195 protein-coding genes, 3 pseudogenes and 2 riboswitches (2 of these 200 only partly in view) are annotated in these 230,686 nt (G+C 72.0%); of the genes and pseudogenes, 98 read left to right on the forward strand and 100 right to left on the reverse strand.

What is annotated here, in order from left to right; translation table 11 throughout:
• Together AB0I89_RS04005 and AB0I89_RS04010 are read right to left on the reverse strand one after the other, a co-directional pair.
• On the reverse strand, nt 1-168 hold the 5' portion of the coding sequence (locus AB0I89_RS04005) for a metallophosphoesterase (RefSeq protein ID WP_357119775.1). Its footprint begins 333 nt before the window's first position; 168 of the gene's 501 nt are visible here — the first part of the coding sequence; it begins with the start codon at nt 166-168; its stop codon lies off the left edge, out of view.
• 33 nt (nt 169-201) lie between these two features.
• Nucleotides 202-2,034, reverse strand: coding sequence for a glycoside hydrolase family 15 protein (locus AB0I89_RS04010; protein WP_357119778.1), 1,833 nt, complete (start codon nt 2,032-2,034; stop codon nt 202-204).
• 119 nt (nt 2,035-2,153) lie between these two features.
• On the opposite strand from AB0I89_RS04010, the gene AB0I89_RS04015 reads away from it, so the two are divergent.
• Nucleotides 2,154-2,744 (forward strand): general stress protein, encoded by a 591-nt coding sequence (locus AB0I89_RS04015; RefSeq protein WP_357119781.1) that lies wholly within the window; start codon nt 2,154-2,156, stop codon nt 2,742-2,744.
• 119 nt (nt 2,745-2,863) lie between these two features.
• Here AB0I89_RS04015 and AB0I89_RS04020 read toward each other — a convergent pair whose 3' ends face one another.
• The 3 genes from AB0I89_RS04020 to AB0I89_RS04030 form a co-directional block, all read right to left on the reverse strand.
• On the reverse strand, nt 2,864-3,424 hold the full coding sequence (locus tag AB0I89_RS04020) for a hypothetical protein (RefSeq protein WP_357119784.1): 561 nt from the start codon (nt 3,422-3,424) through the stop codon (nt 2,864-2,866).
• Nucleotides 3,425-3,528: 104 nt separating this feature from the next.
• Nucleotides 3,529-4,116 (reverse strand): DUF1684 domain-containing protein, encoded by a 588-nt coding sequence (locus tag AB0I89_RS04025; protein ID WP_357120762.1) that lies wholly within the window; start codon nt 4,114-4,116, stop codon nt 3,529-3,531.
• Complete coding sequence (locus tag AB0I89_RS04030) at nt 4,113-4,550, reverse strand: helix-turn-helix domain-containing protein (protein WP_357119787.1); 438 nt, start codon at nt 4,548-4,550, stop codon at nt 4,113-4,115. Before AB0I89_RS04030 ends, AB0I89_RS04025 begins: the two co-directional genes overlap by 4 nt.
• Nucleotides 4,551-4,611: 61 nt before the next feature.
• Here AB0I89_RS04030 and AB0I89_RS04035 point away from each other — a divergent pair, with 61 nt between their 5' ends.
• Together AB0I89_RS04035 and AB0I89_RS04040 are read left to right on the forward strand one after the other, a co-directional pair.
• Nucleotides 4,612-5,619: a hypothetical protein gene (locus AB0I89_RS04035; RefSeq protein ID WP_357119790.1), complete on the forward strand. Its 1,008-nt coding sequence runs from the start codon at nt 4,612-4,614 to the stop codon at nt 5,617-5,619.
• On the forward strand, nt 5,616-6,032 hold the full coding sequence (locus AB0I89_RS04040; protein ID WP_357119793.1) for a VOC family protein: 417 nt from the start codon (nt 5,616-5,618) through the stop codon (nt 6,030-6,032). The genes AB0I89_RS04035 and AB0I89_RS04040 overlap by 4 nt, the downstream gene beginning before the upstream one ends.
• Nucleotides 6,033-6,099: 67 nt before the next feature.
• Here AB0I89_RS04040 and AB0I89_RS04045 read toward each other — a convergent pair whose 3' ends face one another.
• Nucleotides 6,100-6,669, reverse strand: coding sequence for a WHG domain-containing protein (locus tag AB0I89_RS04045; protein ID WP_357119796.1), 570 nt, complete (start codon nt 6,667-6,669; stop codon nt 6,100-6,102).
• A gap of 61 nt (nt 6,670-6,730) precedes the next feature.
• Here AB0I89_RS04045 and AB0I89_RS04050 point away from each other — a divergent pair, with 61 nt between their 5' ends.
• A complete protein-coding gene (locus tag AB0I89_RS04050; RefSeq protein WP_357119799.1) occupies nt 6,731-7,219 on the forward strand; it encodes an FBP domain-containing protein in 489 nt (162 codons plus the stop codon).
• 11 nt (nt 7,220-7,230) lie between these two features.
• Here AB0I89_RS04050 and AB0I89_RS04055 read toward each other — a convergent pair whose 3' ends face one another.
• Complete coding sequence (locus AB0I89_RS04055) at nt 7,231-7,947, reverse strand: hypothetical protein (protein WP_357119802.1); 717 nt, start codon at nt 7,945-7,947, stop codon at nt 7,231-7,233.
• 158 nt (nt 7,948-8,105) lie between these two features.
• Here AB0I89_RS04055 and AB0I89_RS04060 point away from each other — a divergent pair, with 158 nt between their 5' ends.
• Nucleotides 8,106-8,801 carry a VOC family protein gene (locus AB0I89_RS04060; RefSeq protein WP_357119804.1) on the forward strand — a complete coding sequence of 232 codons (696 nt, stop codon included), beginning with the start codon at nt 8,106-8,108 and terminating at the stop codon, nt 8,799-8,801.
• Between the two features lie 67 nt (nt 8,802-8,868).
• On the opposite strand, the gene AB0I89_RS04065 is transcribed toward AB0I89_RS04060, so the two are convergent.
• Together AB0I89_RS04065 and AB0I89_RS04070 are read right to left on the reverse strand one after the other, a co-directional pair.
• On the reverse strand, nt 8,869-9,309 hold the full coding sequence (locus tag AB0I89_RS04065) for a carboxymuconolactone decarboxylase family protein (RefSeq protein ID WP_357119807.1): 441 nt from the start codon (nt 9,307-9,309) through the stop codon (nt 8,869-8,871).
• 65 nt (nt 9,310-9,374) lie between these two features.
• Complete coding sequence (locus AB0I89_RS04070) at nt 9,375-9,908, reverse strand: GNAT family protein (RefSeq protein WP_357119810.1); 534 nt, start codon at nt 9,906-9,908, stop codon at nt 9,375-9,377.
• A gap of 157 nt (nt 9,909-10,065) precedes the next feature.
• Here AB0I89_RS04070 and AB0I89_RS04075 point away from each other — a divergent pair, with 157 nt between their 5' ends.
• From AB0I89_RS04075 to AB0I89_RS04085, 3 genes are all read left to right on the forward strand, one after another.
• Complete coding sequence (locus tag AB0I89_RS04075; RefSeq protein WP_357119813.1) at nt 10,066-10,548, forward strand: MarR family transcriptional regulator; 483 nt, start codon at nt 10,066-10,068, stop codon at nt 10,546-10,548.
• 11 nt (nt 10,549-10,559) lie between these two features.
• Nucleotides 10,560-11,546 carry a pirin family protein gene (locus AB0I89_RS04080; RefSeq protein ID WP_357119816.1) on the forward strand — a complete coding sequence of 329 codons (987 nt, stop codon included), beginning with the start codon at nt 10,560-10,562 and terminating at the stop codon, nt 11,544-11,546.
• A gap of 220 nt (nt 11,547-11,766) precedes the next feature.
• The gene (locus AB0I89_RS04085) at nt 11,767-12,147 is read left to right on the forward strand and encodes a hypothetical protein (protein WP_357119819.1); all 381 of its coding nucleotides are present in this window, start codon (nt 11,767-11,769) and stop codon (nt 12,145-12,147) included.
• A gap of 220 nt (nt 12,148-12,367) precedes the next feature.
• On the opposite strand, the gene AB0I89_RS04090 is transcribed toward AB0I89_RS04085, so the two are convergent.
• From AB0I89_RS04090 to AB0I89_RS04100, 3 genes are all read right to left on the reverse strand, one after another.
• Entirely contained in the window at nt 12,368-12,877 is a 510-nt protein-coding gene (locus tag AB0I89_RS04090; RefSeq protein ID WP_357119822.1) for a MarR family winged helix-turn-helix transcriptional regulator, read from the reverse strand.
• Nucleotides 12,878-12,879: 2 nt separating this feature from the next.
• Entirely contained in the window at nt 12,880-13,737 is an 858-nt protein-coding gene (locus tag AB0I89_RS04095) for an MBL fold metallo-hydrolase (protein ID WP_357119825.1), read from the reverse strand.
• A gap of 70 nt (nt 13,738-13,807) precedes the next feature.
• A complete protein-coding gene (locus tag AB0I89_RS04100; RefSeq protein ID WP_355050233.1) occupies nt 13,808-13,936 on the reverse strand; it encodes a hypothetical protein in 129 nt (42 codons plus the stop codon).
• A 129-nt stretch (nt 13,937-14,065) separates the two neighbouring features.
• On the opposite strand from AB0I89_RS04100, the gene AB0I89_RS04105 reads away from it, so the two are divergent.
• Entirely contained in the window at nt 14,066-15,655 is a 1,590-nt protein-coding gene (locus tag AB0I89_RS04105) for a phospholipase D-like domain-containing protein (RefSeq protein WP_357120765.1), read from the forward strand.
• Here the strand turns inward: AB0I89_RS04105 and AB0I89_RS04110 are convergent.
• On the reverse strand, nt 15,604-16,359 hold the full coding sequence (locus tag AB0I89_RS04110; protein WP_357119828.1) for a hypothetical protein: 756 nt from the start codon (nt 16,357-16,359) through the stop codon (nt 15,604-15,606). The two genes, AB0I89_RS04105 and AB0I89_RS04110, sit on opposite strands and share 52 nt — an antisense overlap.
• Nucleotides 16,360-16,738: 379 nt before the next feature.
• Here AB0I89_RS04110 and AB0I89_RS04115 point away from each other — a divergent pair, with 379 nt between their 5' ends.
• Both AB0I89_RS04115 and AB0I89_RS04120 read left to right on the forward strand, forming a co-directional pair.
• Nucleotides 16,739-17,572: a SigB/SigF/SigG family RNA polymerase sigma factor gene (locus AB0I89_RS04115; RefSeq protein ID WP_357119831.1), complete on the forward strand. Its 834-nt coding sequence runs from the start codon at nt 16,739-16,741 to the stop codon at nt 17,570-17,572.
• 150 nt (nt 17,573-17,722) lie between these two features.
• Nucleotides 17,723-20,356: an ATP-dependent helicase C-terminal domain-containing protein gene (locus tag AB0I89_RS04120; RefSeq protein WP_357120768.1), complete on the forward strand. Its 2,634-nt coding sequence runs from the start codon at nt 17,723-17,725 to the stop codon at nt 20,354-20,356.
• A 7-nt stretch (nt 20,357-20,363) separates the two neighbouring features.
• Here the strand turns inward: AB0I89_RS04120 and AB0I89_RS04125 are convergent, their stop codons facing one another.
• Nucleotides 20,364-21,089 carry a protein phosphatase 2C domain-containing protein gene (locus tag AB0I89_RS04125; RefSeq protein WP_357119833.1) on the reverse strand — a complete coding sequence of 242 codons (726 nt, stop codon included), beginning with the start codon at nt 21,087-21,089 and terminating at the stop codon, nt 20,364-20,366.
• A gap of 249 nt (nt 21,090-21,338) precedes the next feature.
• On the opposite strand from AB0I89_RS04125, the gene AB0I89_RS04130 reads away from it, so the two are divergent.
• Nucleotides 21,339-23,948, forward strand: coding sequence for a glycoside hydrolase family 9 protein (locus AB0I89_RS04130; RefSeq protein ID WP_357119836.1), 2,610 nt, complete (start codon nt 21,339-21,341; stop codon nt 23,946-23,948).
• Nucleotides 23,949-24,018: 70 nt separating this feature from the next.
• Here the strand turns inward: AB0I89_RS04130 and AB0I89_RS04135 are convergent, their stop codons facing one another.
• Nucleotides 24,019-24,900 carry an aminoglycoside phosphotransferase family protein gene (locus AB0I89_RS04135; protein ID WP_357119839.1) on the reverse strand — a complete coding sequence of 294 codons (882 nt, stop codon included), beginning with the start codon at nt 24,898-24,900 and terminating at the stop codon, nt 24,019-24,021.
• Between the two features lie 223 nt (nt 24,901-25,123).
• Nucleotides 25,124-25,780 (reverse strand): HAD family hydrolase, encoded by a 657-nt coding sequence (locus tag AB0I89_RS04140; protein WP_357119842.1) that lies wholly within the window; start codon nt 25,778-25,780, stop codon nt 25,124-25,126.
• A 98-nt stretch (nt 25,781-25,878) separates the two neighbouring features.
• Between AB0I89_RS04140 and AB0I89_RS04145 the strand changes: the two genes are divergently transcribed.
• The 3 genes from AB0I89_RS04145 (at nt 25,879) to AB0I89_RS04155 (ending at nt 28,302) form a co-directional block, all read left to right on the forward strand.
• On the forward strand, nt 25,879-26,445 hold the full coding sequence (locus tag AB0I89_RS04145) for a DUF222 domain-containing protein (RefSeq protein ID WP_357119845.1): 567 nt from the start codon (nt 25,879-25,881) through the stop codon (nt 26,443-26,445).
• Nucleotides 26,446-26,528: 83 nt separating this feature from the next.
• Nucleotides 26,529-27,758 carry an MFS transporter gene (locus AB0I89_RS04150; RefSeq protein WP_357119848.1) on the forward strand — a complete coding sequence of 410 codons (1,230 nt, stop codon included), beginning with the start codon at nt 26,529-26,531 and terminating at the stop codon, nt 27,756-27,758.
• Between the two features lie 13 nt (nt 27,759-27,771).
• Nucleotides 27,772-28,302 carry a GNAT family N-acetyltransferase gene (locus AB0I89_RS04155; protein WP_357119851.1) on the forward strand — a complete coding sequence of 177 codons (531 nt, stop codon included), beginning with the start codon at nt 27,772-27,774 and terminating at the stop codon, nt 28,300-28,302.
• Between the two features lie 3 nt (nt 28,303-28,305).
• Here AB0I89_RS04155 and AB0I89_RS04160 read toward each other — a convergent pair whose 3' ends face one another.
• The 5 genes from AB0I89_RS04160 to AB0I89_RS04180 form a co-directional block, all read right to left on the reverse strand.
• Entirely contained in the window at nt 28,306-28,563 is a 258-nt protein-coding gene (locus AB0I89_RS04160) for a UBP-type zinc finger domain-containing protein (protein WP_357119854.1), read from the reverse strand.
• Complete coding sequence (locus AB0I89_RS04165; RefSeq protein WP_357119857.1) at nt 28,560-30,134, reverse strand: Na+/H+ antiporter; 1,575 nt, start codon at nt 30,132-30,134, stop codon at nt 28,560-28,562. Before AB0I89_RS04165 ends, AB0I89_RS04160 begins: the two co-directional genes overlap by 4 nt.
• Nucleotides 30,135-30,171: 37 nt before the next feature.
• Nucleotides 30,172-31,137, reverse strand: coding sequence for a TIGR03885 family FMN-dependent LLM class oxidoreductase (locus AB0I89_RS04170; protein WP_357119860.1), 966 nt, complete (start codon nt 31,135-31,137; stop codon nt 30,172-30,174).
• A gap of 104 nt (nt 31,138-31,241) precedes the next feature.
• The gene (locus AB0I89_RS04175; RefSeq protein ID WP_357119863.1) at nt 31,242-32,657 is read right to left on the reverse strand and encodes an NADP-dependent succinic semialdehyde dehydrogenase; all 1,416 of its coding nucleotides are present in this window, start codon (nt 32,655-32,657) and stop codon (nt 31,242-31,244) included.
• Between the two features lie 13 nt (nt 32,658-32,670).
• Nucleotides 32,671-32,934 (reverse strand): DUF6343 family protein, encoded by a 264-nt coding sequence (locus AB0I89_RS04180; protein ID WP_357119866.1) that lies wholly within the window; start codon nt 32,932-32,934, stop codon nt 32,671-32,673.
• 190 nt (nt 32,935-33,124) lie between these two features.
• Here AB0I89_RS04180 and AB0I89_RS04185 point away from each other — a divergent pair, with 190 nt between their 5' ends.
• Nucleotides 33,125-33,976: a GDSL-type esterase/lipase family protein gene (locus AB0I89_RS04185; protein WP_357119869.1), complete on the forward strand. Its 852-nt coding sequence runs from the start codon at nt 33,125-33,127 to the stop codon at nt 33,974-33,976.
• A gap of 23 nt (nt 33,977-33,999) precedes the next feature.
• On the opposite strand, the gene AB0I89_RS04190 is transcribed toward AB0I89_RS04185, so the two are convergent.
• The 3 genes from AB0I89_RS04190 to AB0I89_RS04200 all read right to left on the reverse strand — a co-directional run bounded on the left by AB0I89_RS04190 (nt 34,000) and on the right by AB0I89_RS04200 (nt 35,903).
• Entirely contained in the window at nt 34,000-34,755 is a 756-nt protein-coding gene (locus AB0I89_RS04190; protein ID WP_357119872.1) for an EcsC family protein, read from the reverse strand.
• A 46-nt stretch (nt 34,756-34,801) separates the two neighbouring features.
• Complete coding sequence (locus AB0I89_RS04195; RefSeq protein ID WP_355237852.1) at nt 34,802-34,948, reverse strand: hypothetical protein; 147 nt, start codon at nt 34,946-34,948, stop codon at nt 34,802-34,804.
• Between the two features lie 106 nt (nt 34,949-35,054).
• Nucleotides 35,055-35,903, reverse strand: a complete 849-nt coding sequence (locus tag AB0I89_RS04200) for a peptidase M23 (protein ID WP_357119875.1) — start codon at nt 35,901-35,903, stop codon at nt 35,055-35,057.
• A gap of 401 nt (nt 35,904-36,304) precedes the next feature.
• Here AB0I89_RS04200 and AB0I89_RS04205 point away from each other — a divergent pair, with 401 nt between their 5' ends.
• The 4 genes from AB0I89_RS04205 (at nt 36,305) to AB0I89_RS04220 (ending at nt 39,407) form a co-directional block, all read left to right on the forward strand.
• A complete protein-coding gene (locus AB0I89_RS04205) occupies nt 36,305-37,225 on the forward strand; it encodes a PAC2 family protein (protein ID WP_355050254.1) in 921 nt (306 codons plus the stop codon).
• A 72-nt stretch (nt 37,226-37,297) separates the two neighbouring features.
• The gene (locus AB0I89_RS04210; protein WP_357119878.1) at nt 37,298-38,095 is read left to right on the forward strand and encodes an exodeoxyribonuclease III; all 798 of its coding nucleotides are present in this window, start codon (nt 37,298-37,300) and stop codon (nt 38,093-38,095) included.
• 49 nt (nt 38,096-38,144) lie between these two features.
• Nucleotides 38,145-38,462 (forward strand): antibiotic biosynthesis monooxygenase, encoded by a 318-nt coding sequence (locus tag AB0I89_RS04215; RefSeq protein WP_355050256.1) that lies wholly within the window; start codon nt 38,145-38,147, stop codon nt 38,460-38,462.
• 69 nt (nt 38,463-38,531) lie between these two features.
• The gene (locus AB0I89_RS04220) at nt 38,532-39,407 is read left to right on the forward strand and encodes an alpha/beta hydrolase (protein WP_357119881.1); all 876 of its coding nucleotides are present in this window, start codon (nt 38,532-38,534) and stop codon (nt 39,405-39,407) included.
• Nucleotides 39,408-39,609: 202 nt separating this feature from the next.
• Here the strand turns inward: AB0I89_RS04220 and AB0I89_RS04225 are convergent, their stop codons facing one another.
• Both AB0I89_RS04225 and AB0I89_RS04230 read right to left on the reverse strand, forming a co-directional pair.
• On the reverse strand, nt 39,610-40,275 hold the full coding sequence (locus AB0I89_RS04225; protein ID WP_357120771.1) for a class F sortase: 666 nt from the start codon (nt 40,273-40,275) through the stop codon (nt 39,610-39,612).
• A 241-nt stretch (nt 40,276-40,516) separates the two neighbouring features.
• On the reverse strand, nt 40,517-41,263 hold the full coding sequence (locus AB0I89_RS04230; protein ID WP_357120774.1) for a hypothetical protein: 747 nt from the start codon (nt 41,261-41,263) through the stop codon (nt 40,517-40,519).
• Between the two features lie 214 nt (nt 41,264-41,477).
• Here AB0I89_RS04230 and trmB point away from each other — a divergent pair, with 214 nt between their 5' ends.
• The 4 genes from trmB to AB0I89_RS04250 all read left to right on the forward strand — a co-directional run bounded on the left by trmB (nt 41,478) and on the right by AB0I89_RS04250 (nt 46,599).
• Entirely contained in the window at nt 41,478-42,098 is a 621-nt protein-coding gene (gene trmB, locus AB0I89_RS04235; RefSeq protein ID WP_357120777.1) for a tRNA (guanosine(46)-N7)-methyltransferase TrmB, read from the forward strand.
• 118 nt (nt 42,099-42,216) lie between these two features.
• Nucleotides 42,217-44,730: a DUF3516 domain-containing protein gene (locus AB0I89_RS04240; RefSeq protein WP_357119885.1), complete on the forward strand. Its 2,514-nt coding sequence runs from the start codon at nt 42,217-42,219 to the stop codon at nt 44,728-44,730.
• Between the two features lie 140 nt (nt 44,731-44,870).
• Nucleotides 44,871-45,515 carry a hypothetical protein gene (locus tag AB0I89_RS04245; RefSeq protein WP_357119888.1) on the forward strand — a complete coding sequence of 215 codons (645 nt, stop codon included), beginning with the start codon at nt 44,871-44,873 and terminating at the stop codon, nt 45,513-45,515.
• A 175-nt stretch (nt 45,516-45,690) separates the two neighbouring features.
• A complete protein-coding gene (locus AB0I89_RS04250) occupies nt 45,691-46,599 on the forward strand; it encodes a hypothetical protein (protein ID WP_357119891.1) in 909 nt (302 codons plus the stop codon).
• Between the two features lie 93 nt (nt 46,600-46,692).
• Here AB0I89_RS04250 and AB0I89_RS04255 read toward each other — a convergent pair whose 3' ends face one another.
• The 5 genes and pseudogenes from AB0I89_RS04255 to AB0I89_RS04275 form a co-directional block, all read right to left on the reverse strand.
• Nucleotides 46,693-47,640, reverse strand: a complete 948-nt coding sequence (locus tag AB0I89_RS04255) for an iron-siderophore ABC transporter substrate-binding protein (RefSeq protein WP_357119894.1) — start codon at nt 47,638-47,640, stop codon at nt 46,693-46,695.
• A 350-nt stretch (nt 47,641-47,990) separates the two neighbouring features.
• Nucleotides 47,991-48,755: pseudogene (locus AB0I89_RS04260) on the reverse strand (ABC transporter ATP-binding protein); the annotation flags it as partial.
• Between the two features lie 20 nt (nt 48,756-48,775).
• Nucleotides 48,776-50,125, reverse strand: a complete 1,350-nt coding sequence (locus AB0I89_RS04265) for an iron ABC transporter permease (protein ID WP_357119897.1) — start codon at nt 50,123-50,125, stop codon at nt 48,776-48,778.
• On the reverse strand, nt 50,122-51,168 hold the full coding sequence (locus AB0I89_RS04270) for an iron ABC transporter permease (RefSeq protein WP_355050266.1): 1,047 nt from the start codon (nt 51,166-51,168) through the stop codon (nt 50,122-50,124). The genes AB0I89_RS04265 and AB0I89_RS04270 overlap by 4 nt, the downstream gene beginning before the upstream one ends.
• A 60-nt stretch (nt 51,169-51,228) precedes the next feature.
• A complete protein-coding gene (locus AB0I89_RS04275; protein ID WP_357119900.1) occupies nt 51,229-53,172 on the reverse strand; it encodes a multicopper oxidase domain-containing protein in 1,944 nt (647 codons plus the stop codon).
• A gap of 119 nt (nt 53,173-53,291) precedes the next feature.
• On the opposite strand from AB0I89_RS04275, the gene AB0I89_RS04280 reads away from it, so the two are divergent.
• Nucleotides 53,292-53,651 carry a YciI family protein gene (locus tag AB0I89_RS04280; protein WP_357119903.1) on the forward strand — a complete coding sequence of 120 codons (360 nt, stop codon included), beginning with the start codon at nt 53,292-53,294 and terminating at the stop codon, nt 53,649-53,651.
• Nucleotides 53,652-53,656: 5 nt separating this feature from the next.
• On the opposite strand, the gene AB0I89_RS04285 is transcribed toward AB0I89_RS04280, so the two are convergent.
• Complete coding sequence (locus AB0I89_RS04285; RefSeq protein ID WP_355050269.1) at nt 53,657-54,025, reverse strand: cytidine deaminase; 369 nt, start codon at nt 54,023-54,025, stop codon at nt 53,657-53,659.
• Nucleotides 54,026-54,144: 119 nt separating this feature from the next.
• Between AB0I89_RS04285 and hrpA the strand changes: the two genes are divergently transcribed.
• On the forward strand, nt 54,145-58,197 hold the full coding sequence (gene hrpA / locus AB0I89_RS04290; protein ID WP_357119906.1) for an ATP-dependent RNA helicase HrpA: 4,053 nt from the start codon (nt 54,145-54,147) through the stop codon (nt 58,195-58,197).
• 52 nt (nt 58,198-58,249) lie between these two features.
• On the opposite strand, the gene AB0I89_RS04295 is transcribed toward hrpA, so the two are convergent.
• Nucleotides 58,250-59,182 (reverse strand): LysR family transcriptional regulator, encoded by a 933-nt coding sequence (locus AB0I89_RS04295; RefSeq protein ID WP_357119909.1) that lies wholly within the window; start codon nt 59,180-59,182, stop codon nt 58,250-58,252.
• 83 nt (nt 59,183-59,265) lie between these two features.
• On the opposite strand from AB0I89_RS04295, the gene AB0I89_RS04300 reads away from it, so the two are divergent.
• The 7 genes from AB0I89_RS04300 (at nt 59,266) to AB0I89_RS04330 (ending at nt 67,479) form a co-directional block, all read left to right on the forward strand.
• Complete coding sequence (locus AB0I89_RS04300; RefSeq protein ID WP_357119912.1) at nt 59,266-59,949, forward strand: succinate dehydrogenase cytochrome b subunit; 684 nt, start codon at nt 59,266-59,268, stop codon at nt 59,947-59,949.
• A gap of 1 nt (nt 59,950) precedes the next feature.
• On the forward strand, nt 59,951-61,888 hold the full coding sequence (locus tag AB0I89_RS04305; protein WP_357119914.1) for a fumarate reductase/succinate dehydrogenase flavoprotein subunit: 1,938 nt from the start codon (nt 59,951-59,953) through the stop codon (nt 61,886-61,888).
• Entirely contained in the window at nt 61,885-62,646 is a 762-nt protein-coding gene (locus AB0I89_RS04310) for a succinate dehydrogenase/fumarate reductase iron-sulfur subunit (RefSeq protein WP_357119917.1), read from the forward strand. Before AB0I89_RS04305 ends, AB0I89_RS04310 begins: the two co-directional genes overlap by 4 nt.
• 321 nt (nt 62,647-62,967) lie before the next feature.
• Entirely contained in the window at nt 62,968-64,152 is a 1,185-nt protein-coding gene (locus AB0I89_RS04315; protein WP_357119920.1) for a zinc-dependent alcohol dehydrogenase, read from the forward strand.
• The gene (locus AB0I89_RS04320; RefSeq protein ID WP_357119923.1) at nt 64,149-65,111 is read left to right on the forward strand and encodes an SDR family NAD(P)-dependent oxidoreductase; all 963 of its coding nucleotides are present in this window, start codon (nt 64,149-64,151) and stop codon (nt 65,109-65,111) included. The genes AB0I89_RS04315 and AB0I89_RS04320 overlap by 4 nt, the downstream gene beginning before the upstream one ends.
• A 108-nt stretch (nt 65,112-65,219) precedes the next feature.
• The gene (locus AB0I89_RS04325) at nt 65,220-66,221 is read left to right on the forward strand and encodes a serine hydrolase (RefSeq protein WP_357119926.1); all 1,002 of its coding nucleotides are present in this window, start codon (nt 65,220-65,222) and stop codon (nt 66,219-66,221) included.
• Nucleotides 66,222-66,333: 112 nt separating this feature from the next.
• Nucleotides 66,334-67,479, forward strand: coding sequence for an MBL fold metallo-hydrolase (locus AB0I89_RS04330; RefSeq protein ID WP_357119928.1), 1,146 nt, complete (start codon nt 66,334-66,336; stop codon nt 67,477-67,479).
• A 60-nt stretch (nt 67,480-67,539) separates the two neighbouring features.
• On the opposite strand, the gene dgt is transcribed toward AB0I89_RS04330, so the two are convergent.
• Nucleotides 67,540-69,051 carry a dGTP triphosphohydrolase gene (gene dgt / locus AB0I89_RS04335; protein ID WP_357119931.1) on the reverse strand — a complete coding sequence of 504 codons (1,512 nt, stop codon included), beginning with the start codon at nt 69,049-69,051 and terminating at the stop codon, nt 67,540-67,542.
• Nucleotides 69,052-69,233: 182 nt separating this feature from the next.
• Between dgt and AB0I89_RS04340 the strand changes: the two genes are divergently transcribed.
• Together AB0I89_RS04340 and AB0I89_RS04345 are read left to right on the forward strand one after the other, a co-directional pair.
• Nucleotides 69,234-71,723 (forward strand): Tex family protein, encoded by a 2,490-nt coding sequence (locus AB0I89_RS04340; RefSeq protein ID WP_357119935.1) that lies wholly within the window; start codon nt 69,234-69,236, stop codon nt 71,721-71,723.
• Between the two features lie 398 nt (nt 71,724-72,121).
• Nucleotides 72,122-72,589 (forward strand): hypothetical protein, encoded by a 468-nt coding sequence (locus AB0I89_RS04345; RefSeq protein WP_357119937.1) that lies wholly within the window; start codon nt 72,122-72,124, stop codon nt 72,587-72,589.
• Here AB0I89_RS04345 and AB0I89_RS04350 read toward each other — a convergent pair.
• From AB0I89_RS04350 to AB0I89_RS04365, 4 genes are all read right to left on the reverse strand, one after another.
• A complete protein-coding gene (locus AB0I89_RS04350) occupies nt 72,519-73,466 on the reverse strand; it encodes a DUF389 domain-containing protein (RefSeq protein ID WP_357119940.1) in 948 nt (315 codons plus the stop codon). The genes AB0I89_RS04345 and AB0I89_RS04350 overlap by 71 nt on opposite strands.
• A gap of 218 nt (nt 73,467-73,684) precedes the next feature.
• Nucleotides 73,685-74,926, reverse strand: a complete 1,242-nt coding sequence (locus tag AB0I89_RS04355) for a glycosyltransferase family 4 protein (protein ID WP_357119943.1) — start codon at nt 74,924-74,926, stop codon at nt 73,685-73,687.
• Between the two features lie 5 nt (nt 74,927-74,931).
• Nucleotides 74,932-75,858: an NAD(P)-dependent oxidoreductase gene (locus AB0I89_RS04360; RefSeq protein WP_357119946.1), complete on the reverse strand. Its 927-nt coding sequence runs from the start codon at nt 75,856-75,858 to the stop codon at nt 74,932-74,934.
• On the reverse strand, nt 75,855-76,595 hold the full coding sequence (locus tag AB0I89_RS04365) for a sugar transferase (RefSeq protein WP_357119949.1): 741 nt from the start codon (nt 76,593-76,595) through the stop codon (nt 75,855-75,857). Before AB0I89_RS04365 ends, AB0I89_RS04360 begins: the two co-directional genes overlap by 4 nt.
• 256 nt (nt 76,596-76,851) lie before the next feature.
• On the opposite strand from AB0I89_RS04365, the gene AB0I89_RS04370 reads away from it, so the two are divergent.
• Genes AB0I89_RS04370 through AB0I89_RS04380 form a run of 3 tightly spaced genes read left to right on the forward strand, consistent with a single transcriptional unit; the run spans nt 76,852 to nt 80,409 of the window.
• Nucleotides 76,852-77,895 (forward strand): polysaccharide biosynthesis protein, encoded by a 1,044-nt coding sequence (locus tag AB0I89_RS04370; protein WP_357119952.1) that lies wholly within the window; start codon nt 76,852-76,854, stop codon nt 77,893-77,895.
• Nucleotides 77,892-78,884 carry an SDR family oxidoreductase gene (locus AB0I89_RS04375; RefSeq protein WP_357119956.1) on the forward strand — a complete coding sequence of 331 codons (993 nt, stop codon included), beginning with the start codon at nt 77,892-77,894 and terminating at the stop codon, nt 78,882-78,884. The genes AB0I89_RS04370 and AB0I89_RS04375 overlap by 4 nt, the downstream gene beginning before the upstream one ends.
• A gap of 58 nt (nt 78,885-78,942) precedes the next feature.
• Nucleotides 78,943-80,409: an O-antigen ligase family protein gene (locus tag AB0I89_RS04380; RefSeq protein ID WP_357119959.1), complete on the forward strand. Its 1,467-nt coding sequence runs from the start codon at nt 78,943-78,945 to the stop codon at nt 80,407-80,409.
• 70 nt (nt 80,410-80,479) lie between these two features.
• Here the strand turns inward: AB0I89_RS04380 and AB0I89_RS04385 are convergent, their stop codons facing one another.
• Genes AB0I89_RS04385 through AB0I89_RS04400 form a run of 4 tightly spaced genes read right to left on the reverse strand, consistent with a single transcriptional unit; the run spans nt 80,480 to nt 85,285 of the window.
• Nucleotides 80,480-81,733, reverse strand: coding sequence for a glycosyltransferase (locus AB0I89_RS04385; RefSeq protein WP_357119962.1), 1,254 nt, complete (start codon nt 81,731-81,733; stop codon nt 80,480-80,482).
• Nucleotides 81,730-82,908, reverse strand: coding sequence for a glycosyltransferase (locus AB0I89_RS04390; RefSeq protein ID WP_357119965.1), 1,179 nt, complete (start codon nt 82,906-82,908; stop codon nt 81,730-81,732). Before AB0I89_RS04390 ends, AB0I89_RS04385 begins: the two co-directional genes overlap by 4 nt.
• Nucleotides 82,905-84,323 (reverse strand): oligosaccharide flippase family protein, encoded by a 1,419-nt coding sequence (locus tag AB0I89_RS04395; RefSeq protein WP_357119968.1) that lies wholly within the window; start codon nt 84,321-84,323, stop codon nt 82,905-82,907. Before AB0I89_RS04395 ends, AB0I89_RS04390 begins: the two co-directional genes overlap by 4 nt.
• The gene (locus tag AB0I89_RS04400; protein WP_357119971.1) at nt 84,320-85,285 is read right to left on the reverse strand and encodes an NAD-dependent epimerase/dehydratase family protein; all 966 of its coding nucleotides are present in this window, start codon (nt 85,283-85,285) and stop codon (nt 84,320-84,322) included. The genes AB0I89_RS04395 and AB0I89_RS04400 overlap by 4 nt, the downstream gene beginning before the upstream one ends.
• Before the next feature lie 167 nt (nt 85,286-85,452).
• On the opposite strand from AB0I89_RS04400, the gene AB0I89_RS04405 reads away from it, so the two are divergent.
• Complete coding sequence (locus AB0I89_RS04405; RefSeq protein ID WP_357119974.1) at nt 85,453-87,480, forward strand: hypothetical protein; 2,028 nt, start codon at nt 85,453-85,455, stop codon at nt 87,478-87,480.
• 15 nt (nt 87,481-87,495) lie between these two features.
• On the opposite strand, the gene AB0I89_RS04410 is transcribed toward AB0I89_RS04405, so the two are convergent.
• Together AB0I89_RS04410 and AB0I89_RS04415 are read right to left on the reverse strand one after the other, a co-directional pair.
• On the reverse strand, nt 87,496-88,014 hold the full coding sequence (locus AB0I89_RS04410; protein WP_357119977.1) for an acyltransferase: 519 nt from the start codon (nt 88,012-88,014) through the stop codon (nt 87,496-87,498).
• A gap of 156 nt (nt 88,015-88,170) precedes the next feature.
• Nucleotides 88,171-89,391 carry a glycosyltransferase gene (locus AB0I89_RS04415; RefSeq protein WP_357119980.1) on the reverse strand — a complete coding sequence of 407 codons (1,221 nt, stop codon included), beginning with the start codon at nt 89,389-89,391 and terminating at the stop codon, nt 88,171-88,173.
• A gap of 189 nt (nt 89,392-89,580) precedes the next feature.
• Between AB0I89_RS04415 and AB0I89_RS04420 the strand changes: the two genes are divergently transcribed.
• The gene (locus AB0I89_RS04420) at nt 89,581-90,294 is read left to right on the forward strand and encodes an acetyltransferase (RefSeq protein WP_357120780.1); all 714 of its coding nucleotides are present in this window, start codon (nt 89,581-89,583) and stop codon (nt 90,292-90,294) included.
• Here the strand turns inward: AB0I89_RS04420 and wecB are convergent.
• Together wecB and AB0I89_RS04430 are read right to left on the reverse strand one after the other, a co-directional pair.
• The gene (gene wecB / locus AB0I89_RS04425; RefSeq protein WP_357119983.1) at nt 90,223-91,347 is read right to left on the reverse strand and encodes a UDP-N-acetylglucosamine 2-epimerase (non-hydrolyzing); all 1,125 of its coding nucleotides are present in this window, start codon (nt 91,345-91,347) and stop codon (nt 90,223-90,225) included. The two genes, AB0I89_RS04420 and wecB, sit on opposite strands and share 72 nt — an antisense overlap.
• Nucleotides 91,344-92,483 (reverse strand): glycosyltransferase, encoded by a 1,140-nt coding sequence (locus tag AB0I89_RS04430; RefSeq protein ID WP_357119986.1) that lies wholly within the window; start codon nt 92,481-92,483, stop codon nt 91,344-91,346. Before AB0I89_RS04430 ends, wecB begins: the two co-directional genes overlap by 4 nt.
• A 340-nt stretch (nt 92,484-92,823) precedes the next feature.
• On the opposite strand from AB0I89_RS04430, the gene gmd reads away from it, so the two are divergent.
• From gmd to AB0I89_RS04445, 3 genes are read left to right on the forward strand one after another with little or no spacing between them, the layout of a single operon-like run.
• Nucleotides 92,824-93,837 carry a GDP-mannose 4,6-dehydratase gene (gene gmd / locus AB0I89_RS04435; protein ID WP_357119989.1) on the forward strand — a complete coding sequence of 338 codons (1,014 nt, stop codon included), beginning with the start codon at nt 92,824-92,826 and terminating at the stop codon, nt 93,835-93,837.
• A complete protein-coding gene (locus tag AB0I89_RS04440; RefSeq protein ID WP_357119992.1) occupies nt 93,834-95,051 on the forward strand; it encodes a glycosyltransferase in 1,218 nt (405 codons plus the stop codon). The genes gmd and AB0I89_RS04440 overlap by 4 nt, the downstream gene beginning before the upstream one ends.
• On the forward strand, nt 95,048-96,172 hold the full coding sequence (locus AB0I89_RS04445) for a DegT/DnrJ/EryC1/StrS family aminotransferase (protein WP_357119995.1): 1,125 nt from the start codon (nt 95,048-95,050) through the stop codon (nt 96,170-96,172). The genes AB0I89_RS04440 and AB0I89_RS04445 overlap by 4 nt, the downstream gene beginning before the upstream one ends.
• A gap of 55 nt (nt 96,173-96,227) precedes the next feature.
• Here the strand turns inward: AB0I89_RS04445 and AB0I89_RS04450 are convergent, their stop codons facing one another.
• Together AB0I89_RS04450 and AB0I89_RS04455 are read right to left on the reverse strand one after the other, a co-directional pair.
• On the reverse strand, nt 96,228-97,484 hold the full coding sequence (locus AB0I89_RS04450; protein WP_357119997.1) for a hypothetical protein: 1,257 nt from the start codon (nt 97,482-97,484) through the stop codon (nt 96,228-96,230).
• Nucleotides 97,481-98,668, reverse strand: coding sequence for a hypothetical protein (locus AB0I89_RS04455; protein WP_357120000.1), 1,188 nt, complete (start codon nt 98,666-98,668; stop codon nt 97,481-97,483). The genes AB0I89_RS04450 and AB0I89_RS04455 overlap by 4 nt, the downstream gene beginning before the upstream one ends.
• 390 nt (nt 98,669-99,058) lie before the next feature.
• Here AB0I89_RS04455 and AB0I89_RS04460 point away from each other — a divergent pair, with 390 nt between their 5' ends.
• The 3 genes from AB0I89_RS04460 (at nt 99,059) to AB0I89_RS04470 (ending at nt 105,263) form a co-directional block, all read left to right on the forward strand.
• Nucleotides 99,059-100,936 (forward strand): nucleoside-diphosphate sugar epimerase/dehydratase, encoded by a 1,878-nt coding sequence (locus AB0I89_RS04460; RefSeq protein WP_357120003.1) that lies wholly within the window; start codon nt 99,059-99,061, stop codon nt 100,934-100,936.
• Nucleotides 100,937-101,134: 198 nt separating this feature from the next.
• Nucleotides 101,135-104,239, forward strand: a complete 3,105-nt coding sequence (locus AB0I89_RS04465; RefSeq protein ID WP_357120006.1) for a M14 family zinc carboxypeptidase — start codon at nt 101,135-101,137, stop codon at nt 104,237-104,239.
• A 91-nt stretch (nt 104,240-104,330) separates the two neighbouring features.
• Entirely contained in the window at nt 104,331-105,263 is a 933-nt protein-coding gene (locus AB0I89_RS04470; protein ID WP_357120009.1) for an NAD(+)/NADH kinase, read from the forward strand.
• 144 nt (nt 105,264-105,407) lie between these two features.
• Here the strand turns inward: AB0I89_RS04470 and pgm are convergent, their stop codons facing one another.
• Nucleotides 105,408-107,051: a phosphoglucomutase (alpha-D-glucose-1,6-bisphosphate-dependent) gene (gene pgm, locus AB0I89_RS04475; protein ID WP_357120012.1), complete on the reverse strand. Its 1,644-nt coding sequence runs from the start codon at nt 107,049-107,051 to the stop codon at nt 105,408-105,410.
• Nucleotides 107,052-107,082: 31 nt separating this feature from the next.
• Complete coding sequence (glgC, locus tag AB0I89_RS04480; protein WP_278138510.1) at nt 107,083-108,315, reverse strand: glucose-1-phosphate adenylyltransferase; 1,233 nt, start codon at nt 108,313-108,315, stop codon at nt 107,083-107,085.
• Nucleotides 108,316-108,387: 72 nt separating this feature from the next.
• Here glgC and glgA point away from each other — a divergent pair, with 72 nt between their 5' ends.
• Both glgA and AB0I89_RS04490 read left to right on the forward strand, forming a co-directional pair.
• Nucleotides 108,388-109,593 carry a glycogen synthase gene (gene glgA, locus AB0I89_RS04485; RefSeq protein ID WP_357120016.1) on the forward strand — a complete coding sequence of 402 codons (1,206 nt, stop codon included), beginning with the start codon at nt 108,388-108,390 and terminating at the stop codon, nt 109,591-109,593.
• Nucleotides 109,594-109,597: 4 nt separating this feature from the next.
• Complete coding sequence (locus tag AB0I89_RS04490; RefSeq protein WP_357120019.1) at nt 109,598-110,092, forward strand: hypothetical protein; 495 nt, start codon at nt 109,598-109,600, stop codon at nt 110,090-110,092.
• On the opposite strand, the gene AB0I89_RS04495 is transcribed toward AB0I89_RS04490, so the two are convergent.
• Genes AB0I89_RS04495 through AB0I89_RS04505 form a run of 3 tightly spaced genes read right to left on the reverse strand, consistent with a single transcriptional unit; the run spans nt 110,064 to nt 112,297 of the window.
• Nucleotides 110,064-111,008 (reverse strand): inositol-3-phosphate synthase, encoded by a 945-nt coding sequence (locus tag AB0I89_RS04495; RefSeq protein WP_357120022.1) that lies wholly within the window; start codon nt 111,006-111,008, stop codon nt 110,064-110,066. The two genes, AB0I89_RS04490 and AB0I89_RS04495, sit on opposite strands and share 29 nt — an antisense overlap.
• 45 nt (nt 111,009-111,053) lie before the next feature.
• Nucleotides 111,054-111,884, reverse strand: a complete 831-nt coding sequence (locus AB0I89_RS04500; RefSeq protein WP_357120025.1) for an ergot alkaloid biosynthesis protein — start codon at nt 111,882-111,884, stop codon at nt 111,054-111,056.
• A complete protein-coding gene (locus tag AB0I89_RS04505; protein ID WP_357120028.1) occupies nt 111,881-112,297 on the reverse strand; it encodes a nuclear transport factor 2 family protein in 417 nt (138 codons plus the stop codon). The genes AB0I89_RS04500 and AB0I89_RS04505 overlap by 4 nt, the downstream gene beginning before the upstream one ends.
• A gap of 102 nt (nt 112,298-112,399) precedes the next feature.
• Here AB0I89_RS04505 and AB0I89_RS04510 point away from each other — a divergent pair, with 102 nt between their 5' ends.
• Nucleotides 112,400-112,954 (forward strand): helix-turn-helix domain-containing protein, encoded by a 555-nt coding sequence (locus AB0I89_RS04510; RefSeq protein WP_357120031.1) that lies wholly within the window; start codon nt 112,400-112,402, stop codon nt 112,952-112,954.
• A gap of 6 nt (nt 112,955-112,960) precedes the next feature.
• Here the strand turns inward: AB0I89_RS04510 and AB0I89_RS04515 are convergent, their stop codons facing one another.
• Nucleotides 112,961-114,094, reverse strand: coding sequence for a helix-turn-helix domain-containing protein (locus AB0I89_RS04515; RefSeq protein WP_357120034.1), 1,134 nt, complete (start codon nt 114,092-114,094; stop codon nt 112,961-112,963).
• Between the two features lie 455 nt (nt 114,095-114,549).
• On the opposite strand from AB0I89_RS04515, the gene AB0I89_RS04520 reads away from it, so the two are divergent.
• From AB0I89_RS04520 to glgB, 3 genes and pseudogenes are all read left to right on the forward strand, one after another.
• The gene (locus tag AB0I89_RS04520; protein ID WP_355618591.1) at nt 114,550-114,777 is read left to right on the forward strand and encodes a winged helix-turn-helix domain-containing protein; all 228 of its coding nucleotides are present in this window, start codon (nt 114,550-114,552) and stop codon (nt 114,775-114,777) included.
• Nucleotides 114,778-115,206: 429 nt separating this feature from the next.
• A pseudogene (locus AB0I89_RS04525) lies at nt 115,207-117,261 on the forward strand (maltotransferase domain-containing protein); the annotation flags it as partial.
• A 497-nt stretch (nt 117,262-117,758) separates the two neighbouring features.
• Nucleotides 117,759-119,861: a 1,4-alpha-glucan branching protein GlgB gene (gene glgB, locus AB0I89_RS04530; protein ID WP_357120039.1), complete on the forward strand. Its 2,103-nt coding sequence runs from the start codon at nt 117,759-117,761 to the stop codon at nt 119,859-119,861.
• Nucleotides 119,862-120,347: 486 nt separating this feature from the next.
• Here glgB and AB0I89_RS04535 read toward each other — a convergent pair whose 3' ends face one another.
• On the reverse strand, nt 120,348-120,587 hold the full coding sequence (locus tag AB0I89_RS04535; protein WP_357120042.1) for a hypothetical protein: 240 nt from the start codon (nt 120,585-120,587) through the stop codon (nt 120,348-120,350).
• Nucleotides 120,588-120,698: 111 nt separating this feature from the next.
• Complete coding sequence (locus tag AB0I89_RS04540; RefSeq protein WP_357120045.1) at nt 120,699-127,106, reverse strand: RHS repeat-associated core domain-containing protein; 6,408 nt, start codon at nt 127,104-127,106, stop codon at nt 120,699-120,701.
• A gap of 380 nt (nt 127,107-127,486) precedes the next feature.
• Here AB0I89_RS04540 and AB0I89_RS04545 point away from each other — a divergent pair, with 380 nt between their 5' ends.
• Complete coding sequence (locus AB0I89_RS04545) at nt 127,487-131,932, forward strand: LamG-like jellyroll fold domain-containing protein (RefSeq protein WP_357120048.1); 4,446 nt, start codon at nt 127,487-127,489, stop codon at nt 131,930-131,932.
• Between the two features lie 102 nt (nt 131,933-132,034).
• Here AB0I89_RS04545 and AB0I89_RS04550 read toward each other — a convergent pair whose 3' ends face one another.
• Entirely contained in the window at nt 132,035-133,075 is a 1,041-nt protein-coding gene (locus AB0I89_RS04550) for a phosphatase domain-containing protein (protein ID WP_357120051.1), read from the reverse strand.
• A 147-nt stretch (nt 133,076-133,222) separates the two neighbouring features.
• Here AB0I89_RS04550 and AB0I89_RS04555 point away from each other — a divergent pair, with 147 nt between their 5' ends.
• From AB0I89_RS04555 to AB0I89_RS04570, 4 genes are all read left to right on the forward strand, one after another.
• Complete coding sequence (locus tag AB0I89_RS04555) at nt 133,223-134,896, forward strand: hypothetical protein (protein ID WP_357120783.1); 1,674 nt, start codon at nt 133,223-133,225, stop codon at nt 134,894-134,896.
• A gap of 53 nt (nt 134,897-134,949) precedes the next feature.
• Complete coding sequence (gene yaaA, locus AB0I89_RS04560; protein ID WP_357120054.1) at nt 134,950-135,747, forward strand: peroxide stress protein YaaA; 798 nt, start codon at nt 134,950-134,952, stop codon at nt 135,745-135,747.
• A gap of 106 nt (nt 135,748-135,853) precedes the next feature.
• Nucleotides 135,854-136,546: a hypothetical protein gene (locus AB0I89_RS04565; RefSeq protein ID WP_357120057.1), complete on the forward strand. Its 693-nt coding sequence runs from the start codon at nt 135,854-135,856 to the stop codon at nt 136,544-136,546.
• 73 nt (nt 136,547-136,619) lie between these two features.
• Entirely contained in the window at nt 136,620-137,573 is a 954-nt protein-coding gene (locus AB0I89_RS04570) for a TAXI family TRAP transporter solute-binding subunit (RefSeq protein WP_357120060.1), read from the forward strand.
• A gap of 46 nt (nt 137,574-137,619) precedes the next feature.
• On the opposite strand, the gene AB0I89_RS04575 is transcribed toward AB0I89_RS04570, so the two are convergent.
• The 3 genes from AB0I89_RS04575 to AB0I89_RS04585 all read right to left on the reverse strand — a co-directional run bounded on the left by AB0I89_RS04575 (nt 137,620) and on the right by AB0I89_RS04585 (nt 140,111).
• The gene (locus AB0I89_RS04575) at nt 137,620-139,053 is read right to left on the reverse strand and encodes a HAMP domain-containing sensor histidine kinase (protein WP_357120063.1); all 1,434 of its coding nucleotides are present in this window, start codon (nt 139,051-139,053) and stop codon (nt 137,620-137,622) included.
• 9 nt (nt 139,054-139,062) lie between these two features.
• Nucleotides 139,063-139,719: a response regulator transcription factor gene (locus tag AB0I89_RS04580; RefSeq protein ID WP_355050323.1), complete on the reverse strand. Its 657-nt coding sequence runs from the start codon at nt 139,717-139,719 to the stop codon at nt 139,063-139,065.
• An 80-nt stretch (nt 139,720-139,799) separates the two neighbouring features.
• A complete protein-coding gene (locus AB0I89_RS04585; RefSeq protein WP_355050324.1) occupies nt 139,800-140,111 on the reverse strand; it encodes a hypothetical protein in 312 nt (103 codons plus the stop codon).
• Nucleotides 140,112-140,207: 96 nt separating this feature from the next.
• Here AB0I89_RS04585 and AB0I89_RS04590 point away from each other — a divergent pair, with 96 nt between their 5' ends.
• A complete protein-coding gene (locus AB0I89_RS04590; RefSeq protein ID WP_357120068.1) occupies nt 140,208-140,546 on the forward strand; it encodes a DUF952 domain-containing protein in 339 nt (112 codons plus the stop codon).
• Nucleotides 140,547-140,622: 76 nt separating this feature from the next.
• On the opposite strand, the gene AB0I89_RS04595 is transcribed toward AB0I89_RS04590, so the two are convergent.
• From AB0I89_RS04595 to AB0I89_RS04605, 3 genes are all read right to left on the reverse strand, one after another.
• Nucleotides 140,623-142,380: a CDP-glycerol glycerophosphotransferase family protein gene (locus tag AB0I89_RS04595; protein ID WP_357120072.1), complete on the reverse strand. Its 1,758-nt coding sequence runs from the start codon at nt 142,378-142,380 to the stop codon at nt 140,623-140,625.
• A 269-nt stretch (nt 142,381-142,649) separates the two neighbouring features.
• Nucleotides 142,650-144,761 (reverse strand): DUF6077 domain-containing protein, encoded by a 2,112-nt coding sequence (locus AB0I89_RS04600; RefSeq protein ID WP_357120076.1) that lies wholly within the window; start codon nt 144,759-144,761, stop codon nt 142,650-142,652.
• A gap of 135 nt (nt 144,762-144,896) precedes the next feature.
• A complete protein-coding gene (locus AB0I89_RS04605; protein ID WP_355050328.1) occupies nt 144,897-145,535 on the reverse strand; it encodes a TetR/AcrR family transcriptional regulator in 639 nt (212 codons plus the stop codon).
• A 178-nt stretch (nt 145,536-145,713) separates the two neighbouring features.
• Here AB0I89_RS04605 and AB0I89_RS04610 point away from each other — a divergent pair, with 178 nt between their 5' ends.
• The 4 genes from AB0I89_RS04610 (at nt 145,714) to AB0I89_RS04625 (ending at nt 150,791) form a co-directional block, all read left to right on the forward strand.
• A complete protein-coding gene (locus tag AB0I89_RS04610) occupies nt 145,714-146,607 on the forward strand; it encodes an ABC transporter permease (RefSeq protein WP_357120079.1) in 894 nt (297 codons plus the stop codon).
• Nucleotides 146,608-146,611: 4 nt separating this feature from the next.
• Nucleotides 146,612-147,421 carry an ABC transporter ATP-binding protein gene (locus tag AB0I89_RS04615; protein WP_357120787.1) on the forward strand — a complete coding sequence of 270 codons (810 nt, stop codon included), beginning with the start codon at nt 146,612-146,614 and terminating at the stop codon, nt 147,419-147,421.
• A 145-nt stretch (nt 147,422-147,566) separates the two neighbouring features.
• Complete coding sequence (locus tag AB0I89_RS04620) at nt 147,567-149,075, forward strand: bifunctional cytidylyltransferase/SDR family oxidoreductase (RefSeq protein WP_357120082.1); 1,509 nt, start codon at nt 147,567-147,569, stop codon at nt 149,073-149,075.
• A 45-nt stretch (nt 149,076-149,120) separates the two neighbouring features.
• Nucleotides 149,121-150,791 (forward strand): CDP-glycerol glycerophosphotransferase family protein, encoded by a 1,671-nt coding sequence (locus AB0I89_RS04625; protein WP_357120085.1) that lies wholly within the window; start codon nt 149,121-149,123, stop codon nt 150,789-150,791.
• A gap of 4 nt (nt 150,792-150,795) precedes the next feature.
• Here the strand turns inward: AB0I89_RS04625 and AB0I89_RS04630 are convergent, their stop codons facing one another.
• The 5 genes from AB0I89_RS04630 to AB0I89_RS04650 form a co-directional block, all read right to left on the reverse strand.
• Nucleotides 150,796-151,542, reverse strand: a complete 747-nt coding sequence (locus AB0I89_RS04630) for an alpha/beta hydrolase (protein ID WP_357120088.1) — start codon at nt 151,540-151,542, stop codon at nt 150,796-150,798.
• Between the two features lie 133 nt (nt 151,543-151,675).
• Nucleotides 151,676-152,524, reverse strand: a complete 849-nt coding sequence (locus AB0I89_RS04635; protein WP_357120091.1) for a C39 family peptidase — start codon at nt 152,522-152,524, stop codon at nt 151,676-151,678.
• A gap of 233 nt (nt 152,525-152,757) precedes the next feature.
• Nucleotides 152,758-152,898, reverse strand: a riboswitch (cyclic di-AMP (ydaO/yuaA leader).
• A 285-nt stretch (nt 152,899-153,183) separates the two neighbouring features.
• Nucleotides 153,184-153,954, reverse strand: a complete 771-nt coding sequence (locus AB0I89_RS04640) for a hypothetical protein (RefSeq protein ID WP_357120094.1) — start codon at nt 153,952-153,954, stop codon at nt 153,184-153,186.
• 177 nt (nt 153,955-154,131) lie between these two features.
• Nucleotides 154,132-154,575, reverse strand: coding sequence for a hypothetical protein (locus tag AB0I89_RS04645; RefSeq protein WP_357120097.1), 444 nt, complete (start codon nt 154,573-154,575; stop codon nt 154,132-154,134).
• A 183-nt stretch (nt 154,576-154,758) separates the two neighbouring features.
• A complete protein-coding gene (locus AB0I89_RS04650) occupies nt 154,759-155,961 on the reverse strand; it encodes an acyltransferase (RefSeq protein ID WP_357120100.1) in 1,203 nt (400 codons plus the stop codon).
• Nucleotides 155,962-156,102: 141 nt separating this feature from the next.
• Here AB0I89_RS04650 and AB0I89_RS04655 point away from each other — a divergent pair, with 141 nt between their 5' ends.
• Both AB0I89_RS04655 and pseI read left to right on the forward strand, forming a co-directional pair.
• Nucleotides 156,103-157,266: a glycosyltransferase gene (locus AB0I89_RS04655; RefSeq protein WP_357120103.1), complete on the forward strand. Its 1,164-nt coding sequence runs from the start codon at nt 156,103-156,105 to the stop codon at nt 157,264-157,266.
• Between the two features lie 103 nt (nt 157,267-157,369).
• On the forward strand, nt 157,370-158,422 hold the full coding sequence (gene pseI, locus AB0I89_RS04660) for a pseudaminic acid synthase (protein ID WP_357120106.1): 1,053 nt from the start codon (nt 157,370-157,372) through the stop codon (nt 158,420-158,422).
• A 188-nt stretch (nt 158,423-158,610) separates the two neighbouring features.
• On the opposite strand, the gene AB0I89_RS04665 is transcribed toward pseI, so the two are convergent.
• From AB0I89_RS04665 to AB0I89_RS04680, 4 genes are read right to left on the reverse strand one after another with little or no spacing between them, the layout of a single operon-like run.
• A complete protein-coding gene (locus tag AB0I89_RS04665; protein ID WP_357120109.1) occupies nt 158,611-159,042 on the reverse strand; it encodes a hypothetical protein in 432 nt (143 codons plus the stop codon).
• Nucleotides 159,026-159,781 carry an SDR family NAD(P)-dependent oxidoreductase gene (locus AB0I89_RS04670; protein ID WP_357120112.1) on the reverse strand — a complete coding sequence of 252 codons (756 nt, stop codon included), beginning with the start codon at nt 159,779-159,781 and terminating at the stop codon, nt 159,026-159,028. The genes AB0I89_RS04665 and AB0I89_RS04670 overlap by 17 nt, the downstream gene beginning before the upstream one ends.
• A complete protein-coding gene (locus tag AB0I89_RS04675) occupies nt 159,774-161,045 on the reverse strand; it encodes an AMP-binding protein (protein WP_357120115.1) in 1,272 nt (423 codons plus the stop codon). Before AB0I89_RS04675 ends, AB0I89_RS04670 begins: the two co-directional genes overlap by 8 nt.
• The gene (locus tag AB0I89_RS04680; protein WP_357120118.1) at nt 161,042-161,293 is read right to left on the reverse strand and encodes an acyl carrier protein; all 252 of its coding nucleotides are present in this window, start codon (nt 161,291-161,293) and stop codon (nt 161,042-161,044) included. The genes AB0I89_RS04675 and AB0I89_RS04680 overlap by 4 nt, the downstream gene beginning before the upstream one ends.
• Nucleotides 161,294-161,392: 99 nt before the next feature.
• Between AB0I89_RS04680 and AB0I89_RS04685 the strand changes: the two genes are divergently transcribed.
• Nucleotides 161,393-161,902 (forward strand): GNAT family N-acetyltransferase, encoded by a 510-nt coding sequence (locus AB0I89_RS04685; RefSeq protein WP_355050343.1) that lies wholly within the window; start codon nt 161,393-161,395, stop codon nt 161,900-161,902.
• 110 nt (nt 161,903-162,012) lie between these two features.
• Here the strand turns inward: AB0I89_RS04685 and AB0I89_RS04690 are convergent, their stop codons facing one another.
• Complete coding sequence (locus tag AB0I89_RS04690; protein ID WP_357120121.1) at nt 162,013-163,746, reverse strand: hypothetical protein; 1,734 nt, start codon at nt 163,744-163,746, stop codon at nt 162,013-162,015.
• A 354-nt stretch (nt 163,747-164,100) separates the two neighbouring features.
• Here AB0I89_RS04690 and pseB point away from each other — a divergent pair, with 354 nt between their 5' ends.
• From pseB to AB0I89_RS04725, 7 genes are all read left to right on the forward strand, one after another.
• Nucleotides 164,101-165,084: a UDP-N-acetylglucosamine 4,6-dehydratase (inverting) gene (gene pseB, locus AB0I89_RS04695; protein ID WP_357120124.1), complete on the forward strand. Its 984-nt coding sequence runs from the start codon at nt 164,101-164,103 to the stop codon at nt 165,082-165,084.
• Complete coding sequence (locus AB0I89_RS04700) at nt 165,081-166,238, forward strand: aminotransferase class I/II-fold pyridoxal phosphate-dependent enzyme (protein ID WP_357120127.1); 1,158 nt, start codon at nt 165,081-165,083, stop codon at nt 166,236-166,238. Before pseB ends, AB0I89_RS04700 begins: the two co-directional genes overlap by 4 nt.
• Before the next feature lie 10 nt (nt 166,239-166,248).
• Nucleotides 166,249-167,097: a hypothetical protein gene (locus AB0I89_RS04705; protein ID WP_357120130.1), complete on the forward strand. Its 849-nt coding sequence runs from the start codon at nt 166,249-166,251 to the stop codon at nt 167,095-167,097.
• Nucleotides 167,087-168,925, forward strand: a complete 1,839-nt coding sequence (locus AB0I89_RS04710; protein WP_357120133.1) for a class I SAM-dependent methyltransferase — start codon at nt 167,087-167,089, stop codon at nt 168,923-168,925. Before AB0I89_RS04705 ends, AB0I89_RS04710 begins: the two co-directional genes overlap by 11 nt.
• A 128-nt stretch (nt 168,926-169,053) precedes the next feature.
• Entirely contained in the window at nt 169,054-169,776 is a 723-nt protein-coding gene (locus AB0I89_RS04715; protein ID WP_357120790.1) for a glycosyltransferase family protein, read from the forward strand.
• Complete coding sequence (locus tag AB0I89_RS04720; protein ID WP_357120793.1) at nt 169,773-170,831, forward strand: spore coat protein; 1,059 nt, start codon at nt 169,773-169,775, stop codon at nt 170,829-170,831. Before AB0I89_RS04715 ends, AB0I89_RS04720 begins: the two co-directional genes overlap by 4 nt.
• A 399-nt stretch (nt 170,832-171,230) precedes the next feature.
• On the forward strand, nt 171,231-171,863 hold the full coding sequence (locus AB0I89_RS04725; protein WP_357120136.1) for an alpha-ketoglutarate-dependent dioxygenase AlkB: 633 nt from the start codon (nt 171,231-171,233) through the stop codon (nt 171,861-171,863).
• Nucleotides 171,864-172,071: 208 nt separating this feature from the next.
• Here AB0I89_RS04725 and AB0I89_RS04730 read toward each other — a convergent pair whose 3' ends face one another.
• Together AB0I89_RS04730 and AB0I89_RS04735 are read right to left on the reverse strand one after the other, a co-directional pair.
• The gene (locus AB0I89_RS04730; protein WP_357120139.1) at nt 172,072-174,555 is read right to left on the reverse strand and encodes a DNA topoisomerase IV subunit A; all 2,484 of its coding nucleotides are present in this window, start codon (nt 174,553-174,555) and stop codon (nt 172,072-172,074) included.
• 32 nt (nt 174,556-174,587) lie between these two features.
• Nucleotides 174,588-176,645, reverse strand: coding sequence for a DNA topoisomerase IV subunit B (locus AB0I89_RS04735; protein ID WP_357120142.1), 2,058 nt, complete (start codon nt 176,643-176,645; stop codon nt 174,588-174,590).
• Between the two features lie 245 nt (nt 176,646-176,890).
• Here AB0I89_RS04735 and AB0I89_RS04740 point away from each other — a divergent pair, with 245 nt between their 5' ends.
• Together AB0I89_RS04740 and AB0I89_RS04745 are read left to right on the forward strand one after the other, a co-directional pair.
• Complete coding sequence (locus tag AB0I89_RS04740) at nt 176,891-177,571, forward strand: hypothetical protein (protein WP_357120145.1); 681 nt, start codon at nt 176,891-176,893, stop codon at nt 177,569-177,571.
• A gap of 173 nt (nt 177,572-177,744) precedes the next feature.
• Nucleotides 177,745-179,001: a hypothetical protein gene (locus AB0I89_RS04745; RefSeq protein WP_357120148.1), complete on the forward strand. Its 1,257-nt coding sequence runs from the start codon at nt 177,745-177,747 to the stop codon at nt 178,999-179,001.
• A gap of 53 nt (nt 179,002-179,054) precedes the next feature.
• Here the strand turns inward: AB0I89_RS04745 and AB0I89_RS04750 are convergent, their stop codons facing one another.
• Nucleotides 179,055-179,225 carry a hypothetical protein gene (locus AB0I89_RS04750; RefSeq protein ID WP_355050353.1) on the reverse strand — a complete coding sequence of 57 codons (171 nt, stop codon included), beginning with the start codon at nt 179,223-179,225 and terminating at the stop codon, nt 179,055-179,057.
• 186 nt (nt 179,226-179,411) lie between these two features.
• Here AB0I89_RS04750 and AB0I89_RS04755 point away from each other — a divergent pair, with 186 nt between their 5' ends.
• The gene (locus AB0I89_RS04755; protein WP_357120151.1) at nt 179,412-180,041 is read left to right on the forward strand and encodes a hypothetical protein; all 630 of its coding nucleotides are present in this window, start codon (nt 179,412-179,414) and stop codon (nt 180,039-180,041) included.
• A 187-nt stretch (nt 180,042-180,228) separates the two neighbouring features.
• Complete coding sequence (locus AB0I89_RS04760; RefSeq protein WP_357120154.1) at nt 180,229-180,594, forward strand: hypothetical protein; 366 nt, start codon at nt 180,229-180,231, stop codon at nt 180,592-180,594.
• Nucleotides 180,595-180,646: 52 nt separating this feature from the next.
• Here AB0I89_RS04760 and AB0I89_RS04765 read toward each other — a convergent pair whose 3' ends face one another.
• Nucleotides 180,647-181,594 carry a DUF72 domain-containing protein gene (locus AB0I89_RS04765; protein ID WP_357120157.1) on the reverse strand — a complete coding sequence of 316 codons (948 nt, stop codon included), beginning with the start codon at nt 181,592-181,594 and terminating at the stop codon, nt 180,647-180,649.
• A 132-nt stretch (nt 181,595-181,726) separates the two neighbouring features.
• Between AB0I89_RS04765 and AB0I89_RS04770 the strand changes: the two genes are divergently transcribed.
• Both AB0I89_RS04770 and AB0I89_RS04775 read left to right on the forward strand, forming a co-directional pair.
• Complete coding sequence (locus AB0I89_RS04770; RefSeq protein ID WP_357120160.1) at nt 181,727-182,230, forward strand: DinB family protein; 504 nt, start codon at nt 181,727-181,729, stop codon at nt 182,228-182,230.
• A gap of 103 nt (nt 182,231-182,333) precedes the next feature.
• Entirely contained in the window at nt 182,334-182,615 is a 282-nt protein-coding gene (locus tag AB0I89_RS04775; protein WP_357120163.1) for a hypothetical protein, read from the forward strand.
• Here AB0I89_RS04775 and AB0I89_RS04780 read toward each other — a convergent pair.
• Nucleotides 182,584-184,656 (reverse strand): glycogen debranching N-terminal domain-containing protein, encoded by a 2,073-nt coding sequence (locus tag AB0I89_RS04780; protein WP_357120166.1) that lies wholly within the window; start codon nt 184,654-184,656, stop codon nt 182,584-182,586. The genes AB0I89_RS04775 and AB0I89_RS04780 overlap by 32 nt on opposite strands.
• On the reverse strand, nt 184,653-185,078 hold the full coding sequence (locus AB0I89_RS04785) for an SCP2 sterol-binding domain-containing protein (RefSeq protein WP_357120169.1): 426 nt from the start codon (nt 185,076-185,078) through the stop codon (nt 184,653-184,655). The genes AB0I89_RS04780 and AB0I89_RS04785 overlap by 4 nt, the downstream gene beginning before the upstream one ends.
• Before the next feature lie 257 nt (nt 185,079-185,335).
• On the opposite strand from AB0I89_RS04785, the gene AB0I89_RS04790 reads away from it, so the two are divergent.
• On the forward strand, nt 185,336-186,382 hold the full coding sequence (locus AB0I89_RS04790) for an NAD(P)-dependent alcohol dehydrogenase (RefSeq protein WP_357120172.1): 1,047 nt from the start codon (nt 185,336-185,338) through the stop codon (nt 186,380-186,382).
• Nucleotides 186,383-186,401: 19 nt separating this feature from the next.
• On the opposite strand, the gene AB0I89_RS04795 is transcribed toward AB0I89_RS04790, so the two are convergent.
• Entirely contained in the window at nt 186,402-186,911 is a 510-nt protein-coding gene (locus AB0I89_RS04795) for a DUF664 domain-containing protein (RefSeq protein ID WP_357120175.1), read from the reverse strand.
• Between the two features lie 78 nt (nt 186,912-186,989).
• On the opposite strand from AB0I89_RS04795, the gene AB0I89_RS04800 reads away from it, so the two are divergent.
• Complete coding sequence (locus AB0I89_RS04800; protein WP_357120177.1) at nt 186,990-187,505, forward strand: 2'-5' RNA ligase family protein; 516 nt, start codon at nt 186,990-186,992, stop codon at nt 187,503-187,505.
• A gap of 203 nt (nt 187,506-187,708) precedes the next feature.
• Complete coding sequence (locus AB0I89_RS04805; RefSeq protein WP_357120179.1) at nt 187,709-187,894, forward strand: hypothetical protein; 186 nt, start codon at nt 187,709-187,711, stop codon at nt 187,892-187,894.
• Nucleotides 187,895-187,901: 7 nt separating this feature from the next.
• On the opposite strand, the gene corA is transcribed toward AB0I89_RS04805, so the two are convergent.
• The gene (gene corA, locus AB0I89_RS04810; protein WP_357120182.1) at nt 187,902-189,032 is read right to left on the reverse strand and encodes a magnesium/cobalt transporter CorA; all 1,131 of its coding nucleotides are present in this window, start codon (nt 189,030-189,032) and stop codon (nt 187,902-187,904) included.
• A gap of 134 nt (nt 189,033-189,166) precedes the next feature.
• On the opposite strand from corA, the gene AB0I89_RS04815 reads away from it, so the two are divergent.
• The 4 genes from AB0I89_RS04815 to AB0I89_RS04830 all read left to right on the forward strand — a co-directional run bounded on the left by AB0I89_RS04815 (nt 189,167) and on the right by AB0I89_RS04830 (nt 194,078).
• Nucleotides 189,167-191,173: an amino acid transporter gene (locus AB0I89_RS04815; RefSeq protein ID WP_357120185.1), complete on the forward strand. Its 2,007-nt coding sequence runs from the start codon at nt 189,167-189,169 to the stop codon at nt 191,171-191,173.
• 86 nt (nt 191,174-191,259) lie between these two features.
• A riboswitch (SAM riboswitch) is annotated at nt 191,260-191,371 on the forward strand.
• A gap of 407 nt (nt 191,372-191,778) precedes the next feature.
• The gene (locus tag AB0I89_RS04820; protein WP_357120188.1) at nt 191,779-192,528 is read left to right on the forward strand and encodes an ABC transporter substrate-binding protein; all 750 of its coding nucleotides are present in this window, start codon (nt 191,779-191,781) and stop codon (nt 192,526-192,528) included.
• Nucleotides 192,529-192,573: 45 nt separating this feature from the next.
• Nucleotides 192,574-193,347, forward strand: a complete 774-nt coding sequence (locus AB0I89_RS04825) for an amino acid ABC transporter permease (protein WP_357120191.1) — start codon at nt 192,574-192,576, stop codon at nt 193,345-193,347.
• A complete protein-coding gene (locus tag AB0I89_RS04830; RefSeq protein ID WP_357120194.1) occupies nt 193,344-194,078 on the forward strand; it encodes an amino acid ABC transporter ATP-binding protein in 735 nt (244 codons plus the stop codon). The genes AB0I89_RS04825 and AB0I89_RS04830 overlap by 4 nt, the downstream gene beginning before the upstream one ends.
• A gap of 9 nt (nt 194,079-194,087) precedes the next feature.
• Here AB0I89_RS04830 and AB0I89_RS04835 read toward each other — a convergent pair whose 3' ends face one another.
• The 3 genes from AB0I89_RS04835 to AB0I89_RS04845 all read right to left on the reverse strand — a co-directional run bounded on the left by AB0I89_RS04835 (nt 194,088) and on the right by AB0I89_RS04845 (nt 200,598).
• Nucleotides 194,088-195,383, reverse strand: coding sequence for a hypothetical protein (locus tag AB0I89_RS04835; RefSeq protein ID WP_357120197.1), 1,296 nt, complete (start codon nt 195,381-195,383; stop codon nt 194,088-194,090).
• A 132-nt stretch (nt 195,384-195,515) separates the two neighbouring features.
• The gene (locus AB0I89_RS04840; RefSeq protein WP_357120200.1) at nt 195,516-197,090 is read right to left on the reverse strand and encodes a Na+/H+ antiporter; all 1,575 of its coding nucleotides are present in this window, start codon (nt 197,088-197,090) and stop codon (nt 195,516-195,518) included.
• A 115-nt stretch (nt 197,091-197,205) separates the two neighbouring features.
• Nucleotides 197,206-200,598 (reverse strand): BTAD domain-containing putative transcriptional regulator, encoded by a 3,393-nt coding sequence (locus AB0I89_RS04845; RefSeq protein WP_357120203.1) that lies wholly within the window; start codon nt 200,596-200,598, stop codon nt 197,206-197,208.
• Between the two features lie 126 nt (nt 200,599-200,724).
• On the opposite strand from AB0I89_RS04845, the gene AB0I89_RS04850 reads away from it, so the two are divergent.
• The 3 genes from AB0I89_RS04850 (at nt 200,725) to AB0I89_RS04860 (ending at nt 202,710) form a co-directional block, all read left to right on the forward strand.
• Nucleotides 200,725-201,615, forward strand: a complete 891-nt coding sequence (locus tag AB0I89_RS04850; protein WP_357120206.1) for an alpha/beta hydrolase — start codon at nt 200,725-200,727, stop codon at nt 201,613-201,615.
• Nucleotides 201,616-201,874: 259 nt separating this feature from the next.
• Nucleotides 201,875-202,324 carry a hypothetical protein gene (locus AB0I89_RS04855; RefSeq protein ID WP_357120209.1) on the forward strand — a complete coding sequence of 150 codons (450 nt, stop codon included), beginning with the start codon at nt 201,875-201,877 and terminating at the stop codon, nt 202,322-202,324.
• On the forward strand, nt 202,321-202,710 hold the full coding sequence (locus tag AB0I89_RS04860; protein WP_357120212.1) for a hypothetical protein: 390 nt from the start codon (nt 202,321-202,323) through the stop codon (nt 202,708-202,710). Before AB0I89_RS04855 ends, AB0I89_RS04860 begins: the two co-directional genes overlap by 4 nt.
• 12 nt (nt 202,711-202,722) lie before the next feature.
• On the opposite strand, the gene AB0I89_RS04865 is transcribed toward AB0I89_RS04860, so the two are convergent.
• The 3 genes from AB0I89_RS04865 to AB0I89_RS04875 all read right to left on the reverse strand — a co-directional run bounded on the left by AB0I89_RS04865 (nt 202,723) and on the right by AB0I89_RS04875 (nt 207,093).
• Entirely contained in the window at nt 202,723-204,846 is a 2,124-nt protein-coding gene (locus tag AB0I89_RS04865; RefSeq protein ID WP_357120214.1) for a hypothetical protein, read from the reverse strand.
• A 49-nt stretch (nt 204,847-204,895) separates the two neighbouring features.
• Entirely contained in the window at nt 204,896-206,098 is a 1,203-nt protein-coding gene (locus AB0I89_RS04870) for a low temperature requirement protein A (RefSeq protein WP_357120217.1), read from the reverse strand.
• A 74-nt stretch (nt 206,099-206,172) separates the two neighbouring features.
• Nucleotides 206,173-207,093 carry an SDR family NAD(P)-dependent oxidoreductase gene (locus tag AB0I89_RS04875; protein WP_357120220.1) on the reverse strand — a complete coding sequence of 307 codons (921 nt, stop codon included), beginning with the start codon at nt 207,091-207,093 and terminating at the stop codon, nt 206,173-206,175.
• Between the two features lie 138 nt (nt 207,094-207,231).
• On the opposite strand from AB0I89_RS04875, the gene AB0I89_RS04880 reads away from it, so the two are divergent.
• Nucleotides 207,232-208,053 (forward strand): helix-turn-helix transcriptional regulator, encoded by an 822-nt coding sequence (locus AB0I89_RS04880; RefSeq protein ID WP_357120796.1) that lies wholly within the window; start codon nt 207,232-207,234, stop codon nt 208,051-208,053.
• Between the two features lie 161 nt (nt 208,054-208,214).
• Here the strand turns inward: AB0I89_RS04880 and AB0I89_RS04885 are convergent, their stop codons facing one another.
• From AB0I89_RS04885 to AB0I89_RS04895, 3 genes are all read right to left on the reverse strand, one after another.
• Nucleotides 208,215-208,979, reverse strand: coding sequence for a TetR/AcrR family transcriptional regulator (locus tag AB0I89_RS04885; RefSeq protein WP_357120222.1), 765 nt, complete (start codon nt 208,977-208,979; stop codon nt 208,215-208,217).
• Nucleotides 208,980-209,070: 91 nt separating this feature from the next.
• Nucleotides 209,071-210,705, reverse strand: coding sequence for an MFS transporter (locus tag AB0I89_RS04890; RefSeq protein WP_357120225.1), 1,635 nt, complete (start codon nt 210,703-210,705; stop codon nt 209,071-209,073).
• Nucleotides 210,699-211,394, reverse strand: coding sequence for an SDR family NAD(P)-dependent oxidoreductase (locus tag AB0I89_RS04895; protein ID WP_357120228.1), 696 nt, complete (start codon nt 211,392-211,394; stop codon nt 210,699-210,701). The genes AB0I89_RS04890 and AB0I89_RS04895 overlap by 7 nt, the downstream gene beginning before the upstream one ends.
• A gap of 152 nt (nt 211,395-211,546) precedes the next feature.
• Here AB0I89_RS04895 and AB0I89_RS04900 point away from each other — a divergent pair, with 152 nt between their 5' ends.
• The 3 genes from AB0I89_RS04900 (at nt 211,547) to AB0I89_RS04910 (ending at nt 214,636) form a co-directional block, all read left to right on the forward strand.
• Nucleotides 211,547-212,836: a sensor domain-containing protein gene (locus AB0I89_RS04900; protein ID WP_357120231.1), complete on the forward strand. Its 1,290-nt coding sequence runs from the start codon at nt 211,547-211,549 to the stop codon at nt 212,834-212,836.
• Nucleotides 212,824-213,489 carry a response regulator transcription factor gene (locus AB0I89_RS04905; RefSeq protein ID WP_357120234.1) on the forward strand — a complete coding sequence of 222 codons (666 nt, stop codon included), beginning with the start codon at nt 212,824-212,826 and terminating at the stop codon, nt 213,487-213,489. Before AB0I89_RS04900 ends, AB0I89_RS04905 begins: the two co-directional genes overlap by 13 nt.
• 85 nt (nt 213,490-213,574) lie before the next feature.
• On the forward strand, nt 213,575-214,636 hold the full coding sequence (locus AB0I89_RS04910) for a Gfo/Idh/MocA family oxidoreductase (protein ID WP_357120237.1): 1,062 nt from the start codon (nt 213,575-213,577) through the stop codon (nt 214,634-214,636).
• A gap of 36 nt (nt 214,637-214,672) precedes the next feature.
• On the opposite strand, the gene AB0I89_RS04915 is transcribed toward AB0I89_RS04910, so the two are convergent.
• A complete protein-coding gene (locus AB0I89_RS04915; protein ID WP_357120240.1) occupies nt 214,673-214,882 on the reverse strand; it encodes a hypothetical protein in 210 nt (69 codons plus the stop codon).
• A 259-nt stretch (nt 214,883-215,141) separates the two neighbouring features.
• Nucleotides 215,142-215,372: a winged helix-turn-helix domain-containing protein gene (locus AB0I89_RS04920; RefSeq protein WP_357120243.1), complete on the reverse strand. Its 231-nt coding sequence runs from the start codon at nt 215,370-215,372 to the stop codon at nt 215,142-215,144.
• A gap of 226 nt (nt 215,373-215,598) precedes the next feature.
• Here AB0I89_RS04920 and AB0I89_RS04925 point away from each other — a divergent pair, with 226 nt between their 5' ends.
• Nucleotides 215,599-215,802 (forward strand): hypothetical protein, encoded by a 204-nt coding sequence (locus AB0I89_RS04925; protein ID WP_357120246.1) that lies wholly within the window; start codon nt 215,599-215,601, stop codon nt 215,800-215,802.
• An 85-nt stretch (nt 215,803-215,887) separates the two neighbouring features.
• Here the strand turns inward: AB0I89_RS04925 and AB0I89_RS04930 are convergent, their stop codons facing one another.
• The gene (locus AB0I89_RS04930) at nt 215,888-216,109 is read right to left on the reverse strand and encodes a hypothetical protein (protein ID WP_355050387.1); all 222 of its coding nucleotides are present in this window, start codon (nt 216,107-216,109) and stop codon (nt 215,888-215,890) included.
• A 156-nt stretch (nt 216,110-216,265) separates the two neighbouring features.
• On the reverse strand, nt 216,266-217,336 hold the full coding sequence (locus tag AB0I89_RS04935; protein ID WP_357120251.1) for a hypothetical protein: 1,071 nt from the start codon (nt 217,334-217,336) through the stop codon (nt 216,266-216,268).
• Nucleotides 217,337-217,340: 4 nt separating this feature from the next.
• On the opposite strand from AB0I89_RS04935, the gene AB0I89_RS04940 reads away from it, so the two are divergent.
• Nucleotides 217,341-218,315 carry a hypothetical protein gene (locus AB0I89_RS04940; RefSeq protein ID WP_357120255.1) on the forward strand — a complete coding sequence of 325 codons (975 nt, stop codon included), beginning with the start codon at nt 217,341-217,343 and terminating at the stop codon, nt 218,313-218,315.
• A gap of 11 nt (nt 218,316-218,326) precedes the next feature.
• On the opposite strand, the gene AB0I89_RS04945 is transcribed toward AB0I89_RS04940, so the two are convergent.
• On the reverse strand, nt 218,327-220,993 hold the full coding sequence (locus AB0I89_RS04945) for a LuxR C-terminal-related transcriptional regulator (protein WP_357120259.1): 2,667 nt from the start codon (nt 220,991-220,993) through the stop codon (nt 218,327-218,329).
• Between the two features lie 86 nt (nt 220,994-221,079).
• Nucleotides 221,080-222,171, reverse strand: coding sequence for an NYN domain-containing protein (locus tag AB0I89_RS04950; RefSeq protein WP_357120262.1), 1,092 nt, complete (start codon nt 222,169-222,171; stop codon nt 221,080-221,082).
• 221 nt (nt 222,172-222,392) lie between these two features.
• On the opposite strand from AB0I89_RS04950, the gene AB0I89_RS04955 reads away from it, so the two are divergent.
• Nucleotides 222,393-224,432, forward strand: a complete 2,040-nt coding sequence (locus tag AB0I89_RS04955; RefSeq protein ID WP_357120265.1) for a glycosyl hydrolase family 28-related protein — start codon at nt 222,393-222,395, stop codon at nt 224,430-224,432.
• A 41-nt stretch (nt 224,433-224,473) separates the two neighbouring features.
• Here the strand turns inward: AB0I89_RS04955 and AB0I89_RS04960 are convergent, their stop codons facing one another.
• The 4 genes from AB0I89_RS04960 to AB0I89_RS04975 are packed head-to-tail and all read right to left on the reverse strand — an operon-like array spanning nt 224,474 to nt 228,452.
• A complete protein-coding gene (locus AB0I89_RS04960) occupies nt 224,474-225,103 on the reverse strand; it encodes a hypothetical protein (RefSeq protein WP_357120268.1) in 630 nt (209 codons plus the stop codon).
• Between the two features lie 15 nt (nt 225,104-225,118).
• A complete protein-coding gene (locus AB0I89_RS04965; protein ID WP_357120271.1) occupies nt 225,119-226,210 on the reverse strand; it encodes a cellulose binding domain-containing protein in 1,092 nt (363 codons plus the stop codon).
• A gap of 48 nt (nt 226,211-226,258) precedes the next feature.
• Nucleotides 226,259-227,305, reverse strand: coding sequence for a nitronate monooxygenase (locus AB0I89_RS04970; protein ID WP_357120274.1), 1,047 nt, complete (start codon nt 227,303-227,305; stop codon nt 226,259-226,261).
• Between the two features lie 34 nt (nt 227,306-227,339).
• Entirely contained in the window at nt 227,340-228,452 is a 1,113-nt protein-coding gene (locus tag AB0I89_RS04975; protein ID WP_357120276.1) for a hypothetical protein, read from the reverse strand.
• A 277-nt stretch (nt 228,453-228,729) separates the two neighbouring features.
• On the opposite strand from AB0I89_RS04975, the gene AB0I89_RS04980 reads away from it, so the two are divergent.
• From AB0I89_RS04980 to AB0I89_RS04990, 3 genes and pseudogenes are all read left to right on the forward strand, one after another.
• Complete coding sequence (locus AB0I89_RS04980) at nt 228,730-229,197, forward strand: hypothetical protein (protein ID WP_357120799.1); 468 nt, start codon at nt 228,730-228,732, stop codon at nt 229,195-229,197.
• Complete coding sequence (locus AB0I89_RS04985) at nt 229,197-230,588, forward strand: hypothetical protein (protein ID WP_357120279.1); 1,392 nt, start codon at nt 229,197-229,199, stop codon at nt 230,586-230,588. Before AB0I89_RS04980 ends, AB0I89_RS04985 begins: the two co-directional genes overlap by 1 nt.
• Nucleotides 230,585-230,686, forward strand: a pseudogene (locus tag AB0I89_RS04990) (VWA containing CoxE family protein); its annotated part runs 135 nt beyond the window's last position; the annotation flags it as partial. The gene AB0I89_RS04985 and the pseudogene AB0I89_RS04990, both read left to right, overlap by 4 nt.

Genomic DNA, 230,686 nt, shown 5'->3' on the forward strand with positions numbered 1-230,686 from the left:
CGCGACGAGCCGTCGCGCGCGGGCGGTCATCGCGTCGAGCAGCGACTCGTCGACCCAGTCGCCGGCGTGCAGCACGACGTCCGCCGCCTCGACCGCCGTCCACAACTGCTCCGGGAGGTCCCGGGCCCGCTTGGGGAGATGCGTGTCCGCCGTGAGCACCAGCCTCATGCCGGCATCATCTCCCGGACGTGGGCCGCGTGCTCAGCGCGACGCCGGGGTGAAGAAGGAGGGCGGCATGCCCAGGCTGCGCAGCGCCGAGTCCTCTTCGACGTCGCTGAGCACACCGGCGGCGTTGATCAGACCGATGTGCGAGAACGCCTGGGGAAAGTTGCCCAACTGCTCCCCGGTCAGCGGGTCGATCTGCTCGGCGAACAGTCCCAGATCGTTGAGTCGCGCCAGTAGCGTCTCGAACAACTCGCGCGCCCGGTCCCGTTCGCCGGCCAGCGCCAGGCAGCAGACCAGCCAGAACGAGCAGATGAGGAACCCCGCCGGGTCGCCGTCCCAGCGTCGCAGCAGGCCGTCGTGGGACAGCTTGTCCTCCACGGCACGGATCGTCGAGCGCATCCGCTCGTCGTCGGCCGGCAGGAACCCCACCAGGGGCATCACCAGCACCGACGCGTCCAGGTCGTCGGATTCATAACTTCCGGTGTACGCCCCGACCCGCTCGCTCCATCCTCGTTCCAGCACCTCGGCACGGACCTTGTCGCGGGCGGCCGCCCAGCGGGCCACGTCCTGCGGCTCCCCGAGTCGGGTGCCGAAGCGGACCGCCCGGTCCAGCGCCGACCAGCAGTGCACCTTCGAGGACACGTGGTGGTGTTCGACCCCGCGCTCCTCCCACATCCCCGCGTCCGGCAGCGGCCAGTCCCGGGCCGCCTTGTCGGCGAGGGACCGCAGCAGGTGGTAGACGTCCGGCTCCAACGGTTCCAGCCGGTCACGCATGAGCCAGGCCGCGTCCATCGCCTCGCCGAAGACGTCGGTCTGGCGCTGCCGCCACGCGTCGTTACCGATCATCACGGGCGGGCTGTCGCGGTAGCCGGCGAGCTGGTCGAGGCGGTGTTCGGTGAGGTCCCGCTCCCCCAGCACCCCGTACATGATGGGCACCGGCTCCTCGTCGATCCGGCCCATCGCCCGGCCGAGCCAGGTGAACTGCCGCTGCACCTCGTCGAAGCAGGCCGTCCGCCAGAGCGCCCGCAGGGTCAGGCTGAAATCACGCACCCAGACGTACCGGTAGTCGTAGTTCCGGTCCCCGCCGAGCTCCTCCGGCAGCGACGTCGTCACGGCGGCGACCACCGCGCCGCTGGGTCGGTACGTCATGCCCTGCACGATCAGCGCGCTGCGTCGCACATGCTCGGCGTAGATCCCCTGGTACTCGTGCTTACGGACCCAGGAGCGCCACCCCTCGGCCGTGTCGGCGATGGTCCGGTCGGCGTCGGGCACCTGTGGCCGGGGCGAGTCGTAGGTCGGGGCGTACCCGAGGGTGAAGTTGTTCGTCGTGCCGGCGCGGACGGTAAACGCGGCGGCGGCCTCGCCGTCGCCGCAGGTCAGCCGCACGCTGCCGACCAGGGTGAGCCGGCTCGCCCCGCCGACCGCGTCCAGGGCGCCGTCCTGCTCGACGAGGAACGGCGTGGTGCGGCCGTACTCGAACCGGGGCCGGTAGTGCACCCGCATCGGCACCTCGCCGGAGAGGCCCCGCACGCTGCGGACCAGCACCTGTGGCGAGCGGTAACCGATGTCGTGCTCGCGCGCGCCGGGTTCCAGGGCGAGCGCGTCGGTCAACTCCACCTCGCCCGCGGCGGTGCGGAAGACGGTCCGCAGGACCAGGGTGTCGTCGAGGTAGCTGCGTTCGACGGTGAAGTCGTCGGTCTCCGGCCGGATCGACCAGTGCCCGGCGTCCTCGCCGATCAGCCGCGCGAACACCGACGGGGCGTCGAACCGACCCGGGCACCACCAGTTCACCGACCCCGCGTGGTCCACCAGAGCCGCGCTGCGGCCGTCCGCGAGGAAGCCGTGGTCGCTGATCTTTGCGGTCTGCACCCGGCTGCCTACCCGGGCCGTCCCCACGCATGCCTCCCGAGCCGCGGCACCCGCCCGCCGGCCCGGCGTTACCACTCGGCACTTGCGGGAAACCGGGCGGCTGACGAGGGAGGATGCTGATGACCTCAGCCCCGGAGCCGACCGCCGCCTGGCGGCCCGGCGCAACCAGTGGTGACGTGCTTCCGTCCGGCCCGGCAGGCCGCCCGTCGACACCCGGCGCGGACGGGCACGGGCCGGAAGGTGGCCCACCCACCGTGACGATCGGCTCGTATCCGGACTATCCGTCCGCGCAGAAGGTGGTCGACTACCTGGCGGACAACCGCTTCCCGGTGGAGCACACCGCCATCGTCGGCACGAACCTGACGCTTGTCGAGACGGTGCTGGGACGGATGACGACGGGCCGCGCGGCCCTGCTCGGCGCCGGCACCGGCGCCTGGTTCGGGCTCTTCATCGGCCTGCTGTTCGGCATCTTCACCGTCGGCAACTGGCTGGCGGTGATCCTGGTCGGACTGGTCATCGGCGCGATCTGGGGCGCCGTGTTCGGCGCGGTCGCGCACGCCATGACCGGCGGGCAGCGCGACTTCACCTCAGCCAGCTCGCTCCGCGCCGGCCAGTACGCGGTAACTGTCGACGCGCAGCTAGCCGACCAGGCGAGGCAGCTCCTGGGCCGCATGCAGATGCCCGGCTCACGCCCGGCAACGACCCGCTGACCCGCTGACCCGTCGACACCCCGCCGCCGATCTTGCACTTTCTGCGCTACCACATTGGCGCAGAGCGGGCATATCAGTGACCGAAAGTGCAAGATCGGCGCGCGCCGGGCGGGGGTCAGCTAGTAGTCGGTCTTGGCGACCTCGCGGCGACAGACGAGGGCGAGGCTCATGCCCTTCTCGACGTCGCCCGGGTCGTCGGGTGTTCCCCGGTAGCCGTAGCTCGCTCCGTCGGGTGACAGCTCGACGTCCACGCCCTTCGCCCTCAGGCACTTGACCACGGCGTACGTGAAGTCGCGGGCCTTCGGGTTGGCGGGGTCCTCCTCCCAGGGTGGGAGCGGGTTGAGGGGTTCGCACGCCTTGTTGGCGGCCTCCCGGGCGGCGTCGCCGAGCGGGGGCTTGCGCTTCTGCCGGATGGCGATGACGTCGAGCCCGTGCTGCTTGAGGCAGTCGTCGTAGGGCTTCATCTTCGCGGTCCGGTCCGCGTCGGTGTCGTCGAGGCGGAACCTCGGCGCCTCGACGGTCGGCGACGCGCTCCGCGACGGCGACGCGGCGGTCGCCGTCTGGAGGGTGGCGACGTCGGGCTGTTCTTCACCGGTCTTCGCGCCGCCGGGGTCGCATCCGGCGGTCGCCGCCACGATGACGGCCGCGAACACCAGGAACGCCATGCGCTGCCTCGCCATGCTGTGCCTCTTTCCCGTCGTGTGACCGATTCGGCCCCACCCTGGCGCAGGCATGTCAGGAAGCTGTCAGCTCGGTGTTCGTAACCGGTTCTCCCGCTCGCCGGTCAGTCGTGGTAGGCCAACTCGCCGGCGCGCAGCGGGACGTCGACCCGGTTCTCCGACGGCGCGAGGGGGCAGGCCCAGCGGTCGTCGTACGCGCAGCTCGGGTTGTAGAGGTAGTTAGCGTCGAGGCGGACGCGGTCGCCGGGCAGCAGCTCGACGCCCCGGCCGAAGGTGCCCTTCACCGTGTCGGTGAGGTAGCGGCCCCCGCCGTACGTCTGCTGTCCGCAGGTGCCGTCGCGCAGCGGCACGAACAGTCCGCCCCCGTACGCCTCGATCCACCACAGCGTGAGCGGCCCCCACGACGTCTCGGCCACCGCCACCCGCCGGTACGTCACGACGCCGTCCGGGCCTCCGGTGTCGATGCTCAGCTCACCGCTGGCCGGCCGTAGCGGCGCTTCGACCACGGCCTCCGGGTTGGGTGGGAAGTACCGCACGCCCCGGAAGGCGGGCCGTTCGTCGGGCGGGATGGGGCTCTGCGGGTGGGTGGCGAAGAGGTCGTCGCGGCCGGCGCGGAAGCCCGCCAGGTCGACGTCGGACAGGTAGAGCCGGGCCACCCGCTCCCGCCAGTCGGCCAGTTCGAGGTCGGTCAGCATGCGGGGGACTCCTTGTCGAGGGACAGCTCTCCGGACTTCAGGGGCCGGCCGCACGCCTGGCAACGGACCTCGGCGACGAACACCTCGCCACAGACGTCGTGGATGAAGTCGACCTGGGGCACGTCGGCATCGCTGTAGGTGTCGCCCCAGCGCTTGAGCACGAGGATGACCTGACCGAGGTCCCGGCCCTTCTGGGTGAGTTCGTACCCGGCGACCTTGCCGTCCTCGGCGGCACGGGCCTGCAGGATTCCGGTTTCGGCCAGTTTCCGCAGCCGGGCGGCGAGGACGTCCCGGGGTGCGCCGACCGCTCGCAGGATCTCGGTGTACCGCGACGCGCCGAAGGCGAGGGCGCGCACGATGTGCAGCGACCACCTGTCGTTGACCGCGTCGAGCGCCACCGCGAGAGTGTCCCGCTCTGGTTTGGAATTCAAACCGGGGGTGCTACGGTTCATCTGGTTGGACATTCAAACCACACTACCCGAGGAAGCACCCATGACGTCGCCATCCGAGTCACCCACCGAGCGGGAAACGCCCGTCACCACACAGCGTGCCGCCTGGCTCTCTCTGGTGATCACCGGGCTGATCATCGGTACGGCGTTCATCGCCGTCTACGTCGGGCTGCAACGTGATCCCGCACCGAGCCGCCTGCCGATCGCGGTCGTCGGCGAGCAACTGGCCACCGCCGCCCACGGCGGGTTCGGCGACGCCGTCGCCGTAACCCAGGTCACCAGCGTCGACGACGGTGCCGCACTGGTCCACGACGGGGGCGCCGTCGCGGTTCTCAGCGCGGCCGCGCCCGACAGCCTGCGCCTCGACTACGCCGGCGCGAGCGGGTTCAGCGAGAGCGGTGCCGCCCGGCAACTCGTCGCCGGTCTCGGCAAGCAGGCGGGCATGACCGTCCAGGAGAACGACATCGTCCCGCTGGCGAGCTACGACAGTCGCGGGCTGTCCGCCTTCTACGTGGTCTTCGGGGTCACCCTCTCGTCGTTCGTCCTCGCGCAGGGGCTCACCGCCGCCACCGCGAAGGTGCGCCTGCGCCACCGGCTCTACGCGATGGGCGGGTTCGCGGTCGTGATCGGCGTGGTCGCGGCCACGGTCGCCGGCCCGGTGTACGGCTCACTGACGGCGCCGTTCCCCCTGCTCGCCCTGTCGCTCATCCTGCTGTCGGCGGCCAGCGCCTTCACCACGAAGGCCCTCGGCGCCTGGCTCGGGCCGATCGGTATCGCGCTCGCCGTGCTCACCCTCACCACCATCGGCAACGCGACGAGCGGTGCGACGATCGGCGTCGACCTGCTGCCGGGCTGGGCGCAGGCGATCTCGGCGAAGCTTCCGCCGGGTGCGGCCGTCCGCGCGGTGAACAACTTCGGCTACTTCGGCGGCTCGCACACGCTGGTGCCGCTCGCGGTGCTCGCCGCCTGGTTCCTAGCGGGGCTCGGGTTCGTCCTGCTCCGACAGCGGACCGCCGCGCGACGTCCGCTCGCCGCCGAGGCCGGCCGATGACCGCCCGGGTGAGCCCGTATCTCAGCTTCGCCGGCAACGCCCGGGAAGCCATGGGGTTCTACCAGTCCGTGTTCGGCGGCGGTCTCCAGATCACCACTTTCGGCGACCTGCACGGACCCGACGACGCGGCGACCGACGATCTGGTCGCGCACGTGATTCTCCGGGGAGCGTCCGGGATCGTGCTGATGGGCTCGGACCGCAAGCCCGGCGACGACGGGACCGGTAGCCCGCCGTCGATCACCCTGGGCGGTGACGACGAAGCGGAACTCACCGGGTACTGGGAGCGGCTCTGCGCGGGCGGCAGCGTCACGGTGCCGTTCGCGCGGTCACCCTGGGGCGCCCGCTACGGCCGGTGCACCGACAGGTTCGGGACCGACTGGCTGGTGAACGTCACGCCGACCTCGACGTCCTGACCGGGGCGCGGAGTCGGGCAGGCGCGGGCGGGCGGGCATGGCGGCCATTGGCGGCCATGCCCGCCCGTCACGGTTGCGGCCAGTTGCGCAGCAGGGCATCAAGAGCATCGAGGGTACGGGCCCAGGAGTCGTCCGTCGGGCGCGGCGTGTGGCGGAAACCGCCGGTACGCTCCAGGCTCACAAATCCGTGGAACGTGCTGTGCATCATCCGGATGGCGTCGGTCTGGTCCGGCTCGGCGAGCCGGTAGCCGCGCAGAATCGCCCGGGTCATCTCCGCGTGCCGGATACCCGCGCTCGCGGCGGCCGTCTCGGGATCGAGGTCGATTTGCATGGCCGCGTACCGGCCCGGGTGCCGCCTCGCATAGTCCCGGTACGCGTTCGCGAAGGCCACCAGCGCGTCCTTGCCGGCCCGGCCGGCGAGCGCGTCGGAGACGTGGTCGGCCAGCTCGGCGAGCGCCAGCAGGGCGATTCGGACGCGCAGGTCGTGCGCGTTCTTGAGGTGGAAGTAGAGGCTCGCGTCCTTCACCCCGAAGTGCCGCGCGAGGGCGGCGACTGTCACGTTCTCGACGCCCACCTCGTCGGCCAGGTCGGCCGCCACCTGGGTCAACCGCTCGACCGTCACGCCGGCACGTGCCACTCGCCACACCCCTCAAACTAGCCTTGTTAATCGGTTGCCTAGGAGAGCTAGGCTACAACCTATGCTAGCCATCACCGAACCCGCCATCCGCGCCTCCTTCGTCAACGTCACGCAGGGCGAGGCGAAGCGGATGGCCGTACCGGTCGATCTGGAGACGTACCCCTGGGACGACCTCGACTTCCTCGGCTGGCGGGACCCCGCCGCGCCGCAGCGGGCGTACCTGGTCGCCGAGACCGACGACGGCCCCGTCGGGGTCGCGCTGCGGGTGGCGCCGCAGCAGACCGGGCGGACACGGCGCAGCATGTGCTCCTTCTGCCTGACCACCCACACCGGCGACGGCGTGTCGCTGATGACCGCGCGCAAGGCGGGCCGCGAGGGCCGGCAGGGCAACTCCGTGGGCGCGTACGTCTGCTCCGACCTGGCCTGCTCGCTCTATGTACGGGGCAAGAAGGAGGCCGGGCGGCGAATCGACGAGACCATCACCCTGACCGAGAAGATCGACCGCACCACCGGCCACCTGGCCGCGTTCCTACGCCGGGTCACCGAGTAACTGGCGTCCCGCTATGAGCAGTCGCAGAACGCGGTCGCCTGGACGACGTCCGCGACTTTCACGGTGACCGTCGGCGTCTCCGCGACGAGTCCGACGGCCTCCGCCATGTCGTCGGACCAGACAATGAGGTCATCGGCTCCGGGCGTCGCCCGGACGGCGGAGGTCGTGAGAATCGCCTTGATCTGGAACGTGGCGTTGATGGGCGGCTTTTGAACATAGGCCAGAGCGACCCAGTCCCCACCGGGGACCTCTTTCGTGGAATCCCACTGGACGTAAAACCGCGGCGTGTCTCCTGGGCAGCATTCGCGCGCGATCAGCACATACGAATGCAGCCCGGCCGCAGCGCGCGTCCTGCCGCGCACCTCGATGGCGCAGGCGTCTTTCACACACTCCACGGTGGCGCCCTCTGTCGACGTCGGCGTGAGGATCGTGACGGGCGGTGCAGGGCTGGGCGACGGCGCCTGCGCCGGGGCCGACGTCGGGGACACAGCCGCCGGGGGGCGATCGGACTCGGCAGACCTGTCCGACAGAACACTCGGCAGGCCGACGGCGAGCGCCACGATCACCCCGGCAGCGGCAGAGACTGCGGCCACGGCCTCCCACGGCCGCGACGCAGAGCGGGGTTGCCGGCCTTCGCTGCCGCCTGCGGCCGGGGGCGACGTGACTTCGTCGGGGACATCAGCTGAACTGTCAGGTGAAGTACTTTTCTGAGCCTCTTCCTCGTTCACCCCATATCCCCCATACGATCTCAACGCTCGTCGCCAGAATATCGAGAATTCCACTATCGGCGATGGGGTCAATTTACCGGCCGCGCTGGCGTAAACGATGCTCGTACTGGGCCCGCAGTCCGCAAACCGGCACCGCCGCCGCGTGCAAGGATGCCTATATGGAACAGGTGCTGAGCCGGCGGGCGGCCTCGGACGCGATCAGCGACCAGGGATGGCGGTATTTGCTGGGCGCGCTCCGCACGTCGGTGCCCGTTGGCTCGCTGGCCGAGGCGGTCGAGGTGGTGGGGCGCGTGGTCGCGGAGTGCGGTGACGACGCGGATGGGCACCTGCGCGCTGATCTGCGGTCGGAACGGGTCGTTTTGACCCTCCAGTCGATGGATCAGGCGGCGCCCACCGCCCGCGACATCGACCTCGCGCATCGGATCTCCGCCACCGTGCGTAACCTCGGGCACCGGACCGAGCCTGAGATCGGTACGGGAGCACCGCGTTCGGTCCAGCTCGTGGAGATCGCTGTCGACGCGCTCGACATCGCGGCGGTGCGGCCGTTCTGGAAGGCCGTCCTGGGCTACGCGGACGAGGCGGGAGCCGACGGTCCCGAGGATCCGATCGTCGACCCGGTGGGGCAGGGTCCGGCGATGTGGTTCCAGCAGATGGATCGGCCACGCACGGACCGGAATCGCATCCACTTCGATGTCTGCGTCCCACACGACGAGGCACCCCGGCGGATCGAGGCCGCGCTGGCGGCCGGCGGCCGACTCGTGTCCGCGTCCCGCGCTCCCGCCTTCTGGATTCTCGCCGACATCGAGGGCAACGAGGCTTGCGTGACGACCTGGCAGGGCCGAGACGGCTCGTAGTTCGGGCTGACCGGCCAGTCTTAGACCCTGGTAAACAAGGTCTCGGCGCCACCAACCTCTGAATGCCTCACTTACCGGGGTCTGAGCGCTCGGCGTTTTCTGCGAAGACCTGGGCCGCGACCTGGTAGCCGTCGAACGCGCGTGCTACGCCAGCGTAGGCCGCGACCTGAAGAAAGACTTCGACGATCTCTTCGTTGGTGGCGCCGGCGTTGAGCGCGATGCGAAGCTGACCACGGAGGGGCTCCAGGACGCCAAGTGTCGCCGCGATGGTGACGGACACCAGTGCCCGCGTCCGTGTATCCAGGTGTTCGGTGCGCGGCCAGACGTCGCCAAATGCGTGCACCGTCGCGATCCGTTTGAAGTCTGCGCCGTTGGCTGGCTCACCAGGCGTGGCGCCAAGAAAACGCTCCAAGCGGAAGCCCAGCAGACGCTCAGCCGTGTCCAGCGCGGCGGCGTACCCCGAGTCTGCCGCCGCAGATGGCGGATGGTTCGTCGTCACGATGTTCACTCTTTCACCCACCAGGACGAAGCAGGCGAGATTCGGCGTTTCGAAGCCCCTTCTACACCAGGCTGTCAGCGGTCGGTGGCCAGGCGGGCGTGCAGGTGCTCGTCGTAGCGGCGGCCGTCGCCGTAGCGGTACGACTCGCGTAGCGTCCCCTCGGCGCGATAGCCGGCCCGGTCGGCGACCCGGCAGGACGCCGGGTTGGCGACGGCATGGCACAGCTCGATCCGGTGCAGCCGGAGGTCGTCGAACGCCCACGCGGTGAGCCGGGCGACGGCCCGCGTCGCGACACCGCGCCCGCGCGCCGCCGGCATCGTCCAGTACCCGATCGAGGCGTCGCCCTGCCGGATGTGGTGCAGCGACACCGAGCCGAGCAGTTCGCCGTCACCGGCGTCGGTCACCGCCAGCGAGGCGTGGTCACCGGCCGACCAGTCAGCCCGGCGACGTACCCAGAGCAGGGCCACCTGGTCGTCGATCGGGCCGTCGCCCTGCGGGTTCCACTGGGCGATGGCCGGGTCGCGCAGGGCGTCGAGCACCGCCGGGGCGTCCGCGTCCCGCCAGGGACGCAACAGCAGGTCGTCGGCGGCGAGCTCCACGTGTTCCACGAGGCCGGAGTCTGACACACTCCGCGCCGGTCCCGCTGCCGGCTTACCCACGACCTTCTTCAAAGCTGTACGAAGCGAGCCTGCAACCAGACAGACGTGACGCAGGCAACCCTGAACACCACTAGTTAAATTTTTAACTAGTGCTAGTGTCGTGGTCGTGACAGAGAGCCTGGACAGCACCCGAGCGGCCGCCTGGCGCGCCTACATCGAGGCCAGTCAGCGCCTGTTCACCCGGATGGAAGACGACCTGCGGGCCGACAGCGATCTCAGCTTCGCCGACTACCACGTGCTGGTCCTGCTCTCCGAAGCGCCGGGGCAACGGCTGCGGATGGGCGAGCTGGCCGGCCGGCTGGTCTTCTCCCCCAGCCGCCTCACGTACCAGATCTCCTCGATGCAGCGGCGCGGCCTGGTCAGCAAGGAGCCCTGCCCGGACGATCGGCGCGGCAGCGAAGCCGTGCTCACCGCCGCCGGGCTGCTCACCCTGACCGAGGCCGCACCCCACCACCTGGCGTCGGTGCGTACCCATCTGATGGACGACCTCGACGACGCCGAGGTCGCCTGCCTCACCCGGATCTTCGACCGGCTCGGCCGCCGCCTACGGGCGGCCGGGACCACGTCGGACACCCACGCCACACGCTAAGGAGCCCAGCGATGCCCGCGATCACCGTTGACAACGTCCTCGTTCTGCCCCGCCTGCCCAAGCTGCACAAGGCCACCACGGTCCGCAAGGTCCGCAAGGTGACCACCGCGCCCAGCGGCTTCGAGGGCGAGGGTTTCCCGGTCCGTCGGGCCTTCGCCGGGGTGTCGACGACCGATCTGGACCCGTTCATCCACCTCGACCAGATGGGCGAGGTGGACTATCTGCCCGGAGAGCCGAAGGGCACCCCGTGGCACCCGCACCGCGGCTTCGAGACCGTCACGTACATCATCGACGGCGTCTTCGACCACCAGGACTCGCAGGGCGGCGGCGGCACGATCACCGACGGCGACACCCAGTGGATGACGGCCGGCAGCGGCCTGCTGCACATCGAGGCCCCGCCGGAGCACCTGGTGATGAGCGGCGGCCTCTTCCACGGCACGCAGCTCTGGGTCAACCTGCCCCGCAAGGCCAAGATGAACCCACCCCAGTACCAGGACATCCGGGGCCGCGAGTCGGCGCTGCTCACCACCGAGGACGGCGGCGCGCTCGTCCGGGTCATCGCCGGTGAGATCGCCGGGCACAAGGGGCCGGGCTCCACGTTCACGCCGATCACCATCAGCCACGTCACCGTTCAGCCCGGCGCGCAGGTCGACCTGCCCTGGAACCCCAACTTCAACGCCCTGGTGTACGTCCTCGGCGGGCGCGGCACCGTCGGCGCCGAGCGCCGGCCGGTCCACACCGGCCAGCTCGCGGTGCACGGGCCGGGCAACGCGCTGCGCTTCAACGCGAACGCCACGCAGGACAGCAACACCCCGGCGCTCGACCTCTACATCATGGGCGGTCAGCCCATCCGCGAGCCGGTGGCGCAGTACGGCCCGTTCGTCATGAACACCCGCGACGAACTGCTCCAGGCCTTCGAGGACTTCAAGGCCGGCCGACTCGGCGTCATCCCCACCGAGCGCATCCCGCACACCAACGGCCAGGGCCCGCGTCCCTGACCCACGCGAAAGGCCCCCGGTTCGCGCCGGGGGCCTTTCGCGTTTGCTGGATACAGCCACCAGCGAGATCTTGGACCGTTTCCTGCGGCATGATCGACTCGACTTCGCCGATCTGGGGGTATCAACCGGCCTCAGATACCCCGACTTCGGCGATCTCGTGTGGATCACCGCCCGGACATGCCTCCGCAGGACGCCGCAGCACGCCACGTAGTCTTCGACAGTGGACACAACGGCCCTCACACCCCGCGTGCTGGTGATCGGGTTGGATCCGTATCGGGTGCCGGGACCGTGGGACCCCAAGCCGGTCGCGGACGGGATCGAGGCCGGGCGGGCCCGATTTGTCGAGCACAACGTGGGGGCGGAGTTCTGCCTGTTCGGCCTCGACGGCAGCGACGATGTGAAGGCGGTCGTCACCACTGCCCTTCGCGCCCGGCCGTGGGAATGCGTCGTCATTGGTGGCGGGGTTCGCAATCAGCCGGAACTGTTCGAGCTGGTGGTCAACCTGGTGCATCGCCATGCGCCCGAGGCGGCGATCGCATTCAACGCCACCCCGACGGACACATTCGACGCGGCCGCTCGCTGGGTTGAGGTGCCCGGCTGATCGCTGAAGAAGCCAGGACTTGGCCACCGGCGCTTTGGTGGAGCCCGCCAGTGAGGTGACGCCATGCCCGGCATATCGGGGCCGGACTGCTGCCAGACGGCGGTGACCGCGCCGGCTCGCGCCGCCACCATGCTCTGGGCTTCGTCCTCCGGCCCGGCGAGGTTGCGGGCGTACCCGAGGCGGCCGGCGGTGCTGCGGCCGGCCACGTCTGGGGAAGCGTTCAGATGCACGATCCCGGGTCTTCGGCCGAGCCGATGATCAAGTAGAGGGCCCGTCGTAGCTGTGCGACCTCGGCCGCCGGGATGGGCCGGACCGCGTCGGCCTCCCGGGCCTCGGTGCCGGCGGCGATGGCCGCCCGCACCGCGTCGCCCTTCGGGGTGATGGCGACGATGCGGGCCCGCCGGTCTCGCGGGTTGACGCGTCGTGAGACGAGTTCCATGCGCTCGAGCCGGTCGATCTCAGCGGTGAGAGTCGTCTTGTCCATCCCGAGGGCTTGCCCGAGTTCGACCTGGGTGAGATCGGCGCTCTTGTGCAGAGCGCTGAGGACGATGTGGTCGCGCAGCGTCAGTCCGTGGCGTTCTGCTTCCGCGCCGACGAGTGCGTGCATCCGCTGGGCCGCCCGGTGCAGCAGCCACGTGAGCTCGGAGTCGGGCCCCGGCCCCAGAGTGGGGCGCTGCGGTGCCTCGTCGTCGATCGTCGGACCGGGGCGGCTCGCGGGTGAGGCAGGCATGGTCACAGTGTCCCGGCCGGGAACCGGGACGGCAGGAGCGGGATGGTGTCGTAGGCGGCGACATCGTGTGCCGGAACGACCTGCAACACGCGGCTGAGGGCGATGCTGCGCCGCAGGCCGACCCGGACCGTCTTGGCGTCGACGTCGGCGACGCGGCGCAGCAACCACGGGCGCTCCGCACCACGGGAGATGCCGTCCATCTGCCAGGTGAGGTCGCCGATGAACGCATACCGCTTCCCGGCGGGCAGCGTGACGAACACGACGACGGAACCCGAGGTGTGCCCCGCGGCGAGGGCCACGATCACCGAGCCGTCTCCGTAGACGTCGAAGCTCGCCGGGAAGCCGAGATACTCCGGGCCGTCGAAGGCGTACTCCCGGATCTCCAGGCCTTGCGACACCGCGCGGAAGACCCTGCCGTGCGAGTCGTCGGCGCCGTAGCGGATCTCGGCCTCGTTGATCCACACCGGCACCCGCAGGGAGTCCAGGCCGCTGACGTGATCCCAGTGCACGTGCGTGACGAGCACGCCCAGCAGCCGGGACCGGTCATAGCCCGCCGCGTCGAGTTGCTGCGCCACGGTCCGGCCGAGCCGGTGGGGAGCACGCTCCACGCGCGCGAGCATCGTGATGTGCTCCGCCACGTGCTCGCCGAACCCGGCGTCGATGAGCAGGTCGCCCTTCGGGTGAGCGATAAGCACGGCGGTGGCCGCGAAATCCCGCTTGTCCCGGATGGACCCTCCGGTCACGGCGAACGCCGCTCGCGTCGTGTAGGTGCCGGTGGGCAGACGGTACAGCGCCAGGTCCGCTGGCGGAGTCGCCTCGGGCAGCGGGCCCGTCCAGTACGAGGAAGGTGAGATGACCACGCCCGAAACCGTACGACCCAGGAACATCCGAGTCAAGAACGTCCGAGCTAGGAGGACCCGCAGCGCCGTCCTACGAGACCGCGAAGATTCCCGCGACGCCCAGGATCACCATCACCAAGACCGCTACCAGCGCCCCCCGTTCGCTCTCCACCGCCGGCTCGCGGTACTCGTTCACGGGGTTCGTCGTTTCGCGGGGCATGGTGTGGCCTCCTTGGCTGTTGTCGCTGCTCGCGTGGCGTCATCCAGGTCACCGGTCGGGCGGCCTGGCATGCGGACCCGCGTCGGGGGTCCTACCGTGAGGACGTTGTCGACCTCCGGAGGGCTGGACGTGCCGTTGCAGGAGTGGTTCCTCACCGCGCAGGAACGCGCCAACCCGGTCTCTGGGTTACCCGTCTGGACCAGGGGAAACCTCGCCGAGCCGTTGATTCACGGCGCGGCGTACTTCGACCGGCTGGTCGAGGAGGTGGAGGCGTTGACCGCCGGTGACCACCTCTTCTTCACCGACTGGCGGGGTGACCCGGACCAGCGGCTGCGCCCGGACGGCCCCACCGTGGCGCAGCTCTTCGCCCAAGCCGCCCAGCGCGGCGTGGTGGTCAAGGGCCTGATCTGGCGCTCACACCTGGACGTGCTGGCCTACAGCGAGGCGGAGAACCGCAACCTCAGCGAGACGGTCTCGGCGGCCGGCGGTGAGGTGCTGCTGGACCAGCGGGTGCGCCGGGGCGGCTCGCACCACCAGAAGCTGGTGGTGCTGCGGCACGTCAACGCCCCGGAGCGGGACATCGCCTTCGCCGGTGGCATCGACCTGTGCCACAGTCGCCGCGACGACGCCGCGCACGGCGGCGACCCCCAGCCGGTGCAGATGTCCTCCCGGTACGGCCCGAACCCGCCCTGGCACGACGTGCAGCTCGCGGTGCGCGGGCCGGTGGTCGGCGCGCTGGACACCCTCTTCCGGGAGCGCTGGACCGACCCGATGCCGTTGGACTCGGAGAACCCGGTGGCGTACGCCCGGGACCGGCTGCGCGGCGCGGACCTGCGACCGGACCCGCTGCCCGACCAGCCCGCCGACCCGCCCGAGTGCGGGCCGCACCAGATCCAGGTGCTGCGCACCTACCCCGCCGTGCGGCCGCGCTACTCGTTCGCCCCGGACGGCGAGCGGACCGTTGCCCGGGGCTACACCAAGGCGGTACAGCGGGCCCGCCGCCTCATCTACCTGGAGGACCAGTACCTCTGGTCGACCGAGGTGGCGAACCTGTTCGCCCAGGCGCTGCGGGAGAACCCGGAGCTGCACCTGGTCGCCGTGGTGCCCCGGCACCCGGACGTGGACGGCCGGCTCGCCCTGCCGCCCAACATGGTCGGCCGCGAGCAGGCGCTGTCGCTGTGCGAGCGCGCCGCGCCCGATCGGGTGCACGTGTTCGACGTGGAGAACCACGCCGGCACCCCGGTCTACGTCCACGCGAAGGTCTGCGTGGTCGACGACGTGTGGGCCAGCGTCGGCAGCGACAACTTCAACCGCCGCTCCTGGACCCACGACAGCGAGCTGTCCTGCGCCGTACTCGACGACACGCGCGACGAGCGGACGCCCACCGACCCGGCGGGCCTCGGCGACGGGGCCCGCGCCTACGCCCGGGACCTGCGGCTGCGGCTCTGGCGCGAGCACCTGGACCGCGACCCCGACGGCGCCGACGACGCCGACCTGATCGACCCGGCCGACGCCGTCGCGGCCATCACGGCCGCGGCCGACGAACTGCAACGGTGGTACGACGGCGGCCAGGTCGGCGAGCGTCCGCCCGGCCGGCTGCGCCCGCACCGCCCGGAGCGGCTGCCCTGGTTCACGCGAGCCTGGGCGCTGCCGGTGTACCGGCTGGTCTACGACCCCGACGGCAGGCCGCTGCGCGCGAGGCTGGCCGGCACCTGGTGAGCCGGCCGGGCCGGCTCGGGCAGGCCAGCCCCGCCCGGGTGCACGCTGAGCCCTCCCGGGTAGGCGAACGACGAGCGCGGTGAGAAGTAGCCGAAGCCGATGATCAGCGGGTTGGCGGGGCGCAGCGCGTACATCGGGTGTCGGGGCTGCAGGAACTCCACCGACTCGATCTCGAACGGCGTGACCGGCTCGGCCACGTACGGGTAGACCGAGCTGAGCAGTTGACCGTCACGCTGGGTGAAGTAGCGGTGGTGCCCGCTGCTGATCACGTGCCCGGTCTGCCCGACCCGACACCGGGCGCGGATCAGCGGCACCCCGTCCGCCTCGGTCTCGGATTGCAGCGCCTCGCCGTTGAGCTTGATCGTGGTCAGGCCGGCCAGCACGGGAGCGCCGCGCGCGGTGGCGTACTCGCGGACGATTCGACTGGAGGCCACGTAGTGGGTCCACCAGCCGCCGGGGCTGAGCCCGCCGGGAGCGTCCACGCCGGCCAGCGAGACACCGATGTACGTCAGCGAGTAAGCGCCGAAGCCGGAGGTCTGCGTCTCGTCCTCGACGACGTACTGGTTGAGGAACACCTGTCGGTCGGCACGGGGGCACAGCCCGGTGGGCACCAGGGCGGCGACCGCGTCGGGGTCCGCCGGCAACCAGCTGAAGTAGAGGGTGTGGCTGTTCACGACGAGCTGGGGAGCGGTTGGATCTAGCACGGTGCCTCCGAACCGGGTGTCTACTCCGCGACGCTACGGCCGGTCCCGCCGACGGGACAACGACGGATAGTCGACACACCTGCCCGGTTGTCGGATTTCATGTTGACCGGTCGGTGGAGGCTCCTGGACCGACCGGTCGGACCCGCCGGGTTGATCGGACACCGCAGGATCGCCCCGAAAACGGGTAAGGGACTTCGCCACCTGCGCGATCGTCGCCGCTTATGGGCGTTTTGTGGGTCGACACACCTTAAGTACATCAACCTTTCGGCTAGCTTTCCGGGAGCCGATCAGGTTAAGGTGACTCCCGAACGGCCCAACTGAAGCTAAACCAAAGCGCCACCTTATTTTTGTCCGCGGACGAGGTGCAGGGAGGACCACCATGACCGCGTCAACGATCACCGAGCAGGCGAGCACCACGGTTACCGAGCAGAAGAGCACCACCAAGCTGGACCCGCGCGCACTCACCGACAGCGCCGCCGATCTCCTCAACGCGATGGCCGCGCTGCCCGCCAACCACCCGTCGCGCGCCGCCTTGCGGGACCGCGCGATCGAGGCCTGGCTGCCGCTGGCCAACCACCTGGCCCACCGCTACAGCGGGCGGGGCGAGCCGACCGACGACCTGGCGCAGACCGCCGCCGTCGGCCTGATCAAGGCCATCGACAAGTTCGACCCGTCGCGCGGCGTCGACTTCGCCGGTTACGCGATCCCCACCATCATCGGCGAGCTCAAGCGCCACTTCCGCGACCGCACCTGGGACATCCGGGTTCCCCGTCGTCTCCAGGAGCTGCGGCTCGCCATCTCCGACGCCAACAGCTCGCTGCTGCAGACCCTCGGCCGTTCGCCGACGGTCGCCGACATCGCCGCCCACCTCAAGATCACCGAGGAAGAGGTCCTGGAGGGCCTGGAAGGCGCCCGCGCGTACAACGCGGTGTCGCTGTCCACGCCGACCGGCGACGGTGACCGGGCCACCGAGCTGGGCGACATGCTCGGCGGCGAGGACAACGAGTTCGAGCTGGCCGAGCTGCGGGTCGCCCTCGGCCCGGCGCTCGCCACGCTCGACGAGCGGGAGCAGAAGATCCTGACCCTGCGGTTCTACGGCAACCTGACCCAGTCGCAGATCGCCGACCAGATCGGCGTCTCGCAGATGCACGTCTCCCGACTGCTCGCTCGGGCGCTGACCAAGCTGCGGGGCCAGCTCGACGGCACCTACTAGGGGCTTCACGATCGAGGGTCGGGTCAGCGTTGCCCCGGTCCTCGATCGTGTGAACACCGGCCGGGTCGCTTCCCTTCGGGGCGGCGACCCGGCCGTTCGCGTTGGTGGCGGGCCCGTCGAGCCCGCCGGGGCCCGGTGCGAGACTGGGCCGTGCTCTCCGACGTGACCCTGGACCTGCCGGTCCGTCCCACCCTGCCGGCGGTGCTCACCGCGCTCGACGCGGCCGGCGCGGCGGTTCTGGTCGCGCCGCCGGGCACCGGCAAGACCACCCTCGCGCCGCTGGCGGTGGCCGACCGGGTCGACGGCCGGGTGGTGATCGCCCAGCCCCGCCGGGTGGCGGCGCGCGCCGCGGCCCGGCGGATGGCCGACCTGCTGGGCGAGCGCGTCGGCGACCGGGTCGGTTACGCCGTACGCGGCGAGCGGCGGGTCTCCCCGGCCACCCGGATCGAGGTGGTCACCACCGGCCTGCTGGTCCGCCGGCTGCACCACGACCCGGAGTTGCCCGGCACGGGCGCGGTACTGCTCGACGAGTGCCACGAGCGGCAGCTCGACGCCGACCTGGCGCTCGCCTTCACGGTGGAGGCCCGGGCCACGCTCCGGCCCGACCTGTGGCTCCTCGCCATGTCCGCCACGCCGGACACCGACCGGTTCGCCGCGCTGCTCGGCGGGGCCACCCCCGCCCCGGTGGTCCGGGCCGAGTCGGCGCTGCACCCGGTGCGGCGGATCTGGACGCCGCCGCCCCGGCCCGTCGCGCCGCCCGGGGCCGGCCCGGTCGACCGCGCGCTGCTCGACCAGGTGGCCGCCACCGTCCGCCGGGCGCTGCGCGAGCAGGACGGCGACGTGCTGGTCTTCCTGCCCGGGGCCGGTGAGATCGCGTCGGTCGCCGGGCGGCTCGCCGACCTGCGGGACACCGTCGCGCTGCTGCCGTTGCACGGCCGTCAGCGCGGGGCCGAGCAGGACGCGGCGCTGCGCCCCCGGACCGACGACCGGCGTCGCGTGGTGCTGTCCACCGCGCTCGCCGAGACCAGCCTCACCGTGCCGGGCGTACGGACGGTGGTGGACGCCGGGCTGTCCCGGGTGCCCCGCATCGACCTGGCCCGGGGACTGGGCGCGTTGGTCACCGTGCCGGTCTCCCGGGCCGCCGCCACCCAGCGGGCCGGCCGGGCCGGCCGCGAGGCGCCCGGATGCGTCTACCGCTGCTGGTCGGAGGCCACCCACGAGCGGCTGCCCGCCCGGCCGGAGCCGGAGATCGCCACCGCCGACCTGACCGGGTTCGCGTTGGAGCTGGCCGCCTGGGGCAGCCCGGACGGCGTCGGACTCGCGCTGCCCGACGCGCCACCGGCCGCGGCAATGACCGTCGCCCGGGACACCCTCGAAACACTTGGCGCGGTCGACGCGACGGGTCGGATCACCGGGCGGGGACGGGCGATCGCCTCCGCCGGTGCGCACCCCCGGCTGGCCCGGGCGCTGCTCGACGCCGCCGACCGGATCGGCGGCGACCGGGCGGCCGAGGTGGTCGCCCTCCTCGCCGAGGAGAGCGCGGCCGGCCCCGGCGACGACCTGGTGGCCGGCTGGCGTCGGTTGCGCGCCGGCGTCGACGCGGGGGCCACCGCCCGCTGGCGGGCCGAGGTACGCCGCCTGCGCGCCGCCCTGCCCGCCGGCTCCCCCGACGGCGACCATGCCGGTTCTGGACGTGTCCGGGCAACCGCCGCGCCCGGCACCGCACCGCCGACCGGTAGCGCGTCACCGACCGGTGCCGCCGCGACTTCTCGGCCCGGCGTACCCGCTGACCGCGAGCGGCTGACCGATGACCTCGCCGCCGGGCTGGTCGTCGGTCTGGCGTACCCCGAGCGGTTGGCCCGGGTGCGGCGGCCGGGCGGATCGTCGTACCTCATGACGGGCGGGACCGCCGCGGAGCTGGCGGCGGGGTCGGGCCTGGCCGGCGCCGACTGGCTGGCGGTGGCGGTCGCGGACCGCCGCCCCGGCGCGCCCTCGGCGCGGATCCGCCGCGCCACCGGCCTGGACGAGGCGACCGCCCGGGAGGCGGCGGGCCCCCTGCTGTCCACGCGCCGGGAGGTCGGCTGGTCCGACGGGGACGTGGTGGCCCGGGAGGTGACCCGACTGGGCGCGATCGAACTGGTGGCGCGGCGGCTGGACCGTCCGGACCGGGCGGAGATCACGGCGGCGCTGCTCACCGGCCTGCGTCAGGAGGGCTTGGGGTTGCTGCCGTGGACCCCGGCGGCGCGGGGGCTGCGCGAGCGGATGGCGTTCTGCCGGCTGCACCTCGACGCCGAGTGGCCCGACGTCGACGACGAGGCGCTGCTCGCCGCCGCCCCGACCTGGCTGGGGCCGGAGCTGGCCGCCGGCCGGCGGCGGGCCGACCTGAGCCGGGTCGACGTGACCTCGGCCCTGCGTCGGCTGCTGCCCTGGGCGCAGGCCGCGCGCCTGGACGAGTTCGCGCCCGAGCGCATCGAGGTGCCCAGCGGCTCACGTATCCGCGTCGACTACGCCGACCCGGCCGCGCCGGTGCTCGCGGTCAAGCTCCAGGAGACGTTCGGCTGGCCGGCGGCCCCACGCATCGCCGGTGGCCGGGTGCCGGTGCTGCTGCACCTGCTCTCCCCCGCCGGCCGGCCGGTGGCGGTCACCGCGGACCTCGCGTCGTTCTGGCGTACCGGCTATCCGCAGGTCCGCGCCGAGCTACGCGGTCGCTATCCGCGTCATCCGTGGCCCGAGGACCCGGACACGGCGACGCCCACCCGCCGGGCCGCGCCGCGACGACGCTGAGCAGGGGTTACTCCTCCACGACGTCGGCCACCACGACGGTGACATTGTCCGGAGCGCCCGCGTGCAGCGCCAGGTCGATCAGCTTGCCGGCGCAGGCGGACCGGTCGGGGTAGGCGGCGAGCACCTCGGCCAGGGTGTCCGGGCGGACGACGTTGGAGAGGCCGTCGCTGCACAGCAGCCACCGGTCGCCGGACCGAGGCACCATCGTCGCGTACGACGGGGAGACGTCCTCGCCCTGCAACGCCTGGGTCACGACGGCCCGGCGCGGATGGCTGCTGGCCTGGTCCGGGGTGATCACGCCCTGGTCGACGAGCATCTGCACGAAGGTGTCGTCGCGGGTGATCTGCTTGAGCACACCCTCGCGGAACAGGTAGGCCCGCGAGTCACCGACGTGGGCGAGGGCCAGGCAGCTACCGGTACGGGCGAAGAGCAGGGCGGTCAACGTGGTGCCCATGCCCTGGCGCTCGGGGTCGTCGGCGACCGCCTGCCGGATGCGGGCGGTGGCCAGCGCGATGCCGTCCTGGAGGGCGGCCACCAGGGCATCCTCGGGTGTCTCCACGTCCAGCGGGGCGACCGCGTCGATGGTGAGCGAGCTGGCGAGGTCACCGGCGGCCATCCCGCCCATGCCGTCGGCGACCGCGACGAGCCAGGTGCCGGCGTGCAGGGCGTCCTGGTTTCCGCTGCGGATCAGCCCACGGTCGCTCGTTCCCACGGAGCGCAGCTTCAGGGTCATGGGAGGCAGCCTGCCAGGCGAAGGGCGCAGTTGTCTCTAGGAGATCAGGACGACGGCGCGTGGCGCGGCCAATCTCACGTCTCGCGTCCGACCGCAGCGCGCGTCTCCGCCCTTGTCGGACGGCAGATCCCATCCAGTCGAATCAATTGACAGGACGATCCACCACTGGAAACATCGAGCTTCGACCTGGGAGCGCTCCCAGGTCGCCACCGCCACCTGCCTCACCTCCCGTCCCGGAAGGACTACCCCGTGACGCCATCCAAACGTCGCCTCCTCCTGGCCGCGGCGACCGCCCTGGCCCTCACCGGCGCGGGCGCCGGAGCGGCCTACGCCGCCCCTCCACCGGACGCCCCCGAGCAGATCGACAACGGGGACTTCAGCGCGGGCGTGAGCCCGTGGTTCTCCTACGGCACCGACTCACTCGGGGTCACCGACGGCCAGCTCTGCGCCGCCGTCCCCGGTGGACTCGCCAACCCGTGGGACGCCGGCATCGGTCAGGACGGCGTGCCGCTGATCGCGGGCGCCGAGTACACGCTCGGCTTCGACATCACCGCCACCCCCGGCACCGCCGTCAAGGCCGTGCTCCAGCTCGGCAGCGCCCCGTACACCACGTACGCGGCCGTGGACGCCGCCGCCACCGGCACCGTCCAGCGCGTCGAGTCGACCTTCACCGTCCCGGACGACAACCAGAACGCCCAGCTCATCTTCCAGGTCGGTGGCAGCGCGCAGGCGCAGACCATCTGCCTCGACGACGTGTCGCTGCGCGGCGGCGAACCCCCCGCGCCGTACGAGCCGGACACCGGGCCCCGCGTCCGCGTCAACCAGGCCGGCTACCTGCCCGGCGGGCCGAAGAACGCCACGGTGGTCACCGAGGCGACCACGCCGCTGCCCTGGCAGCTCCACTCGGCCGCCGGGGCCGTCCTGGCCAGCGGCACCACCACCACGCGTGGCGTGGACGCCGCCTCCGGGCAGAACGTGCAGACCGTCGACTTCTCCAGCTACCGCACCCCGGGCGCGGGGCTGACGCTCACCGTCGACGGCGAGACCAGTCACCCGTTCGACATCTCCGGCACCCTCTACAACCAACTGCGCTCCGACTCGATGCAGTTCTTCTACGCCCAGCGCAGCGGCATCGCCATCGACGGTGACCTGATCGGCGACGAGTACGCCCGCCCGGCCGGCCACCTCGGCGTCGCCCCCAACCAGGGCGACACCAGCGTGCCCTGCCAGCCGGGCGTCTGCGACTACTCCCTCGACGTGCGCGGCGGCTGGTACGACGCCGGCGACCACGGCAAGTACGTGGTCAACGGCGGCATCGCCACCTACCAGCTCCTCAACACCTTCGAGCGGACCAAGACGGCCGCCACCGCCAACGGCGGCGCCGGACTGGCCGACAGCACCCTGCGGGTGCCCGAGCGCGGCAACGGCGTCCCGGACATCCTCGACGAGGCCCGCTGGGAGCTGGAGTTCCTGCTGCGCATGCAGGTGCCGGCCGGCAAGCCGCTCGCCGGCATGGTCCACCACAAGATCCACGACAAGAACTGGACCGGCCTGCCGCTCGCCCCGCAGGACGACCCGCAGCCGCGCGAGCTGCACCCGCCGTCGACCGCCGCCACCCTCAACATGGCCGCGACCGCCGCCCAGTGCGCGCGACTCTTCGCCCCGTACGACGCGGCGTTCGCGTCCCGCTGCGGCACCGCCGCGAAGACGGCCTACGCCGCCGCGAAGGCACACCCCGCCGTGTACGCCAGCCCGACCGACGGCACCGGCGGCGGCGCGTACGACGACTCGAACGTCACCGACGAGTTCTACTGGGCGGCGGTCGAGCTGTACCTCACCACCGGCTCGCAGACCTACCTGACCGACCTGACCGCGTCGCCGCACCACACCGGCAACGTGTTCGAGCCGCGTGGCTTCGGCTGGCAGAGCGTCGCCGCGCTGGGTCGCCTCGATCTGGCCACCGTGCCGAACGGGCTGCCCGCCGCCGACCTGACCCGGGTTCGCGCCTCGGTCACCGCCGCCGCCGACGCGTACCTCGCCGAGCTGCGCCGGCAGGCGTACGGGCTGCCGATGCCCGGGGACGCCGACAGCTACTTCTGGGGCGCGAACAGCAGCATCATCAACAACGCGATCGTCCTGGCCACCGCCTTCGACCTGACCCGCGACGCCCGTTACCGCGACGGCGCCGTGCAGGCGATGGACTACATCCTGGGCCGCAACGCCCTGAACATCTCGTACGTCACCGGCTGGGGCGAGCACGCCGCGCAGAACCAGCACAGCCGGATCTTCGGCCACCAGCTCGACGCCAACCTGCCCCGTCCGCCCGCCGGCTCCCTCGCCGGTGGCGCGAACGCGGCGTTGCAGGACCCGTTTGTGGCGCAGTTGCTCGCCGGCTGCAAGCCGATGTTCTGCTACGTCGACGACATCAACTCGTACTCCACGAACGAGGTGGCGATCAACTGGAACTCGGCGCTGGCCTGGATCTCCTCGTTCCTGGCCGACCAGGGCGAGGCGGGCGCCGTACCGGCCGTCACCTGCTCGGTGAGCTACGCCAACTACGGCGCTTGGCAGGGCAACACCGGGTTCACCGCGCAGTTGACCATCCGCAACACCGGGTCCACGGCCGTCAACGGCTGGACCACCCGGTTCGCGTTCACGGGTGACCAGCGCGTCCGGGAGGCCTGGCTGGCGAAGGTCACCCAGTCCGGCGCGACGGTCACCGCGAAGAACGAGTCGTACAACGCCAAGATCGTCCCCGGTGGCACGGCGACGTTCGGCTTCAACGCGACGACCAACGGCGGCGCCAACCCCAACCCGGGGCTGGTCACCGTCAACGGGAACGCCTGCTCGCTGTCCTGAGCGCGACCCCTGGTGGCCGCCCTTCCCCCCCCCCCCCCCGGGGGCGGCCACCAGGACCACCCGTCCGCCATCACGAATCCAGCACCAGGCGGAAGGCGCGCTCGCCGATGCCGCGCATCAGCGGGTTGTCCTGCGAGTGCGTCAGGAACACCAGGGACAGGGCCAGCGCCCAGCCGCGCGCCCTCTCCCAGGTCGCGTCGTCCGCGCGGCCGTACTCCCGTCGAAGAGCAGCACGCTGCTCAGCCGTGAACAGCATCCAGGCCACGGACAAGTCGGTCGCGGGATCGCCCGAGGTGATGTCGCCGAAGTCGATCACGGCGCTGAGCCGGCCCCGGTCGACGAGGATGTTGGCGGGATGCAGGTCCCCGTGCAGCCACAGCGGTGGACCACCCCACGCGGGTGCGGCGACGGCCACCTCCCAGATCCCCAGCGCGGCGGCACGATCGGCCGGATCGACATGCGCGAGCCCGTTCAGGACCCCCGGGGCGCGGCCGACCAGAGGAATTCCACGCAACGGGTTGACGGGCGCCTCCGGCGGAGCCGGCGTGTGCAGTGCGTTCAGGAAACCGCCGAGCGTCAGCGCCGCCGACCAGGGGTCGTCGGGCTGCGACAACGCCACGATCCGGCCCGGAAAGAACGGCACGACACTCCATGACCAGGGGTACCGGGTCGTCGGCTGCCCGACCCGCACCGGCGCTGGCACCGGCAACGGCAGGCGGCCGGCCAGCTCCGGCAGCCAGCGCTGCTCGTGCGCGATGAGCTCGGCGGCCACGGCACGGCGCGGCAACCGGACCAGCAACTCCGCACCAAGACGACACACGAGGTTGTCCCAGCCGTTGGCGAGGATCTCGATCGGCAGGTCCGCCAGATCGGGGTGCTGCTGGTCGAGCAGACCGCGCACCAGTTCGACAGAGACGGGAATCTCCGCGGCGGGCATCCGCTTGACGGTCACCGCAAAACCCTACGGCCGCGCCCCGGTGGGCGTGCGCCGAGCGGCGCGAGGCGGGTGCCTGATCCGCTCGACCTGGCATGCTCGGCTTGTTGTTCTCGGCCTGCTGTTTCCGGCTTGGTGTGCATGGCTCGGTGTGCGCGGCTCGGTGTGCGCGGCTCGGTGTGCGCGGCTCGGTGTGCGCGGCTCGGTGTGCCCGGCTAGTCGGCTCGGCTGTCGGGCGCGGCTAGTCGGCTCGGCTGTTGTGTGCGGCGATCAGGGCCGGCAGCTCGTGCAGCGAGTCGATGCGGAACAGGCACCGGTCGGCCACGGCTGGCATGTCGAGGATGTGCCCCCACGGGGAGCGCCGGATCAGGCACGTCTTCATACCGGCCTCCTGAGCCGGACGGGCGTCGTTGTCGGGCCGGTCGCCGACGTACAGGATCGAGGCCGGATCGCCGCCGCCTTCGGCCACCACCCGGTCGAAGAAGGCCGGCGCCGGCTTCGCCACGCCCCAGGAGTGCGACGTGCCGATCACGTCCACCTCGAGGTCGAGAGAGCGAAGGGTCGCCTCGGCATGGGCCGGCTGGTTACCGGCCAGGCCCACCAGCAGACCCTGATCGCGCAGGGCGGCGAGGCACCCTTGCGCGTCCGGATAGAGATCCTCCGCGCCGAACGTCTCCGGCTGCCCGGCGGCGGCTCGACGGGCAAGCTCGACCTCCAGGTCGAAGTCGGGCCGGAAGGTCCGGAACGTCTCCCGGTAGTCCAGGCCCCTCGCGACGACCGCGCCGAAGACGGCAGACAACGTGTGCCGCGGGACGCCGAACCAGTCCGCCCAGGCCGCGAACTCGCGGGACTCGTCGAGAATCACCCCGCCCACATCGAAGAAGACCGCCTTGATCAACCCATCTCTCCCGTCCCGCTGCGATCATCGATGATCATAGGCGCATTCGACGCACGACCCAGCCCTGGATTGTCGTACACCTGTTCTAATCTCGGTCCATGGTGGAAGGGTTGGCGCGGGCGGAGGCGGCGGTTGCCGACTGCCTCGACGCGGCGGTGTGGACCCTCCCCGAGCACGATCTCGTCGCGGCCCTCGACGCCGCGCACCGGCTCGCGCAACGCTTGGCGGCCGTGCAACTGGCGCTGGTGCGTGAGGTGGACGGCCGCGGCACGCCCCGGGCGCAGGGCACGTCGTCGACGGCAGTGTGGTTGCGGGACCGGCTGCGGCTCGACGGTTCCACCGCGCGCCGACTGGTCAATGTCGCTGGGGCGCTCGATGCCGGAGCGCCCGGGGTGCGCGCCGCGCTGGCCAACGGAGACATCACTGTCGAGCAGGCGCGGGTCATCGGCGAGACCGTCCTGACGGTGCACACGGCCGCTGACGCCGAGACGGCCGACAAGGCGGTCGGCGTCCTCATCGAGTGGGCCGGCAAGTTCGAGCCGACCGTGCTGCGCAAGCTGGGCACCCGGGTCCTCGACCAGGTCGCCCCGGAGCTTGCCGAAGCTGCCGCCAGGGCAGCCCTGGAGGCCGAGGCGCGCCGGGCCGACCGCGGCAGGCCGTGGTGACAAGTGCTCTCGGGCTGCTGGTGTGACCAGCCTCGCGTCGTCCGGGACTGCCGACTCCGCAGGTCCTGCCTAACGTCGCCACCATGACGGTCATCGGCGACACCGGCGTCGCGCCGTCACCACCGGCGGGGCGACTGCGCACTCTCGCGCTCGCGACCCTGGCGAACTCGGTCGGCGCGGGCCTGTGGCTGACCGGGGCGGCTCTCTATCTCACCCGGGATGTGGGGCTGTCCCCCGTCCAGGTGGGTGCCGGGCTCAGCGTCGCCGGACTGGTCGGGCTGACCGCCAGCGTGCCGCTCGGCGCCCTGGCGGATCGGCGCGACCCGCGCACGCTGCGAGCCGCGCTGCAGGTCCTCCAGGCGGCGGTGGGGGCGACGTACCTGCTGGTCGACTCGTTCACGGTCTTCCTGGCCGTCGCGGTGCTCGAACTGCTGTTGGCCTCGGGCAACCTCGCGGTCCGCGCCGCGTTGGTCGCGGCCGTCGCTGGTCCGCAGCGGCGGGTACACGCCTTCGCCACGCTGCGCGCCGTGGCGAACCTGGGCATCGCCGTCGGGGCCGGGCTGGCCGGGTTCGCGTTGGCCGTCGACACGCACCGGGCGTACCAACTGTTGGTGGTCGGCAACGCGGTCACCTACCTGGTGTCGGCGGCGCTGTTGCTGCGACTGCCGGCCTACCCGCCGATGCCACGTGTCGCGACCGGTGCTGTCCTGGGCCGGGGAGGAGCGCTGCGCGACGGCCGGTTCCTCGTGGTGAGCGGCGCGTCGGCGCTGCTCGCTATGCACCAGACAGTTCTCACGCTCGTCGTGCCACTGTGGGCGGTGACCGTGGCCGGAGCGCCGCCGCCCGTCGTGTCGGCGGTGCTGCTGACCAACACGCTGCTGACCGTCGTGCTGGCGGTGCGGCTGAGCCGGGGCGCGGACACCGCCGTCCCCGCGGCGGCGACGATGCGCCGCGCCGGCCTGGTACTGGCGTCCGCGATGCTGCTGTACGCCACCACGGTCGCCCTGCCCACCACGGCGGCGGTCGCACTCCTCCTGCTCGCCACGGCCGTCTACACCGCCGGAGACCTGTGGCACGCCGCTGCGGGAGCCGGGCTGGCCTACGATCTCGCCCCATCGGGAGCCGTCGGCGCGTACCAGGGGGTGGACGGGATGCTCGCCGGCCTGGCCCGAGCCGTCGCCCCGGCCCTGCTGACCCTGGTCATCATCGACGGCGGGGCGGCCGGCTGGCTGGCCGTCGCCGGGCTGTTCGCCGTGACGGGTCTGATCATCCCGGCGCTGACCCGGTGGGCGCTGAACACCCGCCGGGTGTAGCAGGATGCCGGGCATGAACGATCAGTCGATCACCATCCGCCCCGGCGGCCCCGACGACGCCCCGGCCGTGCTGCGGCTGCTCGACGTGGCCACCGCCTGGCTGGTGGAGCGCGGCCGGACCGGGCAGTGGGGCACGCGGCAGCCCTCCACCGATCCCGGCCAGATCGCCCGGGCCGATCAGTGGGCCACGAGTGGCGGCCTGCACCTGGCGATGCGGGGCAACCGTGTCGTCGGCGCGCTGGTGGTGGGTGACGCCACCGAACACGTGCCCCCGGCCACCGAGCCGGAGCTGTACGTCCGGCTGCTGGTCACCGACCGGGCGCACGCCGGGCTGAGGATCGGGGCCCGACTGCTGGAGCACGCCGCCGAGGTGGCGCGGGCACGCGGGCTGGGATTGTTGCGGGTGGACTGCTATGGCGGCGACGACCGGGCACTCGTCCGGTTCTACGAGGGCTGCGGCTTCACCCCGACCGAACCGTTCACCGTGGTCCGGTCGGGGCGTGAGCCGTGGCCGGGGCAGTTGCTCGTGCGCCGGCTCGACTGAACGTCAGCCGATCTCCTCGTCGACGAAGCACCAGCGCCACGCCTCGCCCGGCTGCGCCGAGCGGATCACCGGGTGACCGGTGGACGCGAAGTGCTTGCTCGCGTGCTGGTTCGGCGACGAGTCGCAGCAGCCGACCTGCCCGCAGCTCAGGCAGGTACGCAGGTGCACCCAGTAGGTGTTGCCGATGGCGACGCAGTCGGCGCACTCGTCGGGGGTTAGCGGCTCGGCGGTGCCGGCCTCGGTCAGATGCTGACAGCTCACTGTTCCACCTCCTGCCGCAGCAGCGACTCTTCCAGGTCCAGGTCACGGTAGGCCTGCACCAGTACCTCCTCGGGAATGCGACCGGAGTCCCGGGCAGCTCGGAAGACGTCCCGCTCGGCGTCGATCATCTCTTGTCGCAGCCGACCGTACGCCTGTGAAGGGGTTTCCCGCTCGTCGCCGCCGAGCCGTTCCCAGGCCATGTTGGTGCGGTCCTCCAGCACCCGGCGCAGCCGGTCCACCACGGGGGCGGGCGCGCTGTCGGCCAGCTCTTCCAGGCGGTCCCGCGCTGCCCGGCTGGCCTGCTGCTGTACGCCAGCGGCGGACAACGCGTCCTGCATGGGGTCGTCCTGGGGCAGTTTCAGGCGGCGGGCGACCAGCGGGAGGGTGGCCCCCTGACCGACCAGGGTGACCACGATCACCGCGAAGGCCAGCCAGATGAACAGGGCCCGCGGGTACGGCTCGTCCTCGGCCAGCGTCAACGGCAGGGCCAGGGCGGCAGCGAGCGTCACCACGCCGCGCATCCCGGCCCAGCCGATGATGATCGGGATCTTCGGGGAGGGGGCCGCGTCGCGGCGGCGGATCCGAGGGACCAGCCGGGCCAGGTAGGTGGCCGGGAAGAGCCAGACGAAGCGGGTCAGGAAGACGGTGGCCAACACCGCCACGGTGATCAGGACGAGGGAGCCGGCCGGCTCGTCGAGGTTCCGCAGCACGTCCCGCAGTTGCAGCCCGACCAGGAGGAAGACCAGCCCTTCGAGAAGAAACCGCACCAACCGCCAGAACGCCCCGGTCTGCAACCGGGACGCCGCCGACAGCAGTTGCGGCAGCTTGTGGCCGAGGGCCAGCCCGGTGACGACCACGGCGACCACACCTGAGGCGTGCACGTGCTCGGCGGTGAACACCACCGCGAACGGGATGATCAACGACAGCGCGTTGTCCAGCAGCGGGTCGCTGATCCGCCGGTGCAGGAAGCCGAAGACGACCGCCCCGAGCGCGCCGATCAGGATGCCGCCGCCGGTCGCGCGCAGCACCTCCACGGCCACGTCCGCCGTGCCGACGGTCGAACCGATGGTGGCCATGGTCGCGACCCGCAGCAGCACCAGCGCGGTCGCGTCGTTGACGAGGCTCTCCCCCTCCAGGATGGTGACCACCCGGCGGGGCAGCCCGACGCGGCGGGCGACCGCGGTGGCGGCCACCGCGTCCGGCGGCGCGACCACCGCGCCGAGGGCCAGGCAGATCGCGAACGGCACCTGCGGCAGCAGCAGATGCAGCACGACGCCCACCGCGAACGCGGTGAACAGCACCAGGCCCACGGCGAGCAGCAGGATCGGCCGGATGTTGTTCTTGAACGCCGGCACCGACGTCTCCAGCGCCGCGACGTACAGCAACGGCGGCAGGATGCCGATCAGCACCAACTCCGGCTCGAGGTGGATCTGCGGGAAGCCCGGAAGGAAGGACAGGGCCAATCCGAGTACGACAAGCAGGATCGGCGCGAGCAGGCCCAGCCGGCGGGCCAAGGCCGCGCCCAGGGTGGCGATCGCCAGGAAGACGACGACCGGAAACAGGCTTTCCATGGGGTACGAGCCTAGGGGGCGGGTGGTCGACGCCCGATCAGCCGGCCGGACGCAACTTCGGCAGCACCTCGGCGCCGAACGCGTCGATGAAACCGCGCTGCTCCTGCCCGACGTGGTGCAGGGCGATCTGGTCGAAGCCGAGCGCCACGTACTCCTCCAACCAGCCGACGTGCCGGCCCAGGTCCGCCGAGACGTTCACCACCTGGGCGACCCGCTGGGCGGGTACGTCGGCGGACACCTCGTCGAAGTGCTCCACGGTCTCCAGGTCCCAGCAGACCGGAGGGGCGAAGACGTTGCTGCGCCACTGGTCGTACGCGATCGCCTCGGCCTGTGCCTGCTCCCGCGCCCAGGAGACGTGCACCTGGAGGTGCAGCGGTCCCCGGCCACCGGCGTCCCGGTACGCGTCGATCATCGCCCGCAGGTGCTCAACGGGCGCGTTCACGGTGATCAGGCCGTCGGCCCACTCGGCGCACCAGCGGGCGGTGGCGACGCTGACGGCGGCGCCGACCAGCGCGGGCGGCTCCTCGGGACGGGTCCACAGCCGGGCCCGGTCGACCCGGACGAGGCCGTCGTGGCTGACCTCCTCACCGGCCAGCAGTGCCCGGATCACGTCCACGCACTCGCGCAGCCGGGCGGAACGGACGTCCTTGCGGGGCCACACGTCACCGGTGATGTGCTCGTTGCTGGCCTCGCCGGTGCCGAGGGCCGCCCAGAACCGGCCCGGGTACATCGCGCCGAGGGTGCCGATCGCCTGCGCGATGATCGCCGGGTGGTACCGCTGGCCGGGGGCGTTGACGACGCCGAACGGCATGCCGGTGGCCTGCAGGGCCGCGCCCAACCAGGACCAGGCGAAGCCGGACTCACCCTGCCGCTCGCTCCACGGCGAGAAGTGGTCGGAGCACATGGCGGCGTCGAAGCCGGCCCGCTCGGCGTGCATCACCGCTTCCAGCAGGGCGCGGGGGTTGATCTGCTCGTGGGAGGCGTGGAACCCGAACGTCGTCATGGGCGCATCTCCTACCCACGACGACGCCCGCTGATGCTTGAAAGGAAGGGCCCCTTATTAACGCTCCGCGTCTAATAAGGGGCCCTTCCTTTCAAGCGGAGGTGTTACTCGGCGTGCGCGCCGGCGCCGGCCGACGCCGCCCCCTCGCCCACCCAGACCGTCTTGGTGTTGCAGAACTCCCGCATGCCCAGCTCGGACAGCTCCCGTCCGTAGCCGGAGTTCTTCACGCCGCCGAAGGGCAGCTCCGGGTACGAGGTGGTCATGCCGTTGACGAAGACGTTGCCGGCGTCCAGGTCGGTGGCGAAGCGCTCCTGCTCGGCCGCGTCCCTGGTCCAGGCGTTCGACCCGAGCCCGAAGCTCGTGCCGTTGGCCACCTCGATGGCCTCGTCGTAGGACGACACCCGGTACAGGCCGGCGACCGGCCCGAACACCTCCTCGGACCACATCCGCATCTGCGGCGTCAGGTCGGTGACGACGGTAGGCGGATAGAACCATCCGTCGCCGGTGGGCAGCTCACCGCCGCAGAGCACCGTCGCGCCGTTCTCCGCCGCGTCGCGCACCTGGGCGTGCACCTCGTCGCGGCCGTGTTCGCTGGCCAGCGGACCGACGTCGGTGTCGCCGTCCATCGGGTCGCCGACGCGCAGCGCGGCCATGTTCGCGGCGAACTTCTCGGCGAACGCGTCGAAGACGTCGGTGTGCACGATGAAACGCTTGGCGGCGATGCAGGACTGGCCGTTGTTCTGACAGCGGGCGGTGGTGGCGACCTCGGCGGCACGGTCCAGGTCCGCCGAGGGCATCACCACGAACGGGTCGCTGCCGCCCAGCTCCAGCACCGTCTTCTTGAGTTCCCGCCCGGCGATCTGCGCGATCGACCGCCCGGCCGCCTCACTGCCGGTGAGCGTCGCGGCGCGTACCCGGGGGTCGGCGAGGATGCGCTCGACGGCGTCCGAGCCGACCAGCAGGGTGGTGAACGCGCCCTCCGGGAAGCCGGCGCGGCGGAACACGTCCTCCAGCAGCAGCGCGGTCTGCGGCACGTTCGAGGCGTGCTTGAGCAGGCCGGTGTTGCCGGCCATCAACGCCGGGGCGGCGAAGCGCATCACCTGCCAGAGCGGGAAGTTCCACGGCATCACGGCGAGCACCACGCCGATCGGCTGGTAGCGGATGAACGCCCTGGTCGCCTTCACGGCGGCGGCGTCGGCCGGCTCGTCGGCGAGGAACGCCGGGGCCCTGTCGGCGTAGAAGCGGGCGGCCGTGGCGCACTTGGTCACCTCGGCCTGCGCGGCGGCGTACGTCTTGCCCATCTCCGTGGTCATGATCCGGGCGATCTCGTCCCGTTCGGCGTCGAGGAGGTCGGCGGCGGCGTTCATCCACCGGGCGCGCTCCTCGACGCCTGTGCCGCGCAGCTGCCGGTACGCGAGATCGGTGCGCTCGATGGCGGCGTCGAGCTGTTCGGTGGACATCGCCTCGTAGGTCTTGAGCACCTGACCGGTGGCGGGGTTGGTGGTGGCGATGTGCGGCATTTCGCTTCTCCTGTCACTCGAACAGCGAGTGTCGTACGCCCGGCTCCTCGCGGCGGCGGGCGGCGCGGCGGCGTTGGATCACGACCAGATCGACCACGGCGACCACCGCGAGGATCGCGCAGAGCACGCCGAGCCAGGCGATCCCGACCCAGAACGCCAGCACCGCGAAGATCACCATGATCACCAGTCCGAAGCTGGCGAGGGTGAGCCGCAGGTTGAGGGCGCTGTACGCGTGCCCGACCGTGCCACGGGCGCGCCGGGGCTGCGATCTCGTCATACCCCACGATCTACCCGCGATCGGGGGTGTTAACCGGTGGCCGACGACTCCACGCGCGGCGGCACTTATAGCATCCCGACGGCAGGTCCGAGGCCTCTTCGCCGCATACCCGACAGCAACTTCCCGCCCAACCGGGTCCAGCGCATAGAGTTACCGCGCTGTCGCTCTGTGCTGCGAGACAGGGGATGTCATGCCTCGACGCTGGATCGCCGCCCTGGCCTGCCTCGCCGCACTGGTGGCGCTGGCCTGCGAGGGTGGCACATCGGCGGCACCGCGCCCCACCAGGAGCGCGCCGTCGTCCGGCGGCCCCGGCGGCATCGCCGCGCTCGGCGACTCGATCAGCACCGGCTTCGCCTCCTGCCTGGTCCTCACCTCCTGCGAACGCAACTCGTGGTCCACCGGGGACGGTCTGCGGGTACACAGTCACTACCGGCGACTGCTCGACCAGGACTCCGCGATCCGTGGCCGGGCGTACAACCACGCACGGCCCGGCGCCCGCGCCGACGCCCTGGAAGGCCAGGCCCAGGCAGCGGTACGCGACCGCGCCGACTACGTCACCGTGCTGATCGGCGCCAACGACATCTGCCGGGGCGGGGTGGACGCGATGACCCCGGTGACCACGTTCCGTACCGACGTCGACCGGGGCCTGCGGGCGTTGCGCACCGGTCGACCGAAGGCCCGGGTGCTGGTGGTGAGCATCCCCGATCTGTACCGACTCTGGGAGGTCGGGCACACCGACGGGCGGGCGACGCGCGCGTGGAAGCGGGGCATCTGTCCGGCGCTGCTGGCCAACGCGACGTCGAACGCGGCCGCCGACAAGGCCCGCCGGGCCGCCGTCCGGGAGCGGATCGACGCGTACAACGTGCAGTTGGTGGCGGCCTGCCGGGCGTACGGCTCGCGCTGCCGGCACGACGGCGGCGCGGCACACCGGGTGCGCTTCACCCTGGACCTGCTCAACCCGCTGGACTGGTTCCACCCCAACGCCAGCGGTCAGGACCGCCTGGCCGAGGTGACCTGGCGCGCCTCCGGACTGGCCGACTGAGTCCGCCCGCGCGAGCGGACCGATCAGGGGTGGCGGGGCTCCGGAACGGCGGTGCCGCGGCGACCGTAGAGCGCCCGCGAGCGCTCGGCCAGGTCCTTAGTGGCGGACGAGTTGGCCCAGGTGCCGAGCACGATTGCCGCCCCGGGGACGATCTTCGCGATGACGCGTTTGGCCGCCCGCACACCGGCCATCTGGGCGAGCCGGACGCCGAGCTGCAACATGACCCGGCCCAGCGGACGCTGACCGCCCAGGCCGAAGAGCGCGTCGGCGCGTTCCCGGCCGGCGGCCACCCCGAGCGCCAGGCGGGCGCTCTCGGCGACCTTGTGCACCCGCTGGAGCACGAGCAGATCGGTGGCCCGGTCGCTGTGCAGCGGGTCGACCTCGTACGCGGCGGCGACGTGCAGGACCATCCGCGCCTGGGTCCAGGCCAGCACGCCGACGTCGAGGACCGCGCCGGGCAGCCCGGCCGCGCCGGAGACCGCCCCGGACAGGCGGGCCAGGTTGACGAACTTGCGGACCGCCTGGTCGGCCAGGACGTCGGACGAGACACCGGGGTGGTCGTTGCGGGCCCGGGCGGCCCACTGCGCGGCCTCCGGCCCGAGTCGGCGTACCGCCTCCAGCGCGAGGTGCTCCGGGGCGTACTGCGGATCGTCACGCATCCGGTCCCACAGCCGCGCCGGCGGGCCTTCGGGGGTGGCCGGCGGCGCGACCGGCAGGTCGGCCGACGGCTCGGGGGTGGGCGCGGCGGGTTGACCGCCGGTGGGCGGGGTGTCGGTCACCGGGTCTCCCCAGGGGTGGGTACGGGCAGGACGGCCGGTGGCGCGGTCAGCGACGGCGGTTGGACAGGCGGGTGGCCAACCCCTTGAGCTTCTGCTGGTTCTCCGGCTTGGCCAGCTCGCGCCGACCCCGGTCCACCAGTTGCTGGCCCTTGGGCGATCTCAGGAAAGTGCTGATCCGCTGCATCAGAGACATAACGTCCTCCTGTCGGTGATCCCTCAGTCATGTGTACCCCGAACCCGCAACGGATGTACCCGGGACGCGACAGGCTCAACCCTCACCGTCCATAGTGGTCGGTAGGCTACCGCCCCGTCGGCACGATGGCGTCGACGACCCGGGTGGCCCGCCATTCGTGCTGCTGGTAGTACTCCGGGTACGCGGAGACCTGCACCGCCTGCGCGGCATCGGTGAGGCGCATCTGCTGCCAGCCGGGCACCTGTTCGAGTGCCGTGAGGAACTGCCGGGTCGCGAACTCCGGGTCCATCAACCGACCGACCGGACCCCAGCCGCTGCTGGAGCGCTGCTGGAACAGCCCGACCGAGTCGTGGTCCCAGCCGACGCCCTGGTGCGGGTAGTCCTGCGACTCCGGCAGGACGCCGCTGGCGACGTTGTAGAGGTTGCTCTCCTGCATGGCGGTCGCCACCGCGATGACCAGGCCACGGCGCGGAATGCCCATCTTGCGGCCGGCGCGGACAATCGCCTCGGCGTTCTCCATCTGGTCCTCGTCCAGACCGGCCACCGGCGCCGGGCGGGTCGGCTTCGCCGGGGCGACCTTGCGGGCGCGGGGGGTGGCGTCCGGGTCGGCGGGGGTGGTGGACGTCGACGGGGTGGCGGACGGGGCCGCCGATCGGTCGAGCCCGCGGGATGCGGTCTGCTGCTCGGCGCGCTCCGCCAGCTCGACGCCGGCGGTCTTCTCGCGCGACTGCGCGCCGGCGTCCTGGTCCCGGACCTGCACGGCGGTGGCCAGACCGAGGCAGCAGACCACGCCGGTGGCGAGCGCCACCTGGGCGCGGCGTCGGCCGCTCAGGTCGCGGGCGTACGCCCGAAGCCGACTCGCGGCGGTTGTCCGTTCGGCTGAGGTGCCTTCCGCTGTTTCGGCAGTGGGGCTACTCGGGGCGTACGGGTCGTCGAGGGTGCCGTCGTCACGCATCAGCCGAGGCTAGGCAGACCGAAGCCCCGATCACGCACGGTGATCACGTGGTCATCGCCACACAAACAGGCGCCACCGGTGGACGAGCGATGCCGCTCGACCCGCCCGAGGAACGAACCTCGCGTACCGGAGGAAAGCGGCGGGGCGTACAGGCCGGCACGGACCGCGACAGAGATGGACATCGGTCCGCGCGACCCGACATGATCGACAAACTCGGCCTTTGGGCCGAACCGCCCATCGGCCGATCGGCGGAATCGGGTGGTTCGTCCGATCGTGCCCACCGGGCGGGCGACGGATCGCCCGACGCAGGAATGCGCCAGGATGGCGGGTACGTTGCCCGAACCGAGTGCTGTCCGTCGCGACGGCACCCGAACAGGCACATTCCAGGGAGGTCCGCACCGGTGCTCGACCCACACGAGCTCTACCAGCTCACCGACGATCTGCCCGACCTCGGGCAGCCGGTCCTGATTCAGGCCCTCACCGGGTTCGTGGACGCCGGCAACGCCAGCCGGCTGGCCCGCGAGCAACTGCTCACCTCGCTCGAGGGTCGGCCGATCGCCACCTTCGACGTGGACCAGCTCTTCGACTACCGCTCCCGGCGACCGGTGATGACCTTCAACGAGGACCACTGGGAGAGCTTCGACGCGCCGGAGCTGGAGCTGCACCTGCTGCACGACGACGACGAGACGCCCTTCCTGCTGCTCACCGGCCCCGAGCCGGACCTGCAGTGGGAGCGGTTCACCGCCGCCGTCGCGGGGCTCGCCGCCCGGCTCGACGTACGGCTCACCGTCGGGCTCAACTCGATCCCGATGGCGGTCCCGCACACCCGGCCGACCGGGGTGACGGCCCACGCCACCCGTCCCGAGCTGATCAGCGGGTACGAGCCGTGGCTGCAACGGGTTCAGGTGCCCGGCAGCGTCGGCCATCTGCTGGAGTTCCGCCTCGGCGAGCAGGGCCGCGACGCGCTCGGCTTCGCCGCCCACGTGCCGCACTACGTGGCGCAGACCGAGTACCCGGCCGCCGCCGAGGTGCTGCTGAGCGCCGTGTCCCGCAGCACCGGGCTGCTGCTGCCCGGCGACGGCCTGCGCTCGGCCGCCGAGGTGGTCCGGGTGGAGATCGACCGGCAGGTCGCCCAGACCGAGGACGCCGCCGCGCTGGTCCAGGCCCTGGAGGAGCAGTACGACGCGTTCGCCCGAGGACGCGGCGAGCGGAGCCTTCTCGCCCCGGACGCCGGCCCGCTACCCACCGCCGACGAACTCGGCGCGGAGCTGGAACGGTTCCTGGCCGAACAGACCCGCCCCGGCGACACTCCCGGGAGCTGATCCGGCGGCGTGCCGGCGACCCGGCACCTGTGTGAGGCGGCGTCGGGGCGGCGGATACGGCAGGGTGGACGTATGCGCCTGGCGACCTGGAACGTGAACTCGGTGAAGGCCCGGCTCCCCCGGCTGCTGGAATGGCTGGCTGACACCGGTCCCGACGTCGTCTGCCTGCAGGAGACGAAGTGCCCCGACGGCGCGTTCCCGGTGGCCGAGGTGGGCGAGCTGGGCTACACGGTGGCCAGCCACAGTGACGGCCGCTGGAACGGGGTCGCGATCCTGTCCCGGGTCGGCCTCGACGACGTCCGCGTCGGCTTCGCGGGCGAGCCGGGCTTTCCCGAGCCGGAGGCTCGGGCCATCTCCGCCACCTGCGACGGGGTGCGGGTCTGGTCGGTGTACGTCCCCAACGGGCGCGCGCCCGACGACCCGCACTACGCGTACAAGCTCGCCTGGTTCGCGGCGCTGCGCGACGCGCTGGAGGCGGAGCTGGCCGGCGGCCGGCCGCTGGCCGTCTGCGGTGACTTCAACGTCGCCCCGACCGACGCCGACGTCTGGGACCCGGCGGTGTTCACCCACTCCACGCACGTCACCCCGGCCGAACGGGCCGCCCTCGCCGCGCTGCGCGACCTGGGCCTCAACGACGTGGTGCCGACGCCCATGAAGGGGCCGCACCCCTTCACGTACTGGGACTACCGCGCGGGGATGTTCCACCAGAACAAGGGCATGAGAATCGACCTGGTGTACGCCTCCGCGCCGTTCAGCCGCGCGGTCCGCTCGGCGTACGTCGACCGGGAGGCCCGCAAGGGCAAGGGCCCCTCCGACCACGCGCCGATCGTGGTCGACGCGGACCTCGTTCCGGCGGTCGAGGGGCTCTGACCTCCGGCGCTCCCGCCGCACGGCCGCCGGGGCTGGCTAGGGTGGGCAGATGGCAGTCGTGAAGATCAACGCAATCGAGGTTCCCCCGAACGCCGGCCCCGAGCTGGAGAAGCGGTTCGCGGCACGGGCCGGCGCGGTGGAGGGCTCCCCCGGCTTCCTCGGCTTCGAACTGCTGCGCCCGGTGGCCGGCGAGACCCGCTACTTCGTCTATACGCGGTGGGAGAGCGAGGAGGCGTACCAGGCCTGGGCTTCGGGGTCCGCCCGCGCCGCCCACGCCACCGCCCCCGGGGAGACGCCCCGCCCGCCGGTCTCCAGCGGCGCGACCCTGCTGGAGTTCGAGGTGGCGTTGCGGGTCCCCCAGCCCTGACCACCTGCCGGCCTGCCGGGCTCGACGTAACCCCGCCCCGACGGCGATCTGCGCTGATAGCGTCCGGCCATGTTCGACGGCTTCGAAGAGTTCGACATCGCCACGTCCGGCGCGACGATCCACGGACGGCGTGGCGGTGACGGGCCGCCCGTTCTGCTGCTGCACGGCATACCCGAGACGCACCTCATGTGGCACCGGGTCGCGCCCCGGCTCGCCGAGCACTTCACCGTCGTCGCCACCGACCTGCGGGGCTGGGGAGACAGCGGCACACCGCCGAGCAGCGCCGACCACGAGCCGTACAGCATGCGCGCTATCGCCCGCGACCAGATCGAGGTGATGCGGAGCCTCGGGTACGACCGGTTCCACCTGGTCGGCCACGATCGCGGGGCGCGGTGCGCGTACCGACTCGCGCTCGACGCGCCGGACGTCGTCACCCGGTTGGCCGTCCTGGACGTCGTGCCGATCGGCGACGTGTACGACCGCGCCGACAAGGCGTTCAGCCTGTCCTACTGGGTCTGGTCCTTCCTGGCCGCGCCGGAGCCGGTGCCCGAGCGGTTCATCGCCGCCGCGCCCGAGGTGCTCGTCGACTACATGCTGGAGAACTGGCCGGAGGTGAAGGACTCCTTCCCACCCGAGGTACGGGCGGCCTACGTCGAGCAGTTCACGCACCCCGAGACCGTGCACGCGATCTGCGAGGAGTTCCGCGCGGCGGCCAGCCTGGACTACGACCAGGACCGGGCAGACCGTGGGAGCCGGAAGATCGCCTGCCCGCTGTTGTTCCTCTGGAGCCAACACGGCCAGGTCGCCAAGCTCTACGACGACCCGATGGCGATCTGGCGGCAGTGGGCCGACGACGTACGAGGCGGCCCCGTACCGGCCGGGCACTTCATCCCCGAGGAAGCGCCCGACGAGACGGCCCACCGACTTCTGGACTTCCTGCGCTGACGCCCGGCCGGGCTACCAGCTCGCCCGGGTCGGGCCGGGGCGGTGACCAGCGCCCGCCCGCACGATCCGCGCCAGGCGGGTTCCCCTGACGCCCTGACCGCCGGGCTTGATCGACTCGACTTCGGCGAAATCGGGGTGTCAGCGCCACCTGGACACCCCGACATCACCGACGTCGTGTGGATCAAGCCGAGCCCGGCCGGGCTCAGGGCTTGCGGGACGACTGGAGGGTGGCGAACGCGATCACGTTGTCGGCGTAGCCGGCGCGACCGCCGATGAACTGGCCGCCGCAGGTAATGAGCCGGAGTCCGGCGGGGCCCTCGTGCCCGTAGATGCGCTCGGCGGGCAGTTGGTCCTTCGGGAAGCGCTCGACCGTGTCGACCTTGAACACCACCGTCGACCGGTCCGCGCGGGCCACCTCGATCAGGTCACCGGGCTTCAGCTTGCCCAGGTCGTAGAAGACCGACGGGCCGCTCTTGGTGTCCACGTGCCCGACGATGACGGCGGGACCGGGCTCACCGGGTGTCGGCCCCCGGTCGTACCAGCCGGTCTCGTTGTGCTTCTCCAGCGGCGGTACGGCGATCGTGCCGTCCGACGCCTGCCCGACCGGAGCCACCGGCGCCTCCACCTTGATCGCCGGGACGGTGAGGCGCACCGGGCGGCTCGCCGACAACCCGACCGTCTCGCTGCGCGGCGGGCGTTCGCCGCCGGCCGGGGTCAGGTCGAGCGGGCCGACCGAACGACCCAGTCCCGCGCCGGTGGCGAAGACGCCCACCAGCACCAGCATCACGGCCAGCGGCACCGACCAGGGGCTACGCCCCGTCGGACGGCTGCGCCGGGGAGCGACGACGGTCGGCGGACGGGCGGCCACCGCCGGCCGCTCGCCGGAGACATGCGACGCGCGGGACACCGGCGAGGGCTTCGCGCCATCGGACGGGCGCGAACTGCCGGCCTGCTGGGCAGCAGCGGATTGCCGGGCATCGCCGGACGGGCGTGCGACAGCGGGTGGGCGGGCATCGCCGGGCAGCCACGAGCCGGCGGACGGGCGCGAACCCGTGGGCGGACGGGATCCGGCCGGCGGCGGTGTGGGGCGGAAGATTTCCATGGCGGGCTCAGCGGCGCGCGACGCTACGGGGCCGGCGCAGGGCCACCACGGCGAGGACCAGGCCGGCGACCGTGAAGGCGGCACCGCCGGGCAGCAGCAGCTTGCCGGTAACTCCCCCGGCACTGCCACCGAAGCCGGTCGCCGGGCCTCGACTGGGGTGGGGGGAGGGCACCGTCTTCACCACCTGCAACATGGTCGACGCCGTCTCGCCGTCGCGGCACTCCAGCTTGACCCGGTAGTTGCCGGGGCGGGTGCGCTCGCGCACCATCGGCGCGGCGGTGAGCACGCCGCCCTGCGGTTGCACGCCGACGGCGCCGAACGCGTCCGAGACGACGGTGGCGCCGATCGAGTTGTCCCGGCAACTGGCCCGAATGCCGACCAGGTAGCCGGGCTGCACCGTGCTGGGGCTCACCTCGACGAAGACGTCCACCACGGGAGCGGGCTGTGGCGCGCCACCCGGCACGCCTCCGGGCTGCGGCGCGGGCGCGGCAGCCGGCAGGACGTCGAGCGGCGCGGACGCGGCAACCGGCAGGACGTCGAGCGGCCGGGCGGGTGCGGCGACGGCCGACAGAGGATCGAGCGGCCAGTCGGAGGCGGTCGACAGGGCGTCGGACGGCCCGCCGGGCGCAGTGGCGAGGGCCGGCGGCGTGGCCAGCGTCGCCGGGGCGGCGAGCGCGGGAGCGGTGCTGAGCAGGGGGATGGCGAGCATGGCCGCCACCGACAGGAGCACGCCGCCGCGGGTCACTGTCACGATGCCCCCTCTCGACGCCGTCGAACCGCGCCGGGCAGCGGACCGCCCGGCCTGCCGTACCAATCGGATCCTCTCATTCCCGGTCGCACATCACATCCGATCCGCAGACGAAGTCGCGTACGCTCGGGTCGCTGTGACCATCACCGACGACCCTGACCCCGCCACCGTCCCGCCCACGGGCCGGATGATCCGCACCTTCCACCCCCGCCGGGGACGGATGAGCGGCCGGCAGACCGACGCGTTGGACCGGCTCTGGTCCTCGTACGGTCTGGACGTGTCGGGCGAGCCCGTCGACCTGGCCGCCATCTTCGGCCGCCGGGCCCCGGTGGTGCTGGAGATCGGCTCGGGCATGGGCGACAGTACGGCCGCGATGGCCGCCGCCGACCCGGACCGAGATTATCTGGCGGTCGAGGTGCACACGCCGGGAATCGCCAACCTGCTCGACCTGGTGGACCGCGCTGACCTGGGGAATGTCCGGGTTGCTCGCGGTGACGCACTGGAGTTGGTCGGCGGCCTGCCGGAGGGCGCGCTGGACGCCGTACACGTGTTCTTTCCGGATCCGTGGCCGAAGGCCCGGCACCACAAGCGGCGGATCATCCAGCCGTCGCACGTGGCCCTGCTGCGGTCCCGGTTGGCCCCCGGCGGCGTGCTGCACTGCGCGACGGACTGGGCCGAGTACGCCGAGGCGATGCGGGAGACCCTGGACGCGGATCCGGAGTTGGTCGACGCGTACGGCGGCTACGCGCCCCGTCCGGCGCACCGCCCGGTGACGAAGTTCGAGCGGCGGGCGATCACGGCGGGCCGTCCGGTCGCTGATCTCATCTACCGCCGACGGTAAGGAAGGGCCCCCTGTTAACGCCTGGCGTTGTAAAAGGGGCCCTTCCTAACGCCTTGAGCGGGTCGCGCGACAACCTGGTTGGCGCCGGAGGGCATGATCCAGGCACCATGGACACGCTATGACGCTCACCGCCGCGCTGCCGAGAAGCGCCGACCCCGACACCCTCTTCGACGCGTTCGCCGGTTGGGCGAAGGAGCGCGGCCTCGACCTCTACCCCCATCAGGAGGAGGCGGTCATCGAGATCGTCTCCGGCGCCAACCTGATCATGAACACGCCCACCGGCTCGGGTAAGAGCCTGGTGGCCGTCGCCGCGCACTTCGCGGCCCTGGCCGACAGCCGGACGACGTTCTACACCGCGCCGATCAAGGCGCTGGTGTCGGAGAAGTTCTTCGCGCTCTGCGAGGTCTTCGGCGCCGAGAACGTCGGCATGCTCACCGGCGACGCCAGCGTCAACGCCGACGCCCCGATCATCTGCTGCACGGCGGAGATCCTGGCCAACCTGGCGCTGCGCGAGGGCGCCAAGGCCGACGTCGGCCAGGTGATCATGGACGAGTTCCACTTCTACGCCGAACCCGACCGGGGCTGGGCCTGGCAGGTGCCGATCATCGAGCTACCGCAGGCCCAGTTCATCCTGATGTCCGCCACCCTGGGGGACACCACCCGCTTCGTCGACGACCTGACCCGGCGTACCGGGCGGCCGACCGCCGTCGTGCGCTCGGCCGAGCGGCCGGTCCCGCTGATCTTCTCGTACGCGATGACGCCGCTGCACGAGACGCTCGAGGAGCTGCTGGAGACCAAACAGGCTCCGGTGTACGTCGTGCACTTCACCCAGGCCGCCGCGCTGGAACGCGCCCAGGCGCTGATGAGCGTCAACGTCTGCACCCGCGCCGAGAAGGACATGATCGCCCAGGCGATCGGCGGCTTCCGGTTCACCTCGGGCTTCGGCAAGACGCTGTCCCGGCTGGTCCGGCACGGCATCGGCGTGCACCACGCCGGCATGCTGCCCAAGTACCGCCGCCTGGTCGAGACCCTGGCCCAGGCCGGTCTGCTCAAGGTCATCTGTGGCACCGACACGCTCGGCGTCGGCATCAACGTGCCGATCCGCACGGTGCTGTTCACCGGCCTGAGCAAGTACGACGGGGTCCGTACCCGCCTGCTCAAGAACCGGGAGTTCCACCAGATCGCCGGGCGGGCCGGCCGGGCCGGGTACGACACCATCGGCCGGGTCGTCGTGCAGGCCCCCGAGCACGTCATCGACAACGAGAAGGCCCTCGCCAAGGCCGGCGACGACCCGAAGAAACGCCGCAAGGTCGTCCGCAAGAAGCCGCCGGAGGGCTCGATCGGCTGGGGGCAGCCCACCTTCGACCGCCTCGTCGAGGCCGAGCCGGAGCCGCTAACGTCGAGCTTCCAGGTCAGCCACTCGATGCTGCTGAACGTCATCGGCCGCCCCGGGGACGCGTTCGCGGCGATGCGGCACCTGCTCACCGACAACCACGAGGAGCCCGCCGCCCAGCGCCGGCACATCCGCCGGGCCATCGCCATCTACCGGGCGCTGCGGGCCGGTGGGGTCGTCGAGGAGCTGCCCGAGCCGGACGAGACCGGTCGCCGGATCCGGCTCACCGTCGACCTCCAGCTCGACTTCGCGCTCAACCAGCCACTCTCCCCCCTCGCCCTGGCCACCATCGAGCTGCTCGACGCCGAGTCCCCCTCGTACGCCCTCGACGTGTTGAGCGTGATCGAGTCGATCCTCGACGACCCCCGCCAGATCCTGTCCGCGCAGCAGTTCAAGGCGCGCGGCGAGGCGGTCGCCGCGATGAAGGCCGAGGGCATCGAGTACGAGGCCCGCCTCGAACTACTGGACGAGGTGACCCACCCGAAGCCGCTCGCCGAGCTGCTGGAGGCCGCGTACGAGATGTACCGGCAGGGTCACCCGTGGGTCGCCGACCACCAGCTCTCCCCCAAGGCCGTCGTCCGCGACATGTACGAGCGGGCCATGACCTTCACCGAGTACGTGCAGTTCTACGGGCTGACCCGCTCGGAGGGCCTGGTCCTGCGCTACCTGGCCGACGCGTACAAGACGCTGCGCCAGACCGTCCCCGAGGACGCCAAGACCGAGGAGCTGATCGACCTCATCGAGTGGCTGGGCGAGCTGGTCCGCCAGGTCGACTCCAGCCTCATCGACGAGTGGGAGCGGCTGCGCAACCCGTCCGACGTGGCCGAGGTGGCCCAGGCGCACGCCGCCCTGACCGACCGGCCACCGGCGGTGACCCGCAACGCGCGGGCGTTCCGGGTGCTGGTGCGCAACGCGCTGTTCCGGCGGGTGGAGCTGGCCGCGCTGCGCCGCTGGGACCTGCTCGCCGAGCTGGACTCCGGCGACGGCTGGGACTACGACGCGTGGGCCGACGCGCTGACGCCGTACTTCGAGGCGTACGACTCGATCGGGGTGGGTCCGGACGCCCGCGGCCCGGCGCTGCTCATGATCGAGCAGGGCCGGGAGAAGTGGACCGTCCGGCAGATCTTCGACGACCCGGACGGCGACCACGACTGGGGCATCAGCGCCGAAGTCGACCTCGCCGCCTCGGACGAGGTCGGCGCGGCGGTCGTCCGGATCACGGACGTCGGTCAGCTTTAGCGGTCGCCGCGAGGGGGTCGTCCGGGTTGCCGGACGGCCCCCTTTGTCGCGTCTTCCGCCGCCCCGTTTTCACTGGGCGATGTCAGGGGTGTCGATTAGAATGTATGTACTAATAGCGCTTCTGAACTGGGAGGACGCCCGTGACCGCGCCCACCTCCATGCCCCTGACGCCCTACACCACCCTGCTCGGCTTCACCCGCTACGTCGACCGCACCGGCCCCACCAAGGCGACCTTCGTGGGCGGTCTGCGCAAGCAGCGCGCCAGCCGCTCCGGCTTCAACCCGCACGGCCAGTTCGTCAAGGCGCTCAAGGCCGACATCGCCTTCCACACCGGCGGCACCCACCTGGCCGGTGTGGTCGACGTCGTCAAGCCGCGCTGGCGCCCGCTCTACCAGGCGCTGGTGCCCGGCGCGACGGCCTGGCTGCACTCCCTCGGCGATCCGGCCACCCTCGACCTGGCCCAGACCCGCGACGCCCTGGCCATGCTCGGCGACCTACCCGTCAAGATCAACCCCCACTTCGGCGTACGTCACCCCGACGGTCACGCCGACGCGGTCCGACTGCACTTCGACGAGGCGCCGCCGAGCGAGGAGTCGATGCTCGCCACGCTGCACCTGATGGCCCGCCACATGGACGCGGTCCTCCCGCACGCCGAGCCGGTCCTGGTCGACGTCCGGCGCGGTCAGGCCCACCGCATGCCCACCGACGCCAAGCCCGAACAGATCGAACGCTGGCTGGCCGGCGAAGCCGCCGCCTTCCGCGCCATCTGGTCCACCGCCGCCTAACCACACCGCAAGATCGCACTCGATCCAAGATGTAGTGGTCTCCGCTTCTCGGGAGGCCACTACATCCATGTTCGAGCACGATCATGGGGACAACCGCGCGCACCGACGCCGCCGTGGTGACGGTGGTTTTCCACAGGGGCAGCGTGACGCCACGGGCTTCGGCCAGCCTGAAACCATGCCCAGAACTCCTCGTCGGCCGCCGCAGTTGCGGGGTCGGGTCTTCCGTGGCTCCACCGCCGTGTCGCGCGGTCTGCTGACCCGTAACGACCTGCGCAGCTCGGCGTGGCGACCGCTCTTCCGCGACGTCTACGCCGACTCGCAGCTCACCGTCACACACGCCATCAGATGCGCCGCCGTCGGACGATGGCTGGTCCCGCCCGGCGCGGCCATCGCCGGACTGGCCGCCGCGGTCCTGTACGGCTGTCCGAGCACGAGCGCGGGCGCGCCAATCGACGTCCTGGTGTCCACCGACTCCCGAATCGGTCCAACCAACGGCATCCGCGTCCACCACGGGCAGATCGACCCCGGCGACATCCTGGACCGGGCCGGGATAACGGTGACCAGCCCGGCGCGGACCTGCTGGGACGTGGCCCGTTGGCTCGACGTGGTGGAGGCGGTGGTCGTCATCGACGCTCTGCTGGCCCTGCGGCTGACCACCGTGCCGGCTCTGCGCGAGTACGCGTTGAGTCGAGCAGGGCGACGCGGCTGGCGATCCCTGCTGCGGTCGATCGACCTGGTCGACGCGGGCGCGGAGTCCCCGCAGGAGTCGCGCACCCGGGTGCGGCTGGTGCTCGCCGGCCTGCCCCGGCCGGAGACGCAGTGGGTCGTGGCCGATCAGGGCCGGTTCGTGGCCCGGCTGGACCTGGCCTGGCCGCAGTTCAAGGTGGCCGTGGAGTACGACGGGCTGTGGCACGACGACCCGGAGCAGTTCCACCGGGACCGTCGACGGCTCAACCGACTGCTCGGCGGCGACTGGATCGTGCTGCACGTGACCGCCAAGCGCCTCCGGGACGACTTCGACGGGTTCCTCGCTGAGGTCCGGGCCGCCCTACGATCACGCTCAGGCTCCCGCGAGCCCCGATGATCGCGCTCGAACATGGATGTAGTGGCCTCCCTTCGTGTGGGAAGCCACTACATCCTGCATCGAGCGCGATCATGGGCGTGCGGCCCGGGTGGGTCAGGTGGCGGGGAGGTACTTGGCCAGGTCGTCGAGGATCTTGTTGGCGGCGCCGACGCCGATGCCGGTCATCCAGATCTCGTCGGAGACCGGGTACGCCTTGCCGGCCTTGACCGCGCCGAGGCCCTTCCAGAGGGTTCCGCCGGCCACCTTGCTCTGCTCGGCGGCGGCCTTGTCGCCGTACGCGGTCACGAAGATGACGTCGCCGTCGACCTCGTTGATCCGCTCGGGGCTGACCAGGTCGAAGCGCTTGTCCTCCTTGTTGGCGAGCAACTGCCGCTGGGGGCGGCCCAGGCCGGTGTCACCGATGACGATGCCGGAGAAGGAGTCCGGGCCGTACACCCGGATGTTGCCCGGGATGAACCGCACGATGGACACCTTGCGGGCGGCGGCGTCGCCGAGGGTCGCGCCGAAGTCCTTGGCCCGCTTCTCGTACGCGCCGAGCAGGTCCTTGGCCTGCTGTTCGCGGCCGAGCGCCTTGCCGTCGAGGAGGAAGTTCTCCTTCCAGGTGATGCCCACCTTGTCGGTGAACACGGTCGGCGCGATGGCGGCCAGCTCGTCGTAGAACTTCTCCTGGCGGAACTTGCTACCGAGGATCAGGTCCGGCTTGAGGGCGTTGATCGCCTCCAGGTCAGGCTCGGTGAGCACCCCGACCTCCTTGATGCCGGCGAGCTTGTCCGCGCCGAAGTACGTGGGCCAACTCTTGGCCTCGCCGGCGGTGGCCGCGCCGACGGGCGTGATGCCCAACGAGAGCGCCGTGTCGATCTTGTCGGTGTCGAGCACGACGACGCGCTTGGGTTCGGCCGGGACCTTGGTGGTGCCCATGGCGTGGGTGATCTCCCGGGTCTCCCCGGTAGCGGAGCCGGCGACCGGGTCGCTCTCACCGCAGGCGGTGAGGCCGACCCCGAGGGCGACGGCCGCGGCGAGAGCGGCGACGAGACGACGCATCAGTGTCCTTTCGAGGGGTACGTGCCGGCGAGCGGGGTGGCCGCGTCGCCATCGGCGGATCGGGCGTCCGGTACGGACGCCGTCGACGAATCAGCGCCGCCAGGGCCAGCGGCCGGCGCAGCGAACCCGGCAGCAGCGGCCGGCGCAGCAGGCCCAGCAGCAGCGGCCGGCGCAGCGTCAGCGGCCGGCGCAGCGTCAGCGGCCGGCGCAGCGTCAGCGGCCGGCGCAGCGGACCCGACAGTGGCAGGGGCCTCCGGGCCGCCCAGGCCAGCAGACTCGGCGGCCGCAACAGAGCCGGCAGAGTTGCCCACGCCAGTAGAGCCGGTGGGAAGGGCCGGGCCGCCGGTGCGCGCGGGCACCACCAGGGGTGCGCCGGTCACCGGGCAGGGCACGACGACGCAGGCCAGCCCGAAGACGTCCCGGACCAGCTCGGCGGTGAGGATCTCCCGGGGTGGGCCGGCGGCCACCACCGCGCCGGCGCGCATCGCGACCAGGTGGTCGGCGTAGCGGGCGGCCTGGTTGAGGTCGTGCAGGACGGCGACCACGGTGCGGCCACGCTCGGCGCGGAGCCGGTGCAGCAGGTCCAGCACCTCCACCTGGTGGGCCAGGTCGAGGAAGGTCGTCGGCTCGTCCAGCAGCAGCGCCTCGGTGTCCTGGGCGAGCGTCATGGCGATCCACACCCGTTGCCGCTGGCCACCGGAGAGGCTGTCCACCGGCCGGTCGGCGAGGTCGGCCACGTCGGCCAGGGCCATCGCCTCGTCGACCGCCGCGGCGTCGGACGACGACCACTGCCGCCACCACCGCTGGTACGGCTGCCGGCCGCGTCCGACCAGGTCGGCCACGGTGACGCCCTCGGGCACCAGCGGGCTCTGCGGCAGGACGCCGAGCCGGCGGGCCACGTCGCGGGTGGGCAGGTCACGGATGGCGGTGCCGTCCAGCAGGACGGTGCCCTGTCGCGGAGCGAGCAGTCGGGCCATCGTGCGCAGCAGGGTGGACTTGCCGCACGCGTTGGGGCCGACGATCACCGTGAACGCGTCGGTGGGCAGGTCCAGGGTCAGCCCGTCGAGCACGGTCCGCTCGTCGTAGCCGACGACCAGGTCGCGGGTGGAGAGCATCACACGACTCCTCACAGGCGTCACGACGACCGTGGCCGTCCACGAAGCAACAGGAAGATCAGGTACGGGCCGCCGATCGCGGCGGTCAGCACGCCCGCCGGCAGTTGGGTGGGCGCGAACAGTCGACGGCCGGCCAGGTCGGCGAGGACGAGCAGGAGCGCGCCGAGCAGCGCGGCGCAGACGAGCGGGGGCCGTTCGGCGCGGACCAGCCGGCGGGCCAACTGCGGTGCGACGAGCGCCACGAAGTCGACGGCGCCGACCTGGGCGGTGACCATCGCGGCGACGAGCACGCCGGTGCCGGCGAGCCCGATCCGGCGGGCCACCGGGCGTAGCCCGACGCCGCGCGCGGTGTCGTCGTCGAGGGCGGTGCTGTTCAGGGCCCAGCCGGCCCACGCCAGCACCGGGAGCAGCACCGCGAGTGTGCCGGCGATCCAGGCCGCCTCGGTCCAGCCCTTGCCGGCGAGGGTGCCGATCAGCCAGATCTGCGCCCGCAGGCCGTCGATCGGGTCGGCGGTGAGCATGACCACCTCGGTCAGCGCCCGGAAGGCGAACGCGACCGCCACCCCGGCGAGGACGAACCGTTGCGCGGCCAGCCCGTGCCGGGCACCGAGGGCGAACAGCAGCACCGCCGCCAGCAGACCGCCGACCAGCGCGCTGGGCGCCACCAGCACCGCCGCCGCGCCGCTGGTCAACGCCACGGTCGCGGCGAGGCCGGCGCCCTGGGTGATGCCGATGACGTCCGGGCTGGCGAGCGGGTTGCGCGCCACGCTCTGGATCAGCGTGCCGGCCACGCCGAAGGCCGCGCCGGCCACCGCCGCCAGCACGACCCGGGGCAGGCGAAGATCAAGAACCACGAGGTCGTACGGGGTGCCCGCGCCGGAGAGCGCCCGGAGCACGTCGGCCGGGGCGACGTACGGGGTGCCCAGCGAGAGGCTGAGCACGACGGCCAGCAGGAGCAGCACGGTCAGCACGGCGGCGACCAGCGTCGCGCGGCGACGGATCAGCAGGCTGACCGGACCGACCCGCAGCAACGACCGGCCGGGCAGCCGGGACGTGCCGCCGGGCGCACCGGGCAGCCCGGCCGCGGCTGCGAGCCCAGCCGCGCCGGACGCATCGGCGACGCGGGCCGCACCAGCCGCGCCGGACGCATCGGCGACGCGGGCCGCACCAGCCGCGCCAGACGCATCGGCGACGCGAGCCGCGCCAGCCGCGCCAGACGCATCGGCGACGCGGGCCGGACCAGCGGCCGGGGCAGCAGCGCGGGCCGGACCAGCAGCGCCGGACGCGGCGCGGGTCGGACCAGCGACCGGGTCAGCGGCAGGGTCCGGGCCGGCGGTGCCGGACGCTTCGGCGGGACGACCGGCGGTCACGCGGTCACCACCCGGGCGCGGCGGACCAGCACGGCCAGCAGCGGCGCGCCGATCAGGGCGGTGACGATGCCGGCGGGTATCTCGCCGGGCGGGGCGACGAGTCGGCCGACGACGTCGGCCCCGAGCAGCAGCGCGGGCCCGAGCAGGGCGGAGACGGCGAGGGTCCAGCGGTGGTCCGCGCCGACCAGGGCACGGGCGAGGTGCGGCACGGCCAGCCCGACGAAGGCGACCGGACCGGCGGCGGCCACCGCGGCGCCGGTGAGCAGCACGGCGGCGATTCCACCGCCGAGGCGGACCAGGCCGATGCGGTGGCCCAGGCCACGGGCCACGTCGTCGCCGAGAGCGAGGGCGTCCAGGCCCCGGGCCACCAGCGCGGCGAGCAGCAGCCCGACGAGGACGAACGGCAGCACCTGGGCGGTGACGCCGAGGTCCCGCCCGGCCAGTCCGCCCACCACCCAGAACCGGTACTCCTCGAAGGTGCGGGCGTCGATGCTGAGCAGCGCGTACACCCCGGAGGCGAGACTGGCGTCGAGCGCCGCGCCGACCAGCGCGAGGGTGACCGGGCTCGCGCCCTCGCGGGCCCGGCTGGCGATGGCGAAGACCAGCAGGCCGGCGGCGAGCGCGCCGGCGATGCCGAACCAGACGTACCCGGCGAGCGTGCCGATGCCGAAGACGGAGATGGCGAGGACCACGCCGAACGACGCGCCGGCGCTGATGCCGAGGATGCGCGGCTCGGCGAGCGGGTTGCGGGTGAGCGCCTGGAACAGCACGCCGGCCACGGCGAGCGCCAGCCCGACGGCGAGCCCGAGCGCGGTACGCGGCATACGTAGTTCCCGGACGATGGTGCTCGCGTCGCTGCCGTCCGGCGCGACGAGGGCGTGCCAGACCGCGCCGACTCCGAGTTGCCGGCTGCCCAGCGCAAAACTGGCCAGTACGGCGAGCAGCAACACCAGCGCGGCGCCGACGGTGACGGCGACCCGCCGACCGGTGCGGGCACCGGAGGAGTTGCGGGCCGGCGTCGGCCGGGCGGCGAGGGTGGTCACGAAACTCCTGCACGTTCGAGCTTAGGTTCGCCTAACCTTAGCCGACCTGCGGAAAGTGACCTAACTGGCGTCGGTCGATGCCGCCGACTCAGCCTGCGGCACCTGCACCGAGCCGCCGTCCCCGGCCGCCGCCGCGCCGCGCGGCAGCACGTTGAGGGGCCGCATCATCTCGTTGTCCTCGTGCTCGAGCAGGTGGCAGTGCCAGGAGAAGCGGCCCGGCAGGTCGAAGCGGGCCTTGATCCGCGTCACCTCCCACGGGTACGCGAGCACGGTGTCCATCCATCCCCGCTCCCCCGGCTCCGGCTCCGCCCGGCCCGACCGTCCACGGCCCAGCAGCTCGAACTGGGCCTGGTGCAGGTGGACGGGGTGGACGTTGCGGGTGAAGTTGCGCACCTCCCACACCTCGGTCGCGCCGACGAGGGGCTGTTCGGTCGCGGGATCGCTCCAGCGCATCGGCCGACCCCGGCCGCGCTCGTCGAGGGTGCCGAGCAGCATCACCATCGACCGGCCGGACATCCGCTCGTTGAGCGACAGCCGCCGGACCCGCTCCGCCGCACCGAGCCGGGGGTGGGCGGGCAGTTGCAGGTGCTCCGGCGGCACGCTGGAGTCCGCGCCGGTGGCCTCGGTGACCACGAACCGCATCACCTGCCCGGTGGTCCGCGGGTCGGACGGCGCGAAGTCCACCCCGGGTCGGCCGCCCCGGTACGCCCACTCGGGCCCCTCGTTAACGAGGAACAGCTCGGTGCCGGCGGGCACGCCGGTGAAGTCGACGATCACGTCGGCCCGCTGGGCGGGGCCGAGGGTGACGCGGTCGTGCGCCACCGGCTCGGGCAGGAAGCCGCTGTCGCTGCCGATCTGCCAGACCGGCAGCACCGGACGGGCCGGCCGCGCGGTGGCGTGGGCGGCGACGCTGAGCATCAGGAAGCGGCTGTTGCAGCCGTTGAGCAACCGGAACCGGTAGCGCCGACGCTGCACGGTAAGGCTGGGCCAGGTCCGGCCGTTGACCACGATGGTGGTGCCGGAGAACGCCGACGTCCACGCCGGACCCTCGTGGTGACCCCCGGGGTAGACCAGCTCGCCGTCGGCGCTGAAACTGCGGTCCTGGATGAGCAGCGGGATGTCGTGGTAGTCGGTGTCCGGCGGATCGTCGTGACCCGGCGTCGGGCCGGGCAGCACCCCGTCGGGCAGGTCGTCGCCGCCCAGCAGGTAGAAACCGGCCGGCCCGGCGTAGACGTTCTCCCTGGTGAGGCCCAGCGTGTGGTCGTGGTACCAGAGGGTGCAGGGCCGCTGGTCGTTGGCGTACTCGAAGGTGGCCGAACCCGCCGCCCAGCGCAGGCCGGACCCCTCGGCGAAGCGGGACCGGAACTCGCCGTACGCGCTGCCCGTGACGGCGAAGTCGGCCGGCAGGTCGCGGGCCACCGGCAGGTACCACGCCTCGGCGTGCCCGTCGCTCTCCTGCGTGCTGTGCCCGCCGTGCAGGTGGACCACCTGGGGCACCGGCCCCCGGTAGCCACGGCGGCTGCCGTCCGAGCGGCCGTGCCCGTCCCGGCCGTTCCGGCCACCGGCCGGGTTGGCCCAGTGCAGGGTCTCATCGACGGGCAGCAGGTGGGGCAGGTAGTCGCCCCGGTGGTCGACGAGTTCGTTGACCCAGGTCACCCGTACCGGGCGGTTCACCCGCGCGACGATGCTGTGCGCCGGGTAGCCGAAGCTGTCGGGGTGGGCGGTGGAGCCGTAACCCCACACGGTCGTACGCGGCCAGGACAGCGGCAGGATCTGCTGGCGGAACTGCCGCACCCCGACGACGTAGGTGTCCCGCTCGGGGTCGTTCGCCACCCGGGGCATGGCCAGGGGGATGCGCAGCGGCGCGACGTACTTCGGGATGTCGGCGGCGCGCAGCACCATCGCCGCGGCGAGCGTGCGGCCCGCGGCCGTCGAGCCGGCCGGGACCAGAACCGCGGCGCCCCCGGCGGCACCGGCCACGAGCACCTGTCGTCTGCTGACCATGCCGCACCTCCACTCGTATCGGACCTCGATAAGAGAATGAGTTTCGCGGACGGGGGCAAGTGGGGCGGATGGCGGATAACACCCGTAAGAGGGACAGCGAGCACCATAGGGTGTGGGGCATGCGATTCGACCAGCACACGGTCGTCCTGCTGACCCGACCGTCGGATCCGCCGGAGCTGCCACCGGAGGCGATCGACCGGCTACGCGACGCCCATCTGGCCCACCAGGCAGGGCTCGTGGAGCAGGGACTGGTGCTCGCGGCCGGCCCGCTCCTGCACGCCGACGACGACCGGATGCGGGGCTTCGTCGTCTTCTCCATCGCCCCGGACGAGGTACGCGGGCTCTACGCCGACGACCCGGCCGTCCGTGCCGGCCTGCTCGTCGCGCGGGTGGCGAGCTGGATGGTGCCCGAGGGCAACGTGCGGTACGAGGGCGTGCCGATCCCCGCGTCGATGCTGGAGGCGGCGGCGGGCGACTGACGCGGTCAGCCGGGCAGGTCCGCGATCGGCAGCACCCGCAGGTCGTCCGGCTCGCCCACGATGACCCGCAGCGCCGGGAAGTACGCGCTGAGCACCGGCCGGCACCTGTCGCAGGGCCCGACGACCGTACGACCCCGGTCGGCGACCGAGACGATGGTCTCCAGCTCGGTCACGCCCTGCGTGGCGGCGGTGCCGATGACGACCAACTCCGCGCAGGTGTCCCCGCTGTCGTGGTGCAGGTTCACCCCGGAGAACACCCGCCCGTCGGCGGTACGGGCGGCCGACGCGCCGGTGTGGTGGCGGCTGCGGCACCGAAGTTTGGCGACCGCCGTGGCGGCCTGCACCAGCGCTCGATCGGTGTCCCGCAGCTCCATCCCGGCCCCCCAGCGCTCGACGTCGGCCGCAACTGTAGACCGCCGTCCCCGCGCCGAAGCACCCACGCGCGGTAACCCAGGGGCGGTCCGCCGCCGGGCTGCCTATCCTTGGGCACGACATGCAGAATCCAGCCTCCTCCGCCGCGACCGATCCCGTCCGCGACCTGCACCGCCGCCTCAGTCCCCTGATGTTCCGCGACCAGCGCCGGCTCCAGCGACGCCTGGACGGCGCCCGCAAGCTGCGCGACCCGCAGCGCCGGGAGGCGGCCCTGACCGAGATCACCGCCGAGCTGGCGCGGGCCGAGCAGCGGCTGGCCGACCGGCGGGCGGCGGTGCCGACGATCGCGTACCCCGTGGGGTTGCCGGTCAGCGAGCGCAAGGACGACATCGCCGCCGCCATCCGCGATCACCAGGTGGTGATCGTGGCCGGCGAGACCGGCTCCGGTAAGACGACCCAGCTGCCGAAGATCTGTCTGGAGCTGGGGCGCGGCATCAACGGCCTGATCGGGCACACCCAGCCCCGGCGGCTGGCCGCCCGGACGGTGGCCGACCGGATCGCCGACGAGCTGGGTACCGAGCTGGGCGACGTGGTCGGCTACAAGGTGCGCTTCACCGACCAGGTGAGCGACCGCAGCCTGGTCAAGCTGATGACCGACGGCATCCTGCTGGCCGAGTTGCAGACCGACCGGATGCTGCGCCAGTACGACACGTTGATCATCGACGAGGCGCACGAGCGCAGCCTCAACATCGACTTCATCCTCGGCTACCTGCGCGAGCTGCTGCCCCGCCGGCCCGACCTCAAGGTGATCATCACCTCAGCGACCATCGAAACCGACCGCTTCGCCAAGCACTTCGCCGACGCCCAGGGCAGTCCGGCGCCGGTCGTCGAGGTCTCCGGACGCACCTATCCCGTGGAGGTCCGCTACCGGCCGCTGGTCGAGGTCGCCGAGAGCGACGAGGAGGGCGACGCCGACGAGGAGAACGTCCGCGACCAGATCCAGGCGATCGGCGACGCCGTCGAGGAGCTGGCCGCCGAGGGTCCGGGCGACATCCTGGTCTTCCTCAGCGGCGAACGAGAGATCCGCGACACCGCCGACGCGCTGGGCAAGCTGGTGCAGAAGAAGCGGTCCCTGCTGGGCACCGAGATCCTGCCGCTGTACGCCCGGCTCTCCGCCGCCGAGCAGCACCGCGTCTTCGCCGCGCACAGCTCACGACGCGTGGTGCTCGCCACCAACGTCGCGGAGACCTCGCTGACCGTGCCGGGAATCAAGTACGTGGTGGACCCGGGCACCGCCCGCATCTCCCGTTACTCCAGCCGGCTCAAGGTGCAGCGGCTGCCGATCGAGCCCGTCTCGCAGGCGTCGGCCAACCAGCGCAAGGGCCGCTGCGGTCGGACGTCGGACGGTATCTGCATCCGCCTCTACGACGAGCAGGACTTCCTGTCCCGCCCCGAGTTCACCGACCCGGAGATCCTGCGTACCAACCTGGCGTCGGTCATCCTCCAGATGACCGCGATCGGGCTGGGCGACCTGGCCGCGTTTCCGTTCATCGACCCGCCGGACAAGCGCAACATCACCGACGGCGTCAACCTGCTGCACGAGCTGGGCGCGTTGGACCCGACCGAGACCGACCCGGCGAAGCGGCTCACCGCGCTGGGCCGCCGGCTCGCCCAGCTCCCGGTCGACCCGCGGCTGGCCCGGATGGTGGTCGAGGGCGAGCGCAACGGCTGTGCCACCGAGATCCTGGTGATCGCCGCCGCGCTCTCCATTCAGGACCCCCGCGAGCGCCCGGCCGAGAAGCAGGCCCAGGCCGACCAGGCACACGCCCGGTTCGCCGACAAAGAGTCCGACTTCGTGGCTTACCTGAACCTGTGGCGGTACCTGCGGGAGCAGCAGCGGGAGCTGTCGTCCAGCGCGTTCCGCCGGATGTGCAAGGCGGAGTACCTGAACTACCTGCGGATCCGCGAGTGGCAGGACATCGTCAGCCAGTTGCGCCAGGTGCTGCGTACCCCCGCCGAGAACGACCGGCGCGGCGGGCGGGCGGCGCGGGACACCCCGGCCGAGGCGGACGCCGGCCGGGGCGCGGGCCGCCGGGGCGGCGCGGACCTGCCGGAGGAGATCGACACCCCGAAGGTGCACCAGTCGCTGCTGCCCGGCCTGCTGTCGCACATCGGCCTCAAGGACGCCCAGAAACACGAGTACCTGGGGGCGCGGGGCGCGAAGTTCGCGCTGTTCCCCGGCTCGGCGCTGTTCAGGAAGCCGCCGCGCTGGGTGATGGCCGCCGAGTTGGTGGAGACGTCCCGGCTGTGGGGGCGCATCGCCGGGCGGGTCGAGCCGGAGTGGGTCGAGCCGCTGGCGCAGCACCTGGTCAAGCGCAGCTACAGCGAGCCGCACTGGGAGAAGAAGCAGGCCGCGGTGATGGCCTACGAGAAGGTCACCCTGTACGGCATGCCGCTGGTCGCCTCCCGCAAGGTCAACTTCGGGCGGATCGACCCGACGTTGAGCCGGGAGCTGTTCATCCGGCACGCGCTCGTCGAGGGCGACTGGCAGACCCACCACCGGTTCTGGGCCGACAACAAGCGACTGCTGGGCGAGATCGAGGAGTTGGAGAGCCGGGCCCGCCGCCGGGACATCCTGGTCGACGACGAGACCATCTTCGGCTTCTACGACCAGCGGATCCCCGCCGACGTGGTCTCCGGCCGGCACTTCGACACCTGGTGGAAGAAGACCCGCCACGAGCGTCCCGACCTGCTGACCTTCACCCGCGACCTGCTGATCAACGACGGTCGCGGCGGTGTCGACGAGAGCGACTACCCCGACGAGTGGCAGACCCAGGGGGTGACCCTGCCGCTGACCTACCGGTTCGAGCCGGGCACGGCGACCGACGGCGTCACCGTGGACATCCCGCTGCCGCTGCTCAACCAGGTACCGGCGGAGGGCTTCGACTGGCAGGTGCCGGGGCTGCGCGAGGAGACGGTGATCGCGCTGATCCGCTCGCTGCCCAAGGCGATCCGGCGCAACTTCGTGCCGGTGCCGGACTACGCCCGCGCCGCCCTCGCGGCGATCACCCCCGGCGAGACGTCGCTGCTGGACGCGCTCACCCGTGAGCTGCGCCGGATGACCGGTGTCACCGTGCCCCGCGACGCCTGGGAGCCCGGCAAGCTCCCCGCCCACCTGCGGGTGACGTTCCGGGTGCTCGGCGACGACGACAAGCCGGTCGCCGAGGGCAAGGACCTGCCGGCCCTGCAACGTCAACTGCGCCAGGAGGTACGCCAGGTCGTGGCGGCCGCCGCGCCGGAGGTCGCCCGGACCGGCCTGCGCGAGTGGAGCCTCGGCACGCTGCCCCGGACCATCGAGCAGGTCCGCGTCGGCTACGCGGTGACCGCGTACCCGGCCCTGGTCGACGAGGGCACGACGGTCGGGGTGAAGGTGTTCGACTCCCCCGCCGAGGCGGAGGCCGCGCACTGGGCCGGCACCCGCCGGCTGCTGCGGCTCACCGTGCCATCCCCGGCCAGGTTCCTGCAGGGTCGGTTGAGCAACGAGGCGAAGCTGGCGTTGAGCCGCAACCCGCACGGCGGCGTGCAGGAGCTGATCGAGGACGCGGCCGGCGCGGCCATCGACCGCCTGATCGACGCCGCCGGTGGCCCGGCGTGGGACGCCGAGGGCTTCGCCGCCCTGCGCGAGAAGGTCCGCGCCGACCTGGTCGACACCGTCGTCGAGGTGATGGACCGGGTCCGCAAGGTGCTCGCCGCCGCGTACGCGGTCGAGCAGCGGCTCGGCGCGACCCGCAACCTGGCCGTGGTGGCGGCGCTGGCCGACATCCGCAAGCAGCTCGCCGGGCTGGTGCACGCCGGCTTCATCACCGAGACCGGGTACGCCCGCCTGCCCGACCTGCTGCGCTACCTCACCGCCATCGAACGTCGGCTGGACCGGCTCGGCGGCAACCCGCAGCGCGACCGCCAACAGCAGGACCGGATCGCGGCGGTGCGCAAGGAGTACGACGACCTGCTCGCCGCTCTGCCGCCCGCGCGCCGGCAGGAGGCGGCTGTCCGGCAGATCCGCTGGATGATCGAGGAGTTGCGGGTGAACGTGTTCGCCCAGGCGCTGGGCACCCCGTACCCCGTCTCGGAGCAGCGGATCTACCGCGCGATGGACGACGCCGAGGGCCGCTGAGCCCGCCGGCCCGGCCGCCGCCGGCCCCTTCGCGGCGGCGGCCCCGGCCGGGTCAGCCCAGCGGCTCGACACCCGGCGGCAGCTCGCCCCGGTCGATCGCGGACTGGACGTAGTCGAGCAGGATCCGCCGTAGCTCGCGGCCGGCGTGCGTCGGCACCACGTCACGGCGACGGGCCACCGCGATGGTCCGCGTCACCCCGGGAGACGCCAGCGGCGTGCCGCGCACCCCGGGCCGGCGGGCCAGCACGATCCCCGGCACCAGCGCGATGCCGAGTCCCGCCTCGACAAAGCTGAGGACGGCGTCCATCTCGCCGCCGTCCACCGCGAACGTGGGCTCGAAGCCCGCCTCCCGACACGCCGCGATGGTGGCGTCACGCAGGTCGTAGCCCTCCCGGAACATCACCATCGGCTGGTCACGCAGATCGGTGATGCGCAGCTCGCCCGTCCCCGAGCCCGTCGGCACCTCGTCCACCGAGGCCACCACCAGGCTCTCGCGCAGGATCGGGTCGACGCGCAGGCCCGGGTCGGCGCCCTGCGACGGCATGATGATCAGCGCCAGGTCCAGGTCGCCGCGCAGCAGGTCACGGACGAGGTCCTGGGAACCGCTCTCCTCGACGCGGAGGTCGACGGTGGGGTGCGCGTCGCGGAACCGGCGCAGCACCGGCGGGGCGAGCGAGGTGGCCAGGCTCGGGGTCGCGCCCAGGCGTACGCGCCCTCGGCGCAGGCCGACCAGCTCCTGCACCTCCCGGGTCGCGGTCTCCACGTCGGCGAGGATCCGGGTCGCCAACGGCAGGAGCACCTCCCCGGCCGCGGTGAGGGCGATGTTGCCCCTTACCCGCTCGAACAGCGGGGCCCCGAGGTCGGTCTCGAGGGCGTGAATTTGCTTACTCAACGAAGGCTGGGTTATGCCAACGATGTCGGCGGCTTGGGTGAAATGTCGTACTTCGGCCACCGCGACGAAGTACCGGAGCTGATGGAGCTGCATCTACATAGCTTATGGCTATCAACGCTGCGAGTTCGATGCATTGGACGACTGATCAAAGTGCTCCTAGCGTCGATCCCGTGGTAATGACGAAAACTCGGTCGCCCATCCGCTCGAACGTCGGCCTCAAGGCCGTCATGGCGGTGACGGGCATCCTGCTGGTGCTCTTCCTGATCGCGCACATGCTCGGGAACCTGAAGGTGTTCACGGGGGAGACCTCGTTCGACCACTACGCGCACTGGCTGCGCGACATCGGCAAGCCACTGCTGCCCGGTGTCTGGTTCCTGTGGATCCTGCGCACCGTCCTCACGGTCGCCGTCGTCGCCCACATCGTGGCCGCCACCGTGCTGGCGCTGCGCGCCCGCGCCGCCCGCCCGGTGAAGTACGCCCACCGCAAGAAGGTCCGGGGCAGCTACGCGGCGCGCACCATGCGCTGGGGTGGCGTGATCATCCTGCTCTTCGTGATCTACCACCTGCTGGACCTGACCACCGGCACGCTCAACCCGGTCGGGACCGAGGGCAAGCCGTACGGCAACGTCGTCGCCGACTTCGCGCCGGAGCGCTGGTACGTCACCCTCTTCTACACCCTGGCGATCGTCACGCTCGGCTTCCACCTGCGCCACGGCGCCTTCAGCGCGTTCCGCAGCCTCGGGCAGCAGACGCCCCGGGGCGAGCGCCGGGCGCGCGCCGCCGCGCTGGTCTTCGCCGTGGCGCTCTGCGCCGGATACCTGGTGGTCCCGTTCGCCGTACTCACCGGATTGGTGTCCTGACATGGAACTCTTCACCGAGGGCGACCCGATCGCCGACACGAAGGCGCCCGCCGGCCCGGTCGAGAAGCGCTGGGAGACGCGGCGCTTCGAGGCCAAGCTGGTCAACCCGGCCAACCGCCGCAAGATGACGGTGATCGTGGTCGGCACCGGCCTGGCCGGCGGCTCAGCCGCGGCGACGCTGGCCGAGCAGGGCTACCACGTCAAGTCCTACTGCTACCAGGACAGTCCGCGCCGGGCCCACTCGATCGCGGCGCAGGGTGGCATCAACGCCGCGAAGAACTACCGCAACGACGGCGACTCCGTGCACCGGCTGTTCTACGACACCGTCAAGGGTGGCGACTTCCGCTCCCGGGAGTCGAACGTGCACCGGCTCGCCGAGGTCTCGGTCAACATCATCGACCAGTGCGTCGCCCAGGGCGTGCCGTTCGCCCGTGAGTACGGCGGCCTGCTGGACACCCGCTCCTTCGGCGGCGCGCAGGTGCAGCGCACCTTCTACGCCCGGGGCCAGACGGGCCAGCAGCTGCTGCTCGGCGCGTACCAGGCCCTGGAGCGGCAGATCGGCCTCGGCAACGTGGAGATGAACGCCCGGCACGAGATGCTGGAGCTGGTCATCGTCGACGGCAAGGCCCGGGGCATCGTGGTCCGGGACCTGGTCACCGGCGAGATCACCACCGAGATGGCCGACGCCGTCGTGCTCGCCTCCGGCGGTTACGGCAACGTCTTCTACCTCTCCACCAACGCCAAGGGCTGCAACGTCACCGCCACCTGGCGGGCGCACCGCAAGGGGGCGTACTTCGCCAACCCCTGCTACACGCAGATCCACCCGACCTGCATCCCAGTCTCCGGCGACCACCAGTCGAAGCTGACCCTGATGAGCGAGTCGCTGCGCAACGACGGCCGGGTGTGGGTGCCCAAGCGCAAGGGCGACGACCGCAGCCCGAAGGACATCCCCGAGGACGAGCGGGACTACTACCTGGAGCGGATCTACCCGTCCTTCGGCAACCTGGTCCCCCGCGACATCGCCTCCCGCGCCGCCAAGAACGTCTGCGACGAGGGCCGCGGCGTCGGTCCGACCAAGCTCGGCGTCTACCTCGACTTCGGCGACGCGATCGACCGGTTGGGCCGCAAGGCCATCGAGGCCAAGTACGGCAACCTCTTCGAGATGTACGAGCGGATCACCGGCGAGGACCCGTACGAGGTGCCGATGCGGATCTACCCCGCCGTGCACTACACGATGGGCGGGCTCTGGGTCGACTACGACCTCCAGTCCAGCATCCCGGGCCTGTTCGTGATCGGCGAGGCGAACTTCTCCGACCACGGCGCGAACCGCCTCGGCGCCTCGGCGCTGATGCAGGGCCTCGCCGACGGCTACTTCGTGCTGCCCACCACCATCGCCAACTACCTGGCCTCGGGGCCCCTCGAGAAGGTCGACGCCAGCCATCCCGCGGCGGTCGAGGCGCGTACCGACGTCGAGGACCGGATCCAGCGGCTGCTGGCGGTCGACGGCGACCGGACCGTGGACTCGTTCCACCGGGAGCTGGGCCAGATCATGTGGGAGCACTGCGGCATGGAGCGCTCCGAGGCCGGACTGCGCAAGGCGATCGGCGAGATCCGCGACCTGCGCGAGCAGTTCTGGCAGCGGGTCAAGGTGTCCGGCACCGGTGAGGAGCTGAACCAGTCGCTGGAGAAGGCCGGCCGGGTGGCCGACTTCTTCGAGCTGGCCGAGCTGATGTGCATCGACGCCCTGCACCGCGAGGAGTCCTGCGGCGGTCACTTCCGGGCTGAGCACCAGACCCCCGACGGGGAGGCGCAGCGCGACGACGAGAAGTTCGCGTACGTGGCGGCCTGGGAGTTCACCGCCACCGGTGAGCCCTCGGTGCTGCACAAGGAAGACCTGAAGTTCGAATACGTCCACCCCACGCAGCGGAGTTACAAGTGAACCTGACCCTGCGCATCTGGCGCCAGAAGGGCCCTGAGGACAAGGGTCGGATGGTGACCTACCCGGTCGACGACGTGTCCCCGGACATGTCGTTCCTGGAGATGCTCGACGTGCTCAACGAGCGGCTGATCCTCTCCGGCGAGGACCCGGTGGCGTTCGACCACGACTGCCGCGAGGGCATCTGCGGCATGTGCGGCCTCATGATCAACGGCGACGCGCACGGGCCGCAGCGCGGCACCACGGCGTGCCAGCTGCACATGCGGCAGTTCAAGGACGGCGACACGATCGACATCGAGCCGTGGCGGGCCAGCGCCTTCCCGGTCGTCAAGGACCTGGTGGTCAACCGGAGCGCCTTCGACAAGATCATCGCCGCCGGCGGCTACATCACCGCGCCGACCGGCAGCGCGCCCGAGGCGCACTCCACCCCGGTCGCCAAGGCCAACGCGGACGCCGCCTTCGAGTCGGCCGCCTGCATCGGCTGCGGCGCGTGCGTGGCGGCCTGCCCGAACGGCTCCGGCATGCTCTTCACCGCCGCCAAGCTCACCCAGCTCTCGCTGCTGCCCCAAGGCCAGCCGGAGCGCTACACCCGGGTGATCGGCATGGTCGACGCGCACGACGAGGCCGGCTTCGGCGGCTGCACCAACGCCGGTGAGTGCACGGTGGCCTGCCCGAAGGGCATCCCGCTGAACACCATCGGCCGGCTCAACCGCGACTACCTGTCGGCCACCACCAAGGGCGGCAACACCCCCGGCTCCTGAGCCTCCCCGCCACCCGGACCGCTGCGCCCCCGATCGTCGGGCGCGGCGGTCCGGCGTTGAGGGCGTCCACCGAACGCGCTAGTCCGGCCCGGCCCGCGACTGGCCCGGCCCGGCCCGCGACTGGCCCGGGGAAGATCAACTCGGCATACCGGAAGTCGGCTGGTCCGGGCGCCCACCACACCGCGACTTCCTGGAACCCGAGTCGATCACGGCACCACGACGGGCTCGGCGAGCCGGCAAGCAGGCACACCCCTCGGCAAGCCGGTTCAACCCCCTCTCCCGGGGTAGCAGTCAGACAGGACCGAGGGAGGGCAACCGGACATGAAGGCGTTGACCTGGCAGGGCAAGCGGGACGTACGGGTCGAGGAGGTACCCGACCCCCGGATCGAGGAGCCGACCGACGCGATCGTCAAGATCACATCGACGGCGATCTGCGGCTCGGATCTGCACCTGTACGAGGTGCTGGGGCCGTACCTGAAGCCCGGGGACATCCTGGGACACGAGCCGATGGGCATCGTCGAGGAGGTCGGCCCGGAGGTGACCGGCCTGAAGCCCGGCGACCGGGTGGTGGTGCCGTTCAACATCTCCTGCGGCGACTGCTGGATGTGCCGACGCCAGCTCTACGCCCAGTGCGAGACGACCCAGGTGACCAGCGAGGGCAAGGGCGCGGCGCTGTTCGGCTACACGTCCCTCTACGGGTCGGTGCCCGGCGGCCAGGCCGAGTACCTGCGCGTTCCCCAGGCCCACTTCGGGCCGATCAAGATCCCGCAGACCGGCGCGGACGAGCGCTACCTCTACCTCTCCGACATCCTGCCCACCGCCTGGCAGGCGGTGAAGTACGCGGACACCCCGCCCGGCGGCACGCTCGCCGTCTTCGGGCTGGGCCCGGTCGGCCAGTTCTGCGCCCGGATCGGCCGCCACCTCGGCGCGGGGCGGGTCATCGGGCTGGACCTGGTGCCCGAGCGGCTGGAGCTGGCCCGCCGGCACGGCATCGAGGTGCTCGACGTACGCGAGCTGTCCGACGTACCGGGCGCGCTGATCGACCTGGTCGACGGGCGCGGCCCGGACGCGGTCATCGACGCGGTCGGCATGGAGGCGCACGGCTCGCCGGTCGGCAAGCTCGCCCACGCGGCCGTCGGCCTGCTGCCGGACAAGCTCGCCCAGACGATGACGGACCGGGTCGCCATCGACCGGCTCGCCGTCCTGCACGCCGCGCTCAAGGCGGTCCGGCGCGGCGGCACCGTCTCGATATCCGGCGTCTACGGCGGCGAGGCCGACCCGATGCCGATGATGGAGATGTTCGACCGGGGCGTCCAACTGCGGATGGGGCAGTGTCACGTTCGCCGCTGGGTCGACGAGATCATGCCGCTGCTCTCCGGCGACGACGACCCGCTGGGCGTGGAGGATCTGCGTACCCACCGGCTGCCGCTGAGCGACGCGCCGCGCGCGTACGAGATGTTCCAGCAGAAGGAGGACGGCTGCATCAAGGTCGTGCTCGCTCCATGAGTCGGGTCGTGGTGGTCGCGGGCGCGACCAGCGGGATCGGTCGGGCGACGGCGCGGGCGTTCGCCGAGCGCGGCGACCGCCTGGTCCTCGCGGCCCGTGCGCCGCAGACCCTCGCCGAGGTACGCGAGGAGTGCGCGGACGTCGAGGTGCTGACCGTGGCGACCGACGTCACCGAGGCGGGCGCGCTGGACGCGCTGGCGCAGGCGGCGATCGAACGGTTCGGCCGCATCGACGTCTGGGTGCACACCGCGGCGGTGATGGCCTACGGGCGCTTCGACGAGCTGCCGGAGCGGGTGTTCGACCACGTGGTGCGGACGGACCTGCTGGCCGCCGCCGGCGCGGCCCGGGTGGCGCTGCGGCACTTCCGGGCCACCGGCGCCGGGACGTTGATCCTCACCGGGTCGGTGCTCGGGCACATCACCGCCCCCTACATGAGCGCGTACGTGACCAGCAAGTGGGGTTTGCAGGGGCTGGCCCGGACGCTCCAGCAGGAGCTGCGGGACAGCCCGGGAATCCGGCTGTGCCTGGTCAACCCGGGCAGTGTGGACACACCCGTCTACCAGCAGGCGGCCAACTACCTGGGTCGCGTCGGTCGCCCTCCACCGCCGGTCGCCGGGCCGCAGCGGGTGGCCCGGGCCATCGTCGACTGTGTGGACAGTCCGCGCCGGGAGGTGTCGGTGGGGCGGCTCAACGTGCTGCTGCGAGCCGGCTTCACGCTGCTGCCCGGCGTCTACGACGTCCTCGTCGGCCCGTTGATGCGGCTCGCGGGCCTCAGTGGGCGGCCGGTCGCGGCGCACGACGGCTCGGTCTTCGCCCCGAACCCGGCCGGCGAGGCGGTCCGTGGCGGTCACCTGCCCGACCTGCGGCAGCTCGCCCGGGCCGTGTCCGGGCCGGCGGCACAGCTCCGTGGGACGGCGGCCGGCGCGATCGGCGCCGCGCTGCGCCGACGGCCCGGGTAAGACTGTTCGGGACTGTTCGGGACTCTCTCCGGGGGCATCATGAATAGATCAACTCGCCTAGCGTGGGGGGCCGGCAGGCGCTCCGGCGCCCCACGACGGGAGAGACGATTGACCATCCGACTGAACCGCAGGACCGCCCTCGGACTGGGTACGGTGGCCACCGCCGGTACGGTGCTCGCCGCGACCACTCCGGCCAGCGCCGCCGAGGCGACACCCACCACCCCCGCGCAGGCGGCCCGGCGGGTCGCCACGGCCTTCGGGCGCCACAGCGCCGAGGCCGGCGGCAACTGGCAGGCATACGTCAGCGTGGCCGACCCGGCGGGCACGCCGGTCGTCGCGGTGGCGGCGGACGAGGACCGGACGATCGAGGCGTACAGCGTCAACAAGATCGCGGTGGCCACGGCGGTGTTGGACAAGGTCGACCGCGGGCTGCTGACGCTGGACCAGCGGGTCGAGGTGACCGAGACGATCGTGGTGCCGGGTGGGGACGGCATCTTCAGCCGGGACGGCGCGTACCCGAGCAGCGTGACGCTGGGACACGTGCTGGCGAACCTGCTGACCGTCTCGGACGACACCGCCGTACGACTGTGCGGTCTGGTCGCCCCGGCCGCCGAGATCAACTCGATCCTGGTCGCCAAGGGCTTCCCGAACACCCAGGTCGAGCCGGTCGCCAACCCGAACCGGTTCTTCCTCGGCACCAGCACTCCCCGGGAGACGCACGACCTGCTGCGGGCCCTGGTCGCCGGCACGCTGCTCTCGCCGGCCTCGACGGCGCACCTGCTCGGGCTGCTGCGCTCCCCGGTGGCCTTCACCGACGGGATCCGTCGCACCATGTCCTCCGACGATCGGGCCCGCATCGCCACGAAGGCCGGCTGGTTCACCGACGCCCGGCACGAGGCCGGCGTGATCTTCGACCGGTCCGGCGCTGCGGTGCTCACCTACGCGCTGTTCGCCGACGGGCAGGCCGACCCGGACAACTTCGGTGCGACCCATCCGGCGGTGCGGGCGCGCGCCGCCATGGGTCCGAAGGTCCTCGCCGCGGTGGACCGCCTCGGGGGCGCGGGCACCGCGTACCGGACGACCTTCCAGCGGCCCAGCAACGGCGGCTGACTCCGCTGCCGGGCCGGTCGTCGGGGACGACCGGCCCGGTGCGGGCGACCGCCGGGGCGGAAGCCGCACGGGGGAACTACCGTGTAGTGCGGGACACGGCGGAGGGACGGCGATGACGCCAACGGAACGCACGGACGGGCAGAGGTCGCTCGGGCGACGGATGCGGGCGACGGCGGGACTGGCCGCGCTGGCCGGCCTGGCCTGGATGGCACGGGACGTCCCGGCGGCACTGGGCGGGCGACTCGCCGGGGCCCGGGCCGAGCGGGCGGCCCGCTCGCCGCAGTTCCGCGACGGCACGTTCCACAACCAGGCCGACGTCCGCACGATGGTCGCCGCCGAACCGGGTCGGAACCTGGTCCGGGAACTGATCTTCGGCAAGCAGAAGCGCCGCCCCACCGCGCCCGTGCCGCTGCTGCGGCCCGGCGCGTCGCCGGCCGCCGACACCGCCGACGAGCTGAACATCGTCTGGTACGGCCATGCCTCGGCGCTGATCGAGATCGAGGGGCGGCGGGTCCTGCTCGACCCGGTGTGGAGTGACCGCTGCTCGCCGTCCGGCGCGGTCGGCCCGCGTCGGCTGCACGAGCCGCCGGTGGGCATCGACGAGCTGCCTCCGCTCGACGCCATCCTGATCTCCCACGACCACTACGACCACCTGGACATGCCCACCGTGCGGGCGCTGGTCGCCGGGCAGTCGGCGCCGTTCGTGGTGCCGCTCGGGGTGGGCGCCCACCTGGATCGCTGGGGGGTGCCCGCCGAGCGGATCATCGAGCTGGACTGGTCCGAGTCGCACCGGGTCGACGGGTTGAAGATCACCGCCACCGCCGCCCAGCACTTCTCCGGTCGCGGGCTGCGCCGCGACGGCACGCTCTGGAGCTCCTGGGTGGTGGCCGGGGCACGACGCAAGGTCTTCTACACCGGTGACTCCGGCTACTTCGCCGGGTACGCGGCGATCGGCGCCGAGCACGGGCCCTTCGACGTCACGCTGATGCAGATCGGCGCGTACGACCGGGCCTGGCCGACCATCCACATGTTCCCCGAGGAGGCGGTCGACGCCCACCTCGACCTGCGCGGCGGGCTGTTCATCCCGGTGCACTGGGCGACGTTCAACCTGGCCCTGCACGACTGGTCGGAGCCGGTGAACCGACTGTGGGCCGAGGCGAAGGCCCGGGACGTGCGGCTCGCCGTACCCCGCCCCGGCGAGCGGGTGGTCGTCGACGACCCACCGGCGGTCGACGGCTGGTGGCAGTCCGTCGCCTGAGATGTAAGGAAGGGCACCTTGTTAACGCCTGGCGTATAACAAGGTGCCCTTCCTTACATCTCAGAGCACGAAGGCGTCGGTCCAGAGCGCGCCGGAGCGACCGGAGAGCGCGTCCAGCATGGCGACCGCCTGGCCGTCGGTGAGCTGCGCGACGAAGTCCACGATCGCGCGTCCCCGGGCGCGGCCGATCCGGTGCGGCGTACGCGGGTGCAGCTCGGCCTCGGCCAACTCGACCAGGTCGTGCAGCCGGCGAGGTAGGCGGGACTCCTCCTCCGGGTCGAGCAGCCACTCCCACAGCGCCTCCACCAGGGTGCCCAGCAGTCGGGCCTGACCACGCTGGTGCAGGGCCAGGTCGGGGCGGGCCAGCACGAACCGGTGGTGGACGAACTTGAGCACCTGCACCTCGTGCCACTGCGCGCAGCCGAGCAGCACGTGCCCGGAGCGCACCGACGGCTGGTCGGTCACGGTGACGGCCTCGACGAAGCGGGTGGACCAGCGGGCGGAGAACCGCGCCACGTACTGCTCCGCCTCGATCGAACCGTCGAACGGCATCGCGAGCAGCCCGTCCACCAACTCCTCGCGGACATGCTCGACGGCGGCGGCGAACGCGTCGTCGTCCGCGACCCAGGCGTCCTTGCGGTGCAGTTGCCGGCGCAGCCGCTCGATGGCCGCGCCGGGTCGTCGGGCGGAGGTGGCCAGCGCCGCGTCGGTGATCGCCCGGAAGTGCCCGCTCTCGCGCTGCCAGGCCATCAGCTCGGCGGACACCGCGCCCTGCTGGAGCACCCCGACCCGGTAGAAGTCCTCCACGTCGTGGATGGCGTACGCGATGTCGTCGGCGGTGTCCATGACGGACGCCTCGACGGTCTGCTGCCAGTCCGGAATGCGGCCGACGAACGGCTCCCGGGCCTGCCGCAGGTCGTCCAGCTCGGTGCGGTACGCCCCGAACTTCAACGAGCCGCTCTCCGGGTCGTCCGGCGGCGGGGTGGCGCCCCGCGGCGGCGGGTCCAGCAGGCGCGGGTGCGGGTCGGGGTAGTCCAGCCGGGTCCACGGGTACTTCAGCATCGCCGCGCGGACGGCGGCGGTCAGGTCCAACCCGGTGGTGGCGGCGCCCCGGATCTCGGTGCTCGTGACGATCCGGTACGACTGCGCGTTGCCCTCGAAGCCGTCGGCGAGGCCGAGACGCTGGCGGGCCAGCCGGTCGAGCACCCGCTCCCCCAGGTGGCCGAACGGCGGGTGGCCGAGGTCGTGCGCGAGCGCGGCGGCCTCCACCACGTCGGGGTCACAGCCGCCGAGCTTGTCCAGCAGGTCACGCCACCTGCCGTCGGCCGTCAACCGCTCGGCGATGGCCCGGGCCACCTGGGCGACCTTGAGGCTGTGGGTGAGCCGGTTGTGCACCAGCAGCCCGGAGCCGACCGGGCTGATCACCTGGGTGACCCCGCCGAGCCGGGCGAAGAACGGCGACCCGACGATCCGGTCCCGGTCGGCACGGAACGGGTTGGCCGTGAGGTCGCCGAGGGCCCGGGCGCTGCCGCCGAAGAGCCGTCGGGCGCGCGGCTCCGCAGGTGATTCCATGATCGCCACGCTAGCGCAGGCCCGGCCGGGGCGGTCGAGGGATCGACCCGGCCCGGGCGCGGAGGCAGGACGGCGCGGGGGCGCGACCGGCCGGGCGCGGCGACAGTGGTCGGGGCCGACCGGCAGAATGCAGGCGGTACCCGCTCTTTGAGGGCGGATCGAGTCGAAGGCGGATCGAGATCGTGACCCAGTCTGTTCATCAGCGGATCGCCGACGAGCTCGGCGTGGCCGAGCGTCAGGTGCGGGCGGCCGTGGAGCTGCTCGACGGCGGCGCCACCGTGCCGTTCATCGCCCGCTACCGCAAGGAGGCCACCGGCCTGCTCGACGACACCCAGCTACGCACCCTGGAGGAGCGGCTGCGCTACCTGCGGGAGCTGGACGAGCGGCGGGCCGCCGTGCTGGAGTCGATCCGCGGCCAGGGCAAGCTGGACGAGGCGCTGGAAGCACAGATCATGGCCGCCGACTCGAAGTCGCGGCTGGAGGACATCTACCTGCCGTACAAGCCGAAGCGCCGGACCCGGGCGCAGATCGCCCGCGAGGCCGGCCTCGCGCCGCTGGCGGAGACGCTGCTGGCCGACCCGTCCCAGGATCCGAAGGCCACCGCCGCCGGATTCGTCGACGCCGAGAAGGGCGTCGCCGACGCCGCCGCCGCGCTGGAGGGCGCTCGGGCGATCCTCATCGAGACATTCGCCGAGGACGCCGACCTGATCGGCACGCTGCGCGAGCAGATGTGGTCGCGGGGCCGCCTGGCCTCCCGGGTACGCGACGGTCAGGAGACGGCCGGCGCGAAGTTCGCCGACTACTTCGACTTCTCCGAGCCGTACCCGAAGCTGCCGTCGCACCGCATCCTGGCCATGTTCCGGGGCGAGAAGGAGGGCGTGCTCGACCTGACCATGGAGTCGGAGGAGGCCGGCGAGGCCGACGCCGTACCGACCGGTCCGACCCGGTACGAGGCGATGATCGCCGGCCGGTTCGGAGTGTCCGACGCCGGGCGCCCCGCGGACCGGTGGTTGACCGACACGGTCCGCTGGGCCTGGCGTACGCGCATCCTCATCCACCTCGGGGCCGACCTGCGGATGCGGCTGTGGCAGGCCGCCGAGGAGGAGGCCGTACGGGTCTTCGCCACCAACCTGCGCGACCTGCTGCTCGCCGCGCCGGCCGGCACCCGGCCGACGATGGGCCTGGACCCGGGCCTGCGAACCGGCGTGAAGGTGGCCGTGGTCGACGCCACCGGCAAGGTCCTCGCCACCGACACGATCTATCCGCACGAGCCACGCCGACAGTGGGACGCGTCGATCGAGACCCTGGCCCGGCTGGCCGGCGCGCACGACGTGGAGCTGATCGCGATCGGCAACGGCACCGCCTCGCGCGAGACCGACAAGCTGGCCGCTGACCTGATCAAGCGCCACCCGCAGCTCAACCTGACCAAGGTCATGGTTTCCGAGGCCGGCGCGTCGGTCTACTCCGCCTCCGCGTACGCCGCGCAGGAGCTGCCCGGAATGGACGTGTCGCTGCGCGGCGCGGTCTCCATCGCCCGTCGTCTCCAGGACCCGCTCGCCGAGCTGGTCAAGATCGACCCTCGCTCGATCGGGGTCGGCCAGTATCAGCACGACCTGTCCGAGGTGAAGCTCTCCCGGTCGCTGGACGCCGTCGTGGAGGACTGCGTGAACGCGGTCGGGGTGGACGTCAACACCGCGTCCGCGCCCCTGCTGACCCGGGTCTCCGGGATCGGGGCCGGGCTGGCCGAGAACATCGTGCTGCACCGGGACGCCAACGGGCCGTTCCGGTCGCGGACCGAGCTGAAGAAGGTCGCCCGGCTCGGGCCGAAGGCGTTCGAGCAGTGCGCCGGCTTCCTGCGGATCCCCGGCGGGGACGACCCGCTGGACTCGTCGAGCGTGCACCCCGAGGCGTACCCGGTGGTGCGGCGGATCCTCGCCAGCACCGGGCAGGACCTGCGCGCGGTGATCGGCCGAAGCGCGATCCTGCGCGGGCTGCGGGCCACCGACTTCGTCGACGACCGGTTCGGCCTGCCCACCGTCACCGACATCCTCGCCGAGCTGGAGAAGCCGGGCCGTGACCCCCGGCCGGAGTTCCGCACCGCCACCTTCGTCGAGGGCGTGGAGAAGATCGGCGACCTGACGCCGGGCATGGTGCTGGAGGGCGTGGTCACCAACGTGGCCGCCTTCGGCGCGTTCGTGGACGTCGGGGTGCACCAGGACGGCCTGGTGCACGTCTCGGCGATGTCCCGGACGTTCGTGAAGGACCCCCGTGAGGTGGTGAAGTCCGGCGACGTGGTCAAGGTCAGGGTGCTCGACGTGGACGTACCCCGAAAGCGCATCTCGCTGACCCTGCGCCTGGAGGATGAGCCGGCCGCCGGTGGTCGGACGAGCCAGGAGGGGCGTGGCGGCCCGGCGCAGCGCGGACCGCAGGGCGGTCGCGACGGCCAGGGCGGTCGCGGTGCCGGACAGCAGGGTCGCGGCGGCCAGGACAGTCGCGGCGGCCAGGGCAGTCGTGGCGGGCAGGACAGTCGCGGCGGCGGGCAGGGTGGTCGCGAAGGCCAGGGCAGTCGTGGTGGCGGGCAGGGTGGTCGCGGCGGGCAGCAGCGGCAGGGCGCACCGGCGCCGGCCAACGACGCGATGGCCGAAGCCCTACGCCGCGCCGGCCTGGCCTAACCCGCTCACCACCTCGACCCCGCGCGGCCCCGTCGATCATGGAGTTGTGGTGGGTGACAAACCGCCCGCATAACGCCAAGCCAGGCACCACAACTCCATGATCGACAAACCCGAGCTGGCCTTCTGCGTCGATCTTGCACATACTGTGCCGACATAGCCGGCATTCCGCCTATTCCGACGACCGAAACTGCAAGATCGACGCAGGCGGGGCGGCGCGGGGCGGCGCAGGGCGGGGCTGGGCGGGGCGAGCGCGGGGCGGGGCTGGGCGGCGCGGGGCGGGGCTACAGCAGGCGATCAACGCGCTGCCGTACTACGTCTAGACCAACGTGGTGATGGCCGCGATCGCCCGGGGCACCCTGCGGGCCGCTCGACTGAGCCCCGTGCGTACCGTCGGCGTCGTGAATGAGCCGGACGGCCGGACGTGGCGGGAGCAGCAGCGGCAGGCGGTGCGCGCGCATGCCGACGCGGACGCGCGGCGGCGGGCCGCCGAGCAGGCCGAGGCGGCGAAGCTGGTGGCCTGGTTCGTGGCCGAGGCGACCCGGCGGGGGCTGCGCACCACCCGGCTGGTCGCCCGGGGTTACGACGGGCGCGGGCGCTACCGGACCAGGCTGACCGGCTGGTACGTCGACCGGGCCGAGACCCGGGCGGTGGATGTGGCCGGCCGGTTCCACCTGCTGACCGTGCCCGGAGGTCTGCGGGCCCGGCTGTTCGGCGCCGACCCGGAACCCAGCCCGGCGCCGTTGGTGGTCGGGTCCGGTGGACGAGACGGCGAGTCGATCCCGTTGCGGACGCTGCTCACCCGGTTGCTGGACGACGGGACCGGCGAGCCAGACCCCACCACCAGGCCTGCTGCACCACGAGGGTGAGCAGGCCGGCCAGGACGATCGCACTCAGGTTGATGACCAGTTGGAGTGCCGAGCCGCCCGCTTCGTCCCATACTCCGTAGGCGGCAGCCACCGCCACGTTCGCCGCGGCCGGGACCGTCGTCACCGAGATCAGCACCCCGACCAGGCTGCCGGACTTCTTCGACGTCAACGAGAGCATCCCGGCCACGCCGGCGAGGAGACCGACCACCCAGGACAGCGCGTCCGGCCGCCAGATGAAGTCGGTGAGTGGGCGTTCGGCGAGCAGCATCTCCCGACTGACCAGGCCGGCGGCGGTCAGCGCCCAGGTGCTCAGCACGGTCGCCACCATGGCCGCCACGAAGCCGACCACGAGAGCCTGCACCGAGCGGCCGATCACCCCGAGCCGGCGGCGCAGCAACGCCACGCACAGCGCGGCGAGGGGGCCGAACTCCGGACCGACGACCATCGCCCCGACGATGAGAATCGGCTGGTCCAGCAGCACCCCGATGCCGGCGATCATGGTGGCCACCACGATCAGTACGAGGTACGTGCCGGACAGTTCCGTCTGCTCACCGGTCTTCGCGGCAATCTCGTCCCAGACCACCGCGTCCGCGCCACTGCCCGGCGCCCGGTCCGCCGCCCGGTCGGCCGCCGCGGAGATGGTCAGCTCGATGTCCTCGGCCGCGATGCCGCCGCTGGTGTCCACGCCGAGTCGCCGCAACTCCCGCAGCACACGGTCCGCGCTCTCCCGCACCACGTCGCAGAGGATGAGATCACCACGCGGTTGCCGGGCGGCACCCGGCAGCACGGCGAGGTGAGTCACTCCTGCCTCTGCGGAGAGCAGGTCGACGACATCCGTCGTCCTGCTCTCCGGGGTGATCACCCTCAGGTGCAGCACGCGCCATCCCCTCGCCGGTCCGGTCGGTGCTTCCCTCGCCCGACCGGCCGTCGCGACTCTACAGCTCGCCCCGTCGAGGCCGGGAGCTGCACAAGGCCGAGGCCACAACGGGAGCCTCGGCCTGGTCGGAGACCGCGATCGACTCACCCCGCTCGGACGGTGGCCGCGCGCGCCACCAGTCTGGACGAGCCGCCCACTTTGAAACGTGCTGCAGCGGGTCAGCGCCGTCGGTGGCTCTCCACCGCCTCGCCCAGCGCCTGCTCGACCCGCTCGGCGCCGGCGGCGACGGAGAAGACCCGGTCGTAGTGCGCCCGGCCGGCCTGACCGAGCAGCTCGAGCTTCTCCCGGCCCAGGTCGCAGAGTTCCCGTAGCGCGTCGGCGATCGAGTCGGGGTCACCGGGTCGGGCGGTGATACCCGCGCCGCTGTCGTGCGCGACGGCTGCGGCGTCCCCCTGCGCGGCGACCAGCAGGGCCCGCCCGGCAGCGAGGGTGGCCTGCACCTTGCTGGGCATCGTGTACGCCGACATGCCGCCGGGTCGCAGGCTCACGTAGTGCGCGTCACCGGTGGCCATCAACGCGGGCATCCGCTCCCGGGGCAGCCGCCCCAGGAACCGCACGTGTGTCGCGTTCAGCTCTTCGGCCCGACGGCGCAGCCGCTCCTCGGTGGTGCCGGAGCCGGCGATCAGGCAGACCAGTCGCGGATCGTTGATCCGGGCGCAGGCGTCGATGAGCGAGTCGAGCCCCTGCGCCTCACCGAGCGTGCCCGCGTACACCAGCACCACCTGGTCCTCGCGGAGCCCGAACTCGGCGCGCAGGTCCGCGACGCCCGTCCTCGGCGTCTCGTCGGCCCACACCGGAATGTGGACGAGCTTCTTCCGAGGTACGCCTCGGCTGGCGAGCAGGTCGGCGGCGCTGGGCGAGACGTAGGCGACCCGGCCGGCGCTGCGGTACATCCCACCGCACCAGCCGCTCATCCCCCGCTCGATCATCCGGGACACCCGGTCGGTGCCGATGAAGCCGCTGGCCACCGCGCTGTCGGGCCACAGGTCCAGCACGTGCAGCAGCACCGGCACCCGCTGGACGTACCGGGTGAACCACATCGGCAGGGCGACGCTGATCGGCGAGTTGCCGACCCAGAGGGCGTCCACGCCGCGCAGCGCCGACGTGCCGGACACCAGCGCCGAGGCGGCGAAGGAGCCGTAGTTCGCCAGCCGGCGCAGCGCGGAGCGGTCATGGCTGGGATAGAGGGCCACCCGGCGGATCCGGGTCGTCCCGTCGACCTCGTCGAGCCGACGGGTCACCCGGTAGCCGGGCGCCAACTCGCCGGTCGGGTAATTGGGGAACCCGGTGAGGACCTGGACCTCGTGTCCTCGGCGGACGAGAGCCCGAGCGAGCATCCCGGGGAGCGCCGCCGCGCCCGGCTCCGGGTCGAACCACTGGCTGAGCATGCCGATCCGCATGGGCTTCACCGCGCTGCCGAGCCGGCGACCGGACGGGCGGGCTGCTCGCCGTCGGCCTGCCACAGTGTTGCCAGCGAATCACCGAGGTCGTGTGCGGGCGTCCACCCGAGCACCCGGTTCGCGCGCTCGATGTCGGCGCACATCCACGGCACGGCGGCTGAGCGATCGGCGTCCGGCGCGAAGCTGCCGTCCCGGATGTCACCGGTGAAGCCCGACACCTCCGCCAGCAACCGGACGACGTCGCGCGTCGCCACCGCCCTACCGCTGCCCACGTTGAAGACCCGGGCGGGCCCCGGGCGGCAGCTCGCCGCGGCGAGGACCGCCGAGGCGACGTCCCGGACGTCGACGAAGTCCCGGTACGTGTCGTGCAGGCCCACGGCGATGTCCTCCGATCCGGTGGCGACCGCCGACCTCACCATCGCGGTCACCCGAGTGAGCACGTTGCCCGCCGGCATCCCGGGCCCGACCGGGTTGAAGATGCGCAGCACCATCGTGTCGAGTCGACCCGCCCCGCCGGCCAGCTCCGCCAACCGCGTGGCGGCCAGGTGGCTGAGCCCGTACTCGCTGACGGGCGTGCCCTGGTACTCCTCAGTGACGGCGAGGCCGTGCGGCACGGTGCCGTACTCGGCGGCCGAGCCGATCCGGATCAGGCGGGCCCCGGGGGCGGCGGCGGCCACCGCTTCGATCAGCTTCGCGGTCGCCACCACGTGCGCCTGCACGAAGTCGTGGCCGGAGCCGACGATCCGTCCGGCCGCCGTCACCACCGTGTCCGGTCGCTCCCGGGCGATGAGCGCGGTCAGGTCGCGCAGCTCGACCCGGACCAGGTCACACTCGGCGCGGGTGATCGACCGGACGGTGGCGTGGGCGGCCAGCGCCGTCCGGATGTGCCGGCCGAGGAATCCACCGGCCCCCAGGAGCAGGACCCGGTTCATCGCCGGTGGGCGGAGTCGTGGTCGACGGTCGCCTGCGCGGGTGGGTTACCGGTGAACTCGTGCCAGGTGGCCGCGCCCGGCGCGGAGATGCCCTGGCGACTGAGCACCACCCAGATCGTGGCCAGGACGATCCGCAGATCCAGCAGGAAGGAGCGGCGGTCGACGTACTCGACGTCGTAGGTGAACTTCGCGTCCCAGTCCAGCGCGTTGCGGCCACGCACCTGGGCCAGCCCGGTGATGCCCGGTCGCACGTCGTGTCGTCGGGCCTGTTCCGGGTTGTAGAGGCTGAGGTAGCGCACGAGGTGCGGGCGGGGACCGACCACGCTCATCTCGCCCCGCAGCACGTTCCAGAACTCCGGCAGCTCGTCGAGGCTGCTGGCCCGCAGCCAGCGGCCCACCCGGGTCAGCCGATCCGCGTCGCTCACCAGCCCTCGATCCGGATCGGGGTGGCGCATGGTCCGGAACTTGACCACCTCGAACAGTTCGCCGTGCAACCCCGGGCGGGTGTGCCGGAACAGCACCGGCCGCCCGTGCGCCACCAGCACCACCAGGGCCACCACGGCCAGTACGGGGGCGCCGAGCGACAGGAGGAGGAGAGCGCCGATGACGTCGAGAAGCCGCTTCCAGCGATCGTACGGTCGGCGCGTCGTGGTGCCGTCCCGAGGTGTCTCCCGACCGGTCGTCGGGCCGGAGGTGCCGGCGCGCGTATGTGCCGCATGGAGAGCAACTTTTGCCATGGACAACGCATACCACCATTTCGAGCACCACTTCCGACTTTCACGATAGGGCGCTCCGGCGCGTCGACAATGGAGCGCGGCGACCACTTCGGCGCGCCGAGCCCTGCTCGCGTATTTGTCCGCTCCATTAGAGGTGAACGCGACTCGAATTGCTTTTGGCGGAAGCGGTCACGACACCTCCAAGGCCAGCGTAGGGTCGCGTTCGACGAGAATCCGAATCCCGAGGATGACCTTCGGGAAACAGGCAGGAGAAGATGTGGTTTCCTCGCTTTCGGACCGGCGATTCCTGATCACCGGTGGCACGGGATCCTTCGGCCAGACGATGGTCTCCCGACTGCTCGACGCCGGGGCCGCCGAGGTGCGCGTACTCAGCCGGGACGAGTCGAAGCAGGACGCGATGCGGCACCGCCTCGGCGACGACCGGGTCCGCTACTACGTCGGCGACGTCCGCGACTACGACAGTGTGCTCAAGGCCGCGCGGGGAATGGAGTTCGTCTTTCACGCCGCAGCCCTGAAGCAGGTCCCCTCGTGCGAGTTCTTCCCACTGGAGGCCGTCCGCACCAATGTGCTCGGCAGCGCGAACGTGGTGGACGCCTGCGAACGCGTCGGCGTCGAGGCGCTGGTGCTGTTGAGCACCGACAAGGCCGTCTATCCGGTAAACGCGATGGGCATGACCAAAGCGCTGATGGAGAAGGTCGCGCAGGCGCACTCCCGCAACAATCCGGAAGCGCGTACCCGGGTCTGCTGCGTGCGCTACGGCAACGTCATGTACTCGCGCGGATCGGTGATCCCGCTGTTCATCGACCAGATCCTGCGCGGTGGCCTACCGACGGTCACCGAGCCGTCGATGACCCGGTTCCTGATGTCCCTGCCGCAGTCGGTCGACCTGGTGGAGCACGCCTTCCGGTACGGCCAGCCAGGCGACGTCTTCATCCGCAAGGCCGACGCCTGCACCATCGGCGACCTGGCCACCGCGCTGTGCAACCTGTTCCGCGTCCCGGCGAAGTTCAACGTGCTCGGCATCCGGCACGGGGAGAAGCTGTACGAGACGCTGGCCAGCCGCGAGGAACTCGCCCACGTCGAGGATCTCGGCGAGTTCCTTCGGGTGCCGGTGGACAGTCGTGACCTCAACTACTCCCTCTACTTCGAGGAGGGCGACGTCGAGAGCGGCAACATGGCCGACTTCCACTCGCACAACGCCCGGCGGTTGTCCGTACCGGAGATTGAGGCGCTGCTGCTGACGCTGCCCGAGGTACGGGCGCAGGTCGAGGCCGCGGCGGCGGCGGTCGTAACGGCATGAGCACCGGCACCGGTGGCCGGCGACCGGAGTTCGTCCCCCGCCGACGCAGCGGCCCCGGCGCGGACGAGCCGCGCCCGACGCGACGGGTCCTCGTCGTCGGCGTCACCGGCATGCTCGGCCACGCTGTCCTGCGGGAGCTGAGCGACGACGCGGACCTCGACGTCCACGGCGTCGCCCGGAGCATCGAGGACCGCGCGGGGTGGTACCCCCCGCGTCTGCTCGACCGGATCACCCCGGCCGTCGACGCGACCCGCTTCGACGAGGTCCGGCAGATCGTCGACGACCTGCGGCCGGACGTCGTCGTGAACTGCGTGGGTGTGATCAAGCAACGGCCGGACGTACAGGACGCGGTGCAGACGGTCACCCTCAACGCGCTCTTTCCCCATCTGCTCGCCGAGGCCTGCGGGCCCCTCGGCAGTCGCCTGATCCACGTCAGCACCGACTGTGTCTTCTCCGGCCGGCGGGGTGGCTACGTCGAGGACGACCTGCCGGACCCGCCGGACCTGTACGGGCGGTCGAAGCTGCTGGGTGAGGCGCGCGGGGTCTCCGCGCTCACCCTCCGCACCTCGATCATCGGGCACGAGCTGGACACGAACCGCTCCCTCGTGGACTGGTTCCTCTCCCAGCGAGGCCAGGTACGCGGTTTCACGAGGGCCATCTACAGCGGCGTGACGACCGTCGAGTTCGCCCGACTGCTCCGGACGGTGATCCTGCCCCGGACAGAGCTGGCCGGGCTCTACCACGTCGCCGCCGAACCGATCTCCAAGTACGACCTGCTCCGCCTGGTCGCCGAGGTGTACGGGTGGCCCGGTGACATCGTCCCGGACGACGAGTTCACCTGCGACCGGTCGATGAACGCGGACGCCCTCGCCAAGGCCACCGGATACCGACCGCCGCACTGGCCGGACATGATCCGGGCGATGCACGCCGCCAGGGCCCGCTGGGCTGCCGAAACGGCCCAACCGGGCCTACAGGACCTGCCTCGCTGAGGGCGGTCCACCCAACGACCGCGGGCAACGCCGGCGGCCGGACTTCAAAGGACATCACGTGGGAAACCGGATGGGCCAACTGGGCCTGCTCGTCGTCGCGACGTGTCTGGTGGTGGTCACCACCGTCGCCGCCATCACCGCCCCGCTTGTCGCGACCGGATTGGTCGCGCTGGTGCTGCTGCTCGCCTTCAGCCGGCGGGTCGACGGCTGGCGGTGGATGCTGACCCTGACCATGGGGCTACTGGTGTGCGCCTCGTCCAACGTGCCGGCGCTCGTCGAGGCCAGCTTCTACCCCCGGTACGCGGCGGTCAGCGGCCTGGTCCTCTGGGGCCTCTGCCTCCCGGTCCGGACGCCGGCCCGCAGCGATGCCTGGACCAGCGTGTTCGTCGGCGCGCTCTGGGCGATGGCCGGCCTCGCCACAGTGAGCTTCGCCTGGTCGGTGGTTCCGATGGAGACCCTCCAGCGGGGCGTCGCGCTGCTGCTCCTGGCCGCCCTGGTGCACGTACTCGTCCGGCGTCGATGGCCCGATCGTACGGTCATGATGGCCGACCTGCGCGTGGTCTACCTGGTCCTCACCGCGTCCATCGTGGTCAGCCTCGGCATCGGGTTCGTCGACGGCACGCTCGTCGCGGCGACCTCCAGCGTCGCCCGGTTCCAGGGCCTCTACAACAACCCGAACATGCTCGGCATCGTCTGCGCCCTGACGATCCCGCTGGGCTGGGCCGTCCACCGGCAGTCCCGGCGGCCCGTCACGCTCCTCGGCCTGGCGCCGGCCGCCGTCAGCCTCCTGTTGTCCCAGTCGCGTACCGCGCTGATCGCCGTGCTCGTCGGCGCGCTCTGGCTCGTGGTGCGCCACGGTCTCGGCCGGGTGGTCCGGCTGGCCGCCGGGGCGACCGCCCTGCTGCTGGTGGCATACCTGCTCAACCTGCTGCCCACCATCTTCGCCGCACCCTGGATGCGCCAGTTCGTCATGCGCTTCACCGACCCCACCGGCGGCGACCTGTCCAACGGGCGGACCCAGATGTGGCAGACGACCATCGACCTGTGGTGGCAGAACCGGCCCACGCTGGGCTTCGGGTACGCGTCGCGGAATCACCTGTTCGAGCTGGCCAGCGCCGACGAGTTCTTCGGGACCGCCGGCGTCAGCGTGGTGCACAACAGCTACCTCCAGCTGCTGCTGGAGTTGGGGCTCGTCGCGGTGCCACCGCTGGTGGTGTTGCTGGTGGCCGCCGGGCGGGTCGCGGTGCGGGCCCCGGTGCGGCGGGCCGACGCGGGGCTGGTCTGGCTCGTCGTCACCGGCCTGCTGATCCAGGTCACCGAGTCGGCCATGTTCGGCACGGGCCAGACCTATCCGTACGTGTTCTGGACCGTGGTCGCCGCCGCGCTGCTGCACCTGCCGAAGGATCGGGCATCCGCCGGCCGGGAGGCCACGCACGCCAACCTGCCCCACGCGGAGGCGCGCCGGCAGCGGGCCGGCATGTTCGACGACGCCACGCCGCGCCGACCCACCGTCCTGCTGCGCTGAGTGCCCACCGGCAGCGCCGACGGCCGCCCCGGGATGCCCTGGCGCGTGCCTTCGGCGGGCGGGCGTCGCCTCAGTCGCCCCGGCCCGCCGTCACGAAGGCGCTGACCCGGTCCCGCCAGGAACGGTGGTCGAACGACTCCCGGGCCCGCGAACGGGCAGCTCCGCTCATCGCCGTCCACTCCTCGTCGCGCAGCCGCAACGCCCGCTCGATGGCCACCCGGACGTCGTCCGGGCCGTTGCCGTCGAGCACCAGACCCTCGATCCCGTCGTGGACGTAGGCGGCCAGGTCACTCGTGTGGTTGAGCAGCACCGGGCACCCGGCGGCGAGGCTCTCCGGCACCTTGGACGGAAACCCGTTGGCCGCGTACCCGCCGGTGGGGCGGACCAGCATCGAGAAGTGCGACTCCGACAGGAGGGTCAGCACGGTCTCGCGCGGAACGCGGCCGAGGAACCGCACGTCGGCCGAGACGGCGTCCAGCACCGTCAGGTCCAGGTCGGAGTGGGCGGCGGCGTCCCGCGCGCTCACCCCGGCGATCGTAAGGCTGACCCGCCGCTGCTGCTCCGGAGTGAGCCGGCTGAGCCCCCGCAGGATCACGTCGAGCATGTCCTTACGCCCGGGCGTGCCGGCGTAGAGCAGGCGCAGGCCCGCGCTGATCGGGGGTGGTTGCGGCGCCCGGAACTCGTCGCAGTCCACCTGCGGCGGCACCACCAGCACGTCCAGGCCGTGGCCCGTCAGGTAGTCGGCCAGCGTGGTGGAGACCGCCGTGGCCCGATCCACGAGCCGGGTCGCCAGGAACGTCGACCAGCGGTGCCGGACGAAGTACGGGGTGAGCCACCCGCGGCGGAACTGCCGTCGGTCGTGGCGCTCGCTGGCGTCCACCACCACCGGGCAGCGCAGCACGAGGCGCAGGGTCGCCCAGTTGCCGAGGGTCAGCAGGGCCATCGGCAACAGCACGACGCTCACGTCCCCGCGACCCACCCGCGCCCGGCGGACGGCCCGCAGGACCCGCAGCGGCCGGGCGAGCCGGGCCGACGCGCGGGTGAGGTGGTGTCGACCTCGGATCCGCAGAGTGACCAGGTCGATCCCGGCCGCGCCGAGCTGCCCGGCCGGGAAGGCCACCTCGCAGGGCCAGTCGTTGACGACGAGCGTGCGCGCACCCTCGGGCGCGGCGCAACGGGCGAGTTGCAGCAGCCGGTTCGAGGTGGCGTCCCCGTACGGGAACGCGTACGCGCCCACCAGCAGTGGACGCGGCCGGGCGGTGCGGGCGGTCGACCCCGCCGCCGGTCGCGGCTGCCGGCCGAGCACCGTTGTCTGATCGTTCATCTCTCTCCCCGTGTCGAGAAGGCGGGCGGCTGGGGCCGCGCCGGGCGGCGCGACACCCACCGGCGGTAGATCGCCAGGTGGGTGGTGACCGCCGTGTCGATGGCGAAGACGCTGCGCGCGAACCGTTCCGCCGCCGTCGAGGCCGAGGTCTGCTCGGTGTACGTCGCCGCCACGCACACCGCGTGCGCCCACTGCCCCGGCGCCGCCTCGGTGTCGACGATGGTCACGCCGGGCAGATGCTCGTTGATGAAGCGCACCCCCGGCAGGTCGGCGGCCACCGTGCCGATGCCGAGGGCGACCGGCTCCAGCACGCCCCCGGGCAGGCCCTCCAGGCAGGACGGGTGGACGACCACGTCGGCCTGGCTCAACAGGCCGCCCACGTCGTCGCGCGGGCCCAACAGGTGCACCCGCTCGGCCAGACCGGCGGCGACCGCCGCCGCCCGGACGCGCTCGTCGTCGACGTCGTCGCCCGGCCCGACGAGGACCGCGTGGGCCCGCACTCCCCGGGCCCGCAACTCGGCGAGGATCGGCGGCAGGAGCCAGCGCCGCTTCTCCGGCGAGGCCCGGCCGACGCTGACGCAGACCAGATCGGCCGGGCGCGCGCCGATCAACTCGCGTAGGTCGTCCCGACTGGGGCGACGCAGCCGGTCCAGGTCAAGTCCGTTGAGCACCACCCGGCAGCGGGGATCGTCGTGCCAGCGCGGGTCGTAGGCGACGGCGAGCGAGCTGGGCGAGACGCCGAGGATGTCGGTGGCGAAGACCCGCAGCAGCCGTCTGAAGGCCCAGCGGTAGACACGGCGGCGTAGATCGCGATGCTGGTTGTCGTCGCCGCGGAAGTGGGCGACGCGGACGGGCACACCCCGGAGGGCGGCGAGCGCGAGCAGCACCCCGGAGAAGTTGGCGCAGTCGACGTGCACCACATCGGGGCGTACCCGCCGCAGCAGTCCGAGGAAGCGGGCGGTGAAGCGGAGGTCGAGCGGGATCGGGGTGACCGTGCCGCCGTGCCGGCGGACCACCCCGGCCAGCGGGCCGGGCCCGATGTGGTCGCTGAGCGTCGCGAGGTGCACCTGGACGCCGGCGGCCCAGAGCCGGGGCAGCAGTTCGGCGGTACGCATCTCGGTGCCGCCGAAGTTCAGCTCGCCGACGACCCGCAGCACCCGGCACTCCCCGGTCACGTCGACGCTCCCCTGGTGACCGCCCGCCGGTACCCCACGAACACGGCCGGCCACATGGTGAGCACGTAGGCGACACAGGCCGCCACCGGCAGGCCGGCGAGCCCGAACCGCCGCAGCGCCCAGACCTTGAGCGCGGTCGCCAACAGCAGGAACGCGGCCCAGCCGACGAACTGCGGCCGGAGCAACCCGATGCTGTTCTGTACCAGGATCAGCGGTGAGGTGACCGCGATCAGGAGGGACCAGCTCGCCAGCCCGACCAGGACCGCGACGGGGATCTCGGTGCGGTCGATGCCGCCCACCCACAGGTCGATCAGCCGGTGGCCGTAGCCGACCAGCACGACCCCGACCGCCCCCACGATTCCCCCGTAGAGCAGCACCATGCGGCGCGTGTTGCGACGCACCCAGGCCACCTCGCCCCGCGCCAGAGCCGCGCCGTTGACCGGCCAGACCGTCATACCGACCAGGCCGACGAAGATCGAGAGGACGCCGAACAGCTTCCCCACCACCGCGTAGTGCGCCGCCGTGGTGGCCCCGAGGACGTTCGCGACGAGCGGGCTGTCCACGTTCAGCGCGATCGCCGACATCGTGGTGAGCGCGAAGAACCGCAGACCCAACCGGAGCAGGCCGACCGCGGTGGCCCGGTGCACGTGCTTCGGGCCCGGCCGCCGTCCGCGATCCTGCGACCAGAAGTACGTCACGCAGTTGAGCAGGTTGGTCACCGGCACGGCCAGCACCGCGCAGGCGATGACCGCCAGTGGTCGCCACCCGGCGGCGATGGCGCCGAGCACGGCCGCCATGCCCAACAGCGCGCCCGCCGACTGCCAGATGTTGCTCTGCACCACCTGGCCACGGGCGTACTGGACCCGCTGGACCAGCGAGAGCGGAATGTTGACCGCGAAGGCGCCGAAGCAGAGCAGGACCAGAGCGGGCGCCTCCGCGGCGACGCCCGGGTCGGTGACGTTGAACAGCGCGGCCCAGGACACCACGGGTACGACAAGCACGAGGCCCGCGAGCAGCGCCAGCGCGACCACACCGAGGGTGGCGAACGCGCTGGAGACCTCCCGGGCCTGTTGCCGGGGGTCGTCGGCCAGGTGACTGAGCCGGGTGAGCAGCCCGTTGCCCAGTCCCAGATCGGCGAACCAGGCCATCCCGGTGAGGGCGGTGACCGCTATCCAGAGGCCGTACCGTTGGTCGCCGAGGAATCGGAAGCAGGCCGGGGTGATGACCAGCGGGGCGCCCAGGCCGATGCCCTTCGCCACCATCGCGGCGGCGATGCCCACCGTGACGGAGCGATCCCGATCCTTCGACGCCGCCGAGGGCCGCTCGCCGGGCGCGAGCGTGCTGCCGGTCGGTGGCGCGGCCGCCGGCACCCGGGCCAGCGGCTCCGGTACGGCCCGACTCGCTGCCCGGGTCACCGAGGCGCGGCGGCTACGGCACGCTCGGCGTCCAACCGACCGGCCATCCACTCGACCGTCGCCCGCAGGCCCTGGGCACGGGCGACAGGTGCGACGTTCGGAAAGAGCTGACGCAGCGCGGCGTTGTCGGCGAGGGAGTGCGCGACATCGCCGGTGCGTGGCGGCGCGTACTCGCGGACGATCGGCCGGCCGCACAACCACTCAAGCTCGTCGAGGACCTGCAACAGGCTGGCCCGCGCGCCAAAGGCGAGGTTCACCGGGTGCGGGTGGTGTACCCGGCGGCGGACCGCGTCCAGGATGACGTCGCAGACCGTACCGACGTAGGTGAAGTCACGCGACTGCGTCCCGTCGCCGTGCACCACCGCGGGTTCGTCGCGCAGCGCGGCGTGCACGAAGCGGGGGATGACAGCCGCGTACGCGTGGTCGTGTCGCTGCCCCGGGCCGAACACGTTGAAGAAGCGGAAAGCCACTGTCGGCAGCCCGAACGACGCCTGGTGGGCCAGGGCGTACGCCTCGGTGGCGAGCTTGCTGGCCGCGTACGGGCTCATCGGGCGGGTCCAGGTCAGCTCGGTCTTGGGCAGGGCCGGGTTCATGCCGTACACCGACGAGGAGGAGGCGACGATGACGTGCGCGACCCGGTGTCGTCGCGCCGCCTCCAACACCATGAGGGTGCCGGTGGCGTTCGCGTGGTGGGAGGCCAGCGGGTCACTCAGCGACCGGGGAACGCTGGGCAACGCGGCCAGGTGGACCACCGCGTCGCGGCCCGTCATCGCGGCGTCCAGGGCGGCCGGGTCCAGGATCGAGCCCTCGATCAGCTCGACGTGCAGACCGTCGAGGTTGGTCCGCAGTCCGACCGAGAGGTCGTCGAGGACGGTCACCCCGCCGATGGTGGGCTCGACCATCGCGGCGCGAGCCAGATTGGACCCGATGAAACCGGCTCCGCCGGTGATCAGAATGCGCATGAAAACCCCCGTTTACGCCGATCACCTGTTCATCGAGTGAACACGGGACACGTGACGGCGACAGCGGGAAATTCACCCTGTCCGGGTGCTGACCGAGAACGGCCAGCCTCGCCGCGGCGGCGCACAGTGAAGTTCATCGTCATGCGTTCGCGGCGGAGGTGCCGACCATGCCCGAGTTGATCGTCTACCGATCCAACGCCCTGATGTCCGTCAGGTCCCGCTTCGACGGCACGCGGGACCTGGTGATGCCGGCCAACCTGGCGTACGCCGAGGCGATGGTCGGCATGTGGCACTCGGGTCTACCCCAGGTCACCCTGGTGCCCTCGACCGCGACCGACGCCCAGGTGTGGCCGGTGATGTCCGCCGTCGGAACGAAGATCCACGACACCGCCGACGACAACTGCCCGATCAACACCGGCTGGTCGTACGTCGGCGGCAACCACGGCTACAACGTCGGCAACCAGATCGCCGTCGCCAATCACGGCAAGACGACAGTCGACGTGGGCTCGCAGTGGACCGACGGGACGCGCACCTTCACCCTGCTGGCCATCACCAACGCGGACAGCCTGCTCTTCGGCAACCCGTACACGATCGTCGACGGCATCGCGCAGGGCGCCCGGGTCAAGCCGGCCGCGCCGCTCACCCACCTCTCGGGGGCGACCCACACGGCGACCGTGCCGATCACGGGTCTGACGCCCGACGTGCAGATCCGTCCGGCCACCCACTCGCACACGGTGACCGTCGAGCTCGACGGACGGCCGGTGCCGGACGGCCGGTTCACGGGGCAGGAGCTGACCATCCGGGAGTCCTACGTGATCCCGTCCTACCAGGGGATGATCGACACCGCTCGGGCGAACGTCGGCACGCCCATCGCCACGATCATGTCGCGGATCCCGTCCCTGTGCCGCATCTCGAACGTCTACCGCTGGTCGCAGGGGGGTCTGCTGGTCCGGCAGACGGTGGCCGCGTTGGAACGCTTCGCGCTGAACGCCGGGGTGACCCAGTGCGGTCCGTTGACCCCGGTGGCCGGCGGCACCCGCCGGCAGTTCATGCCGAACGTGGGCACGGCCGGCGGTCTGAACTGGTCGGTGTGGGCCAACATCGACACGCTCGCGGCCCTCACCGACTTCACTCCGGCGACCCTCACGAACCGGCTGATGCCGGCGAGCAGCATGACCCAGTGGGTGGTCAACAGCGGCCAGGTCCAGCAGTGGGGCATCGCCGTCGGTCTGCTGCCGGTCGCCGACGGCGTGCCGGAGATCCGGTCCCGGCACACCACGGCCAAGGGCTGGTTCATCACCTCCAGCCTGAAGAAGAACTACCCGCAGCTGGTGTGGGGTCGCACCCTCGACGCCGGCGAATCAGTGACCGGCACCGCCTACCGGCGCTACCTCGCGCCGCCCTCGGCGGCCACCGAGATCGTCGTGTCGGACTCCGCCAACGACTTCGTGATGATCGAACGGGTCGAGGCGGTCGCCCAGACCCAGATGGCGGCGCCGCAACTGTTCCACCGGTTGCTGGTCCCGGCGGGGCCGACGAATCTCACCGTGCCGGACCGGGTCGCGGTGGCCGGCATCTCGTACGCCATGGCGGTGCCCACCGGGTACGGCATGTGGCGCGCGGAGCCCGGCCCGGCGCAGGTGGGGCCACTGCCCGGGACGACCTGCCCGCGCGGCAGTTACTTCCTGGCCCTCGCCGGCCCGACCCAAAACGTGACCTACGCCGGCGCCTACCAGTCGCTCCTGCTGCACCCGGTGTACCTGGCGGAGCCCACCCCGGTCGACCGGGTGTGCGTCGAGGTGACCGTCGCGGGATCGGGGGTGCTGCGGCACGGCGTGTACGCCCACGATCCGGCCACCGGTCGTCCCGCCCTGCTCGGCCCGATCGCCGACTTCGGCAACGTCGCCGTCACGTCGGTCGGGGTCCGGGAGTCGGTGCTGAGTGTCCCCGTGCTGCTGCCCGCCGGCTGGCACTGGTACGGGCATGTGTGGCAGACCAGCGGCGTCACACCGCCCACGTTGCGGGCCAGCAGCACCGGCGCGGCCACCGGCCTCAATCTCGGCACGAGTTCGGCGGCGATGACCGGCGACCGGTTCGGTTACGAGGTGACCGGGACGACCGGTGCCCTGGGGGCCATCACCATCGCCGGAGTGCACCAACTGCCGCCACCGCGGGTCGCCTACCGGCGTGCCTGAGCGGGCCGGCGGGACTCAGACCGTCGTCACCCCGTAGATCTTCTTCATCGCCTCGTGCTTCTCCGGGACGGGAAGGTGCCCGATGCCCAGCGACTTGGCCTGCAACCGTTCGAGGTACTCGTCGGTGGTCCGCAGCGGGCGTGCCGGGACACCGGCCGCCACCGTGTTGTCGGGGATGTCGCGCGTCACGATCGAACCTGCCCCGATGACGCACCGGTTTCCGATGGTGACACCGGCCAGGATCATCGACCGCATACCGATGTACACGTCGTCGCCGATCGTGATCGGCGCGGTCCAGTCCAGGTCGGGGTGGTCCTTGCGCAGGATCAGCGTGCCGCCGTCGTGGGTGACGAACTGCACCTCAGAGGTGATGTAGACGTTGTCTCCGATGGTGATCAGCCACGGCTCCGAGCCGAACATCGCCCGGCTGATCCCGTAGAACCGGACCCGTCCGTTCAGCTTCACCCCCAGGGACCGCGCGAAGGCCTCGGGATTCCGGGTGGCGGCCAGGTGGTCCGCGACTCGTCGGACCATCGTGCGAACGCGACTGGGCACCTGCTGTCCTCGCTCATCGGAGCCGGCCGGGGTGGCGGACGACGGACCCGCCCACGCGGACCCGCCACTGCAACGAGCCAGCTCCGGCCGGGGTGACGCGGTCCCGGATCAGCCGCAGGGGCGCGGCCCGCCGGATCAGCCGCAGAACTGTCGGGCGTGGTCCAGCACGTTGGGTTCCCGGAGCTGCTGTCGCCAGAGTCGGTATCGCCGGCCCGCGATCTCCTTCGCCTCGGCGCGCTCCCCGGCGGACCGGTCGGCGAGCCGGTCGAGGGTCTCGCTCAGGCCCGCCGCCGACGCCGGCCGGACCACCGCTCCCCCGCCGGCCGCGATCAGGTCGCTGAACGGCGTCGCGTCGGAGCAGACCACCGGGCAGCCGGATGCGAGGCTTTCCAGGATGACGTGCCCGTAGTTCTCGCCAAGGGTCGGAAAGAGGAACGCGTCGTACCGGCTGAAGGTCGCCATCACCTCGTCCGCCGCCAGTTCCCCGAGGTAGCGGACCCGCACATGATCGGGCATCGTGTCGATGAGTCGCCGGCAGCACGCCCAGTACTGCTCGTCCTCCCGCGGACCGTAGATGTCGAACTCCAGCGGGCGGGTGGCGCCGGCGACCGCCTCCAACGCCCTGGTCAGGTTCTTCATCGGGGAGATCCGGCCGACGAACACCAGCCGCAACGGCCCGTCGTGCGCGGCAGCTCGGGGTGCCGGCTGTTCCGGGATGGGGCACTCGTTGCCGTTCACCATGATCTGCGCCCATGGCATGTTCGCGCGGATCTGGTCCTCCTCCAGCCGACTGCAGGCCTGCCACCGCACGTCGAGCCGGCGCAGCAACGGGGCCCAGACCGCGAGGAAGAGTCGCTTCTTGCGGGCCTTGATGGCGAGCGCGCCGGGCGAGAGCTCGCCGCGCGGGGCCAGCATGATCGAGCGGACCCGCACCAGCCGCAGCGCCACCGCCAGGATCGGCAGCACCGAGAAGAGCGACCAGAGGCTGTTGACGTAGACCAGGTCGAGTGGGCGGGACCGGACGTGCCGCGCCAGTCGCACCCAGTGCCGCAGCGCGAACGTGCCGAGATAGAAAATGGCGCAGCGGTCGTCGCGGCGTACCAACCGCCCGGACAGGCCCGGGTACGGTGTGGACGAGCAGAGGTCCCGGTCCGCGGTGACCAGGGTGACGTCGAGGTCGTCCGGCAGGGTGTCGAGGATGAACCGCAGCGAGCGGATCGGCCCGCCGCCACGAAAGCCCGGCTCGAACACGCGGGCGGTGGCGAGCACCCGGTACCCCGTCGTGGTCGTGGATCGCGCCGTGTTCCTCGGCGTTCCGGTGCTGTCGGGCGCACGCGTCATTGCCAGCTCGTTCACCTTGGGCTCACCTTCCGAAATCCTGTTCCGGCGTCGGTGCGGGCACGTCTGCGCACCTGGAACGCGCGAGGATCGGCCAGGGCGCCGCCGCTCACCCCGTCACCATCGGCACCGGTAACCGGTTCAGATGACGGAGAGCGGCCAGCGTTCTCCGTAGCCGAGGGAGAGCCGCGGTTGACGACCGACGTAGTGATCGTAGGCACCGGCGGGATGGGCCGAGAGGTATATGGGGTAATTCGCCTTTTGAATACCGTTTCGGGCGCTAGGGCACCCTGGCGGGTGCTGGGCTTCGTCGACGACTACCCCACCGAGAGAAACGTCGAGTCGGTACACCGCCTCGGCGTCGCCTTTCTCGGTCCGACCCGTTGGCTGGCCGCCCAACCGGCCAGCACCCACGTGGTGCTCGGCGTCGGGCACCCCCGGCTGCGCCGCGAGACCGACCAGACCATCTCCCGGTACGGCCTGCCGGCGGCCACGGTGGTGCATCCGGCCGCGGAGATCGCCCCCGACTGCGTCCACCAGCAGGGACTGTTCGCCGCCGGTGGCGCCCGGGTCACCACGAACGTGCTGGTGGGGCGGCACGTGCACCTCAACCAGAACTGCACGGTCGGGCACGACACGGTGCTCGGCGACTACGTCTCGGTCAATCCGCTCGCCGCGGTTTCCGGGTACTGCCGGCTGGAGGACGGCGTGCTGGTGGGTACCACTGCCGCGATCCTGCCGAAGCTGACCGTCGGCCGGGACGCCACCGTGGGCGCCGGCGCCTGCGTGACCCGCGACGTACCGCCGGGCGTCGTCGTGACGGGTGTGCCGGCCCGACCGGTGGAGCGGTCAGCGGCGGATGCCCGCCCAGTCGTGATGGCGGCGCACGGTCGACAGGATGAAGTCGACGACCCGGCGTGACATATCGGGGACCTGGTAGTCGAGCGGGCAGGCGACCGAGCCCTCGGCCACCTGCGCCACCACCACCCGGATGGCCTCGACGACCCCGTCCGGATCGAGGCCGGTCATCACGATCGCCCCGCTGTCCAGCGCCTCCGGCCGTTCGATGGACTCGCGAAGGGTCACCGCCGGGAATCCGAGAATCGCGGCCTCCTCGCTGACGGTGCCACTGTCCGAGAGGGCGCATCGGGCGTTGCGTTGCAGGGTCACGTAGTCGAAGAAGCCGAACGGCTCGTGGAACGCCACACCGTCGAGGTGCAGGCCGTCACCGGCGAGCGCCTCCAGCCGCTTGCGCGTACGCGGATGCGTGGAGACCAACAGCGGCAGCCGCCACTGGTCGCGGACCGCCCGCAGGCATTCCAGCAGTCGACGGAGTCGGTCCGGGTGGTCGACGTTCTCCTGCCGGTGCGCGCTGACGACGAAGTAGCCGCCTGGTTCGAGTTCGAGTTGGGCCAGCACGGTGGACCCCTCGATCTGCCGCCGGTAGTGGTCGAGCACCTCCCGCATGGGTGAGCCGGTGTGCAGGATGCGACGCGGGTGCAGCCCTTCGGCGAGCAGGTTGCGCCGGGCGTGCTCCGAGTAGACCAGATTGAAGTCGGCGATGTGGTCGACCATGCACCGGTTGGTCTCCTCCGGCACGTTCAGGTCGAAGCAGCGGTTGCCAGCCTCCATGTGGTACACCGGCACGTTCATCCGCCGGGCCATCAGCGCCGAGATCGCACTGTTGGTGTCGCCGAGCACCAGCAGGGCGTCCGGGCGTAGCTCGGTGATCGCCTTCTCCGTACCGACCAGGACGGCACCCAGGAGGCTGCCGAGAGACTGGGTGTCGGCCCGCAGGAAGACGTCCGGCGCGCGGACCCCCAATTCGTTGAAGAAGACGTCGGAGAGCGAGGGATCCCAGTTCTGCCCGGTGTGCACCAGGGTGTGGTCCACGGTCCGGTCGAGCGCGTCAATCACCCGGGCCAGCCGGATGATCTCCGGCCTGGTCCCGACGACGGTCATCACGCGGGTCACTTGACGCCTCCTGGTGGCAGTTGGACGGATTCGGCCCGCTGGGCGGGCAGTGGACAGGGCTCCCGATGCGCCGGGTCGTGGATCACCCGCCGGGCCTGATCGAGGACGCTTATCGGCGCCCTGCTCGCCCGCCACCGGCGATAGGCGGCGCCCGCCTCGATCCGGGCCGCATGTCGCTGCTCCGGGGTGGCGGTCGCCACCTGCGTGACGAGGGCGCCCAGCGCGGCCGCGGTCAGCTCGGTCAGGACCAGTCCGCCGCCGTCGCGCAGCACGCCCGTCCACGGTGTCCGGTCGGAGCAGACCACCGGGCAGCTTGCGGAGAGGCTCTCGGCGATGGCGTTGCCGTAGTTCTCCCCGCGGGTCGGCATGACGAAGGCGTCGTAGCGGGAGAAGGTCGGACAGACCTGCTCGGGCGGCAGCTCACCCCGGTAGCTGACGGCGACCGAGTCGGGCAGCTCGGCCAGGCGTTCCCGGCACCGTCGCCAGTACGCCGGGTCCTCCACCGGGCCGTAGATGTCCAGCCGCACCGGCACCGGCACGAAGGCGAGCGCGGCAAGCACCAGGTCGAGGTTCTTCATGGGCGAGATCCGCCCGATGAAGACCAACCGCGCGTGGTGGGTCGAGCGCATCTCGACCGGCTCCGTCTGCGGCTCGGGGCCACGACTGACCGCGACGACACCGATCCGCGCCCGGGGCAGCACCCGCCGGATGTCGTTCGCCTCGACCGGCGTGGTGGCGTGCCACAGCACCCGACGGTCGAGCAGCATCCACCGCCAGGCGGCCAGGAAGATCCGCTTACGCAATCGGTGCACCCGAAGCGCGGCCGCGCCGAACTCACCTCGGGGGGCGACCAGGATGCGGCCCGCCCGCAGCAACCCGAGCCGGGCCGCGGCCATGGGCAGGATGGAGAAGGTCGACCAGACGCTGTTGACGTACAGCAGGTCGAAGCGGTCGGCGCGCAGCGAGCGCCAGAGCGACCGCCACTGCTCCGGCCGACGCACACCGAGATAGAAGACGTTCGTCCGGCCGACCCGGACCCAACGCCCGGAGAGCCCCGGATAGGGGTCGCGGCATCCGAGGTCGCGGTCGCGGGTCAACATCGACGTCTCGATGTCGTCGCTGGCCAGAGCGAGCACTTCGCCAATGGACCGGACCGGCCCTCCGGCCCGCCATCCCGGAGCGAAATAGCCGGCGGTGACAAGGACGCGGAAATTGTTTGCGTTAGCCGATGCCAAGCGTTCCTGGGCGTCCGCCGCGGGGGTGGGGTCGCCAACCATCCGCACTCCTCGCTCGTGCCACAGGATCAATTCACCCAACGATCGAAAGCTCGATACGTGACTGATCCTTCTCTCCACTGAGCTGGGAGGTTGGACGGGAAGAATAAATTCCGCCAGTTACCTGAAACCCGAGTTACGCCGACGTCGAGAGCGATATAAGGAAGCGCGGGGGAAATTGGCCCAGCAGGAGAGGGACTTCATGTCACGAACGGCGCTCATATCCGGTATCACCGGGCAGGACGGCAGTTACCTGTCGGAGTTCCTGCTCGACAAGGGATACACGGTGCACGGCATCAAACGGCGATCGTCCTCTTTCAACACCGAGCGGATCGACCACGTGGACGTTCATCCGCGCAGCGGCGACGCCCGCCTCTTCCTCCACTACAGCGACCTCGCCGACCCGGCCTCGCTGACGGCGCTGATCCGGGACATCCGCCCTCACGAGATCTACAACCTGGGCGCCCAGAGCCACGTCCGGGTGTCCTTCGACATCCCCACGTACACGGCGGACGTCACCGGCCTCGGGGCGCTGCGCATGATGGAGGCGGCCCGCTCCGCCGACATCGGCTGCCGGTTCTACCAGGCGTCCTCGTCGGAGATATTCGGCTCGACCCCACCCCCGCAACGCGAGGAGACCCCGTTCCACCCGCGCAGCCCGTACGCCTGCGCCAAGGTGTACGCCTACTGGTCGGCGGTGAACTACCGCGAGTCCTGGAACATGTTCTGCGCCAACGGCATCCTGTTCAACCACGAGAGCCCGCGCCGGGGTGAGAACTTCGTGACCCGCAAGGTCACCCGGGCGGTGGCCAGGATCGAGGCCGGTATCCAGGACAAGCTCTACCTGGGCAACCTGGACGCCGTTCGGGACTGGGGCTACGCACCGGAGTACGTCGAGGCGATGTGGCTCGCCCTCCAGCGGGACACCCCGGACGACTACGTGGTCGCCACCGGTGAGGGCCACACGGTGCGCGAGTTCGTGGAGGCCGCGTTCGACCGGGTCGGGTTGGACTGGCAGCGGTACGTGGAGTTGGACCCCGCCTACTTCCGCCCGGCGGAGGTCGATGCCCTCGTCGGCGACTACTCGAAGGCCCGGCGCGCCCTGGGGTGGGCCCCGAAGACGCTCTTCAGCGACCTGGTCCGGATCATGGTCGACGCCGACCGGCAACTGATCGAGGACGAGCGGATGGGGCGACTGATCCGGGTGGACCGGTGAGGGTCGCGGTCGACGCCGCACCCATCCGTCCCGGTCACGCCGCAGGGCTGGAAGCCTTCACCTACGGACTGTTGACCGGCATGGCCGCCGACGACTCCTGCGAGCTGCGGGTGAACGTTCTGCGGGGCACGCTGGACCAGTGGCGGGAACAGGTGCCCGTCGCGCGCATCGGCTGGACCGAGGTGACCCAGCCGCTGCGCTCCGACAACCCCACCGGCCAATTGCTGCGCAGGTGGACACCGACGGTGGTGCGCAACTCCCGTACGGTCCGCACGGCGGTCAACGCGGTCCGGCAACGCTCGGTCGTACGGCATGCCGACACCGACGTCACCCTGTTCCCGTTCCACTCTGCCCCGATCGGGTCGGGCCCCTCGGTCGTCGTCCTGCACGACACACGCCACCTGCGGACCGAGTTTCACGCCCCCGGCTTCGCGGCGGTCGTCCGGGAGAACGTGGCCCGCGCGGCGGCGATCGTGGTCACCTGGCCCCATCCGTACCGGGAAACCCTGCGTCTCTTCCCGGAGGCCGCGGAGCGGACCGTGCTCATCCCGACCCCGGCGTTCCAGCCGGCGCCGGAACGCGCGCACGCGCGGCCCGAACCGGGGCTGCTGGTCTACCCGTCGTCCACCGCGGAGCACAAGAACCACGCCACGCTGCTGGAGGCGATGGCGCTGCTGCCCGACTGCCGCCTGATCTGCCCGGGCCCGCTGGTCGAGCCCGAGGCGAGCCGACTGCTCGCCCGCGCCGCGCAGGCCGACCTGCGCGGCCGGGTGTCGTTTCCCGGCTTCGTCAGCCTCGACGAGCTGAACGCCATCTACGCGAGGGCGGACGCGGTGGTCGTACCCTCGCTCTGGGAGGCGGCCAGCGGCGCGATGCTGGAGGCGTTCACCTGGGGTCTCCCGGTCGCCTGCGCCGACGTCGAGCCGCTGCTCGACCAGTTGGAGTTCAACCACGCCGAGGCGGCGGTCTTCCGGGCGCGGGATCCACGGTCCCTGGCCGACGCGGTCCGGCACCTCCTCGACGACCGGGAGCGCTATGCCGCGGCCTCCCGGCGGGCGAACGACCGGCTGGCCGCTCGCACGTGGGCGGCCACCGGCCGCGACTACCTGGACGTCCTCGCCTGGGCGGCGCGGGGCGGATCGGGTCCGGTGCCCCGCTCCCCCTTCGTCACGACGGCGAACGACGCCGTGCCCAGCGGAGGTGACGGGCCATGAGCATCGCGGACGACACCTATCCGGTGGCCCGACCGAGCCTCTCCGCGTTGGAGGAGCGGTACGTCGTGGACGCCCTGCGGAGCGGGTGGATCTCCTCGCAGGGTCCGTACCTGCGGGACTTCGAGGAACGGTTCGCCAGTCGCTGCGCCGCCGGCACCGCGCTGACGACGAGCAACGGCACGGTCGCGCTGCACCTGGTCCTGGCGGCGGCGGGCATCGGGCCGGGGGACGAAGTGGTCGTCCCCGCGCTGACGTACGTGGCGACGGCCAACGCCGTGGCGTACTGCGGTGCGCGGGCCGTCTGTGTGGACGTCCTGCCGGAGAGCTGGTGCGTCGACCCGGCGGCGGTACGCGCCGCGATCGGCCCGCGTACCCGGGCGGTCATCGCCGTCGACCTGTATGGACATCCGGCCGACTACTCCGCCCTGCGGCAACTCTGTGACCAGCACAATCTGCTCCTGGTCGCCGACGCGGCAGAGTCGTTCGGCGCCACCCTCGACGGGCGGCCCACCGGCTCACTCGCCGACGTCACGACCTTCTCGTTCTTCGGCAACAAGGTGCTCACGTCCGGCGAGGGCGGCTGCGTGACCACCTCCGACGCGGCCCTCGCCGAGCGGATGCGTCTCCTCCGTAACCAGGGCATGGATCCGCACCGTCGGTACTACTTCCCGGTGCTCGGCTACAACTACCGGATGACGAACCTGTGCGCCGCGGTGCTCTGCGCCCAACTGGAGCGCGCGGACGAGATCATCGCGCTTCGGGACCGGGTCATCGCCGGTTACGAGGAGCAGTTGGCCGACGAGCCGACGCTGTCGGCGCAGCCGGTGGCCGCCGGGGTCCGCCGCGCGCCCTGGATGGCGGCCTTCCTCGTCGGGGCCGAGGGGGACGCCACGTCCCGGGACGCGCTGGCCCGTGCGCTCACCCGGCTCGGCGTGGAGACCCGCCCGTTCTTCGTGCCGATCCCGGACCTGCCGGCGCATCACGATCCGGGCGCGGACTGTCCGGTCACCGAGGACCTGAGTCGGCGCGGCCTCAATCTGCCCACGTACGCCGATCTGAGCGAGCCGGCGGTCAAGGCCGTGGTCGAGCGCGTCCGCGCCGCCCTGGCGACCATCGCCTGACCCGCCGCCGGACCGGCGCCCGACCGGGTCGGCGCCGGTCCGGCGGTCAGACCGGTCAGACCGGTTGGACCGCCGGTGGACGGTCGGCCGCACGGTCGGCCAGCAGCAGGAGATAGCTGCCGCCCCAGGCGACCGCGCTGGCCAGGGCCAACAGGACCAGCGCGCCGGCCGCACCGGGCGCGCCGAACAGAACCGCCCCGGCGACGACCGCCGGCACGCGCAGCCCGCCGAGCAGGAGGCCGAGGACGATCGCCCGCCGGCTCGCCCGTTCGATCCGCAGCCCGGCGAAGCCGATGGTGGCCGGCACGGCGAGCAGGCTCTCCAGCGCGAGCAAGACCAGCAGGCTCCGGGCGACGCTCCAGTTGGAGCCGAGCAGCTCCCTGCCGACCGCGTCCGGCAGCAGGGCGACCGCGACTGTCAACGGCCCGATGGCGGCGGCCACCAGCAGCGCCAGCCGGACAGCCGCCCGGGTCCGCACCGTGCGGGACTCGGCCCGGGTGCGGGCCAACTGCGGCAGGACCAGCGTGGCCGCCGTGGACAGCACCAGGTTGACCGGCCCCAGCAGCGTGCGCCCGGCGCTCAACGCACCGACCACCGCCGTGCCGGCGACCAGCGCCACCGCGGTCAGCGCCAGCTGCGCGGACCCGTTGGTCAGCAGGAACTGCGTACCGAATCCCACCGCGACGCGGGTCTCCGCTCGGCCGACGCGCCAGCCGGGCACCAGCGCGTACCCGCGCCGGGCCGCGACGACCAGGCCGATCAGCGCGCCGCCGCCGCCCCACAGGGCGAAGACAGATGGCGGGTCGATCACCCGGAACAGGCCGGCCAGCACGACACACCCGGTGAGCGCGGCCCAGGTGATCTCCTGGGCCATCGCCGCCGAGGGAGCGCCGATGCCGACGGCGACCGCCTTGGTGTAGTCGTAGAGGGCCAGACCGGGCAGGGCGAGGCCCGCGAACAGCAGGTAGGGCGAGCCGTACGCCACGCCGGCCGCGCAGACGAGGGTGCCACCGACGAGGCCGAGCAGGATCGCCCGCCGGGAGGCCGACGCGACCCCGACGCCGGTGGCCAGCACGGTGTCGGTCACGGTGCTCCGGACCAGCCCGGAGCCGACGATGTAGAACGAGAACGCCAGGGCGAACTGGCCCAGCCCACCGACCGACTCCAGTCGGGTCACGGTGATCGCCAGCAGCAGGTTGCCGCCGCTGGAGAGCCCGCCGACGACGAGCGCGAGCAGCGCCCGACGTCCGGTCCGTGGACCCTCTCGGGCGTCGGCGCGACCGACCGCGTGCCGGCCCACCCGTACGGTCACCGGCGCGCGGCCGGGATCGCGGGTGTTCGACCGGGCTCCGGGCGCCTGCGGGCCCCGTGCAGCGAGCGGCGGCTGAGCGCCAGGAGGACGAAGACCGGGATCGCCGCCACCACGTGTTGCAGGAAGCTGATCGTGGAGTCCGGGTAGGTGTTGGACCAGAGCAGCGGGTCGAAGAGCACCAGGCAGAAGAGGCTCAGCCGGATCGGGCCGGGTGCGCCCCGCCAGCGCAGCAGCACCGCCGCCACCGCGGCCCAGAACGCGTGCACGGCGACCACGCCGGCCGGACCGTCGAAGAACCAGATGTTGCCCAGCAGCAGGAACGTGTAGGCCGACGTCGGGCCACCGCCGATGTACTGGTTGATCCGCTGCCCGGTGGAGATCGCCGGACGGTCCGGATCGAGCACCCGGGGCACCAGCCCGTACCTCAGGTAGTCGGTGGCCACGGGCTGGCCCAGGTCGACCGGGACGTCGAAGCCCGCCACCACACTGAGCTGGCTGTCCAGCCGCAGCCGGTCCGTGGCGGTGACCTTGGTGTCCACCGCGACGCCGCGATCCTCCCGGATGCTGTTGCGCTGCTCGAACACCGCCGGCCACGCGAGGAAGACCACGACCGCGCAGAGCACCAGGTAACGCAGCCGGAAGACGCCGCAGAGCGCCCCGGTGGCCGCCATGAAGAACACCAGGGCGACAAGCGGAGCGGTGAGGGCCGTCAGTACCGCGACGTAGATTTCCGCGCCGACGAGGACGGCCAACCAGCCGTACAGCTTCGTCCGCGACAGCCGACCACTCAGATGGCTGGCCACCAGCAACGCGAAGCCCAGAGCCGTCCAGCCGGAGAAGAGCGTGCTCACCATGGCGAGCGGTCCGTCGGACAGATCGCCGGAGATCTGGTTGACGATGCTGCCCCGACCGAGGTACGCCGCGAGCAAGTTCGCGGCGACGCTGGTGAGCGTGACCACGATGGCGATCGGGTACAGCCACGGATAGCGGGCGTGGGCGCGCCGGAAGCCGTCGCGCCAGCGCGGGTCGGGACGGCCGAACAGGCTGGCCATCGTCTCCACGGCGACACTGCCCAGCAACGCGAGCCCGACCAGATAGACGATGAAACCGGTCTCCGGATTCCGGTAGTAGACCGCCATCGGCAGGATCAGCAGCGCGTACGGGGCGAGCACGACGACGGTCACCGGATAGCAGCGGAGCAACCGACCGACGAGGTCCCGGTGGGCGCCCGAAGCCCTGTTCCCAGGTGGGTGGTCCGTCCGCGCCTCGGTCGCACCGGTCGCCCCGCCGGGGAAGAGGGCAGCCCCGGGCCAGGTCATTGCGCGCGGGCCCCCTTCGAGATACGGATGGTCGCTCCTGACCCAACGAGCCAACCGACCGGGCGAAACGCCCTTGCGGACGCGAGCCTCGCGCGTAGATCCGTCGGACTTCCCGGCCATAAATCAGACAACCGGTCATAGAAATGTGAAAACCGGATTCGGCGCCGCATATTCCGCTAAGCAGGTAGCGGATGGCCGTGGCCCCCTGACCTGCCCTGGGTCATCTTCGGCCACGGACAGGACAGGGAGTCGTAGATGCCCCCGGAGATGCAACGGGTTGAGCCAACGGCGTCAACAGCCACCGGCCGGGCCAGGGTGAGCCGCCGTCGGACTGCCATCTTCCTCGCCGCCGACGCCCTCGGCTGGGTCGGCGGGTTCACGGTCGCGGGCTGGGCCAGGTACGAGATGGCCCTCACCGTCGACCAAGCGGTCAATGCGGTACTGCTCGGTGGCGGTGCCGCCGTGCTGCATGTCGGAGTCAGCGCACTGCGTCGTATTCGTTCCGGTCGTCAGCCTCTCGGCACCGTCGAGGAAGTCCGTGGACTCGCCGGCACCACCGCCACCACGGCCGCGATCGTCCTCGTCGCCCTCCTCTCGATGGGCGAACGCCCAGTGCCGGCCAGCACCCCCGTGATCGGTGCCGCACTGGCGCTGCTGCTGATGCTCAGCTGCCGTCTTCTGCACCGCCACCGGCGCGACCGCGCGATGCGACCCGATGCCCGCTCGGCCACCCCGGTGCTCCTCTTCGGTTTCGGCGAGGCCGGGCAGGGGCTGGTACGCGCGATGCTCAGCGACCCGAAGGGCCGCTACCTTCCCGTCGGCGCGCTCGACGACGATCCGGGCAAACACGACCTGCGCATCGCAGGTGTCCCGGTGCTCGGCGGCCGGCAGCACCTCGTCGAGGTGATCGAGCGCACCGGCGCCACCACTGTCATCTTCGCCGTGGCGAACGCCGACGCCATGCTGATCCGGGAGGTGCGGGAGGCGACCCTACGCACGGGGGCGGCGTTCAAGGTGCTGCCGCCGGTCCGGGAGTTGGTGGATCACCGGATCACCGTCAGCGACGTACGGGACGTCCAGATCAGCGACCTGCTCGGCCGCCGGCAGGTGGTCGGCGACCTGACCCTGGACGACAACGGGCTGACCGGTCGACGTGTTCTGGTCACCGGTGCCGGGGGTTCGATCGGATCGGAGCTGTGCCGGCAGATCATGCGCGCCAACCCCGGTGAGCTGATGATGCTGGACCGGGACGAGTCGGCCCTGCACAGCCTCCAGATGTCGCTCACCGGGCGCGCGCTGTTGGACGGCCCCGAACTCATTCTCGCCGACCTACGGGACGACGAAGGTGTACGCCGCATCATGCGGGAGCGCCGCCCCGAGATCGTCTTCCACGCGGCCGCGTTGAAGCATCTGACCCTGCTGGAACGCCACCCGGGTGAGGCGGTCAAGACCAACGTCTGGGGGACGCTCACCGTCCTGGACGCCTGCCGGGATGTCACCCGCTTCGTCAACATCTCCACCGACAAGGCCGCCAACCCGATAAGCGTGCTCGGCTACTCGAAGCGCATCACCGAGATGCTGACCGCGCACGCCGCCGCCACGTACCCGGGCACCTTCCTGAGCGTCCGGTTCGGCAACGTCCTGAGCAGCCGGGGATCCGTGGTGACCGCCTTCCAGCGGCAGATCGAGGCGCGACAGCCCCTGACCGTCACCGACCCGCACGTGACCCGGTACCTGATGACGGTGCAGGAGGCGGTACACCTGGTTCTCCAAGCGGCGGCCATCGGGCGCGGCGGGGAGGCCCTGGTCCTCGACATGGGCGAACCGGTACGGATCGACGATCTCGCCCGGCGCATGGTGGAGCAGGCGGCCAGCCCGGTCCCGATCGTCTACACCGGGCTACGACCCGGGGAGAAGCTGCACGAGGACCTGTTCGGCAAGGGGGAGGCGGACCGCCGGCCGCTGCACCCGCTGATCTCGCACGTGACGGTACCGGTCCTGGACCCCTTCGAGGTGAGTGGACTGGACCCGTTCGACGAACCCGACAAGGTCACCGACCAGCTAGCCCGGCTCTGCGGCATCCTGCCCGGTCCGTTCTCCGACCGCCGCACCGGGATCCCGCTGGCCCGCTGACGCCGTCGCAACCGGGGCCGGCGCACACCCCGCGTCGGCCCCGGTGCGAGCTGACGGAGCCTTCCCACCCGACCCGCCACCCGTCACAGCTGGCTCCGGCATCGACGCGGACAGCAACGACCCGCCCATCGACCGATTGACATCAATCACGCCACACCGAAAGCTCGCGCCTACAGGTCCTTCACCCAAGGAGGCGCGATGAGACCGAGACGACTGGCGATCGCCAGCGTGGTCACCCTGCTCGGCGCACTCGCATTAACCCCGCCGGCAAGCGCGAAGCCACCGTCCGAACCGGGCGCCCGCGACGGCCTGGAGGTCTACGTCGGCACGGTCGACGCGAAACAGCGGGACCAGCTACGCGCGGCGGGGGTCGACCTCGGCCACGACGCGAAGACCGACTCGACCGGCAGGACGACCGTCGAGACGGTGCTCAGTCGCCGGCAGGCGAAGCGGCTGACCGACCAGGGCGTCCCGTTGTCGGTGAAGAAGGTGCGCGGCAAGGACGCGTCACAGGCGCTGCGGGAGCAGGCGGCGGCGGGCTGGACGGCGTTCCGGCCCTATGGGGAGCCGGGCGGTCTGCGCGACGAGTTGAACGCCACGGCGGCCCGCTATCCCAAGCTGACCAAGGTGGAGACGATCGGCCGTACCCAGCAGGGCCAGCCGATCGTCGCCGTGAAGGTCACCAAGAACGCGCGGACCGTCGCGGACGGGAAGCGGCCAGCCGTGCTCTACGCCGGCGCGCAGCACGCCCGTGAGTGGATCACGCCGGAGATGACCCGTCGACTGATGCACCACGTGCTCGACAGCTACGGCACCGACCGGGAGATCACGAAACTTCTGGACACGACCGAGCTGTGGTTCCTGCCGGTGGCCAACCCGGACGGCTACGACTTCACCTTCACCACCGGCAACCGGCTGTGGCGCAAGAACCTGCGGGACAACAACGGCGACGGGCAGATCACCTCCGGCGACGGCGTGGACCTCAACCGCAACTTCGCCTACAAGTGGGGGTACGACAACGAGGGCTCGTCACCGGAGCCGAACAGTGAGACCTACCGGGGTCCGGGCCCCAACTCGGAGCCGGAGACCAAGGCCCTGGACCAGCTCTTCAAGCGGGTCGGGTTCGAATTCTTCGTCAACTACCACTCGGCGGCCGAGCTGCTGCTCTACGGGATCGGCTGGCAGGTGAGCACCCCCAGCCCGGACGACGAGATCTACAAGGCGATGGCCGGGGACGACGCGCACCCGGCGGTGCCCGGTTACGACCCCGACATCTCCGCCGAGCTGTACACGACCAACGGTGACACCGACAGCCACGCCACCGTCCGGTACGGCGCGCTGGGCTTCACCCCCGAGATGTCCACGTGTGAGGCCGCCTCGGCGGTCGACCCGGACGACGAGTGGCGCCCGGAGGACTGCGTCAGCGGCTTCATCTTCCCCGACGACGAGACGTTGATCGCTGGTGAGGTGCGCAAGAACCTGCCGTTCGCGCTCGCCGTGGCCAAGTCGGCGGCGCACCCGGACGAGCCGGTGTCGGTGGTCGGCCGGAGCACCCCGGACTTCGTGGTGGACGCCTTCGACACCTCGTACGGGCGCACCCAGCAGGTCGCCGCCATCACCCGGCGGGCGCTGAAGAACGTGAAGATGCACTACACGGTCAACGGCGGGCGACCGAAGACCGTCGCGGTCCGCGAGTGGCGCGGGGGCGAACGGTACGGCGACACTCACGACGACTACTACGCGGAGCTCCGCGGCACGGTCGGCGGCACGAAACCGGGTGACCGGGTGGAGGTCTGGTTCACCGGCAACAAACCCCGGTCCGGGGTGGTCGCCAGCGAACACTTCACCTACCAGGTGCACACCGACATCGGCGGCGACGTGCTGGTCCTCGCGATGGAGGACGTCACCGGCCTCAGCCCGACACAGACCGGCACCACCGCCAAGTACGCCGACGAGGTCGCGGCATCGTTGAGCGCCGCCGGCCGCAGCAGCGACGTGTACGACTTCGACGCGATGGGCCGCAAGGCGCCCCATCCGCTGGGCGTGCTGTCGCACTACAAGGCGGTGGTGTGGGAGACCGGCGACGACGTGATCATGCGCTCCCCCGGCCAGGTTGCCGGCACCGCGGCCAAGGCGGCGCTGGACACCGAACTGGCCGTGCGGGACTACCTCAACGAGGGTGGCAAGCTCCTGGTCAGCGGCCAGTACGCGCTGTACGCCCAGGGCGCCAACGGTTCGTACGTCTACCACCCGGACGCGCCGCCGGAGTGCACCAACGCCGACGATCCGGCCTGCCTGCCGCTGCTGAACGACTTCCAGCAGTACTGGTTGGGAGCGCACACCTACGTCAGCGACGGCGGTACCGCGCCGGAGGGAGAGCCGTTCCCGGTCGCCGGCCGCGACGGCACGTTCACCGGCTTCAACGGGCAGCTCAACGCGGCCGGTTCGGCGGAGAACCAGGGGCACACCGCGTCGTTCCTGGCCACGTCGAGTTTCCTGCCGCCGGACGAGTTCCCGCAGTTCGCCAGCTCCGCGCCGGTGGGCTGGACTCGACCGGGCGGCGCACCGTTCGACCCGCGTACGGGTGAGTGGTACCTGTACAGCGGGCAGGCCAACGAGTCGTACAAGCGGCTCACCCGCACGGTGGACCTCAGCGGGGCGACCAGCTCAGAGCTGCGCTTCTTCACCTCGTACGAGATCGAGCAGAACTGGGACTTCCTCTTCGTCGAGGCCCACGAGGTGGGCAGCGACAACTGGACGACACTGCCGGACGTCAACGGCAAGACCAGCACGGTCACCGGGGAGAGCTGCGCCTCGGGTTGGGGCCAGCTGCACCCCTTCCTCGCCCACTACCAGGGCGCGGGCTGCTCCCCCTCGGGGAGCACCGGAAGCTGGAACGCGGCGACCGGGACGTCGAGTGGGTGGAAGGAGTTCGTGGTCGACCTGACCGCGTACGCCGGCAAGCAGGTCGAGGTGTCAATCACGTACGCCTCGGACTGGGGGGCCCAGGGGCTCGGGGTCTTCCTGGACGACGCCCGGGTAATTGTCGACTCCGCGACCGTGGCGGAGACCTCGTTCGAGTCCGCCGACCTGGGCGGCTGGACGGTGGCCGGGCCGCCGGCCGGCTCCGGCGGCAACGCCAACGACTGGTCGCGCAGCCAGCAGGCGTTCGAGGAGGGCTCCGTGGTGGTCACCGGGGACACGGTGTACCTGGGCTTCGGGTTGGAGGGCCTCTCCCCAGCGACCCGCGATGACCTGGTCGCCCGCTCGTTGACCCACCTCACCGGTCAACGCCGCCCCTGACGGCGGCGAGGTGCGCCGGCGGTCCACGGACCGTCGGCGCACCTTCGGCGTACGCCGGGTGCGCCCCGCACCGATGTGATGAGCTGGACGGGTGTCGGGGCTGGGACTTGTGCTGCACCCCACCCGGGATGTCACCGAGGTGGTCGAAATCATCGAACGGTGGGCGACGCGTCACCGCAAGACGCTGTACGTGTCCGAGGAGGACCAGCACCGCGTCCCGTCCTCTGTCGAACCGGTGCCGGCGGACCAGGTGGCATCCCGCGCCGACGCGTTGATCAGCATCGGCGGTGACGGCACGATGCTGGGTGCGCTGCGCTCCGCCGTCCGCGACCCGAAGCCGGTGCTCGGCGTACACCTGGGTCGTCTGGGGTTTCTGGTCGAGATCGAACCGCCGGGACTGCCCGACGCGCTGAGCCGGCTGCTGTCGAAGGACTTCACCGTCGAGTCGCACGCGTGTCTCGCCTGCGACGTGTGCGGTGACGACGTCGTCGCATTCAACGACATCGCGCTGGTCCGCCAGCCGGGCGCCGGTTTCGTCAGCGTCACGCTCGCCATCGACGGCCAGCAGTACGGCTACTACCGCAGCGACGCCGTGGTGGTCAGCACCCCGATCGGTTCGACGGCGTACAGCTACGCGGCCGGCGGTCCACTGATCTCCCCGGCGGCGGACTCGGTGGTGATCACGCCGGCCGCGCCGATGGCCGGTATCTCCCGTGCCGTGGTGCTCTCCCCGGACGAGAAGATCCGGTTGGAGCTACAGCCCAACTCGTCGCCGGTCGTCGTGGAGATGGACGGTCTGGTCTTCCGCGACGCGGCGACGGAGGGGGCGGTGGACATCTCGTACCGCCGCGACGCCGGCCTGGTGGTCCGCTTCGACCCGCTGCGCTACCAGGAGCGCAACCAGTTGAAGATGACCCTGCTCGACCTGCCGTTCCTCCCCGAGCAGCTCCGCGAACTACTCCCCGAAGAACTCCGCCGCCGCAGCCAGGAACTCCCCCCACCCGCCGACCCCCCACCCTGCTGACCCCCCACGCCCCCACCCCCCGCGCCCCCCACCCCCACCACCCCTGCCGCGCCCACCACCGCACCTGCCGCGTGATCAAGAGGTTTGCGTCACGACACGCCGGGCGGCGTGACGGAAACCTCTTGATCAACGCGGCCGGAGGGGTCAGGCCTGGGTCAGGGCCTGGTCTACCAGGGTTTTGGCTTCTTTTTGGATCTTCTTCAGGTGGTCGGGGCCCTGGAAGGACTCGGCGTAGATCTTGTAGACGTCTTCCGTGCCCGAGGGACGGGCGGCGAACCAGCCGGACTTCGTGCTGACCTTCAGGCCACCGATCGGGGCGTTGTTGCCGGGGGCGGTGGTGAGGGTCGCGGTGATCGGCTCGCCGGCCAACTCCGTGGCGGTGACCTGATCCGGGTTGAGCTTGGCGAGCACGGCCTTCTGCTCGCGGGTGGCCGGGGCGTCGATCCGGGCGTACGCGGGGGCGCCGAACCGCTCGGCCAGCTCCGCCCAGTGCTCGCTCGGGCTGCGCCCGGTGGTGGCCAGGATCTCGGAGGCCAGCAGGCAGAGCAGGATGCCGTCCTTGTCGGTGGTCCAGGTGGAGCCGTCACGGCGCAGGAACGACGCCCCGGCGCTCTCCTCGCCACCGAAGCCGACCGCCCCGTCGAGCAGGCCGGGCACGAACCACTTGAACCCGACCGGCACCTCCAACAGCGGCCGACCCAGATCGGCGGCCACCCGGTCGATCATCGAGGACGAGACCAGGGTCTTGCCGACGGCGGCGGCCGGCCCCCAGTGGGCGCGGGTGCGGAACAGGTGCCCGATCGCGACCGCCAGGAAGTGGTTGGGGTTCATCAGGCCGCCGTCGGGGGTGACGATGCCGTGCCGGTCGGCGTCCGCGTCGTTGCCGGTGGAGATCTGGTAGTCGGCGCGGGCGGCGATCAGCGACGCCATAGCGTTCGGCGAGGAGCAGTCCATCCGGATCTTGCCGTCGCCGTCCAGGGTCATGAACCGCCAGGTCGGGTCGACCGTCGGGTTGACCACCGTCAGGTCCAGCCGGTGCCGCTCGGCGATCTCACCCCAGTACGCCACGCTGGCACCGCCCAGCGGATCGGCGCCGATGCGGATGCCGGCGTCACGGATGGCGTCGATGTCGATCGCGGCCGGCAGGTCGTCGACGTAGTGCGCGAGGAAGTCGTACTCCCCGGTGGTGTCGGCGGCCCGGGCCCGCGCGTAGGTGATCCGGCGGACCTCCTTGAGCCCGGCGGCGAGGATGCTGTTGGCGCGGTCCTGGATCCACCGGGTGACGTCGGTGTCGGCGGGCCCGCCGTTGGTCGGGTTGTACTTGAAGCCGCCGTCGTCCGGCGGGTTGTGCGACGGGGTGATGACGATGCCGTCGGCGAGGCCGCTGGTACGACCCCGGTTGTGAGTGAGGATCGCGTGCGACAGCGCCGGCGTGGGGGTGTAGCCGTCGCGGCTGTCCACCAGCACGGTGACGCCGTTGGCGGCGAGGACCTCGAGGGCGTCCACGGCGGCCGGCGCGGAGAGCGCGTGGGTGTCCCGGGCGAGGAACAGCGGGCCGTCGAGGCCCTGCTCCCGCCGGTAGTCGCAGAGCGCCTGGGTGACCGCGACGATGTGGTCGGAGTTGAACGCGTTGCGCAGGCTGGAGCCGCGGTGACCGGAGGTGCCGAAGGAGACCTGCTGCGCCGGGTCCGCGGGGTCCGGATGCTCGGCGTAGTAGGCGGTCACCAGGCGCGGCACGTCGACCAGGTCGGCGGGCTCGGCGGGCTGGCCGGCACGGGGGTGGGTCACTGCGGGATCCTCCTCGGTGTGTGCGGGTCGGTCACGGCTCGACCTTCTGGCCCTTGCCGATGACCACGATGCCGTTGTCGGAGACGGTGTAGCGCTGGCGGTCCTTCTCCAGGTCGACGCCGATCTCGACGCCCTCGGGGACGAACACGTTCTTGTCCAGGATCGCCCGTCGGACCACCGCGTGTCGGCCGATCTCGACGCCCTCCATCAGCACCGAGCCCTCCACGTGCGCCCACGAGTGCACCCGGACCTTCGGCGACACGATCGAGTTCTCCACCAGCGAGCCGGAGATCACCACGCCGGGCGAGACCATCGAGCCGACCGCCCGGCCGACCCGCTCACCCCACTGGTGGACGAACTTCGCCGGCGGCCACGGCGGCTGCTCGGTGTAGATCGGCCAGTCGAAGTTGTAGAGGTTGAACACGGGGTGCACGTTGATCAGATCCATGTGCGCGTCGTAGAACGAGTCGAGCGTTCCCACGTCCCGCCAGTAGCCCCGGTCCCGGTCGGTGCTGCCCGGCACCTCGTTGTCGCGGAAGTCGTAGACGTTGGCCTCGCCCCGCTCGACGAGCATCGGGATGATGCTGCCGCCCATGTCGTGCTTGCTGCTCTTGTCGGCGGCGTCGCGCTCCACGGCCTCGCACAGGGCCCGGGTGGTGAAGACGTAGTTGCCCATCGAGGCGTAGATCTCGTCCGGCGCGTCCGGCAGGCCGACCGCGTCGGTGGGCTTCTCGCGGAACGCGCGGATCTTCCGGCCGTCCTCGCCGACCTCGATGACACCGAACTGGTCGGCCATCGACAGCGGCTGGCGGATGCCGGCGACGGTCACCGCGGCGCCGGAGGCGATGTGGTCCTCCACCATCTGCCGGGGGTCCATCCGGTAGATGTGGTCGGCGCCGAAGACGATCACGTAGTCGGGCTGCTCGTCGTTGATGAGGTTGAAGCTCTGGTAGATGGCGTCGGCCGAGCCGGCGAACCACCACGGGCCGCGACGCTGCTGCGCCGGCACCGGGGTGACGTAGTTGCCGAGCAGCGTGGACATCCGCCAGGTCTTGGTGATGTGTCGGTCGAGGGAGTGGGACTTGTACTGGGTCAGCACGACGATCTTGAGATAGCCGGCGTTTGCCAGGTTGGAGAGGACGAAATCGACCATGCGGTACATCCCGCCGAACGGGACGGCCGGCTTGGCCCGATCCGTGGTGAGTGGCATCAGGCGCTTGCCCTCACCACCCGCCAGGACGATCGCGAGAACCTTGGCAGCCATGCCCCGACGCTATCCACCCGCGTGCCACTTCACCACTCGTACGGGGAGTCTTCTGCACTAGGGTGCGGGGTCATGACGGAACCCACCCCGCTGCGCGTCGACCTGCTCACCCGCGAGTACCCGCCGGAGGTCTACGGCGGCGCGGGCGTGCACGTCGAGTACCTGGCCCGGGAGCTGCGTCGCCTCGCCGACGTCCGGGTGCACTGCTTCGGCCTGCCGCGCACCGAGCCGGGCGTCACCGCGTACGCCGATCCGCCCGGCCTGACCGGCGCGAACGCCGCGTTGCGGACCATGGGCGTGGACCTGGAGATGGCCGCCGGCGCCGCCGGCACCGACGTGGTGCACAGCCACACCTGGTACGCGAACCTGGCCGGGCACACCGCGAAGCTGCTGCACGGGGTGCCGCACGTGGTGACCGCGCACAGCCTGGAGCCGCTGCGGCCGTGGAAGGCCGAGCAGCTCGGCGGCGGCTACGCGCTCTCCTCGTGGATCGAGCGCACGGCGTACGAGTCGGCCGACGCGATCATCGCGGTCAGTGGTGGGATGCGCGGCGACGTGCTGACCGCGTACCCGCAGATCGACCCGGCGAAGGTCCAGGTCGTCTACAACGGCATCGACACCGTGCAGTACGCCCCGGACTCCGGCACCGACGTGCTCGACCGGCTCGGCATCGACCCGGCGCTGCCCAGCGTCGTCTACGTGGGCCGGATCACCCGGCAGAAGGGCCTGCCCTACCTGCTGCGGGCCGCCCGGGAGCTGCCGGCGGACACCCAGCTCGTGCTGCTGGCCGGCGCGCCGGACACGGCGGAGATCGCCGCCGAGGTCGAGGAGCTGGTGGCCGAGCTGCGGGCCAACCGCTCCGGCGTCGTCTGGGTGGCCGAGATGCTGCCCAAGCCCGAGGTGATCCAGGTGCTCACGCACGCGACGGTCTTCGTCTGCCCGTCGGTGTACGAGCCGATGGGCATCGTGAACCTGGAGGCGATGGCCTGCGAGACGGCCGTGGTGGCGACCGCCACCGGCGGCATCCCCGAGGTGGTGGCCGACGGCGACACCGGGCTGCTGGTGCCGATCGAGCAGGCCACCGACGGGTCGGGGACGCCGCTGAAGCCGGAGACGTTCGTGGCCGACCTGGCGGCGGCGATCAACGCGCTGCTCGCCGACCCGGCGCGTACCGAGCGGTTCGGCCTGGCCGGTCGACGGCGGGCGGTCGAGCACTTCTCCTGGGATGCCGTCGCGCGGCAGACCCTGGACGTGTACCGCTCCGTCGGCGGGCGCTGACGACATGCGGTACGACGAACTCGAAGCCGCGATCCTCGCACTCGTGGTCGCGGCGGGCGACGACGACCTGCGCGCGTTCGGCCTCGACACGGTCACCCGGCTGACCCGGGACGATCTGCTCGACACCGCCGTCGACGACGAGATGACCGAGGACGGGTGGGCGGCGCTCACCAGCGCCCGCAAGAACGTGCGGACGGCCGACGCGACGGAGCTGCGCGCGCTGCTGGTACGGATCGACGAGGGCATTCTCGCCGAGAGTGACCTCGATCAGGGTCTCCTGACGGCCTTCACCGCGCTGGAGCACTGGACCACCTACCTGGAGGAGAACGCGCGCGGGGAGATCTACGAGCTGGCCATCCGCTCGGTGGAGGAGGTCGACTTCCAGGTCTCGGCCGACCTCGACGACGTCCTCGCCACCCCGGAGATGGCCGCCGAGTACGCCCGGATCGAACGCCTGCTCACCGCCGGGCTCAAACCGCCGTCCCGGGAGGGGACTTGAGCAACGACGTCGCCTCGGCGCGGTAACCACCACGTCCGCCTCTAAGCGCGCTGGCCGCGATGCGGATCAGGTCGATGTTGACTCCCGCAGCGCCACTCGGATCGTGCACCTTCAGCTTCACGTCGAGGCTCACCGCCGTCTCACCCCAACCCCGCGCCTCGAGGTTGAGGTGGGCCACCTTCTGCGACGCGAGATGCGGGAGGTAGCCGAGCGGGGCGACCTCGACGCCGTTCGCGCCCGACAGGGCATTGAGCTTGGACTGCTTCTTGGTGTTGGGGTTCTCGACCAGGTTGCGGAAGTCCTCGGTGCCGCCCAAATTGACCTGGTAGGAGCTGTCCAGGGTGAGGCCCCGCTCCTGGAGCAGCCGCAGCAGCGCGTCGTGCAGTACCGAGGTGCCGAACTGACTGGCCAGGTCGTCGCCGAGCAGCGGCAGCCCGGCCGCCTCGAACCTGTCGATCCAACCTGGATCGCGTGCGACCGGGTCCGAGGTGGTGTTGATGAAGGCGACACCGGCCGTCTGAGCTGCCTCGGCGTACGCCTGAGCGGTTTCCGGCCGGCCGCTCGGCGCCGAGTAGAGCAGCACCTCCGCCTCGGCAAGCGCCGCCGCCACCCGCCCCACCCCGGTCGCGTCGACGAGGCCCTTCGTGACGGGCACACCTGCTCGGGGTAGGTCGCAGTTCAGTCGGGGGAAGTTGTTGGGCGGCAGGAAGATCGCCTCGGTCAGGTCCCGACCGATCTTCTCCTCGGAGGTGGCGAAGGCCGCCACGACGTCGATGTCGCCCACCCCGAGCCCGTCGATCATTTCTCTGCGGATTCCGACCAGGCTGCCGCTCTGGCGGTAGAGAGCCAGCCCCTGCACCAGCGCCGACGTGTTGTTGCCGACACCGACAACCGCAACCCTGACCCGTTTGATCATGAGCGGAGGCTACGCCATTTGTGATGAGTAGACGCCGATCGAGCGTCAGCCGGGACGGTCGCCGCGCAGCCGGTCCCGGCAGAAGTCCCGGAAGGTTCGGGGCGGGCGACCTGTCACGTCCGCGACGGTCGACGTCGTCCGGTCCTCCGCCCCTGCCGCTATCGCCGTGTCCAGGCTCGCGAGGAAGCGGGCGAAGTCCGGCGGTATGCCGTTCGCGGTGTGGCGGGCGGTCAGTTCCGCCGTGTCGATCGCACGGTGCTCGACCGGCCGGCCACCGACCTCGGTGAGGACGGCGGCGATCTCGTCGTAGCTCAGCGCCTCCGGTCCGGTGATGAGGTGGTCGGTGTTGTGCGGCGTCGGGTCGGTGAGAGCCCGCACCGCCACCTCGGCGATGTCGGCGGGATCGACGAAGCCGACCCGGGCGGTGCCGGTGGCGCTGACGATCTCGCCCTGCTCGCGGGCGCTGACGGCGTGCGGCTGCTCACCGACGAAGTTCTCCATGAACCAGGACGGCCGCAGTACCGCCCATTGCGCGAACAGCTCACCCAGCCGCGCGTGCACCAGACCCAGCCCGTGTCCGGCGGGCGGAATGGCCGAGGAACTGAGCAGAACCACCCGGCGGACACCGGCGCTACGCGCCCGTTCGAGGAAGGGCAGCATGACCGGCACCGGATCGACCTCGCCGACCGGGGGGATGGCGTAGATCGCGCGTACGCCGTCCAGCGCGTCCGGGTGGGTGGTCGGGTCGTACCAGTCGAAGCGGAACCCTCCGGTCGAGGGGTGTCGGCTGGCGATCCGGGTGGGGTGACCACGCTCGGCGAGCGTGGCGGCGACGATGCGGCCGGTGGTTCCGGTGCCACCGATGACCAGGATCATGAGCGCACCAGGCCGCCGCCGAGCAGTTCCTGGGCGGCGATCGGATCCCAGTAGTCGCGATAGCGCACGAGCCGCCCGTCGCGAATGGTCAGCACGGCGATGTAGCGCACCTCGTACGGCCGACCCGTGGCGACGACGACACCGGAGGCGGCGAACTCGACGACGACGACCTCTGGATCCGTGGTCTCGTGCACGGTTCGATCGTGGATCTCGCGGACGTCGAGCAGGGCCGGGTAGTTGATCAGGTAGTCGTGCAGCTCGGCGCGGCCGGCTACGCGGCGCGGCTGGCCGGGCGGCGCGAACGGCAGCTCCAGCACCGCGTCCTCGGCGAACAGCGCGATGAACCCGGCCATGTCCTTGGCGAGCAGCAGCTCCATGGCGCGATGGAACACCGCGGTGGGGTGGTCCGACATGATCTCGTCCTTTCGTCGTCCGGCACGGCCACGATAAGATTCGGACCGCCGGTCCGCTTCGACTATACGGACCGGCAGTCCGTTTGGCGAGAGGGGTGTCCGATGCGGGCCGATGCGCTGCGCAACAGGGAGTCGGTGCTGGCCGCCGCCGGGCGTCTCTTCGACGCCGCAACCGACCCCGACCAGGTGTCGATGGACGACATCGCCACCGCGGCCGGCGTCGGCAAGGGCACCCTGTTCCGGCGCTTCGGCGACCGCATCGGGCTCATCCGCGCGCTCTACGAGCAACGGGGACTGCGGTTGCGGGACGCGCTCGCGGTGTCACCCACCCGGCCGGCCGCGGAACAGGCCGTCGACCTGCTGCGGGCCATGCTGCGCTTCAAGCTCGACAACCGGGTGCTCACGCTGGCGCTGGAGAGCGCCGGAGGCGGCAGCCCGTACCGCAACGAGGCGTACGACCACTGGCACGCCCTGCTCGCCGGCCTCGTCACCGAGGCACGCGGCCCGCAGTCGGCGGACTACCTGGCCCACGCGCTGCTCGCCGCCGTCCGCAGCGACCTGGTCGAGCACCTGCGCGACTGGCCCGAAGCTCGGTGGCACGCGGGACTGGACGCACTTGTCGGCTCCGTACTCGGCGACGACGGGAAGACGATGTGACGGCGGTCAGGCGACACCGAGAGTGGTGGCGAGCTGAACGATGCCGGCTGGCGCGTCGGCGGACCGCCACATGACCGTGACCAGCTTTCGTACCGCCGGGCGGTCGTGCACCTCGCCGGGTGCGGTGCGTTCCGCGTCGAGCAGCGCCCGGCCAGCCCGAAGCATGTCGCCGGTCAGCGCGTAGGCGCGGGCCACATCGAGGAGGTACGCGGCACGGTGCTCGGGCGGCAGCCACCGCCACTCCTCGCCGGTTACCAGCCGCTCGTGCCGAGCCGAGGCCGTGGTGACGTCGCCAAGGGACGCCTCGGCCACCACTCGGGCGGCCTCGACCACCGCCCAGCCGGCGATCCCCGTGGCCTGGTCGAGCGCGCGGAGTGCGCGGGCCTGGTCCTTGCCACCCGCGGCGGCGAGCGCAGCCTGGATCAGTAGCACGCCTCGAAGCGCGCCAGCCGGAGAGTCGTCACCGGCCCGAGACACATCGATGTGTTCGGCGGCGACGAGCGCGGCGTCCAGGGCGGATCGTCGTCGACCACGAGATCGCAGGGCCTGACTCAGTGACACGGTGGCGAGGCCGACCAACTGCGGGTCGTGGGTCGCCAAGGCGACTGCCATTCCCCGGTCGGCGGCCAACCAGGCCAGGTCCCCCTGGTCGACCTTGACCAGCGCCAGGGCGATGAGCGCGTACACCGACACCAGCAGCGCGTCCGTCGCGCCGGGGCGAGCCGCGTGTGCTTCCCGGGCCGCGTCGAGCAGGCCGGGCAACAGTGCCAGCAACGCTGGGTACCGAGCGTGGCGATAGCTCTGCTCGGCATGCTCCAGCCGGGCCCGCAACTCCTCCGCCAGCGGCAGTCGGTCCGCGCCCGGTAGGTGGTACCGGGCCAGCGCCGCCCGTACCCCGTCCACCCCGGCCACGACCGGAGTCGGCCGCACTGGCCGTGCCGCCAACAGGACCTCCACGTCGATGCGCAACGTCTCGGCGACCTCCCGGAGGTTCGATACCCGCTCCAACCGGCGTACCCCACGCTCGACCTTGTCCACCCAACTCTTCGACTTGCCGAGCCGGTCCGCGAACTGCTGCTGCGTCATGTTGCGCCGCACCCGCCACTGGGCGACCCGGCGACCCACCGGCAGCTCGTTCACCGCCGGCCCGTCGCGCTCACCGCACGACCCCAAGAACAAACAACAGGAGTACGACCACAGCGATCACGAGTCCGTAGAGGTACTGCCGCCGGGTGAGCGACGCCCGCGCCGGGAGCGGCGGACAGGGCACCTGATCCCCGTCCGGCAGCCGAGGACGCGCACCGGCAACGGGATTGGCCGGTGGCAACGGCCCATCCGGCGAACGTTCATACATCGTGCCTCCTGACCAGCGCGATCGAGATGGCGAACATTGGGGAACGGCGGCTGACCGGACGATCGACCCGGGGCGGAAGCGACCTGCGGGCACTCCCGCCCCGGCTGGAGGCACTCCGTTGCTGACGAGAGAACCCCTACCCATCCCAACTTAGAAGGCACTGCCGTCACAGTCAACAGAGCATGCACGGCGAGTTACCCAGAGTGCGAAGATCGGTGCGCTGACGAGAGGTGGCGCCACCATGCCGCAAGCACCGCTGTACGAGCAGATCATCGATGACGTCGCTGCTTCAATCCGCAGCGGCACCCTCAAACCGGGCGACAAACTGCCGTCCATCGCCGAGATGCGTGAGCAGTACCAGTCGAGCGCGTGGCCTGTGCGTTACGCCCTTCGGATTCTCGAGGAGCGAGGCTGGATCGTCACTCGCCAGGGCAAGGGCTCGTTCGTCGCACCGAACCCGCCCGCCTGAGCCCGAGCACAACGTCGCTCCCTCGATCGTTGGCGGCTGAGCGGTACGACACGCCGAGCGCATTGCTGCCGAGGCGCCAACGATCATCGCCGCCCGAATGCCACCACGGGCCGCGCTCCAGAACCCCCCACCTGGCCCGTTCGTGTGTGCCACACGGTCTTGATCCACTCGCCTTCCGGGAAATCGCGGCATCGAACGCGCACTGACACCGCGGTTTCCTGTAACGCGAGTGGATCAAGGCGGGAGCGGCCGGTCAGATGGACGCCTCTACCCACCGAGCCGCGGAGATCCGCGCAACTTCGGGGAAACTGCTGTCTCAACGCGCTGCGATGCAGCAGTTTCCCCGAAAGTGAGCGGATCTTGGGTCGGGTGCCCACCGGGCGGGTGCTTGGCCGCGCGCGAGCCGATCTCGCACAGTAGGTTGGCGGGGTGACAGGACGGTTCCCGATCGAAGACGTCTCCCCCGTCGTCTCGTGCGGGCGGTACCCGGCCAAGGCGGTCGTCGACGAGCCGGTTCCGGTGTCGGCGCGCGCCTACCGGGAGGGGCACGACGCGCTGGGCTGCAACGTGGTGTGGGCCGGCCCGGACGGCGAGAAACGGCCGTTCACCCGGATGCGCCCCGGCGAGCCCGGCCAGGACCGTTGGCACGCCACGATCCGCCCGGACGCCGTCGGCGCGTGGACCTTCACGGTCGAGGCGTTCGGAGACCCGTACCTGACGTGGCAGAACGCGGTGACCAAGAAGATCGCCGCCGGGCAGGGCCCGGAGGATCTCGCCAACGACCTGGCCGAGGGTGCCCGGGTGCTGGCCGCCGCCACGGACCTGGTGCCGGCCGCCGACCGCGCGAGCGTCGCCGACGCGCTCACCGCCCTCGCCGCCACCGATCTGCCGTTACCGCAGCGCGTCGGGCCGGCGTTGGCCCTCGCCGACCTGCTCTGGGAGCACCCGGTGCGCGAGTTGGTGACGGTCGGTGACGCGTACACCCTCTGGGTTGACCGCAAGCGGGCCCTCTTCTCGGCCTGGTACGAGTTCTTCCCGCGCTCCGAAGGAGCAGCGGGTGGGCGCTCCGGCACCTTCGCCACCGCGACCGGGCGGCTGCCGGGCGTGGCCGCGATGGGCTTCGACGTGCTCTACCTGCCGCCGATCCACCCGATCGGCCGGGTCAACCGCAAGGGCCGCAACAACGCGCTCACCGCCGGACCGACCGACGTCGGCTCGCCCTGGGCCATCGGCGCCGCCGAGGGCGGCCACGACACGATCCACCCCGACCTGGGTACGCCGGCGGACTTCCGGGCCTTCATCGAGGCCGCTGCGGCGCAGGGCCTGGAAGTGGCGATGGACCTGGCGTTGCAGTGCGCGCCGGACCACCCCTGGGTCACCGAGCACCCGGAGTGGTTCACCACCCGGGCCGACGGCAGCATCGCGTACGCGGAGAACCCGCCGAAGAAGTACCAGGACATCTACCCGGTCAACTTCGACAACGACCCGGAGGGCATCCGGGCCGAGGTGCTGCGGGTCGTGCTGCACTGGGTGGGCGAGGGTATCCGGATCTTCCGGGTGGACAACCCGCACACCAAGCCGTTCGACTTCTGGCACTGGCTGATCGCCGAGGTCAAGAAGGTCGACAAGGACGTGCTGTTCCTGGCCGAGGCGTTCACCCGGCCGGCCATCATGCACGGGCTCGGCAAGATCGGCTTCACGCAGTCGTACACCTACTTCACCTGGCGCACGACGGCCGCGCAGATGCGGGAGTACTGCGAGGAACTGGTCGAGTCGGCCGACCACATGCGGCCCAACTTCTGGCCGAACACGCCGGACATCCTGCACGAATCGTTGCAGCACGGCGGCCCGCCGATGTTCAAGATCCGGGCGGTGCTGGCCGCGCTGCTCTCCCCCTCCTGGGGCCTGTACGCGGGCTACGAGCTGTTCGAACACGTGGCCCGCCCCGGCGCGGAGGAGTACCTGGACAACGAGAAGTACGAGCTGCGTCCCCGCGACTGGGCCGCCGCCGAGGCGCAGGGCCGCTCGCTCGCGCCGTTCCTGACCACCCTCAACCGGGTACGCCGCGACAACCCGGCGCTGCACCAGCTCCGCAACCTGCAATTCCACGAGATCGACAACCCGGCGCTGCTCTGCTGGTCGAAGCACGACCCGGAGACCGGCAACACGGTCATCGTGGTCTGCTCGTTCGACTCCCGCGAGGTGCAGTGGGGCAACACCACGCTCGACATGCCCGCGCTCGGGTTCGACTGGCACGAGCGCTTCACCGTGTACGACGAGCTGACCGGCACCAGCTACGACTGGGGGCAACGCAACGCGGTACGGCTCGACCCGTACCTGCAACCGGCGCACGTGCTGACCATCCGCCGCCCGACGCCGCCCGCCGTGCCCGAGCCGGCCGGCGTCGAACCGGCGGATCTCACCGTCGCCGACGTGCCGGACGAGCTGTCCGGCGGCACCGCGCCGACGACCCCGGCCACCGAGCCACCGCCTCCGGCCACCGAGCCACCGCCTCCGGCCAGCGTCGGAGAGCCCCCGGCCAGCGTCGCAGAGCCCTCGGCTACCCAGCCGTCGTCCCCGCCCACCGCGCCGCCGGCGACCGCGCTCCCGACTCCGACTACCGCGCCGCCCGCCCCGGCTACCGCGCCGCCCGCCCCAGCCACCACGACGCCGCCCCCGGCCGCCGCGCCCTCTGCCCCGGCCGCCGCGCCATCTCCCCCGGCCGCCGAGTCACCTGCCCCGGCTGCCGAGCCATCTCCCCCGGCCGCCGCGCCCTCTGCCTCAGCCGCCCCGCCATCTGCCCCGGCCGCGGCGGCGGCGACCCCGGCCCGCAGTGCGGCGACGCCGGCCACCCTGGCGTCCCGCGCCGCGGCCCGTGCGGCTGCCGCCCAGTCCTCGGACGGCCGCCCGTCCGCGCCCCACCCGGCTGCCACCCGCCCGTCCCGCCCCGCGCCGACCGCTCCCGCCTCGAAGGACGACCGATGGACCAGCTGATCACCGGTGTGACGCACGACCCGCACGCGCTGCTTGGCGCGCACCCCGCCGAGGGGTCGACCACGATCCGCACGATGCGCCGGGGCGCGGGTGACGTGGCGCTGCTCGTCGGCGACGACCGGCACCCGATGAAGCGGGTGCACGACCTGGGCATCTTCGAGGCGCAGGTCGAGGGCAACGTGCTCGACTACCGGGTGGAGGTCGACGGCACCACGCACGACGACCCGTACCGCTACCCGCCCACCCTCGGCGAGCTGGACCTGCACCTCATCGGCGAGGGCCGCCACGAGCGGCTGTGGGAAGCGCTCGGCGCGCGGGTCTTCGACGAGGGCGTGGCGTTCAGCGTCTGGGCGCCCAACGCCCAGGGCGTCCGCGTGATCGGTGACTTCACCGGCTGGGGCGCGGACGACGGCTGGCCGATGCGCTCGCTCGGCTCCAGCGGAGTGTGGGAGCTGTTCGTCCCCAACGCGCGGGTCGGCGCCCGCTACAAGTACCGGGTGCTCGGCGCCGACGGGAAGTGGCGGGACAAGGCCGACCCCCTGGCGGCGTACGCGGAGGTGCCGCCGGCCACCGCGTCGGTGGTGCACCACTCGACGTACCGGTGGAACGACGCCGACTGGCTCGCCCGGCGGGCCGAACGGCGGCCGCACCAGGAGCCGATGAGCGTGTACGAGGTGCACCTCGGCTCGTGGCGGCCCGGCCTGGGTTACCGCGAGCTGGCCGACCAGCTCACCGCGTACGTCACCGAGCTGGGCTTCACGCACGTGGAGTTCCTGCCCGTGATGGAGCACCCGTTCGGCGGCTCCTGGGGCTACCAGGTGACCGGCTACTACGCGCCGACGTCCCGCTTCGGCGACCCGGACGAGTTCCGCCACCTCGTCGACGCCCTGCACGCCGCCGGCATCGGCGTCATCCTCGACTGGGTGCCCGCGCACTTCCCGAAGGACGAGTGGGCGCTCGCGCGCTTCGACGGCACCCCGCTGTACGAGCACCCCGACCCCCGTCGCGGCGAGCACCCGGACTGGGGCACGTACGTCTTCGACTTCGGCCGCCGCGAGGTGCGCAACTTCCTGGTCGCCAACGCGCTCTACTGGTGCGAGGAGTTCCACGTCGACGGGCTGCGCGTCGACGCGGTCGCCTCGATGCTCTACCTGGACTACTCCCGCGAGGCGGGCCAGTGGACGCCCAACCAGTACGGTGGTCGGGAGAACCTGGAGGCCATCGCGCTCATGCAGGAGGTGAACGCGACAGTCTACAAGCACCACGCCGGCGTCGTGATGATCGCCGAGGAGTCCACCGCGTGGCCGGGAGTCACCCAGTCCACCGCCGGCGGCGGGCTGGGCTTCGGCTTCAAGTGGAACATGGGCTGGATGCACGACACCCTGCTCTACACGTCGAAGGACCCAATCTACCGCCAGCACCACCACCACCAGCTCACGTTCTCCCTGGCGTACGCCTGGAGCGAGAACTACGTGCTGCCGATCAGCCACGACGAGGTCGTGCACGGCAAGGGATCGCTGGCCGGCAAGATGCCCGGCGACACCTGGCAGCGCCTCGCCAACGTCCGGGCGCTCCTGGCGTACATGTGGGCGCACCCCGGCAAGCAACTGCTCTTCATGGGCTCCGAGCTGGCCGACGACCGGGAGTGGAGCGAGGAGCGCGGTCTCGACTGGTACCTGCTGCACGACCCGGCCCGCGCCGGCGTGCAGCGGCTCGTCGGCGACCTCAACCGCGTCTACCGGGACACCCCGGCGCTCTGGGCGCAGGACACCGAACCAGCCGGGTTCCGGTGGATCGCCGGCGACGACGTCGCCAACAACACCGTCTCCTTCGTCCGGATCGCCCCGGACGGCTCGACGCTGGTGTGCGTGGCGAACTTCTCCGCGCTACCGCTGCACGACTACCGGATCGGCCTACCGGCCGGCGGCACCTGGACCGAGGTGCTCAACACCGACGCCCACCACTACGGCGGTTCCGGGGTGGGCAACCTGGGCGAGGTGCACGCCCAGGACGTGCCCTGGCACGGCCTGGTCGCCTCGGGGGCCCTCCAGGTCCCCCCACTGGGCGTCATCTGGTTGCTTAAGAAATAGCTTGCTGAAGCGGCTGGCTCATAGGCAAGACGGACGCTCGACATCCCCGATGTGTCATGCCCTTCTGGGATGCCGAGCGTCGCCATAGAGCGACCGAGCGTCCTTCGCCCGGCCTGAACCCTTTTCCATCTCTCGCGAGTGACCAGGGCAGGCGCCTGCGAAGCCGCGACACAGACACCATCTGCCAGGACGGCAGCGCCGGTTAGCATCTCGTTTGGTGCCCGCAGCACAATTGCCGAGTTTATCCCACTCCTGACACTACGGTACGTCCTATTGGGCGCCTTGCCGGCCTCGCGCCCGAGACCAAGCGGAGCACTCCTTCTTTTCGGCTTCAGGCTTTGACCGGGTGGCTGGGGGACTCCCCACTCGGGGAGCCCCCAGCCGGGGACGATCAGTAGCTCACCAGGAGCTAGCTACAGGGGCTACGACCACAGGCCCGAAAGCCTCCGCGCCGCCCAAGACCGATGGTTGAGGAATGTACCTGTCCTATCGGTTACGGAAGCTGCAGGTGTCTCTTAAAAGGTGCTGCAATATAATCATGCTTCGACCTGGATCGATAAGCCCTGACTGCCCTACAGCTAATCTTGTGGTGTCACGCGCAAGCAATATCGCCGCCACCCATCCGATGACTAATACGATCGCGGCTATGAAGAACAGGATCAACACCAACGGCTCAGCTAGCTGCTTGAGACCATCAATCCCCGCCATTAAAACCAGAATGACCATTGATGGCAATATCGCAAGTGAAGTTCGCAAGCTCCACACCGCCAATCGCCACCTCAATGTTCGAACAATAGCTTTCAACTCTTCCAATATTCTAACTTCCGATAGCAGGCACTACTGACTGAAAGGGTGGAAAGCTTCTGCGCAACTGATTCCACTCGAACCGGACCAAGCGAAGGGTGGAGCAGGAGTGAAAGAAGCTCCCCCTCCAATAGAGAAGCCGCCTTGATAGTTACCATTGCCATCACCCTCACCACTGATGCCGCCCACAACGCCTTCGCCTCCGGTCACCTGCCCGTAAGGATTACACCCGCCTTTGTCGTCGATATCTTGGTTAGAGTAGTTGAAGCCTACCGTTGCATCAGCGCCGGCACTAGGGCCGGTACCAACTTTGAATCCACCACCGAATCCCGGCCCATGCCGGTCCACCTCAATGCACAGCTCCCCCGCTATGGACGCACCCATTTGAGCTCCCAGTCCACCGCATATATTCAACGTCCCCCAAGGCTTAGGCTCCTCCTTTACAGGCTTCCTTCGCGGAGCGGCCACTTGACACGGTGCGTATGCCGAGTTGTAGTCACTCACCAGCACTCCGCAATCGTTTCGGAGCCAGCCTCCGGTGCGGAAACAGGAGGGGGGCGCCGTCGGAGAGAGGCATTGCCCACTTGAGTGGACCAAACCCGGCCAGGGCTCCATAAACTCGACTGCTCCGGGAGTACCTGGCCCAGTATTGCAGTTCATACAGCGAAGCTTATTGGGTTTCGGCCGTGTCAAGTGTCGCGGCTTCGTCAGATCCCGAGATCCCAAGCAACGGGGCCAACAATCGGAGTTCTTGGCCTTGTTTTTACGGTTGCCTTTTTCGTCACCGAGGCGGTAATCGGGACAACTGGCCTGGGTGAGGCAGTCGGTGGGGATCAGCCCGGTGGGGTCGCTCGAGGTGACGGGTGTGTTGTTGGCGTAGGAGTAGCCGTTCCACTGTTGCGGCTGGGCTGCGTCCTGCACAGGATCGATGGAAATGAATCGACCGAGGATGGGGTCGTAGGAGCGGGCGCCGACGGTGGTGAGTCCGGTCGGGCTCATCGGCTTGTCGAGGAAGCCATGGTTGTCGGGTGCGGCGACGGCAGCACCCCGAGCGCCACCGTACGGCGTGTACTGCCGCCAGGTCGGATTTTGTGCGGTGTTGTCGAGGTAGAGCGACGGGGTGCCCTGGTGGTCGGCGATGGCGAAGGTGTACGCCGTGCCGCTCCCGGTGCGGATGCAGCTGCCGCCGCCGGGGAGGGCGTAGTACCGGCTACCGGTCACCACCGTGGAACTGGTGTTGAGGGTGTGTTGTTGCCCCGGCAGGTAGAGGGTGTTCTTGCCGGGCTCCTTTTGCAGCAGCAGGTTGCCGTCGGCGTCGTAGATGAAGCTGTTGTCGCCGCTGGCGCCTCCGGTCACGGTGGCGAGTTTGCCGGCGTCGTCCCAGGTGAGGGTCTGGTTGCCCTGGGCGGCGTTGCGGCCGGTGGTGTTGCCGGCGTTGTCGTAGGTGTACGACGTGGTGCCGGTTGCCCCGCCGGTTGTGGTGGTGGAGGTCAGGGTGTGGGGCTTGTTCTGACCGTTGCCGTTGTAGGCGTAGACGGTCTTGGTGTCGGTGCCGCCGGTGAGGTTGTGCTCGGTCTGCTGGGTGCGGTTGCCGATCAGGTCGATCTGCCAGCTGGTCCAGTAGGCGCTACCTCCGCCGATGGTGTTGCCGACCATGGACTTGTTGGCGTCCGTGGGCGTGGCGGCGCAGGCGTCGGTGCCGGTCCAGCCTTCGGCGAGTCGGGCCAGGCCGTCGTAGCCGTAGCACTGGGTCTCCGCCGGAGTGGTGGCACCCAACCTCTTGCTGGTCTTGCGGGTGATGTTGCCGACCAGGTCGTACTTGTACTCCTGCTCGTCGACATTCGACGGGGTAGCCGTCGAGCGGGTGACGAGCTGGTTGGTCAGCCGGCTGGTGTGCGGGTCGTAGGTGTTGGTGACATACGCCAGGTTCGTGTTCATGCCGAGGGTCTGCTGGTTGACCCGGCCGTAGGCGTCGTAGCTGACCCCGTTGGCATAGCCGTGCAGTCCACCGAGCGTCCAGGGCAGATCCATATCCGGCGAGTAGCCGTGTATCACGACTTCCGCGGGCAGCCCACCCTTGGCGGGGTAGGTGTCGGTCAGGAGCAAACCCAGCGTCGAGGTATAGGTGTGCCCGAACGCGTACGAGCCGCCGAGGGCGCCCTCGGTGCTGGGGATGGTGACCGTCGTGCCCAGCGAGCTACCGAAGACGTTGAACGCCTTCTGCTGCGTGGTGTACGCCTGCCCACCGCGGTAGGCGATGGTGGTAGTCAGCTTCCCGAGCGCATTGGTGACCCCCGAGACGCCGTTGCTGTTGTCGTACACCCACGCCGCGCGTTGGTTCGCCGACGCCTGGTTCGCCACCGTCGAGGCGTACTCCCCGGTCTTGCGGTTCAGGGAGTCGTAGGTGAACGACAGGGTCTTGCCGCGCCCGTCGGTGGACTCCTGCAGGTTGCCGTTGGCGTCGTAGCTCATGCTGCTGCCACCGGCATCCGGGTCGGACTTCGCCACGACCTGACCGAGCAGGTTGTACGTCGAAGTCCACACGTTGTTGCTGGCATCGGTGAGCGTCGACTGGTTGCCGTGCCCGTCGTAGCCGTACTTGCTGACCGTCGCCGTCCCGCCTGAGACGGCGAACGTGCCGGTGAACGTGTCCGACGGCGTCGTCACCGTGGGACGGACGCTGTACTCCTGCAACTCCTTCTTCCGACCCAGCGCGTCGGTGAGCGTGGCGGACACCACACCGCCGGCAGGCGGAACGACCGTGGTGCGGTCACCGCCGTGCACCGTAGTCGTCGTCGACACGGTCACACCGTTCTTGGCCGCCGCCACGATCACCGCGCGGCCCAGGCCGTCGTAGGTGGTGAACGTCTGGTTCGGCACCTGCTTACCCAAGTCAGCCGCCGACACCGGCGTGCTGACCGCCGGCGACGAACCGTCGTCCCACCAACCGTTGTACGACGCGCGGGTCCACCCGCGAGTGTCGTAGAACGTGTCCGTGATCATCCGACCACCCGCAGGGGTGACCGACTGGGTCTGACGGCTGCGCAGCAGCGCGTCGTAGATGGTGACCGACTTCTGGTAGCCGCCGGATTCGGTCAGTTTCTCCGTCGTGGTGGCGGACACCCCCGTCTTCGAGACGGTGTAGCCGAACTTGTAGTCTGCTCCGACGCTCGTGGCACGAGAGTTCAGCCACACCGACGTCCCGCGGCCGAGCGCGTCGTACCGCTGGGTGGTGACGACGCCGTTGGGGTCGGTGCTGACCAGCGGAATGCCGCGCTTCGTGTCGAGGGTGACGGAACCGGCGTGCCCTGCGGCGTTGGTGCTGGAGGTGGCCGTGACCAGTTTGACGGCGTTCATGGTGTAGCCGCTGCTGGTCTTGTTGCCCTTGGCGTCGTACGAGTCGGTGACCCGGCCGTAGTTGTCGTAGGTCGACCGCTCGGTGGTCTGCCAGACGTACGCGCCGGAGGTGTAATCCTTGGCGGTCTGGGTGAGGGTGACGTCGCCCTTGGACGGGGCGTTCGTCTGCGGGAACGTGGTGGAGAAGGTCTGGTCGTCGTAGAAGGTGCGTTCGGCCTTGACGACCTGGGCGGGCCGGCTGACGCTGCCGGGGGCGGTCAGGGTGTTGAGGCTGCCGGGCTCGGAGGCGGGGCTGCCCTGGGTGAACCCGCCGCAGGCCACCGCCACGGTTTCGGTCTGGCTGACCAGGCCGGCGAGGTTATTGCTGGTGTTCGCCGGAGCGTAGGTGTAGGTGGTGCACTGGTTGTACGCCGTGTCGACCGGCACGGTGTAGGTGTAGGTGTTCTTCAGCTCGCCGAACGTGGCGCTGGTGGTGTTCGCGTCGTAGCTGTTGTCGCTGGCGGTGGTACGCCAGGTCACCGATCCGCTGCTGGTGACGGCTTGGCGGGTGTACGTCTTGACCGGCGCGACCCACTGCGCCGTCAACGCCGACAGTCCGGTCCTGCTGCGGGTGGCGGTGGCGCCGGACACCCAGTACGAGGTGATCGTGGAGGAGTCGACGCGGCCGTTCTCGCCGAGGTACTTGGTGGTCTCCAACTCCTTGCCGGCGAGTTCGTCGACGTCCTCGTGGTTGCCGCCGACGGAGTCGGTCAGGTTCAGCACGATGCTGTTGTTGTTCTTCGACATGCCGCGGTAGTAGGCGGTCTCGGACTGGGTCCGACGGTCGTTGACACCGTCGCCGGTGAACGTCTGCACCTTGGCGTAGCCGCGGAACTGGCCGTAGCTGCGGTACTTGGACTTGACGACCTCGTTCTCGTCGTAGTGCCAGGCCGCGCCGCCGAGGTACTTGTAGCTGGTCGACAGGGCCGCAGCACCGCCGGTCGGGTCCGTGGACGTCACGCGGGTGACGGCGTACTTGTTGAACCAGTCCTTGAACGGGTTCACGTAGCCGTCCGGGGTCCAGTAGACCGGGTAGCAGGACTTCGTGTTGACCGCCGGGTCGGTGCTGACCGGGGCGGTGCACGGCACCGGCAGCTCGTAGGACGGCGAGATCACCGAACCGGTCTCGGTGGTGATCGTGGCGATGCGCTGGCGGTAAAACGACGGCAGGCCGCCGGTGATGTCGACCCGGTTGGGCAGCTTGATGCCGGTGAACGACACCGACGGCAACGTGATCGCCTCGGTGGACCCACCCGCGCTGGTGTCGTGACCGGTGCGCGCGATGTCGCTGAGCCACAACGTCGGCGAGGTGCCGTCACCGGTGGCCGGCATGCTGTGCGACAGGGCGTACGAGTCGACCTTCTCGTACTGCTTGGTGGCCGTGTTGTACTGCTGGGCCTCGATCGAGGTCAGGCGCACCGTGGAGAAGAACGACGGGCTCCAGTCGTCACAGTCGGTTCCCGAGGCGCAGATCAGGTCGAACGGCACGTCCGGCCAGTTCGCCTTGTTCGTCGAGTTCAACGGCTGACACGTCCCCGACAGGCAGCGGTCACCGGTGTTGAAGACCACCCGGTTCGCCACCGTGCCGTACGCGCCGCCGTCGGTGAAGCCGTAGTCGATGCGCGCCAGGTTGCTGTCCCGGATGTAGGACTCGTCCGAGGCGCCCTTGTTACGGCCGTAGAAGTTGGTGGCCTGGTCGTAGTAGTAGGCCATCGCGTTGCCGTGGGTGTCGGTGACGTAGTCCAGGTTCCATCGGTACGCCATCGTGCACACCGACGAGGTGAACCCCGCCGCTTTGTAACACGGGTCGCCGGAGTGCGGCGAGTACACCGGCGTGTGGTCCACCGACTTCGTCTCCGCCTTATCCGAGGCCCACCCTGGCAGCCGGTTACGGCCGAACTCGTAGCTCGTGCCGTCGCGCAGCGTCACCCGCCAGTAGTCGGTGTTGTACGTCCCCGAACCGTTGTTGGCGTTCTCGACGTGGGTGATCACCTCGCCGTTGTCCGACTCCGGCTTCCACACCTCCTTCGCCGCGTCCCACACCAGCGCCGTCGACGAGCCATTCAACGACAGCGTCAGCATCGGACCGTCGTAGCAACGGTCCGGCGTCTTCACCGGAGACGCGCTGCCACCCGGGTCGTCCATGCACGACGCGAACGTCTGCTCCACGAACGAACGCGGCGTGGACCAACCGTCACCCACCCACGAGGCCTGCGCGTTCGTCGACGCTGTCTGCCCGTCCACACTGCCCGAGTCGTACGACAACGCCACCGGCGGCACCAGATCCGAGGCCGCCGGCGGCACACTGATCGGATACGAGTACGTGAACGACCCCGTACTTCCACCACCGCTCCACGAACCCGACGGCTTCAGATCCGTGGCCGCGTACGTGCCACCCTTGCCGCCCTCCTCGCCGGCAGCCGCGACGGCCGCCAACACGGTCAGGCCACCCGCCGCCCGGGAACCCGCGGCCGTCGTCATCGGCACCTCCGCCGACACCGACCTCGCCCCGGCGTCATTCGTCGACACCAACGGCGACGCCACCCGACACTCACTCGCCGCCGGCGTCGTCAGCACACACGCGGGCAGACGCACCAGGCGCAACCGCGAGCCGTAGTTACCGCCGAACGCCTCGGCGAACCCCGCGTAGTCCACGCCGACCCGAACCGCCCCCGAGGCTACGTCCGGAGTCACCGACAGCAGCACACCGTCTACCCCGGCAGCCTCGGCGGCCTTGCGGTCAGCGACCTTCACCGCCAGGGTGCGCGGGCCCGTCTTCTCCCCCGCTGGCTGAACCCACACCGGCGCATCCGCCACACGTGCCTTCGCCGCAGCCGCGCCCCGCGCCCCAACAAGCGGTGCGGCCGGCAGGTCGACCTTCGCGGAAACGGCCTTCGGCCACGCCGTACGCGTCGGCCGGTACGTCGACTTCGCGTCATCAGGCGGCGTGACGAACCTCGTCGGCAACGGCTTCACACCCTTGACCGACTGCCCCGGCGACGTCGCCGGGGCCTTCGCCACCTCCGGCCCCTTCGGCTTCGCCACCGCCGGCGCACCCGACAACAAGCCCGCCGCCACAGACATGGCCACGACAGTCGCGGCCAGACGTCTAGGACGTGTGAGCAGGCGTAATCCCCCGTAGACGGTCATGCAGACCTCACCTCTGCCCGATGAAATGGAAACCACGCAGGGTGATGGGTCGCGCACCCCCGTGGCGCGAACAATGTTTCATGTCCGACCGTCCACAAGGTCACGACACGGTAACGATGATCAGCCGCCAAAGCCCTCAAATGCGCTCCACTGAACGTCAAAGGGACGGCGTCGAGGACCCTCGGGCGTTTCCCGCAGCCGGCCACGCCTGCTTCACTGTGGCCGCTCGATCGGGCGCACCCACGCGCTCACGTCACTCACGGGGAGTACTTGACATGATCAGGAGACGACTGCGCCTACGCGCCGTCGCATCGGGCGCGGTGGCCGCCGTCGCCATCGCCACGGCCACGGTGCCGCTCGCCATACCAGCCGCCGCCGCACCGGCAGCGCCGAAGCCCGCCGTCGATCCGAAGAAGGCACTCGGCGTCGACGCGGCCCTGGCGCAGGCCAAGCGGACCGGTAAGCAGGTCGAGGCGACCGCCGCCGGCACCTCGACGGAGAAGCTGACCGCCCTTCCGAACGGCCAGATCCTGCTCAGCCAGAGCGCGGTGCCGAACCGCAAGCGCGTGGGCGCCGACTGGAAGCAACTGGACCCCACCCTGTACCGGCGGGCCGACGGCGCCGTCACCGCGACCACCACCACACACGACATCACGCTGTCGGCCGGCGGCAGCGGGCCGATGGCACACCTGGTCAGCGGCGACCGGTCACTCACCCTGACCGCCCCCGTCGCGCTGCCGACCCCCACGCTCGCCGGGCCGACGGCGACGTACCCCAACGTCCTTCCCGGTGTGGACCTGACCGTGACGGTCAACGCCCAAGGCGGGTTCTCCCACGTCTTCGTGGTCAAGGACGCGACAGCGGCGAAGAACCCGAAGCTGGCCACGCTCGAGTTGGCCACCACCGCCAAGGGGTTCACCCTCGACGCCGACGCGGTCGGCAACATCAGCGGTCGGGACCGCACCGGCGATGCGGTCATCACCGCGCCGGCCCCGACCATGTGGGACTCCTCGGCAGCTGCCACCACCGCCCCGACCGGGCGCAGTAGCGCCGCGTCGACGACCGCGGCCCCGGGCCGGGCGGCTCGCACCGCCGCCATCGGGGTCTCCGTCTCCCCCGGCAAGCTCGCTCTCAAGCCCGACCGCAAGCTGCTCACCGATGCCGCGACCGTCTACCCGGTCTACATCGATCCCAGCTTCAACTGGAGCGTCACCGGACCGCGGATGTCCGGCTGGTCCAGCATCTCGTACCAGCACCAGTCGACGAACTACTGGAACAACACGCCCGACCCGCAGGGTCGGATGCAGGTGGGCAACTCCGGCGAGCAGCGCTCGAACACGCTCATCAACTTCCCGGTGCCGTACAGCACCCTCACGGGCGCGACGATCAACGACGCTACGTTCAAGATCACTAACACCTGGTCGTGGAGCTGCACCAAGAAGACGGTAAACGTCTACGCCCCCGCGACGACGTTGTCGAAGTCGAACGCCAGCTGGGACTACTGGGAGGACCAGAGCAAGGGCCCCCTCGCCGCGTCCGGGAGCTTCGCCTACGGCTACAGCGGCTGTAGCGCCCAGGGCGTGTCCTTCAACATCACCGACCAGATCAAGACCGACGTCGCCAACAAGAAGGCCACCCGGACCCTGTGGATGATCGGCGGCAACGAGGCCAGCGACGATGAGAGCTGGAAGGAATTCCTGGAGACCAGCCCCACGCTGGAAATCCGCTTCAACCACAAGCCCAACAAGCCGACCGGCATGACCACCTCACCGCGCACCGCCTGCGGCGGTGGGTCGATGGTCGGCGACAACCCGGTCTACCTGTACGCCCCGGTTTCCGACCCCGACGGCGGCACCCTCGGCGTGAGCTTCAAGCTCTGGAAGACCTCCGACTCCGCGCAGACCGCCCTGGCGTCCTCCAACCCGAACCTGCTCACGTACTCGTCCGGCAGCACGGGCGTGCTGATCGTGCCGGTCGCCACGCTGCGCTCCGCCGCGGGCGGCGCCATCACCAGCTTCTCCTGGAAGGTCCAGGCGACCGACTTCGGGGCGTCCAGCGACTGGTCGACGACCTGCAGCTTCACCTACGACCCCACCCGGACCGGCGCTCCCGACATCAGCCAGCCGCAGGGGCAGTCGAAGATCGGCGAAGAGGTCAGCTTCGCCATCACGCCGCCGAGCACCGGTACCCAGCCGGCCAGCTACAGCTACCAGCTCAACGGCCTGCCCCCGGTCAGCATCTCCGCCTCCGCCGGCACCGCCTCGGTGGTCGTGACGCCGACCCGGTTCACCAACACCCTCGCCGTGACCAGCCTGTCGACCGGTGGGAACTTCGGCGAGACCGCCACCATCACCTTCAACGCGGATCCCGCCGACACGGCGGCTGACGCGGACCTCACCGGTGACGGTGTTGCCGACCTGCTGACCATCGGCGCCCGCAACGGGCTGCCCGCCGGCCTCTGGCTGGGCACGGGCATGAACAGCGGCGCGGTACGCACCACGGTCAACGACCTCGGCGCACGGGGCAACGGGGTCACCGGCAACGAGGACCCGTCCGACTTCAACAACGGCCAGGCCATCTCCGGCCACTTCTTCGGCTCCGGTCTGCAGGACGTCCTCGTCTACTACACCGGGGGCGTCAACGCGGGCAACGGCATCGTCCTGCGGGGCAGCGGCGACGGCTCGGTCATCCAGCCGTACAACAACCAGGTGAGCGTCTCCGGCGAACTGCTTGTCGACAGCAACGGCAACGCTCCGCTGCAGTTGGCAAACGCCGGCGACTCCCGAGCGACCGGAAGCACCATCCCGGACCTGATCGGCACCAGCGGCGACGCGACGAACGGGTACTTCCTCAACTACTACCCGATGGCCTTCGCGGCCGGCCTCTACTACTACGCGGGCAGCACCACGACGCTCACCCCGGCCGGTGGCGTGGACTGGAACAACTGGACGATTGCCACCGCCCAGGTCAGCGGTGGCACCGCCATGTTCCTCTGGAACAGCAGCACCGGCGCCCTGCACCTGTGGACGAACCTGGCGTACAACCAGGACACCAACCAGCTCACCTACACGCCGTACACGCTCTCGACCAACTGGAACCGGGGCGCGTCGCTGGCCCTGCGGGCCGCCGACGCCAACTCCGACGGCACTCCCGACCTGTGGAGCGTCGGCGGCAACGGCCTGACCACGGCGTACCTGGTGAGCGGCCTGGGCACCACGCCCACCATCGCCACCCAGCAGGCGCAGGGCCTGGTCACCGCCAAGCACACCTGGCCGCTCGACGACGGCACGGCCGGAGCGTCCGCGGCCACCGCCGGCGACATCACCGGTGGCAGCACTCTCACCGGCACCGGCAACGCGTACTGGCACGAGGGTGACCTCTTCAGCCCGGACCTGCGGCTCAACAGCGATGCCACCGGCACGGGCGTGGACGCCAACGGCACCGGCAGCCTGGTCAGCGCCGCCAGTCCGGTGCTGGTCGACACCACCAGGTCGTTCAGCGTCGCCGCCTGGGTGAAGCCCACCACCGCCGGAAAGATCATCCTTTCCGAGGAGGGATCGCGCTCGGCCCGGTTCATCCTCTGGCAGGAGCAGAGCGACAACACCTGGCGGTTCGGGATGGCCCGATCCGACAGCGACGCCTGGGCGTACGACCAGGCCATCAGCGCGCCCAACGCCCAGCTCGGAGTCTGGACACACCTGGTAGCCACCTACAACGCGACCACGAGCACGATGGCCCTGTACGTCAACAACAACCTCGCTGGCACGGCACAGCACGCCGCAGCCGTGTCCTGGCCCAGCACCGGTCGTTTCGTGATCGGTCACTACCGCTACAGGGGCGCGCCGAGTTCGTACTACTCGGGTCAGGTCAGCAACGTGCAGCACTGGGACCGGGCTCTGAACCCGGCCGAGGCCACCGCGCCGGGCAACTACGCCCAGATGCTCATCGCACCAAACGTCCGCGACATCACCGGCGACGGCCGGGGCGACATGCTGGTCAGGCAGGGCAACGGCGACGTGCTGCTGCGCCGCGGAACGAACCTGGACGGCACGCTCACGTTCGATGCCGGCGTGGTGGTGTGCGGCAAGTGCGGCGGTTACGACTCGTTCAACATGGCCGACGCCAACAATGACGGCAAGTTGGACTTCTTCATGCGGCAGATCAGCACCGGTGACATGTACGTCTATACGAACACGGTCGCCAGCGGCGACCCGGTCTGGGGTGGCCGCCAGCTGGTCTGTGGCAAATGCCTCAACTTCGGCCTGTCCGACCTGGGCGATGTGAACCGGGACGGCAAGACCGACCTGTTCGTCAAAGAAAACAGCACCGGGAACATGTACGCATACCTGGGCAGCGGTACTCCAGGCGGCGAAGTCACCTGGAGTACCCGGATCATGCTCTGCGAATTGTGCGGCGGGTACGATCAGGCGAGCGTCGAGGACGCCAACAACGACGGCAAGACTGACTTGATCATGCGCAATGCCAGCACCGGCGACATGTGGGTCTACCCCAACACGGCCGCCAGCGGAACGCCGGCCTGGGGTCCCCGTGTCCTGGTCTGCGGCAAGTGCAAGGACTTCGATATGAGTAGCCTCGGCGACGTCACCAACGACGGGAAGATGGATCTCATGGTCCGTCGCAGGAGCAACGGCACCCTGGCCCTCTACCCGGGCAACGGCGCCCCCGGCACCGTCACCTGGGCCTCGCCCACGCTGATGTAGAACCGAACACGATGTAACCCGAATGGCCGGAACCCCCCGGGCACCGCGAACTGCGGTACCCGGGGGGTTCGCCTATGCGGGCTGAGCCGGAGGGAGTAGAGGTCAGACCAGGCCGGCGTCGCGGAGGAGCTGCCACAGGCCGGCGCCGTCGGGCGCGGACAGCCACTTCTGCCCCACCGGCCCCGAGGACGGCCGTCCGGCCGGGGCGGGCAGGCTACCGGCCAGCACCGACTGGGTCGGGGACAGCCGACGGATCGCCACCCCGGCGACGTTCTCCGGGTGGGCGGCGGCGAACTCGCGGTAGATCTCCTGGTCGTGCTGGCCGTCGTCGCCGACCAGGAGCCAGCGCACGTCGGGAAACTCCTTGGCGAGCCGCGCGAGGGTGGAACGCTTGTGCTCCATGCCGCTGCGGAACCAGCGGTCGGCGGTCGGACCCCAGTCGGTGAGCAGCAGCGGACCGGCCGGGTAGAGGTGCCGGGACAGGAACCGCGTCAACGTCGGCGCGACGTTCCACGCGCCGGTGGAGAGGTAGAAGACCGGGGCGCCGGGGTGCGCGGTGACCAGTCGCTCGTAGAGCACCGCCATGCCGGGTACGGCGGCGCGGGCGTGCTCGTCGAGAACGAAGGTGTTCCACGCGGCGAGCAGGGGTCGGGGCAGCGCCGTCACCATCACCGTGTCGTCGATGTCGGAGAGGATGCCGAACTTGACCTCCGGGTCGAGGATGCGCACGGGGGCGTCGACGGGCTCGGCGTCGGGGACGCTGAGGCGTACGGTGCCCCAGCCGGGTGGCAGGTCGGCCTCGACGAGCGTGTCGACGAAACCGCTGCGGTCGGCCTGGGCCTCGTGCCGTACCCCGCCGGCCTCGATCTGCACCGTTACGTGCTTGGCGGGCAGGGTGGTGAAGCTGCGCCAGCCACGCACCTTGTCCAGCCGACCCCGCTGGCGGTTGTCCGGACGGCCCAGCAGCACCCGGCACATCACACGTACCCAGCCCGGCCGGCCGTAGCCGGTGTAGGCGACGATGTTCATCCGCCAGCCGGTGCGGCGCAGCCGACGCTCCACGAGCTGGTGCACGGCGTCTTCGATCCGCGCGGCCCGGTGCAGATTCGGCACGGCAAGTTCGCCGGCGGGTGTGGGTGGCACGCGCCAACCCTGCCACACGTCGTCGGCGACGGCCACGCGAGCGGGTCCGAACCGCAGCCCGCCAGCCAGGTCGTACTGCGCCGAAGCGGCCCGACCGACCGTCGGTCCGTGAAACACTCCGGTCGGGACGACGACGGGGGCGTGGTCGTGTCGCATCCAGAGCAGCACCGCGGGCGGTGGCGTCCGCGACTTGACCGGCCGGCGCTCGTCGCGCTGCTGTTCGGGCTGGTCGGCGTCGGGTACCGGCTGGTCCTGACGCTGTACACCGTCCCGGTGTCGAACAGCGACGAGGCGACCTTCGGGCTGGCCGCCCTGCACATCGGGCAGCGCCGGGAACACCCCGTCTTCCTCTACGGCCAGCACTACATGGGGATGCTGGAGTCGTACCTGGCGGCGCCCCTGCTCGCGGTCTTCGGGCCGAGCTGGCCGGTGCTGCGGCTGCCGATGCTGGCCCTGTACGCGGTCTTCCTCTACCTGGTGTACGCGCTCACCCGCCGGCTCTACCCGCCGTGGTTCGCCGTCCTCGTCGTCGGTCTGCTGGCGCTGGGACCCGAGCGGGTGGTGCGTGACCAGCTCACCGTGGTCGGCGGTCGGCCGGAGGTCAAACCGGCGGTGCTGCTGATGCTGCTGATCGTCGTGGGGCTGGCCGCCGGGTCGGTGCGCCACCGTCGGCTGGCCGTCGCGCTGTTCGGGCTGCTGGCCGGGCTGGCCGCCTGGTCGGACTGGCTGATCCTGCCGTACCTGGCGGTGGCCGTGCTGGCCCTGCTCTGGGCGGTGCGGCGGGAACTGCTCGGCTGGGCCGGGCTGCTGCTGGTGGCGGGTTTCGTGGTCGGGATCGCGCCGATGATCGTCGACAACCTGCGTGCCGGGCCGGGTGAGGACTCGCTGACGGTGTTCCGGGAGGTCAGCACCAAGGCCGGCCCGCTGCCACCGTGGTCGGACCGGATCCGGGGCGGCCTGTTGGAGGGAGTGCCGCTGGCGCATGGGCTCTGCCCGGTCGACGGCTGCGGTCGCTGGCAGCAGTGGTTCGGACTGCTCTACCCGGCGCTGCTGGTGGCCGCCGCGGCGCTCGCGCTCGTCGCGTACCGCCGGGCCGTGGGCACGACACCCGGCGAGCCCGCCGCCGGCACCCTGCGCGGCGGCCGGGCCGAGGGCACGCCACGGGCCGCGCGGGTCGGGCCGGTGGTGCAGCTCGCGCTGGTCGTCGGGGCGGCGTTGACCCTGCTGTCGTACGTGCGTAGTCCGCTCGCCGCGACCAGTCCGCTGGACAACGCCCGCTACCTGTCGGTGCTGCAACTGTCGCTGCCGGCGGTGCTCTGGCCGCTCTGGGCGGCGGCCGTGGCCGGCTGGCGGGGCACGGTGGGCGTGCTCGGCCGGCTGATCGGCGCGCTGGCCGCCGCCGTGCTGGCGGCGCTGACCGCGACGACGCTGGTGGTCACCGTGCTCTTCGCGGTCAGCGGCGCCGCCGCGTCGCGGACCGAGGAGCGCCAGGCCCGGGAGTTGGCCGCCGCGCTGCGCGCCGACGGACCCCACGAGGTGTACGGGGATTACTGGACCTGCAACCGGCTGATCTTCAACACCGACGAGGCGGTGGTCTGCGGGGTGCTCGACGGCGACCTGTCCCCGGGGCAGAACCGCTACCGGCCGTACTGGCGGCAGGTCGGGCGGGCCGCGCGGCCCGGCTACGTGGTGGAGGTCGACTCGCCGATGGACCGGCGGCTGCGCCGGCTGCTCGCCGACCGACCCGACGCCGCACCGGTCCGCGAGGTGGGTGGCTATCGCGTGTACCACCCCGACACCCCGGTGCGGCCCTGGCGCTGAGCACGGGTCGTACGCTGGCCGGGCCGCCGCCGTACGCCGTCCGAGGAGACCCGATGCTCATCCTGCTGCCGCCCTCGGAGGGCAAGGCCGACGCCGGCACCGGACGGCGGTGGACGCCGGACAAGCTGTCACTGCCGGAGCTGAACCCGGCCCGCGAGCGGGTGCTCGACGCGCTCGTGGCGCTCAGCGCCGGGCCGGACGAGGAGGCGGCGTTGGCCGCGCTCGGGCTCAGCGACGGTCAGCGCGGCGAGCTGCGCCGCAACGCCCGGCTGCGGGAGGCGGCGACCGCCCCGGCCGAGCGGCTCTACACCGGGGTGCTGTACGAGGCGCTGGAGCTGGCCACGCTGCCACCGGCGGCGCTGCGGGCGGCCCGCCGGTCGATCCTCATCAGCTCCGGCCTGTGGGGCGCGGTACGCCTCGCCGACCGGATTCCGCCGTACCGCTGCCCGATCGGCGTCCGCCTGCCGGAGGTCGGGGCGCTGTCGGCGTACTGGCGCAGGGAGTTGACGCCGGTCCTGGCCGGCGCGGCCGGTCGGGGCCCGGTGCTGGACCTGCGCTCCGGCGCGTACGCGGCCACCTGGACGCCGCGCGGTGAGCTGGCCGAACGGACGGTCACCGTGCGGGTGCTGCACGAGCGGGAGGTCGACGGTGTGCCCGTCCGCTCGGTCGTGAGCCACTTCAACAAGGCGACCAAGGGGCGGCTGGTGCGGGATCTGATCCTCACCGGCGCGAAGCCGCGCACCGCCCGGGAGTTGGTCGGCGCCCTGCGCGAGCTGAAGCACACCGTGGTGGAGGAACCGCCCGCCGCCGGGCGGGTCCGGCAGGTGGATCTGGTGGTCACCGAGCTGTAGCGCAGCGGGAGCCGCAAGATTTGCTCAAGGCTGGGCGGGACACATTCCGTAACGGCCGCGCAGGGGCCACGGTAGGGGAACCCAGACTCCGACGAGGGAGCCCCCGTTGGCCCGCGATCCCGCCCTGCTCGACCGGCCCCGCCCACCGGCGACGCCACCCCCGCTGGACTGGCTGACCCTGGGCGACGCGTTCGAGGCGTCCTGCCTGCTGCGCTGCACCGCGCCTCCGACGGGCGCCCGGTCGGGCGCCCCGCCACCGGCGCTCGCGCCGGGGGTCGAGTTCAACCGGGAGGACGCCGCGCAGCGGATGCGCCAGCTGCTCGCCCGCCTCGACATTCCGGTCACCCAGGAGGTGACGGTCGGCGGACTCCGCCGCCGCTACGAGGTGCACCGGCTGTGGGTGCCGCCGGAGCACCGGGGCACGTACGGCCGGCTGATGGATGCCGGCTGGTGGCAGGGACGTCGGGAGCTGTTGGGCGGTCCCCTGCCGGGCGCCTCGCCGGCCCGCCGCCGGTGGGTGTCCCGCCTCGCGGCGGCGGCCTGGCGGTCGGCGCTGCTGGCCGGCGGGCGGCACGTGCGCCGGCACATCCTCGGTGTGCGGCTCACCGACCGGGAGTTGGCCGCCGTGCTGATCCGCGGCGCGGCCGTGCTCGACGTGCCGGCCGTACTCCGCCCGGGCACCGGTTGTTTCCTGGTGAGCGTGGCCGACGGGCCGGACCGGGAGCGCATCCTGCACAGCGCGTCGTTGGAGCCGGCGCGCGCCGCGGTGTCGACGCCGGGCCGCCGCCCGGTCTGCTGAGCGCAGGCCCGTACCGGCGGTACTGACGGGTGCGGGCTTGCGCCTGCCCGTCGGAGCGCGCACAGTGCACCGCGTGGGTCGTACCTCGTCTCCTCGGGCCGGTCGACGCCGCCCGGGAGCGGCGGCGCTGGCGCTGGTCGTGGCCCTGACCGTCGCCGGCTGCCGGGACGACCCGGCCGAGCCGGTGGAGATCCGGATCGCCACCGGCAGCCCCACCGCCGTCTACTACGCGTTCGGGCAGTCCCTCGCGACCATCCTCAACCGCGAACTGCCCGGGGTACGGGCCAGCGTGGTGATCACCGCGGCCTCGGCGGAGAACGTCCGCCTGGTCGGCTCGGGGGCCGCCGAGCTGGGTTTCACCCAGGCCGACGTGCTGCCCACCAGCCCGACGCAGAGCCCCTCGGTGGACGCGGTGGCCCGGGTGTACGACGACCAACTGCACCTGGTCACGACCGACGGCGGGCCGGTCCGTACGGTCGGCGACCTGCGGGGTCGGCGGGTCTCGGTGGGCGCGGCCGGCTCCGGCACCGAGATCACCGCCAGCCGGCTGCTGGAGGTGGCCCGGCTCGGCGGCGACGCGGTACGCCGGGAACGGCTCGGCCTGGACGACTCGGTGACCGCCCTGCGCTCGGGACGCATCGACGCGTTCTTCTTCTCCGGTGGTCTGCCGGTGCGGGGCATCGAGGAGTTGGCCGGGCGCAGCGCCACCCGGATCGTCGACCTGGGCGAGTGGACGGAGCCGTTGCGTGCCCGCTACGGGCAGGTCTACGTCTCCCGGGACATCCCCCGCTCGGTGTACGGGATGAACCCGGTGACCACGGTCGCCGACCCGAACTATCTGATCGTGCGGGCCGACCTGCCGGAGCCGCTGGTCCGGGACGTGACCCGACTGCTGATGGAGCGCCGGGCCGAACTGGGCGCGGCGCATCCGGCGGCGGGACGGATGAGCCCCCGCTCGGCGATCGCCACCGCGCCGCTGCCGCTGCACCCGGGCGCCGCCGCCTGGTACCGGGCCGCCAAGCCCTGAGCTGCCGGGTCGCCGCAGCGGGCACGCGGCCTGAGTCGCCGGTCCGCTAGCGCGCCGGGGTGGGCCACCGGTCGGCGGCCGGGTCCCCGTCCCCGTCCAGCGGCTCTTCCGCCGGCTCGGCGGCCGGGAACCACAGGCCGGCGACCAGCCCGCGCGGGGTGCCCGCTCGCATGGTGAGCCGCCCGTCGGAGGCGTCCACCAGCACGGCGGCGATGGTCAGGCCGAGCCCGGCGCCGTCGACGTTCTGCGCGTCCGGGGCCCGCCAGAACCGCTCGGTGGCCTGGCGGAGTTGACTCTCGGTCATTCCCGGGCCGGTGTCGCGCACCTCCAACAGGACCCCGTCGTCGCGGCGGGCCACCGTCACCGTCACCGCCCCGCCGGCCCCGCTGAACTTCACCGCGTTGTCGATCAGGGCGTCCAGCGCCTGGTCGACGGCGGTCGGCACGGTCCGCGCGTACGCGGGAGCGTCGCTCGTGGCCAGGCGCAGCGCGACCGACCGGTGCCGGGCCAACGGTGCCCACGCGGCCACCCGGGAGGCCGCGACGGCGGCGGCGTCCACGCTGACCCGCTCGTTCTCCTCGCGTTCGGCCCGGGCCAGGGTGAGCAGCGCGTCGAGCACCAGCGCCAGCCGGTCGGTCTCCTCCAACGCCAGCCGGTGCTCGGAGCGCCCGTCCGCGTCGGTGAGGCTGGGACCCAGCTCCTCCACCCGCAGCCGCAACGCCGTGAGCGGATTGCGCAGCTGGTGGCTGGCGTGCGCGACGAAGGCACGCTGCCGGTCCATCACGTCGGAGACCACGTCGGCCATGTGGTTGAAGCTGGTCGCGAGCCGGCGCAGCTCCGGCGGGCCGAGTCGGTGCTGCACGCGGGCGCCCCGGTCGCCCTCGGCGATCTCGTGGGTGACCGCGTCCAGCTCGGTGACCGGCCGCAGCACCCATCCGGCCAGGCCGAACGCGGTGAGCACGCAGGCCAGCACGACGAGCAGGCCGGCCACGGTGAGCAGCAGCCACCAGGTGGTCACGGCCCGACGGATCTCGCCGGCGGGTGTCACGATCACCACCGCGCCGAGGACCTCACCGCCGTCGTTGATGGGCACCGCCACCACCACCGGGCCGGCGGACCAGGGCCAGATCGACTCGGGCGCGCTGGACTGCTGCCCGGACAGCGCCACGTCCAGGACCGTGGCGGTGCCGGTGGACCGCCAGCTCGCCGAGTCCACGACGATGCCCCGGTCCCGGTCGACGACCGCCGCGCCGATCCCGTACAGCTCGTCGTAGCTGCGCAGCTCCGCCCCGATCGGGCCGGGCTCCCCGCCGCGCAGCGCCGGACCGGCCAGCGAGGCGAACCGGGTGGCGTCGGCGAGCCGGTCGGCGCGTACCCGCTCGGTCTCCCGGCTGGCCAGGGTCACCGCGAGCGGGCTCTCCAGCGCGACGAGGACGAGCACCATCAGCAGCAGGTAACTGATCACCAGTCGACGGCGCACGGGGTCCCCTCACGCATCGCGCAACCGGTAGCCGACCCCACGGACGGTCTCCACCAGCCGCGCGTCGCCCAGCTTGCCGCGCAACGACCCGACGTGCACCTCGACGGTGTGCGGATCGCCCCAGGTGGTGCCCCAGGCGTCGAGCAGGATGCGGTCGCGGGGCACCGCCACCCCCGGCTGGCGGGCGAGCGACAGCAGCACGTCGAACTCCTTGCGGGTCAGCGTCACCGCGCGCCCCGCCACCGTCACCGTGCGGGCGGCCACGTCGATGCGCACCGCCCCCGCCTCGATCAGGTGCCGCTCGGGGGCGGCATTGGCGGCCCGGCGCAGCACCGCCTCGATCCGGGCTTGCAACTCGACCATCGAGAACGGTTTGACCACGTAGTCGTCCGCGCCCAGGCGCAGCCCGAGGACCCGGTCGCGCTCCTCACCCCGCGCGGTCACCGCGATGATGCCGAGCTGGCTGCTGCGTCGGCGCAGCTCCCGACACACCTCGGTGCCGTCGCCGTCGGGCAGGGTCAGATCCAGCAGCACCAGGTCGCAGGGGGCGGCGGAGAGCGCCGCGGCGACGGTGGCGGCGTGCTCGACCTGGTAGCCACGACGGGTCAGGGCGGAGGAGAGCGCGGCGGCCACCCGGCGGTCGTCCTCCACCAGCAGGATCCGCACCGTGCCCCCATCCGTCGCAGCCGTCCTGCGAATGGTGGCAGAAGGCCGCCGCGAGCGGGAGGGCCGGCTCCGGTCAGGCCCTACAGACCGAACGTGTCGTCGGCGACCGCGTCCCGCACGCCGTCGGTGAAGCCCCGGAAACCGGGGTCGTCGTGCCGGGCGGGCACGCTGGTGACGTTGACGCCGCTGGCCTGGGTGACGGCGTCGACCAGGGGCGGAAAGTCGATCTCGGCGTCGTCGAAGGCGTCGTCGTCCGCCTCGGCCAGGTTGATCACGTGCTGCACGTCGTCCGACGGGGTGTCCGGGTCTTCGGCCCACTCGCCGCCGGCCCGGTAGCACTCGTCGTACAGCCCGCGCTGGGTGTCGGTCCAGTCGTCGTCGTAGCTCGCCATCGTCCATCCCCTTCCGGCGGGTCAACCTGAGCATGACGGGCGGCGGCCGACGTCGGCGGCGGTACGGCCGAAACGTGGGCGACGTAGTCTGCGGAGGTGATCTACAAGCTGTTGCCGACCGTCGAGTGGGACGACGCCCGGGTCGCCGGCGCCGTCGCCGGCTCGGCCCTGGACCACCAGGACGGTTTCATCCACCTCTCCGCCGCCGACCAGGTGGTGGAGACGGCCCGCCGGCACTTCACCGGCGTCACCGGCCTCACCCTGCTGGGCGTGGACGAGGGTCGGCTGGCCGACGCCCTGCGCTGGGAGCCGTCGCGCGGCGGGCAGCTCTTCCCCCACCTGTACGGGCCGCTGCCGCTGAGCGCGGTGGTGACGGCACGGGCGTTGCCGGCGGACACTCCGGTCGCCGACGCGGTCGCCGCCCTGCTCGACTGAGTCACACCCCTTCGCCGCCGACACGACCGCGCCCGGTCCGACAGGTGTCGGGCCGGGCGCGGGACGTGGTGCGCGGTCAGCGGCAGAGCCGGGTGATCTCCTCGGCGAACCGGTCCATCGGGTTGGCCTCCGCCGGCCCCAACAGGTAGGTCTTCAGGTCGCGGCGTGCCTCCGTCATCGGGTCGTCGCCGGCCCGGGTCACCGCCACGATCTTCTCCAGCTCACCGCAGTCGGCGGAGAGCAGGTACGCGGCCCGCGCGGTCGGGTACTCCCGACGGAACTCGTCCTCCGGCAGGCCGGCCGGGTTGGCCACCACGTACGGCCGCTGACTCTGCACGAAGTCCGAGACCACACTGGACACGTCGCTGATCAGCAGGTCGGTCTGGTTGAAGCAGTCGAACAGCCCGGGGGTACGGCCGGTCACCACGACGTGCGCGGTGCCGTCCAGGGAGGCCGCGTTGGGGTTTCCACCGGCGGAGCGGATCGCCTCGACGATCCGGTCGTGCACCGCCTTGGCCGCCTTGGACCGGGACCCGGTGAGCGGGTGCGGCTTGTAGACCAGACGCACCCCGGGGTTGCTCGCCAGCAGGCCCTTGACGATCCGCTCACCCATCAACACCAGCGAGGTGTGGTACGGGTCGTCGTCGAGCCAGCCCTCCCAGGTGGGCGCGTAGAGCACGGTGAACGGACGGTCCACCGACTCGGCCCCGAAGGTGTGCACGCCGGCCAACTGCGGCCGGCCGATCTCCACGATGTCCGAGTCGAGCACGCCCACCCCGGCACGGGCGTACCGCTCCCGACCGGCCAGGCCCGCCACCCACACCTCGTCGTACACCTTGCTGTAGGGGTTGACGCTGGCCTGCTTGTCGCTGTCGCCGTGCCCCACGAAGACGTGCTTCATGCCGGGCTCGCGCAGCATGTGAATGTTCGCGCCGACGTTCGCGGCGTAGAGGGCGGCGCGGACGCTGCCGAGTTCGAGGTTCATGAAGTCCACCCCGGCCGGTACGCAGAGCACCGGCAGCCGGGTGTCGGCCAGCTCGAAGAACGCCTCCCGGCTGCGCATCAGCACCACCGCGCGCTGGTTCAGCGCCTCGGTCGGGGCGAGCCACATGTTGGCCTGGTAGACGTCCTTGGCCGGGCCGGCGAAGTAGAGCGCCACCTCGGGCCGGTGGGTGTCGAGCCAGCGCTGCACGGCCGGCATCAGCGGTCCCTGGCCGGAGCCTCGACCGCGCAGCCACGTCACGGCGATGATCGCGCCCACCACCCCGGTCGCCGCCACCGTCAGAGCGGCGGCGACGAAGTACGGCGTCGGCTCGTGCCGCACGGCGGCGACCACCGCGGCCGGGACCAGCAGGAGGTTCAGCAGGGGCATCCGGTCCCCCGCGACGGCTGCCGCCCAGGCCGGCGGGCGGGGGGCCGAGCGCAGGGGGCCCAGCTCGATGTTGCGGACCAGGGCGGACTGCGGGTTACGACGGTCGATCATGGTGGAGAGCGCGCCCGCGAAGACCGAGACGACCCACACCGCCGCCGGCAGGATCAGCAGGAAGCTCAACTCGACGCCGTCGAGCTCGACCTGGGCGGCGACCAGCAGCACGGCCGACAGGTCACGGGTCAGCTGCCGGTAGGAGAAGTTCAGGCCGACCTTCTCCAGCAGCAGCTGCGACGGCGGGGACCAGCGGGCGGCGGCGAACTCCCCGACCACCGCCGCCAGCCCGGCGACGGCGAACAGGCCGACCCAACCGAAGACTCCTGCGACGAGCATGACCAGGTAGGCCAGCACCAGCAGCGCGCTGCGGGCGGCCACTCCGATGCGTCCTGTCAACGTGCCGAACAACGAGTTCGCTCCCTACGATTTTCGAGGTGGACGCATGCCCGTGGTGCGTCGATGACACTCCCCGTCGCGCATGACCTACCGCGCGGCCGGAGCGGCGGGCCACGGATGTGGTGATCCACACCCCGTACGGCGGGCGGTAGTGATGACTGCGACCTTAACGCGAAGACACCCAGCGGTGTCGCTCGGGTATCGGGCGCACATTTCGGTCACCGCACCGAAACTGCCGGTGCCGCATTGTCGCGGCACCGGCAGACCCAGGGGCGGAATGCTCAGCCGACCCGCCGGAAACACGTCATCGCTCCGGGCTTGCCACGCTTCGCGAACTCCTGGTAGCCGAGCTGCGGCGCCAGGTCACGGGCGTACTGGTTGCCGTTGTAGACGCAGATGGTGCCCACATCCAACCGATCGAGCGCCGGTGCCAACTCCGCCGGCGTCGCGGTGGTGGCGCCGTCGGCGAAGCTGGCGAGCAGCAGCCGGTCCTTGGCGAACTGGGAGTTGAGGTCGTACTCGACGAGGTAGAAGTCACGCGGTAGGACGACCCGAACCTGGCTGGTGACGACGAGCGAGGTCCGCATGATGGTCTTCGGCGCCAGCAGCAGGCCCGCGGGCCGGTCCAACCCCTTGATCCAGAAAGCGATCGACTGGCGCTGCTGCGGCAGCTTCCAGGTGGGCCGCTCGTGCACGTCGACCCAGCTCTTGGCGGACCACATCGGGGTGGCGAAGAGCGCGAACGAGGCGACCAGCAGCACCGCGATCCCACCGGACGCCGCACGACGCAGCACCGGCGTGGGGGCCGGCACGCGAACCGTGCAGAGCAGCCCGATCAGGGTCGGCAGGGCGAGCAGCCACGGCACCCGCCACAGCACGACCGAGATGCCGCTGAGCGCGCTCAACGTCTCCAGCACACCGGGGACGAACAGCACGCTCAGCGCCAGGGTCGCGCCGGCGGTGAGCAGCGCGGGCGTACGCCGACGGGCCAGCAGTGGGCCGCACCAGAGCGCCAGGCCGGAGATCACGCCGACCACGCCGAACAGCAGGGTCCGCTTGTAGGTGTACGCCGCGTCGAAGAAGGCGTCGTCCGCGCCGTCGGCGCTCAGGCCGCCGAGCAGGATCCGGGACACCACCAGGGACCCGATCGGGTACGTGAGGGCGGCCACCGCCGCCACCACGGCGAGCTTCCAGCGCCCGACCAGCACCATGGCGAAACCGGCGGCCCCGACCAGCATCGGCAGGATGATCGCGGCGGTGTTGGTGAGTCCGATGGCGGTGATCGAGAGCGCCACGATGAGCAGCAGGCTGCGCCGGGTACGCCGGTCGAACCACTCGGTCAGGTAGAGCCACATCAGCGGGATGACGGCCGAGACGAACATGCCCTTGCCCTCGTAGAGCCGGGGCAGGTGGAAGGTGCCCAGCGCGGCGTCCCCACCGGCGACCAGGTACAGGTACGCGACGGCGACCGTGAAGGCGAGCACCGGCCGCCGGGGTGCCCAGCGCTGGGTCAGCCGCCAGAGCGCGAGCACCGCCAGCACCGCCATGATCGGCAGCATCACGTACCAGGTGGCCGAGGCGCCGTGGATCCCGAGCACGTTGGCGAGCGCGCCGTCGAACACCTCGATCGAGGGGATGGGGGGTTGCGAACCCATCGCCGGAAGGACGTTCTCGGAGAAGAGGAAGTCGTTGAGCGGAACGAGGTCCCGCTCGGCGATCCAGACCGACTTCCCGACGTAGTAGACGTCGTCCGGGGTATTGCGGGCGAGGAAGAACGAGGAGATCCCGACCAGTACGGAGATGACCAGCGCGTACGCCGACTGCCCCGCCGTGGGCCTTGGCGCGATCGAGGTGGGCGTCGGGCCGTCCAGCCAGACCCGACGCAGCAGCAGGATCCCGCCGGTCGCCGCGAGCAGGCCCGCCACCGCCGGGATCCACCAGGAGACGGCGGCGCCGGTGCCGATGACTCCGGCGCTGACCGAGGCTACCGCGGCGGCGGCGAGCACGCCGATCAGCAGCCGCCGGTCGACGGCGGGCCGCGTCCCGGTCGGCTCGACCGGCTCGGCCGGTCCGCTCTCCTCGCGGAGGGCGGCGGAGCGGCGTCGGGCACGCAGCATCGCCACCACGGCGAGCAGGACGCAGGCGACCACCCAGATCCGGAAGGTCACCGACGGACGCAGATCCGCCAGGAAGGCCGCGTGGTAGATGACGGTGAAGAGCGCGAACGCGACCACGGCCCCGTCGGTGAGCAGCGTCGGGGCGGCGGCCACCAACGCGCGTACGCGGGCGGCGGGGCTACGGTCGGGGCCCTGACCCGACCGGGACACCGGCTCGGAGCGCGGCGTCGGGTCCGGGTCAGTGGGCGCGACGGCGATGCTGTCGACGTTGGCCACGGGCGTCCTTCTCGTCAGGCGGATCTGGGGGCGAAAGGTCGATGTCGGCTCGGTGACGGCCGGGTGTCAAGGGGGCAGCCTAGCGGAGCCGGGTGGCCCGCCAGGTCCCCGTCGTGGGTGGTGTCGCGGGCCGGGTCAGCCGGATACCGGCGTCGCCCTCGGCCGGGGTACGACGCCGGTCGCGCCGAGCCCGACGGCCACGGATTCGACCAGGTTGTCCAGGTAGCTGTCGGTGAGCGGCAACCGGGCGATGGCGAGCCGCCAGTAGAGCGGGCCGACGATCAGGTCGACGGCGGCGTCCGGATCGGTGTCGGCGGGCAGCTCGCCGCGCTGCACGGCGCGGATGACCAGGCGACCGCCGATCTCCTGCTGGCGGGCGCGCAGCACCTGACGCAGAGTCTCGTCGATGGCCGGGTTGCGGGCCGCCTCGGCCAGCAGGTCGGGGATGATCTGCGACGCCAGGGGGTGACGCAGCGCGTGCGCCACGGCCTGGAACAGCAGCGCGAGGTCGCCGCGCAGGGTGCCGGTGTCCAGCACCGGCAGCTTGCCGTGTGCGGCGGCGGCGACGATCTCCACCACCAGGTCGAGCTTCGAACTCCACCGGCGGTAGACCGCCGTCTTGCTGACGCCGGCCCTTCGGGCCACCGCCTCGATGGAGAGCCGGCCGTAGCCGACCGCGGCCAGCTCCTGCATGAGCGCGCGCCGGATGGCCGTGGTGATCTCGTCGCGCAGCACCGCCGCGCCGGCCGGTACGCGCCTCTTCTCGGTCGTCACCGAGGACTCTTCTCGCAGGTCACGCCCGCTAGAGTAGCGCAACGACGGTACGGTTGCGTCCCGACGTGTTTCGGACTACTGTCCACGCAGCGACGAGGCGGCGTCCCGCGCACAACTCCCACTAGGATTCCATCGTCGCGAGCAACCCGTCTGCACGAAAGATCGGAGTGCCATTTCCATGGCCACCACCGCGCTGGTCGACCCTGACACGGGCCTGACCCAGGCGCAGCTGGCCGCTCGGCACGGGCTACGGGTCGCCGGTGAGCGACCCACCCTCGTCGAGTACAGCCGCCGACTCTGGGCCTACCGGCACTTCATCGCCGCGTACGCCAACGCCAAGCTGGTCGCGTCCTACAGCAACGCCAAGCTGGGCCAGCTCTGGCAGGTGCTCACCCCGCTGACCAACGCCGCGGTCTACTACCTGATCTTCGGGGTGGTGCTGGCACAGAACAGCATCCCGAACTTCATCGCGTACCTGACCACCGGGTTGTTCATCTTCAACTTCACCCAGAGCGCGGTCCTGGCCGGCACCCAGTCGATCAGCAGCAACCTCGGGCTGATCCGGGCGTTGCACTTCCCCCGGGCCAGCCTGCCGCTGTCGACCACCATGACCCAGTTCCAGCAGCTCCTGGCGTCGATGGTGGTGCTGGTCGGCATCGTGCTGGTCACCGGCGAGCCGATCACCTGGGACTGGCTGATGCTGGTGCCGGCGCTGCTGTTGCAGGCGGTCTTCAACGCGGGCGTGGTGCTGCTGGTCGCCCGGCTGGGCTCCAAGGCCAGCGACCTCAAGCAGGTCATGCCGTTCGTCATGCGCACCTGGATGTACGGCTCCGGCGTGCTCTACAGCGTCAGCCTCTTCGAGCGGCTGCCCGGCTGGGCGACGACGCTGGTCCAGTTCAACCCGCTGCTGGTCTACATCGAGTTGGCCCGGTACGCGCTGCTCGAGCAGGCGCCACTGCTCAACGAGTCGCTGACCCAGCTCTGGCTGGTCGCCGCCGGTTGGGCCGTGGTGGCCGGAATCGGTGGCTACATCTACTTCTGGCGCGGCGAACAGGAGTACGGCCGTGGTTGATTCCCTGCCGGCCGCCGACGAGGCGACCGTCTCCCTGCCGACGCTGACGCCCGAGCGGATCCCCACCGTGGTGGTGGACGACGCGCACATCATCTACCGGGTCCACCAGGGCGCCACCGGTGGCACCACTCCGGTGGCGGCGCTGCGCCGGCTGGTCAAGCGCACCAACGCGCCGAACGTGCGGGAGGTGCACGCCGTCAAGGGCGTGTCGTTCACCGCGTACCGGGGCGAGGCGATCGGGTTGATCGGCAGCAACGGCTCGGGCAAGTCCACCATCCTGCGGGCCATCGCCGGCCTGCTGCCGGTCAACCGGGGCGCGATCCACACCCAGGGGCAGCCGTCGCTGCTCGGGGTGAACGCGGCGCTGCTCAACGACCTGTCCGGCGAGCGAAACGTCGTGCTGGGGTGCCTGGCGATGGGCATGCATCCCGACGAGGTCGCCAAGCAGGCCGCGGGGATCATCGACTTCTCCGGGATCAACGAGCGGGGTGACTTCGCCAGCCTGCCGATGCGCACGTACTCGTCGGGCATGGCGGCCCGGCTGCGGTTCTCCATCGCCGCCGCCAAGAGGCACGACGTGCTGCTCATCGACGAGGCGCTCGCCACCGGCGACAAGGGTTTCCGCAAGCGCAGCGAGCAGCGCGTCCGCGAGCTGCGCGAGGGCGCCGGCACGGTGTTCCTGGTCAGCCACCAGCTCTCCTCCGTGCGCGACACCTGCGAACGGACGATCTGGCTGGAATCGGGCCTTATCCGGATGGACGGCCCGACCGACGAGGTCATCCGCGCGTACGAGGCGTTCGCTAACAGCAAGTAGAGTGCCGGCCAACCACCGGCATCGACACGGCAACCAGGACCGCGTCGCCCGCGTTGGGGCGGCGCGGTCCGCGCGTTAAGGTTCATTCCGTCGCCGCTCGGGCGGAACTTTCCGTTAACGCAACCCTGAGAGTGAGGATCCGGCAATGACGCAGGACCAGACCACTGGCCCGGACGCCGCAACGGAGACCCCCGCACCGTGGCGGCCCTCGCGGACAGTGGCCGTGGTGCTGGCCGGCGGCACCGGGACCCGGCTGGGCCTCGGCATCCCCAAGCAACTGCTCAAGATCGCCGGTAAGCCGATCATCGAGCACACCCTGGCGGTCTTCGAGGCCGCTCCGGAGATCGACGAGATCATCGTGCTGATGGCGACCGGTCACGTCGACGACGCCCGGCAGATCGTCGAGAAGGCCGGCCTGCGCAAGGTCACCCAGGTCATCGAGGGCGGCGATACCCGCAACGCGACCACCCGGATCGCGCTGGACGCGGTCGGCCCGGCCGACTGCAACATCCTCTTCCACGACGCCGTCCGCCCGCTGCTCAGCGGCCGGATCGTGCGCGAGTGCGTCAACGCGCTGTGGACCTACGCCGCCGTCGACGTCGCCATCCCCTCCGCCGACACGATCATCCAGGTGGACGAGAACGACTGCATCACCGACATTCCGGTGCGCTCCCGGCTCCGCCGGGGACAGACCCCGCAGGCGTTCCGCTCCCCCACGATCCGTGAGGCGTACCGGATCGCCGAGAACGACCCCGACTTCGCCGCCACCGACGACTGCGGCGTGGTGTTGCGGTACCTGCCGGGCACGCCGATCAAGGTGATCGACGGCTCGGACGAGAACATCAAGGTCACCCACCCGGTCGACGTGCACCTGGCGGACAAGCTCTTCCAGCTCGCGGCCGCGCAGGCGCCCCGGCTGACCGATCACCGCAGCTACACCGAGGAGCTGACGGGCCGCACGATCGTGGTGTTCGGCGGCAGCTACGGGATCGGCCACGAGCTGACCGAGCTGGCGCGGCGCTACGGCGCGCAGGTCTTCCCGTTCAGCCGCTCCACCACGGGCACCCACGTCGAGCGCGCCGAGGACGTCGAGGCCGCGCTGACGACCGCCTTCGAGGCGACCGGCCGGATCGACCACGTGGTGGTCACCGCCGGGATCCTGGAGCGGGGCGCCCTGGCCGAGATGGACGAGGAGACGATGGACCGGGTGTTGCAGGTCAACTTCGTCGGCCCGGTGACCATCGCCCGGCAGGCCCTTCCGTACCTGCAGCAGACCAAGGGTCAGCTGCTGCTCTACACCTCCAGCTCGTACACCCGGGGTCGGGCCCGCTACGCCCTCTACTCGTCCACCAAGGCCGCCCTGGTCAACCTGACCCAGGCGCTCGCCGACGAGTGGGCCGACGTCGGCGTACGGGTCAACTGCATCAACCCGGAGCGGACGGCCACCCCCATGCGTACGCGGGCCTTCGGCGAGGAGCCGGAGAACACCCTGCTGGCCGCGGAGGCCGTCGCCCAGTCCTCGCTCGACGTGTTGATCTCCGACCTGACCGGCCAGGTCATCGACGTACGCCGGGCGCCTGGCGACGGCCCGTCCGTGCCGGCGCAGGCCGGCCCGGACCGGTCCGAGACGCCGGCCGCGGCGTCGACGAACTGACGTCGACGGCACCCCCGCGACACCGAGGGCGGCGATCGGAGCGACATGCGTGGTGACCTGGTTCGCAAGGTGGTCGCCCGGTGCCTGAGCACCGGGCTCGCCGTGCTGGCCTTCGTCGTGCTGGCCCTCACCGGCAGCACCGGGTGGGGCCTCGCGCTGGCCGTCGCCGCGCTGGTGGCGGCGGCCGCTGAGCAGCGGATCCGACCTGCCGCCGACCTGGTGGCCGAGACCGCCCTGATCGCCGCGGCGGTCCTGATCGGCTACTCCCGACGGCTTGACGACGGCTTCGACCCCGCGCTGGCCGCGACGGCGCTGGTCCTGCTGGGGCTGGTGCTGCTGGTGGGGCCGTTGCGTACCGCCGGCAACCTGGAGATCCGGGCGGCCAACCTGCCGGTACGCGCCTGGACCCCGCTGATCGCTGACCGACTCGGCGTCGCCCTGCTGGGGCTGCTCGCGGTGGTGGCCATCGCCGCCGCGTTGACCCTGCCGGCCGTCGTGGCGCTCGCCGCCAGCCTGCTGGTGGCCGCCGCCGCCGGGGCGGTCGCGCTGGACCTGGCCCGACGACGGTTCCGCCCGACCGCCGGCGGTGGGCAGGTCGCCCGCGCGCTACGCCGGCACGAGCCGGAGTTCCTGCTCTACTTCTCCGCACCGCCCGGCTCGGAGTACCAGGTCACCATGTGGCTGCCGTACCTCGAACGGATCGGCCGGCCCTTCCTGGTGCTGGTCCGTGAGCCGGAGTTCGTCGCGCCGATCGCCGCGGCCACCGACGCGCCGGTGGTCTACTGCCCCACGCTGCGCGCGATGGACGAGGCGCTGGTGCCGAGCCTGCGGGTGGCCTTCTACGTCAACCACGGGGCGAAGAACAGCCACTGCATCCGGTTCACCCAGCTCACCCACGTCCAACTGCACCACGGCGACAGCGACAAGGCGCCCAGCGCCAACCCGGTCTCGGGCATCTTCGACCGGATCTTCGTGGCCGGCCCGGCGGCGATCGACCGGTACGCCCGCGCCGGGGTACAGATCCCGGCGGAGAAGTTCGTCGTGGTGGGCCGCCCCCAGGTCGAGTCGATCGAGGTGCGCCAGGAGCCGGCGCGGGGCCTCGCGCACCCGACGGTGCTCTACACCCCGACCTGGACCGGGCACCACGCCGACGCCGACTACTGCTCGCTGCCGGTGGCCGAGGAGCTGCTGCGGCGGCTGCTGGGGCGTGGCGCGACGGTGATCCTGCGGGCGCATCCGTACACGGCGCAGAACCCGGCGTCGGCACGCCAGTTGGGCCGGCTCACCGAACTGCTGGCCGTCGACCGCGCCCGCACCGGCCGGCAGCACGTGTTCGGCGCGGCCGCCCGGGAGCTGAGCCTGACCGAGTGCGTCAACCGCTCGGACGCGCTGGTCTCCGACGTCTCCGGGGTGATCTCCGACTACCTCTACTCCGGCAAGCCGTATGCCGTCACCGACATGGGTGACGAGGGCGACCGGTTCACCGAGCGCTTTCCACTGGCCGGCTCGGGCTACGTGCTGCGGCGCGACATGTCCAACGTGGACGCCGTGCTCACGGCCCTGCTGGACACCGACCCGCTGGCCGATGCCCGCTGGGTCACCCGCCGCCGCTACCTGGGCGACTTCCCGGCCGAGTCGTACGCCGAGGGTTTCCTGACCGCCGCCCGCCGCGAGCTGACCTCGGCCCGGGAACTACCCGCGCCCGCAGCCGCCTGACCGGTCAGCGGTACGGCTCCAGCAACGCCAGCACGGCCGCCGGATCCTCCAGGTGCGCGTTGTGCCCGAGACCGGACAGCGTGGCGACCGGTACGCCGTACTCCTTGAGCTGCGCGTCCGTGACCATCGGGTCGTGCTCCCCGCGGGCCAGCACCACCGGCACGTCGGTCGCCGCGAGCAGCGCCGCCAGGTCGGGCGCGCCGACGGCGAACGCGGCGTTGTCCATCGCGAGCCGCCACCGGCCGTCGACCTGACGCAGACCGGCGTCGACCATCGGGTGGTCCGGGAGGACCAGACCGGTGAGGCCGGCGACCCGCAGGTACCGGCGGGCGGCCTCGGTACGGCTGGTGAACCAGCCCACCGGGCGGGCGGCGAGGTCCGCGGCACGGGCCAGCTCGGCCGGCGCCCAGACGGCCTTGATGCCCAAGCCCACCACCGCGTCCACCGGCAGACCGGCGGCGCGGGCCGCCAGCGCCAGGCCGACCACGCCACCGAGCGAGTGCCCGAGCACCACGATGCGGTCGTCGGAGGCCAGGCCCTGCGCGACCCGCTGGGCGAAACCCTCGAAGGAGTACGACGACAGCGGCGCCGACCAACCGTGACCGGCGAGATCGGGCGCCAGCCACCGGCCGGGCCAGTGCTGCTCCAGAAGTGGCGCCCAGGGCAGCCACACGTCACTCGTCGCCCCCATGCCGTGCAGCAGCAACAGGATCGGCTCCCGGCCAGCTTGACCACCCGATTCATCCACCACGGCCGCAGTCTCCCACGGTTCGCGGCCCGGTACGAGAGCCGTTCACCGGCGTCGCGCCCGACACGGGGACGCCGCGGGCGCCGGCCCCTCGTGGGAGACGGCGCCCGCGGCGTCGTGGGGTGTCGCGCGTTGGTCAGGCGGAGTAACCCCGGGTGGCGATCCAGTTCGCCAGGTCGATCGTGGTGATCCAGTAGGCCGGGTCGGCGGCGTTCGCCGAGTCGGCGATCCGCACCGTACGGCCGTTGTCCTTGTAGCCGACGACGGCGATGTAGTGCCCACCGCCGTAGGAGTGATAGCCGCCCTCGGTGTCGATGGCGTCGCCGACGACGTTCGCCACCACGCCCCGGCCATCGGTGATGGCCTTGACGACGTCGGCCTGAAGACGGTCCATCTGGGCCGGGCTGGGCGTGCCCGCGAACATGCGGGTGCGGTACGGGGAGCCCTTCACCTCGGCGTTGAGCACCCGGGTGGTGTCCTCGGCCGAGTTGGTGCCCATCTCGGTGGTGCCCAGTTCGGCGCCGAGCTCCTCCTGGGTGCGGTCGATCCCGCTGGCGCTGAGCGCGTTGCGGGTGGCCGCCGGGCCGCAGTTGTAGTAGGTGTTCTGCGCCTCGTAGTCGTAGTCGAGCACCTTCGTCGCGGGCGGCTTCGGCGGCGTCGGCTTCCGGGTGACGTCCGGGTTGCTCGTGGCCTTCGCGGCGGGGGACGCGGCGGTGGTGGCCGGGGCGGCGGTGCTCGGTGCGACGCTCGCCGACGGGGCCGCGGACCGGAGTTCGCCACGGGAGGCGACGGTGTCACTGCGCATCTCGGCGACCGTGGTCGGGGTACGCGAGCCGGCCGGGGCGTCGTCGGCGCCGGCGACCAGGGCGCCGGCGGTGGTGGCGATCGCGAGGGCCGCGGCGGAGGCGGCGACGATTTGGTACGGGCGCTCGGTCGCGAGGCGACGGAGCTGGCGCTTCAGGGTGTGCTTCACGAGGTCCTCCACGGTTCACAGGGAGAGCGGCACACCGGGGCTCGACCGGCATCCGGGCAGGCGTCAGCGCGCGGGCGGTGGCCCGCGGATGATGAGCCGCTCAGGGGAACGCCCGGCGCGGCCGGGCGGGAAGTGCGGTGACCCGGGGGGTCAGCTCACCGTCACGAGGCGGATGAGCGGGGACACCGCGTCGCCGTGGAGGCGGCGGAACAACAAGGGGGTCGAGGGGTGCTGCACGAGGATGGAACTCCTTCCGTCACCGCCTACCGGGTTAGCTGACGGATTCGGGCGGGAAGATCGCCCTACCGCGGGCCGTGGCTCGCGGATTCACCCCGGACTTACTGTGGGTCCCCGGTTCGTTGATCACGATTGAGCGGGTCGGCGCGGCGTCGCCTCCTGCGATCGGTAACCGCACCGGACGGGACGACAGTACTGGCCGGTACGCACTCTGCCAAGCCGCGCCCACCTGCGTAAACATCGATTGGCCCAGCAATTTCTGCGCGTTCTGCCGCTGACGTGACTCGATGGGACAACGGGTTCCGCCGGCACCTGTGGGCGACAACCGGACAGGTGGCCGACAACGCGGCCACAATCGCGGGCGCAATGGCCGCCGATGATGCCCGCCGCCCGATTTCCGCTGCCGGTGACCCGCCTCACATAACGGATCGGGCTCAACCGGCCCGGGCCGGACGCCAGCGTGCCACGAGGGCCGTACGCGACGGCCGCGTCGCGGTGCGCCGGGAGAACGCCGGGCTCGGCCGCGACCGGACCGCCGCCACGTACGCCTCCTCGGCGAGGACGCGCGCCGACTCGGCGGCCACCTCGGCGTCCCGCCAGGACGACCGCTCCCGCTCGGCGGCCGTCCGGTGCTCGGCCAGCCTCGCGTCACGGATCGCCCGGATGAGCAGCGTCTCCTGCTCGACCGGGTGCCGGCGGGGGTCCCAGCCGCGCCGGTGCCCGAACACGTCGCCGAGCTGAGCCATGGTCAACTCCCCCCGCCAGTGCGCCGCCATGGCGGCACGGTGCAGATAGCGCTCCCTCGCCGCGTACTCGGCGGGGGTGTGCGGGGTACGCGGTGTCGGCAACGCCCCGGCACCGGCGACCCGACGGGCGGCCGTGTCCGCCTCGTCGTACGCGGTCCAGGCCCGCTGCGCCTCGTCCTGAGCGACCAGCCAGTCAGCGCGCCGCCGTCGGGCGGTCCGCGCGGCCCGGGCGGCGGCCACGGCCACCTCCTCGGCGTACCGGCGCAGGTCGGCCATCTCGGCGACGGCCATCTCGCGGGCGGTGGGTGTCGGCGGCGTGGGGTCGGCCGCGGGCGAGTCCCGCTCCGGTCGGGCCACCAGGACGGCGAGGACCGTCAGCGCCAGCAGGAACAGGGCCGACCAGATGGCGGCGGCCTGGGGCACCTCGGTCAGGAACTGGTAGAAGACGACGGTTTCCATGATCGACACCTCGGCATGAGCACGTAAGCGATGGGATGCCGCACGGGCGGGTGCGGGCGGTGTGTCGTCAGGTGTGGTGACTGGCGTTCGGTCTGGCGGCGTCGCCGGTGATGGAGATCTCGGCGCGCCACACTCCGGCGCTCGCGGGACGGCGTGCCGCCCCGGTGACTGACCCCGCTAGGCCGGCGGGGCGCGGGGGGCCCGGCTGGCCGAGCCGGCGGCGCGGAGGGGCCGCTGCGAGCCCGTGCGCGCCGAGGTCACGCCCGCCAATGGGCGGGGCAACGCGTCCGAACCACCGTGCCGGGCGGGCTGCGGCTCGACCGACCGCGCGGAGGCGTCAGCGCCAAGCTCTGCGGCTCGTCCCTCGCCGACCCTGTCGGTGGCGGCCGAGCCGGTGGCGGCGCGGTCGGTGAGGACGGTGGAGAGGGCCGCGGTCGACGGTCCGAGCGGCTCCGCGAGGGCGAGCGACCCGATGATGGGCGGCGGGGCCGCGGCGGTCGATGCCGGCAGCAGCGCCGGGGCCGCGCCCAGGGCGAGCGACAGCACGGCGAGGCTGGTCAGCACCCGTGCCGCCCAGCGCGCCACCCACCACAGGGGACAGGTGAGCGCGACCGGGAGCACGTCCTCACGCTACCGTCGGGACCGCCCGGACGCATCGGCGACGGGCGTGTCGGCCAGCGCCGCGCCGACCCCGTCCGACCAGCGTGGACCAGGTGGCGTCAGCCGGCGCTGGTGGGTGCCACCGCGCCGGTCAAGATCGCGCTCGATCGTTGATGTAGTGGCCTCACTCGGCTGACGAGACCACTACAACCAGGATCGAGCGCGATCTTGCGCGTCTGGACGGGCGGGCACGGGCGGCACGCCGGCGTCACCGCTCCCGGCCGACGAGGTGGTGCGCTGATGGGGAACGAGCGGCGGGCGACCCGGGCGACGTGGCGCGAGCCGGCGCATCATCGGGGTCTCCACCCAGCGGTGCAGCAACCCGGCGAGGACCAGGTTCGCGAGCAGGAATCCGAGCACCACCGCCGGACCCCGCCAACCCCGGAAACCGGTCCCCCAGTCGCCGCTGAGCCGGAGCACGCTCGTCATCACCAGGACGTGCACCAGGTAGAAGGCGAACGAGACCTCGCCGAGCCAGACCAGCGGACGCGAGCGCCACGGCGAGCGCCGGCCGCGCACGTCGGCGTCGGCGGCCGCGGTGATCACCAACAGGTACGCGACGGCGAGCAGCGTGGTCCACCACTCGGCGCGGATCCACTGCGCGGCGGCCATCCAGATGCCCACGAAGATCGCGGTGGCGGCGGTCAGGCCCGGCCCGCGCCACCGGCCCCGGAGCATCAGCTCGGCCGCCACCGCGCCCAACCAGAACTCCAGGGACCGCACCGGCGGGAAGATCTGGGTGAACCACCAGCGGCTTACCTCCGGCACCAGATGCTGGGCCGGCCAGAGCGCGAGGATCAGCAGCGGCAGCGCGACCACGAGCGCCCAGAGCACCGCGGGTCGCGCCCGGCGCAACAGGGGCAGCGCCAGCGGCAGACAGAGGTAGAAGAAGAACTCACAGGACAGCGACCAGCTCACCGTGTTGACGCTGTAGAACCAGCCCAGCCGGGGGTCCCACGCCTGCAACAGCAGCAGGTTCTCCACGGCGACGGCCGGCAGGACGGGATCGGCGAACCACCCGGCGACCAGCAGCGCGGCGGCCCACAGCACCACGTGGTTCGGGTAGATCTTCGCGACCCGTCGACGCCAGAAGGTCAGCCGCGAGTCGCCCGGGCGGGCCGACCAGACCAACACGAAGCCGCTGAGAATGAAGAAGAACTGCACGCCGGACAGGCCGAGGGTGAAGAGGGCGTCGACGACGGCCTTGTACTCCGGCTCGGCGATGATCCGCATCGTCCCGGCGTGGAACCCGAAGACCAGCAGCGCGGCGATCCACCGCAGCCCGGTCAGCGACGGCAGCCGGGCGGGGGCGGCCGGCGCGGCCGGCGCGTCGGTGGTGCTCGTCATGCCGAGGCACCCTACCGGGTCACTCCCGGGTGAACCGGGCGGCCGTTGTTTACCTTCCGCTTCGCGGGTGTTCAGGGATTTCACCATCGGCGGCCACGTGTGGTTCCGGGGCTGGCCATCCACGTCGTCGAAGGTGGCGACGTGGTCAATGAGCCGACGCACGCGCCGCTGCTGAGCATCGTCGTGCCCGTCTACGGCGTCGAGGCTTACCTGTACCAGTGCCTCGAGTCGGTCCGGGCGGACATCCCGGCGGGCGAGTCGGAGGCGGTCGAGCTGATCGCCGTGGACGACGCCTCGCCGGACGGCTGCGGCGCGATGCTGCGGTCCTACGCCACCGGGCGCGACAACGTCCGCGTCGTACACCTGGAAGAGAACGTGGGTCTGGGCCTGGCCCGCAACGCGGGCCTCGACGTGGCCACCGGCCGGTACGTGTGGTTCGTCGACAGCGACGACTGGCTGCCACCGGGCACGATCGCGGCGGTGCTGGACCGGCTGCGTGAACACCAGCCCGACGTCCTCATGCTGGACCACCTGCGGGTGCACGAGGACGGTCGGCGGGAGGTCGACGCGAGCAGCCACCTGCTGCGCGGGGTGCCGGGCGTGGCCCGCCTGGCCGACCAGCCGCACCTGCTGCGGGTGCAGCACACGGCGTGGAACAAGGTGGTACGCCGGGCCTTCCTCGACGAGTTGGAGCTGCGCTTCTTCCCCGGCTGGTACGAGGACATCCCGTTCAGCCACCCGCTGCTGATCGGCGCGGAGAAGATCTCGGTGCTGGACCGGGTCTGCTACCTGTACCGGCAGGGCCGCCAGGGCGCGATCACCTCCACCCGCAGTGGCCGGCACTTCGACGCGTTCGGCCAGTACGAGCGGCTGATGGACTGGGTTGCCCGCCGGCACCCGGACGAGGGCCTGCGGGCCGAGCTGTTCGAGCTGATGATCAGCCACTACCTGGTGGTGGTCGGCAACGACGACCGGCTGCACCCACACCTGCGGCGCGCCTTCTTCCACCGGGTCGCCGAGCACTACCGCCGATACCTGCCCCCCGGCGGCTATCCGATGCCGCCGGGGGTCAGCGGGCTCAAGCACCGCCTGGTGGGGCGGGGTGACTGGTTGGCGTACTCGGCGCTGCGGCAGGCGCACCGGGTCACCGGACGGTGGCGACGGTCCGGCCCGACCGCCAGCGCCGACTCGTCGTCGACCGACGACCCCTCCCGAGCGGCGCGGTCGACGAGCAGGCCGGACGGCGGGCACGCCGCCGGCAGGCCGGGACGGTCGGACGCGTTGGCCGGTGGCCGCCTGCCGTGACCCGTTCGGCGGGTGCCGGGGTTTTTCAGGTCGTCCACCCGTTCGGGGGGACGACGACAGCACCACCGCACGTCGGTGCGGGCGTAAGGGAACAGAGGTCGGAATGACGGCGACAATCAAGATCGGACCGCACGCGGTCGGTGCCGGGGAGCGGCCCTTCGTGGTCGCCGAGATGTCCGGTAACCACAACGGCGACCTGGACCGGGCGCTGGCCATCGTGGACGCGGTCGCCGAGAGCGGCGCGCACGCGCTCAAGCTGCAGACGTACCGGCCGGACACGATCACGATCGACGTCGACACCCCGGCCTTCCGCATCTCCGGCGGACACGAGCTGTGGGGCGGGGAGAACCTGTACCGCCTCTACGAGCGGGCGCACACCCCGTACGAGTGGCACGCCCCGATCTTCGCGCGGGCCCGCGCGCGCGGGCTGACGGTCTTCTCGTCACCGTTCGACGCGACCGCCGTGGCGCTGTTGGAGTCGTTGGACGCCCCGGCGTACAAGATCGCGTCCTCGGAGCTGGTGGACCTGCCGCTGATCCGCTTGGTGGCCAGCACCGGCAAGCCGATGGTGATCTCGACCGGGATGGCGACGGTCGCCGAGATCGACGCCGCCGTACGGACCGCGCGCGACGGCGGCGCGGCGGGCATCGTCCTGCTGGCCTGCACCGCGTCCTACCCGGCACCCCCCGCCGACAGCAACCTGCGCCGCCTGCCGGTGCTGGCCGGCGCGTTCGACGTGCCGGTCGGGCTCTCCGACCACACGCCCGGTATCGGCGTGGCGGTCGCCTCGGTGGCGCTGGGCGCCTGCTTCATCGAGAAGCACGTGACCCTGGACCGGGCCGATGGCGGCGTGGACTCGGACTTCTCGCTGAACCCGGCGGAGTTGACCGCGCTCGTCGAGGAGTCGGGCCGCGCCTACGCGGCGCTGGGCGGCACCGCGATCGGCCCGACGCCGGCCGAGCGGGAAGGGCTACGGTTCCGCCGTTCGCTGTTCGTGGTCGAGGACGTCCGGGCCGGCGACCCGGTGACGGCACAGAACGTCCGGTCGATCCGCCCAGCCGGCGGCCTGGCCCCGATCGAGATCGACAGGGTGTTGGGCCGCACCTTCACCACCGACGTCCCGCGCGGCACCCCGCTGAGCTGGGACCTGATCTGACCGCTGTGCGGCCGGGTGCCCCGCCGCGCCGGTAGCGGCGCCGCGGGGTGCCCGGCTCTGCGGCTGGCAGTGCCCTGTGCGCCTCCTGTCGAGCTGCCCCGAAAATGGGGCGCGTGCCGTGGGTGCCATCCCGCCCCACCGATGGGGCAGCTCGACAGGAGGCGCCCGACAACAGCGGCACCCCGCCGTCAGTCGCGGCCGGTCAGCCCCGCGCCCTGCTCGGGGGCGAAGCCGACGGTGACCACCAGGTCGGCGACCCGCAGGGTGCTCCAGAGGATGGCGACGTTCACCGGAGTGCCCAGCCCGTGCCGACGCCACCAGGTCGCGATCGGCACGTCGACCAACTTGCAGCAGCACTCGGCCCGGGTCCACCGGGCCCAGAAGTCAGCGGTGCCGAAGTGGCGGGCCAGTGCCGGGGGCACCGGGGCGTTCGCGCGCTCCGCGTCGACGGCCACTCGCCAACCCGGCACCGGCGGGCCGTACCAGCCGACGCAGCGCCCGTCGTCGAGGTGACTGCGGGTCGTCGCCGAGGCCAGGTCGGCGGGCGTACCGATGCGTAGGTGCCGTTCGGCGGCGGCGAGCAGTCCCGGCACCGGGCGCAGGTCAGATGGAGGCGGCACCGTCCACCACGATGACCTGGCCGTTGATGTTGGTGTGCTCGCGCAGCAGCATCCGCACCACCGGTACGACCTCCTCCGGCTCGGTCAGGTGGCCGGTCGGGGTACGGCGCACGATCTGGTCGAGCTGGGTCGGGCCGAGCACGGCGGACATCTCCGAGGCGAAGAAGCCGGGCGCGACCGCGTTGACCAGCATCCGGCCGCCGAGTTCCCGGGCGAGCGAGCGGGTGGCGGCGTCCATGCCGCCCTTGGTGGCCGAGTACGCGACCAGACCCGGGAAGCCACGCTGCGCGCAGATCGAGGTGATGTTGACGACGCGGCCCCGCAGCCCCTTGCCGAGCATCCGACGGATCACCAGCCGGGTCAGTTGCAGCGGCGCGGTCAGGTTGGTCTCGATGATCCGGGCGATGTCGTCGGTCGCGGTGTGCACGTGCAGGGAGTCCTGCCCGACGGCGGCGTTGTTGACGATGCCGTCGATCGGGCCGAGGCGCTGCTCCACCTCGCGGACGAAGCCCTGCGCGGCGCGCAGATCGGTGACGTCGACCGAACCGACGTGCACCCGGTCGGGGTGCTCGGCGGCGAGCTTCTCCAGCTCGGGGGTGACGGTACGGGCGAACGCGGCCACCCGTACGCCCGCGTCGAGCAGGTCGGTGACGATGGCCAGGCCCAGCCCCCGGGAACCGCCGGAGACGAGGACCACGGAGCTGGGGGGAACGAGCTTGGTGTCGGCGGGGTCAGACATCGCTCTTCAGGGTCTCCTTGACGGGAATCTCGGTCAGCACACGGATCCGGCGGGGCACGGCGTGCTCGGGCAGCCGGTCGGCGCACCAGCGGACCAGCGCGGCCTCGTCGGGCAGCGGGGCGTCCGCGTGCTCGGCGGGTGCGAGGACCACCTCGGCGACGACCATCCGACCGAGCACCGGGGCGCGGCGGCCGGTGACGCGGGCCCAGGCCACACCAGGATGCTGGGTCAGCACGCCACGGACCACACCGGCGGAGACCTTGCTCCCACCCACGTTGATCTCGTCGGTGTCCAAGCGACCTGTGATCAGCACCCGCCCGTCGACCACCTGCACCCGATCCCCGGTGCGGACCGGGCCGGAGAGCCCGACCCCGTGGTACGGGGAGGTGACGACCAGTTCGTCGTCGCGTACCGACAGGGTGGGTCGGCCCTCGGTTTCCCGGTCCAGCCACTCGGCGGGGAACCCGGCCCGCCCGTCGTGCACCACGATGGACGCGCCGACCTCCGAGGACGCGTAGATCCAGGAGATCCGCGCGGCGGGGAAGACCTCGCGCAGCTGGTCCAGGATCGCCTGGTCCACCGGCTCGCCGCCGAGGGTGATCTGACGCAGCGGCACCCGGGCCAGCGCGGCGGCGTCCCGGTAGAGGGTGCGCCGCCAGAAGGTGGGCGTGCCGGACGCGGCGTCGACCCCGTGCGCGGCGGCGACCGCCGGCCAGTCGTCCAGTTCGTCCGGCTCGATGACCACCAGGTGCTGACCGGGCTGGGTCAGCGACAGGGTCACGACCTGCCACCAGGCGTACGTGCCGGGGGCGTAGGGGCACAGCCAGGTCCGGTCCGGCTGGTCGGCCCGCACGGTGGTCAACGTGTCGAGGGTGTGCCCGACCCGCTTGGGACGGCCCGTCGACCCGGACGTCAGCAGCCACAGCCGGCCGGGTTCGGCGACGCGCGATCGGGCGGGCGCGCTGGGGTGCGCGCCGTCGTCGTCGAGGAGGGTCACGGTGAAGCCGGCGTCGTCCAGCTCCGCGCGCATCGTCGCGTCCACCCGACTCGCGGTGCTGAGCAGCAGCTCGGTGCCGTGCACGGCGTGCTGTCGCGCGGCGGCGAGCGCGTGCCGGGCGGAGTGCGCCAGCACCGCGGCGGGGTCGGGCAGCTCCGGCGTCGGCAACGTCCGCCAGGTCAGCGCGGCGCCGCCCACGACGAGCCGGTTGTCGACGCCGGCCGGTTCCCGACCCGCGGTGGCCGGGTGGGGGGTCGCGACGGTCACTGCTGCGAAAGCTCGACGAGGAAGTCGAGGACGTCGCCGACGGTGGCGATGCGGCGCAGGCCGGGAGCGTCGAAGTTGAGCTCCTCCCCCGTCTCGTCCTCCACGCGCAGGGCCAGCTCGGAGAAGTCCAGCGAGCGGAAACCGATGTCCCGCAGCTGCGCCGCGTCGTCGGCGGGCAGCTCCTTGTCCTGGTTCTTGAGCACCTGCGCCATGAGGTCGCGGATCTGCGCGCGACTCAATTCGTTCATGCGCCGGAGTCTACAACCCAGCGAATGGATAACTGCTTTCCCGGTAGGCCCGGGTAAGGTGCTCCGACCGGATGTGTTCAGACAGGAAAGCGGGAGCACGTGCTACGCGAAGCGACGGCGGACGACGTTCATCTGATGTTGTCCTGGCGTAATCAGGAAACCAACCGTCAGGTCAGCAAGACCAGCCACGAGATCACCGCCGAGGAGCACGCCCGGTGGTGGTCGGCGGTGCGCGACGACCCGACGCGGCGCGTCCTGACGTACGTCCACGACGACCGACCCTGCGGTGTCGTCACCTTCTTCGACCTGCGGCTGGACGCCCCGCGAACCGGGGCGTGGGGCTTCTACCTGGACGCCGACGGGCTGGCCGGGCGGGGCGAGACGCTGCCGGCCTGGCTGGGGGTGATGCGGGAGGCCGTGGAGTACGCCTTCGACGGGTTGCACCTGACTCGGCTCGACGGCGAGGTGCTGGCGCACAACACCGTCGTGCGGCAGATGAACCGACGTTTTCGATTCGTCGAGGGCACGCCACGGCAGGAACTGTCCGACGGGCGGGAAATCACCGTCATTCCGATTTCCCTGGCGCGTGAGGATCGTCGCCAACGGTGATTGCCGCCGGCATTTCCGCAATGGCGGTAAAGCGTTAGGCACCCGTACGCCCGGTGGACATCCACCGTTCACCGGAACGCGGTGACCACCGGGCGGTAATGGGCTCGGAATCAGGCGCGCCGCCAGGCGGCCCAGTGCTGCCGTTCGTTGCCGCCGAGCCGGACGAAGCCGTACCTCGCGCCGTCCCAGTCGTCCGGCTGGCCGGGCGCCCAGCGGGCGAACACCACCTGCGCGGCGGCGGGCGGCTGTTCGCGGAACCACCGCACGTCGGTCCAGGTGACCTGGTGACTGAGGTTGAACCGCAGGATGTAGTGCACACCGGTGGAGGCCCAGACCCGCTCGCCGGGGCGTACGCCGACGTCGGCGACCCGGGGGGTCGGCGCGGTGCTCGCGGCCATCGGCCGCACCAGCCGTTGGTCGATCACCTGCATGGTGAGCAGGTTGACCACGACCAGGACGCCGAGCACGGGCAGCCGCAGCCGGGGCACCCGGACCGCGGCCACCAGCAGCACGCACGCGCCGATGCCGATCAGCGACCCGAGCACCGGACGCATCTCGCGCCAACCGTTGGTCAACGCCATCAGGTCCGGCGCGCCGAAGCCGCCGTAGCGCAGCGAGTGCCCTCGGCTGGCCACGTACGCGAGGCGACCGGCGACCAGCGCGCCGCCGGCGACCAGCAGGCCCACCGCGACCGCCGCCCGGCGCAGCGCCACCCGGCGCTCCTCGGTGAGCAGCACCCCGAGCCCGACCAGCAGCCAGAACGGGGCGAGCATCTGCACGTAGCGGCCGTAGATCGCGTCCAACGGCTTGCCGGTGATGCCGGCCAGGAGCACCGACGCGCCGCTGGCGACCCCGACGCTCACGACCAGCGCCACCCCCATCGTCCAGCGGGTGGCGTCACCGTGGCGCGGACGCCACAGCTCCTTGACGGCGGCGGCCCAGGCGATCCCGGCCAGTCCGAACGTGATCACCACGAGGTACCAGAGCTGGGTGGTGACGGCCGCCCCGACGCGGACCACCCCCTGGGCGGAGGCGACGGCGGCGACCGTGCCGCCCCCGGGGGTGCTGCCCAGCAGGTAGACCTTGTCCCCGAGGAAGCGGATGCCGGCCTCGTTGACCAGCGCCAGGGCCAGCACCGGCAGCAGCGCCGCGAGCACCGCGACGGGGGTGATCCGGCGGCGCACGAACAGCAGCAGGACCAGGCCGGCGTGCACGGCCACGATCACCAGACCGCGCGAGTGCAGCAGGTGGAACGACCCCACCAGCAGGCCCACGGTGGCCGCGGCGAGCGGCCCGGGGCGTTCGATCCAGCGGTGCACGGCGAGCAGCCAGGCGACCACGAGCGGCGCCATCACCGTGTCGATCATCGCGACGCCGGCGTAGAAGGCGGTGGCCGGCAGCGTGGCCGCCACCACCGCCGCGAGCAGCGCCGACGCGCGGGGCAGCCGGAGCACCCGGCGGCCCAGGAGGTACGCCAGCGGCAGCAGCGTCGAGTTGACCATCGCGTTGATCAGTTGGACGAGACGGTAACTGTCGGCGAAGTCGTGGTGGCCGAGGAACGCGGGCGAGATGAGCATGGGGTATCCGACCCGGCGCAGCAGGTCGTTCTCGCTGCTGAACCCGCCCGGACCGCCGGCGAGGGCGCGGGCGGTGTTCAGATAGCTGTCCTCGTCGGTGTGGGCGATGGGCAGCGCGATGTGCCGCGACAGCCACAGGCGCCAGGCGACGCTCAGCACCCAACCGACGAACAGCAGCAGCGGCACCAGCCATCGGCGTGCGGGTGTCGCGGGCGGTGTCCCGGCCGGGACCGCCGGCCGTTCGATCACGTCGCTGCCGATTGCCATCAACGCCTCCTGAACCGTCGGCCGGACCGGCCGCTGGGCACGCCGGACAGGCTGGTGACGCTCGGGGATGATCCGCTCGCACCGAGGCGGTGCGGATGTCGGGTGAACGCGGCAACCACGACGCGCTCAAGGCTGCCGGGTCGCTCGCGCGGCCACTGTAGCGGCCGGATCTCCCCTGGTCAGCCCGCTTCCCGGCCGGTCGGAAATGTTCGCCTGCACGGTGCCCGCCATTCACGACGGCAGGGGAAGCGGTTAACCCGCGAGCGCCGGTGCGTTAACCCGCCGCCGTTAGCGTCTCACCCCGGTCGGCCGGCCGAGGGCCGCCGGTTCATCCACGATCACGGGAGCACCAAATTGAGTGAGTTGAATGGATCGTCCATTCTGATCACCGGGGGAACGGGTTCCTTCGGCAGGACCTTCCTCCGGCACATCCTCACCGAGGCCGACCCCGCCCGGGTGGTGGTCTTCTCCCGCGACGAGCTCAAGCAGTACGAGTTGCGCCAGCAGCTCGGCGACGACCCGCGCCTGCGCTGGTTCATCGGCGACATCCGGGACCGGCACCGCCTCACGCGGGCGATGCACGGCGTGGACCACGTGGTGCACGCCGCCGCCCTGAAGCAGGTGGACACCGCCGAGTACAACCCGTCGGAGTTCATCGCCACCAACATCACCGGCTCGCAGCACGTGGTCGACGCGGCGATCGAGGCGGGCGTCAAGAAGGTCATCGCGCTCTCGACCGACAAGGCGTCCAGCCCGATCAACCTGTACGGCGCCACCAAGCTGGTCGGCGACAAGCTGTTCGTCTCGGCCAACCACTACGCCGCGCACCACCCGACCCGGTTCTCGGTCGTGCGCTACGGCAACGTGGTCGGCAGCCGTGGTTCGGTCGTCCCGCTGTTCCACCGGCTGGCCGCCGAGGGCAAGAGCCTGCCGATCACCGACAAGCGGATGACCCGCTTCTGGATCACCCTCGAGCAGGCCGTGCAGTTCGTCATGGACTCGTTCGACCAGATGCAGGGTGGCGAGCTGTTCGTGCCCCGGATCCCCAGCATGCGCATCCTCGACCTGGTCGAGGCCGTCGCCCCGGACGCCACCACCCACGAGATCGGCATCCGGCCCGGCGAGAAGCTGCACGAGGAGATGATCGCCCCGGACGACAGCCGGCGGACGCTGCGCGCCAAGGACCGCTACATCGTCCAGCCGACCATCGCCGGTTGGGGCTACCAGCCGCCGGTCGACTGCGAGCCCGTGCCGGACGGCTTCGCCTACCAGTCGGACACGAACGACGAGTGGCTCACCGTCGAGCAGCTACGCGAGATGCTCGGCCTGACCGCATGACAGGGATGCTCCCGTACGGCCGGCAGTCGATCTCCGAGGACGACGTCGCGGCCGTCGCCGGCGTGCTGCGCGGCGACTGGCTCACCACCGGGCCGCAGGTCGACGCGTTCGAGGCCGACCTGGCCCGGGTGACCGGCGCGGCAGGTGTCGCCGCCGTCTCCAACGGCACCGCCGCGCTGCACGTGGCGTACGCGGCGGCCGGTGTCGGACCGGGCGACGAGGTGGTGGTGCCGCCCATGACGTTCGTGGCGACCGCCAGCAGCGCTGTCGCCCTCGGCGCGAAGATCGTGTTCGCGGACGTCGACGAGGAGACCTTCTGCCTCGACCCGGCTGCCGCGGCGGCGGCGGTCACCTCGCGTACCAAGGTGGTTTCCGCCGTCGACTACGCCGGCCACCCGGCCGACTACGACGCGCTGCGCAAGGCCGTCGCGGGCACCGACGCCCTGCTGCTCGCCGACGCGGCGCACTCCATCGGCGGGACGTACCACGCTCGGCCGGTCGGATCACTCGCCGACCTGACCACGTTCTCGTTCTTCCCGACGAAGAACCTCACCACCGCCGAGGGCGGCGGGGTCGCCGCGCTGGATCCGAAGATCCTGGAGCGGGCCCGCCGCTTCCGTGGCGTGGGCATGGTCCGCGAGCGCGACGACCTGCGCCGCCCCGACGAGGGCGGCTGGTTCTACGAGGTCCCCGAGTTCGGGCTGAACTACCGCCTGCCGGACGTGCTCTGTGCGCTGGGCCGCAGCCAACTGCGCCGCCTCGGCGAGTTCGTGGCCCGCCGGGCCGCGCTCGTCGCCCGCTACAACGAGGCGCTCGCCGACCTGGACGGGGTACGCCTGCCCGTCCAGCAGCCGTGGGCCGAGCCGGCCTGGCACCTCTACCCGATCCGGGTGCTCGACGGCCGTCGCCGCGAGGTCTACGACCGGATGCGCGCGGCCGGCATCGGCGTACAGGTCAACTACATCCCGGTGCACTGGCACCCGGCCTTCGCCGACCTGGGTTACCGGCGCGGGTCGTGCCCGGTGGCCGAGTCGTTCTACGCCCAGCAGCTGTCGCTGCCGCTGTACCCGGGACTCAGCGACGCCGACCAGGACCGCGTCATCGACGCGCTGACCGCGATCCTGCGGGGCAGCGCGGTGCGTTCCGCCGCCTGATGGGAAGCTGATGCACCACGCGAACCACTTCTACGGCCACGCCCACGTGCTGGCCCGTTACGCCGGTCTCGGCGACCGGCATCCGCCACGGATCAACGGGTACGTGCAGCACGGCTGGAACATCGGCGACGGCCTGGCGCCGGGTCACCCGTACGCCGACCGCACGCCCAGCCTGCTCTGGTCCGAGCAGACCCGCCGCCGGGCCTGGTCGGTGGGGCGGCGCAACGTCGTCGTGATCGGCGCCCCGTTCACCTACCTGCTGGCGATGCGGCCGGACAACCCGCCGGAGCAGGAGCGGGAGGGCACCATCTGGTACCCGTTCCACGGCTGGGAGGGCCAGCACGTCAAGGGCGACCACCGGGAGCTGATCGCCCGCATCCGCGACACCGAGCCCGGCCCGGTGACCGTCTGCCTGTACTGGCACGAGTACGGCATGCGCCACGTCCGGCGGCTCTACGAGCGCGCCGGGTTCCGGGTGATCTGCCACGGCTACCGGGGACACTGGTGGAAGGACACCGACCCGGAGTTCCTCGACAAGCAACTGACCGAGCTGCGCCGGCACCGCCGGGTAGCATCCAACCGGCTGACCAGCGCGATCTTCTACGGCATCGCGGCCGGCTGCGAACCGGCTGTCTACGGCGACCCGATGATCCTGTCCAACGAGGACCCGACCTTCGGCGGCACCGCCCGCATCCGTCGGCAGTGGCCGGAGCTGCACGGCACCAGGGTCGACCTGCCCACCGCCGTCTCGATCGCCCGCGCGGAGCTGGGCGTCGACCACCGCTGCACCCCGGCCGAGCTACGTGAGCTGCTGGGTTGGGCGAACCTTGGGGAAGAAGAGGACGACAGTGACGACTGAGACCGCACCCGCCGGCCGGATCAGCCTGCCCGGCGGCGAGATGCTGGCCTGGTCCGACCTGCCGAAGGGGCGGTTGGCCGACGGCGGGCCGCTCGCCGCGCTGGCCGCCCGCGTCGTGCCGTCCGGCGCGCGGGTCCTGCTGGCCGGCCCGCACGACCCGGCGCTGCTCGACCGGCTCGCCCACGCCGAGGTGACCTGCCTGCTGCGCAGTCACCCGGACGCGGTGGTGCTCGCCCAGCGGGCCACCCGCGTCATCGTGGGCGGCCCCGCCGGCCTGCCCGACGACGAGACGTACGACGTGGTGATCGCCGCCGCCGGCCTGGACCCGATCGAGTCGGTGGAGGGCACCCGGCTCGGCTGGGACGGCGTGCTGGCCCGGCTGGTCGCGGCGGTACGCCCCGGTGGCGCGCTGCTGCTGCGCCTGGACAACCCGCTCGGGCTGCACCGGCTGGTCGCCACCACCCCCTGGTACGCCGCCCGCGACGACTCCGCCTGGGTCATCGGCGGCGTGCTCGACCCGGCCCACCCCGCCAACCGGGGCCAGCTCCGGCAGCGGATCACCGACAGCGGGCTCCGCCCGAGCGCCTGCTGGGCCGCGTACCCCGATGGCGCGACGGCGACGGCCCTGCTCGACGCCGACCAGCTCGACCACGGCGCGGGCCGCGGGCTGTTCGACGCGGTGCTGCACGGCGCCTGCGCCGGTGCCTTCGCTCCCGCCACGGTGCTCCAGGACCCGGCCCGGCTGGCGGTGGACGCCCTGCACGCCGGGCGGGCCGCGGACCTCGCGCCGGCCTGGCTGCTGCTGGCCCACCGGCCCGGCGGGCCCACGGACTCCCCCGGCGACGCGGAGCTGCCGGTGGCGCTGGTGCAGACCGGCTCGTCCGGCCAGCCCGGGATCGGTGTGCTGGAGGTGCGCGACGGCCCGTCCGGCTGGCGGTGGGGGCACGTCGCCACCGCCGACACGCGCGCGCCGAGCGCGCCGTTCGCCAGCCGCGAGGCCGCGTACCGGGACCCCGACGCGCTGACCGGACCGGTGCCGTCCGGGCGGCTGCTGCACACCCTGCTGCTCGACGCCGCGCTGCGCCGCGACCTGACCACGGTGCGCGCGCTGCTGCACGGGTACGCGGGCTGGCTCGCCGACCAGGCCGACGCCGACGGACGGCTGGCCGGCGCCGCCGCGCTGGCCAGTGCCGACAACATGGTGGTCGACGGGGAACGCTTCGCGGTACTCGACCCGAGCTGGCGGGCGGCCGACCGGCTCCCCGGCGACGTGGTGCTGGCCCGCGGGCTGTGGCGCTTCGCGGCGGCCCTGCTCACCGGCGGGTACGCCCACCCGTGGTCGTCCACCCTCGACGTCGCCGGCCTCACCGTCGTCCTCGGCGGGCTCGCCGGCCACGACCTGGACCGGACGACGGTGGCCGAGGCGGTCCAGGTCGAGGCGGCGATCACGGCCAGCCTGCACGGCCTGGACGCCGAGCACCGCACGGCCCTCGCCACCGACCTGCAGGCGGTCGAACCGACCGACCCGCCGCTCGGCGCGCACAGCTACCAGCAGTTGCGCGAGGCGTGGCTGCGCCAGCGCGAGGAGATCAGTCGGCTGGCGGCCCTCACCAAGTGGACCGACGAGCTGCTCACCTCCCGGGAACGGGCGCTGCGCCGGGCCGAGGCGAAGATCGGCCTGCTCAGCGGGTCCATCAGCTACCGAGTCGGCCGGCTCGCCATCACCCCCGCCCGGCTGGCCAAGCGGGGTGCGCGTGCCGCGAAGCGACGTGCCCGCGCGGCGCTCGCCCCGAAGCAGCTCGTCACGGAGAAGGAGGAGCAGCAGTGACCGACGACGGCGGCGCTCCCGCGACGACGCGGCCCGACCCTGCGGCGCGGCCCGGCCCTGCGGCGCCGCCCGCCACGGCAGCGCGTCCGGATGCGACGGCCGACGCGGGAGCGGCCGCCGGAGCACGGATCGTCGGCATCGTGCAGGCCCGGATGGGCTCGTCCCGGCTGCCCGGCAAGGTGCTGCGCCCGCTCGCCGGGCGGTCCGTGCTCGGCCGCGTCGTCCGCGCCGCCCGCGACAGCGGCGTCCTGGCCGACCTGGTGGTCGCCACGAGCACCGACACGGTCGACGACGCGGTTGTCGACGAGTGCCGGCGACTCGATGTGCCCTGCCATCGCGGCCCCGTCGACGACGTGCTGGGCCGGTTCGTGGGCGCGCTCGCCGCCCACCCGGGCGACGCGGTCATGCGCTTCACCGCCGACTGCCCGCTGCTCGACCCGGAGATCATCACGCTGGTGGCCTCGGTGTACCGGGCCGTACCCGGGTTGGACTACGCGAGCACGTCGATCGCGCGCACCCTGCCCCGAGGGCTGGACGTCGAGATCATCCGCGCGGACGCCCTGCGTACCCTGGACCGGCTCGCCACCGGCCACCACCGGGTCCACGTGACCTCGTACGCGTACACCCATCCGGAGCTGTTCCGGGTGCTCGGGGTCACCCTCACCCCGGACCGTTCGGCGCTGCGGCTGACCCTCGACACCGAGCAGGACTGGGCGCTGGTGAGCGCCGTCGCCGACCACTTCGGCGACGTCAGCGTGCCACTGGCCAAGCTCGCCGACTGGCTCGACGGGCAACCCCGGCTGCGCGCGCTCAACGCCGACGTACGCCAGAAGCGGCTGGAGGAGTCCTGAGCACGCTACGGGTCGGGCTGCGCTGCGACGCCGGGCCACGGCGCGGCGTGGGGCACCTCGTCCGCTGCCTGGCCCTCGCCGAGGAGTTCCTGGCCCGAGGCGCCCACGTCGCGGTGTTCGGCACGGTCGAGCGCGTCGGCTGGGCCAGCGCCGAACTGGCAGCGCGCGGCATCAAGCTGCACCCCGGCCCCGAGTCACCGAGCGAGCTGGTCGAGGCGGCCCGACGACACGACCTCGACGTGGTGGTCCTCGACTCGTACGAACTGGACCCGGCCGCCGCCGGTGCCCTGCGCGCAGCCGGCATCCTCACCCTCGCCGTGATCGACGGGGACAGCCGGGGCCAGGATGCCGACCTCTACCTCGACCAGAACTTCGGGGCGCGGCCTCCGGACCTGCCCGGACGGCTGCTCGCCGGCAGCGGGTACGCCCTGCTGCGCGACTCGGTCGTGACCGCCCGCCCGGCGACGCCCCGGCCCGCCACGACGGTCGGCAGACCACGGGTGCTCGCCTTCTTCGGTGGCACCGACGCGGTCGGCGCGGCACCGGCGCTGACCCGGGTACTGCTGGCCACCGGCCACCCGCTGGACCTCACGGTCGTCGTCGGGCGACCCGAGATCGAGGCCGAGCTGGAGGCGATCAGCCCTGGGCGGGGGCAGGTCGTGCGTCCCGTCCCGCCCACCGGCTCGCTGCCCACCCTGATCACCGAGGCGGACCTCGTGATCAGCGCCGCCGGCACCTCCACCTGGGAACTGTGCTGCCTCGGCGCGCCCGCTGCGCTGGTCTGCGTGGTCGACAACCAGCGCGAGTCGTACACCCGGGTGGTGCGCCACGGCCTGGCCGCCGGCCTCGGCGAACTGCCGGAGTTGACCGCCGCCGGGCTGCCCGGGCGGACCGCCCGCGCGACGGCGGCGCGAACGCTGAACGGGCTGCTCAGCTCGCCGCGACGCCGGGCGGCGCTGGCCGCCCGAGCCTGGGCCGCCGTGGACGGCCAGGGCCGCGCCCGCGTCGTGGACGCCGTGCTGGAGGCCATAACCCCAACCCCCACCAAACCCTGATCGCCGCCCCCACCCCCGCTCCCCACTCCCCGCTCCCGCTCCCCGCTCCCCGCTCTCCGCTCTCCGCTCTCCGCTCCCCGCTCCCCGCGATCTTGCACTTGCTGTGGCGACACAAGGGGCGTCTACTCCCATATCGGCAACCGAAACTGCAAGATCGGCGCGGCGGGGGGCGCGGTGTGGGGGCGCGGCGAGGGGCGCGGTGTGGGGGCGCGGCGAGGGGCGCGGTGTGGGGGCGCGGCGAGGGGCGCGGTGTGGGGGCGCGGTGTGGGGGCGCGGTGTGGGGGCGCGGCGGGGGGTGCGGTGTGGGGGTGCGGTGTGGGGGCGCGGTGTGGGTGGGGGCTGCGGGCGTGCGGCTCGGCACTCGCACGCTTGTACTAACGTGCTGTTAGGGTGGGCTGCATGGAGGTCGTTTACCAGCCGTCGATGCTCGATCTGACCGACGCGGACCCGGCCCTGGGGCCGCTGCCCGGCGCGATCCGGCGGCACGATCTCACCCGGGGCGCCTGGGTCGACCACCTCCCCGGCTGGGTACGCGGCTCCGACGCGGTCCTCGACACCCTGCTCGCCGAGGTGCCCTGGCGCGCGGAGCGCCGGACCATGTACGACAGCGAGGTCGACGTGCCCCGCCTGCTCTGCTGGTACGACGGCGAACGGCAACTGCCGCACCCCGTGCTCACGGCCGCCCGCACCGCCCTGACCCGGCACTACGCACCCGAGCTGGGCGAACCTTTCGTCACCGCCGGCATGTGCCTCTACCGCTCCGGCCGCGACAGCGTCGCCTGGCACGGCGACACCATCGGCCGCTCCGCGCACACGGACACGATCGTCGCGATCGTCTCGTTCGGTTCACCCCGACCGCTGCTGCTACGCCCGCGCGGCGGCGGCGACAGCCTGCGCTTCCCCGTGGGACACGGCGATCTGATCGTCATGGGCGGCTCCTGCCAGCGCACCTGGGAACACGCCATCCCCAAGACCACCCGCCCAGTAGGCCCCAGGGTGAGCGTCCAGTTCCGCCCAATCAACGTCGCCTAACCCGGTCCCTCCCCCACCCCACCCCACCCCTCCCCCACCCCACCCCACCCACCCCCCCTCCCCGCTCCGCCCCGGTGATCAAGAGGTTTGCGTCACGACACGCCGGGAGCGATGACGCAAACCTCTTGATCACCAAGGAGGCAGCGGGGCCGGAGGGCAGAGGGGCCGGGGGGGTGGGGGGGTGGGGGTGGGGGTGGGGAGCGCGGGGTTAGTCGCGTTCGATTAGGTGGCCTACTACCGTTGGGCCGAGCATCACGGCGAAGCCGCTGCCGTCGCGGCGGGGGTCCGCCGCCGGCAGTTCGACCGGCTCGCCGGTGGCGGTCGCGCCGACCGGGCGCGGCCCCACCCAGGCCACGGCGACGTCCGTCTCACCCTTGAGGAACCGGTGGGCACGCACGCCGCCGGTCGCCCGGCCCTTCGCCGGGTACGCCTGAAACGGCGTGACCTTGACCGTCGCTCCGGTGGAGGTGACCACCATCGGCTCGCCGTGACCCGGATCGTCGGTGCGTACCGCGCCGAAGAAGACCACCCGCGCCCCGGCCGGCAGGCTGATGCCGGCCATGCCACCGCCCTTGAGGCCCTGTGGGCGCACCACTGAAGCCGCGAAGCGCAGCAACGACGCCTCCGAGGTCACGAACGTCAGCGTCTCGGTGTTGTCGGTCAGCCAGGTCGCCCCGACCACCTCGTCACCGTCCCGCAGGCCGATCACCTCGAACTCGTCGGACCGCACCGGCCACTCCGGGGCGCAGATCTTGACCACGCCCTGCCGGGTGCCCAGCGCCAGCCCGGCTGAGGCGTCGGCGGCGCCGGCGAGCGGGGCCAGACCGACGACGGTCTCCCCCGCCTCCAGCGGCACCAACTCGGCCGCGGACATGCCGCCGCGCAGCGACACCGTGCCGGCCTGCTCGGGCAGCACCGGTAGCGGCAGTACGTCGATCTTGAAGGCGCGACCCGCGCTGGTGACCAGCAGCACCCGGCCACGGGCCGTGGAGTGCACGATCGCGCGTACCGTGTCGTGCTTGACCCGGCCGTTGCGCCGACGCCCCTCGGCGCTCTCCTCCGACTCGGCCGCGGTCCGGGCGACCAGCCCGGTCGCCGAGAGGATCACCTGGCACGGGTCGTCCGCGACCTCCAGCGGGCCGGCCGGCGCGGACGCCGCCAGCACCTCCTTCAGGTCACCGTCGACAAGGGTCGTACGCCGTTCGGTGCTGAACTGCTTGACCACGGCCGCCAGCTCGTCGGAGACCAGCTTCTTGAGCACCCGCTCATCGTCGAGGATCGTGGACAGCTCGGCGATCTCACCGCGCAGCCGGTCCTGCTCGGCCTCCAGCTCAATCCGGTCGAATTTCGTGAGGCGGCGCAGCGGCGTGTCCAGGATGTAGGTGGCCTGGATGTCGGAGAGGCCGAACTGGCTCATCAGAGCGTCCTTGGCCGCCTGCGCGTCGTCGCTGCCACGGATCAGACGGACCACCCGGTCGATGTCGAGCAGCGCGATCAGCAGACCGTCGACCAGGTGCAGGCGCTCTTCCCGCTTACGGCGGCGGTAGGAGCTGCGCCGGGTGACCACCTCGTACCGGTGGGCGAGGAAGACCTCCAAAAGCGCCTTCAACCCGAGGGTACGGGGCTGACCGTCGACCAGCACGAGGTTGTTGACGCCGAACGACTGCTCCAACGGGGTCAACCGGTACAGGTCGGCGAGGAGCGCCTGCGGGTTGACCCCCACCTTGCACTCGACCACGAGGCGGGTGCCGCTCTCGCGGTCGGTGAGGTCCTTGACGTCCGCGATGCCGGTCAGCCGCTTGGTCTTGGTGACCTCGTTGGTGATCGCCGCGATGACCTTCTCCGCGCCGACGCCGTAGGGCAGCTCGACCACGGTGATGGCCTGGCGGCCCCGGCTGCCCTCGATCGGGCCGATCTCCACCTTGCCGCGCATCCGCACCACGCCGCGCCCGGTCTCGTACGCCCGGCGCACCTCGTCGAGGCCGAGCAGCACGCCACCGGTGGGCAGGTCGGGGCCGGGGACGAACTCCATGAGCTTGTCCAGGGTGGCGTCCGGGTGGTTGATCAGCCAACGGGCCGCGGAGACCACCTCGGCGAGGTTGTGCGGGATCATGTTGGTGGCCATCCCGACCGCGATCCCGGACGCGCCGTTGACCAGCAGGTTCGGGAAGGCCGCCGGCAGCACGGTCGGCTGCGTCAACGACCCGTCGTAGTTGGGCTCGACGTCGACCGTGTCCTCGCCCAGCTCACCGACGAGCAGCATGGCCTCGCGGGACATCCGGGCTTCGGTGTAGCGGCTGGCGGCCGGGCCGTCGTCCGGAGATCCAAAATTTCCATGTCCGTCGATGAGCGGCACGTTGAGCGAGAAGTCCTGCGCCAGGCGGACCATGGCGTCGTAGATCGCCGTGTCGCCGTGCGGATGATACTTTCCCATCGCATCCCCGACAATTCGGGCGGACTTCACGTGCCCTCGGTCGGGGCGGTAGCCCTGCTCGTACATCGACCAGAGGATCCGCCGGTGCACCGGCTTGAGGCCGTCGCGGGCGTCCGGCAGGGCACGGGAGTGGATGACCGAGAAGGCGTACTCCAGGTAGGAGTCGGAGACCTCGGTGACCAGCGGATTGTCGAAGACCCGCGCGCCGGCCTGGTCGAACGAGGAGAGGTCGACCTTGTTGTCCTTGCGGCGTGCCATGACTCAGCTCTCCACTCGAATGAAACGTCGGCTCATGCGTCGATCGCCTCCCGGTCGACCCGGTCGGCGGAGTCGATCAGCCAGTTGCGGCGCGGCTCGACCTTCTCGCCCATCAGCAGTTCGAGGATGCGCTCGGCGGCGTCCACGTCGTCGAGGGTGATCCGGCGGACCGCGCGGGTGGCCGGGTTCATCGTGGTCTCCCACAGCTCGTCGGCGTCCATCTCACCGAGGCCCTTGAAGCGCGGGATGGGCGTGACGATCTGCTTGCCGGCCTTTTCCAGCTTGCGGACCGTCGCCTCCATCTCGGCCTGGGTGTAGGTGTAGACGGTCTGCGGGTTCCGCCCCTTGGTGGTGATCTTGTGCAGGGGCGGCATCGCGGCGTAGAGCCGGCCGGCCTCGATCAACGGCCGCATGTAGCGGGCGAAGAGGGTGATCAGCAGCGTACGGATGTGCGCGCCGTCCACGTCGGCGTCGGCCATGATCAGTACGCGGCCGTAGCGCAGCGCGGACAGGTCGAACGTCCGCCCCGAACCCGCACCGAGCACCTGCACGATCGCCGCGCACTCGGCATTGTCCAGCACCTGCTGCAGGTTGGCCTTCTGCACGTTGAGGATCTTGCCCCGGATCGGCAGCAACGCCTGGTATTCCGACGAACGGGCCATCCGGCTCGTGCCGAGGGCGCTGTCACCCTCCACGATGAACAGCTCGCTACGGTCGATGCCCGTGGCGCGGCAGTCGACCAGCTTCGGCGGCATGGACGCGCCCTCCAGGGCGGTCTTGCGCCGGGCGGCGTCCTTCTGCTGCTTCTGGGTGAGCCGCACCCGCGCCGCGTCGACGATCTTCTGCAGGACGACGCGCGCCTCGGCCTTGGTGCGCCGGTCCTCCAGCCAGGCCTTGACGTGCGCGTCGACGAGGCTCTGGATGACCTTGGTGATGCCGGTGGTCGACAGCTCGTCCTTGGTCTGCGAGGTGAACTGCGGCTCGGGAAGCCGCACGTGCACCACGGCGGTCATCCCCTCCAGGACGTCGTCCAGGGTGGGCGGCTCCTCCTTGGCCTTGAGCAGGCCGCGGGTGTTGCGGACGGCGTCGGCGAGGGTGCGCACCAGGGCCCGCTCGAAGCCCTTGCGGTGGGTGCCGCCGTGGGCGTTGCGGATGGTGTTGGTGAAGCACTCGAGGGTGCGCTCGTAGCCGGTGCCCCAGCGGAACGCCACCTCGACCTCGGCGCGGCGCTGCACGTTGGACTGCATGACGCCGTTGGCGTCGGCGGCGTTCTCCCGGTACGTCCCCTCGCCGTTGACCAGCAGGATGCCGGAGACCGGCCGGTCGCCGGCCGGCGCGAGGAACTCGACCATGTCGCTGAGCCCGTTGGGGTAGTGGAACCGCTCCTCGACGGGCGCCTCACCGGTCAGGTCGCGCAGCAGGTACGTCACGCCGGGGACCAGGAACGCCGTGTTGCGCAGCTTCATCCGGACCGCGTCGACGTCCAGCGCCGCGCCGGTCTCGAAGTAGCGCGCGTCGTGCCACCAGCGGATGGAGGTGCCGGTGCGCTGGCCGCGCTTCATCGCCCCGGTCACCTGGAGCCCCGGTCCGGCGGTGAAGGGCGCGTCCGGCCCGGCGCCGTCGAAGATCCCGGGTACGCCGTGCCGGAACGACATGGCGTGGATCTTGCCGGCGCGGCGGACGGTCACGTCGAACCGACGGGACAGCGCGTTGACCGCCGAGGCGCCAACGCCGTGCAGGCCGCCGGAGGTCTTGTAGCCGGAGCCGCCGAACTTGCCGCCCGCGTGCAGGCGGGTCAGCACCAACTCGACGCCGGAGATGCCGGATTTGGCGTGCACGTCGGTGGGGATGCCCCGGCCGTCGTCGTCGACCTGGACCGAGCCGTCGGGGTGCAGGATCACCTCGACGTTTGTCGCGTGGCCGGCGACGCCCTCGTCAGTGGAGTTGTCGAGGATCTCGTTGACGAGGTGACCCACGCCACGGCTGTCGGTGGAACCGATGTACATGCCGGGCCGCTTACGAACGGCGTCCAGCCCCTCAAGGTGGGTGAGGTCATCGGCCCCGTACAGGGTGTCAGGCTCTGCGGTCAACTGGTCGTACTCCCCGGTCTCGGCGGTGTGGTGCGGCGTCCCAACTGTCGGTCGGCCGGCGCGCGCCGCAGCGAGCCTAGCCCGAGACTGAGACAACTCCCGGAGCACCTACGCGACCCGCCGTGCTCGACCCGACGAACGTGAGCCACCGAACAGCCGCACAGTGAGCAGGGGACCACGCAGAGATACCCACCTCGGTACGATTCCTCACTTGCGGGGACGACGGACGCGGGGAGGCGGCCGGGGTGGACGACACGACACGCGACGCCCTACGGCGCTCGGTCGGTACGGGTGCCCGGCGTTGGCTGCTCGCGGGCACCCTCCTGGCGGGGCTGCTCACCGCCGTGGCCCTCGTCGCGACCGCGGCGCCCGCCGATCGGACGTTCGTCGACCTGTCGGGTGCGGTCCAGAGTCTGCTGTCGGTGGCGACGCCACTGTTCGGCATCCTGCTCGCGCACGATCCGCGCCGGGAGTCCGGCGGTGTCGTCCCGACGGCGCTCGGAGTGCTGCTGCCGGCCGTCGTGATCGGGGTGGCCGGTGTGGTGATCTGCGCCGCGACGCTGGCGCTGAGCCCGGCCGACGGGGCGGCTGACCCGTGGCGGCATGCCGGCACGGTCGCGGTGGGCAGCGTGCTGGTGCAGGTGGTCGCCGGTCTGGTCGGCACCGGGCTCGGTCTGCTGCTGCGCTCGCGGGTGGTCGCGTTCCTCGCCACGATCGTCCTCCCGCTGGGCCTGTTCGGGCTGTTGGACGCCGTCGACGCGCTGCGTCCGGCGCTGCCGTGGCTCACCCCGTTCGGCAGCGTCCGCAACCTGCTCTCCGGGGAGATGAGCGCGCTGCGGTGGGCGCAGTGGCTGTGCGTACTCCTGATCTGGGGTGTTGGTCTGAACGCGCTCGGCGCGGCCGTGCGCGGCCGGCGTCACCCCTGACGTAGTCGACGGTCCGGCGTTCATCCCCCGTCCAGAGTGGGCGCACACCGCTGCGCCGACATCCACGTGTCGATCGTCGAAAGATTCTGTTACGGGCCATTGACGCCCGTTGCACGGGGGTGATCTGATCGCGCTCTCAGAGAATCTTTCATCTTTCGATGGATGGGAGCCCCATGCCCAGGTTCCGCCGCACCGCGCTCGCCGCGGCACTCACGATCGTCACGGCCGCGCTGTCGACCGCCGTCGCGCTGCCCGCCCCCGCGACCGCCGCGCTGCCCACCGCAGCCGTGGCGCTCGGCGACAGCTTCATCAGCGGGGAGGGCGCCGGCGCGTACACGCCGGTGGTCGACGCCAACGGGGTCACCCAGGGCTTCCCCGGCTGGACCGCCCCGAACAACAACGCGTACTTCTGCCACCGGTCGGCCAACGCCTCGCTGAACCAGGCGAACCTGCCGGGCATCCAGAACCGGTTCAACCTGGCCTGCTCCGGCGGCCAGCCGCACGACATCGCGACCGCCTCCCAGGCCCGGACCAACGGCCGTACGGTGGCCGCGCAGCTCGACCAGCTCCGTGCCGTCGCGCAGACCCAGGACATCGACCTGGTGCTGATCGGCCTCGGTTCCAACAACAGCTCGTTCACCTTCGGCAGCGTCGCGGAGACGTGCGCCAACCGGTTCATCGCCGACGCCTGGACCGGCTGGTGGGAGTTCTGGGCGTACCTGAACGGGCCGGTCGAGCAGAAGCCGTGCAGCGACGCCGACCTGGCCACCGCCGCGCAGCTCAGCGCCGCGACCGCGGAGACCACCGCCGCCGTACGCCAGATCCTCACCACCCTCGACCAGGTGGACGCGGACGGACAGCACCGGGTGGTGTTCCAGGACTACACCAACCCGCTGCCGCAGGAGCTGAACGCGGCGTTCCACGAGGAGGACGGCCGCGACGACACCCGGGACAAGTTCCGTGACCTCGGCGCCGAGCGGTACGCGGCCGGCTGCCCGATCCACCGGGCCAGCCTCGCCCCCGGGCACCGCTTCTCGCAGGGACTCGGCGGCATCGTGAAGTCCACTCGGGACACCCTGGCCGCCGAGTTCCCCAACGACGACCTGGTCTACCTGAACGTGCAGCGGGCCTTCGACGGCGCGCGGCTGTGCGAGTCGACGTCCAGCCCGGCCGGCGCGCTGGCCACCCCGATCCGGTTGCAGGACGGCGCCACGGGCACCTTCGTGACGAGCCTCGCCGGTAAGGACAAGATCGCCATCCAGCGGATCGCCAACACCTGCGTCAGCTACTTCCAGACGTGCCAGGAGTCGTGGCACCCCAACGCCACCGGGCACCAGGTGCTCGGCCAGTGCCTCGCCGGCGCCGCCGTCACCGCCGCCCGCGCGGTGTCGTGTGTCCGTGCGAGCAACGGGGCGATCTCGGTCTCCTGACCGGTCTCGCCACCGGAGGCCCCGTCATCCGACGGGGCCTCCGTCGTGTCGGCTCAGTCCTCCTGCTCGACCGGCGTCCGTTCGCCGTCGCGCTCCACCTCGATCGGCGCGTGGTCCTTGCGCGGCGCGACCTCGGCGGTGGTGCGGTGCGGATCGTTGTCCGGGTGCATGAGCACCGCGTCGGTCTTGGGGGTCTTCTCGCGGACCTCGTCCGGCTGCGACATGCCGTTCCCCTCTCCGTCGGCGTCCGCCTGACCTACCCACCGCCGCGCCGACGACTCCTCGGCGAAGACGGTTCGGCCCCCGAAGCCCGAATGTCCCCGTCGCGGGGATCGACCGGCGGACGACGGGGTTAGCCGTCCGGGCGACGGGTAAGCCGCCTCGCCCGACACGGCGGAAGGGGATCACACATGTCCGAACGACACACCGCACTGCGCTCGATGCACGATCTGGGTCTGGCGGCCTGGTTCGGCGGCTCCCTCATGGGTGCCTTCGGCGTCAACGGCGCGGCAGCGAAGATCAACGACTCGACCCAGCGGCTCCCGGTCGCCTCGGCCGGATGGTCCAAGTGGACACCGGTCAACGCGGCCGCGATCGGCGCGCACCTCGCCGGCGCGGTCGGCGAACTGGTCACCGAGAGCCCGCGGGTGGCGGCCCAGCGTGGAGTTGGCCGCGCCAGCGCCATCAAGACGGCGCTGACGATCGGCGCGCTGGCCGTCACCGGCTACAGCCGGTTGGTCGGTATGCGGTTGGAGAAGGCGGGCGGACCGCCGGTGAGCGGCGCCACCGAGCCCAACCACCAGACACCGGCCAGCGTCGCCTCCTCGCAGCGGCAGATGAAGCTGCTCCAGTGGGCGATCCCGGCGCTGACCGGATCGCTGGTCGTGGTCACCGCGTACATGGGTGAGCAGCAGAAGCCCGGTCAGGTGCTGCGGGGCCTGATGAGCCGTGCCGGCGGGATGCGCAGCGCCCCGATGGGCCTGGCCAAGATCGGCATGAGCGTCGGCGGCAAGCGCCAGATGGCGATGGCCGGACGCTGAGCGTCGGGCCGGCCGGGGCCCCGCCGGACCGTCGACGGCGGGACGCCGGCCGGCCCTGCGCCGCGCGGCACTTCGGGGTGGGCACGGGTCGCACCGGCGCCGGCCCACCCCGCGCCCACGCCCGGTGGACAGGACCGGGAGGGGCAACCCGTCCGTCGACAGCGGCGGACCGACCGAAGAGGTGGCCATGACGGCACACGAGGGACGCGGCGGTGACCGGCTCGAACCGGAGGCGACCAACCCGTGGGGAACCAGCGACGGCCTCGACGCCGACGCGCCCTGGGGCGCGGGCGACGACGCCCCGATGGACGAGGGCAGCGAGGAGACGGCGGTGCCCGAGGGGCGGCGCGGTGAACGGCGGGCGGGCTTGCCGGACGGGCAGAGCGGCCCGGCCGGACGGCACGGCTTCGGCTCGGTCGAGCCCACCCGCACCACGATGGCGGGGCCGGGCGCGCCGCCCGATCCCGCGCCCAGCGGACGGACGTTCCCCGACGAGGCGGAGGTCACCGACCGGTCCCAGGACGCGCTGCGCAGCCGGGGTCGCCGCTCCTGAACGCCGGCGCTGCCCGCAGGCCCGGACGGTGGGCACGCGCGAAGGCCGTCGGTCAGCCGCGCGAGGCCGCGACGGCCGGACCGTCGGGCGTCCGACGCGGCCCGACGGGCACCGGTGTGTCGCCGAGCATCGTCTCGGCGAGCAGCTGCGCCAGCCGCGTCGCGTCCCGCTGGGCCTGCCCGGCGCAGCAGTTGTTGAACAGGACGTGCAGGTCGTCGACGTCCTCGGCCAACCCGGCCAGCCGTTCCGCCCAGGCGCGTAGCTCCTGCTCGGCGTACGCGTAGCGGAACTTGTCCTGCTTGTCGCCGTCGCGCCACGCGTCACTGTGGCCGTGGAAACGGACGATCGCCGGCTCAGCCGTCCGCACCAGGATCGGCGGCACCGACGAGGGGTGCCCCTGCGGCATGTCGACGCAGACCAGTGAGAGGTCGTGCGCGCGCAGCAGATCCAGGGTCGCGGTCGTGGCCGCGCCGTCGAACCAGGACCCGTGCCGCAGCTCCACCGCCACCCGCCACGGCCGGCAGCGCTGCGCCAGCTCCACGATGCGCCGCTCGGCGGCGGCGCTTCGGGCCAGCCAGGGCGGAAACTGCAGGAGCACAGTGCCCAACTTGCCGGCGGCCGCGATCGGGGCCAGCGCCGCCCGGAAGCGGGACCACAGCTCCTCGTACGCCTGCTCGGGCAGGTCGCGGCGACGGACCCGGCCGGCGCCGGCGGTCGGCCGCAGGTCGCGTGGCAGCGCGGCGACCGGCGTGGGATGCCCGGTGAAGAGGCTGAACGCCTTGACGTCGAAGGTGAAGTCGTCGGGCGTGGCGTCGACCCAGCCCTGTGTCGTCTCCGGGACCGGGACGGCGTAGTAGGAGGTGTCCACCTCGACGAGCGGGAACCGGCCCGCGTAGAAGGCCAGCCGGCCGGCCGGCGTGTTGGCCGAGCGGGGATACCAGCCCGAGCGCAGCAGCGACTGGTCCGCCCAGGACGACGTGCCCACCTTGATGACACCCATGTCATTCAGTGGACAGTCCCGCACCGCGATCGGCAACCGCTGACGCCCGATGCCCACGTCGTGTCCGACCTGGAAGTGTCGGTGCCCGGTCCTAGGCTGCGGGCCGACGGACTTCGAGGAGAGGGCGACACCATGACCAGCACCGCGCAGCTCACCGGGGAACGGGCCGACCTGTTGCAGACGCTGCGCCGGCACCGGGGCTTCCTCCTGCAGACCGTCGACGGTCTGACCGACGAGCAGGCCGGCACCCGCAGCACCGTGAGCGAGCTCTGCCCCGGCGGGCTGATCAAGCACGTCGCGACCACCGAGGAGCGGTGGATGCTGTTCGCCGTGGGTGGCGCCGAGGAGATGCAGCGGACCGAGATCGACTGGGTCGGCCAGTTCCAGATGTCGCCGGGCGAGACCCTGGCCGGGCTGGTCGAGCGGTTCCAGGCGGTGGCCGCGCACACCGACGAGCTGATCGCCACCCTCGACCTGGACGCGGCGCACCCGCTGCCGCAGGCGCCCTGGTTCGAGCCGGGCGCGAGTTGGACGGTGCGTCGGGTCCTGCTGCACCTGATCGCCGAGACGTCCCAGCACGCCGGGCACGCCGACATCCTGCGGGAGGCGATCGACGGGGCGAAGACCATGGGCTGACCCGCGATCCGGCGGTCACCGGCCCGCGTGCACGTCGTGTTCCTCGTCCCCCCGCGCGAGCGGATGTGACATCGCCCGCCAGAGCGGCGCTGAGGGACACGAGATGAACGCGGACCGGATGGACGGCGAGACCGCCGAGCAGCTGCTCGGCGGTCTTCCCGTCGACGAGTCCGCCGGCACGCATCCGGTCGGGCTGCTGCTGACGGCGGCCCGCGCCGCTGCGCGGCCCGGCGAGCTGGCCGGTCTGGGCAGCGCCGTGCGGGGCTTCCGCCAGGCCCAGGCACACCGCCACCGGTCTCCCCCGGCCCAGCGGGACGCGCCCGTGCAGGAGCAGGGCTCGACGGCTGCCGATCTCAGGACCGGAACGGGGACGTCGGGGGCCTGACCGGCTGGGTGGAGCGCTCGCCGGCGTACGCGTCGGTGCGGCCCCAGCGCCCGGGAACGCCGAGCAGGTCGACACGGCCGAACCCCGCGGGCAGAGCGGGCCTGACCAACAGGTCCTCACCGGTGGGTCGCAGACCCAGCAGGGTGCCGAGCAACATCAGCAGGCCTCCCGAGGACCACGACTTCGGGCGTCCGGCCGACGGCAACTGGACCGGATACTTCGTCAAGCTCCGTTCGTAGCCGGCGATCAGCTCGGGTACCGCCCCGCCGAGCGTCTGGGCCAGGTCGAAGATGCCCTTCGCGATCCGGGCCGCGTGCGCGTCGAACCGGTAGTGCCGCAGCCCGGCGGCGATCAGGGCGTTGTCCGACGGCCACACCGCCCCCAGGTGCGACCCCACCGGGTTGTACGGGCGCTGACCGGCGGCGTACGTCCGCACGCCCCAGCCGTTGAAGAGCTGGGGCCCCAGGAGGTGCTCGGCGACCGCCTCGGCCCGATCGTCCGCGACGATCCCGCTCCACAGCAGGTGCCCGATGTTTGACGACAGGGCGTCGACCGGTTCGCCGTACGGGTCCAGCGCCAGCGCGTAGTACTCCCGGTGGGGCAGCCAGAAGTCCCGGTTGAACCGCTCCTTCAGCGCCGTGGCCTCCCGGTCGAGACGGTCGGCGTACTGCGGGTCGCCCCAGAACTCGCGGGCCAGCCGGGCGCCGCGCCGCTTCGCGTCGTACGCGTAACCCTGCAACTCACAGGTGGCGCGGGGGAACTCGGGCAGCCGTCCCTGCGCGTCGATGATCGCGTCCGAGGAGTCCTTCCAGGACTGGTTGACCGCGCCGACACGCTCATTGCGGCGCTGGTAGCGCACGTAGCCGTCGCCGGTCATGTCGCCGTACTCGTCGATCCAGTCCAGCGCCATCCGGGCCGGCTGGCGCAGCTCGCGGACGAGCTGGGCGTCACCGGACCAGCGCTCGTACTCGTCGAGCAGCACCACGAACAACGGGGTGATGTCCGCGGCGGCGTAGTACACCGCGCTCGGTCGCTCACCGAAGACGCTCGACTCGCCGTAACGGAGCTCGGAGACGATCTTGCCGGGCTCCTCCTCGCGTTCGTCGTCGAGGTGCCCGCCCTGCAGCAGGGCCAGCATCCGCAGCGTGGCCGGCGTCAACTCCGGGGTGAAGGCCAGCGTCTCCAGGCAGGTGATGATGCTGTCCCGCCCCAGGAAGGCCATCGACCACGGGAGGCCGGCGACCGGCACGCGCTCGGCGGTCGACAGTGGCCGGTACCGCAGCGCGGCCAGGTCGGCGAGGCTCCCCCGGTACATCTCCTCCAGGCCCCCGCGCTCGGCCACCAACCGCGGCGCACGGTCCAGCCAGGCCGCCAGGTCCTCCCGCATCCCGGTGCGGACGGCCCGCTGGTGCGCATGGAGGCTGGCGCGCATGTCCTGGCCGCCCTCCCCGACGACGGTCAGGACGACGTGCAGGTCGGTCTCCCAGCGCCCGTGCGGGGGGATGCGGATCCGGAACGTCATCCCGCCCTCGTCGACGTCGACCGCGGCGGTGCTGCTGACCGTCGTCTCCCGGACGAACCGCTGCCGCTCGTAGCGCAGGGTGAGCCGTTGGCGCGCGGAGTCGACGTCGACCCGTACATCCCGCCGCCGCAGGTTCCCGATCTCGGTGATGTCGGCGAAGTCGCTGCCCATCTCCATCCGTACGGTCAGCTCGGCGGGCTGCGGCGAGTGGTTCAGCACGGTGATCTTCTCGTGGAAGCAATCGTGGACCGAGCGGTGCCGGATGATCGACAGGTCGGCGTCGACGTAGTGGCTCGCGGCGCCGGGCACCAGGAAGAACCGGGTCTCGAAGTACGTCATGTCGTCCCGGGAGAGGGCGTTGATCCGCTCGCCGTCGACGGTCAGCACCCAGTGCGAGAGGAAGCGCGTGTCGAACGCGAAGAGCCCGACGGGCGCCTGCGGATCCACCTCGACGTCACCCTGGGCGTCGCTGATGGCGAACACGTTGCCGGCGAGGACGTGCACGAGCTCCTGCCTCATGGCCGGCCGTCCGGCCCGCCGGTCGCCGCCCGCCCGGCCGGCGCGCTCCGCCGGGCCAACGCGGCCCGCCCCAGCTCGCGCGGGTGCCGGGCGCCCCTCGGCCCTGGCAGGACACGCCGCAGCACCAGCAGCAGCCGCATGTCGCCCCGCAGCGTCAGCTCGTTGCGCAGCAGCGCCGTGCCCGGGGGCAGGTCACCGTTGACCAACTCGTCGAAGACCGCCCGGGGCGCGCGGACGACCAGGTCGGCGTCGTCGGCCGAGCGGCTGACCCGGATGTGCTGGTCCGCCACGGTCAGGTACCAGTGCTCGGTGTACCCGTCGTCGCGCAGGTCCAGCCGGAGCGTCCCGGCCATCGTCTCGGGCAGGTCGAAAGGCCGGCCCGTCTCCAGGTGCTCCAGGTAGCTCGTCGCCGTCGTGCCCATCACATCCCCTCCCGCATCCCCGCAGAGTCCCTCGCGCCAGGGTGATCGGGAGTCACCCGAATCGGGTGAACCCGCGAGCTCTGCGCCCCCGCGATCTTGCACTTTCGGTGGTGACATATCGGTCGAGAGAACGCGAATCGACAGCAGAAACTGCAAGATCGCGCGGGGACTCGGGGGCGGGGAGGGTTGGGTTTGTTTGGCACGGGGGGTGGTGGGCAGGCAGCGACGCCAGGACGGCGACGGCAAGGGGGGTCGACATGCGGGCGCTGCGGCTGCGGGAGTGGAAGTCGACACCGGAGCTGGTCGAGGTTCCCGAGCCGACGCCAGGTCCAGGTCAGGTGGTGGTACGGATCGGAGGCGCGGGCGCCTGCCACTCGGATCTGCACCTGATGGACGAGTTCGAGCCGGGCGCGATGCCGTGGAATCCGCCGTTCACCCTCGGGCATGAGAACGCGGGCTGGGTACACACACTCGGCGACGGGGTCTCCGGGTTGACGGTGGGGCAGCCCGTGGCGGTGTTCGGCTCGTGGGGGTGCGGCACCTGCGCCCGGTGCCGCCTCGGCATCGACCCGTACTGCGAGAACCCGGCCGGCGCGCCGGTGCCGAGCGGAGGTGGCGGGCTGGGCCTGGACGGCGGGATGGCCGAGTACCAGTTGGTCCCGGACGCGCGGCATCTCGTGCCGCTGCCGAACGGGCTCGACCCGGTGCACGCCGCCCCGCTGACCGACGCGGGTCTCACCCCGTACCACGCCATCCGGCGGTCCTGGCCGAACCTGCCGCCGGGCAGCACCGCCGTCGTGATCGGCGTCGGCGGGCTGGGACACGTCGGCGTGCAGATCCTCAAGGCGACCACGGCCGCGCGGGTGATCGCCGTGGACACCCGCGCCGAGGCGCTCGACCTGGCGCGGCAGTACGGCGCCGACCGCACGGTCACCCCGGGCCCCGAGGCCACCGAGGAGATCCGGCGGGCCACCGGTGGGCGGGGCGCCGACGTGGTGCTGGACTTCGTCGGCAGCGACGCCACCCTGACGCTCGGCGCGGCGGTGGCCCGCACCGTGGGTGATCTCACGATCGTGGGCATCGGTGGGGGCACGCTGGGAGTCTCGTTCTTCTCCGTGCCGTACGAGGTGAGCATCGCGACGACGTACTGGGGGAGCCGGCCCGAACTGGTGGAGGTGCTGGACCTCGGCGCGCGGGGCCTGGTCCGGCCGAAGATCACCACGTTCGCGTTGGAGGACGCGCTTGACGCGTACCGGCAGATGCGCGACGGGACGCTCGAAGGCCGGGCGGTGATCGTGCCGTGAGCCCGGCGGACGCCGGGCGTCAGCCGCGCTCGAGCAGGCCCCGGACGTAGGCGGCCTGGCCGGCATGCTGCGCGTCGTCGTCGGCGATGCTGACCAGCCGCACGCCGAGGCTGACCGGCGGGTCCCACGACTCGTCGACGATGCGGTCCAGGTCCGCCGGGCGCAAGCCGGCGAGAAACGATCGGGTACGCGCCGAGACCGCGCCGTAGTAGTCGACGAGCGCCTGCGCGCTCTCCGGCCGTACCCCTGCGACCTGGGCGGGCGTGTGACCGTAGCCGGTGTCGTGCGGGTCGGCGACGAGCCCGAAGCGCCCCGCCCAGTCGCCACCGGTCCAGATCTGCTCGGCGTCGAGCAGGTCGGCGACGTGGTGGTCCTGGACGCGGGTCAGGTGCCAGACGAGCCAGCCGATCGAGTTGGCCCCCTCGGCGGGCGCCCAGCGCAGCTGCTCCGGCGTGAGGCCGTCGACCGCCGCGCGGACGAGGTCGGGCAGCCGGTCGTACGTCTCGGTCAGCAGGTCACTCACGTCCACGGGTACGCCTCCTGGTGGGTCTTGGATCACCGTACCGCCGGCCACCGACGGCCGAACCTCGGCCGCTACCGTGATCACGTGGTCGCCGCGCTGGAGCTGTATCTGGACCCGGACGCCACGCGGCGGATCCGGGTGCTGTGGGACGCCCTGGAGGCCGAGGGTGTGCAGAGCATGCGCTCGCTGCTCCAGCAGCGCCACCGCCCGCACGTGTCCCTCGCGGTGGCGCCCCGTTTCGACCCGGAGCGGGTGGCCGAGGCGCTGAGCGGAACGGTCGTGGCGGCTCCGCTGCGCCTCGACTTCCAGCACACCGGGCAGTTCGTCGGTCGGGTGCTGTGGCTCGGTCCGACGCCGACGGCGGAACTGCTGGCGCATCACCGGCTGGTGCACGGCCGACTCGCCGCCGCCGGTATCGAACTGGTCGAGCACTACCAGCCGGGGCGCTGGGTGCCGCACTGCACGCTGTCCATGCGGGTGCCGAACACGTTGATGGCCGCCGCGGTGCGCCGCTGTCTGGAGGTGCTGCCGCTGACGGCGACCGTGGTCGGCGCGGCGCTCACCGACCACGCCCGTGGTATCGCCCACCCGCTGCGCTGAGCAGGCCCGACCGCGGGGCAAGTTGTCCGGTTTGGCGGGCCTGAGTCGGGAAACCGAAAACAGGGGGTGCGGACGCGGCCCGACGTGGGATGGTTCGACGTGGATGCCGTACCGGTGGCGACCCGCGTGCGCGGGTCGCCCGGCCGGGCGCGCGGGGCACACCGCGTCGCCCGCGACGGCTTCGACGACGAGAGGCAGGGCCCATGCAGGCTCAGCGCAGGCCACCGCGGAGCGAGCGGAGCCAGACCAAGCACGACCGCACCGGCGGTGGCCTGACCGGTGCCGCCACCCCGCTGACCATCTGGGCCGCCGCCGTGCTGCTCGGTCGCATCGGCGCCGGCGACGACGACCTCGAGGACGAGCGGCACATCCTGCGCGGCATCGAGTGAGCGTCGTTCACAGCCAGCCGCGGCGCTTGAAGACCAGGTAGAGGGTGCCGCAGACCAGCACCATGAGCAGGAGCGCGAACAGGTAGCCGAAGCGCCAGTTCAACTCGGGCATGTGCACGAAGTTCATCCCGTACACCGTGCCGATCAGGGTGGGGGCGAACAGGATCGCGGCCCACGAGGAGACCTTCTTCAACTCCTCGTTCTGCGCGTAGCTGGCGGCCGTGAGGCTGCGCATCTCCTCGTTCTGCTGCTGCGAGACCAGCGTGGCGTTGACGGTGAGGATGTTCTGCAGCAGGTGCCGGAACCCGTCCACCCGCTCCACCACCTGGGTGAGGTGGTCGATGACGTCACGCAGGTAGCGGCGCAGCTCCTCGTCGGTGCCGTAGCTGCCGGCGCCGGCCGCCAGGGAGTCGAGCATGCCCAGCAGTGGGCGGGCGGCCCGCTGGAACTCGATGACCTCCCGGCTGAGCCCGTAGATGCGCCGGCTGGCGTTCGGGTCACCACCGAACACCTGGGTCTCGATCTCGTCGATGTCGTTCTCCAACCCGGCGACCACCGGCGCGTACCCGTCGACGACCTGGTCCAGGATCGCGTACAGCACCGCCTCGGGACCCCGGGCGAGCATCGGCGCGTCGGCCTCCATGCGACGTCGTACCGCGGCCAGGTCGGGCGCCTCTCCGTGCCGGACCGTGACCACGAAACCGGGCCCGATGAACAGGTGCAGCTCGGAGAACTCCACCTCCTCCCGCAGGTCGTCGTAGCGGGCGGCGCGCAGCACCACGAAGAGGGTGTGCCCGTACCGTTCCAGCTTGGGCCGCTGGTGCGCGTTGATCGCGTCCTCAACCGCCAGGTCGTGCAGACGGAACTCGCGCGCCAACGAGGAGATCTGGTCGATGTCGGGGCGGTACAACCCGATCCAGGCCATCGCGTGGTCCTGCGTCTGCAGGCAGGCGTACGTCTCGGCGAGACCGGCCGGTGAGGCGAACCGGTGTCCGCGGATGTAGACCGCGCTGTCCACCAGACGGCCGGTGGACGGGCTCCCCGGCTGTGCGGGCGGGACGGCCCCGACCCGGGCCTCGTGCTCGTCGAGCTGACGGCCGAAGCCGTCGCCCCGGCGGAAGCGGCGGCCACCAACCACGAGCCCGCTCCCCTCCCGGCGCTGCCCGGCCCGGGGTTCGGGACGGGGGCGCTGCTTCCCCGGTGCTTACGACCCGAAACCCGGGGCCCCGGGCCGGTGCACGCGACGGACGGTTTCCGCACACCGCCGGACGGATGGCGACCACACGGCGGATACTCGCGGTGACCATGGGCGGGACGGGGGTGACGCCGGTGGAGGTGAACAGGCGTGCCGGCCGGCGGACCGACCGGGTACGGCGCTGGCTGCTCGCCGACGAGTCGCAGCAGCCGGTGCCGCAGGGCCCCGGCGGTCGCCCACCCGAGCAGCGCCACCACCCGTGGTGGAAGGTGATGTGCCTGACCGGCGTCGACTACTTCTCGACGCTGGGCTACCAGCCGGGGATCGCGGCGCTGGCGGCGGGGGCGCTCTCGCCGGTGGCGACCCTGGTGCTGGTGCTGGTGACGCTGCTGGGCGCGCTGCCCGTCTACCGGCGGGTGGCGGTGGAGAGCCCGCACGGCGAGGGTTCGATCGCGATGCTCGTACGCCTGCTCAGCTACTGGCCGGGCAAGCTGTTCGTGCTGGTGCTGCTGGGCTTCGCGGCCACCGACTTCATCATCACCATCACCCTGTCCGCGGCCGACGCGACCGCCCACCTCGACGAGAACCCGTTCCTGCCCAGCGGCCTCAAGGGTCACGAGGTGGTCATCACGCTGCTGCTGGTGGCGCTGCTCGGCGCGGTGTTCCTCAAGGGGTTCGGCGAGGCCATCGGGATCGCCGTCGTCCTGGTCGCGGTCTACCTGACGCTGAATGCGGTGGTGATCGCCGACGCGCTGTGGCGGGTGGTGAGCCACCCGAGCGCGGTCGGGGACTGGACGAACGCCCTGACCACCGGACACGGGGATCCCCTGCTGGTGGTCGGGCTGTCCCTGCTCGTGTTCCCGAAGCTGGCGCTGGGTCTGTCCGGTTTCGAGACCGGGGTGGCGGTGATGCCGCACATCCGAGGGGACCGCCAAGACTCGGAGGACCGGCCGTTGGGCCGCATCCGGGGCGCGCGGCGGCTGCTCACCACGGCCGCCGCGACGATGAGCGTCTTCCTGATCACCAGCAGCGTGACCACCACCGTGCTGATCCCGCCCGAGGCCTTCCGGCCGGGCGGGGCCGCCAACGGCCGGGCACTGGCCTACCTGGCCCACCAGCATCTCGGCGGGGTGTTCGGCACCGTCTACGACCTCTCCACCATCGCGATCCTCTGGTTCGCGGGGGCGTCCGCGATGGCCGGGCTGCTGAACCTCGTACCCCGGTATCTGCCCCGCTACGGCATGGCGCCGACGTGGGCTCGCGCGGTCCGGCCGCTGGTCCTGGTGTTCACCGGCGTGGCGTTCCTCATCACGATCATTTTCTCCGCCAGCGTCGACGCGCAGGGCGGCGCGTACGCCACCGGGGTTCTGGTGTTGATCACCTCGGCGGCGACGGCCGTGACGCTCGCGGCGCGGCGGCGGCGTCAGCGCGGTCGCGCGGTCGCGTTCGGGGTCATCACGGTGGCGTTCGTCTACACCACCGTGGCGAACGTGGCAGAGCGGCCCGACGGCGTGAAGATCGCCGCCTGCTTCATCGGCGCGATGATCCTGGTGTCGGCGCTGTCGCGGGTGTCGCGGGCGTTCGAGCTGCGGGTCGACCGCGTCCAGCTCGACGAGCTGGCGAGCGCGATGATCGACGAGCGCTCCGGACGTCGCATCCGCCTGGTCGCGCACGAGCCGGAGCGCCGCGACCTCGCGGAGTACCGCGACAAGCTGGCCCAGACCATGGCGGACAACGACTTCCCCGACGACAGCGACGTGATCTTCGTCGAGGTCCGGGTCACCGATCCGTCGGACTTCGAGACGGGGTTGCTGGTACGCGGCAGCGTGGCGCACGACCGTTTCCCGGTGCTCAGCCTGGCCAGCTCCTCGGTGCCCAACGCGCTGGCCGCGCTGCTGTTGGAGATCCGCGACCGCAGCACGCGCCGCCCCCACATCTACTTCGAGTGGACCGAGGGCGGCCCGGCCCGCAACGTGCTGCGTTACCTGGCGTTCGGGCAGGGCGAGATCGTCTCGGTCACCCGGGAGATCCTGCGCCGCCAGGAGCCGGACCGGACGCGCCGGCCCCACGTGCACGCCGGCTGACCGGCTCGCCGAGCGCGGGTCGCGGCCGGTGAGGGTGGTCATATCGGCTGGACGACCGACCGGTGGCTGCTGCTAGCCTCGGCGCAGGTCATGAGTGCCAGCGCGAAGCCCCGGCTCGCTGGCCGGCAACCCTCCTCCGCGGTGGGGTGCCCCGGGTGAAGACCAGGCACCGGCGGGACGTCGGTGCAAGCGTGGCCTGGCACCCAGGTCAGCACCAAGACCCGGGAGACCGCATGCACATCCTCAGCCCCACGCCACCGGCCGTCCGGCGTACGCCGGCCCTGACCCGGCGCCGCCACGTGGACCTGATGCGAATGCGCAGCGCGGCGTGTACCGCCGCCTAAAGCGCTGACCCCTCCCCACCCCGCCCCACCCTTCTTCGCGTCGATCATGAAGTTGTTGCCCGCCTGACCGGCGTGTCGCGGCAATAACTTCATGATCGACGGGATCGACGCATCCCTTTGGAGTTAGTTATGCGTATTTCTTCTCGTTTTGTTGCTGTTGGGGTTTCTTTGTTGACCGTTGGTTTGCTGGGTGCTTGCTCGGGTGGAGGTGACTCTTCGGGGAGTGGCGGCGGGAACCCGTACGGTCTGGCGCAGCCGGGTGTGCTGCGGGCCGGCACGCTGACCGACGCCCCGCCCAACGTGTACCTCAAGGACGGCAAGTTCACCGGCTTCGACAACGACCTGCTGACCGCCGTGGCCGGCAAGCTCGGCCTGAAGGTGGAGTTCGTCGGCACCGACTTCTCCGCGCTGCTCTCCCAGGTCAACAACCACAAGTTCGACGTCGGCAGCTCCTCGATCACCATCACGGAGGCGCGCAAGAAGACCGTCGACTTCGGCAACGGGTACGACTTCGGCTACTTCGGGCTGGACGTGCCGGCCGGCTCGCCGATCAAGGGATTCGACCAGCTCACCGGCGAGCGTGTCGTGGTGGTGCAGGGCACCGTCCAGGACGACTACGCCACCGGCAAGCAGCTCGACCCGGTCCGCGTGCCGGACTACAACGGCGCGATCAACCAGCTCAAGGCGGGCACGGCCGACGCCTGGATCGCACCGGCCGAGATCGGCGAGAAGTCCGCCGCCGACAGCAACGGCAAGATCACCGTGGCGGCCAAGCAGCTCAGCCCGGCGCCGACCGCGTACGCCGTCGCCAAGGGCAGCGACAAGCTGCGCGAGGCGCTGAACAAGGCCCTCGACGAGGTCATCGCCGACGGCACCTGGAGCCGGTTGCAGGCGCAGTACTACCCGGGCCGGCCGATCCCGGCGGACTTCAAGCCGGGCAGCGGCAAGGCGACAGCCCCGTCCGCGTCCGGGTCGGCGCAACCGTCGGCGTCCGCGTCGGCCGCCTCCTGAGCGGCCGGCGGTGACGAGCGAGCAGGGCGGCAGGAGAGGCGAACGATGGATCCGTTGAGCACCCTCTGGGAAACGTTCTTCGACGTCGACGCGATGCGCGAGGCGTTGCCCGAGATGCTGACCGTCGGGCTGCCCAACACGCTGATCCTGGCGGTCTCCGCCGCCCTGCTCGGCACGGTGCTGGGTCTGCTGCTGGCCGTGGCCGGCATCTCCCGCAGTCGGTGGCTACGCTGGCCGGCGCGCGTCTACACGGACGTGTTCCGAGGGCTGCCGGCCGCGGCGACGATCCTGCTGATCGGCGTCGGGTTGGCGCCGCTGGGCATGCGGGTCTGGGGACCGGAACCGTACCCGCTGGGCATCCTCGCGCTGTCGCTGATCGCCGCCGCGTACATCGGGGAGATCTTCCGCTCCGGCATCCAGTCGGTGGAGGCCGCCCAACTGGAGGGCGCCCGGGCGCTCGGCTTCTCCTGGGCCGACGCGATGCGGCTGGTGATCATCCCGCAGGGCATCCGGCGGGTGCTGCCCGCCTGGGTCAACCAGCTCATCGCGCTGATCAAGGACTCCAGTCTGGTGTACTTCCTCGGCCTGGTGGCCAGCCAGCGCGAGCTGTTCCGGATCGGGCAGGACTACGCGGCCACCACCGGGAACGAATCCGCGCTGCTGCTGGCGGGCCTGTTCTACCTGGCGTTGACCGTCCCGCTGACCCACCTCGTCAACTGGATCGACCGGCGGCTGCGCCACGGCCGCCCGGCCACCGCGCCGGACGACGAGGACGACGACACGGCGCTGCCCGCCACGACGCAGGGAGACCGGCGATGACCACGACCTCGGTGAGCGTGCAGGCGCGCGACGTCCACCTGGCCTTCGGGCCGAACCGCGTGCTGCGCGGCGTCGACCTGACCGTGCCCCGCGGCGCGACGGCCTGCGTGATCGGACCGTCCGGTTCGGGCAAGTCCACCCTGCTGCGTACGCTCAACCGCCTCATCGAACCCGACCGCGGCGACGTGCTGCTGGACGGACGCAGCGTGCTGCGGGACGACCCGGACGCGCTACGCCAGCGGGTCGGCATGGTGTTCCAGCAGTTCAACCTCTTTCCGCACCTGAGCGTGCTGCGCAACGTCACGCTGGCGCTGCGCCGACTGCGCAAGCTCGGCCAGGACGAGGCGGTCCAGGTCGCCCGCGCGCAGTTGGAGCTGGTGGGGCTCGCCGGCAAGGCCGACGCCCGGCCCGCGCAGCTCTCCGGCGGTCAGCAGCAGCGGGTGGCGATCGCCCGGGCGCTGGCGCTGCGACCCGAGGTGATGCTCTTCGACGAGGCCACCTCGGCGCTCGACCCGGAGCTGGTCAAGGGGGTCCTCGGGGTGATGGCCGACCTGTCCGCCGCCGGAATGACCATGGTGGTGGTCACCCACGAGATGGGCTTCGCCCGGCAGGTCGCCGACACCGTGGCCTTCATGGACCGGGGCGTGGTGCTGGAGGCCGGCCCGCCGGAGCGGATCTTCGAGGGGGCCGAGCATCCCCGGCTGCGAAGCTTCCTCGCCCAGGTGCTCTGAGGAGACCGCTCAGCCAGCCTGGTGGCGCAGGTGCGCGGCGAACGCCTGCAGGTCGCCGAGCAGTTCCAGGATGGCGTTGCGGTAGGCCACCGACGCCCACAGGTGCAGCTCCTCGTCGTCCAGCCCGCCGAACGCGAGCGACAACGCCTTGCGGCGACGTCGGTCGAGCACCTTGTGCGGGCGCGCGAGCAGGTCACCCTCGCGCCGCAACGCCTGGAGGTAGGCGGCCACCGCCTCCTGGTAGTGCCGCCCGGCGACCCGTTCCAGCAGGGTGAACTCGAAGACGTTCAACGCCGCCTCGGAATCCCAGTACGCGCTGTCGCGCACCGGCGCGCTCGCCACGTGCCGGCCCATGGCGTGCCGGGCCTCGTAGAGCAGCAGCACACCCCGGCCGGTGGTGCTCAGCGGCCGGCGCGGCGTCGGCAGCCGCAGCGTCCGCACCGGCGCGGCGGCGGTCAGGTCCACCGCACCTGCGTACGTCGGCAGGCGCTGCGTCGTCGACGCCGGCTCGGGCAGCAGGCAGGCCAGCTCCTGGTAGGGCACCGGGCCGCCGGAGGGCAGGGCGCGTACGGTCGCCTCGTGCAGCTCGCCGAGCGGCCGGTCGTCCGGGGGACGCCCCGGCGGCAGCGTGAGCACGAGGCCGTTGGCGCCGGGCACGGGCACAGCCAGCACGCAGGAGTTACGCAGGAACGCCCAGGTCGCCGCCGCTTCGCGGATACCACTCGCCACGGCCTGCGCGTCCGCCCGCCAGTCCTGGGCGATCCGTAGCCGCCGCGCCAGGTCGGCGGTGGCCGCGCCGTCGTGCGGATACAGCTCCCGTACGGCCCGGGGCAGCGACCCGGGGCGCAGCGCCAACGGGTCACCGGTGGGCGCGGGCACGGCGTGCCTCGGGCAGTCGGCGTCGGAGTGCGGGTCACCGTCGACCGCGTGGCAGTCGCCCAGCCAGCTCGCCCCGGGTGGTCCTGGCGGACGGGCGAACGCCAGGTGGGGCAACCGTCCGGTACGCAGGACCGTCTCGTACTGCGGCCGGGCGCGACCGGCCCGCAGCCCGTCCAGCGGCAGCACGGGGGCGAGGGTCACCACGGCGGCGAGGACTACGCAGTGCGGGCAAGCGTCGCGGACGCGGTAGCGCCGGAGGTGGTCCACGCCGGGCTGTTCCCACTGGACGCCGACGACGGCACCCTCCTGCGCCATCAGGTAGAGAAACCCGGTGGCGACACGCTCGCGGGTGACCGAGGCCAGCTCGTCGAGGAACTGCCGCTCGGTGACCACCCGCGGCTCGGCCGCGCTCGCCCCGCTGGTCATGGACACCCCCACCCGGACCGAACGCATCGACGATCGCCGAATGGCTTTCACCGTACCCGCCGACGACCTGCCCGAATGCCCCGTACCCGGCCGAGCCCATGTCACCAATCCGTCACGGGATACCGCCGCTGGTCACTCGTTCGGGTTGCGGCCCAGCAGTCGGATCTCCTCGTTGTCCAACGCCGACTGGAGCTCCTGGAGCACCAGGTCGTCGATCTCCCGGTTGTCGCGCAGCCGCGTCAGCTCCCGTCGCTTGTGGGCGAGGACGCCGAGACGCAGCCGGAGCTCCAGCTTGCGCTCCTGAGCGGTCCGACCACCGGTCTCGTTGAGGTCGGCCAGGTGTCGCTGGTACTCGGCGCGCAGCCGGCGTACGGCCTCCTCCTCGGCCCCCACCTTCTCGGCGACTCCGGGCAGGGCGTCCAGGCCGGCCTGGGTGGCACGGCGGCGGGCGTGTCGGGTCTCGTCGACGCGCTCGGGGTCGCCGGACAGGCCCGCCCAGCGCACCACCAGCGGCAGCGTGGTGCCCTGCACCAGCATGATCAGGACGATCACCAGCGCCGTGACGAAGATGATCAGATCCCGCTCGACCACCGGACGACCGGAGACCGTCATCGTCGGCACGGCCAGCGCGGCGGCGAGCGACACGGCGCCCCGGAAACCGGACCAGCCCGCGACCGTGCCGACCCGCCAACTCGGTGTCGTGCGCTCCTGCTCCGCCATCCGAAGACGCCGCAGCCGCACCGACTGCGACGTCAGGTAGACGAAGCCCAACCGAGTGAGCACCACGGCGAGCGTCACCGCGAGCACGATCAGCACGGCCCTCGGGGGCGAGGTGCTGACGATGCCGCGCACGGCGCGGGGAATCTGGGTGCCGAGCAGCACGAACAGGCCGCCGTTGATCAGGAAGGTGGACAGGTCCCAGAACGCGTACGCCAGCACCCGGGAGCGGGCGCGGATGACCCGTGGGCCGGCGTACGCGAGCACCAGACCGGCGACCACGACGGCCAGCACACCACTGGCGTGCACCGCGCTGGCGAGCAGGAAGGCGGCGAACGGCGTCAGGACGCTCAGCGCGCCCTCGCGCAGCGGATCGTCGAGCCGCTTGCGGATCAACACCACGATGACGCCCACCAGCAGACCGGCGACCACCCCGCCGAGGCTGGCCCCGACGAACTCCTCGCCGATGCCCAGCGCCCCCGGTTCCCCGCGCTGGGTGAGCAGGCCCACGGTCACCGCGAAGATCACCAGGGCGGTTCCGTCGTTGATCAGGCTCTCGGCGTGCAGGGTGGTGAGGAGCTTGCGGGGCAGCCGCTTGGCCAGACCGGTGACCGCGGCGGCATCGGTCGGCGCGAGGACCGCGCCGAGCACCCAGGCGGCGGCGGGGTTCACGCCGAACGCCTGGGCGGTCAGGGAGACGGTGATCATGGTGAGGACCACGAGCACGACGGCGAGCAGCCCGATCACCGGCAGGTTGGCCCGGATCTCCCGCAGGCTGATGGTCAGGCTCTCCCGGTAGAGGATCGCCGGCAGGAAGATCAGCAGTACCAGGTCCGGTTCCAGGACCAGGTCGGACAGCGGCGGCGCGAGCCCGAGCAGCACTCCGAACGCGATGAGCAGCACCGGCGGCGCGACCCGGTAGCGGCCGCCGAGGGTGGTGCCGATCAGGACGGTGACGCCCAGCACCACGATCAGCACGAGCCCCTGCACGGCGTACCCCCTAGATCCCCGATTGGCGGCGCAGGCCGGTGGTTCCATCTGACCGCACACCGGTTGCCGGTTCCACCGGAACCGGCAAGTCGCCGGCTGCCGAGCGCGGCAGTGCTCAGGTCGGGTCGACTGCGCGGACGCGCGCGGTGAGCAGGCGGGCGGTGCGGCGGTGCGTGCCGGCCTCCTCGTCGTGGCCGAGCGCGGCGGCGAGATCGGCCAGGTGCCCGGCGACCGGTCCGGCGGTGAGCACGCCGCTGCCGGCGGCCAGTTCGGCGGCGGCCGGCCGGAGCGCGGCGGCGGCGCGCTCGATGGCGGGCCGGTCGTCCAGGGCGAGCGCAGCCCGGGCGACGAGGCACAGTCGCACCTCGCGCAGCAGGTCGTGTGGCCCGTCCGGGACGGCCCGCAACGCCGACACGGCGGCGCCGCGGTCACCGGAGTGGGCGAGCAGCAGCGGTCGGACCCACGGCTCGTGCGGGCCCCAGTCCAGCCCCGCCCAGTCCTCGTCGCCGAGACCGTCCACCGGCCGCCCGTCGGCGGGTACCAACCGATCATCCGCCGGGTAGTCGACGGCGTCGGCCAGGCGCAGGCCGAGCAGCGCGAGCGGCAGCAGCCCCTGGGCCAGGCCCGGCATGCCGTCGGTCGGCAGCCGCTCGGCGGCGCTCCGGTACGCGGTCACCGCCGCGCCCCGGTCACCGACCCACGCCAGACGCAGCGCGGCGTACCAGCCGGTGAAGACACCGACGAGCGGCAGCTCGTACCGCTGCGCCAGGCGGTCGGCGGCGCGCGCGTGCTCGTCCGCGCCGGTCCGGTCGGCCCGCGCGCAGCACGCCTGGAGCAGGATGAGGTGGCCCAGCACCTCGAAGGTCACCAGGTGCCGCCGGGCGGCGAGGTCGACCAGCTCGGCGCCGATCCGGGCCCGGACATCGGCCAGCCCGACGCGGTCGAAGGCGTGCATGAAGCGCGCGTTCAGCGCGAAGGCCAGCAGCCCGGGGTCGTCGAGGGTCCGGGCGATCCGTTCGGCCTCGACGGCGGCGCGGCGGCCACGGTCATCGGTGACGCCCCGCAGTTCCAGCGCGAGGGTGCTCAGCAGCCGACTGCGGTGCGCCGATCCGGACGGGCCGAGGCCGGTCAGGGCGTGCTCGGCGGCGCGGACGATCCGCTCGGAGAGCGGGTCGTCGTCGTTGCGGGTCCAGATGGCGGGCACGTCGAAACCGGCCAGCACCTGGGCGGTCAGTCGGGCGTCACCGAGCGCCTCGGCGTCGGCGATCGCCTCGGCACGGTGACGCCGCGCCTCGGCCAGCCGACCCGTCACCGCCAGCGAGCGCCCGAGGCCGAGCAGAGCCGTCAGCCGTTCGCGCCGCTCGGTCCCCCCGGCCCGGTCGTACGCCTCGACGACCTGCGCCCACAGCCGGGTGGCCTCGTGCGGGTTGCCGCCACGTTCGGCCCGTTCGGCGGCGGTACGGGCGTAGTCGGCGGCCCGGCGGGCGGCCGTCGGCCCCCCGGCGGACAGCAGGTGGTGGGCGAGCGTGGCGGGGTCGACGGGCTGGTGCCGCTGCAACGCCTCGGCCACGGCGGCGTGCCAGGCGGCGCGGCGCGGCGCGGACAGGTCGGCGTAGAGCGTGTCGCGGACCAGGATGTGGGTGAACCGTAGCCGCCCGTCGGACGCCTGCTCGGTCAGGAAGCCGGCCTGCAACGCGCGGTCGACGGCGTCCAGCAGCACCGCCGGGTCGTCGGTCAACGCGCCGAGCACGGCGGGGTCGACGTCCCGGCCGAGCACCGCCGCCTGCCGCAGCACGGTACGGGTTGGTGGGGGCAGCTGCGCGAGGCGGTGCCGGATGACGTCGCGCACCCCGGGCGGTACCGCCTCCAGCGCCGCGCCGCCCGCCTCGGCGTAGAGCTGGACCAGCTCCCGGACGAAGAACGGGTTACCCGCGCTGCGGCGGTGGATCAGCGCGACGGCGGGCGGGGTCAGTTCGGTGCCGGCGACGGCGCGGGCCAGTTCGCCGGTGGCTTCCAGGGACAGGCCTGCGAGGTACTCCCGCACGGGTTCGAGCCCGGCGGCGCGGGCCAGGGCGGCGGTCAACCCCCCGGTGATCTCGGTGGCCCGGTACGTGCCCAGGACCAGCACCGGGCCGGTGGCGGGTTGCGGCCCGGCGAGCAGTGCGGTGAGCAGGTCCAACGTGTCACCGTCGGCCCGGTGCAGGTCGTCCAGGACCAGCAGCAGCGGGCCCCGGTCGGCAGCGGCGGAGAGCACCGACGCCACCGCGCGGTGTCGGCGGAACCGGGCCACGGCGGGATCATCGACGCTGTCGGCGTCCGCCGCCCCGCCGTCGGACGACACACCGCCCGCAGCGGACGACACGCCGCCCGGCGCGGACGACACGCCGCCCGGAGTGGACGGCTCGTCCGAGCCGGTGAGCGCTTCGACGATCTGGGTCCACGGCCAGGCGGCCGGGGCGCCCTCGTACTCGGGGCTGCGGCCCCACGCCGTGGTCCAGCCCTCGGCGGCCAACTCTCGCGTCAGCGCCTCGGCCAGGGCCGTCTTGCCGGCGCCCGGGTCGCCGCTGAGCAGAGCGAGCGTGGGCCGCCCGGAACGGGTGGCGGCCTCGGCGGCACGCCGCAGCCGCTTCCGCTCCGCGTCCCGCCCGACGAACGGCCGTGGTGACGCCGATCCGCCGTCGGGGACGGCTCCGGCCCGGTCCGCAACGGCCACCGTGGGGGTGACGATGAGGTGTGGAGCCTGCGTGAGGATGTCGGCCTCCAGCCGGCGCAACTCGGGGCCCGGGTCCACCCCCAGCTCCGCCACCAGGACGGCGCGGGCCTCGCGCAGGGCGGCCAGCGCCTCGCCCTGTCGGCCGGCGCGGTACCGGGCCAGGGCGAGCAGCCGCCAGGCGTCCTCGCGCAGCGGATGGGCGGCGAGGTGGCCGGGCAGGTCGGCGGCGGCCTCGTCCGGCCGACCGAGCGCGAGCAGCGCCTCGGCCCGCCGTTCCATGGCGAGCATCCGCAGCTCGTCCAGCCGGTTGACCTCCGCCACGGCCCAGCCCTCGCCCACGCAGTCCGCGTACGCGGGCCCACGCCACAGCCCGAGCGCCGCGTCCAGCGCCGCGAGGGCCGGCGCAGGCAGCTCCGCCGTCAGGAACCGACCGGCCTCGCCGACCGCCGCCTCGAAACGGTCGGCGTCCACCGCGTCCTGGGTGGTCCGCAGCGCGTACCCCGAGGGCTCGGTGACCAGGAGGCCAGATGGCTGCCGGGGCGGCCGGTCGGGCTCCAACGCCCGGCGGAGGTCGGCGACGAACGTCCGGATCGCGCCCACCGCGCGCTCCGGCGGAACCTCCCACAGGTCGTCGACGAGACGTTCCACCGGCACCACCCGGCCACCGGCGATGAGCAACCGGGCCAGCACCAGGCGCTGCCGGTGCCCCCGCAGCGGAACCGGGCCGGTCCCGGCGACGGCGGTCACCGGCCCGAGCACGCCGAACGTCACCGGTGCCGTCGGCTGCCTGGTCATGGCCTCAATCTAGCCCGCACTGATCCGACACTGACCGTCCGCTGATCACCCCCGGGCAGGCTCGATGACGTACGCCGACGACGGGCATCCCCCCGCGCCGGACCCGCTCACCAGGAAGGCTCACCCGTGCAGCCGAGGATCAACGGATTCGACTACCAGCGCGTCACCGTCGCCGACGGCGTGACGCTCAGCGCCGCCGTGGGCGGCTCCGGGCCACCGATCGTGCTGTTGCACGGCTTCCCGCAGACCCACCTCATGTGGCGGCACGTCGCGGCCGACCTCGCCGCCGACCACACCGTCATCTGCCCGGACCTGCGCGGCTACGGCGAGAGCGACAAGCCCGTGGACGGCGACGGCACCGCGTACTCGAAGCGGACCATGGCCGCCGACGTCGTGGCGCTGGCCCACGCGCTCGGCCATGACCGCTTCGCCCTGGCCGGGCACGACCGGGGCGCTCTCGTGGCGTTCCGCGCCGGCCTCGACCACCCGGCGGCGATCAGCCGGCTCACCCTGCTCGACGTGCTACCCACCCTGGACATGTGGGATGTGCTGCACGGGGTCGACGCCTCCGTCGCCTTCCACCTCTACCTGATGGCGCAGCCGCCCGGCCTGCCCGAGAAGCTGATCGCTGGCAGCCCGGACGCGTTCTTCGGCCACTTCCTCGACGTCTGGACCCGGGACCCGGACGCGCTGCCGGCCGACGTGCGCGCCGAATACCTGCGCGCGTCGCGCGAGGCGGTGACCTCGATCGTCGCCGACTACCGGGCGTCCGCGGCGATCGACGTCGCGCACGACGAGGCCGACCGGGCGGGCGGCAACCGGCTGCGGATGCCGGTGACCGTGCTTCAGCAGGACTGGGGGGCCGCTCTCGGCTACGACGCGGCAGCCGTGTGGCGGGCCTGGGCGCCGGACCTCTCGCACCAGACCGTCACCTACGGGCACTTCATGGCCGAGGAGGCGCCGGCCGTCGTGGTGGGGGCGCTACGCGGCCACGGGGAGTTGGATATCCGACACTGAATGTAACGAGCGGTCGAGGGGTGGCCGGGTTGCCGCAGACCGCCCGGCCACCCACCCCCGAATGCTCTGACCTGCGGAAATACGACGTTACACCAGGTGGACGCAAACCGGTCGGCGGTGATACACAGGCAGATATCGGCGACCAACGACGGCACGTCGGTCATCTCCTCGACCATCGTCTCTCCACCACCGCCGGTCCCGGACCAAGCCGCCCTCTCTGGTGGCCGGCAGGCGGCAGGGTCTTCGCCAGGGAGTTGCCGTGAGGTATCTGCGTAGCCGGTTCCACCAGCAGCCGTACGAGGTCGCTGTCCTGGGCATGGCGCCCGTCTGCGGCCTCCTCATGGTGCTCCTCGACGTGCGGCCGGCCTCCGTCCAGACGTCCATGCCCACGCCGCTGCAGGTCGCCTGGGAGATCGGTCTGATCACGGCGGGTGTCTGTGGGCTGCTGGGCCTGTCGTGGCCGGGCCGGCTCTCCACCGGGCTCGGCATGGAACTCGCGGCGATCCTGGTGCTCGGCACGATCACCGGCATGTACGCAGTGGCCCTGGTCGCCCTCTGGAGCCAGCAGTCCCTGGTCGCCTCGTCGTTCATCGTCGCGGTGACGGTCGGATCGCTGTGGCGGGCCTGGCAACTCGCCGTCGACCTACGCCGTCTCGTCCGTGCATGTGAATGTGTGAGCTACGAAGAACTACAGGGAAGTGCACCATGAACACCTCCCCCGCGCCAACCGCGCCGCACTGGGTGCAGGTGGCGCTCAGCGTGCTCGGCATCCTCGGCGGTTCGACCGGCCTGGCCGCGATCGCCACCGTGCTGGTCCAGCGAGGCAAGTTCAAAGCCGATGCCGCCGACACCCTCACCGAGGCCGCCCTCACCCTGGTGCAGCCGCTCCAGACCCGGATCACCGAACTGGAGGGCGAGGCGCTGCACGCCCGCACCGAGCTGGGGACGCTGCGCGAGCAGGTCAACCAGTTGCAGTTCGTCGTCCGCGTGCTGAACCGCACGTTGGACCGGTGGCGGGCGGCGATCCGCGCGCCGGACGCCACGCTGCGCAGGGTGCGCGCGGTGGTGGCGGAGTCCGACCGGATCCCCGAGTGACGCGCGCACTGTTCACTCCGCGTCGGCGCCGCGGAGCCGGCCGACGAGGTCACGTACGACCGCCCGGAACGCCGGGTCGGACTCGCCCGGGTGGTGCCCGCGCAGCGGCGGAGGCCGGCGCTCGCCGGGTGCCGGCAGCAGGCCGTCCGGATCCCGCAGCCGCCGGTCGACGCGACCGGCGGGGTCGGTGGGGTCCGGCGAAGGATCGCCGGGTCGGTGCGCGGCGAAGATCCAGCCGCCGACCGGATCGGTGTCCCGCCACAGGTTGACCCACCGCCATCCGACCCGCTCCCCCACCTGACGCAGCGTCCTGTCGTCGAGGTAGGCGGGGAAGAGCCGGGCGTAGAGGCGGTCCAGTGGGGAGCCGTAGGTCAGCAGCGCGACCCGTCGCCGCGCGGCCGGCGGCAGCCGCAGCACCGCGAGCGCCAGCAGCGCCGAACCGTGACTGTGCCCGCACAGCAGCACTCCGGCGTGCCGCTCGGCCAGGTGGCCGATCCGGTCGGCCAACTCCGGTACCGCCCGGTCGGCGTAGCTCGGCGGCGCGAACGGGTGGGCGGCCCGGGGCCAGAAGGTGCCCAGGTCCCACAGGATCCCGACGTGCCGGCGGAACCACGCCGTCCGGTACGCGAACAGGCCGCCGGACAGCAGCGCCAGAGCCACTGCGGCGACGAGGTAGGTGCCTCCCGCCAGGCCCATCCCGACCACACCGGCCGGTAGGCCGAGAACCCGCCACGCCAGCTCGTCCGGTTCGCGTCCGAACTGCCCGAGCAGACTCGTGGCCAGCCCGATCAGGGCGAGCACCGCGTAGGTGCCGGCCAGCAGGCCCAGCCACTCGGTGAACCGCGCACGGGCCACGGCCTTGGTGACCTGTCGCAACCGCACGGTCGCCCCCGGCGGCGGCGCGGGAAAATCGCGGGTGGTGATCGTCGCCGCCGCGCGGCGGCGACGCCGACGCGACAGGAGGGTCAGCACCACACCCAACAGCACCGCCGCGTCGACGTGCAGGAAGAAGGCCAGCACCGTCCAGCGGTACGGCAACGGCGGCCCGCCGTCACCGCGATATCCGCCGAGCAGCACCCCGCTCTGGTAGACCAGGCCGGAGGCGAGAGCGCCAGCCAGGCCGACCGCGATGGCCGCGATAACCGCGGCGCCCGCGCCTCCCGGCAGCGCCCGGCGACCGCGAGCGCGACCCCGTCGCCCCAACACCAGTGCACTGAGCAACACCAGCAAGGCCATCTGGCCGAACAGCGTGCCGCCCGCGATCCCGCCGTAGCCGGGGAGTCCGCCCGACGCCGGCCAGCCCCGCCCGTCGCCCACGACGACGACGAGGGTCGCCACGGTCAGGGCGGCCGCCGCCACGGCGGTGGCGCGGGCGGTCACGGTCGCCGTCCGCGCGGTCGCGGCCCGGTCGATCAGGCCGGGGACGGCGAGCAGACCGACGCAGGCCACCAGGACCGCCGCGGTGGACGCCAGCAACAGGTTCGTCCCGACCGTCGCGCCGCCGGCCCGCCGGGCCGTGAGCAGCAGCAGATCGAGTACGCCGAGCGCGGCGGCGACGTGGATCGCCCGCAACCGCTCCACCAGCGGCTCCACGGCCCAGAGCGGGCTGCCGGACAGTCGGCGACGGCGGGTCCCGAGCAGTCGCAGCAGCCCCACGGCGGCGATCGGCAGCAACGCCAACACCGCCAGCCGCTGCCCGACGTGTCGGTCGTCCAGCCCGAACAGCGTGTCGAAGGGCGCCCGGCAGGGTGTCGCGCCGAGACAACGCCAGGCGAGCAGGTCGAGGGCGACCCCGGCGATGGACACCACGTACACCAGGGTGAGGTTGAGCGCGAGGAGCCGGCTGAGGACGGTGACTCCGGCGGCGCGCTCGCCGGTGGGTCGCATCCACGCCGCCGCGTTACTGAGCATGAACGGCAGCAGCAGGACCATGGAGATCGTCCGGGCTACCGTGTCCGAGGGCAGATCACCCCAGCGGTACGCCTCGAGCGTCAACCCGTCGGGGGCGTCGCGGCCCGGCCCATCCGGCCGGTAGAAGCCGCCACGATCGTCGCCCGCGACCTGGCGGGCCGACGCCGAGCCCAGAACGACCGAGGGTTCCGCCCCCGACACGCCGTGCACGCGCAACTCCACCACGTCGGCGGATCGTGGTGGGGCATCCCGTCGCGGTGCTGACATCGGCGGGTTACCCGGGCCGCCGGGGATCGGGCCTGCCGTCCCGCCTGCTGCTGGCGGCGGAGCGCCGGAGGCCGGGCGTCCCGTCGATCAGGACGATCAGCACCAGCACCCCGGCGACGACGGCGCTGTTGGCGACGTGCGGAAGCCGCTGGGTCGCGAACCCGAACCCGATGATCGCCGGCACGCCCACCAGGCGTGCCCAGGGCCGGCTGCCGTCGACCGCCCACGCGAGCAGGATCCGGGCGGTCAGGAACAGCGCCGGGCCGACGATGCCGAGGGCCAGTTGCGCCGTCTCCTCGGTGCGGGGGTTCTCGATCGTCATCTCCATGGCCACCGAGGTGGCCAGGACGCCGGCGATCATGAGCAGGTGCAGGTAGCCGGCGAGCAGCGCCAGCTTGCTGCCGGGCGGACCGGCCGCCATGATGCTCGCGCCCAGCCGCGAGCCGGCCGGCACCAGGTAGAGCCGGGCGAGGGCCACCGCGGTGACGAACGCCAGGGCGAAGGCCAGCGTGCTCTCGACGTGCAGGCCGGCGTCGCTGTAGGCGATGCCGGCGAACAGGATCAGCTCGCCCAACGCGATGATGAAGATCTGCTGGTACCGCTCGGAGAGGTGCTCACCGTTGACCTGGAGGTCCGGCCACGAGCTGCGCCCGAGCCACGGAAACGGCCAACGCAGCCGGGCCAGGGAGTACTCCAGCACCAGGGCGAGGGTCCAGAGCACCTCCCGGGCCGGCGCGACGGCCGCGCCCACCAACCACATCGCACCGGAGATCGCGAACCAGATCGCCACCCGCAGGCTCCGCAGTTGCAGCGGGTGCCCGCGCAGCGCCGGGATCAGCAGGGCGCCCCGGCCGACGTGGATCGCCACGTAGGCGCTGGCGAACAGCGCGGCGTGCGAGCCGAACGCGGTGGGCACGGCCGCGGCCATCAGCAGGCCGCCGAACATCACCCAGAGCAGGAGTACGACGATCAGCGGCGCCCGGGGGTCGAACCAGTCCGCCGACCACGCGGTCACGAACCACACCCACCAGATCGCCGCCAGCATCACCATGACCTGGAAGCCACCGTTGACGCTGGGGTCGTCGACCACCGCCCGGGACAGCCGGGTCAACGCGAAGATGAAGGCCAGGTCGAAGAAGAGCTCCAGGAACGAGGTCCGCCGGGGGTCCTCCCGCTTCTGGAGCAGCCGCCCGGGAAGCCCGTTCGCCATCGCCCCCCTTCCCGGACGTCACCCGCCGACCCAGTCGTACCATCCGCAGGGCCCCGCTCGGGCGGGTTCCGGGGTCAGCGGGCGATCAGGTCCGCCGCCACGTTCCAGAGGCGCTCGGCGTTGCCCGGGTCGAGGGCGTACGCCGCCACACCGGTGTAGTCGGCGGGTCGCTCGGTCCGGACCGGGGCCTCGGCGCAGTCCTCGAAGTAGCGACCGCCGACGCCGTCGAGCAGCGGGGACGCGGCGAGCAGCACCGAGGTGGCGGCACCCTGCTGCGGGGTCTTCTGCCGCTCCTTCGGGGTACGCAGCCCGCCGGTGTGCTTCTGCAGCCCGGTCGCGATCGCGCCCGGGTTCAAGGCGTTGGCGTGGATGCCCTCGGCGGCCCAGCGACGGTCGGCCTCGACGGCGAGCAGGGCCTCGGCGCTCTTGGACTGCCCGTACGCCAGGAGCGGGTCGTACGGCCGGAACGCGAAGTGCAGGTCGTCGAAGATCACCGGGGAGAAGAGGTTGCCGCTGGAGCTGACCGACACGACCCGGGCGCCACCGGCGGCGGCGAGGGCGTCGTGCAGGCCGACGGTCAGCGCGTAGTGCCCCACGAAGTTGGTGGCGAACTGCATCTCCCAGCCCTCGGTGGTGCGCTCCAACTCGGGCAGCGCCATGATCCCGGCATTGTTGATCAGAATGTGCAGCGGCCCCTCCCAGCCGGCGACGAACCGGCGTACCGAGTCCTGGTTGGCCACATCCAGCTCGCGGACCGTGACCCGGTCCGCGCCGACGCTGGCCGCGATGTTCCTTGCGGCCTCCTCGCCGGCCGGGACGCGACGCACCGCGAGCACCACCTCGGCGCCGGCGGCGGCCAGGGAGCGGGCGGTCTCGATGCCGATGCCGGCCGCGCCGCCGGTGATGACGGCCCGCTTGCCGGTCAGGTCAACTCCGGCCAGCACCTCGTCGGCGGTCGAGGCGAAACCGAACGGCGTCGTGATGAGCTTGGTCATCTTTGTCCCATCTCTCTCGGAATCCGTATGCGACCCACTGTCACCCGGCCGGACGGCGATATCCGGGTTACCGGTTTTCCTGGTAGTGGCAGGACCAGGCTGGGCGGCGGCGGGCGCTCCTACGATGGGCTGGTGAGCATGGCCGGCCCGCTGGGCGAGTACCTGCGTGCCCGGCGCGAGCTGGTCGGGCCGGGTGACGTCGGTCTGCCGGCACATGGTCGCCGACGGGTGCCGGGGCTGCGACGCGAGGAGGTGGCCCTGCTCGCCGGCATCAGCGCCGACTACTACCTGCGGTTGGAGCAGGGCCGGGACCGCAACCCGTCGGCCCAGGTGCTCGAAGCGCTGGCCCGGGCGCTGCTGTTGGACACGGAGGCCACCGCGCACCTGCGCCGCCTCGGTGGGCACGCCCCGCCCGAGCGCCCGGCACGACGCCCGGAGCGGGTACCGGTGGGCATCCGGCAGTTGGTGGGTTCCTGGGCGCAAACGCCGGCCTTCGTGCACGGCCGACACCTGGACGTCCTCTTCGCCAACCCGATGGCGACCGCGCTGACACCGAGCTACCGGGTCGGGGTGAACCTGCTGCGCGAGGTCTTCCTGGGCCCGCGCGTGCCGGCGCTCTACCCGGCCCCGGAGGCGGTCGCCGCCAGCGCGGTGGCGGGCCTGCGCGCGCAGGTGGGAGCGGAGGTGGACGATCCGCGGCTCACCGAGCTGGTCGACGAGTTGACGGCCGGCAGCGAGTTGTTCCGGCGGCTGTGGGCGCGCCACGACGTCACCGCCCGCGCGGGCGGCGGGTTGCGCGTGTTCCGCCATCCGCAGGTGGGCGAGTTGGAGCTGCGCTACGAGAAGCTGACGATCAGCGGCACGACCCAGTCGCTGGTCGTCTACCACGCCGAGCCGGGCAGCCCGTCCGCCCGCTCCCTCGCCCGGCTCGGCAACGCCGTCCCCGCGCTGGACGGCTAGGGCCTGTTTCATAAGAACTGGTCGGCCTGCGGCGGGCCCGGACGACGACCGGCGGCGTTGCGGTGGTGTCCGGATACAACACCGGTATCCGGACGCCACCGCGCCTTGCCGGATCGCCGCCCGGACTCCGCCTCGGCTCGACCGCCCTTATGAAACAGGCCCTAGTCGGCCGCCCGCTCGGCGACCACCACCGAGATGCCGTCGAGGACGCGTTGCAGGCCGAACTCGAAGGCGTACTCCGGGCCGTAGGCGGCGCCGTGCTGCTGGCCGGCCGCCGTGCCGACCCGCGACGCGGTCGGGTAGCTGTCGGGGTTCAGGAACGTTTCCAGCCAGGGCGCGTGCGACTGCCACCACTGGCCGTCGGTCATGCCGGTCTCCCGTTCCAGGTCGACCACCTCGGAGGCGGCGCGCGCGGAACTCTTCACGTGCCCGAGCACGAGGGTGAGCACGGCGTCCATCTCGACGTCGGAGAGCCCGATGTCGGCGACCGCGCCGAGTTCGTGGTCGTACTTGGCCACCAGGTGCGGCCCGAGCACCGGGCGGGTGGTCACGGCCCGCACCATCCACCGGTGCCGCTGGTAGAGCGCCAGGTTGTCCCGGGCAATCCGTTCCAGCCGGGCCCGCCAGTCCCCCTCGGCGGCGGAACGCGGCATCTCGCCGTACGCGGTGTCGATCATGACGTCGACGAGTTCGGCCTTGCCCGGCACGTATGTGTAGACCGACATGGTGCCCACCCCCAGCGCCTCGGCGACCCGACGCATGGTCACCGCGTCGAGCCCCTCGGCGTCGGCGATGTCGATGGCGGCCCGGACGATCCGGTCGACGGTGAGCCCCTGCCCGGCGCCGCGGCTGGTCGGTTCCCGGGTGCGCCAGAGGATCGCCAGGCTGCGGGCCGGGTCCGCGGTCGGCTTGCGCTCAGTCGCCATGGTCCGGCCATCCTAACAACGCGGGCGTACGCGGTACGGTGCCGGCGCGGTCCACAGGTGGCGGCCCGTCGGCACCGACGGGTACGACGCGTCAAACCTCTTCGCGGGCGTCGGACAGCCGCGGTCCGGCGGCGGCCGGCACGAGGTGGCGTACCTGCGGGATGCCATCGGTCAGCTCCCGGGCCCGCGCCTCGGCCTCGCGGTCCGCGCCGGTCAACCGACCGCCGTGCTGGCGCAGGTGCTCGTCCCACGACGGCACCAGGTACACCTCGACGAACCGGCCGGTCGTCTCGGCCGGCCGGAACAGCCCCCAGCGCATCGCGCCGGTGCGCTGCCGGGCTGCGCGTACCACGTTCATCGCCGCGAGGAACGGTCCCTCCCGCTCCGGCCGGACGGTGTACCGCACCGTCACCAGCACCGGCCCCACCCACGGGTCCGGCTCGTGTTCCAGGTGCAGTTGCGGCCAGTAGGCCGCCGGTTCCCGGTTCACCGACCGCAGGTCCGGCAGCGGCCAGATCCGGCTGGTCACCGTTCCGACGAACATCAACGCCGCCGCCGTGAGGTAGGCGGGGAGCAGCCCGCCCATCTCGGCCACCAGACCCCACAGCAGCGCGCCCACGGCCTGCCCGCCGGCGAAACACACCTGGTAGACGGCCAGGCCCCGGGCCCGTACCCAGCTGGGCAGGAAGAGCTGCATCTCGGCGTTGATGTTGGCCAGCACCGTCACCCAGGCCATCCCCGCCGGCAGCAGGGCCACGAGCACCAGTGGCACCACCCGGACGGTGCCAACGACCGCCAGCGCGGCGGTGAACAGCGCGCCGGAGATGAGCAGGAGCTGGTTGGCCGAAAGCCGGGTACGGATCAGGGCCAGCAGCACGCCGCCCGCGATGGCGCCCACCCCGAGCGCGCCCAGGAGCAGCCCGTACCCGCCGGAACCCAGCCCGAGCCGCCGGGCCGCCACCAGCGGCAGCAGCGCCCACAGCGCGCTGGCCGGGATCACGAAGACCAACGCGCGGCGCAGCAGCCGGCGCACGGTCGGCGAGTGGCGTACGTAGCGGCTCCCGGCGCGCAGCGCGGCGGTGAACCGCTCGGGCACCTCGACGGCGCGGGCGTTGCCGGGCCGCCAGCGCCACAGCGCGTACGCGAAGATGGCGAACGCCAGCGCGTTCAGCCCGAACACCGGGGCGACGCCGGTCCGGGAGATCAGCACGCCGGCCACCGCCGGTCCCACCGCCCGCGCCACGTTCACACTGATCGAGCCCAGCGCGGACGCCGAGCGCAGTTGTTCCTGCGGCACCAACTCCGGGATCACCGCCGACCAGGCCGGCAGGGTGAGCGCCTGCCCGACGCCGAACGCGAAGGTCAGGGTGAGCAGCAGGGCCGGTGGCATCCGATCGGTCAGGGTGAGCAGGGCCAACGCCACCGCCACCGCGACCAGGAACAGCTGTACGGCGATCAGCAGGTGGCGGCGGTCGAAACTGTCGGCCAGCACACCGGCGGGCAGCGCCAGCAGCAGCACCGGCAGGAGGCTGGCGGTCTGCACCAGGGCGACCAGCGTGGCGGCGTTGGCGTGGTGGATCAGCAGCCACTGCGCGCCGACGGTCTGCATCCAGGTGCCGACGTTGGCGGCGAGCAGGGCCAGCCACAGGTTGCGGTAGACGGCGCCGCGCAGGGGCGCCCACGCGGAGGCCGGACGGTCCCCCGCCCCGGGCCCCGCCGTCACCACCGTCCGTCCGCGCGGAGCACGCGCTCACCGGAGACGTAGAGGTCATCGGGTCGCAGCAGCAGCAGTCGGACGACCTCGGTGGCGACCTGCTCGGGCAGGGCGTAGATCTCGTCGAGGAACTCGGCCCCGACGCGCTCCTGGAGGCGGGTCGGCATCGGCCCGGGATGCAACTGCATCACCTTGACCCGGTTGCTGTGCTGGGCCTCGGCCAGCGAGTCGACGAGGCTGCTGCCGTAGCTCTTGGTCGCCCGGTAGACCGGTATGCCGGGCCTGGGCGCCGCCAGCGCCATCGCCCCGACGTACACGATGTTGCCGTAGCCCTGCCGGTTCAGGTGCGCCAACGCCTCCCGCAACAGGAACGTGGTGCCCAGCACGTTGATCTCCACGGCCCGCCGGATGTGCTCCACGGACAGGTCGTCCAGATCACCGCCCGCCCACATCGACGCGCACGCCGCAACCCCGTCGACGGTGCCGTAGCGCCCCACCACCTCGGCGAAGGCGTCCCGGACCTGCTCGTAGGAGGAGACGTCGCAGACCGCGCCGTCGCACCCCAGCTCGTCGGTCGTCGCGGCGACCTCGGCCGGCACGTTGCCGAACACCACGACGCGGTACTCGTCGAGCAGCAGCCGGGCCACCGCGAGGCCCAGCCCGCTGGTTCCGCCGACCACCACGAACGTTCTGGCACCCATGTCGCTCCCGCCGTCGCCACCACAGGTCACACGTCGCGCGTCCTTCCCGTTTCCCGACGTCGCACACCCCGGCGCGGGTAGTGCTGGGCATACCCCGCAAAGGGGATCTGGACGGCTGGGGCCGCCCCTGGTCGGCGATTAGCGTCAGCGGCATGACCTCGGAACACCCCCGTCACCTCGCCGCCGCCCTGCGAAGGCGCGACTGGCTGATCTCCGCCTGGCCCTGGCGCGCGCTGGCCTACCTGGTCACCACCGTGCCGATCGCCGGTGTGCTCACCGTCGGGCTGCTCATCATCGGCGCGCCCCTACTGGCCGCCGCCAACGCGCTGCGACAGCACGGTCGGCCGCCGGAGATACCGCTGATGCTGTTCCTGGCGGTCGGCAGCCTCACGATGGTGGCCCTCGCGCCGCTCGCGAGCGTCCCGGTCGCCGCCGTCGAACGCTGGCGACTCGGCCTCGTGGACGGCCGCCCGCTGCCCACGTCGCCGTGGCCGGGCCTGGTCGCCCGCTACCGCAGCGCGAGCACCTGGCGGGAGGTGGCGTACCTGTTCTGGCTGGGCGGTGTGGTGCCGGTCGCGTACTGGACGTTCCTGGTGTTGGTGCTGCTGGACCTCGGGATGGTCACCAGCCCCTGGGTGGTCGGCGAGGCCGATCCGGTGGTGATCTGGCGCCCGATCGAAAGCGCCGGCGAAGCCGTCCCGTACGCGATCGTGGGTGTGTTGCTCGTCCCGGTGCTCTGCTACGCGGCGGGACTGCTCGCCGCCGCCCAGGCCACGGTCGCCCGGTGGGCGCTGGCCAGCCCCGCCGACGCCGCCGCGCTGCGCGAGGTCGCCCGTTCCCGGACCCGGCTGGTCGGCGCGTACGAGGCGGAACGGCGGCGCATCGAACGGGACCTGCACGACGGCGCGCAGCCCCGGCTGACCAGCCTCACCCTCCAACTGGGCCTGGCCCGGCTGGACGTACCCGAGGACTCCCCCGCCGCCCGGCCCCTCGCCGTGGCGCACGACCAGGCGCGGGGACTGATGGTGATGTTGCGGCAGTTGGTGCACGGCATCCGGCCGCAGAGCCTCACCGATCTCGGCCTCGCCGACGCCGTCCGCGAGGTGGCCGACGCCTCTCCCGTCGCGGTCACGGTGCACGCCGACGTCGACGGTGAGTTGCCCGAGATCGTCGAGACCACCGCGTACTTCGTGGTGTCCGAGGCGTTGGGCAACGTGGCCCGGCACGCCGGGGCGACCCGCGCCGACGTACGCCTGACCCGGACCGGCGGCGACCTCGTCGTCGAGGTGTCCGACGACGGGCGCGGCGGCGCCGACCCCGCCCGGGGCACCGGCCTGACCGGCCTCGCCGACCGGGTCGCCGCCGCCGACGGCCGGTTGCTGCTGGCCAGCCCTCCCGGCGGGCCCACCCTGGTCCGGGTGGAGCTGCCATGTCGCCGGTGACCCGGGTGGTGCTCGCCGAGGACGAGGTGCTGCTGCGCGAGGGGCTGGTCGCGCTCCTGACCCGCTTCGAGTTCGCGGTGTGCGCGGCCGTCGGCTCCGCGCCGGAACTGCTGGAGGCGGCCCGCACGCACCAGCCGGATCTCGTGCTGACCGACATCCGGATGCCACCGGGTCGGCGTGACGACGGGCTACGCGCCGCCGTCGCGCTGCGCGCCGAGCGGCCCGGCCTGCCCGTGGTGGTGCTCAGCCAGTTCGTGCAGACCGGGTACGCGGCGGCGCTGCTGGACAGCGGCGACGGCCAGCGGGTCGGCTACCTGCTCAAGGACCGGGTGGCCGAGGTCACCGAGTTCGTCGACATGCTGCGCCGCGTCACCGACGGCGGCACCGCCATCGACCCGGACGTGGTGCGGCAACTGCTGCACCGGCCCCGCGACCCGCTCGCCGCGCTCTCCGCCCGCGAACGGGAGGTGCTGGCGCTGCTGGCCGAGGGCCGCTCCAACGCGTCCATCGCCGCCCGGCTGCACGTCACCGAGGCCGCCATCGGCAAGCACGTCGGCAACATCCTGCTGAAGCTCGACCTGCCGCCCAGCGACGACACGAACCGCCGGGTGCTCGCCGTGCTCACCTATCTGCGCGCCGACCCGGTGGGCTGACCAGCGCCGGGCGATGATCGGAGCGTAGATTCGATCGGCGGTACCGCCGCCGAACCGGGCGCGGGCCAGGAGAAAGGGGTACGGCATGGCGGAGGCGCTGCGGGTCGGTCTGCTGGGGTACGGGCTGGCGGGTCGGGTCTTCCACGCTCCGCTGATCGCCGCGACACCCGGTCTGCGGCTGGACGCCATCGTGACGCGCGATCCGCAGCGGCGCGAGCAGGCCCAGCAGCACTTCCCCGACGCCCGCCTGGTGGACGACGCCGACGAGCTGTGGCGTACCCCCGAAGCTCTGGACCTGGTCGTGGTCGCGACGCCGAACCGGCAGCACGTGCCGATGGCGCGGGCGGCCCTCGCCGCCGGCCTGCCGGTCGTCGTCGACAAGCCCCTGGCCCCCACCGCCGCCGACGCCCGGGCGCTCGTCGAGGAGGCCGAGCGGCGCGGAGTGCCGCTGACGGTGTTCCAGAACCGCCGCTGGGACGGCGACTTCCTGACCGCCCGCGCGCTCGTGGAGAGCGGCGAGCTGGGTCGGGTACTGCGGTTCGAGTCCCGGTTCGAGCGGTTCCGCCCCACGATCAAGCCGGGTTGGCGGGAGCTGGCCGGGGTGGACGAGGCCGGGGGCGCCCTGTTCGACCTGGGCGCGCACCTCGTCGACCAGGCCGTGCAGCTCTTCGGCACGGTCGAGCGGGTCTACGCCGAGGTCGACCGCCGCCGCGCGGGCGCCGAGGTCGACGACGACGCGTTCGTGGCGTTGACCCACACCAACGGCGTGCGTTCGCACCTGTGGATGGGGGCGATCACCGCGCAGCTCGGCCCCCGCCTGCGGGTGCTCGGCGACCGCGCCGGCTACACGACCTACGGGCTGGACGTGCAGGAGGCCGCGCTGCACGACGGCGGCCGACCGGACCAGCCGGGCTGGGGCGAGGTCCCACCGGAGCGGTACGGCCTGCTCGGCGTCGACGGTGACCTGCGCCCGACACCGACGCTGCCCGGGGCGTACCAGAGCTTCTACGCCGAGGTGGCGGCGGCGCTGCGCGACGGCACCCCGATGCCGGTGGACCCGCGCGACTCGGCCGCCACGGTCGAGCTGATCGAGCTGGCGCACCGGTCGGCGGCCGAGGGCGCGGTGCTGCCGGTCCCGACGTCCTGAGCGTTACTTCGTCTCCTGCTCGGAGGGGGCCTTCTCCTACTCGGAGGAGGCCTCGTCCCGCTCGGAGCGGGCAATTTCCTGCTCGGAGAGAGCTTCGTCCCGCTCGGAGAGGGCATCGTCCGGCACGCGGGCGTCGTCGTCGGTCAGCGCGTCGCCCGACGGGGTGACGAGGTCGGCGAGACGGCGTTCGGCCTCCCGTACCTCCTCGTCGAGCCGAGGGTTGTCCTCGTCGGGACCCTGCGACATGAGCGACCTCCATCGCGCGCGGACCACCCCTGCCTACCCGGCCTGCGGCGGGGAATGCGCCCACGGGACCTGGCCGCGCCCGGGGTTGATCCACTCCACTTCCACGATGTCGCGGTATCCCGGCCTCGGGATGCCCCCGGATCGGCGAAGTCGAGTTGATCGAGCGCTCTCGGCTTGATCACTTGATGCTCACCAGTTCCAGGAAGCCTCTCCGAACTGGTGAGCATCAAGTGATCAAGGAAGACGAAGGGCGCGCCGATCAGGTGGGCGACTTCTCCGCGACCCACAGGCCGCGACCCTGAAGACCTATGACCAGACCACGAGTCTGTAGGACGATGACCGCCCTCTGGACCGTGGTCACGCTGACGTCATAGAGGGCGGAGAGTTCGTTGTACGTGGGCAGCCGCTCACCCGGCGCGTACTCCCCACTTGCGATGCGTGCGGCGAGATCCTCGGCCACCTCGCGGTATCCGCCAGTCGGTATGGGCATGTGAAGGTTCCTTCGTTCGGCACCTTCCATCGGATCACGCCGATCACACCCCTTCAAGACCAACATTGCCTTAGGTACTAAAGGTCTCTAATGTCAAGCGAAGGTGGTCGGTTCCTTCGTTCGGCAAACGGTGGAGCCTGACCCCGGCACCCGCTCAGGGGATTGGCGCGATCGGTTCGCCAACCTCTGGGCGGGACTCATCGTGATATCGCGAAAGGTGCCGAGCATGCCGATCGACGAACCCGTGTCCAGGGCCACCGAGCTTTTCACCGCCAAACGCGTGCTCGACACGCACTGGACGGATGCGCTCGACTCACCGTGGCGGGCAGGTGGGTGCCTGGAATGCAGAGGGCGGGACGACTGTCCTCAGCTTGAGTGGGCATCGGCCCTCGCGGCAGAGGTCGCCGCGATCATGATTCAGAAGGGGTGACCTCGGGGCGCGAAAAGGGGGTGGGGTCGAGCACCGGGTGGGCCGGGGGGCGCGGGGGGCGTTGCCGGCCCGACCCGGTGCCGGATCAGCGCTGCTTCAGCTCGCGCCAGGATGGGTGCGTACCGCGCCAGGCGTCGGCGAGGATGGTCGCCGAGGCCCGGCTGGGGCACTGCTGCACCCGCTCACGGCCCGACGCCCCACCGATCTGGGCGCGAACCTCCCAACCTTGCCCGTCAGTACGGATGTACACGTCCCGGCGCCCGCGCGGGGTCGTGTCACCGTTCCACCAGTGTTCCTCCACCTTCATTCGCCGACCGTATAGCAATTTTCGCGCCGGGGGTACGGCGCAGGTGGGCAGATACGGGGTCGATAGCCGCAATCCGGGCGCAGATCCACCTGTGTGTCGACGGGGAGGAACCGCAACGGCGGCTCCTCCCCGTCTGAGCGATGACTCAGGAGCGACTCAGATGCCGTTCAGCACACTGGCCAGGGTGTTGGCCAGCTTGTCCTGACCCGAGGGGCTGGGATGTGGCGACCCTCCCTCGGCGGTGATCTGAATGTCACCCGGCGTGAACGGTGGTGGAAGCGCCACCCGTACGGCCGGGTCGAACGGGACTCCCATCTGGATGGCCCAGTTGAGGTCGCTGATCACGCCCCGCACGGTGCCCACCCAGAGCGGGTCGATCAACGGCGACAGCATCGACACCGGTTGCGGCGGTACGTAGGTCAGCAGAGCCGCCGGCAGGTACGCCTTGAGCTGCATCCAGCCGTACTGCCCGATGTCGATGTTGGCCGGTGTGATGTCGTAGTAGAGCATCCACACCACCTTGTCGGCGCCGGCCGCCAACAGGGAGTTGACGATGAAGGTGGCATCGGCGCTGACGCCGGCGTACTGGCTCGGGCCGTCGTAGCGGGGCACCTGGACGTTGATGTAGTAGTCCTCGCCGACCGGCAGGTCGAGCCAGAAGTTGCAGCCGCCGCCGTTGGTGACGATGCCGGCCTTGCCACCCTGGGCCGCCCACTCGAAGCGGAACACGCCGTACGGGTCCAGGGTTTCCGCCGCGAACTCGTAACCCCGGCACTTCGCCAGCCGGGTCAGCACCGTCGTCCAGTTGGTGTTGTTCACGCCGCCGGTCGTGACGTGGTACGCGTCGTGCTTGTCGCTCTTCGCCTTGGCGATGCGGGCCGTGGCGAGACCGAGCGGACTGGCCACCCGGGCCCACGGGTTGCCGCACGAGTCGGGGCCGGCCCGGCCGGCGATGATGTCGCCGGTGCCGTACCCGGTCCGGGCGTAGTTGTCGTAGTCGACGATGCTGCCGTTCATGTCGTAGTAGCGCCGGGCGTAGCTGTAGACGCCGTTGTTGCCGGGCATGCCCCGATCGTCGAACGAGGTGTTCGGGCAGCCGGGACCCATGAACCCAAAGCCGAACTGGTGGTGCGACGAGCTGATCGAGTCGCCGGTGACGGTGAGGACGGTGTCATCCTCGACGGTCTGCACCTCGCGGCAGCGGATGCGGTCCTTGTTGGCGTCCACGAGGGTGGGGTTGCCGTTGACCTGCGGGCAGCCGGTCGGCGGCGGCGGTGGCGGCGACCCCGGCCCGCCGGTGGGCCAGGGCGGCCCGTCGGTGGGGTCGGTCGGGTTGCTGGGTGACGACGACCCACTGGGTGAGGCGCTGCTCGACGGTGAGGAACTGCCCGACGGCGACGCGCTGCCCGACGGCGACGCACTGCCGGACGGCGAGGCACTGCCCGACGGCGACGCGCTCCCCGAGGGAGACGAGCTACCCGACGGCGACGCACTCCCCGAGGGAGACGCACTCCCCGACGGCGACGAACTGCCCGACGGCGACGAGCTACCCGACGGCGACGCACTCCCCGAGGGAGACGCACTCCCCGACGGTGACGCGCTGCCCGACGGAGACGCGCTGCCCGAGGGGCAGGGCGTGCCGCTGGGCGACGAGGTGGGCGAACCGCTGGGCGAGGCCGGCGATGTCGGCGCTGTCGCGGTCGCGGCGGGGGCGCGCTGGGCGACCGCCTGGGCCGTCACCGGCGGTCGGGTCTGCCGGGTCGGCGACGCCGACGCCGAGGCCGACGCCGACGCCGAACCGGTCGGGGTCGGGCAGTCGTCGGCTGCCGCCCGGTTCTGGGTACGGATCTGCGCGAGCCGCGCCTCGACCTCCGCCGGGAGCTTCCCGCCCGGCTTGACGCACGGGTCGAGCAGCCAGGTCGTACCCTCCAACTCGCGGGTGCAGGGCGCCGCGTCGTACGACTCGGACGCGGGGGCGGCGCTCGCCGGGGTGGGTGAGGCGCCCCCGGCGGTCGGGGCCACCACCGCGGTGAGCGTGGCCACCGCCAGCGCCATCCCGGCGGCGAAGAGAACGTTCTGGAACGACCTCGTGGGTCGTGCTCCTGGTGGTCCGCTTGGATCCAACTGGCTCATTGCCGTCCTCCAGGGACTGAGTGCACCGGTAGGTTGTTACCGCACGGTAGGGACGCGCGCGGTAACCCGGTAGATCAGTCGGCCTTACCTACTGTCGAGCGGGGATCGCTCGCGGTGACCCTCTGGCGTACGCCCGACCGTCTCGTGACCGAGCACGACGGCCAGCTCCCGGCGGTTGCGGACGCCCAGTTTGGTGAAGACCCGGGCCAGGTTGTTGTTCACGGTGTTGACCGACAGTCCGAGCCGGTCAGCGATGCTGCGGCTGGACAGGGCGACCGCGAGCAGCGCGACGTCCCGCTCGCGGCGGGTCAACGTCGCCTGCTCGACGCCCGGGGCGGTCGCGGCGAGCAGCGGTGTCCGTACGCCCCGGCAGGCCTCGGCCAGCGTCGCGGCCCGCTGCGCCACCGCCAGTCGAGGTCGACCCCGTCGGGCGTACGCCCGGGCGGCGACGCCGACCGCCTCGGCGGCGAGCAGCGTGTGCCCGCGGGCGACGAGGTCGTCCGCGGCTGCCTCCAGGGCCGGCCCGTCGTCGTGGAGCAGACCGTCGACCGCGTCGGCGAGGGTCGACGCCAAGCCGCCGAGCTGGTCGGCGAGGGTACGCAGCCGGTCCCGGACCGGCTCCGGGGCGCCGAGGCGCGCGCACTCGTAGAGCGCCACCGCCTCGATGGTGGGCTGCTCGCTGCCCCGGGCCAGGTCGGCCGCGTGCCGGGCGGTACGGATCGCCGCGGTGAGGTCCCCCTCGGCGACCTGCACCCAGGCGCGGTTCAGCTCCACCCAGGCGTGGAAGATCCGGTTGGCGGTCCGCTCCCGGGCGTCTGCGGCGGCCAGCCAGCGCCGCGCGCCGGACAGGTCGCCGGCCAGGGCCCGTACGCCGGCCAGCTCGGCCCAGTACGTCCGTACCAGGTGGTACTGGTCGTTCTCCTCGACCAGGGCGATGGCCTCGCGCAGGTCTGCCTCGGCGGCGTCGAGCTGCCCCTGCGCCTTGCCGATGATCCCCCGGAACCCGGCCCACACGGCCACCATCCCCCGCGCGTCGCTGGCGACCGCCGCGCGGTAGCCCTCGTCGGCCAGCTCGACGGCCTCGGCCAGCTCACCGGCGGCGTACCAGGCGTAGCAGAGCCCCAGCCCGACCTGGGCCTCGTTCCAGGGCAGGTGTTCGGGCGCCGCGGCGAGCACGGCCCGGCCCCGCCGCGCCAGCTCCGCCGCGAGCCCGAGCCGGCCGAGCATGCCCGCCGCCGAGGCCGCGCCCATGGTCGCCCAGCTCGCCGCGCGTACGCCGGTGTCGGCGCGGGCGAGCACGGCCTGACCGACCGCCAACGCCGCCTCGCACCGGCCGTCGTAGAACAGCACCCACGACCGGGTGGCCTCGGCCAGGTCGTGGCCGGGCGAGCCCTCCGGCACCATTCGCAGCGTCTCGTGCGCCTCGTCGATCCGGTCCAGACCCCAGTAGAGCAGCCCGGCCCGGGTGATCGCCCAGATGGCGAGCCGCTTGCTGCCCGGCGGCGGGGCCGGCGGGAGCATGTCGAACGCCTCCTGGCTGCGCGCCTGGTACTGCAGCACCCGGGCCAGCAGCCACTGTGCCTCCCAACCCGGCCCGGCGTCGTACGCCGTGCGGGCCAGCCGCTCGGCCAGGTCGATGTCGAACCGGTCGATCGCCTGTCGGGCGGCGGCCAACGCGATACCCGGGTGCCGGACGCTGCCGGAGCGCAGCTGCCAGACACCGGCGACCAGCGCGTCGTCGCGGCGGCGCAGCGGCATGCTCGCCAACACGTCGGCGAGCTGCCCGAACACGGTCCGGGAACGGCTGGCGGGCATGCTGGCGCGCAGCGCCTCGCCGTAGAGCGGATGGGCCATCCGCAGGGCCGTACGCGCGCCGGAGCGTTCCGCGACCACCATGCCGCTGCGCTCGGCCGCCTCGATGGCGGTCGGGTCGACGAACCGTTCCAGCAGGGCCAGGGAGAGTGGTTCGCCGCAGGCGACCACCTCCAGCACCTGCCGGGCCGCCGGTTCGAGGGCGCGCAGCCGGGCGCTGACCAGCTCGGCGAGCCGGGGGCTGCCGGAGGCGGTGCCGCGCCAGCGCCAGACGCCCCGCACCTCGTGCAGGCCGCCGGTCTCCATCGCGTCGGCGAGCAGCTCCCGCAGCAGCAGCGGGTTGCCGTCGGCGAGCTGCCGCAGCCGGCGGCGGCTGAGCGCGTCGAGCGGACCGGGCGCGGCCTCGTCGAGCAGATGGTCCACGGCGGTGGACGGCAGCGGACGCACCTCCAGGCGCCGACCGGAACCGGTCCACAGTGAGGTGAGGGCGTCGGAGAGGGGTTCGCCCGCGCGGACCGTCGCCACCGCCACCGCCAGACCGTGCACGGCGAGCTGGTGCAGCAGCCCGGCGGACGGTTCGTCGAGCAGGTGCGCGTCGTCGATCCCGATCATGACCGTGCGTCCGGCGCTGCGCCGGGCGAAGTCGCGTTCCACGGTGACGACCAGCCCCATCGGGTCGGCGTGCGGCCGGGTCGGCGCGGGGATGAGGTGCGAGACCGCGCCGAACGGGATCGAGCGGGCGGCGCCGGTCGCCGACACCCAGTGGCACTCCACACCGCTGTCAGCGGCGCGCGCCAACGCCTCCCGCAGCAACCGCGTCTTGCCCACGCCGGCGTCGCCCACCAGCACCAGGCCGGGCACCCGCGCCGCCACGACGTCCTCGATGGTCTTCAGCTCGACGTCGCGGCCGACGAGTGTCCATTCCCCACGTCCCGGCATGACGACCCTCACCTCGCCCTCGGGGCAGCCCTGCCGTCCACCCTATGGGCAGTCCCGACACTTCCGCTCGACAGCGGTCGATGCGGTCAGGACGAGCTGGTGAGCAGGTAGTCGTCCGCCTCCGGGCTCCACCGCAGGTCGACCGCGCCGCTGGTGGCGGCGGCCTTGCAGAACTGCAGGAAGCTGCGGTAGCCGAGCTTCTTCTCGCTGAAGTCGGGCCGCACCCGGCGGAGCTGGTTCTTCAGGCCGGAGAGCGCCACCGGGTTGCCGGCGCTGCCCAGGTCGCCCACCACGCCCCGGAGCAGGCCGAACGCCACCTCCCGGTCGCCGTGCTCGGGCAGGGACACCTCCGGGTCACCCTTGGCGGGCCCCTCGGCCAGGTCGACCACGTTGTGCTCGGCGAGGTGGCGCAGCAGCTCGCCGAAGGTACGGAAGCCGTAGTCGGACTCGCTGAAGGTCGGGTCCTTGCGCAGCAGGGTGCGCTTGAGCCGGGAGGCGGTCACCTCGCCGCTCGCGCTGCCCTGCAGACCGGCCACCGTCTGGGCGACCTGCACGGCGAGCGTGTCGACGTCCCGGCCGGGCTCCTCCCCCACCGGCGGCTCCTCCACCTCCGGCTCCCGCTGCTGCTCCGGCCCGGTCGGCCGCTGGTCGGGGCCGGTCTGCCGGACCGGCCGGGCATGCCGGGCGCGGACGGGCGGGATGTCCACGCCCTCCAGCCGGTCGTAGTACAGGAACTCGTCGCAGGCCGGTGGCAGCAGCGCCGACGTGGACCCCTCCACCCCGACGCCGATGACCCGCTTGTTGAGCTCACGGAGCTTGTGGACGAGCGGCGTGAAGTCGCTGTCGCCGCTACAGATGACGAAGGTGGAGATGTAGTCGCGTTCGAACGCCAACTCGATCGCGTCGACGGCCATCTTGATGTCGGCGGCGTTCTTGCGGGACGCCCCCATCCGCTGCGGGATCTCGATCAGCTCCACGTGGGACCGGGTGAGCATCCGGCGGTCCTCGTCGAAGTACGACCAGTCGGCGTACGCCCGGCGCACCACGACCCGCCCGCGCTCGGCCAACGCGTCGGCGATCGGCCGGAAGTCGAAGGCCCCGCCGCCACGATGGTCGCGGGCCCCCAACGCCAGGTTCTCGTAGTCGAGGAAGAGGGCGATCCGATCTTCGTGCTCCACGCGGCCCAGCGTACGCCCGCTCCGGCTCAGCGGGACGCAGGCGAGGCGCGACACCGCCGCCGTCCTTTCGTCCAATTCTTGCGGCTTTACAGTCGTCTCTTTTCGTTCGCTGATTGATGTCTTGCAGGAGACTGCGGGGTGCTGCATCATGACGCTCAATGTCGGGCGTCCAGGGGAACGCCGGGCGGACCTCCACCACCACCCACCCAGGAGGGTCACCGATGTCTCGCAGCATCCTGCCGGCGCGCCGACGCCCGGGCCGCCGCCCGGTCGCCACCGCCGTCGCGCTCGCGACCGGCCTCGCCGTGCTGGTCGCCGGACCCACCGTCGCCGCGGCCGGCCCGGCCACGTCACCCGGCACGCAGCCGGTCGTCACCCGGGCGGCACTCGATCCGGCGCTGGTCGCCGGGCGCGGGGCCGACGTCGACTTCGTCGAACAGGAGGCCGAGAACGCCCGCACCAACGGCGAGATCATCGGCCCCGACCGGTCCGCCTACACCCTGCCCGCCGAGGCGTCCGGCCGCCGGGCCGTCCGACTCACCCCGGGCGAGTACGTCGAGTTCGTCCTGCCCAGCGCCGCCAACGGGATCACCGTGCGGTACAGCATCCCGGACGCGCCGTCCGGCGGCGGGATGACCGCGCCGCTGACGGTCGCCGTCAACGGCAAGCACGTGCGCACCATGACGCTGACCTCGCAGTACTCGTGGCTCTACAACCAGTACCCGTTCACCAACGACCCGCAGGCCGGCCTGCTGCACCCGGACTGGTGGATCACCGAGTGCCAGTGCGTGCCGTCGGCCACCACGCCGTACCCGAGCATCACCACGCCGTTCCGGCCCACCCACTTCTACGACGAGCAGCGACTGCTGCTCGGGCGCACCTACCGGGCCGGTGACAAGGTCCGGCTCACCGCGCCGACCGGCACCGCCGCCGCCTGGACGGTCATCGACCTGCTCGACTCCGAACTGGTCGCGCCGCCGCGGGTACGGCTGCTCGCGGCGAACGTCCTCGCGTTCGGCGCCGACCCGACCGGCCGACGGGACTCCGCCGACGCGATCGACAAGGCCATCGCCTTCGCCCGCCGCACCCACCTGAAGGTGTACATCCCGCCGGGCACGTACCAGGTCAACCGGCACATCATCGTCGACGACGTGACGATCGAGGGCGCCGGCAACTGGCACACCATCATCAAGGGCCGCGAGGTCGCCCTGTCGACCCCCGCGCCGGACGGCTCGGTGCACACCGGCGTCGGGTTCTACGGCCGCGACGCCGCCGACGGCGGCAGCCGCAACGTGCACCTGTCCGGCTTCGCCATCGAGGGCGACGTCCGCGAGCGCATCGACACCGATCAGGTCAACGCCATCGGTGGCGCGATGAGTGACTCCACCATTGACGGGCTGCACCTGCGGCACACCAAGGTCGGCGTGTGGTTCGACGGGCCGATGCGCAACGTCCGGATCACCAACACCATCATCGTCGACCAGATCGCCGACGCGCTCAATTTCCACACCGGCGTGACCGACTCTCTCGTCGCGCACACCTTCGTCCGCAACACCGGCGACGACGGCCTGGCGATGTGGTCGGAGAAGACCGCCAACGCCCGCAACACGTTCGACCACAACACCGTGCAGTCTCCGACGCTGGCCAACGGCATCGCCATCTACGGCGGCACCGACACGACCGTCTCGCACAACCTCGTCGCCGACCCGGTCCGCGAGGGCAGCGGCCTGCACGCCGGCGCCCGCTTCGGCGCGGAGCCGTTCGCCGGGTACCTGCGGTTCACCGGCAACACCACGGCCCGTGCCGGCACGTACGAGCTGAACTGGAACATCGGGCTCGGCGCCATCTGGATGTTCGCGCTGGACCGCAGCATCGACGCGGCCATCGAGGTCACCGGCGACGCGTACCTGGACAGCACCTACAACGCGATCATGCTGGTCAGCGACTGGCCGGTGAAGGACCTCTACTCGATCACCAACGTGCGCTTCCGCGACGTCCGGGTCGACGGCACGGGCACCTCGGTGGTCAGCGCCCGCACGGCCGGCTCTGCCTCGTTCGCCAACGTGGACGCCCGCAACGTGGGCGCGGTCGGCGTCAACAACTGCGGGTCGTTCCACTTCACCCCGGCCGGCTCGGAGTTCACACTGACCGACCTGGGTGGCAACGACGGCGGCTGGCTCGCGCCGTGGCTGCTGCCCAACACGATCACCTGCGACGACCGGCCGCCGGTCGCACCGCCGCCGCCTCCGGCACAGTGGTGAACGCGGTGGGCGGCCCGGTCGACCGGGCCGCCCACCGCCGTCTAACGCGTGCGGACGTACGCCAGCGGCACGGTCGTCGGCTGGCCGTCCCAGGAACCGCGCAGGGTGACGCCCCGAACCTCGCCCGCCCCGGCGACCGGCCGGCGGACGACGACCAGCTCCACCGCGTCGGTGACGATGACGGTGTCGTCCCCGTCGACGACCCGCCGGACCGCGCCGACCTCCGGCACGTCCCCGCCGCCGTCGACGTCGATCGTCATCGCCGGCGCTCGCACCTCGCGCCGACCGTCGACCTCGAAGTACTGCTCCGCCTGGCCGGCGCCGCTCAGGACGGCGTGGGTCAGCGCCGCCGCGTACACCGGGTCGGCGCAGGCGTCGTACACCCAGCGGCGGCCGAGCGCCGAATGATCGGTGGTACCGACCAGCCACTCGTCGGCGTCGTCGAGCGGCGCGGCGCGGTAGGTCAGTGGAACCTGGTGGACCGGCCCGTCGGCGGCGGAGACCAGGATCGTCTCCACGCCGACCTCGCCGGCCGGGTCGTCGAAGCGGTACGCCCCCCTACTCACCACCTCGACGCCGGCCGGTCCCCGGTACCAGGGTCGGTCGGGCAGCCAGGTCGTCAGCAGTTCGAGCTTCGTGGGGCGCAGTGTCGCCCGGTGCAGCAGTGCCATGCGTCCGGAGCCTAGTCAGAACCCCGCGCACGGGTTGCCGCCCACGGTGCACCCCTCTGGCTCCCGGGCCTTGGGTCGGCTGTCGCGGACGTCGAAGCGGATCGTCCGCGACCCGCCGGCCGGCAGGGCCGCGCCGGTGAGGGTGAGCACCTGCCCGTCCCGGGACGAGTCCGCCCCGTCGACGTCGTCCACGCTGCTGCCCTCGGCCAGGGTCACCACCACGACCCACTGCTCGACGGGCGCGGGCCCCGGATTGTCCACCACCACCTCCCCGGTGTAGCCGAACAGCCGACTGGAGGCGGTGTCGTACCGCGCGACCACCGGGGGCGGGGGCGGCGGCCCGGTGGGAGTGGAAGTGGGCGACGGCTTCGCCGACGCGGTACGCGTCGGACGGGCGCTGGTCGGCGTCGCGGTGCGCGACGGGCGTGCGGAGGCCGTGGCCCTGGGTTGTGTGGTCGGCGTCGCCGCCACGACGCTCGGTTGCGGTGGCGTCGGGGTCGGCGACGAGGTGGGCGCGGTCACCGGGTTCGACTCGTCCGGCAGCGTCAGCCACGTTATTGCCCCGGCCGCCAGCAGCACCCCGACGAGCCCGACGACGACCGTCCGCCGCCGACGCCGAGCCGGACCGGTCGCCGCCGCGATCACCGGCAGTTCGGTGGTCATCCCGGCCTCGCCTCGGCGCAGGTCGACCTGCTGGAACGCGAGCCAGTCCAGAATGGCCGGCAGACGCACGGTGAGCGCCTGACGCAGTTGCTGGTCGCGGGCGTCGCGCTGCTCGTCCGACCAGGCGCCGTGGGTCGGCACCTCCCGCACGGCCAGCCGACTGCCCTCTCGGGTGGCGGTGACGGTGCAGGTCAGCTCGGTGAGCCGGCCGGCCTCGTCGCAGCGCAACGCGAGCAGCTCCGGCACCTGCCGCTCGGTCACCTCGACCTCGACGTCGGCGTCGAAGCCGGGCAGGTCGGCCGTGTGCAGCCGCAGCCGGTCCGGTACTCCCTCCACCATGTCCGCCTCGGCGAACCAGCGGCCGAGCAACTCCCGATCCGTCAGTGCGAGCCAGACCCGGTCGGACGGGTGGGACAGGTCGACGTGCGCGCCGATCTCGATCACGGCGAGACTCTAACGGGTGGCCAGGAGACTCCGGGGTCGGAGGCCGGCTCAGCCCCAGCGGCCCGCCCGCTCGACGGCCTCCGTCAGCGCCACCCGGGCGGCGGTGCTCAGCTCGACGACCAACTCGGCCGCCGGCACGTCCCGGGCGAGAGGGTGCGCCTGCCCGGCCCACAGGTTCGCCACCGAGGCGTCGCCGTCGCGTCGGGCGGCGGCGAGCAGCGGACGGGTCAGGTGCAGCACCTGCGGGTAGCCGACCGGCGCCTGCGCGTCGTGCGTCCGCAGGAAGTCGTTGACCACGCCACGGGCCCGCTTGCCGGTGTAAGCCCGGGTCAGCGCGGTCGGGGCGACGCTGGCCACCGCCGCGCGGTGCATCGGCGAGCTGCCCGCCTCCGGGCAGCGCAGGAACGCCGTACCGACCTGCGCCGCGACCGCCCCGGCGGCCAGCGCCGCCGCCAGCGCGGGGCCGTCGGCGATGCCGCCCGCCGCCACCAGCGGACGGTCACCTCCGGCGACCAGCCGGAGCAGCGGCAGCAGCGCGTAGTCGTCGTCGTCCGGCATACCGCCGCGGTGCCCGCCGGCCTCGGTGCCCTGCACGATGACGGCGTCGACGCCCAGGTCGGCGGCGGCGGTGGCGGCGTCCGGTCGGGTGACCGTCGCCCACACCTCGGTGCCGCGCTCCCGCAACGCCGTCACGGCGGCGCGGTCGGGCAGTCCGAACGCGAAGGACACCACCGGCACCGGGTCCGCGAGGAGCGCGGCCAGCTTTTCGGGGTACGCGTCGTCCCCGCCCGCCGGATCGCCGAGCGTCACCCCGAACTGCTCGGCCTGCGGCGCGAGCCGCCGCGCGTACGCCGAGACGGCGGCCTCGTCGACCCGACCGTCACCGGGGAGGAAGACGTTGACCCCGAACGGCCGGTCGGTACGGGCGCGCACCGCGGCGATGTCGGCGACCAGCCGGCCGGTGTCGATCATGCCGGCGGCCAGGAACCCGAGTCCACCGGCGGCGGAGACCGCCGACACGAGATCCGGCGTGGACGGGCCGCCGGCCATCGGGGCGGCGACGATCGGGTGGCGTAGCGCGGACAGCACGGACATCCACCCATCCTCCCGTACCGCGCCGGTCTGCCCCTCAACGTCGGTCGGTGTGCCGCCGCCACAGCAGTCCGGCCACGGCGAGCAGCGCCAGCAGCGTCCCGGCGCCGGCCGCCAGCGACCACACCTGGCCGCCGCCGATACCGGCCGCCTGCGCCGCCGGGCTGGCCGCGGCGGGCGACGGCGGGGCCGCCGTGGTCGACTCCGCGGGATGAGCGGCGGGGGCCACCGTCGCGGGGTACCGCAGGATCGTCGGGCGGCTGCCGGCCGGCTGGTCGGCGGACTCGGAGACGGTGAGCAGCGACCGGCCGTCCCGGCTGTAGGTGATCGACTCGCCCTGCGGCTCGTCCGGCAGCGGCGTGATCCGCGGGGTACCGCCGGTCAGCGCGCCGACCAGGTCGTCGCCGGCCACGTCGTACTCGAACGCGTCGGCGTAGCTGCGTAGCACCACCCGGCGGCCGTCCGGCGCGCTCGCCGCGCCGGTCACGACGCTCCGGCCGAGAAACGAGTACGGATTGCTGGTAGTTGTCGACGGCAGGACCACCTTGCCCACGGAGGCCAGCGGCGTGGTGGCGCCCGGCTTCAGCGCGGTGGTCGGGGCGTACAGGACGACGGTGCCGCTGCCACCCTTGGTGATGATCAGCGGACGGCCGGACGCGTCGATCAGCAGCGCCTCCGCGTCGTGTGGATTGTCCGGATACGTCATCCGGTGGAGCACCGGCCGGTCCGCGCCCGGCGCGAGCCGCCACAGCGCGATCGTCTCGCGGTTGCGGTCGTTGTCACCGATGTCGGCCACCCAGAGGGTGCCGTCCCGGCCGACGGCCAGGTCCTCGGTGTCCCGGGGCCGGGTGGGGTAGCTGACGGTCCGCGCCACCGCGCAATTCTTGTCGAGGAAGAAGATCCGTCGGCGGGCCTCGTCGTCGGCGCCGTCGTTGACCACGACGTACCCGTCGTCGGTGGTGACCATCCCGGACAGCTCGTTGAGCCGCTCGTCGCGGATCTCGCACACCGGGTCGCCCGCTTTTGCGGCACCGGCCGCCGCCGGAGCCGCCGGTAGGGCCACGGCCAGCGACGCCGCGCCCGCGACGAGAGTCGCCACCGCCGTCGTGCGGACGCGCCGCCCCCGGGTCAGCCAGCCGCGTACCCGCATCGTCCGCCTCCTCGTCGCGGCCGGTGGCCCGGCCGTCCCGCCCATCCTGGCCGATCGGGGACGGCGACGGCGACCAAGCGCGCGGACCCGACGGCATCCGCGCTCCGGGCCGCGCCGCCGTGCCCGCACCGCACCCGGCTCTGTCGTACCCGTGGTCCATGATCGTGTCGTCGCAGCGCCGCCGACGCCGGCCGCGCGCGCACCACCCTGCATTCTTCTCAACGTGGGAGGCCGTGACGTGACGAACGCCGACGAAGCCGACTGGCGGCGGCGCAGCGTGGTGGCGGTACTGCCGCCCGCCCGCTCCCGCAAACTGGCGAAGGTGCCCTTCGTCGAGCTGGCCGACGGACGTCTGCAGGGCGTGGTCTCCAGCGGGTCGGACGTCGAGCGGGTCTACGTCTCGTCGGTCGCGGCCGGCACCCACGCCTACCAGTGCAGCACCAACAACAACCGACCGTGCGGGGGCTTGCGCGCCACCCCGTGCAAGCATCTGCACGCGCTCGCGGACGAGGCGCTCCTCCAGTACGGCGTCGACCGCGTCGCCCGCTACCTGCGGGTCGACGTCGGCGACGGGGTGGCCAGCGGAGCGGAGCTGCTGGCCCGGCTGGACGGTCAGCCCGAGCCGGCGTCGGCGGCGGTGGTGTTCAGTCGCTTCCTGCGCCACCTCGCCTACCTTGAGGTTCCCGTCAGCACGGCCCCGCTGCCCGAGCTGCACTGGTTCCCGGCGACCCGGGCCGCCCGCTGATGCGCGGCGCCCAGGTCGCGCCGCTGCGTACGGCCCCGGCCGGGTTGACCGACGCGCTCGATGTGGTGGCCGGCTTCGACGACGCCCTCATCGACGGTTTCGGCCGGGTCGGCGAGCGGGGCGCCTCCGCACTGGCCGCGTTCGCCGACGCGCTCACCGGCACGCCACTGGGTGGCCCGGTGGCCGTCGCGGTGGACGCGGTCGTCGCCGGGTCGGTCGCCCCGCAGCACCTCGCCGCGCTCGCCGGAGCGCGCTCGGCGCTGCTCGGCGCGGCACACGACGCCCTGCTCAGGCAGCTCGACGAGACACTCGGCCGCACGCGGTCGTCGTGGACGACACCGACCAGCGTGCCTCCCGAGGCGCCGGCCGCGCTCGCCGGCGCGCGGGCGTGGTGGCACGAGGTGGCGCTCACCGGCTGGCGGGGCGTCGACCACGAGCTGCTCTCCGTCGCCGCCGGGGTGGTCGAGACCAGCCTCCTCGTGCCGGAGCTACGACGCGTCGCGGTGCTGCTCGACGGGCTCGCCGCCGAGCTGCGGGCCTGCGTTCCGGTCGCCACCATGGCGCGGGTGCCGGCACGCCGGTGGGCCGATCTCTGGGCTCGCGGGGTCCTGCTCGCCGAGGGCACGCCACCGCCCGAGGCGACGCCCTCGGTCTCCGGGCGGCTGTTGCCGCTCGGTGTGGACGTGCACAGTCACGACACCGCGGTGCAGATCCAACTGCACGCCATCCTGGAGCCGGCGGACGGCGGCCCGGCGCGGCTGGTCCGCACGGCGGTCACCGCGGCGAAGGTCGACACCATCGTCGGTCCGGCGATCTGGCGGCTGTTGTCGCACCATCCGGCGCTGCTCACCGCGCTGGCCGACAAGCGGGCGTTGACCGTGACCGACCTGCCGCTGCGCGGCGGCGACCTGGGCTGGGTCGACGACCGGGTCCGGCTCGACGAGCCCGCCGACCCGTTCGCCACTGCCCGGGTCCTGTTGCCCGCGGCGACCACGGCCGCGACCGACCCCCTGGATCGACACCCGGCGGGCATCGCCGAGCCCGTCCTCGTGGAAGGGCCCGTGATCCGGGACGAGGCCGGCACCCTCGCCGTCGAGGTGGACGGCGAACGGATACCGCTGGCCGTCGACAGGTTGCCGGCCGCCGGTCCGCTGACCGTCGACCTGGTCGCCACCGCGTCCGCCAGCCTGGGGCTCCTGCGCTGGGACGACGACCGGTGGCAGCTCCAGCCGTTGGCGGTGCTGGGCACGGTGAAGCGGCGAACGGTGCCGGCGCACAACGGCGACTGGGCGTGCGGCGTCACCGATCCGAAGATCGCCAAGGAGGAGGCGCGGGCGGGCGACGCCGTGGCCGTGCTGCGCGAACGCGCGGGACGGTTGCTGCGCCGATGACCACGCCGATCCCCACCGGCGGGTTCGCCGACGCCAACCGCCGTCAGGTTCTCTACTGGCGGCTCTTGTCCCGCCTCTTCGACCGCGACGAGCAGCCC

This window comes from Micromonospora sp. NPDC049801 (genome assembly GCF_040656575.1).
In the GTDB taxonomy this organism is placed as follows: Bacteria; Actinomycetota; Actinomycetes; order Mycobacteriales; family Micromonosporaceae; genus Micromonospora.

What these genes read in the sequence shown, in the direction of transcription:
- AB0I89_RS04975 (WP_357120276.1), bottom strand. Translation starts at nt 228,452, where the DNA reads ATGCGGGTACGCGGCTGGCTGACCCGGGGGCGGCGCGTCCGCACGACG.
- AB0I89_RS04585 (WP_355050324.1), bottom strand. Translation starts at nt 140,111, where the DNA reads ATGGCGAGCTACGACGACGACTGGACCGACACCCAGCGCGGGCTGTAC.
- AB0I89_RS04295 (WP_357119909.1), bottom strand. Translation starts at nt 59,182, where the DNA reads ATGCAGCTCCATCAGCTCCGGTACTTCGTCGCGGTGGCCGAAGTACGA.
- AB0I89_RS04670 (WP_357120112.1), bottom strand. Translation starts at nt 159,781, where the DNA reads ATGTCTGACCCCGCCGACACCAAGCTCGTTCCCCCCAGCTCCGTGGTC.
- AB0I89_RS04385 (WP_357119962.1), bottom strand. Translation starts at nt 81,733, where the DNA reads ATGAACGATCAGACAACGGTGCTCGGCCGGCAGCCGCGACCGGCGGCG.
- AB0I89_RS04360 (WP_357119946.1), bottom strand. Translation starts at nt 75,858, where the DNA reads ATGAACCGGGTCCTGCTCCTGGGGGCCGGTGGATTCCTCGGCCGGCAC.
- hrpA (WP_357119906.1), top strand. Translation starts at nt 54,145, where the DNA reads ATGCAGAATCCAGCCTCCTCCGCCGCGACCGATCCCGTCCGCGACCTG.
- AB0I89_RS04705 (WP_357120130.1), top strand. Translation starts at nt 166,249, where the DNA reads ATGCACCACGCGAACCACTTCTACGGCCACGCCCACGTGCTGGCCCGT.
- AB0I89_RS04805 (WP_357120179.1), top strand. Translation starts at nt 187,709, where the DNA reads ATGCAGGCTCAGCGCAGGCCACCGCGGAGCGAGCGGAGCCAGACCAAG.
- pseI (WP_357120106.1), top strand. Translation starts at nt 157,370, where the DNA reads ATGACGGCGACAATCAAGATCGGACCGCACGCGGTCGGTGCCGGGGAG.
- AB0I89_RS04610 (WP_357120079.1), top strand. Translation starts at nt 145,714, where the DNA reads ATGGCCACCACCGCGCTGGTCGACCCTGACACGGGCCTGACCCAGGCG.
- AB0I89_RS04765 (WP_357120157.1), bottom strand. Translation starts at nt 181,594, where the DNA reads ATGGGTGTCATCAAGGTGGGCACGTCGTCCTGGGCGGACCAGTCGCTG.
- AB0I89_RS04870 (WP_357120217.1), bottom strand. Translation starts at nt 206,098, where the DNA reads ATGGCGAACGGGCTTCCCGGGCGGCTGCTCCAGAAGCGGGAGGACCCC.
- AB0I89_RS04165 (WP_357119857.1), bottom strand. Translation starts at nt 30,134, where the DNA reads ATGGAAAGCCTGTTTCCGGTCGTCGTCTTCCTGGCGATCGCCACCCTG.
- AB0I89_RS04155 (WP_357119851.1), top strand. Translation starts at nt 27,772, where the DNA reads ATGAACGATCAGTCGATCACCATCCGCCCCGGCGGCCCCGACGACGCC.
- AB0I89_RS04945 (WP_357120259.1), bottom strand. Translation starts at nt 220,993, where the DNA reads ATGCCGGGACGTGGGGAATGGACACTCGTCGGCCGCGACGTCGAGCTG.
- AB0I89_RS04895 (WP_357120228.1), bottom strand. Translation starts at nt 211,394, where the DNA reads ATGGGTGCCAGAACGTTCGTGGTGGTCGGCGGAACCAGCGGGCTGGGC.
- AB0I89_RS04985 (WP_357120279.1), top strand. Translation starts at nt 229,197, where the DNA reads ATGCGCGGCGCCCAGGTCGCGCCGCTGCGTACGGCCCCGGCCGGGTTG.
- AB0I89_RS04745 (WP_357120148.1), top strand. Translation starts at nt 177,745, where the DNA reads ATGCCCAGGTTCCGCCGCACCGCGCTCGCCGCGGCACTCACGATCGTC.
- dgt (WP_357119931.1), bottom strand. Translation starts at nt 69,051, where the DNA reads ATGGAATCACCTGCGGAGCCGCGCGCCCGACGGCTCTTCGGCGGCAGC.
- AB0I89_RS04920 (WP_357120243.1), bottom strand. Translation starts at nt 215,372, where the DNA reads ATGCCCATACCGACTGGCGGATACCGCGAGGTGGCCGAGGATCTCGCC.
- AB0I89_RS04930 (WP_355050387.1), bottom strand. Translation starts at nt 216,109, where the DNA reads ATGAAGGTGGAGGAACACTGGTGGAACGGTGACACGACCCCGCGCGGG.
- AB0I89_RS04520 (WP_355618591.1), top strand. Translation starts at nt 114,550, where the DNA reads ATGCCGCAAGCACCGCTGTACGAGCAGATCATCGATGACGTCGCTGCT.
- AB0I89_RS04090 (WP_357119822.1), bottom strand. Translation starts at nt 12,877, where the DNA reads ATGCCTGCCTCACCCGCGAGCCGCCCCGGTCCGACGATCGACGACGAG.
- AB0I89_RS04510 (WP_357120031.1), top strand. Translation starts at nt 112,400, where the DNA reads ATGCGGGCCGATGCGCTGCGCAACAGGGAGTCGGTGCTGGCCGCCGCC.
- AB0I89_RS04960 (WP_357120268.1), bottom strand. Translation starts at nt 225,103, where the DNA reads ATGGCACTGCTGCACCGGGCGACACTGCGCCCCACGAAGCTCGAACTG.
- AB0I89_RS04355 (WP_357119943.1), bottom strand. Translation starts at nt 74,926, where the DNA reads ATGCGGATCGGCATGCTCAGCCAGTGGTTCGACCCGGAGCCGGGCGCG.
- AB0I89_RS04830 (WP_357120194.1), top strand. Translation starts at nt 193,344, where the DNA reads ATGACCACGACCTCGGTGAGCGTGCAGGCGCGCGACGTCCACCTGGCC.
- AB0I89_RS04195 (WP_355237852.1), bottom strand. Translation starts at nt 34,948, where the DNA reads ATGTCTCTGATGCAGCGGATCAGCACTTTCCTGAGATCGCCCAAGGGC.
- AB0I89_RS04315 (WP_357119920.1), top strand. Translation starts at nt 62,968, where the DNA reads ATGAAGGCGTTGACCTGGCAGGGCAAGCGGGACGTACGGGTCGAGGAG.
- AB0I89_RS04145 (WP_357119845.1), top strand. Translation starts at nt 25,879, where the DNA reads ATGGTGGAAGGGTTGGCGCGGGCGGAGGCGGCGGTTGCCGACTGCCTC.
- AB0I89_RS04255 (WP_357119894.1), bottom strand. Translation starts at nt 47,640, where the DNA reads ATGCGTCGTCTCGTCGCCGCTCTCGCCGCGGCCGTCGCCCTCGGGGTC.
- AB0I89_RS04100 (WP_355050233.1), bottom strand. Translation starts at nt 13,936, where the DNA reads ATGCCCCGCGAAACGACGAACCCCGTGAACGAGTACCGCGAGCCGGCG.
- AB0I89_RS04080 (WP_357119816.1), top strand. Translation starts at nt 10,560, where the DNA reads ATGCCCGCGATCACCGTTGACAACGTCCTCGTTCTGCCCCGCCTGCCC.
- AB0I89_RS04625 (WP_357120085.1), top strand. Translation starts at nt 149,121, where the DNA reads ATGCGTGGTGACCTGGTTCGCAAGGTGGTCGCCCGGTGCCTGAGCACC.
- AB0I89_RS04535 (WP_357120042.1), bottom strand. Translation starts at nt 120,587, where the DNA reads ATGGTCATTCTGGTTTTAATGGCGGGGATTGATGGTCTCAAGCAGCTA.
- AB0I89_RS04860 (WP_357120212.1), top strand. Translation starts at nt 202,321, where the DNA reads ATGAACACCTCCCCCGCGCCAACCGCGCCGCACTGGGTGCAGGTGGCG.
- AB0I89_RS04750 (WP_355050353.1), bottom strand. Translation starts at nt 179,225, where the DNA reads ATGTCGCAGCCGGACGAGGTCCGCGAGAAGACCCCCAAGACCGACGCG.
- AB0I89_RS04690 (WP_357120121.1), bottom strand. Translation starts at nt 163,746, where the DNA reads ATGGCAATCGGCAGCGACGTGATCGAACGGCCGGCGGTCCCGGCCGGG.
- AB0I89_RS04725 (WP_357120136.1), top strand. Translation starts at nt 171,231, where the DNA reads ATGGAGGTCGTTTACCAGCCGTCGATGCTCGATCTGACCGACGCGGAC.
- AB0I89_RS04060 (WP_357119804.1), top strand. Translation starts at nt 8,106, where the DNA reads ATGGAACAGGTGCTGAGCCGGCGGGCGGCCTCGGACGCGATCAGCGAC.
- gmd (WP_357119989.1), top strand. Translation starts at nt 92,824, where the DNA reads ATGTCACGAACGGCGCTCATATCCGGTATCACCGGGCAGGACGGCAGT.
- AB0I89_RS04210 (WP_357119878.1), top strand. Translation starts at nt 37,298, where the DNA reads ATGCGCCTGGCGACCTGGAACGTGAACTCGGTGAAGGCCCGGCTCCCC.
- AB0I89_RS04285 (WP_355050269.1), bottom strand. Translation starts at nt 54,025, where the DNA reads ATGGAGCTGCGGGACACCGATCGAGCGCTGGTGCAGGCCGCCACGGCG.
- AB0I89_RS04200 (WP_357119875.1), bottom strand. Translation starts at nt 35,903, where the DNA reads ATGCGTGACGACGGCACCCTCGACGACCCGTACGCCCCGAGTAGCCCC.
- AB0I89_RS04185 (WP_357119869.1), top strand. Translation starts at nt 33,125, where the DNA reads ATGCCTCGACGCTGGATCGCCGCCCTGGCCTGCCTCGCCGCACTGGTG.
- AB0I89_RS04915 (WP_357120240.1), bottom strand. Translation starts at nt 214,882, where the DNA reads ATGTCGCAGGGTCCCGACGAGGACAACCCTCGGCTCGACGAGGAGGTA.
- AB0I89_RS04020 (WP_357119784.1), bottom strand. Translation starts at nt 3,424, where the DNA reads ATGGCGAGGCAGCGCATGGCGTTCCTGGTGTTCGCGGCCGTCATCGTG.
- AB0I89_RS04400 (WP_357119971.1), bottom strand. Translation starts at nt 85,285, where the DNA reads ATGCGCATTCTGATCACCGGCGGAGCCGGTTTCATCGGGTCCAATCTG.
- AB0I89_RS04885 (WP_357120222.1), bottom strand. Translation starts at nt 208,979, where the DNA reads ATGGCGACTGAGCGCAAGCCGACCGCGGACCCGGCCCGCAGCCTGGCG.
- AB0I89_RS04250 (WP_357119891.1), top strand. Translation starts at nt 45,691, where the DNA reads ATGCCCAGAACTCCTCGTCGGCCGCCGCAGTTGCGGGGTCGGGTCTTC.
- AB0I89_RS04495 (WP_357120022.1), bottom strand. Translation starts at nt 111,008, where the DNA reads ATGATCAAACGGGTCAGGGTTGCGGTTGTCGGTGTCGGCAACAACACG.
- AB0I89_RS04490 (WP_357120019.1), top strand. Translation starts at nt 109,598, where the DNA reads ATGCGGTACGACGAACTCGAAGCCGCGATCCTCGCACTCGTGGTCGCG.
- AB0I89_RS04445 (WP_357119995.1), top strand. Translation starts at nt 95,048, where the DNA reads ATGAGCATCGCGGACGACACCTATCCGGTGGCCCGACCGAGCCTCTCC.
- AB0I89_RS04815 (WP_357120185.1), top strand. Translation starts at nt 189,167, where the DNA reads ATGGCGACCACACGGCGGATACTCGCGGTGACCATGGGCGGGACGGGG.
- AB0I89_RS04730 (WP_357120139.1), bottom strand. Translation starts at nt 174,555, where the DNA reads ATGGCACGCCGCAAGGACAACAAGGTCGACCTCTCCTCGTTCGACCAG.
- AB0I89_RS04365 (WP_357119949.1), bottom strand. Translation starts at nt 76,595, where the DNA reads ATGGCAAAAGTTGCTCTCCATGCGGCACATACGCGCGCCGGCACCTCC.
- AB0I89_RS04035 (WP_357119790.1), top strand. Translation starts at nt 4,612, where the DNA reads ATGACGTCGCCATCCGAGTCACCCACCGAGCGGGAAACGCCCGTCACC.
- AB0I89_RS04275 (WP_357119900.1), bottom strand. Translation starts at nt 53,172, where the DNA reads ATGGTCAGCAGACGACAGGTGCTCGTGGCCGGTGCCGCCGGGGGCGCC.
- AB0I89_RS04910 (WP_357120237.1), top strand. Translation starts at nt 213,575, where the DNA reads ATGGCGGAGGCGCTGCGGGTCGGTCTGCTGGGGTACGGGCTGGCGGGT.
- glgC (WP_278138510.1), bottom strand. Translation starts at nt 108,315, where the DNA reads ATGGCTGCCAAGGTTCTCGCGATCGTCCTGGCGGGTGGTGAGGGCAAG.
- yaaA (WP_357120054.1), top strand. Translation starts at nt 134,950, where the DNA reads ATGCTCATCCTGCTGCCGCCCTCGGAGGGCAAGGCCGACGCCGGCACC.
- AB0I89_RS04015 (WP_357119781.1), top strand. Translation starts at nt 2,154, where the DNA reads ATGACCTCAGCCCCGGAGCCGACCGCCGCCTGGCGGCCCGGCGCAACC.
- AB0I89_RS04405 (WP_357119974.1), top strand. Translation starts at nt 85,453, where the DNA reads ATGCCCGAGTTGATCGTCTACCGATCCAACGCCCTGATGTCCGTCAGG.
- AB0I89_RS04925 (WP_357120246.1), top strand. Translation starts at nt 215,599, where the DNA reads ATGCCGATCGACGAACCCGTGTCCAGGGCCACCGAGCTTTTCACCGCC.
- AB0I89_RS04650 (WP_357120100.1), bottom strand. Translation starts at nt 155,961, where the DNA reads ATGACGAGCACCACCGACGCGCCGGCCGCGCCGGCCGCCCCCGCCCGG.
- AB0I89_RS04785 (WP_357120169.1), bottom strand. Translation starts at nt 185,078, where the DNA reads ATGGGCACGACGGCGACGAGCTACCTGGAGCACCTGGAGACGGGCCGG.
- AB0I89_RS04320 (WP_357119923.1), top strand. Translation starts at nt 64,149, where the DNA reads ATGAGTCGGGTCGTGGTGGTCGCGGGCGCGACCAGCGGGATCGGTCGG.
- AB0I89_RS04240 (WP_357119885.1), top strand. Translation starts at nt 42,217, where the DNA reads ATGACGCTCACCGCCGCGCTGCCGAGAAGCGCCGACCCCGACACCCTC.
- AB0I89_RS04150 (WP_357119848.1), top strand. Translation starts at nt 26,529, where the DNA reads ATGACGGTCATCGGCGACACCGGCGTCGCGCCGTCACCACCGGCGGGG.
- AB0I89_RS04215 (WP_355050256.1), top strand. Translation starts at nt 38,145, where the DNA reads ATGGCAGTCGTGAAGATCAACGCAATCGAGGTTCCCCCGAACGCCGGC.
- AB0I89_RS04835 (WP_357120197.1), bottom strand. Translation starts at nt 195,383, where the DNA reads ATGACCAGCGGGGCGAGCGCGGCCGAGCCGCGGGTGGTCACCGAGCGG.
- AB0I89_RS04680 (WP_357120118.1), bottom strand. Translation starts at nt 161,293, where the DNA reads ATGAACGAATTGAGTCGCGCGCAGATCCGCGACCTCATGGCGCAGGTG.
- AB0I89_RS04875 (WP_357120220.1), bottom strand. Translation starts at nt 207,093, where the DNA reads ATGACCAAGCTCATCACGACGCCGTTCGGTTTCGCCTCGACCGCCGAC.
- AB0I89_RS04970 (WP_357120274.1), bottom strand. Translation starts at nt 227,305, where the DNA reads ATGTCCGTGCTGTCCGCGCTACGCCACCCGATCGTCGCCGCCCCGATG.
- AB0I89_RS04170 (WP_357119860.1), bottom strand. Translation starts at nt 31,137, where the DNA reads ATGACGACGTTCGGGTTCCACGCCTCCCACGAGCAGATCAACCCCCGC.
- AB0I89_RS04460 (WP_357120003.1), top strand. Translation starts at nt 99,059, where the DNA reads ATGCCCCCGGAGATGCAACGGGTTGAGCCAACGGCGTCAACAGCCACC.
- AB0I89_RS04955 (WP_357120265.1), top strand. Translation starts at nt 222,393, where the DNA reads ATGTCTCGCAGCATCCTGCCGGCGCGCCGACGCCCGGGCCGCCGCCCG.
- AB0I89_RS04760 (WP_357120154.1), top strand. Translation starts at nt 180,229, where the DNA reads ATGACGGCACACGAGGGACGCGGCGGTGACCGGCTCGAACCGGAGGCG.
- glgB (WP_357120039.1), top strand. Translation starts at nt 117,759, where the DNA reads ATGGACCAGCTGATCACCGGTGTGACGCACGACCCGCACGCGCTGCTT.
- AB0I89_RS04050 (WP_357119799.1), top strand. Translation starts at nt 6,731, where the DNA reads ATGCTAGCCATCACCGAACCCGCCATCCGCGCCTCCTTCGTCAACGTC.
- AB0I89_RS04880 (WP_357120796.1), top strand. Translation starts at nt 207,232, where the DNA reads ATGGCCGGCCCGCTGGGCGAGTACCTGCGTGCCCGGCGCGAGCTGGTC.
- AB0I89_RS04300 (WP_357119912.1), top strand. Translation starts at nt 59,266, where the DNA reads ATGACGAAAACTCGGTCGCCCATCCGCTCGAACGTCGGCCTCAAGGCC.
- AB0I89_RS04305 (WP_357119914.1), top strand. Translation starts at nt 59,951, where the DNA reads ATGGAACTCTTCACCGAGGGCGACCCGATCGCCGACACGAAGGCGCCC.
- AB0I89_RS04755 (WP_357120151.1), top strand. Translation starts at nt 179,412, where the DNA reads ATGTCCGAACGACACACCGCACTGCGCTCGATGCACGATCTGGGTCTG.
- AB0I89_RS04375 (WP_357119956.1), top strand. Translation starts at nt 77,892, where the DNA reads ATGAGCACCGGCACCGGTGGCCGGCGACCGGAGTTCGTCCCCCGCCGA.
- AB0I89_RS04790 (WP_357120172.1), top strand. Translation starts at nt 185,336, where the DNA reads ATGCGGGCGCTGCGGCTGCGGGAGTGGAAGTCGACACCGGAGCTGGTC.
- AB0I89_RS04175 (WP_357119863.1), bottom strand. Translation starts at nt 32,657, where the DNA reads ATGCCGCACATCGCCACCACCAACCCCGCCACCGGTCAGGTGCTCAAG.
- AB0I89_RS04505 (WP_357120028.1), bottom strand. Translation starts at nt 112,297, where the DNA reads ATGTCGGACCACCCCACCGCGGTGTTCCATCGCGCCATGGAGCTGCTG.
- AB0I89_RS04465 (WP_357120006.1), top strand. Translation starts at nt 101,135, where the DNA reads ATGAGACCGAGACGACTGGCGATCGCCAGCGTGGTCACCCTGCTCGGC.
- AB0I89_RS04180 (WP_357119866.1), bottom strand. Translation starts at nt 32,934, where the DNA reads ATGACGAGATCGCAGCCCCGGCGCGCCCGTGGCACGGTCGGGCACGCG.
- AB0I89_RS04220 (WP_357119881.1), top strand. Translation starts at nt 38,532, where the DNA reads ATGTTCGACGGCTTCGAAGAGTTCGACATCGCCACGTCCGGCGCGACG.
- AB0I89_RS04780 (WP_357120166.1), bottom strand. Translation starts at nt 184,656, where the DNA reads ATGAGGCAGGAGCTCGTGCACGTCCTCGCCGGCAACGTGTTCGCCATC.
- AB0I89_RS04770 (WP_357120160.1), top strand. Translation starts at nt 181,727, where the DNA reads ATGACCAGCACCGCGCAGCTCACCGGGGAACGGGCCGACCTGTTGCAG.
- AB0I89_RS04040 (WP_357119793.1), top strand. Translation starts at nt 5,616, where the DNA reads ATGACCGCCCGGGTGAGCCCGTATCTCAGCTTCGCCGGCAACGCCCGG.
- AB0I89_RS04410 (WP_357119977.1), bottom strand. Translation starts at nt 88,014, where the DNA reads ATGGTCCGACGAGTCGCGGACCACCTGGCCGCCACCCGGAATCCCGAG.
- AB0I89_RS04125 (WP_357119833.1), bottom strand. Translation starts at nt 21,089, where the DNA reads ATGACCCTGAAGCTGCGCTCCGTGGGAACGAGCGACCGTGGGCTGATC.
- AB0I89_RS04905 (WP_357120234.1), top strand. Translation starts at nt 212,824, where the DNA reads ATGTCGCCGGTGACCCGGGTGGTGCTCGCCGAGGACGAGGTGCTGCTG.
- trmB (WP_357120777.1), top strand. Translation starts at nt 41,478, where the DNA reads ATGAGCGGCCGGCAGACCGACGCGTTGGACCGGCTCTGGTCCTCGTAC.
- AB0I89_RS04700 (WP_357120127.1), top strand. Translation starts at nt 165,081, where the DNA reads ATGACAGGGATGCTCCCGTACGGCCGGCAGTCGATCTCCGAGGACGAC.
- AB0I89_RS04775 (WP_357120163.1), top strand. Translation starts at nt 182,334, where the DNA reads ATGAACGCGGACCGGATGGACGGCGAGACCGCCGAGCAGCTGCTCGGC.
- AB0I89_RS04280 (WP_357119903.1), top strand. Translation starts at nt 53,292, where the DNA reads ATGCGATTCGACCAGCACACGGTCGTCCTGCTGACCCGACCGTCGGAT.
- AB0I89_RS04900 (WP_357120231.1), top strand. Translation starts at nt 211,547, where the DNA reads ATGACCTCGGAACACCCCCGTCACCTCGCCGCCGCCCTGCGAAGGCGC.
- AB0I89_RS04115 (WP_357119831.1), top strand. Translation starts at nt 16,739, where the DNA reads ATGACCGCGTCAACGATCACCGAGCAGGCGAGCACCACGGTTACCGAG.
- AB0I89_RS04825 (WP_357120191.1), top strand. Translation starts at nt 192,574, where the DNA reads ATGGATCCGTTGAGCACCCTCTGGGAAACGTTCTTCGACGTCGACGCG.
- AB0I89_RS04620 (WP_357120082.1), top strand. Translation starts at nt 147,567, where the DNA reads ATGACGCAGGACCAGACCACTGGCCCGGACGCCGCAACGGAGACCCCC.
- AB0I89_RS04640 (WP_357120094.1), bottom strand. Translation starts at nt 153,954, where the DNA reads ATGGAAACCGTCGTCTTCTACCAGTTCCTGACCGAGGTGCCCCAGGCC.
- glgA (WP_357120016.1), top strand. Translation starts at nt 108,388, where the DNA reads ATGACGGAACCCACCCCGCTGCGCGTCGACCTGCTCACCCGCGAGTAC.
- AB0I89_RS04845 (WP_357120203.1), bottom strand. Translation starts at nt 200,598, where the DNA reads ATGACCAGGCAGCCGACGGCACCGGTGACGTTCGGCGTGCTCGGGCCG.
- AB0I89_RS04545 (WP_357120048.1), top strand. Translation starts at nt 127,487, where the DNA reads ATGATCAGGAGACGACTGCGCCTACGCGCCGTCGCATCGGGCGCGGTG.
- AB0I89_RS04500 (WP_357120025.1), bottom strand. Translation starts at nt 111,884, where the DNA reads ATGATCCTGGTCATCGGTGGCACCGGAACCACCGGCCGCATCGTCGCC.
- AB0I89_RS04330 (WP_357119928.1), top strand. Translation starts at nt 66,334, where the DNA reads ATGACGCCAACGGAACGCACGGACGGGCAGAGGTCGCTCGGGCGACGG.